The following is a 179728-nucleotide window of genomic DNA, read 5'->3' as shown; positions in this document are numbered from 1 at the left end:
CGTGAGGTCGATGGTTCGAGTCCATTTAGGCCCACCATTATTCCGAAGTAGCTCAGTTGGTAGTAGCACCTGACTGTTAATCAGGTTGTCGCAGGTTCGAGTCCTGCCTTCGGAGCCATTTTTTTATGGGGAAGTACTCAAGAGGCTGAAGAGGCGCCCCTGCTAAGGGTGTAGGTCGGGTAACCGGCGCGAGGGTTCAAATCCCTCCTTCTCCGCCATTGGCCCCTTGGTCAAGTGGTTAAGACACCGCCCTTTCACGGCGGTAACACGGGTTCGAATCCCGTAGGGGTCATACTAAAACGCAGTAAATGTGATTTCACATTTACTGCGTTTTTTTTGCTAGATTGAAAATTTGAGAGTGCATCTTTTCCCACTGTCTATTTATGAATACAATGATGATTCTCTCTAATAGCAATATTAGGTAATATAGGTATAAGCAATTATAAAGGGGGATCATACGAATGAGCGAAAACTTAAGATGGGTGTATAATCGGCAATATCTTTTGCAAGAGAACTTAAAACAATGTAAAGATTTACTACAAAAATTTACAGTAGAACAGGTTAATTGTGTGGAAAGATTCCATCATACATATGAAAATTTTGAAAAAACACCTATACATGATTTAGATGCTTTAGCAATGCATCTTGGGGTCAGTAAGATTTTTGTTAAAGATGAATCCTATCGCTTTGGCTTAAATGCGTTTAAGGTGTTAGGTGGTATTTATGCGATTGGCAAATATGTTGCGAAATTGCTAGATCAAAATATTGATGAATTGTCTTTTGAACAATTAAAACTACCTGAAGTGAAAGAAAAATTAGGCGACTGTACTTTTATTTCAACGACAGATGGCAATCATGGGCGCGGGGTTGCTTGGGCAGCAAGGGAACTTGGCTGTAAGGCGCGAATTTATATGCCTGCTGGTAGTGCGGAAGTGCGCTTGCAAAATATTAAAAATGAGGGCGCATATGCAGAAATCACTTCAATGAATTATGATGAAACGGTAAGGTATACCTCACAGCTTGCAGAGGATAATGGCTGGATAGTGATACAGGATACAATGTGGGAAGGGTACGAAGAGATTCCATTATGGATTATGCAAGGCTATACAACATTGGCAAAAGAGATTGTTGACCATCTGCAAGAAGCACCGACCCATGTATTTTTACAGGCAGGTGTAGGTTCATTTGCAGGAGCTATAGTCGCCTTTTTACAACAATATTATGGACAACAACTAACATTTGTTTTAATTGAACCAGATGCAGCTAATTGCTTTTATGAGAGTTTTAACCGAGGTACTGGACAGTTTGTTACTGTCGGTGGAGAAATGCAAACCATTATGGCTGGCTTAGCATGTGGGGAGCCTAACCCTATCGCTTGGGATATTTTAAAAACATATACAAAGGTAAGTATTAGTTGTAGTGAGAGAGCAGCTGCAACAGGTATGCGCGTCTTGGGAAATCCACTTGGAGCGGATAATCGTATTGTTGCAGGAGAATCAGGAGCAGCGCCATTTGGATGTTTTTATGAATTAATGACAAATGAGGATTACTATGATTTAAAGGTAGCTTTACAGCTCAATCCAAAGTCAAAGATAGTATTTGTTAGTACAGAGGGAGACACAGACGTAGAAAACTACAGAAATATAGTGTGGCATGGGAAGTATGCTAAATAGGAAAGGTGAGCATCTTGGAATTTTCTGAGATGTTCTTTTTTATGTTTTAGAGTTTTGATTATGGTGCTGATAATTCAGCGATTGTTTATTTTATATTGTTTTTAACCCTTGACCTTAACGCTGCGGAAAGGTTTACAGTATAAATATGGAGGTGAAAGCAATGGAGTATACCATTTTACAGCTTGCTAAATTGTCAGGAGTAAGTACGAGAACGTTGCGTTATTATGATGAAATTGATTTACTAAAGCCGGCAAGAACAAATGAAGCAGGGTATCGCTTTTATGGGCAACAAGAAGTCGATATTCTTCAGCAAATTTTGTTTTATAAAGCGATAGATATGAAGCTTGAAACCATTCACAACATTATTCATGCACCTGATTTTCAACATAAAGCGGCATTAAAAACACATCGTGATGCTTTATTACAACGAAAAAAACAGCTAGATCAATTATTAAAAACAGTGGAACAAACCATTCAATCGATTGAGGAGGAACAACCAATGACGAACGAAGAGAAATTTGAAGGCTTTAAAGAAATGCTGATTGAGGAAAATGAAAAACAATACGGTAAAGAAATTCGTGCAAACTACGGCCATGAAAAGGTCGATGCATCGAATGCGAAGTTTAAGAATTTAACAGAGGAACAATATAAGGCAATGCAGCAACTCGAACAGCAACTATTTGAACGATTAAAAGAGGCAATGGCTATAGGCGACGTGAAAAATGATGTCGCCATGGAAGTGGCAGAACTGCATAAGCGTTGGCTGAGCTTTTCGTGGCCACAATATACAAAGGAAGCACATGCTGGTTTAGCACAAATGTATATAGCAGATGAACGTTTTACTGCTTATTACGATCAACATGTGTCAGAAGGTGCTACTCAATTTCTCCATGATGTAATTAGAGAATACACACAAAACTAATGGAATCCTTCTCATACAGATGTTTTAGAAATAGATATTTAGGAAAAAATGAAAGTATGAGGAGGAGATTTTTTTGAAACAACAAATGATCGAAAAGTTTAAAAACCAATTACAGCAGGAATTACAAGAACTAGAGAAGCAGCTAGAAGAATCAGAGCGACCGCAGGCAACAGAGCTCTCAAATTATGATAACCATCCAGCCGATAATGCGAGTGATTTAACAGACCAACTTACAGAGATGGCCATTGATGAACATCGCAGTGACCATGCTGAAGAAATCGAGCATGCGCTTCAAGCAATAGAAGATGGCACATATGGTAAGTGCGCTATATGTGGCGAAGAAATTCCGTTAGGCCGTTTAGAGGCTATGCCACATGCATTGACATGTGTAGAGCATGCTGAACAAAGAGACGATTTACTGCGACCAGTAGAAGAAGATGTGTTATCCTCTTTACCAAAATCTGATGATTTCGAAGAGCTTGAGGAATTTGGTTCGTCTGATACACCATCAGATAAAATGTAAAAAATAAGAGCATTTCTTCCCTTAAACAGTATAATAACTGTATGAGGTGATTGACATGGAAATAATTGATTTACATTGTGATGTTTTATTAAAGTTAACGACATTGGAAGAACCAAAATTTAGTAATGATAGCCGATTACATGCTAATAAAGAAAGACTGCAATTAGGGCAAGTCAAAGCACAAGTATTTGCCATTTTTATCGACCCTGAAATACCCCAAAGTATGCAATTTTTAGAGGTTATGCGCCAAATTGAAGCCTTTCATACACAAGTATTACAAACAGAGGGCATGGTGCATATTACGGAATGGTCACAACTCGATACGTTAGCACCTCATGAAATTGGTGCTATTTTAAGTTTAGAAGGCTGTAGTGCAATTGGCGAGGATTTGACAAAACTTTCCGCCATTTTGGATGCAGGTGTTATGTTAGTAGGTCTTACATGGAATGATGAGAATGCTGTAGCCTATGGTGCTGAGCAAGATGCTAGCCTCGGTTTAAAGCCATTTGGTAAGGAAGTTGTTAATATGCTAAATGAGCGGGATATTATCATTGATGTTGCCCATTTAAATGAGCAAGGATTTTGGGATGTACTGCCGCTAGCAAAGCATATTATTGCTAGCCATAGCAATGCACGTGCTATTTGTGACCACCCGCGTAATTTAACAGATCAACAGGCTAAGGCACTTGTTGAGCATGGGGGGCATATTCATCTAGTTTACTACCCGCATTTTATTGGCGACAATGCCACAATGGATGATTTAATTGAGCATATAAAGCATCTGGCAAGTGTCGTTGGCATGGAGCATCTTGGGGTAGGTTCTGATTTTGACGGAATAGATGTGACAATCAAAGGTCTTGCACATGCAGGTGAGGCGCAAAATTTATTAGAGATGTTACGTGAGCATTTTTCAGATGAAGAAGTTCGCGGAATTGCGCATAATAATTTCAAACAATATTTAAAACAAGCAGCAACTAAATAAAGTTGCTGCTTTAGCGTGTCAACAGAGTAAAAATCGCTACGAAGTTATTTCTGCTATTGGCAAACGCACACCGATAGTCGCAATTTTTCTACTTGCATGTGAGGCGCCACGTTTAACGTTTTATGTTGTTCTCGTTGAAGTCGCTGCCTTCGTTGCAATTAACTAACCCTATTAATAAAAGAAATGATTTACTAATAAACCAATTGCTAATAGGAAACCGAAGAATGTATTTGTTTGCGCTGTAAATTTCATCGCGGGCATTACTTCTTTGGCTTCTTTTTTATCGCGGAAAATTTGGATTGCTCGGAGTGGCTTCGGTACACTTAGGAAAATGATAAGCGCCCAAAAAGTAATCCCATCAATGGCTACTAATGCGATAACCCAAAGGTACGAAACGATGAAAAAGCCAGATAACACAGAAATAGCACGGTCGCGGCCTACTAAAATGGCCAGTGTTTTACGTCCACCTTCTGTATCGCCAACGATGTCACGAATATTATTAGAAAGCATAATGGCGCCAACTAAAATCATACTCGGAACAGAAAGTAATACCGCATCTAATGTAACTGTAAGTGTTTGAATGTAAAAGGCAATTAAGACAATACCCATACCCATGACTGCGCCTGAAACAAGCTCTCCAAAAGGTGAATATGCGATAGGGTACGGCCCTCCTGTATATAGAAAACCTATAAGCATACATACTAGTCCAACTACAGCAAGCCACCAAGAAGTGGAGGCACAAATATAAATGCCAAGTAGCATGGCTAGTGCATAAAAGCTTAGGGCAATCAGCATAATCGTTTTCGGTTGAACACCGTGGCGCACAATCGTGCCACCAATGCCGACAGAATGTTCATTATCTAATCCTAACTTGTAATCATAATATTCGTTGAACATATTTGTTGCTGCTTGAATCAGCATACTTGCAATTAACATTGCAAAAAATAGTCCAAAATGAATGGTTTCTTTTTCAATTGCTAGCGCAATCGCTGTTCCTAAAAATACTGGAACAAATGAAGCGGTTAAAGTATGTGGACGTGTTAAATGCCACCAAACTTTAAAACCCCTATCAGCTTCAATGACTTTGGTCATAAGGTCTTTCTCTCCTTCAACTATTGTAGACTCTTCTTATTTTATACGAAGAAAGAGAAATTGGATAGGTTCACAGCTTATTACATACTGTTATGTTTAAAAAAATGATACAATAGTACATGCATTTGAGAGATGGGAATATAAATTAAGCAGTAGAAAGAACAGAGCCGTCAAACGTATAGGACGGCTATTTTAGCGGAACAAGTAATGCTAAAGACGGATGTCACAGAGGGATTTGTGTGTGACATCAAAGCGACAGACGTAGGATGTTATGTATGTGCAGGACAACGTAACACGTACCATAACGCGAAAACATCATTGATATGTACATTGCAATAACGGAGGTAATTTTCATGCAACAGAAGTGGTACCAAGCCACAGAACTAGAAGTGGACTCTTTGGGCCAAAACCTTCATTTTTATATGGAAACAATCGAAGTAAGTCGCTTATCGGCTCTTGCATTTTTTGCAGCGGGCGAGGAGCGTTATAAAGGTGAACGATTTTATTGGCAAAATAGAGAAAAAACAATGACATTGGTTGGGCTAGGACACGCTCACACAATTCAAAATAACGAAAAAAATAACCGCTTTGATGCTGTAGAAGCAGAGTGGAAGCGCTTAACGAAAAATTGCGTAAAAGGTCAGGCTGAACTACAACCAATTTTGTTTGGTGGTTTTACATTCGATCCACAAAATAATGTAGATGGGGAGTGGACTGACTTTCCAGAGGCTTATTTTGCCTTAGCAACGTATCAGCTTGTTTTACGTGATGATAAAGCCTATGTAAGCATTCACCTTATCGCAAGTGCTGCTGAGGCAGATGGACAATTAGAGGCGTTGCGTAAAGAGCGAAATCATTTAATCCATGCTGCTCAAGTAAAAGAAGTGAAAATGTATGCGAAGCCTGAAATCACAAATTATTTCGAGCCTTATAAGGATCCTTATTTAGCATCAATTGATCAGGTCACAGCATTAATTAAAGCAAAAAAAGCGGATAAGGTTGTCATTGCACGTTCCCTTGCGCTGCAATTTAAGGAGCAAGTAACTTCACCTCAAGTATTAGCTCAAATTATTCACGAACAGCCTGAAAGTTATTTGTTTGGGTTGGAGTGGCAAGATTTATTATTTTTCGGCGCATCTCCTGAGCGTCTTGTAAAGGTTGAAAATGGTCGTGCCTACTCATCATGTGTTGCAGGATCTATTCAACGAGGTAAAACGGCGGAGGAAGATGAAGCTTATGGACAAAGCTTATTAAATGATCCGAAAAATGGTGGTGAACATCAATATGTAGTCGATATGATTGCGGAAACGTTCCGAAAAAATTGTGTTGAAATGAAAATACCTGATGGACCACGCTTACTAAAAATTAGAGACATCCAACATTTATTTACACCTGTTGAAGGTCAGCTAAATAATGAAGCAACCATTTTGCAATTGACGAAGCATTTGCATCCAACACCCGCTTTGGGCGGTGTGCCAAGAAAAGAGGCAATGATCGCTATACGTAAATACGAGCCAATGAACCGTGGTCTTTACGCTGCACCTATTGGCTGGTTAGATGCGGAGGGTAACGGAGAATTCGCAGTTGCAATTCGTTCAGCAGCTCTACTAAAAGATAAAGCTTATTTATATGCAGGTGGCGGTATTGTAGCTGATTCAGAGCCACAATCTGAATATGAGGAAACATTAGTGAAATTCCGTCCAATGCTTCGAGCGTTAGGAGGACAAGTACATGAGTGAACGGAAAATATTGACTGATTATGTTTATAAAATGGTTGCATCATTAGTACAGGCAGGTGTCCAACATGTTGTTGTAAGCCCAGGGTCACGGTCGACGCCATTAGCTTATGCTTTTGCCTCAACAAAGCAATTGACGATGTACCGTCAAGTAGATGAGCGAGCTGCTGCATTTTTTGCGCTAGGCATTGCTAAGGCGACTACTAAGCCTGTCGTTTTGTTATGTACATCTGGTACTGCGGCGGCAAACTATTATCCTGCGATTGTGGAGGCAAGCTATGCAAGAGTACCACTAATTGTTATCACAGCCGATCGTCCACATGAATTACGTGAAGTAGGTGCACCACAAGCAATTAATCAGATGAATTTATACGGAGCACATGTAAAGTGGAGTGTGGATTTTCCGCTAGCGGATGGTGCTGCACCGACATTGCCATTTATTGAACGTCATATTGCACGTGCAGTAGCTATTGCAACAAGTGCACCATTTGGACCAGTACATCTTAACGTACCGTTCCGTGAACCGTTACTCATTGATTTTCGAGAGGAGCTTCCAACTGTTACGTTTAAGCAAAGCCATATTGGACAGTTAACGCCACCGAAAGATGCACAAGTAGAACTGGCTTCTATTTTACGAGACACTAAAAAAGGATTTGTTGTTGTTGGGGAGCTTCCGCTCGGGACAGATTTAACTATTATGTGGGAGTTTGTGCGCCAATTAAAATGGCCAATCATTGTGGAGAGTCTATCAAATATGCGAACTTCTGTGCCAAAGGATTGTTTGCCATATGTTATGACAACCTATGATGCCATTATGAAAAACGATGATTTTAAAGCCCTAGTAGAACCTGAAACAGTTCTGCGCTTAGGAGCACAGCCTATATCGAAATTTATTATGCAATTTATTACAAAGTCACAGCCTCAAGCTTATATTGTTGTCGATGAAGATCCGATGTTCCGTGATTCAACAGGGGTGTCCACTCATTTTCTGCATGCAAGCATTGGCGAATGGCTCGTACAATTAGACCTTGCTGAAACTGCGCTTGAGGCGGCATATTTAGCGGAATGGCAAGATGCGAATGATATTGCACTTGAGTATATTGAGCATTATACAGAAGGCGCAATTGACGAAGGTGCTATGGTAAGCCGTTTACTTGAAATCATTCCAAATGGCAGTGATATTTTTGTTAGCAGTAGCATGCCGATTCGTGATATCGATACGTTTTTAATGGCAACGTCAAAAGATATTCGAATTTTTGCGAATCGTGGAGCGAATGGCATTGATGGTGTCGTATCAACGGCAATGGGCTTAAGCCAAGGAAATAACCGTGAAACCTATTTGCTTATCGGAGACCTAGCTTTTTTACATGATGTCAATGGCCTAATTGCGTCACGCTATCAAGCATGTAATATGACCATTATTGTCATGAATAACGATGGTGGTGGTATTTTCTCTTATTTACCGCAATCTACGGTAGAGGCTCATTATGAAGATTTATTTGGTACACCAACTGCACTTGAATTCCAAGACATTGCTCATATGTACAATATGGACTACATTTGTGTTGAGGATATTGCACAGTTAGTGCCGAAATTTAACACGTTGAGAAAAAATCCGTTACGATTAATTGAGATTTTTACAAACCGTGAAGAAAATGTCTATGCACACCGCGCGCTTTGGAATCGTATTAATGCAGGGTTAAAAGCATGGCAAAGCTAATGATTCGTGGGCTTGAGACACATGTGGATATATGGAATGAAGAAGCGGGGCAAACACTAGTTGCCCTGCATGGCTTTACAGGTAGTACTGCTACATGGCGAAATTTAGCAAAGGATCTTCCTCATGTGCGAGTTGTGGCGATTGATTTAATTGGTCATGGTCAAACAGCCGTACCGGAGCAAGTAAGTCGCTTCACGATGGCTGAACAATTGCGTGATTTAGAGGAAATATTTTGTCAGTTACAATTAGAAACTTTTGCATTGCTCGGTTATTCAATGGGTGGACGTATTGCACTATCTTATACGATTGCTTACCCTCAACGTGTCAGCAAGTTGCTGTTAGAAAGTGCTTCTCCTGGTTTGCGAACTGCAAAAGAGCGTATGGAGCGATGCGAGCGTGATAATGCGTTAGCGGAGAAAATAACAACGAATGGTTTACAGTCCTTTGTTAATTCGTGGGAAAATATTGCGCTATTTGAATCGCAGAAGCGTTTAGCTAAAAATGTAAAACAAGCAGTTCGAGCAGAACGATTGGCCCAAAGTGAAAAGGGCTTGGCAGGCAGTTTACGAGGAATTGGAACAGGCATGCAACTATCAAACTGGGATAATTTAACTCAATTAGAATTACCTGTACTATTAATAACGGGTTCATTAGATGTTAAATTTTGTAATATTGCATTGGAAATGAAAGCGTTATTAAAAAATGGAAAGCATATGTCAGTAAATGACGCTGGACATGCAATTCATGTGGAAAATCCAGCTGAATTTGCTACAATAGTAAAGGAGTATTTAACGTAATGTTTTTTACGTTAGCGCCTCTTAGTAGTAATGAGGCGAATTTTATAATTAGGAGGTATTTCAATGTCACGTCAATGGACTACATTACATACTTACGAAGATATTAAGTATGAGTTTTATAACGGTATCGCTAAAGTGACGATTAACCGTCCAGAAGTGCGCAATGCATTTCGACCAAAAACAGTTATGGAAATGATTGATGCATTTTCTCGTGCCCGCGATGACAAAAATGTCGGTGTTATTATTTTAACAGGTGAAGGCGAAAAAGCCTTTTGCTCAGGTGGAGACCAAAAGGTACGCGGCCATGGTGGCTATGTAGGGGAAGATGAAATCCCACGTCTAAACGTTCTTGATTTACAACGTTTAATCCGTGTTATTCCAAAACCAGTTGTAGCGATGGTTGCTGGTTATGCTATCGGTGGAGGACACGTATTACATGTTGTATGTGACCTTACAATTGCAGCAGACAATGCTCGTTTCGGACAAACTGGTCCTAAAGTTGGTTCATTTGATGCTGGTTATGGTTCAGGCTATCTTGCACGTATTATCGGTCATAAAAAGGCGCGTGAAATTTGGTACCTTTGCCGTCAATACGATGCTCAGCAAGCGCTTGATATGGGCTTAGTCAATACAGTTGTTCCTTATGAACAATTAGAAGACGAAACAGTGCAATGGTGTGAAGAAATGCTACAAATGTCTCCAACAGCTCTACGCTTCTTAAAAGCAGCTATGAATGCTGATACAGACGGCTTAGCTGGTCTTCAACAAATGGCAGGCGATGCTACACTTCTTTACTACACTACTGATGAAGCAAAAGAAGGTCGTGACGCATTTAAAGAAAAACGTCAACCAGACTTTGGTCAATTCCCAAGATTCCCTTGATTCGGAATGGTGGAAGGCTCGTATCTCTTAGTAGATACGAGCTTTTTCTGTCTATAACAGGCTAAAAGCAGTACCATATCAGTGTAATGATTGGAGGAAGCAAACAATGTATCCAAACTGGATTTTGCAGCGTGCGTCTATCACACCATTACGTAGCGCTCTCACATATGAAGGACAAACTTGGACCTTTCAACAAGTAAATGAGCTATCCTTAAAACGAGCTCGACAATTAACAGCACTTGGGGTGCAGCGAGGGCATCGTATCGCTATTATGGGTCCGAGTACGCCTGCACTGGTCGTTATGATGTATGCTTGTATGCATTTGCAATGTGAAATGGTGATGCTTAATCGCAGGCTGACTCAAGCTGAAATCGCATATCAATTAGAAGATTCACAAGCAACGATTGTGCTAGTTGCAGATGAGGATGTAGAAAAATTACCGTCATCCGTACCCTATCATGAATTTACGGCAATAGAAAATGGTAAAGAGCAGTATGTTGATATTGCAAAAGAATGGTCACTCAATCAAACAACATCCATTATGTATACGTCTGGTACGACAGGCTTCCCAAAGGGGGTTCGTCAAACAGTTGGCAATCATCAGGCAAGTGCTACAGCCTCTGTTCTGAACATAGGTTTACAAGCCGATGATGTTTGGTTGTGTGCAGTGCCATTATTCCATATAAGTGGTTTTTCCATTTTAGTTCGTTCATTGTTATACGGCAATAAAGTACAACTATATGAGCATTTTAACGTAGAGGCGATCACGCAAAATATTATGGATGGTGATGTCACCCATATGTCAGTGGTCGCTGTAACATTAGAACGCATTTTAAATACACTTGAGTTAAATAAGGCGCAGGCGTCACCACGTTTTAAATTGATGCTAGCCGGTGGTGGTCCTGTACCAGTGGATTATCTAGAGCGAGCAAGTGCATTGCATTTAGCAGTAGCTCAAACATATGGTATGACAGAAACCTCGTCACAAACGGCTACATTGGCAAGTGAAGATGCCATGAAAAAGATTGGCTCAGCAGGTAAGCCATTGTTTTTTAACCAAATAAAAATTTCAGCACCCAATGCACAAGGTGAAGGGGAAATATGTATTCGAGGTCCCCACGTAACGCCTGGTTACATAGGTCGTTTTGCCGAGAAAAGCGCAACTGAGGAGGGCTGGCTTCACACGGGAGACATTGGCTATATGGATGAGGAAGGTTACTTGTTTGTAGTGGATCGTCGGGCAGATTTAATTATTTCTGGTGGTGAAAATATTTATCCAGCAGAGATTGAAAATGTGCTATTGGCACATCCAGCTATTCAAGAAGCGGGTGTATGTGGCATTGAAGATGAAACATGGGGACAAGTTCCTATAGCATTTGTTGTTTTAAAGGAAGCGGTCACGATGGAAAACTTAAAGCAATACTGTGAAAAGAAACTGGCTAAATATAAAGTTCCCAAACAAATTAAGATAATCGATACACTTCCACGTAATGGAGCAAATAAGCTACTAAGAAGAAAATTAGCAGCTTTACTTGCCAGTGAATAACTTTCAATAATGGATTTTAGCCTTTACAAATAGCATGCTAGAAGTCACTTCTAGCATGCTATTTTTTTGACTTTAAGTGCCAGTCACTCAAACAATTCTCAAACAATTGTATAAAGTATATGTGCCAGTCACTCAAACAATTTTTAGGCTTCTGTTATTGAAATTATATTTTTTTGATTAAATTAATTATTCTTTAACATAATAAATAATGGGGGGCATAAACTATTTAGTAAAGGAGTATGACTCATATGAGAAAAACTATATATAATGTTGTCATTATATTATTTGTTTTACAAATGAGTCATGTGCAAGTATTCGCAAATTACGAATCACAGGATATAGCAACAGCTAATTCAATCGAAACATTACAACGGCAAATTCAGAAAGAAGTGATGCAATTGTCTACTGAATTTGATATTCGTTACACTGGTAAAACTTCTGAAATAAAAAACGAACTTACAGAGCTTATTAAACATGCCATTTTAGATCCATATATTTTCGCCAATATTTCCAGCTTCCAATGGAAGTATGATGGCTATGCCAATAATATTGTCATCCAATTTCAATTTACTTATCATATTTCACAGGAAGAGGAGGCATTTACAGAGCAAACATTGACAACTATTGTTGCGTCTATGCATGGATTAAGCGAATTAGAAAAAATACAGGCTGCACATGATTATATCGTCTTAACAACAGAGTATTCAAAAGATAGTGTAGGAAGCCAATATTCGCCTTACACATTGCTTAGCGAAGGCAAAGGTGTCTGTCAGGCCTATGCTTTAGTGCTTTATCGAATGTTAGATATGCTAGGTTTTGAGGTGCAATATGTGCCAGGGAAAGTAGGCGAACAATTGCATGCATGGGTGTTAGTGAAATTAGATAATGAATGGTACCATATTGATGTGACATGGGATGATCCATTGCCAGATCGGAAGGGCGAGGTACGTTATAACTATTTCCTCGTATCCGATAAGCAATTAGCGCAAGATCATACATGGGATTTTGCAAGTTTTCCTTCAGCAACAAGTGAAAAATACGCAGATTGGCAAGGGAAAAGTAGGATTGAAGTTCTTACGCAACCATTAGCTAATCTTTTTACCCCTAATCGTGAGCTAGCCAATATAGAAAATAATGCGCTGCAAATGAAGCAATTAATAGAACACTCTGCTCAATTACCAAATGACTTTCAACTTAGCGACAAGCTTAATCAAATCGTTTTATATGAACAACAGGATAAAGTTGTCCTACAGAGCGCTCTTACAGTTCGTCCCGTTATTGTCAAGACAAAGATAAACGGGGATGTCAGGATAAAGAGGCTCATTCGCTTTGACAAAAATGAAAAGCGTATGCCGCAAGAAAAGTACGTCATAATAAAGGAGGTGTCCCTTATGCATTACGGGGCACCTCCTTCTTCATCTTAAACAGGTAATTCGTATCGTTGTTTTACTTGTGTTCATTTAGAGCTGTTTCTAAAGTTTGCATATTTTTTTTCATGAGAGTAAAATACGTTTCATTATTTTTTACATCATCACTTGTTAACACGCTTAAATTATGTAGGACAAGTGATTGAGCGCCAACTTCTTTTTGAATGACTTCGGCTAATTTAGATGAAACATTTTGCTCGAATAAAATATAATGAATATTTAAGTCTTTTGCTTTATCTACAATCGCTGTTAATTCCTTTTGAGACGGTTCATTTTGTGAGTTTAACCCTGCAATTGGAACTTGTGTTAAGCCATATTGACCCGCGATGTAGCCAAATGCAGCATGCGATACAAAGAATGTTTTGTTTTGCGTTGTGTCAGCCATCGCTTTATATGCAGTGTCTAAATCTTGTAGCTCTTTTACGAGCGCTTCATAATTTGCTGTAAATGTCGCTTCTTGAGCTGGCATTTTTTCAACTAATGCATTTTTAATGGATAATGCTAAATCTTGACTAATAACAGGCGACAGCCATACATGGGGATCGACACTACCGTGAAGATGATCTCCATGATCAGCCTCCTCTTCATGCGCGTGATTATCTTCCGTAGTCGCATCTTCGTGCTCGTCATGTGCGTGGTCATCTTCCGTAGCGGCAGCTTCATGCGCATGATCAGCTTCATCTTCTTCGTCATGCGAATGACCAGTGCTAACGGCTAATTTTTCATCAGGTATTTGAGATGCCGTAGCAACCATAGTGACATCTTCGTTGGCTAATGTCTTTTTCGTATTTTCTACAAAACCTTCAAGTCCTAAGCCAATATAGAAAAATAGATGCGCGTCAGCTAATTTCATCATATCCTTTTGCGTTGGCTCAAAGGTATGCTCGTTAGCACCAGGAGGATATATAGAAGATACTTCTACATAATCGCCACCAATCCGCTCCGTAAAGTAGCTTAAAGGATAGACGGTTGTGTACACAGTTAATTTATCTGTTTTCTCCGTCTGTTTCGACGATGATGATTGATCACCACAGGCAGCTGTAAATACGGCTAGTACAGCAACTAAGAAAAATAGAAATATTTTTTTCATATCATGGATACCTCTTTCAAATAGTAATGATTACGATTTGTTTTTTAACAGTATCTATAATAACGCACATCGAATAAAAGTACAAGAAAAAATGACCTTCGAAAATTATTTCTTTTTCGAAGGCCATTTTTCAGGCACAGGATCAAAGCCACCAGGATGAAGTGGTTGGCATTTTAAAATACGTGTGACGGTCAAAATTAGACCTTTAATAGCGCCATGCTTTTGAAAAGCTTCTAGACCGTAAGAAGAGCATGTTGGATAGAAGCGACACGATGGTGGCGTCATTGGTGAGATAAATTTTCTGTATAACTGAATGAGCCATATAAAGGGATATTTCATGCTTGTCCATCCTTGTGATGTGAATTATTTTGTTTTGGCTTAGCATCGATTGTTTGTGTAAAAAAATCGCCTTTTTTCTTGAGAATAACGATTACGGAAACACCAAACATTAGCATCATCATTGCAATCATAATGATGATTGGTAATGGAACACCCATTGTTTTCACTCCAAATTCTATTTGATATTGTTATTATAAGTGATATTGCTATAAAAGGGTTAAATTTGAACTACTCGTCATGCTGCTGAAAATTTTGCTTCGGTTTTTCATCGACCGTATGTTTAAAAGCATAGGCGCGATTTACACTTAGAATGGTTGCGACTGTTACTAATATCACGATAATGATTGCAACCGTGATTAGCGAGGTTAAACTCATTGTATTCACTCCGTTCTTGTTCGTTATATCTATTATAAATTAGAAGCTCTAACTTAGTTGTGAAGGAAGTTTGACATTCCAGCGAATAAAATAAGCATTTAACCACCATACTATGGAAAAAGGAGTGTTATCTATGGATCGTCAACGTGTTTATTTTTCACTTGCCCATAAAACGTATTATACAAATCCTTACGAAGGGCAATGGAATTTCGAACTTAATGTAGACCGGCAAGCATTAGATGTTTTTGAAAAAATATTTCAGCAAATGCAACTATTAGAAATTGCGAACGGTTGGCGCGCGCAATTGCCTTATTTGCAATATCATTTGGATAGAGAAAATGACGAGTTAGATTTACGTTTGAAGAAAATATATGCACTTATACATGAGTATGGGGATGATGATACAAAGCAATTTGTAGAACAACTTCCCTATTTCAATAAACGTGTCTAGCTATTGGCTAGACATTTTTTATATTTGCACAACCTGTATAACATTATGCTAGTGGAAGCGTGATAGAAAAATAATTTCTAGAAAAATAATAGCAAGTGAACTTAGTCCAACTAGCGCCATTTTTCTTTGAATAGTATTTTCAAGTGAATGTATTTTACAAACTGAACAACTTAATGCCACCCTAGATGGATTGACCATTGTCATGAACGAAGAACTAACGTTTTGAATGCAAGCAAGTATAGTAGGTGACAGACCTATGTGCGTAGCAGTTTCTGTTTGTAGTCGAATAAACATAGTATTGGACGCAGTATTACTGCCAGTTAAAAAACCACCTGTTGCGCCAATTAAAGGTGTTATGAATACAAAGTATGAACCAAATGTGTTTGCAGCAGTTACGGATAGTAGCTGAATCATCTTGGCCTCTGCCATCATGTCGGAAACCACAATATATAAAAAAGTTGTTAGCAATACAGGATAACATTTATTGATTGTTAATTTGATACTATCGAAAATTGACGCCTTATTTAAACGGAAGAGCGTACAAGTAAAGAGGCAAACAATAAAGAGAAAAAATCCAGGCGAATAAAGAAACGATAATTGGAATTGATAGGACTCAATCGTTACGGTAAGCAGGCTCGTTAAAAAATCTTTAATCGGATTAATAGTTCTTGATGCGATTAATAGAGCGATTAACAACAAATAAGGAGAAATATTTTTTAAAAAGTTATTAGAATAACATTGTTTGTTTCTATTTTGCAAAGAAATCATAATAAAAATAGCCGCCATCACCGTTAAAGAGCCCACTACTCCGGCAAGTTCTACACTGATGAAACGATTACAAAACCACACGCTTAAACCTAAAACTAATCCCATCGATAGTATCCGCCATTTTTTCTTTTGCATTGCTTCTTTTCCGACGCCTATGTATGTAACTAAGAAGGCAAAGTAGATATAAATAGGAATGCACATTAGAGCGCTTCCAACACCTAAATCCTCTAAAGGAATGTTTCCTAATGATGCACCAATAATTGTCCCCATTGCTAACGTGCCCCAAGGTATGATACATAAACTAATTAATGCTATGAAGGAAGATTGTAAGGAATTAAAACCTAGAGCCATTAAAATAGGTGCAATAACAATGACCGCTAGACCAAAGCCGCTAACGGATTCAATTAAAGGAGAGAGCCCCAAGGCCAATAATAATACTTGGTCAATCCGATTATCAGTAGAGTTGGCAATAGAAGAAGCTATTTTTTGGATGGACCCTGATTTTTCCATTAGATGATATAATAATATTCCAAAAAATAAAACATAGGTAACTGGCAATGTTATAAGAAAACTGTTAATAAAAGGTTTAGGCAGTAATGCGATGTTTAGGTGAAAAACAGGAGAAGTAGCAATCAATGTTGTAAGTAGGCAAGCAAAAATGCCAGTGAAAATAGAAGATTTCTTTAAAATAAAAATCATAAATAAAATACTAACGAGAGGGAATAGTGCTAATACGACTTTTAACATAAAACAACACTCCTATACTTCTTTAATTCACTATAGTATATTTTATTTTCACTAAAGTGTAAATATCTTATCTTGCATGAAATGATTCAAACATCTTCTAGGTTGATTGTGATTGATAATGTACAATATCATAGTAGAAGGGCTAACGAAGATAAGTTTTTAATTTAATTTAATTTCACTATAGTAAAAATAATAGTAGGCGAACAAAGTAGTGAAAGGAGCTTTATTCATGGGATTTGGAAAGCAAGTAAATGTAATGAGGAAGAAAAACAAAATGACATTACAGGAGCTTTCAGCCGCAAGTAATGTGAGTGCCTCGATGCTATCTCAAATTGAAAGAGAGGAAAAAAATCCAACGATACAAGTAGCTTGTCAAATTGCAGAAGCTTTAAATACAACACTTTCAGCTTTATTAGATCAGCAGGAAAAAAGGGAGGTTGTCGTCATAAGAAAAGATGAACGACCTATTTATGTTGATGAAAAATCTGGTTTTCAACGACATTTATTATCACCTTCCGTTCCATCACGAGGTATTGAGTTTGTGTTAAATATTATTCCACCAAACAAAGAATCAGGCATATTTCCCGCGCATAAAGCAGGCGTAAAAGAGTATATTTTTGTTAAAAGCGGAAAGTTACGAGTTGAATTGGGGCATGGTACTTTTTTTGAAGAGTTAGAAGCTGGCGATTCCTTTTTTTTTGAAGCAGATACAGCGCATAGATTTATCAATATAACGAATGACGAATGCCACTATTTTCTTGTGATTGATTCCTCACAGTACATGAAATAATAAGACGAATAACATAATGAATACATTCGTGACAATATAATACGAGGAGTTGAATGGCATGTTTTCATTTCAAGATTTGAATGGATTTCAAGTGGATTTAAGCTTTACAAGAGGTGAGTTTCAAGTTGAACCAAAGCATGTCCTTGTCTTTTTAAAACATGAACAGAAATGGCTATGTACGATTCATAAGCGTCGTGGCGTGGAAGTTCCAGGAGGGAAGGTAGAATCAGGCGAAACATTAGAGCAAGCTGCCGTTCGAGAAGTATTTGAAGAGACGGGTGTGCATGTGAAAAATCTTCAATGGTTTGCAGAATATGCTGTCCACGGCGAACTATTGTTTTGTAAAACAGTCTTCACTGCGGAATTTGTCAGTCAGGAAAAGATAGATTTTGATTTGGAAACTTCGGGTATGGTCTGGTTAACCGATGAAGAGTTTGCAAACCATCCAAATTTAAGCTTCCATATGAAAGATGAAGGCATGCAAAAAATGCTAGAGGAGCTGAAGCGCTTTGACAATCAATGGTGAAATAGTTGAAAAACGTCCATATCCTTCACCGAATCCAGCTATCCGATTAACAGAAATTACGTATCTATCCCTTGGTTTGCGTGTCAAAGGCTTGCTAGCAGAGCCTAAAGCAGAAGGTACATATGACGGTTTTTTATATTTGCGTGGAGGTATGCAAAGTATCGGCATGGTAAGACCAGCACGTGTTGCACAATTTGCAGCCCAAGGTTTTATCGTTTTTGCTCCTTATTATCGAGGGAATAGAGGGGGAGAAGGTCGTGATGAGTTTGCAGGTCAAGATCGTTTTGATGCAGTGCATGGGGTAGATGTGCTAAAACAATTTTGCAATGATCATATTCATGTGTTTGGTTTTTCACGTGGTGGTATTATGGCGCTCTGGACAGCAATTTTACGGAAGGATATTACATCCGTTGTGACTTGGGCAGGCGTTTCTGATGCAACAGCTACATACTGGGAGCGAACCGATATGCGACGTATGATGAAACGGGTCATTGGCGGGACACCTAATCGTGTACCAGAAGCCTATGATGCACGCACACCTTTATTTCAAGTCGACCAGATTACAGCCCCAGTGCTAATAATCCACGGCTATCGGGATGAAAATGTAGATATTGAGCATGCAAGGCAGTTAGCATTTTACTTAGAAGATGCCAATAAAGTGTATGAAACTTGGTACGATCAACGTTTTGCCCACCAATATCCACCTGCCCAAAATCGTGAAACGGTTCGTGCATTATGCGAATGGATGAAGAAGCAGTGAAAATTGTTTGAGTGCCTGACACTAAAAAAAGACACTAAAAAAAGGGAACGAATACATCGTTCCCTTTTTGTATGCATTATTTTAATGGACCACCAAGATTAGTGATTGCTTCAGAAACATTTGAGAATTTCTTGAAGTTGTCGTTGAATAGACCAGCAAGTTCAGCAGCTTTCACATCGTAAGCAGCTTTGTCTGACCAAGCATCACGTGGGTTCAGCACTTCTGATGGTACACCTTCAACTGCTGTAGGGATGTGTAAACCGAATACAGCATCTTGAATTGTTTCAACATTGTTTAGTTTTCCGTCGATTGCAGCACGTACCATTGAACGAGTATAAGAAAGCTTCATACGGCTACCTGTACCGTATTCGCCACCAGTCCAACCAGTGTTTACAAGGAATACTTGTGCGCCATGCTCATCGATTTTTTGACCTAACATTTCTGCATAAACAGTTGCTGGAAGTGGAAGGAATGGAGAACCGAAACATGTAGAGAATACTGGTTCTGGCTCTGTTACACCACGTTCAGTACCTGCAAGTTTAGATGTGAAACCACTTAGGAAGTGATACATTGCTTGCTCTTTTGTTAATTTACTGATTGGAGGTAAAACACCAAATGCATCAGCAGTTAAGAAGATGATTGTTTTTGGGTGACCTGCAACAGATGGATCAACGATATTTTCGATATATTGGATTGGATAAGCAACACGTGTATTTTCTGTTAATGAACCATCATCGTAGTCGCAAACACGAGTTTCAGGGTCTACAGCTACGTTCTCTAGTACAGAACCGAAGCGGATTGCGTTGTAGATTTCAGGTTCTTTTTCAGCAGAAAGGTTAATTGTTTTTGCGTAGCAACCACCTTCAATGTTAAATACGCCGTTGTCAGACCAACCATGCTCATCGTCACCGATTAATTTGCGGTCAGGATCAGCAGATAAAGTTGTTTTACCAGTACCAGATAAACCGAAGAATAATGCTACGTCACCAGCTTCCCCAACGTTTGCTGAACAGTGCATTGATAGGATGCCTTGTTGTGGTAATAGGTAGTTCATAATACCGAAAATTGATTTTTTAATTTCACCAGCATATTCAGTACCACCGATTAGGATGATTTTCTTTTCAAGTGATACAATGATGAATGTTTCAGAAGCTGTACCATCAACAGCTGGATCTGCTTTAAAGTTAGGAGCTGAAATAATTGTGAAATCAGCAACGTGAGAAGCTAATTCTTCTTCAGTTGGACGGATAAATAATTGATGGGCGAAAAGATTGTGCCAAGCATATTCATTGATTACTTGAATACTTAATTGTGAATCTTTGTCAGCACCAGCAAAACCTTTAAATACAAATAATTCGTCACGTTCTTTTAAGTATTTAACTACTTTTACATATAAGTTATCGAACACTTCAGAAGAAATTGGTTGGTTTACTTTACCCCAGTCAATTTTATCTTTTGTGCTTTCTTCTTCTACCGTATATTTATCTTTAGGTGAACGACCAGTGTATTTGCCAGTTTCTGCACGAACTGCGCCATCTACTGTTAACATTGCCTCACCACGAGATGTAGCTTTTTCAGCTAATTGTGGTACTGAAAGTTGAACGTTAATGTTCCCGCCGTTTAATAATTCCTTCAGTTCGTTTGCAATTTCTACTGAATTCATCGATTAAATACCATCCTTTTTTATAGTATTCCCTTGAGTTTGAGGGAGTTTTTCTTAATTTCAAAAATAGTATAACACAATTGCTTTAATAATCTATACTAATTCAAAAATTATTTTCGAGTTTTAAATACTTTTCAACAAAACGACATAAAATAATTGACATTGTTCTACCTTTTACGTAAGATGAGGAATTGAACGGATACTCTTATCCCGAGCTGGTGGAGGGTCAGGCCCTGTGAAACCCGGCAACCTGCATGAACTATTTCACGACATGCGTTGGTGCCAACCTGATGCAAGGGGATACCCCTTGAACGATAAGAGTGAAAGGTTACGAAGTCATTATTCCTTTCCTCATGTTAAGTACACGTGAGAAAAGGATTTTTTTTATTTTTAAAATGAATGTAAAGGTAAGTATGTGCAATTCTTTCCTTATTATAATGACGGATCTTTCGAAATCCTCATGTTAAAAGCAACAACGGCTTGAGAGTTCAATCCTTTAGGAGCGGACTTGACATGGGTAATGAGTACCGTATTAATTTCGCAAATACTATTTGTAAGAGTAATAGGAGGAAAACCAAATGACAAACCGTCGATTGTTTACATCAGAGAGTGTAACAGAAGGACATCCCGATAAAATTTGTGATCAAATCTCGGATGCTATTTTAGATGCCATTTTAACAGAAGATCCTAATGCCCGTGTAGCATGTGAAACAACGGTCACAACAGGCTTAGTATTAGTAGCTGGAGAAATTACTACTTCTACTTATGTAGATATTAAAGGCATTGTGCGTGATACAGTAGCAGAAATCGGCTATACACGAGGCAAGTATGGCTTTGATGCTGAAAACTTAGCTGTACTAGTCGCAATCGGAGAGCAATCACCTGATATTGCCCAAGGTGTAGACCAAGCATTAGAAGCGCGTGAAGGTTCAATGACAGATGCTGATATTGAAGCGATTGGTGCAGGTGACCAAGGATTAATGTTCGGTTATGCATGTAATGAAACACCTGAATTAATGCCTCTACCAATTAGTTTAGCGCATAAATTGGCTCGTCGTTTAACAGAAGTACGTAAATCAGGTGAATTAGCTTATTTACGTCCAGATGGTAAAACGCAAGTAACAATTGAGTATGATGAAAACAATGTCCCTGTTCGTGTTGATACGATTGTTATTTCAACTCAGCATGATGAAGAAGCGACACTTGAACAAATTCAAGCAGATTTAAAAGCATTAGTAATTGCTCCAGTAGTTCCTAGTGAGTTATTAGATGCACAGACTAAATACTTCATCAACCCAACTGGTCGTTTTGTTATTGGTGGTCCAAAAGGAGATGCTGGACTTACTGGTCGTAAAATCATCGTTGATACATACGGTGGTTATGCACGTCATGGTGGTGGTGCATTCTCTGGTAAGGATGCTACGAAAGTGGATCGTTCAGCAGCCTATGCAGCACGTTATGTAGCGAAAAATATTGTTGCAGCTGGTTTAGCAGAACGTGCGGAAGTACAGCTCGCTTATGCTATCGGTGTAGCTCAGCCGGTATCGATTGCCGTTGATACGTTTGGTACAGGACGAGTAAGTGAAAGTGTAATTGTAAAATGGGTTCGCGAACTATTCGATTTACGTCCAGCAGGCATCATTAAAATGCTTGATTTACGTCGTCCAATTTATAAACAAACGGCTGCATATGGTCACTTTGGCCGTACAGATTTAAATGTACCTTGGGAAAATACGGACAAGGCAGATGCACTAAGAGAAAAAGCGAGTTTATAATCTGTTTTGTCAAGAACATTCGATTTGGTAATGAACAAACGTAAATGTTTTTTTGAAAGGGGCTAGCTAGTGGCCCCTTTTTATCTTGCCTTTCGCATTTCTTCTTACTGCTATTAACTCTGAGAGTAATGCACCTTCTATTTAAATCGTGAAGGCACTAGGGCTCTTTAATCGAGTGAAAGACTTAAGCGGACTTTACGTAAGTGATTGAAAAAATTCGCTTTCTTCCCGTACGTCTAGCATACAAGATGTACTGTAGGCGGTTAGTGGAAGGAAATTTCGAATTTTTTTATAAAGAGTTGTTACGTATGCAAACACCTACAACTATAGGGACAATTCGCCCGTTTTGTTTTGTAAGCATCCATTATTTTTGAAGAGATTTGTAATATTGTCCTTTTTCCGCGTATTCTCTAACGATACGTTCCATATCTTCCTTATCTTCAGCATTTAATTCCCGTACAACTTTCGCTGGACGTCCTAATGCTAAACAATTGGGAGGTATGACTTTACCTGGAGGGACAAGACTACCCGCACCGATAAATGCACCTTCTCCTATCTCTGCCCCATCTAACACAATTGATCCCATACCAATTAAGGCATTTTTTCGAATTGTACAGCTATGTAAGGTTACTTGGTGTCCAACTGTTACTTCATCTTCGATTATTAATGGATATTTTGGACTTTGATGTAGACAACAAAGATCTTGGATGCTTACTCGTTTACCAATAATTGTAGGAGATACATCGCCTCGAATCACTGTATTAAACCATATTGTTGTCTCTGCTCCAATCGTTACGTCTCCCGTAACGGTTGCATAGTCAGCAATAAAAACCGATGGATCGATCGTAGGTGTTTTGTCTTTAAAAGGATAAATCATGCTAATCGCCTCTTTTCTTTCTTTGATGTAGTATTATCGTATCAAATACGCAATTTTATGCAAATATAATTTTATAATGGTACGAATATTTCGTTATAATTATTGTGTAACTAATTATTTAGGAGGACTATGTGAATGTGGAAATGGGAAGCTGATGGACAAGCGAAGGCTGTGATTGCTATTGTTCACGGTGCATATGAAAACCACCGTTGGTACGCATGGCTGATTGAAAAACTTAGAATGGAAGGCTTCCACGTAGTCATGGGCGATTTACCGAATCATGGGGCAAATGCGAAACTATCACGTGTCCATGATGAGGACTTTAAAGAATACAACAAGTATACTAGGCATTTAATTGAAAATGCCTTTTCATATAATTTGCCAGTATTTTTAATAGGGCATGGACTAGGAGCAACGTTAATACTGCATACCATGCATAAGAGAAAATATGAATGTGCAGGAATTGTCTTGACCTCACCCTGGTTGCAATTGAACTTACAGCCTGGAAAATTATCGAATGCATTAACGAGCTTAAGTGCTTTGACGGCCAGTGTTAAGATGACACATGATATTACTTTCGACAAGTTATCACGTAGTGTCGAAGGTCGCGATGAAATGAAGGACGAGTTTCCTTTTATGTCTGTCATCTCAGTAAAATGGTATCGTGAGTTACAACAGATGATGCGCAATTTAGTGATTATGCCGAAAGCGGAGTTTCCAAATACCCCTATGCTTATTATGACTGGAGAAAGAGATAGCATTACAGAAACTAGACAAACACGTAATTGGTTGCATCAGCAGGAGTTTGCTGAATTCCAATTTAAAGAATGGGCAAAATGCTACCATAATCTGTACCATGAAATAGAGAGAGATGAGATTTTTTTCTATATCCGTGATTTTATTAATAATGCTTTGCGTAGAATTGGCTATATAATTCGATAGAAGGTTTCCCCTCCGAAAAATATTGTTGAATAAGATGTATAGTAACTTAAAAATAATGTTGTAATTTTCAGAAAAATGTAATACTATAATATCTTAAAGAACGAATATTCATATTATGGGAGGGGTAAGATGGAAAATATTGTTAGTTTTCTGAACAGTATTTTATGGGGACCGTGGTTTATTTATGGTATTTTATTGATCGGTTTATTCTTTTCAATTATTACACGTTTCCTACAAATAAGACATATTAAGGACATGTTTATCTTAATGTTTAAAGGGGAAAAATCAGAAAAAGGAATTTCTTCTTTCCAAGCAATGTCGATTGCATTATCTGGTCGCGTTGGTACAGGTAATATTGCTGGTACAGCTACTGCCATTGCAATGGGGGGACCTGGTGCTATTTTTTGGATGTGGGCAATTGCCTTCATCGGTGCAGCGACAGCTTATGTGGAGTCAACATTAGCGCAAATATATAAAGAAGAGAAAGAAACAGAATATCGTGGTGGTCCAGCCTTTTATATTGAAAAAGGGATGGGGCAGAAGTGGTTTGCAATCATTTTTGCGGTTGCGGCGCTAATAGCGATGTTGATACTAATGCCTGGCGTTCAATCAAATGCAATAGCAGGTGCCGTTGAAAACGCTTTTGGAATGGAATCTTGGATTACAGGTATTATTATTGTTGTATTATTAGGTGCGATTATTATCGGTGGGGTTAAATCCATTGCAAATGTTGCACAAGTAGTTGTCCCATTTATGGCTTTAGCTTATATTCTAATGGCAATCGTCATTATTTTTATGAATATTTCAGAAGTACCTGCTGTATTTTCGCTAATTTTTTCGAGTGCTTTTGGTGCACAAGAAGTATTTGGGGGAATTATTGGTTCAGCAATCGCTTGGGGGGTTAAGCGTGGTATTTATTCTAACGAAGCTGGTCAAGGAACTGGACCGCATCCAGCGGCGGCAGCTGAAGTTTCACACCCTGCTAAACAAGGTATTGTGCAAGCGGCATCTGTGTACATTGATACATTATTAGTTTGTTCGGCTACAGCATTTATGATCTTATTTACAGGTATGTATAATGTTCAGAATGAGAAAGCTGCGGAAGGTACAGATCCGTTTATTTACGTTGGTGAATTCAATGAAAATGGCCTTACAGGTGAGGAGCAAATTACCTTTGCGAAAAGTATTAAAGAAGGTGCTGCGTATACACAATGGGCAGTGGAATCTTCATTGCCAGGCATTGGTTCAAGCTTCGTAGCAATCGCTTTATTCTTCTTCGCATTTACGACAATTATGGCGTACTACTATATAGCAGAGACGAATGTGGCCTATTTATTCTCAGGGAAAACCGAAAAGATTTTCATTTGGATAGCTAAAATCGCCTTTTTAATTGCAACATTTTTTGGAACGATTCGTACATCTGACCTTGCATGGGCAATGGGTGACGTTGGCTTAGGATTAATGGTATGGATTAACGTTATTGCCATTTTAATTATTATGAAACCTGCGATTCTCGCATTAAAAGATTACGAGAAACAGAAAAAAGAAGGCAAAGACCCTGTGTTTGATCCTCGTAAACTAGGAATTAAAGGTGCAGATTTCTGGGTTGATTATAATGATAAACGCAAAAATAAATAATGTATGAAGAAGAGGCTGGGACATAAGAGAAAAAGTGTTAGATTGAACCCAATCAATCTAACACTTTTTTGCTATGCCGTTGTTGTCCGCTACGGCGGTGCTTTCCGCTCAGCACCGTAAGCCGCAACCCTCGCTACGCGCGGTCTGTTACGTCTTACATTATGTGCTGTTCCCGCCGGAGTCACCACCTCCACTACCAACAACTAGTGAACACGTCTAATTTTTTAAATTGCAAAAGCAAGAATAGCTAAGGTCTCCATATAGCAAAAAATTATGAACACCTTTCGTCTGTTTCTTAAATTTTTTTAGTTATGTCCCAGCCCCTTTTCTTACGATTAGTCAATCTTATTTAAAGAATAATTTATATTTTTTATGAGTGTGAAGTGGTGAGGGACATCCCTCACCACTTCACACTCATTTTTAGATACGCCAAAAAGACCTGACGATTTTTATTTTTTTCGAAAGGTCATTATGCTATAGTTTTATATAGGTGATTACGATTTCTGAGCTGGTAGTGCGGACTCATAATCGTAAAGAATGCCACGCGTCAGTAACTGAAATGTCACTTTCAGAAACTTATTGATGCAGGCGATAATCGCAACCTTATGAGGCTTCCTCTGAGGTTGCTTTTTTAATTTGTAGTAGTAGTCCACAAAATGATTCGGTTTTCCTTTTGCCATAAGCATGGCGCACACCATAAAATATAAAATCTTCCGTAAATGTTTGTTTCCTCGTTTATTAATCCTGTCTCGATAGTGCGTATTCCCAGACTGGTACCGCATAATATCAATGCCTGCGTAAGCGTTCAGTTGTTTCGCATTTTGAAAGCGGCGAATGTCACCAATTTCTCCAATTAATCGGCACGCTGTTGAATCGCCAATCCCAGGAATCGAACGATATACAACATATTCTTTTCGACCTTCTGATAATTTTGCCATTTGTTTCACGAGCGAATTCTTCTTCTCGAGTAAATCCCCAATACGCGCTGCGTAATCACGTACTTGATCGCATCGAATATCATTCACTTTAACGGCTGGATAGCTATTTTGTGCTACTTCCAATAAAATAGTTGCTTTCGCTTCAGCTCGTACCAATGAGAGATTTTTACGTGTGTTGGCTTTTAAGCGATTTTTAATGATTGTTTTTGAATGGGCCAATAAAAGTGCAGGGTGCGGATAGAGCTGCACAATATTTAAAAATAGAGCCGAGCTCGGTGTAATGACCTTTTCTAATTCCGGAAAACTAAGGTGTAAAATCGCATGCATCCTACTTTTTAATAAAATGATTTCTTCCTCTATCTCATCGTAATAACGCGTCATGGCGCGCATCTGTTCATAATAATCATCTTGGATGTATGTATTTTCACGTTCCATTTTGAAATGGGTTTTCGCAAGTTCATGTGCATCACTAAGATCCGTTTTATTTCGACGCATTTTCGCCATTTGTAAATTCGCTTCAAGTGGATTCATACGGCAGTATGCATAACCGTAATCTTTGAAAAACGCTTCAACAGGCTTTGAATAGACGCCTGTGGCTTCAAATACGATATCTGGTGCTTGTCCATCAAGTAATTTGATGTCTTCCATTCTTTTGTGTAATCGTTCGAAATCAACCCGTGTATGGTTTAACTCGCCTTCAAATTCACATTGGCGATAGCCATCATAAATCGCAACGATACTTTTTCCTTTACTCACATCTAACGCAACAACATGTTTCATTTTAAACTTCTCCTTTTGACCAATCATAGAAGCCTTCACAGTACCTTATCGATTCCACTTTCTTATACACGATCTCTTTGGACCCAACATACTAAACTGATTCATATAAGGGCGTGAAGTTAGCCGGTTTTATATACGGACTCACAAAGGGTCCCAGAGGCTGGTCGGCTTTTCTTCACTTCTACTATAAAAAAATAGTAGCACAAACCATGGCCTTGGTTTGTACTACTAATGTTAGTATGTTTTTATTTTAATGTGCCGTCGCAAGCGGCTGCTTGTGCGTTCAGAATTGTTTGCGCGACTGGCACCGGGAAGTCTTTCATTTTTTCTAATGCAATAACAAATGGTGGGTCGTTTTGTTGGTTTAGAAATTCGTATTTTAACACATGGACATATTTTTGTGGTAACTGACTAACAAAGTCGATAACAGCGTCACGTTCTTCTTTACCGCCTGGATGGCCATGGTAAATAACAAGGACAATTAATCCGCCGATTTTTAGCAGTTGCAATAAATCTTGAATTGCAAGAATCGTTGTATTTGGTTTTGTTACGATATCATGGTCACTGCCAGGCAAATAGCCAAGATTGAATATAGCAGCCGCAACTGGTTTTTGAACATGCTTGGCTATATTTTCGTGCCCCGTATGTAACACAAGGGCACGGTGTTCTAATGCATTATCTAGCAGACGGTGCAAAGTAGCATCGACTGCATTTTTTTGCACGTCAAAGGCATAAACTTGTCCGTTATCACCAACAAGTTGAGCTAAAAATAATGTATCATGGCCGTTTCCAGCCGTAGCATCGACAACAGTATCGCCTTCTTGTATCGAGTCTATTAATAATTGCTGTGCATATTGTAAGACGCGTTGAAGCTTCATTTTGTGACCTCGGCATTATAAAATTTACCTTGCCAACTGCCCCGACGTTCTAACTCTGCATCAATACCGTTCAATACTTCCCACTTATTAACACTCCACATTGGTCCAATCATTAAATCAATTGGTCCATCACCTGTTATACGATGGATAACCATTTGCGGTGGTAAAATTTCTAACTGATCTGCAACTAGTTTTGTATAAACGTCTTGATCTAAAAATTCTAGCATGCCTTTTTCATATTGCTTAACCATAGGCGTCCCTTTTAATAAATGCAGTAAATGGATTTTAATGCCTTGGACATCCAGTTTAGCTACTGCACGTGCCGTTTCCATCATCATGTCATAATCTTCAAGTGGAAGGCCGTTGATAATATGTGAGCACACACGAATCCCATGCTTACGCAGCTTTTCAACACCTTCTACATAGGTTGCATAATCATGTGCGCGATTAATCAGGTTTGCCGTTTTTTCATGGACGGTTTGTAGTCCCAGTTCAATCCATAAATAGGTGCGTTTATTTAGTTCTGCTAAATATTCTACAACATCATCTGGTAAGCAATCTGGGCGTGTTGCAATGGACAGTCCGACTACACCTTCTTGTGCTAACGCAGCCTCAAATTTTTCCTTTAAAACTGGCAGTGGCGCATGGGTATTTGTATATGCTTGGAAGTAAGCCATATACTTGCCATCTTTCCATTTTTGATGCATTTTGTCTCGAATTTCCGCAAATTGCACATCAATAGGATCGACTTTATTTCCGGCAAAGTCACCTGACCCTGCAGCACTACAAAATGTACAACCTCCGAATGCCACTGTACCATCTCGGTTCGGGCAATCAAAACCTGCATCGAGCGCTACTTTAAATACTTTATGACCGAAGTGATCACGTAAATAGCGATTCCATGTATAGTATCTTTTCCCCTCTGTGGGAAAAGGAAAGTTTGTTTCTGTCATGTATTTCACTCCTCTAACATTATATTTTATCATGTGTGTAAGGTTCCGTCATGGAGTAAGAATTTAAATAGACAGAGACAAATATTAGGCTGCTTTGTTTACTTAAATAAACAATTTATTTTTGTGGTAAAGGAACAGAACTGTTGGCTACTATAACGCATGCATAAAGCACGAAAAAACGGCTTATTTAAGAATTTTTTTGTGAAGAAAGGGTAAATTTATTTTCCTTGTACTTTTTTATTTTTCATCATAAACTAGCTATTTAGAGAAACGAAATAATGGGGGTCAAGGATATGCCAAAAAGTGTTTGGTTTTTAATTATCGGTATGCTTGTGAACACGACGGGCAACTCTTTTTTATGGCCTTTAAATGCCATTTATATGCACGATTATTTAGGGAAATCACTTGCAATGGCTGGCTTTGTTTTAATGTTGAATTCGGCTGCGGGTGTATTAGGCAATCTATTAGGTGGTTTTTTATTTGATAGAATTGGCGGCTATAAATCGATTATGCTGGGCATTTTATTGACCGTTGCTTCGTTAATAGGATTAACAATATGGCATGGCTGGCCACATTATGTTTGGTTTTTAACCATTCTTGGATTTAGTGGAGGAATTGTATTTCCAGGGATGTTTGCGTTAGCAGGAGCGGCTTGGCCTGAGGGTGGTCGTAAGGCATTTAATGCGATTTATTTAGCGCAAAATTTAGGTGTTGCCGTAGGGCCGGCATTAGCTGGGATTGTGGCGGATTATCAATTTGATTATGTGTTTGTTGTTAATTTAGCGATGTATATTTTATTTTTCTTTATCGCATTGATTACATTTAGAGGAATAGATGCCGAAAGTATTGCATTGAAAAATGTAGTAAGTGAAAGTAAACGTATTACAAATAAGGCACCATTTTATGCCTTATTAATTTTAAGTTCATCCTCCGTGTTATGCTGGCTTGCCTATTCGCAATGGAGTGCAACTATTTCATCCTATACGCAAGATTTGGGCTTAGGGTTAAAACAATATAGTTTACTTTGGACGATTAATGGGCTCCTTATTGTTGTTGGGCAACCACTAATCGCACCGCTTGTGCGCCGTTGGGAACATCAACTTAAACGTCAACTAGTATTTGGCATTACGCTTATAGCAGCGTCTTTTGGCATTGTAGCATTTGCCGGAGATTTTAAAATGTTTGCTGCTGCAATGGTTGTATTAACTTTTGGCGAAATGTTTTATACACCAGCTTTACCGACCATTGCAAATCAGCTTGCACCAAAGGGACGCGAAGGTTTTTACCAAGGTATTATTAATAGTGCGGCTACAGCAGGTCGGATGATCGGTCCATTGTTCGGCGGCATTATGGTGGATCAATTTGGTATGATTGCCCTTGTTTCAATTTTAGTAGTTATTGTATTACTAGGCATTTTCCCATGTCTGATCTATGACCGTCCATTATTGGGTGACAGGCACGCAAACAATTCTGAAAATTAAAGGCGATTTACTTAAAAGCGAATGCTATAGCATTCGCTTTTTTATTTTTTTGGATTGAAATAGTTGACGCAAAAGGATACAATCATACATATTCAAATATTTGAATATGTGAAAATGAATGATATGGGGGGATTAACGTGGAAGAAGGCTTACAACAGTTTAAAGCCGATTTTTTTAAAGCCTTAGCACACCCGTTACGGATAAGAATTCTTGAGTTATTAGTCGATGGCAAGAAAAGTGTGAATGAGATTCAAAGTTGCCTAGAAAAAGAAGGCTCGGCAGTTTCCCAGCAGTTAAGTGTTTTACGGGCAAAAAATATTGTTTATGGGACAAAAGAAGGCAAAAAAGTTTACTATTCTTTAAGTGATCCAATGATTGTTGAATTGTTGCGTGTTGCAAAAGATATCTTTGACAACCATTTAATTCATACAATTTCAAGATTAGAAGAAATGACCGTCAGTGAAAATGACGAAGAGTTAATGTAGGGGATGTAATATATTTACCACCCCTTATTGAGCTGGATTCGAAAAACTTAATTATTTCGAAGGGAAGATTATTGTATGAAATCACTGTTTACAGGTCGGTATGAAGGGTATTCAGTTGATCATTTTAAAAAGGACTTATTATCTGGAATAATTGTTGGGATTGTTGCAATTCCACTAGCGATGTCTTTTGCCATTGCTTCCGGTGTAAAACCAGAATATGGGATCTATACAGCGTGTATTGCGGGCATACTTATTTCACTATTTGGAGGTTCAAAATTCCAAATCGGTGGACCAACAGGTGCTTTTGTGCCAATTCTTTTAGGCATTGTCTTATCATATGGCTATGAAAATTTATTAATTGCGGGGTTAATGGCGGGAGTGCTGCTATGTTTAATGGGCCTTTTCAAGCTAGGTACTCTTATAAAATTTATTCCACGCCCTGTAACGATAGGCTTTACTGCGGGTATTGCGGTTATCATTTTTACTGGACAAATAGCTAATTTTTTAGGTTTAACAAATATTACACGTCATGAATATTTTATAGCAAATATGAAAGAGTTGTTCGTGCATTTAGGAACAATTAATTATTATAGTATTTTCATAGCGATTATTTGTCTTGTAATTATTCTTTTAACACCTAAATTTTTCCCAAAAGTACCTGGCGCATTAGTAGGCATTGTTGTTTCTACACTTGTTGCTACCTTCTTTTTTTCAGGACAAGTTGCAACAATTGCTACGGCTTACGGTCAAATTCCTAATACGTTACCGAAGTTTTCAATACCAGAAATCACCTTGGAACGATTGCAATTATTGATTGGACCTGCCTTTGTGATTGCCATTTTGGGCGGGATTGAGTCGCTCTTATCAGCAGTTGTTGCTGACGGTATGACCAATACGAAACATAATAGTAATCGTGAGCTTGTAGGACAGGGCATAGCGAATATTATTACACCATTATTTGGAGGGATTCCTGCTACAGGGGCGATTGCACGTACGGCAACCAATATTAAAACGGGTGCTGCAACACCAATGTCAGGTATTATTCATGGTGTGTTTGTATTAGTCACGTTATTGTTATTAGCGCCCTTTGCTTCGCATATTCCGTTAGCAAGTATGGCACCAGTACTAATGGTCGTTGCGTGGAATATGAGTGAACAAAAACATTTTGCTCATATTGTAAAAGCGAAATCTGGAGATTCACTTGTATTAATTATTACATTTTTGCTTACCGTTTTCGCTAGCCTAACGATTGCTGTTGAAGTAGGTCTTGGCTTAGCCGTTGTGTTGTTTGCCAAACGAATGAGTGAGAAGTTGGTTATAGATAAGGTATTACCAGACCATACAAAAAAGAATGGAAAGGTACAACCTTATGTTGTTAATCAAAAGCATGACTGCCCACAAATTAGTATTTATACGATTGAGGGTCCACTGTTTTTTGGTGCAGCACAAACGTTTGAAGAGACATTACTGCATTCTATGCAAGAACAACCGAGCGTCCTGATTTTACGTATGGGAAAAGTGCCATTTATGGACTCCACAGGTGAGTCCTATTTTAGCAATATTGTGGAGAACTTTACAAAGCGTGGTGGCAAGGTCTTCGTCACGGGTATACAAGAGGACTTAAAACTAGCGCTTATGCGTAATGGATTATATGCTCAAATTGGACAAGATCATTTTTTTGAACATACAGGAGAAGCTATAAATAGAGCATTGACACATTTAGATATGAATAAATGCCTTGGTTGTAAACATTTTGCCTTCCATGAATGTGCTGACTTTTCGAGTGACAGGCACGGAAAAGATTCTGACAATTGATGACGATTGAACAGAAAAGCTCCACACGATGGATTGTCGTGTGGAGCTTTTCTATTGGGGTGCTACATTACATGATTTGCTTTCATGTTCCTCACAATATTGGCAGTAAGATAGTGAGTGGCGTTGTGATGTTTGAAGAAAATAGCTGTTGAGAATACTTGTATCAAAGAAGGGGAAGTTTGAAGATATAGGATGCTTGTAGAGATAATACGAGCTATAAGGATAGTCCTCCATCTTGTCAACCATCGGGGGAGACGTTGAGATAGGATTGCGGTGAATATAGCGACTAACACTAAGCATGTCGAGTTGTGAGGGAACAAGGTCTGCAAAATATCGACTTTCATATAGATGACCGCAATAGTTGTACTTCTTTTTAAAGTAATTGCTGTAACGCCAATTAACATTGGCCATCACTTTGCCTAGTGGCACTTTGGATGAACGAATCAGCAGGTGATAGTGGTTAGTCATAACGCAATAGGCAACAATCGTAAACGAATATTTGTGATAAGCATATTGTAATACACGAAAGAAAGCTTCATAATCTGCTACATTGTGAAAAATAGTTTGACGATTGTTACCGCGTACTACTACATGATGATAATGATCTGGGGACCAAAGCCGTTTTTTTCTTGGCACACGCTATTGCCTCCTTTACTTTTTTCTTTAGCATAAAAAAGCATGTAAAGAACGTCAATTAGACGGGAGTTACGAAAGTAATGACTATTTTTATTTTTCATGTGCATAGAAGGTTGAAATGAAAAATTGTTGGTGAAAATAATCATAGAAAAAATTTTTTTGATAATTGTGTGGAAATTGTGTGCGTGCCAGGCACCATAAAAAGATGCTTGTGCTTTTCAGGACTTTCCATTAGAATAAATGCAATACATGTAAAGACATTGATGAGGAATAGTAAATTTGTGGTTCTTTTTAGAGAGCTAGCGGTTGGTGGAAGCTAGTAAGGATGCAAATTGAACTCGCCTGCTGAGTCTGCATACGTAATATGAAATTGTTACGTTTGCCGTTATTTCCGCGTTAAGGAAGCTTGAGCCGAGTGTAATCACTAATTTGGGTGGTACCGCGGGAGTTAAGAATACTCTCGTCCCTTTCTGACAAAGAAAGGGGCGAGTTTTTTTATTTTTTAAATATTTTGTCAATTCTTACGATAAGTGGTACTGCACATACTATAAGGAGGAAAAATAATGAGCTTTAATCATCAACAAATTGAAAAAAAGTGGCAACAGTATTGGGATGTCAACAAAACATTCAAAACAGAAAATGAAATGGATAAACCGAAATTTTATGCGCTTGATATGTTCCCTTACCCATCAGGAGCGGGACTTCACGTAGGACATCCAGAAGGTTATACAGCGACAGATATCCTTTCACGTTTCAAACGTATGCAAGGCTTTAATGTTCTGCATCCGATGGGATGGGATGCTTTTGGATTACCTGCCGAGCAATATGCACTTGATACTGGGAATGACCCAGCAGAATTTACAGCAAAAAATATTGCGACATTTAAACGTCAAATTCAAGAGTTAGGCTTTAGTTATGACTGGGATCGTGAAATTAACACTACAGATCCAGAATACTACAAATGGACACAATGGATTTTCATTCAATTATATAAAAAGGGCTTAGCTTATGTAGATGAAGTGGCGGTAAACTGGTGCCCAGCTTTAGGTACAGTGCTAGCGAATGAAGAAGTTATCGATGGGAAGTCTGAACGTGGCGGACATCCAGTAGAACGTCGTCCAATGAAACAATGGATGCTTAGAATTACAGCTTATGCGGATCGTTTAATCGACGATTTAGAAGAAGTAGATTGGCCAGAATCCATTAAAGACATGCAACGTAACTGGATTGGCCGTTCAGAGGGTGCAGAAGTAACATTTAGCATCGATGGGTCGGACAAAAACTTTACGGTATTTACAACACGCCCTGATACGCTATTCGGTGCAACATATACAGTGCTTGCGCCAGAGCATAAACTAGTGGCTGAAATTACAACAGCTGAACAACAAGCTGCTGTCAATGCATATCTTGAAAAAGTAAAAATGAAATCAGACTTAGAGCGTACAGATTTAGCCAAAGAAAAAACAGGTGTATTTACAGGCGCTTATGCAGTAAATCCGATTAACGGCAAAAAAGTACCGATTTGGATTGCTGATTATGTGCTAGCTACGTACGGAACTGGTGCGATTATGGCTGTTCCTGCGCATGACGAACGTGATTATGAATTTGCTAAAGAGTTTGGTTTAGACATCGTTGCTGTACTTGAAGGTGGAGATATCGACAAAGAAGCATTTACAGGTGACGGTCAGCACATTAACTCTGATTTCCTTGATGGTTTAAATAAAGCAGATGGTATTGCTAAGGCGATTGAATGGTTAGAGGAAAAAGGTGTAGGGGAGAAAAAGATATCTTATCGTCTTCGTGACTGGCTATTCTCTCGTCAACGTTATTGGGGTGAGCCAATCCCAATGATCCATTGGGAAGATGGTACAACAACTCCAGTGCCAGAAGCAGAGTTACCATTAATGCTTCCAAAAACAGATAATATTCGTCCATCTGGAACAGGGGAATCACCATTAGCGAATATTACGGATTGGGTAAATGTTGTAAATCATGAAACAGGCAAAAAAGGTCGTCGTGAAACCAATACAATGCCACAATGGGCAGGTTCTAGCTGGTACTTCCTACGATATATTGACCCTAACAACAAAGAAGCAATTGCTGATCCAGAGTTACTAAAACGTTGGTTACCAGTTGATATTTATATTGGTGGAGCAGAGCATGCCGTATTGCATTTACTATACGCGCGCTTCTGGCACAAAGTACTATACGATTTAGGGGTAGTGCACACGAAAGAGCCATTCCAAAAATTATTTAACCAAGGTATGATTCTTGGTGAAGGTAATGAAAAAATGTCTAAATCAAAAGGTAATGTCGTGAACCCTGATGAAATCATAGAGTCACACGGTGCAGATACACTACGACTTTATGAAATGTTTATGGGTCCATTAGAGGCTTCAGTTGCATGGTCTACTAATGGTTTAGACGGTGCTCGTCGTTTCTTAGACCGCATCTGGCGTTTGTTTGTCAACGAAGAAGAAGGTACGCTATCAGCGAAAGTGCAAACTTCAGACGATAAGTTTTTAGAAAAGTCATATCACCAAACAGTGAAAAAAGTGACAGAAGACTACGAAGGGATTCGCTTCAATACTGCTATTTCACAAATGATGGTCTTTATTAATGACTGCTACAAAGCAGAAGTACTTCCAACAGCCTATGCTGAAGGATTTGTGAAAATACTAGCACCAATCGCTCCGCATATTGCTGAAGAGCTATGGCAACTATTAGGTCATGAAAATACATTATCTTATGAAGAATGGCCAGCGTATGATGAGTCTAAGCTTGTGGACGATGAAGTGGAAGTTGCTGTTCAAGTGGCAGGTAAAGTACGTGCGAAAATTATCGTAGCAAAAGATGCTTCAAAAGAAGAAATTGAAAAAGTAGCATTAGCCGATGAAAAAGTACAAGAATATATGGCGGGCAAAGACTTGGTGAAAATTATTGTTATCCCAGGAAAGCTTGTTAATATTGTTGTTAAATAATTAAACAAAGAGCCGTGAAATACGTTGTAATAAGCGTACTTCACGGCTTTTTTTATAAATGTCGTTGGGAATAGGAACATTACATGCATTGGATGAACGATGGATGGATAGAGGGATTGGGCGGAAAGGAAGCGAACAGCAACCTGCTAACAATATAATGGGAAGAAAAGATGGCAGGGGTTCAACCTATGATAGATGCTACATCGAATGTAGCCCAATTATGAAGTACAAGCATCAGCGCCAACAGATTAATCATATAGAGCGGAAAATATGGCACAAGCATGCAACCCAAAATAGCAATGTTTATAAGTTAACGTCAGTTATGGGCGAAATAGAAAACAGCTCTAAGCAAATTAAAATATAAGAAATAGGGACGATTCTAAAGTTTTAAAACGATGCTACGAAAAAAGTGTCCAAAACAGGGGCACTTTTTTTGTTAAAGTGAAACCAACTTTAAAAATTTTACGACTATAGGATGAATGAATAAAGGAGGGGCTCTAGTGAGTGAGCATTTAACAGCCATTATGGAAGAGCACGGCGAGTATTGCCTTCGTGTGGCCTATTTATATGTACGAGACTGGTCGATTGCAGAAGAAATCGTACAGGATGTATTTCTCGCCTACTATTTGCAACAGCATCGCTTTGAACAAAGAGCTTCGCTTAAAACTTATTTAGTAAAAATTACAGTACATAAAAGTCATGATTATTTAAGAAGCTGGAAAAATAAACGCCATCAATTATTTAGCAAATTTCATTTTGGTATTAGTAAAAGAACGCCAGAAAGTGATGTTATTAAAGCAGCGGAACGAGTTACATTGCAAGCAGCATTATTTGAGTTACCTATTACTTATCGAGAAGTATTGATTCTTTATTATTATCAGGAATTAAAAGTACGTGAAATTGCAGAGGTACTAGGTAATACAGAAAATACTGTGAAAACTAGGTTACGTAGAGCGAGACAACTGTTACAAAACAAACTCGAACGAAGCGATTGGGAGGTGCTAGGCGATGACATCTTTTAAAAAAAAGCTGAATGAGGAAATAGGCGAAACACCGCGTTTTACGAAAGGATTAAAGGAGCGCATTGTGCACCAAGCCGCACAACAACAGTACAAACAAAATAGCAAATGGCAATATCCTGCAATAATTGTAGGGATAATGGTGACGCTACTTTTTTTGATTGCGAGTGGGCCATGGCAGCAAACGGAATATGTACAGCATGCCTCAATTGTTGAACTAGCGCAAGATGAAGAAATACAGCAGTTGTCAATTGCACAAAATTGGTATGAAGATTCATTTAAAGCGGGGAGAACAGGTTGGGTAATAGGGCAACAAGAGTACGCAAAAGGGACTGAGACAAAGCTGTTTGAGAACATGCTTCAAAAGGCAGTGGTAAGACAAAAATCAGAGGAGTATTACTTGATTAATAATTTATGGATAGAATTTAGTAATGGGCAAGTGGTAAAGCTCCAGATGTTTAAAAGTGATGACAAATTTGCCTTTCTCGATATAAAAACCAATAAATTTTATGAGGTCAATGATGGGGAGGCTATATCCGCATTTACAGACTTTAATTTTAAGAAATTGGACTTTAACTTTTTGGTCTTTCTCGTATGGATTGGTTTCATTTGGCTAGGGGCTTGGGTAGCGGAGAGAGCCGTTCGCTGGAAATTCCATATTCCAAAAGAGCCGAAGTATGTAAGTGACAATCATAAGAAAGTCGTATATCTTAATAAGTTTATCAATGTAATTGTGCTATGTATATTTAACTTAAAATCATGGATTATATTTATTGCTGCTGACTTTGTGCTCATTTTAGTTATATTGTTACCTAATTTAGCAATCGAATATTATTTTGGCAGACATGAAAAAAGACATTACGTAGCATTAACAACTACAACTTACACAACTATTATATTTATCGTTTTCCTTATTTGGATTTTTTAAGTGTCAGGCACCTAAACGAATTCGAAAATTCAGAATAGTTTCGGTGCCTGGCACGTTATTTCATTTGTTCTGGTAGCCAAAGTGATATTTGTGGAAGAATGATAACGAGTGCTAAGAACACAATCATTAATATAATAAATGGAATAACTCCTTTGACTACTTCTCCGAGTTTTTCCTTCGCAATACCACTTACTACAAAGAGATTTAGACCGACAGGAGGTGTAATCATACCAAGCTCCATATTGATTGTCATAATAATCGCAAAGTGAATAAGGTTGATATCAAAATGAACAAGGATTGGTAGCAAGATTGGTAGCGTTATGAGAATAATGGATACTGCTTCTAAGAACATCCCCATGATAAAGAATAAAATATTGACGATAATCATGAAAATCCATTTGTTCAAGTCACTTTCCGCAATCCAAGCACCAACTTGTTGAGGAACTTGTGCGTTCGTTAAATATAAACCGAATAAAGACGCAGCACCGATAATTAAGAAAATCATCGCTGTAATATTAATAGACTCTACTAATACTTCACGGAAGTCTTTTAACTTCATTTCACGATAGATAAATAGTGACACGACTAATCCGTAAAATACTGCAATCACAGCAGATTCAGTAGGTGTGACAACGCCAGAATAGATCGTTCCTAAAATTAAAAACGGTAAGAAGCCACCCCAAATGGCCTTTAGTGATTTCCGCCAGCGTTCTTCCCAAGATGCCGGCTCATCGCCTTTAAACCCATTGCGTTTTGCATAGAAGATAGCAGCAACGATTAAAATACCAGTTAACGCAAGACCTGGAATAACTCCAGCCATAAATAATTCACCGATAGATTGCTCGGAAGTTATACCATAAATGATTAAAGGAACACTTGGAGGAATTAAAATGCCTAGTGTACCACCAGCAGCTACAAGTCCCATAGAGTAACGCTTTTTATAGCCAGCTGAAATCATGGCAGGAATCATAATGGAACCGATAGCAGCAGCCGTAGCAGGGGAAGAACCCGAAATGGCTGCGAATATCGCACAGGCAACAATGGTTACAACTGCGAGACCGCCAGGAAGATGTCCAATCCAAGCGCGTAATGCTTCTATTAAATACTTAGAAATGCCCCCACGTGCCATAAGTACACCTGCAAGAACGAATCCCGGAATAGCCATCATCGGGAATGAATCGAGAGCTGTGAAAATACGCTGTGGAATCATATTCATATTGAAATCAATTTGGAAGAACACTAAAATCGTTGAAAGCGCTAAGCTGACTGCGACAGGTACACGTAAAAATAATAAAATAAAGAAACTAAGTAAGAGGATTAGCATATTCTTCGTCCTTTCCTCTTAAAATATTGACTAATCTTTCTACAAATCGTAGTAAAAATAATACACCTGAAATCGGCAATACTAAGTAGACTACCCACATAGGAATGCCGATGTCTAGTGATACCATACCTGATGTATAGCGGTTTTCAACTAAAATAAATCCATAGTACGTATAAATGAAACAAAAGACGATGCTTAAGCATGTTGCCACTAAATCTAAAATTCGTTTCTGGGATGGTTTTAATTTATCGTATAAAATATCTACTTGAATGTGCTGATTGTGACGAAGTGCTAAACCAAAGCCAAGAAATGTTCCCCAAATAATTGCGTAACGTGCTAATTCTTCTACCCAAGCTTGGGGTTCATTAAAAATATAACGCATCATTACACCGTAGAAGATCAGTGCAATACCAGCTACGAAAAAGAATCCAGCAAGGATTTCCTCTAGATACCCCCATAGTTTATGTAAAATATTCATGCGGATGCCTCCTTAAAATATGATAATAGTATTTTCCGATTTATAAAGTAAAACGAGAATTCATTCTTTCTATCAATTTTTCAAAATATTGTAAGCGATTTACTTTAAGAAAAAGAGTGAGTGTCGATAAGTCATCGACACTCAATTTAAAGCACTTATTTTAAATCACGAATACCATTAATTAAATCTTCAGTAATCGCTTTGCCAAACTCTTCGTAAACGGGTTCAAGTTCAGCTTTGATAGCCTCTTTTTGAGCAGCTGTTAATTCAACCACTTCAATGCCAGAGTTCTTAATGTTTTCATACGATTTTGCGTTTTCTTCAGCAGCTAAATCCCAAGCTAACGTTGTAGCCTCATCTAAAGAATCTTCAACCGCTTTTAATAAATCGCTAGGAATTTTATCCCAGAAAGGTTTGTTCACAAAGATAGCGTAGTCAAGACGACCGTGTTCAGATACAGAGAAGTACTTTTGAACTTCTTGGTATTTTTGAGTATCGAAGTTGTTGAACGTATTTTCTTGTCCATCTACAGTTCCTTGTTGCAGAGCAGCGTAGGTTTCACCGAATGAAATCGTGGCTGAGCCAGCATGTAAAGCTTTAAATTGTGCTTCAAGAACTTTCCCTGCTTGTGCACGGAATTTTAAACCTTTAAAATCTTCAACATTTACAAGTGGGTGTTTGTTATTTGAAAAATGTTTAAAGCCATTTTCCCAGAATACTAAACCTTTAATATCATTTGCCGCTAATTGATCGGATTCAAGAATGGTTTTTGCTACGTCAGAATCAAAGAATTTACGAACATGCTCTTCGTTTTCAAAAAGGTAAGGCATGTCTACGTATTGCCAACGAGGGTCAATTTTCACCATTTTTGTAACAGATGGAGCAATCATATGTACGTTTCCAGATACTAATGCATCCAGTTCATCATTATCGCCATATAATTGAGAAGAAGGATAAACTTCAACTTTCACTTTCCCGTCAGTTTTCTCCTCAACTAATTTTGCAAAAGCATCGGCAGCTTTTCCTTTAACACTGTCAATTGATGTAACGTGAGAAAATTTAATAACAAGCGGTTTATCTTTTGTATAACCACCATCACCTTCAGCTGCTGGAGCAGAGGCTGTTTCTTTTTTGTCGCCACCACACGCGGCTAATGCTAGTACAAGCACAGCCATCAGTGACATAAGAAGCCATTTTTTCATGTCAAATCCCCCTTAAAGTTTTGATTATAGTTGAAAGGATCCCCTTTAAACCCAAGTTAATGACGTGATTGGTTTTTTGGAAGTGCAAGTATATATTTCTTGCTATAGTTATTTGCGTAATACTCATACACTGGTTCAAATGCAGATTCCCATTGCTGAACATCTTCATCTGTAAAGTAATGAATATTGATACAACTACAAGCTTCCATTTCTTGCAAACGTTCTGTTGTGAGATTTTCTGCCAGTTGCCATTCCCATTCTTGTACCTCTGCAAGCGTTTCAATAAGCAATGTTTGAACATCCTTCGGTAAGGATTGCCAGAACTCATTGTTCATCAGTAGCAAATAACCTAAATAACCATGATTACTAATGCTTAAGTAGTCTTGTAAGGAATGGAGATTTTTACTTGTAATATTTGTTAAAGTATTTTCCTGTCCATCTACATTGCCTTTTTGTAGTTGATGGAAGACCGTGTTGAAATCTATGCGTTTTGGATAGGCACCAACACTTGAAAATTGCTCTGCTAAAATATCACTTGGCATGATGCGCATTCGTAAGTCTTTTAAGTCAGAGACATCTTGGATAGGGCGGATACTGTTACTCAATTGTTTGAATCCACTATCCCAAACACCCATTGAAAACAGATTATGGTCATTTAATTTTTTCATTAATGATTGACCTACTTCACTATCAATGTATGAATGTACTTCTTCGGCATTTTTAAATGCATAGGGTAAGTCCATCACTGACCATTCGGGAACGAGTGTAGTGATTTTTGAAATGGCTGGTGCAATCATTTGAATATCTCCACGTAAAAGTGCATTCATTTCTTCACCGTCTTTATAAAGAACACCATTTGGAAAGACTTGAATTTCTACATGACCATTACTTCGTTGTTTAATGAGCTCGGCAAACTTTACTGCCGCCATTCCCTTTGGTGTGTTTTCACCAACTACATGTGAAAAGCGAATAACAATTTGTTCTTCATGACTTAATTGCTCATTGTCTGTAGGGTAATCTTGTTGCTGACAGGAAACTAACAGCGCTGTCAGTAGAATGAGAACGCTCACAAATTGTTTGAGAATACGATTGCGCCACATATAAATTCACCTCTAATCTATTGAAGATGTGAACGCTTTTTATTGTATTGTATTTATTGAAATACTCAATATTATGGTATTAATGAACATTTTGGTATTTATGGTATATAACAATTTATTATTTTAATAAACTGTTACAAAACAGAGGACGTACTTATTTTTTATGTCTAGGTAAGTGAATTGAAATGCTTTAATGCTAAAAAACTTCTCCAAAGAAAAGAATCTGCACGTCTTGCATGGGAAACGATAGCATAGCAAAATCCTGAAGAGAACGTGGATATTGCTATGCTTGTTGCTTACCCACAAAAAGCGAGCAGATTCTTATTCATTGCTATTAGTAATCAGAAACGTGGAGAAATTGCGCAGGATGCCATTATTTAATGGAATAGTATTTTGTAGGCCGTCCAACAGCTCCGTATTTTAATTCGATTTGCACTGTACCTTTTGTTGCTAAAAAGTCTAGGTACTTGCGGACAGTTACTCTCGCCATGCCAACATTTTGTGCTAGCTGTTCAGAAGTAATAGGTGCTTGAAGTGTTGTTAAGTAACCTAAAATTTGTTCCATTGTAATGTTGTTCAAGCCTTTAGGCAGTTCAAGCATTTCGTGCTGGATGCCTAACCACTGATCAATATCCTCTTGGTTAATTGTCGTGGTGCTTAGTAAACTTTTTGTAGCGTTTCGATATTGTTGTAAAGCTTTTTCGAAGCGATCAAAACGAAATGGTTTTATAAGATAATCGATTGCACCAAGTCGAAGGGATTCTTGTACAGTAGGTGCATCACGAGCAGCTGTAATCATAATAATATCGGATGGAATACGCTGCGCCCGAATTTTTAAAAACAATTCCATTCCCGTCATATCTGGTAAGAACATATCAAGTAAAATGAGATTAGGTTTTTGAATAATGATTTTTTCGTAGGCATCACGTCCGTTGACAGCCTCTCCGATAAGCTGAAAACCAGTCATTTTATTTAAAAACCCTTTGTTAACCTCAAGCACCATTGGATCATCTTCTACGATAAAAACTGTGAGTTTGCTCATTGTTCGTCCATCACCCCTATATTAATTGTAATTGTTGTACCAACATGAACAGTGGATTCTACTTGAATCGTCCCCTTATTGGATTCGACAATTTGTTTGACAAGTGCAAGTCCAATACCGTGTCCATCTTTTTGTTTCGTACTAAATCCGTATTCAAAAATACGCTGTGGTACGCCTTCGATTCCTTTACCACTGTCCTGCACTTCTATAATTAAAAAGTGCTTATCCCCAATGATCGTTAAGTGAACATCTTTATGTGGACATTCGAAGCAAGCTTCCATTGCATTGTCCAGTAAGTTGCCGATAATGGTGATAATGTCACCACACGATAAACCACTCATAAAATCCACAAGGTTGGAATCTTCATCAATTGTTAGTTCCACTCCTAGTTCCTTAGCACGTGAGTATTTGCCAAGCAATAAGCCTTGAATTGAATAATCTTGAAATTTATCATGCAAACTTTGAATGATTTCCTCTTCATCTGTAATTTCATCGATAATGAGGCTTAATGCATCATCATTTCGTTCTAATTGGATAAGCCCTGCAATACTATGGAGACGGTTCATATATTCGTGTTGCTGTGCTCGCAAAGAATCAACAAGCATTTTAATACCCGTTAATTCTTCGGCAAGCATATTTGCTTCTTTGCGGTCGGTTAACATGATGAGATATCCGGCATTTTGCTCCATAATCCGAATTGGAAATGTTCGAACTAAATACATTTGGTCGAACATTAACAGTGGTCGATAGATTTCGTGCTGTTGAATAGTATCCTCTGCCAGCCAAGTGTTTTTAAATAATGCTTTTCTGGAAACTTTATGCCCAAAGAAATGCGTATATTGCCTAGCTAATCGGTTAATAAATGTTACATTCCCGCTTTCGTCAGTCGCCAAAATACCAATATCCATCGCTTGAATAATGCCTGAGCGTTCTTCTACTAGCCGAGCAATTTCATAAGGTTCCAAATTCAATGTTTGGCGCTTTAAATGGTTAGCAACCCATACAGACCCCCCTAAACCAATTACCAGCCCCCAAAAAAGGGAGACTAAAATATCAAATTGATATTGGTCTAAAAGGTTATACCATTTTGGTGCCAGTAGCCCAACAGTAATAACGCCAACTTGTTTTGTACCTTCCTCATTCATTATTGGTACGAATGCTCGTATGGAATAGCCAAGGACACCGTGCGCCTTTGATATGTACTCATGCTGTGAAAAAGCTTCTATTTCATCGCCACCTTCAAAAACGGTACCTAGCTTACTTTCAGATGGATGGGAGTATCGAATACGTTTCATATCAATGATCACAATGTAATCAACATCCGTTGTTAATCGGATGCGTTCTGCAATGGGTTGAATAACTTCAAAACCCTCTTTTGTGCCTACATTTTTTTGTACTTCTGTCAGCTGCGAAACCGTTCGTGCTATAGCTATTGCACGGGCACCGAATTCTTTTTCCAAAGCGCCAGCTAGATTATGAATCATAATTGCACCACTCGTCGTGATAGAAAAAATAACAATTATGAACGAAAAGATAAACATTTTTAGTCGCAACGATATGTTTTTCATAAGTATGTAAAAGGAATGCTAAAATGGCAGCCTTTTATCATTTCATCACCTCTGTTATTGAAGATTTCGCTAAGTAAGTGCAGTATGTAGAGTAGCACACCTATTTTTCTAACAATGAACTAGGACTATCATTTTATAATAAAGTAACATAAAAGAATAGCTTGTTGTAATACAATTCAGCTTAAAAGTATTCATTTCAATGGTGTACTATAACAATTTACATATACGTTCTCTATGAAAAAATGAAAAAAGTCGGAAGTGCTATGAAGGTTTTGTTGTTCTATTATTTGTAGCGTGTTTTCGGTAAATCAAAAAATTTATATTTGAATAATAAAAAATAATAGGCAATTTATCTTGAAAAGGTCGTTATACATATCGTTTGTGTAAATTAATTTACATTTTAAATGCTTACTGGAGGATTTTACATATGTTGTGATAGCTTGATTTCTTTTGCGCAAAGAAAATTTGCTTCAATAAGGTTTTAAAATTCTCTTTTGTTCTTAATATTTCTGTCTATCAATTATTTGTATTTTCTAACCCTTTACGTCTATAGGTTTTGTATCTAGTAGCAGTGTCGGAGAATACATGCCTTAATATGTGAAAATATGCACAAATTTAAATATTTTAAAATAATTTATTTAGCGTAAATAAGTACGGTAGAAAAATAATAATAGCTAAAATATGTTGGTGATATTGTTTGATAAACGCCTTTTTTCTTAGGGACTGTAAGGATTTCGATGTTTTTGATATGCATTGACTAGTAGAAAACTTTTTGGAGAAATAATATTTTTTAGAAAAACATCTTGCATTCGAATAATTATAAGTGGTAAATTGTTTTACATGGACGTTCATAGAATTTTCACAGGTAGCAAAAGAGGGGAGAAATGAGAATTTATGAATAAAAATAGATGGTTAATTGCATTATCTGCAATCGCTATTCACCTTTCCATTGGTGGAGCCTATGCATACAGTGTATACAAGCTGCCGATTGTCACAGAAATGGGATGGAGTGAAACAAAGGTTACGATAGCCTTTACAATTATGATGGGGCTTGCTGGTTTTTCAGCAGCGTTATTTGGTAGTTTAGTAGAAAAAATGGGTCCGCGTAAATCGGCTATGGTAGCAGCAGTGCTGTTTGGAGCAGGACAAGCTGGTGCAGGTGTTGCAATCTCTATGGATTCTGTCACTTTATACTGGTTAACTTACGGCTTACTTAGTGGTTTAGGTATGGGGATTGGTTATATCGCACCTGTCTCTACATTAGTAAAGTGGTTCCCAGACCGTCGCGGTTTAGCTACAGGTATGGCTGTACTAGGATTTGGATCGGGAGCATTAATTACTGCACCGGTAGCAGCAAACTTAATGGAAGCAGTCGGAATTTCTACAACTTACTTTATTTTAGGGGCAAGTTACTTCACGTTAATGATTTTAGGGGCTTCTTATATAGCGCCGCCAAAACCAGGTTTTATGCCTGCGAATATGAAAGCGGCAGCAGAAAAAGGCAAGGATGTAGTGAAAAAAGATTTAGCAGTAATGTCAGCTCGTGAAGCTGTGAAAACAAAGCATTTCTGGATGTTATGGTCCATGCATTTAGTCAATGTAACTGCGGGTATTATGATGATTTCTGTTGCATCTCCGATGGCGCAGGAAATTGTAGGTTTATCAGTTGCAGGTGCTGCAGCAATGGTAGGCGTTATGGGATTATTCAATGGTGGTGGTCGCTTAATTTGGGCTGCTGTGTCGGATTATATTGGTCGTTCAAACGTCTTTGTAATATTCTTTACAGCACAACTTATTACATTTATCGTATTGCCACATACGACAAACGTTATTATTTTCCAAGCACTTATTTTCTTAGTCGTTAGTTGTTACGGTGGCGGTTTCTCAAACTTACCTGCATTCGCAAGTGATCTATTTGGTACGAAGCAACTTGGTGTTATCCACGGTTATTTACTAACAACTTGGTCTTTAGGTGGCGTTTTTGGTCCACTTCTAGTGAGCGCTATTAAAAATGCTTATGATAGTTACATTCCTGTATTCTATGTATTTGCAGGTTTAATTGCCATTTCCTTAATTATTTCATTAACGCTACGTGCAGATGTGCGTAAACAAACAGCGTTAAAAACAGCAGAGCAAAAGGTTGGAGACGTCTCCGCTACACGATAATTTTTACTTTCAATTCGCACTTGAAAAGTATAGCCGTATTAGTGTCATTTCGCATATGACGCTAATGCGGTTTTTTATTTGTAGCAATTGTTATACAACACTTGATTAATCTTCGTCTAACATATAACAGCTCATGTTTGATGTCAATAAGATTATGGTAAATAAAGTGATTTTGCTACTAAAAGAGAAATTTTGCAACGTTATTCTATTTATAGGTGACAGCAATTTACTATAAAAATAATCAAAATAATAGTATATGAAGGGCTATATGTCTGTAGTGGTAGACTGTGACAAAGAATGGTGAATCTTTTCAAGGCAATTAACGTATATAAGGGTATAAAGGAGGCGTACGATATGGGAAAGTATTCATTAAATGAATTCATCAAGACAACGCAACAAGATGATTATGAGAACGAATATTTTGAGTTAGAAACAGAGCGTGTATTAGAGGTTAATTTAGATGGTGAAGTCTGGTCAAAAATGGGGGCTATGATTTCATACATAGGCGACATTAAGTTTGAGCGGGAACGTGTTTTAGAGCATGGCCTTTCAAAAATGTTTAAAAAAGCATTAACAGGCGAAGGAACGCAACTGATGAAAGCAAAAGGAAAAGGGCGTCTCTATTTAGCTGATCAAGGGAAAAAAGTGACTATTTTTGATTTAAAGGGTGAAAGTATTTGTGTCAACGGTAATGACTTGTTGGCATTTGAACCAAGTATTAATTGGGACATTCAATTAATGCGTAAAATGGCTGGTATTATGTCTGGCGGACTGTTTAATGTAACGCTACAAGGAAGCGGTAAAGTAGCCATTACAACACATTTTGAGCCGTTGACGTTATTGGTGAAGCCTGGTGAAACGGTTTATACGGATCCTCATGCTACAGTTGCGTGGTCAGGGAATTTAACACCTGAATTTAAAACAGATATTAGCTTCCGTACGTTTATTGGACGTGGCAGCGGTGAATCGATTCAAATGGCTTTCTCCGGCGAAGGGTTTGTCATTATCCAACCGTATGAAGAGGTTTATTTGTCTAACGAAAGTTAAAAGAAGTAGGGACAAAAATGCAAAAGTGTTAGATTGACTGCTATCAATCTAACACTTTTTTGTTATGCCCCGTTGATGTCCACTTCGGCGGTGCTTTCCGCTTAGCACAGTAAGCCGCAACTTTCGCTAACGCGCGGTCTGTCCGCGGCGCGGCTTACTTTGTGTGTTGTTCCTACAAAAGTCCTACCATTGCTACTATCAACTCGTCTATTCTAAGTAGTTCAAAGTGAATCGGGTCATTCGAATGCGGCGTTCATTCCTGCAATTCGTCCTGTCACGAGCGCAGACGTAATATTATAGCCGCCTGTGTAGCCATGAATATCTAATATTTCTCCGCAGAAAAATAAACCTGCCTTTTTCTTAGACGCCATCGTTTTTGGTTCGATTTCTTTCACAGAAACGCCTCCACCTGTAACGAATGCTTTGTCGAGTGATTGCGTACCGCTAACCGTCATTGTGAAATTGACTAGTAAATGTGCTAGCGCGCGAATTTTTTCTTGCGATAATTCAATGCCAGTCACTTGAACATCAATATTTGCACGGTCACATAAAAATAGTAGCCAGCGTTCTGGTGCGACGCCTTTCCAAACATTTTTCACTGCTTTTTTCGGTTCTTCTTTTATAAGCTTATTTAAATATTGCAGACATGTTTCCTCATTGAAATCTACAAGCGTTTGGATACGCATTGTGACAGGTTCATAACCCGTTTTCATTAATTCCTTAACGACAAACTGACTACAGCGTAATATGGCAGGGCCGCTTAATCCGAAATGCGTAAAGAGCATGTCCATTTGATGTGTTATTAGTGGCTTACCTTTTTTATTGAGAACGGATACCGCGACATCTCGTAATGCTAGTCCTTGTAGCTCTCTCGTTTGAATAAACTCCTCTTTTGATAAAACGGGCACTTCTGTTGGAAAGAGTGTTGTCACATTGTGCCCAGCTCTCTCGGCCCAAGGGTAGCCATCACCTGTTGAACCTGTTTGTGGCACTGCCTTTCCTCCAACTGCTACAATAGCAGCCTTACAGCGTACTTCTGTTCCATCTTCTAAGCGCACACCGAGAATCTTTTCATCATCCATCAATAACTTGTTAACGGGTGTATTTAACCGTACTTCAACATGTAGCCGCTGCAATTGACGAATCAATGCATCGACTACATCTTGCGCACGGTTGGACATAGGGAACATACGACCATGATCTTCTTCTTTTAATGCGACGCCTAGCCCCTCAAAAAAGGCAATAATATCCTCATTGTTATAAACAGTAAAGGGGCTATATAAAAAACGACCGTTGCCAGGAATATGTTTAACGATTTCTTCAACAGGTAGTCTGTTTGTGACGTTACATCGACCACCACCAGAAATCGCGAGCTTTTTCCCAAGCTTAGTCCCTTTTTCGAGAAGTAAAACTTTCTTTTTTTGTTCTCCAGCTGCGATGGCGGCCATTAATCCGGAGGGGCCACCACCGATAACGATTACATCATACATATATGTGAACTCACTTTCTTTTCATTATTAGGAACTTTTCCTATTATACATGAAGTCTATATAGAGGGCGGCTAGTTTACATTGAAAATTATAATAAAGTGCTTTATAATTTTTTATCTATAATGACAGCATGAAATGAACGGCTTTTCGTGCTATGATGATAGAGGTTATGCACTAAATTATGAGGTGAAAAATAGATGTGCGGATTTATTGGCTATATTAATGGAACAAATGTGATTGATCATCACCAAACAATTGAAAATATGATGAATACAATTATTCACCGTGGGCCAGATAGTGGTGGTATTCATAGTGACGATAAAGTAACGTTAGGTTTCCGTCGTTTAAGCATTATTGACTTATCAGACGTGGCAAATCAACCTCTTTATAGCCCAGATGGCAACATTGTGCTTGTTTTCAATGGGGAGATATATAATTTCCAAGAGTTGCGTAAGGACCTACAAGAAAAGGGTCATACATTTAAAACGAAATCGGATAGTGAAGTGTTAATCTTCGGCTATCTGCAGTATGGTGTAGAATTTGTCAAACAACTTCGCGGTATGTTCGCATTCTGTATTTGGGACAAAAAGAATGATTTACAATTTATCGCGCGTGATGGCTTTGGTATTAAGCCTTTGTACTACACTGAAAACACAACGGATGGAACATTTATTTTTGGGTCAGAAATTAAATCTTTCTTGCCTCATCCAGCATTCATTAAAGAATTAAACAAAAATGCATTACGTCCTTATTTAACGTTCCAATATTCTTCAATGGACGAAACATTCTTTAAAGGTGTATTTAAATTACCACCAGCGCACTATATGGTCATTAAAAATGGACAAAAACAAATTGTCCAATATTGGGATAAAAAATTCCATGCGAAAGAAGCGCCGATTGAAAAATATGTGGAAGATATTCGTTCAACAGTAAAAGAGTCAGTAGATGCCCACCAAATTAGTGATGTAAAGGTTGGTTCTTTCCTGTCTGGCGGTATTGATTCTAGCTATATTACATCATTGCTACGTCCTGATAAATCATTCTCTGTTGGTTTTTCTGACTATGAAGATATGTTCAATGAGACAAACTTAGCAAAGGATTTATCGGATACATTAAATATTCAAAACGAGCGTAAATATATTTCAGCGGATGAGTGTTTTGAAGCTTTACCGAAAATTCAATGGCATATGGATGAGCCACAGTCGAACCCATCTTCTGTACCGCTTTACTTCCTATCGGAGCTAGCGGCGAAGGATGTAACAGTAGTACTTTCTGGTGAAGGTGCGGATGAGATTTTTGGAGGCTATTCGTGGTACCAAAACTCTGGCAGAATGCAAAAATACGAAAAGGTGCCATTTGGTCTGCGTAAAGCATTACGTGGCATTGCAGAGGCGCTTCCGAAAAACCAATATACGCATTTCCTTGTAAAAGGTGGTCAAACCGTAGAGGAACGCTTTATTGGTGAAGCGGTTGTATGGGATGAAGATGACGCATTAAATGTCTTAAAACCAGCATACAAAAACGGTCCATCTGTACAAACAATTACGAAACGTATTTATGATGAAGTACCTGGTGATGATGATGTTACGAAAATGCAGTATTTAGATTTGAATTTATGGATGCCTGGAGATATTTTATTAAAGGCAGATAAAATGAGTATGGCGCACTCTATCGAATTACGTGTACCATTTTTAGACAAAGAAGTAATGGAGCTAGCGAAAAATATTCCATCAAGATATCGTGTCAATGATATTGATACGAAATATGTCCTTCGTCAAGCGGCACATCAGGAATTACCAGAAGAGTGGGCAAAGCGTCCGAAGCTTGGCTTCCCGGTACCAATTCGCCACTGGTTGCGTGAAGAAAAGTATTACAATATGGTGAAGGACATGTTTACAACTGACTTTGCCAACGAATTTTTCGATACGAAGCAACTAGTTGGTTATTTAGATGAACATTATGAAGGCAAAGCTAATCGTGGTCGCTATATTTGGACAGCTTATGTGTTCTTAGTATGGTATAAACAATTCTTTGTTGATATGTAACACAGAAGTAGCAGTTCAAAGAATCTAGTAGATTTTTTGAACCGCTATTTTTTTGGAAATATACAAGACAATTCATATCGATTTGTTCTAATGAGCGGAGAATTGTGGATTTCAAAAACTTTTCAGTGTTTTTTGCATCTGTTTTCTTGTAAATATGTTAAGATAACAGTTGGTTTATTTGTTTTAATGTTTGAAAAGTGATGCTGTTACATCACTTATAAAAGCTTGATTTTACTAATGAATGGATGGATACGATGTCCAATTTAATGAAAGGTACTGCGATATTAACGTTAGGAATGTTTTTATCTAAGGTGCTTGGATTAATTTATATTTTTCCCTTTTATGCGATTGTTGGGCAGGAAAATATCGCGCTATATCAATATGCATATATTCCTTACTCAATCATGCTCGCAATAGCCATTTCAGGTGCACCGATTGCTGTATCGAAATTTGTTTCTAAATACAATGCCTTAGGAGACTATCAATCAGGACGCAAGTTGATGAAGTCAGGCATCGTTATTATGATGATAACAGGTATGGTGTCCTTTGCTGCCCTCTTTATATTGGCAACACCGATTGGTGAACTTGTTATTAAAAGCGATGAACAGAAATTTACAGTCGAGCAAATTGCTTCTGTGATTCGCTGGGTAAGCTTTGCGCTTATTGTTGTCCCATTTATGAGTTTGTGGCGTGGCTTTTTTCAAGGCTATGACAAAATGGAACCGACAGCAGTTTCACAGTTGGTGGAACAAATTGTCCGAATTGTTGTGTTATTAGGTGGTTCTTTCTTAGTGGTTGTTGTTTTTAAGGGTAAACCTGAAACAGCAGTGTCCTTTGCGGTATTTGCAGCATTTATCGGGGCAATTGGCGGTTTAATGGTGCTCTATTACTACTGGAAAAAATATCAACCTGAATTTAATTTATTACGTAGTCAAAGTGTTACGTCTACCCAGCTACCAATGTCGGATATTTATAAAGAAGTGATAACGTATTCCATTCCGATGGTGTTTGTAGGGGTGGCTAATCCACTATTTCAATTAGTGGATATGTTAACATTTAATGGCGCTATGAGTTCCATTGGTTTAGCCAAAGTAACAGATGATTATTTATCGATGATTAACTTTACAACACATAAAGTAGTCATTATTCCAGTTATGTTAGCAACAAGTTTTTCAATGGCGTTAGTACCGACGATAACAAAATATTTTACACAAGGTGAGTATTTATCGTTACGTCATGCGATGGATAAAACGTATCAAATTTTAATTTTCATTACATTACCAGCAGTTGTGGGCATTTCATTATTAGCGAATGAAATTTACTTTATGCTTTACTCTGAAAGCGAAATGGGCGCAACGATTTTAGCTCATTATGCACCAGTGGCAATTTTATTTGCGTTGTTCCAAGTTACAGCCGCGCTGCTACAAGGTATTGACTTCCAAAAGTGGATTGTCTTCAGTCTACTATCAGGTATTTTAGTAAAGCTAGCCCTTAACATAACGTTTATTCGTTGGCTAGAAGCGGACGGAGCCATTTTGGCAACAGCGATTGGTTATAGTGTATCAATTATTATTAATTTGCTAGTGCTACGAAAAACACTTAATTATAAATCAGATATGGTTATACGTCGTGTTATGCTTATCTCACTTTTAACAGCTGCAATGGCTGTCAGTGTTTTAATCGTTCACAAGCTATTAGAACTAGTAATGGGTCCAGTGGATGGTAAATTCTCGGCGCTTGTCTATTCTGTTATTTGTGCAGCAGTGGGTGCTGCTGTTTATGGCTATTTGTCGTTACGCTTAGGTTTAGCACAAAAACTACTTGGTGAGCGCATAACACGAATTACAAGTAAATTAGGGTTTAAATAGGAGGAACTATGCGTTTAGATAAATTACTAGCCAATATGGGCTATGGCTCACGAAAGGAAGTTAAGCAACTCCTAAAACAAAAGGCCGTTTCTGTTGATGGCACGTATGTAAAAGATGCGGCAATGCATGTTGATCCAGAGCAGCAAAGTGTTGTAGTTTTCGGTGAGCGTGTTGTATATACAGAGTTTGTGTATTACATGATGAATAAGCCACCAGGTGTTATTTCTGCCACAGAAGATGTACGCGATGAAACGGTCATTGACTTACTAGACCCACTACATCAACATTTTCAACCATTCCCAGTTGGTCGTTTAGATAAAGATACAGAGGGCTTGTTACTGTTAACGAATGATGGTGTTTTGGCCCATAACTTACTTTCTCCAAAGAAGCATGTACCTAAGGTGTACTATGCTAAAATAGAGGGGATTGTTACGCAAGATGATGGAGAACAATTTGCGCGTGGTGTCGAACTAGATGATGGCTACGTAACAAAGCCAGGCAAGCTTGTTATTCTGAAATCTGCCCCGCAATCAGAAATTGAATTGACGATTCAAGAAGGTAAATTCCATCAGGTAAAAAGGATGTTTGAAGCAGTAGGTAAACGTGTCATCTACTTAAAACGCCTTTCTATGGGGAGCTTACAACTTGATGAAAGCTTAGCATTAGGTGAATATCGCGAGTTAACGCCAGAAGAATTAGCAGGCTTACAAAATAGAGAGTAAAGAAAATCCTCGATGCTATACTTTTAGTATCGAGGATTTTTTTTATACATGTTTGTCCCATTAACTGTATAATATGATATATCAATAAAATAACATGGGAGAGGCTTGACGTACCGGAAATATTTTTTGTTCAAAAAAAGATAGTGAAGATGAGTAGAGGACATGTTAATGAAAAAACTACGGATTAAATTATTAATATCTTTAATTGCCTTTGCATTAATACTTGTTGCTGTAATTTCTTATGTCAACAGACAAATTCTTGTGACAAATATTGGAACACAAGAAGATCGGAACCGAACATTAATTGAAAATCATATTCTTGCAGATATGCAAACTGTAGATAATGCGCACTTTTATTTTGATAAAAACATTTCGGATCAGATGGAAAAAGAGTTAAGAGCATTAGCTACTTATTATAAGCGAAATCCAAAAATAGACACTTGGAACTTACAACAAATGAAAAATCAACATGGTATGGATATATACATATTGGATCAAACAAATACGGTAATTTATACTACATTTCCAAAAGATTTAGGTCTAAATTTTTCGCTTTGCTGTAAAAATTTTTCGGCATTATTGGATGAACGAAGAGAGAGTGGGCAATTATATACAGATGGCATAGATATTTCGACCACTACTGGTGAGTACCGTAAATTTAGTTATTTAGCAACGCCTGATAAAAAGTATTTATTAGAGCTCGGTTTGGAATTAAATGAAGTCCCTGTCTTTCAAACATTTAACTTTGGAAAAACCGCTGCATATTTAGTTGAAAAGTATAATGACTTGCTGGAGGTTCGAACGATTAGTGCAGGCGGTGTTTTTTTCTTGGACACCGAATCCACTCGGGTAACTGTGAAAAATCAAACAAAAAAATTTCAGGATCATTTTAAGGCGGCACTACAGACAATGAAGCCATCTGAATATCAGCAAATATTAGAGGATGGCTATATAGAAACCTATCGTTTTTTACCGTATGAAGCAGAGACGGTGCGCGGTGCCTCAACAAAACGGGTAGTATATGTCAAATATGGCAATCGTACAGAGTTAAATGCACTTGCCAATAATACAAAACAGTTTTGGTATGTTTTAATGATTGCATTAGTAACAGCGTTAATTATGTTAGTCGTTATTAATAGGCTATTTTCTAAAACGATACATCTTGCAACCTATGATCCACTAACAAATGTATATAATCGTGCAACATACATTAGTAAAATGGATAAATTATTGAAAAAAAGAAAAGCCAATACGCCTGGTTTATTATTAATAGATTTGGATAACTTTAAGCAAGTAAATGATCAATTTGGACATGCTGAAGGAGATAGGATTCTTATTGAAACGGCTAATATTTTAAAAGACGTCGTAAGAACAGAAGGTTTCGTTGTAAGATTTGGTGGAGATGAATTTGCAATTGTTCTATATGATACGAACAATGAACATATGGTACAAGTAGCAAGTGCTATTTTGGAGAAAATCCGTAGAATAAAAAATGTAGAGAATCATAAATGGTCGGTTCTTTCTGTTAGTATGGGTGGCGTGATTTGTGAAAAGCCGAATGAATCCGAGTTAAGTATATTTGAAAGAGCAGATAAGGCTTTATATCAGTCAAAGAAAGCAGGTAAGGACCAATATTCTAGTTATCATGAAGTAGCTTCAACAGAAGAAAAATACAATCAATAAACGTAGTTTTACAACGGTTATAAGTAAAAGCACGAGACAAGTAGGATGCCTACTGGACTCGTGCTTATTTATTGTGTTTTGGGTCGATAAAATAGGGAACTACATAAAACAAGAGCAGCAATGACGATAAACATTGTATTAATATAGTGTGTTAACAGCCAGCCACCTATAATAGGACCAATAAAACCGCCTAAATTTTTAAATTGGGCTGCACCTAAATATGTAGCTTTTTGTGTCTCTGGCGCTATTTCATCAATCATAACATTCATTGTAGGGAAAGCAAATATTTCACCAACTGTAAAAAGAACCATTGCACAAATAAACAGCGGATAGTTTGTAGATACGCCAAATAATGCTAAACCAATGGCAAAGAACAAAATACCGATAAGAAGTATCGTTGTTGATGTGAAGCGCTCTGAAAAAATACTAATCGGTAATTGTAGTAAAAGCACAACCGCCGCATTTAACGAAATCAGTAGGGAATAGAGCTTGGCTCCATCTTCAATTTTGAGCTCGATAAGTTGAGGAAGTGTTGAGTCGAATTGGGAGTAGCCAATATTTATTAAGATTGCCCCGAAAATAAAGCTTAGCAGTACACGATTTGTTAAAAGAATTGTAAAGGTTTGGTAGCACTTTTGTGTGTATCATCGGCTTTTGCTGTTGCATTTTGTAACGATTCAAAACGAAAAATAAAAATATGGCATAAACAATGTACATAGCGCCTGTCAACATAAACGGCACGCTAGAACTAGATAATGTCGCAATATATACACCAATAAGTGGTCCTAAGACTGCGGCGATATTAATGGCTGTGTAACGCAATGAAAACAATCGTTTTCGTTTATCAGCAGGAGTAAAGTCAATCATTAAAGCTTGTGTAGAAGGTTCAAAGAAGGAGCGACATAACCCGTTCAACGCATTTAGAATGACGAAAAACCAAATTGTATGCGCTGTTGCAAAACCAAAGAACACAATACTCCATACGAGGATCGTAAGTAAAATAATACTTTTTCGACCAAAGCGATCTGTTAAGTAACCGCCGAAAAATCCACCTACTGTAGAAATAAGTGGCGCGATACCAATGGTCAATCCTATTTGTAAAGGGGAGGCATCAATTTCGTTATGTAAATAGATAGCTAAAAAAGGCATTGCCATAAAGCTTGCAACACGTGTGAAAATCGTTCCACCTAAAATAATCCAAACAAGTGGATGAAACATTTTGGATAGTTTCATAGAATTATCCTCCTCTCAACATGTAGAATGTTTCGAGTGTAACGGATAATAAAGTGCTTTGTAAATAGAAAAAAAGAATGACCCCGACGAAAGGTCATTCTTTTTCCATACAAAAATGCTTTACGCAAAGTGCGCAAAAACTAAGACGTCAATTTTACTTTTTTACTCGTCGTTGTCCATTTGCCTCGACTTGGACTCATCACCAAATCGTTAAAGGCTAACACGTTCAAATCTCTTTGAACGGTGCGAGGAGTGATGCTAAACTCTTCGACTAAATCCTGTGTAGACACGGTTCCTTTGTCTAAAATAAACATGTACACATCTTTAATACGATTAAGCATTCGATCAGTAGTTGGTTTCATAAATGAACCACTCCTTCATCTTAATTCACTTGGCAAAGACTAGCGGACGACAATATGTGCGGAGTGCACTGAGGCTATTAAGTAGCTGCCTTAGACATCCCCTTTTCTAATTTTATGTTCAGAACAAATAATTCTGATAACTCTATTATATAGAATAATGATGTGATTTTCTAGTGAATGCCGTGGAAATTTACAATTAATTCATAAAGTTTGCGCTGTATTTTGTGGAGATTAGTGAAAAAGATGCTATATGTGGTAGTGTAAAGGAAAGATAAGAAAATGATAGTTAGAAAGATGATTGAATTTTTTTTAGTAAAGAGTAGAATAATCTTATTATAAAATGGAGGAGGTACATAGAATGGATTGGTTACAGGTTGCAAAAGAAAGACAAGATGAATTAATTCAAGAGTTGCAAGAGCTTGTGCAAATTAATAGTGTACTGGATGAAAAAACAATAACTGCGGATGTGCCTTTTGGTGAAGGACCGTTAAAGGCGTTGGAATGGTTGTTAGCGAAAGGGAAAGCACAAGGGTTACAAACAAAAAATGTTGATAATTATGCTGGACATATCGAAATGGGCCAAGGTGAAGAATTACTCGGTATTTTATGTCACGTAGATGTTGTCCCTGTAGGTGATGAATCAAACTGGACGTATCCACCTTTTAGCGGCACTATTGCAGATGGAAAACTATTTGCGCGCGGTGCTATTGACGATAAGGGCCCAACAGTTGCTGCATGGATGGCAATGAAGCTTGTAAAAGATGCAGGCATTCAATTAAACAAACGTGTGCGTATGATTATCGGTACAGATGAAGAAACAGGTTTCCGCTGTGTCGACCACTATTTTAAAAACGAGGAAATGCCAACAATCGGTTTCGCTCCTGATGCGGATTTCCCACTGATTAATGCCGAAAAAGGCATTGCTGCGCTTGTGTTCTCCCAAAAGCAGACGGGGGATGTTACGAAAGAACAGCTACTACTATTTAATGCTGGAAAGCGTTCAAATATGGTACCTGATTTTGCGAAAGCGACAGTTCAATTCGTATCTTCACTATTTGAACAGAATTTTCAAACATTTTTAAGTAAAAATCAGCTAGAAGGCTCTTTATTAATGGAGGGTTCTCACTATATAATAACTATCAAAGGAAAAGCAGCCCATGCAATGGAACCTGAAAAAGGTATCAATGCAGCTGTTTACCTTGCAGCATTTTTACAACAAGAGTTAACGACTGAAGGAAGTAAGCAATTTGTCGATTTTATCGTTGATGTATTCCATCAGGATCATTATGGTCACGCACTAGCATTACAATATGAAGATGACATGTCTGGAAAAACAACATTAAATCCGGGTATTGTAACGTATGATGCAAAGCAAGGAGGCAACATTGTTATTAGTTTACGCTACTCTGTAACGTATCCATTTGATGACAAAATAACAGAAGCGCAACGATTAGCTGCAGATAAAGGATTTTCACTCGATATTCAAGAAAACTCAAAACCTCATTATGTTAGTGAGGACGATCCGTTAATCCAAACGTTAGCTGGTATTTACCGCCGACAAACGGGGGATAACGATACACCTTTGCTTTCAACTGGTGGTGGAACGTATGCGCGCGTCTTGAAAAAAGGTGTGGCATTCGGCATGCTTTTCCCTGGTGATCCAGATGTCATGCATCGTGCGGATGAATATGTAATTGTTGATAAATTAGTACAAGCTGCTGCTATTTATGCAGAAGCCATTGCAGAACTGGCTGGGAAGTAAGTGTAATCAGTAAGGACGTGATGTGCTTGCGAAAGTGATCAAGAAGCTTCACACGCAAAGCACTTCACTGAAAGATCTACTTTGATTTACTGCATCTGGTCTTACTTCATTGTGTAGTGGGAATCATCGTACTTGAAAACGTGAAAATAACTTAAAAATGAAAAGGATGTTTAAACATGGCATACTCATTATGGAATGATCAAATCGTTGAAGAAGGATCTATTACAGTTTCACCAGAAGACCGTGGTTATCAATTTGGTGACGGTATTTACGAAGTAATCAAAGTATATAACGGACATATGTTCACAGCTCAAGAGCACATTGATCGTTTCTATGCTAGTGCCGAAAAAATTCGTCTTGTAATCCCTTATACAAAAGATGTATTACACAAATTATTGCATGATTTAATCGAAAAAAATAATTTAGATACAGGTCATGTTTACTTCCAAATTACACGTGGCACAACTTCTCGTAACCACATTTTCCCGGATGCAAGCGTACCAGCAGTTCTAACAGGTAATGTTAAAACTGGTGAACGTTCAATTGAAAATTTCGAAAAGGGTGTAAAAGCAACATTGGTGGAAGATGTTCGATGGTTACGTTGTGATATTAAATCTTTAAATTTACTTGGAGCAGTACTTGCGAAACAAGAGGCATCTGAAAAAGGTTGCTACGAAGCCATTTTACACCGTGGAGATATTATCACAGAATGTTCTTCTGCTAATGTCTATGGTATTAAAGATGGTAAACTTTATACGCACCCAGCAAATAACTACATCTTAAATGGTATTACACGCCAAGTTATATTAAAATGTGCAGCTGAAATAAATTTACCAGTGATTGAAGAGCCGATGACGAAAGGCGATTTATTAGCAATGGATGAAATTATTGTGTCTTCTGTTTCATCTGAAGTGACACCGGTTATCGATGTGGACGGTCAGCAAATTGGTGCAGGTGTTCCTGGTGAATGGACTCGTAATTTACAAAAAGCATTTGAGGCAAAATTACCAATTTCAAATAATGCTTAATATGTATATATGATTAAAAAGAGCTACCTAAAACTTGGTTATTAGCCGAGTTATAAGGGTAGCTCTTTTTTATAGAACAAAATATGCATGTATTCTCCTGAAACGTCATGTAAAATAAAAAAGATAGCGCCTTTATTCGATATCACGGTGATACCGACTAATAACGAGGCGAATTTGATATGGGGCAGTAAGATTGGAGTGACCAAAACATGGCACAATTAGTGAAAATACAAGATTATATTTCACGTTATCAAATTGATTTAGCTAGATATCCAACGCAATTTGTACGTTTAAAGAAAAGTCAATGGGATCGAATTAAACGTCAATGGGAATTGGGCGAAGATATTACCGAGTGGCAGCATACGGCGAATGAAAAAGTCAATGATGTATTTGAAGAAAAAGAGCGCTTCTCACTCTTTAAAAAGATTTTTGCAGGGCGACACAAAGAAGACGTGCAAGAAGACATTGAGCAAATAGACGTTACAAATGAATTGACAAATGACGAAGATATTATCCCCGAAGAAGAAACAACTCTGTCATTTGAACCGAATATAGTTTACGCACCTCAGTCTATTCATGAGTTAAAGCGAATGTTTATAGATCAGTTTTTTCATTTCCAAATGAAGTGGGCGAGCTCCACTTTGCGAGAAAAATCTTATGTCGATCCTCGATTTTTGCGTGATTCTTTGTTACGTACATTGCTGCAAAAATTACCAGATAATTATTTAGTTTTTTACTATCCTATTTTGCAAGTGAGGAAGGCGCCAATTGAGCTAGATGTTGTGTTAATGTCACCTACGGAATGTATTTGTATTACTGTACTTGAGGCAGAGAATCAAGCAGTGTATGTAGGTGGAAGTGACCGTTTTTGGGAGAAAAAAGTGGGCACAAAAGATTCGAAAGTACTGAATCCAATGATTAATTTAAGTAGAATGGAATCTGTGTTAACTCAATTATTTAAGCAAGATCAAGTCGACATGCCGATTCGCAAAGTTATTTTAACACGCAATGGCTATTTCGATTATCCAGGCTCATCTTTTAACGTGCGATTAGTGGATCGTCGTAATTATAATGAATGGATGCATGCTTTAAGAAATGTATCATCTCCTATGAAGCATATGCAAATCCGCGCTGCCCAAACAATTTTAAATAACGTCCAAACGACTTCGTTTAATCGCGATATTTGGCAACAGACATCTTCAAAAGCTGAGGACTAACAGATGCATGTATTATTTATTGTCAATGAGCGTGCAGGAAATGGCAAAGGGAAAATTGTTTGGAATAGATTACAACGACATTTAACGATTGATTATCAAGTCGCTATGACACAATATGAAGGGCATGGTCAAGAAATTGCGAGCCAATGGGCACAAAATGGGCGATTAAAAAAGTTGATCATTGTTGTTGGTGGAGATGGTACCGTTCATGAGGTAGTTAGTGGCATTGTACATAATGATTTTGTTGTGATCGGTGTGATAAGTGCAGGCTCTGGTAATGACTTTGCACGTTATTTCCCAACATTTCAAAATGCAACACAAATTGAAGCTTACCTCAGAACTGAAATGCTTGAGCGTTCGATAGATATAGGAAAGCTTCAACTAGGAGCCATGCATCATGAAATATTCGTCAATAATGCAGGGCTTGGCTTTGATGCCTATGTCACAAAGCATATTAATAAGTCGCGTCTAAAATACTATTTTAATAAAATTGGATTAGGAAAACTATCATATGCTGCGGCAGTAGTTAGGGGACTGTTTCGTTTTACTTGTTTCGATGTAACGGTTTATACAAACAATCAAACACATCAATTTCAAAATGTATGGTTTGTAGCAACGAGCAATCAACCGTATTTTGGTGGAGGAATGAAAATTTCACCTATGTCTAATGCATTGGACGGCAAAATTGAATTAACCATTGTTCATAATATTGCAAGATGGAAGCTACTACTAGTTTTCGCTACTGTTTTTTTTGAGAAGCATACAAAATTTCAAGAAATAACTTTTTTACAAAGCGATCAATTTGAAATTGTTGTACATGCAAAGAGCGTTGATTGTCATACAGATGGTAACTACATTGGTGAGATTGGGCAGGACACAATTGTGCGCTGTACAATTCAACAACAAGCATGGAAATGTATAAAATTAGAAAAAACAAAAAACGTCATTTCGCAATAATTTCATGCGAATATGACGTTTTTACGTTATACTATAAAAAATCAATAATTTCACTATTAAGAAATGAGGAAGAAAATTGAGATTAAGAAATAAGCCTTGGGCAGAGGAAATGATTACAAATCATCCAGAGGTGATTATTCCAAATCCTGAAGACTTTAAAGGAAATTGGCAAGCGGTTTTTGGCAACGATCACCCATTACACATTGAAGTAGGTACTGGTAAGGGTCAATTTGTAACCGGAATGGCTCTGCAAAATCCAGATATTAATTATATCGGTATTGAGCTTTATGATAGCGTCATCGTTTGCGCATTAGAAAACATTCTTGAAGCTAAATCTCCAGCGAATTTACGTTTGTTAAAAGTAAATGGCGCAGATTTAAATAAATTCTTTGAAAAAAATGATGTAGACCGCGTGTATTTGAATTTCTCAGACCCTTGGCCAAAATTACGCCATGCAAAGCGTCGTTTAACGCATGAGGGTTTTTTGAAATTATATGAGTCGATTCTAGTGGATAACGGGGAAATCCATTTTAAAACGGACAACCGTGGACTGTTCGAGTATTCGTTAGTTAGTATGTCTGAATATGGTATGTTACTGAAGTATGTATCACTCGACCTACATGCAAATATGCCAGAAGATAATATTATGACAGAATACGAGCAGAAATTTTCTGCTAAAGGTCAGCCGATTTATCGCTTAGAATCGCAATTTATTACAAAATAATAGATAGCAGGGGGAGTAAGGATGGATCAGTTAAAGTTTCACAATATGACATTATCATGGCTAAACGGGGGTGTCACTTGCCTTGATGGCGGCGCAATGTTTGGCGTAGTACCAAAACCACTTTGGTCACGTAAATATCCAGTAAACGAAAACAATCAAATTGAATTACCAACAGAGCCTATTTTAATTCAATATGGTGAAAAAAATTACCTTATTGATACGGGTGTCGGTTTTAACAAATTAAATGAAAAGCAACTACGAAACTATGGCGTAACAGAGGAATCGACGCTAGCTGATAGTTTACAAGAGCTTGGTCTAACAACCGCTGATATCGATGCAATTTTAATGACACATTTACATTTTGATCATGCGGGTGGTCTGACGCAATGGGAAGGTGAAGTTTTAGTTCCTACATTCCCGAATGCCAAAATCTATGTAACACAAATTGAGTGGGATGAAATGCGTGAGCCAAATATTCGCTCGAAAAACACGTATTGGAAAGAAAACTGGGAGCCTGTACAGCATTTAGTTGAAACGTACGAAAGCTCTTTAGAGGTAGCTCCTGGCATTGAAATGATCCACACAGGTGGTCATAGTGATGGACATGCCATCATTAAATTGTCACAAAATGGTGAGGTCATGATACATATGGCCGATATTATGCCAACTCATGCGCATCAAAATCCATTATGGGTATTAGCATATGATGATTATCCGATGACGAGTGTATTTGCCAAAGAACGCATTATGAAAGAAGCTTTAGCAAACGGCTACAGTTTTATTTTCTACCATGATGCATATTATCGTATGGTTAAATGGAATGAAACAGGTAAGGAAATGGTTGCTAATTTAGAACGCAGCAGACAAGCGGTTATAACATTTTAATCATAGGACACACATGTGAACTAGACTATAGGCAAGCGAAAGATTTGACGCTTGTCTGTAGTCTTTTTTATTTATCTTGCTGTAATTGTTTATGTGCCTGGCACCGATATTTTTTGTGCAGTTTTCAGCTAGTTGTAAACGACTACTTTCTGACTATGGATGGAATATGCTGTTTACCGATATTGGTATACAATATTCTGAATATTTTATATTGACCGATTAGTCTAATATTAATATACTGAGATAACATCAACGAGCGTTATATTGTCAGAAGGGAAATGAAATACAATGAAAAATTTTATTAATAATGTACTAACCGGTATGAGTATGGGGATTGTCGTTTGTTTAATTCCAAACGCATTAGTTGGAGAAATATTAAAACTAATTATTCCCTACGTACCTCAGTTAGAAATTATTTTAAATACATCGGTTTTAGCTATGAGTCTATTGCCAGTTGTGATAGGTGTAATGACAGGTATTTGCTTTAAATTAACGCCTGTTCAAACATGTAGCGTTGGACTAGCTGCATTTGTCGGTAGCGGTGTCTATACAATTGATCCGGATGCAGGCATTACCATCGCCGGTATTGGTGTGGTAATTAATATCGGGATTACGACAGCTTTGGCTGTACTTTTTGTGCAATTTTTAGGAAATAAGCTGAAAGATTTTACACTTCTTTTAATGCCTGCACTTGCTATGTTCGTACCTGGTTTAATCGGAAATGCCATTTTACCGTATGTGCGTACAGGCTCAGGCTATGTTGGTCTTATGATTGAGCATTTAACGACATTACAACCTGTTGTGATGGGTTCGCTAATTGCCATGATCTTCTCTATCTTAATCATTTCACCAATCTCTACAATCGGTGTTGCGACAGTTATTATGTTATCAGGCATCGGTGCAGGTGCAGCAAATCTCGGTGTTTGTGCATCTGGCGTTGGGATGTGTATTGCAAGTTATAAAGCAAATAATATTGGGACAGCCATTGCCCATGTTGCGTCAGCAAAAATTCAAATGCGTAATTTTTTCATGAAACCCAAAATAGCTTTTCCGATGATTATTACTGCGGGAATATTAGGGGCATTAGCAGGGCTGTTTGAAATCGTAGGTACCCCATACAGTGCAGGTTTCGGTTTAGGTGGTTTTGTGGGACCGTTGAAATATTTAAGTTTAGTCGGATGGACACCTTATACAATCACTGTAGCTGTTACATTATTTATCGCCTTACCAATTATATTAAATGTCATCTTACTGCGAATCTTCTCGATGAAATTAAAATGGATTACATCCAATGATTACAAAGTACATTATGAATAATGGAAAAGTCTCCGTATGGGGGCTTTTTTTTCGTGAACATTTTGGAAAATGTGATACACTAAAAGCTATACTAAAACACAAAAGAGAGTTGAAATAACGATGGCAACGGAGCAACCATTTTTACCAGTATTATTAGGATCAGATATGAATGCATACGGCATGGCCCGAGCATTTTATGAAGCATATGGCATTAAGCCACTTGTATTAGGACGTTCACATTTAACAGCAACACAGGATAGCCATATATTGGAGTTCCAAGAAATCGATCGTTTAAATGAACAAGACGTATTTGCACCAGCCCTTGCACAAGTTGCAAAACAATACGCTGATAAAAAATTACTGCTACTTGCTTGTGGCGATGATTATGCAAAACTAATTATTAAAAACAAACCGGCTCTACAGGAGCACTTTACAGTACCTTATATTGATGAGTCATTAATGGATGAAATATTATTGAAAGAAAATTTTTATAAAATGTGTGAGAAGTACGACTTTAAGTACCCTGGGACAACAACAGTCACAGCTAAAAACTATCAAGACTTTACACCACCATTTGACTATCCAATTATTTTAAAAGCGTCCAATTCAGTGGAATATTGGGCTTGTAAATTCCCAGGAAAGAAAAAGGTCTTCGTTGCACATGATGAAGCGGAAAAAACGGCTATCTTAAAAGCGATTTATAGTTCCACTTACCAAGATACAATGATTATTCAAGAATTCATTCCTGGTGATGATTCCTATATGCGCGTGTTAAATGCATATGTAGGGAAAGACGGGAAAGTGAAGCTAATGTGCTTAGGTAACCCAATTTTGGAAGAGCATTCGCCTGAAGGAATTGGTAGTTATGCAGCAATCGTAACGACATATGATAAAGCGCTGATGGATCAAGTGCGCCACTTTTTAGAGGATATCGGCTATACAGGCTTTGCTAACTTCGATATGAAGTATGATATTCGTGATAAACAGTATAAGTTATTTGAAATTAATTTACGTAACGGTCGCTCAAGCTATTATGTAACCGCAAGTGGTCATAATTTAATGAAATATGTAGCGGATGACCATATGTTAAATATTGAGCAACAGTTAACATATGTTGAGGATAAACATTTATGGATGATTATTCCGAAGGGTGTGCTATTTAAATACGCATCAAACGAAAAGCTTAAACTAGAAGCGCAAAAATTGATTCGTGAAGGAAAGTGCACCAATTCACTTTACTTCGATAAAGATATGAATCCAAAGCGATGGGTAAAGCTTACGCTAAATAATCTAAACTATTACCGAAAATATAAAAAGTATTTTAATAATAAAGGTCTAGAAGAATAAGATTACTTAAAAGGAGGTATAACACATATACCTCCTTTTATTTGATGTGCGCCTGGAGTGAGGTGTGATTTACCCGCGAAAGTGAGAGAAATACCCGCGGAACAAGGTGATTTACCCGCGAAAGGGTGAAGAATACCCGCGGAGTAATGTGATTTACCCGCGAAAGCGAGAGAAATACCCGCGGAGTAAGGTGATTTACCCGCGAAAGGGAGAAATGCCCGCGGAGTGAGGTGATTTACCCGCGAAAGGGTGAAGAATACCCGCGGAGTGAGGTGATTTACCCGCGAAAGCGAGAGAAATACCCGCGGAGTGAGGTGATTTACCCGCGAAAGGGTGAAGAATACCCGCGGAGTAAGGTGATTTACCCGCGAAAGAAAGAAGAATACCCGCGAAACAATGAAAAATAACTTGAGCAACATCGTTCATCCTTCACTACATATATGTAGTTATAAAGAAAATAGCATATGGACGTATCACAATGTCCACATGCTATTGAAAATGATTATGTTTAGACTTCGATTAATTCTACGACAACGCCAGAGCGTGCGTCGGCAGCGAACTCGAATGTTTGCATTTCACCCTCGTGCATGCGTGAAATACCACCACGATAAACGGGAATTGTCATAAAACCATTTGTGAAATTATCTGTTTTCATAAAGATCCAAGAACCGTCTATTGGCGCATCTTTTTTAAATTCCTTTTTTATGTTTTCAAGTACTTGTCCTGCTGGCACATACGGAGAAACTTTTTCACTGGCTTCTTTAATAATGACTGCCGCGGCGAGGCCTGTTGCAACACCAATTAAAAAATCACGTAATTTCATGGGTTTTTTCCTCCTTTTCCTATAGCTCTATTTTAGCATAGCACAAAGAGTGAATGCACGTTCATTGCAAAGGACTTTTATGAAATATATCAATATTTCGACTTCTGAAATAATTATGATACAATAAGCAAGGAAGAAAATTCTACTTCGTGGGGAGAGAGTCATCATGAATGAGGAAACATTACAATTATTTAAAACTTTAACGGAATTACCGGGTGCACCAGGCAATGAACATGCAGTACGTGCATTTATGCGTTCAGAGCTACAGAAGTACTCAGATGAGGTTATCCAAGATCATTTAGGTGGTATTTTTGGTGTCAAGCATAGTGAAGTAGCAGATGCCCCTAAAATACTTGTAGCAGGTCATATGGACGAAGTAGCATTTATGGTTACATCTATTACTGATAATGGATTAATTCGTTTTCAAACACTTGGAGGCTGGTGGAACCAAGTGATGCTTGCACAACGTGTAGAAGTATATACTAAAAACGGTGCAATTCCAGGTGTAATTTCATCCATTCCACCGCATTTACTTACAGATGCAGAACGTGCAAAACCAATGGAAATCAAAAATATGCTGATTGATGTCGGCGCGGACAATAAAGAAGATGCGATTGCTCTTGGCGTTCGCCCAGGACAGTCGATCATCCCAGTATGTCCATTCACGCCGATGGCCAATCCGAAAAAAATAATGGCAAAAGCGTGGGATAATCGCTACGGCTGTGGACTGGCGATTGAATTAATGAAAGAAGTGAAAGATGAAAAATTAGCTTCTCATTTATATTCAGGTGCCAATGTTATGGAAGAAGTTGGATTGCGTGGCGCTCAAGTGTCCGCAAATATGATTCAACCTGATTTATTTTTCGCGTTAGATGCATCACCTGCGAACGACATGTCCGGAGATAAAAAACAATTTGGTCAACTTGGTAAAGGGACATTATTACGAATACTTGACCGTACGATGGTCACACACCGTGGTATGCGTGAGTTTATTTTAGATACGGCAGAATCTAATCATATTCCATATCAGTATTTTGTATCTCAAGGCGGCACCGATGCTGGTCGCGTACATACATCAAATGACGGTGTACCAAGTGCTGTGATTGGTGTGTGCTCGCGTTATATCCATACGTCAGCATCGATCATTCATATTGATGACTATGCAGCAGCTAAAGCATTAATCGTAGAATTAGTGAAAAAAGCAGATCGTTCGACATTAGAAACGATTCGCGCTAATGTATAAGTAACAGAAAAGATGCCTTTAGGGCATCTTTTTTCTATGTAGAGAAAGAGGGATATTAATGGAAATAGCGATTGGGACAACGAATAAAGCGAAAATCCAAGCAGTGCAAGCGATTGTTAATCAATATTTTGAAAAAGTAAATCTTACATATTTTAAAGCCGCTTCACAAGTATCAGACCAACCTATAACTACGGAAGAAACAAGATTAGGGGCCATCAATCGGGCAAAAAATACAGCCCTAGCGACCGATGCAGCACTATCCTTTGGACTTGAAGGTGGCGTCACTGAAATAGATGGTGTGATGTATGTCTGCAATTGGGGAGCACTAACATTAGCTGATGGGACAACGTTTACGGCAGCAGGTGCACAAATTATTTTGCCAGAAGAAATTGCCCAGGAAATAAGGGATGGCAGGGAGCTTGGTCCTGTAATGGAACAATATACGCAACGTTTAGATATTCGTCAAGGCGCAGGGGCGGTAGGTATTTTTACGCAAGGGATAGTGAGTAGACAGACAATGTTTGAGCATATTGTCGCGCTGCTTGTTGGACAATATTTGTTCACATTAGCACAAAGATAGTGTCTTAGAACTAGTGAGAACGAAGCAGTGAAGTTGCAACTTATCTAGAATTTTTTTAAAATAGAAAAAAGTTAGCAATGAAAGGGAGATTGAAATGTCTTATGCAAGGCTTCAAGCATTAGGTTTACTGCTATTACTTTTGGGGCTTTCGGGTTGTAATCAATCGGTTGATGAACAAATTGCTAGTGGACTTCAAATGACAGAAAAGGTATTTGCAGAAGAGCCTGAAGCGTATACCGACAAAATTGGTCAAATTCAACTTTTTTTACCGTCAAAGTTCAAAATTGAGGATAGTTCAGATGCCTATAATATTTTAATATCAAAAGGAACGAATTCCTATATTCTTTTTATCAATGATCGTGAACAAGACGATAGTAAGCTTTATTATAATCTGCTAAAAGAAGATCGTTCAAAGAAAGTCATTAATGAAACTACATATGACAAGGATGGTATTTTCGGCTTCTCTGCGGTGTCTAAAACAGATAATAAGGATGAATTTGAGTTAATTGTCAGCAGTGGTGGTGTAAAAATGACGACTATTTCACCAGCAAATAATATTGAAAATAATCTTCATGAGATGACGAAAATCGTTCATTCGGTTAAGATTAAATAATTGCATCGTTTGAAGAGCGGTTCACAAATCTATGTGAGCCGTTTCATTATGAAGAAAGGACGTGAGCGAATTGAAGCAAATAAAATCAGAGCAACTTGTGTCCCTATTAAAAAAACAGTTAAATGAGCAAAAGTTTGATTTTCAATTTGATAAAAAGCAAGATAAATTACGCTTAAATCATAAAAAACTAGACAAAGGGATGGAGCTCTCTTTACCAGGTATTTTAGCAAAATATAATGAAAAGCAAGAAGTGGCGATTGCAGAAGTTGTCTATACGATTGAGCAAACTTTTTTAGCAATGGAACAGGAGCAGGAGCAAGGCTTTGAACAAACTGGGCAAATATATCCGGTTATTCGTGCCACATCCTATCCGCAAGCTTCGAAAGAAGGACATGCTTTTATCACAACGGAGCATACTGCCGAAACACGTATTTTCTATGCGCTCGATTTAGGAAAAACGTATCGCTTTATTGATGAATCCATGTTAGAAACGTTAAAATTAACTGTAGAGCAAATCCGAGAAATGGCGCGTTTTTCTGTTAAGAAACTGCCAACCAATTATAAGAAAGACGAAGTAGCTGGCAATGTCTTTTATTTTGTTAATGCCAATGATGGCTATGATGCCAGTCGTATTTTAAATGAAAGCTTTTTAAAAGAAATGCGCTCAAAAATTGAAGGAGATATGACTGTATCTGTACCTCATCAAGATGTATTAATACTAGGTGATATTCGCAATGAAACAGGGTATGATGTATTAGCACAGATGACGATGCATTTCTTTACGGTAGGAACAGTACCAATTACGTCATTATCATTTATTTATGAAGATGGAGAGCTAGAACCAATCTTTATACTAGCAAAAAATAGAGTAAAGAAGGAGCAAGAAAAACAATGAATGTATTTTACAACAAAGAACATGTGGGAGATGTCCTATTAGTACAATTAGCAACAGAGGCAATTGTGAAAACAAAGGTAGAGCGTGCTGGTGATATTGCCATTTTAAAAGAAGCACAAACAGGGGAAATAAAAGCATTTAACTTATTTAATGCAAGTAAGTATGTGCAAGTTGAGGCGCAGGGGAATGTAGAGATTACACCAGAATTTGTTGCACAGCTTGAAGCTGCTATTAAGAACAATGGAGCTACAATTAGCCTGGATGTAGATTTTTCACCTAAATTTGTTGTAGGCTATGTAGAAACAAAAGAAAAGCATCCAAATGCTGATAAATTAAGTATTTGTACTGTCAATGTAGGAGAAGAAACGCTACAAATTGTATGTGGTGCACCGAACGTTGATGCTGGTCAAAAAGTAGTCGTTGCTAAAATCGGAGCTGTTATGCCATCAGGTATGCTGATTAAAGAAGGCAATTTACGTGGTGTTGACTCTTTTGGTATGCTATGTTCAGCGCGTGAATTAGCCATTCCTAATGCACCATCTAAAAAAGGTATTTTAATTTTACCTGAGGATGCTGCAGTAGGTAGTGCATTTGAAACACCAAGCCGTTAAACGAATAAGTTTTAAGCAAAAATCGTTATGCTACCAATAGCTGGTGGTATAACGATTTTTTGTCTAGATTAAGCCTATAAATACGAGTTTCTATATCATTTTTATGGTATGCTTTTTGATGTAGACATTGAACATAGTTTTAGTACCCGAATAGTCTTAGACAATGCTATAAAAGAAGTGTAAGAGAAATGAGTGAAACAACGTGAATTGGTTTAAAAGAAAATTAGATAAAATTTTAAATAGAGATGACTATGAATATGAAGAATATTATGAAGAGTATGAGGAGCAACCAGAGCACCAACAGCCGATAAAGGAGACGCAAGCACCTACACAAAAAGCTTTTCGTTTCCCTTTAATTGATGATGAACCAGAGATTCCGCAACCTTCTTCACAACCAAAAGAAATGTTTAATCAAATGGACGATGTATACGGCCAAATTGAAGATTTATCCTTACCAAAACATTTAAATCATCAAGTTGTAGATTCCCGTGTATATGACATAGAAGTTTCTGGAATTCGTGAGCTTTTAGAAAATCGTTCGAAACGAACTGGCAGAACGACGATTACACGCGTTCAACCTAAGCAAGAATATTCGACTAAAGCGAGTATGGTTTTTCGTGATGCACAAATTGAAGCGGCACCTGTTTTTAAAGAACCGCAAGCGAAACAGGAAAATGCTGCGGAAAGTAGCATGCCACAAAATCGAAAACGTTTTGTACCAACGGATGTCCCTTCGCCAGTTTATGGTTTTGCAAAACCAAGTCCAATCGAGCAATTATTAAATAAACGCAAGGAGGAACATGAAGCAGAAAAGCCCTCCATTGCTATGATTGCAAAAGAAGCGACAACAAATAAGCCTATTGAAAATATACTAGAAGAAAAAGAGCCTACCATTACGCCAAATGATTTACATGAACAGCTTGAGATATCAAGCTTAAAGGAAGTGCCAGCGAAGCATTCAAGTGAATTTGAGGATGTTGAAGTGATAGAGCAAAGTCAAGCAATCGTTGATAAGAATAGCAAAGCTACTTCGAAGCAACCAATTACTTTTGAAGAAGTTGAAGTGACAGAGTCAAGTAAAGTAGCTTTTGAAGCATCTACGGAAGCAACACCAAAGCAGCCGATTACATTTGAAGAGCTTGAAATTCCAGAGCAGAGCGAACTGACAGATAAAGCAGATATAGAGCTATCTATACCACAAACAACATCTTTTGCTGTAAATTTTGAAGCTCAAATTAAAGATGCTGTGCAACAAGAACTAGCTGTTGAACAGCTATCAGCAGATCAATCCGAAATTCATGTAAAAGAAGTCGTTGTGGAACAATTACAAATAGAAAATTCCACAATTCATATTGGAGAAGTGACGGTTGTTCAGCCGACGAGTGAAGAAAATGAACAGCAGGTAGTCGAGGAGTCATCTTTAAAGCAAGAAAAGAGTCGCATTCCATTTAATGTCTTAATGTTAAAAACAGATAAAGAAAAATGGCGAATTTCACAACAATTAAAATCGAAAGTGCCAGCGACTGAAAAAATACAAAGCGAGATAGCGGTTACTTCCGATGATGACAAAATCGAAGATGGAGCATTGTTAGAAAATGTAAATACATCTTCAATAGAGACATCATCCCAAGAACCTTTTTCCAAAATGACAGAATCTAATAGTAATCCTGTTATCACGATGTCTCCTGTTGCAACAATGACGCGGATGCCAACTGAAAAACAGACAGCAAGTGAAGCGGATACTTTTGAAGAAAATTCAGTATCACCGATTGTTACAAATGAAATACGTCAAACAGAACAGTCAGCAAGTGAAGCGGATACTTTTGAAGAAAATCCAGTATCACCGATTATCACAAATGAAATGCGCCAAGCAGAGCAGCTAGCGATTGAAGTGGATACTGTTGAAGAAAATCCAGTATCACCGATTGTCACAAATGAAATACGTCAAACAGAACAGTTAGCAAGTGAAGCGGATACTTTTGAAGAAAATCCAGTATCACCGATTGTTACAAATGAAATACGTCAAACAGAACAATTAGCAAGTGAAGCGGATGCACATGAAGAAAATCCAGTATCACCGATTGTTACAAATGAAATACGTCAAACAGAACAGACAGCAAGTGAAGCGGATACTTTTGAAGAAAATCCAGTATCACCGTTTGTTGCAAATGAAGTAAGCCAAGCAGAACAGTCAGCAAGTGAAGCGGATACTTTTGAAGAAAATCCAGTATCACCGTTTGTTGCAAATGATTTACACCAAGCAGAACAATCAGCAATTACAGTGGATGCAAGTGAAGAAGTTTCTGCAACGCTTTTTGTCGAAACGGATTTATTACATGAAAAAACTATCGCACAATCAAATGATAATCCAAACATCATTGAGGAGAAACCTAATGATACACTGGGAACTTTAAATATAGAGCCTGAAAAAGAAATAACACCTCAAAAGCCTATTCATGTGTACCAAAAGCCAACGGATGAATTTTTGGAACCACCTGAGGAGAAAACACAAGATACAGAGTGGATGGAGCAACAAGGGGATACACTAGTTGAAGCACTATCTTATTTCCAAGTGTCAGCACAAATAGAATCGATTATGCAAGGTCCCGCCGTTACTCAATTTGAAATTACAGTTAGTCATGGTACAAAGGTAAGTAAAATTCGTAATTTAGCAGATGACTTAAAACTGGCTTTAGCTGCAAAAGACATTCGAATACAGGCGCCGATTCCTGGAAAGAGTTCGATCGGAATAGAAATTCCTAACCGTGTATCTCGTGCTGTTCGTTTATCGGAAGTGACAAATAGTGCGTCATTCCTCGATTCTGATTCACCACTTGAAGCGGCACTTGGTCTCGATTTAACAGGGAAGCCAGTGACAATTGATTTACGTAAAATGCCACATGGCTTAATTGCTGGGGCGACTGGTTCAGGAAAGTCTGTTTGTATCAATTCCATTTTGGTTAGTTTATTATATAAAGCTGCACCGCATGAATTAAAACTTATGCTGATTGACCCAAAAATGGTAGAGCTTGCGCCATTCAATCATATTCCCCATTTAGTCAGTCCGGTGATTACGGATGTAAAGGCTGCAACAGCAGCGTTAAAATGGGCTGTAGAGGAGATGGAGCGTCGTTATCAGCTATTTGCACATGCAGGTGCGCGTGATATTACACGTTATAACGCTTTAGCAGATAAAAACAATGAGCATAGTTTAAAATTACCCTATATTTTAATTGTTATTGATGAGTTAGCAGACTTAATGATGATGTCGCCAGCAGATGTTGAGGAAGCGATTTGTCGTATTGCGCAGAAGGCACGTGCTTGTGGTATTCATTTAATTGTTGCCACGCAAAGACCTTCTGTCGATGTTATTACAGGTCTAATTAAATCTAATATCCCTACTCGTATTGCCTTTGCGGTATCTTCACAAATCGATTCACGTACAATATTAGATGGGCAAGGGGCAGAGCGCTTACTAGGACGAGGCGATATGTTGTATCTAGGTAATGGCATGTCGGCACCTGTACGTTTGCAAGGGACGTTTGTAACAGATGATGAAATAGAAGCGATTATCGACCATGTTCGTGAGCAAGGTGAACCAGATTATATATTCGATCAAGAGGAACTTTTAAAGAAATCAGAAGTTACTGCAGAGCAAGATGATTTGTTTGAGGATGTCTGTCGCTTTGTTTATGAAGCAGGTGGAGCTTCTACTTCTCTTATTCAACGCAAATATCATATCGGTTATAATCGTGCTGCACGTTTAATTGATATGCTGGAATCACATGGTTTTGTGTCAGAAGCAAGAGGTAGTAAACCGCGTGAAAGTTATATTACTGAGCAAGATTTAATTGCTATGTTTGAATAAGAATTGCGGTGTTTTCGTCAAGATTATCTGACTTTCGTCAAAATTAGTTTTTTTAGAAAAGTTGCACATTTATCCTTGTGCATAAATAGTGCTATAATAGACAAGATGTTTTAACATAGTACGTATTTTTCTGTACGTGTAAAGGTATTAATACCTAGTACAAAATACGATACACCTAATAGATGATAGATGGGATATTGTATTTCCCGGGGGGTTTAATTAATGACAGTTTTTCATTTCACAGGCATTAAAGGTTCTGGCATGAGTTCGCTTGCACAAATCTTATTTGATGCTGGTGAACAAGTACAGGGCTCAGATATTGATAAGTATTTCTTTACGGAACAACCGTTACGTGAACGAAATATTCCAATTTTTACTTTTAATGCGGATAATATTAAAGAAGGTATGACAATAATCGCAGGGAATGCTTTTCCTGATGACCACCCTGAATTAGTGCGAGCACGTGAAATCGGTGTAGAAATTATTCGTTATCACAAATTTCTTGGTGAGTATATTGGCAATTACACATCCATTGCCATTACAGGTGCGCATGGCAAAACCTCTACAACGGGTTTAATGGCGCATGTTGTTGGTGGATATAAACCAACATCGTATTTAATCGGTGATGGTACTGGTGCAGGACATGAAAATGCAAACTTCTTTGTGATGGAAGCTTGTGAGTATCGTCGACACTTTTTAGCCTATAATCCTGATTATGCAGTAATGACAAATATTGACTTTGACCATCCGGATTACTTCGCAAACATTGAAGATGTATATGCAGCCTTTCAATCACTTGCCTTACAAGTGAAAAAAGCAATTATTGCATGTGGTGATGATGAGCATTTGCAACGTATTCAAGCGAAAGTACCTGTTGTTTATTATGGGTTCGGAGCTGAAAATGACTTCGAAGCACGTAATGTTGAAAAAACAACAGAAGGCACAACATTTGATGTATTTGTTCGCAATGAATTTTATAGCACTTTCTTTATTCCGCTATTTGGCGACCATGCAGTGTTGAATACATTAGCTGTTATTACACTTTGCCAATACGAGGGCATTTCATCAGAAATTATTCAAGAACGTTTAAACACATATAAAGGTGTAAAAAGACGTTTTACGGAATCGAAAATCGGGGATCATGTGTTAATTGATGATTACGCACATCACCCAACAGAAATACGTGCAACGATTCAATCGGCTAGACAAAAATATCCAGAACGTGAATTAGTAGCTATATTCCAGCCACACACATTCACACGTACGCAAGCATTTTTACAGGACTTTGCTGATAGCCTGAGTTTGGCAGATGCAGCATACCTTTGCGATATTTTTGGTTCTGCAAGGGAAACGCAAGGTGCACTGTCAATTCAAGATTTAGCCTCTCTTATTGAAGGTAGTGCTGTAATTACTACAGAAGGTATTGATGTTTTAACAAAGCATAAAGGCGCAGTGTTTTTATTTATGGGCGCAGGCGATGTTCATAAATTCCAAGATGCCTTTGAAGATGTACTAAAAAACAACGAAACAGCTTAATCCGTAAGGAATAAGCTGTTTTTCTAAAATTTGAGAAGGATTTAAGTTTTATTTGTCGAAGATAAGGTAAGTAATAGTATAGAGAGAATTCTTACTAGCAGGAGGTCTATTTTATGGAAGTCATTTTGTATATCGCAGCAATTATTGCAGCAATCGGTTTTTTATTTTTGTGTGTCAGCGTCGGTATGACGTTATTTTCGCTCAAATCAATTCTTAGCAGTTTATCAGGCACATTATCAGGCATTGAGAAACAAATGGAAGGCATTACACGTGAAACGACTTCTTTGTTAATTAAAACAAATAGCTTAGCCGAAGATATTCAACAAAAATCGGAGCAGTTAAATTCTGTTGTTCATGCAGTGAAAGGTATGGGTGAGTCTGTAAATGGTTTAAATGCATCCGTACAGCAAATTACTTCATCCATTTCTAAAAGCGTTGAACAGAACGAAGAAAAAATTGCACAAGTTGTACAGTGGAGTAATGTTGCAATGGGCATTGCAGATAAATGGAAGAAGCGTAAAATTATTGAGCAGGCACCAGAAATAATGCCTGAGGACGTATATAATTTTGAACAAGTTCAATCGGACAAGCCGAAAAGAAAATGGGGTCGCAAAAAATAATTATTATTTAGCAGGTGCTTTATTGACACCTGCTGAATATAAATAAAGCCTTAGGCGATTTTCATGTATTGCTCGCAAGTAGTAATACAGACGTCTAGGCGCATTAGATTATAAAATGGGAGGAATTGTCCATGACTACACAAAAGCCAAACTTTAACGAAGTGAAAGAACAACAACTTGAAAGTACATTACCACAGCTTTATAATTCACAGGAATCGATCTATGAAGAGGAGCGTGTAAACATGAAAGATTTCGTCATTGGCGCTTTAGTTGGAGGTATAGTGGGGGCAGCAGCAGGGTTATTATTAGCTCCAAAATCAGGGAAAGATTTACGTAGTGATGTGGCAGTGCAAGCCGTTAATTTAAAAGATAAAAGTGCAGACTTCTCGTCAACAGCGAAGGATAAAACAGTGCAACTATCAAAACAAATTCAAGAGCAATCTTCACAATTGGTAGAGAAAGTTAAAACGCTTAAGTCCGCAAAAGCACCAACTGTTTTTGATGACGGTACGGTTTCTTTTGAAGGGGAAGAGCCACTTGATGAATTCATCGATGGTGTTGAAGTAAAACAAGAGGATGTAGTAGAAGCAACTGAACAAACTGTTGAAAAACAAGAGAAAGCACAAGAGGTTCGTGCGTAAACTATAGGGGAAATTAGGATTTCCTATAGAACACTACACTAGTACTAGTTGATGATAGCGGTGGTGGTGACTCCTGTGAGCATGTGGAATGTACCGTAAAGCACGCAGGTAACATGGCACAAACCGCGCAGGAAGCATCCTCCGCAGCCTGACAACAAACAACATAGCAAAAAAGTGTTAGATTGATTACAGTCAATCTAACACTTTTTCTTTTGGCACCTACTTTTTTACAATGATAAAGGTGCTTCTTCGAGTACTATTTCTAATTGATCGCCACCGAAAATTTCTGTATCAAAGGTTGCGGGCTGTCCGTTACGTAAAATCGTAAAGTTGCCTTTAAATGTTGTAGGGAGCTGCCAATTCGAGAAACGGAATACATCCTGATAAATCCAAGGACTTCGATCTTTCTCCTGAATGCTAACTGTCGCTCCATTAGGAACCGTAGAGAGCGGTGAAACAACAGCTTGATTTACAAGCACTTCATTCGTCGTTTTTTTCAACTCTAACAGTTCCTGTTGAAAATGGACAATGATTTTGTCCTCCAGCAACACATTCATATGATCAGCGATTCGCTGTACAGTTGGTAACGATGGCTGCGAAAAAGTAATAATATCGTTATGTTGAACAGCATAAGACAGTTTTCCTGGTTTTCCATTAATTAGTAAATTCGCAGAAAACGCCGGTAAATATAATGGCTTGCCATCGACGTAAATAACATATGATTCGAATTGTTTCAGTAAATTGGTATTGTTGGTCGATGTAAACACGTCTTCTACTGTTTCAGCTATTTCATATGTGATAATATCACGATCGTTTACAAGAGCATCCATTGAAACGGATGAACCGTTAACTGTAATTTTAGGTTCAATGACATATTTTGTTTCTTGGATTGTGATCGTTTTAATGACTGCTTGATCCACTATATCTCTTATTGTAGCAGTAGCTGGAAGACCATCTTGTCCTTCTATTAGCTGAATGGCATCACCCGTTTTAATAATTGTTTTTGTAGAGGATTGTTGTCCATTCACTAAAATTTGTGCTGGTTGGCCGTGGCCACCAGGTATAAAAATATCTTGTCCGTTCACACTAATAGATAAACCATGACCTGGCTTACCATATAATTGTTTAGCACGAATATTGGCAGCTAAAAAGGCATCGCCAACAGTCATTTCTTTTAATTCAAAAAGGCGTACAATTTGTTCATTTACCGTTAAGCTCATATATTGAATCGGCATTTTCTTTGCAGCAATAGCTATGCCGATAGGTGTTACTAATTCAGGGGATGCTTTAATGTGCGCTTCCTTTGTTAAATTTTGAATGGCATCGACACCACGAACGGCAATACGATTTGCTGGTAAATCAAGGACTAGACCGATTTCAGTTGTAAGGTTAGGTGTTAAACTACCTCCACCAACGAGCATTACGGCTTTGGGAGCAGTTCGATTATTAAGACGTAATATTTCTTCTCCAATCGCCTTTGCGAGTTGTTTAACAGCTGGTTCAATTGCAGCAAGCACTTCTTCTTTAGGATAATATTGATCGAATCCTAAAATATCTTGAATTAAAATCTCCTCTGAACAATGCAGTTGGCGTTTTGCCTCCTCGGCAACAGGAAAATCAAGCAAATAATGGTCACTAAGTGCTTCGGTTATTTCATCTCCTGCTGTCGGCACCATACCATAGGCAACAACTGTACTTTTATCGGTAATGGCGATATCTGATGTACCAGCACCAATATCGACAAGTGCAACATTTAAACGGCGCATCGTAGGTGGAATGAGCACATTAATGGCAGCAATGGGCTCTAATGTTAGTGCATCCATCTCTAAATTTGCCCGTTTTAATGCGGCAATCAGTGATTCCACTACAACACGAGGAAGGAAAGTGGCAATCACTTCGATTTGTGCCTCGTCACCTTGCTGATCAAGAAGGCTACCAATTTCTTCACCATCTAGACGATAGTAAAGGACCGAATAACCAACGCAATAATAATGACTCGTTTTTGTATCCTCTTTATGTTGTAGGAGCTGTTGCTGGGCTTGTTGAACGGCCTGTAATTCTAATCGACTAATATCTTCTTCAGTAAAGATAGGACGGTTACGAATATTAATGCTCACACTTGCCTGCTCCGTTTTTAATGAACGACCTGCAGCAGCGACACTTACTTTTGATAAAGGTCCGTGCTTTTCTTCGAGCTTTTGTTTTATCTCATTAATTAACTCTGCAACGTACATGACATTATGTATTTGACCATCTACCATGGCCCGTTCTTTATGCTCTTTTACTAAAATATCTTGTACATGAAAATGATCATTATCTTCCTCTAAAATAATGCCAACAACAGAACGTGTACCGATATCAAGTGCAAATAATTTTGAACTCAATGTAATCGCTTCCTTCCTCGAAATATCTCAAAATAATTTAGCGAGTTGAAGCGCTAAATTAAAAATGCGTGACATTCTGAACAACTTTGATTATAATGATGCTAATATCTAAAAATGTAACATACATTTCAGAGTTCTGAAAGTGTCTGTCATGGGGAGAGGAGCAAGAAGTATGAGCCAAAAGGATTTAGAAAGCTTACGTAGTCAGATTGATGGATTAAACTTAGAAATTCTTCGTCTAATTAACGAACGTGCAGCTGTAGTAGATGAAATCGGTAAAATTAAAGAAAAACAAGGTGTTAATCGCTATGATCCATTGCGCGAACGACATATGCTTGATCTTATTAAAGAGCACAATCACGGTCCATTAAACCAAATGACGGTAGATTATATTTTTAAACAAATCTTTAAAACAGCTTTAAAACAACTTGAAGCGGATAAAAAGAAAGAATTACTTGTATCACGCAAGAAAAAATCAGAAGATACTGTCATTAATGTTAATGGTGAACTAATCGGCCAAGGAAAACCATCTTTCGTATTTGGTCCATGTGCTGTTGAATCATATGAGCAAGTAGCAGCCGTTGCCGCATCTATTAAAGCTAAAGGTGAAAAGTTAATCCGTGGTGGAGCATACAAACCTCGTACTTCTCCATATGACTTCCAAGGTCTTGGATTAGAAGGGCTTAAAATTTTAAAGCGTGTATCTGAAGAATATGGTTTAGGTGTTATTACAGAAATTGTGACACCAGGTCATTTAGAAGAAGCACTGGATTACATTGATGTAATTCAAATTGGTGCACGTAATATGCAAAACTTCGAATTATTAAAAGCAGCGGGTGCTACAAATAAACCGGTACTATTAAAACGTGGTTTAGCAGCAACGATTGACGAGTTCATTCATGCAGCAGAATACATTATGTCTAAAGGAAATGAGAACATCATCCTTTGTGAACGTGGTATTCGTACGTACGAAAAAGCAACACGTAACACATTGGATATTTCAGCAGTACCAATTTTAAAACAAGAAACACATTTACCAGTATTCGTCGATGTAACACATTCAACTGGTCGACGTGACTTATTATTACCATGTGCGAAAGCAGCAATTGCCATTGGAGCAGATGGTGTAATGGCAGAGGTGCATCCAGATCCATCTGTAGCACTTTCTGATTCACAACAACAAATGGATATTCCAACATTCGATGCATTCTACGAAACGCTACAAAAATTCATGAAGAATCATGAAATTCATGCATAATGATTTCACACCGCTTGCGCATTAAGCAGGCGGTGTTTACTATATCGTGACAATTTAATGTCTAGAACAGTACTATTTGTACTTGGTATTTCTGTTCATGTACGTACTTCTTCTTGAAAATGATGCGAAAATTATCGTATGATAAGGCTATAAAAGGAAAAAGGGAGGCACGTACGATGACTGTTACAATTTATGATGTTGCACGAGAAGCAAATGTTTCGATGGCAACCGTTTCTCGTGTAGTTAATGGTAACCAAAATGTAAAACCAGCAACACGAAAAAAAGTATTAGAAGTAATTGAACGATTAGAATATCGTCCGAACGCAGTAGCGCGAGGGTTAGCGAGTAAGAAAACAACAACAGTTGGCGTGATTATCCCAGATATTGCAAATAACGTTTATGCGGAGCTGGCACGTGGTGTGGAGGATATTGCGACAATGTATCGCTACAACATTATTCTTGCCAACTCAGACCAACATGAAGATAAAGAGCTACAGCTGCTAGATACAATGTTAGGCAAACAGGTGGACGGTATTGTTATGATGAGTGATGAAGTAACAGAGAAAATGCAACAATCGATGGATCATTCGCCAGTTCCGATTGTGCTTGCAGGTTCTGTAGATGAATCACAAACAATTGCCACTGTGAATATTGATTATTTCCAGGCAGCGTATGAAGCGATTTCGTTATTGATTCAAAACGGTCATACACGAATCGGCTTTGTAACAGGCCCGCTTACTTATACAATTAATGGCAAATACAAGCTTGAAGCTTATAAAAAAGCATTGCAAGATGCAGGCTTAAGTATAGATGAATCACTAATTGCTGCAGAGGAATCTAGCTATGATATGGGCTTAGAGGCATGGGAAACGTTATCTGCTCTAGAAAATCCTCCAACTGCTTATTTTGCAGGAAGCGATGAACTCGCTATCGGATTGATTCATGGTGCGCAGGATGCTGGGAAAAATGTGCCAGAGGATATCGAAGTTATCAGTTTTGAAAATTCTAAGTTAGCTCGTATGGTGCGCCCACAGCTTACAAGTGTAGCACTACCGCTATATGATATCGGAGCTGTTGCGATGCGATTATTGACTAAACTTATGAATAAAGAGCCTGTTGAGGACGAAGCGGTTATTTTACCACATCGCATTGAACATCGACAATCTGTTAAAAGCAAATAACAAAAAACACGTAAATCTAATAGTAAGATTTGCGTGTTTTTTTATTGAAATGAATTGTTTGAGAATTGTTTGGGTGACTGGCACCGGCTTAACTGCGCTTTTCAGTGCGAATAATATGTAGCGCTTTTTCTAACATTTGCGCGTTTTTTTCTTCAATTTCTGCCTTTCGTGGAATGGGCTCATAAAGAGGATTTGGGTCCTCCCATGTAGGAATAAACGGAACGGGTGCCTCTGGTTGCCAGCGCTCTAACCATGCTTGTGGTAAGGGACCTGATGGTTTTTCTTGATCGGTCATTTCTAACCATAGCATCGACCATGCGCGTGGCACAACACGCCAAATATCGTAGCCTCCACCACCAACCGCAATCCATTTGCCATCACAATATTCGTGCGCTAGCTTGTGCGCTAACTTAGGAATCTCCTTATAAATATTCATTGTCCCGTATAAATGTGTTAATGGGTCAAAATAATGTGCATCTGCACCGTTTTGCGTTAATACAACATCGGGTTTGAAAAATTCAAAGACTTCGCGCATTGCCTGTTCATAGATGTCTAAGAAACTATCATCCTCGGTAAATGCATCGATTGGAAAATTAAATGAAGTTCCATAGCCTTGCCCATTGCCTCGTTCAGTTATATTACCTGTTCCAGGGAATAAGTAGCGACCTGTTTCATGAATCGATAATGTACAAACATCGGGGTCATCATAGAAACTCCATTGTACGCCATCACCATGATGGGCATCCGTATCGACATATAGCACCCGCGCTTTGTATTTGTCCTGTAAATAACGTATAGCTACAGTACTATCATTATAAATACAAAAACCTGAAGCGCGCCCACGGAAACCATGATGTAGCCCACCGCCCAGATTTAGCGCATGTTCGGCTTTTCCTTCCATCACATAATCGACAGCAGTTAATGTGCCACCTACAAGTTGGGCACTTGCTTCATGCATATTTTTAAAGATAGGTGTATCCTCCGTGCCTATACCATAGCTTGCACATTGTGCCTCGCTGAGTTTACCATGCCCAGCATTTTTTACAATTTCAATGTATTTTGGATCATGTGCAAGCAAGAGTTCTTCTTCTGTTGCAATACGTGCAGGAACGATATCGACATCATCGAGCGCCCCTATATTTTTTAGTAAATCCATCGTTAGCGTCAAGCGTTTGTGATTGAAAGGATGTGTATCTGAAAATTTATATCCGAGTTGCTCTGGCGAATAAACAAAGACAGCCTTTTTCATTATAATGAAACACCTGGTAGATTAGGCCATAACACGTCGAAACCTTCTTTGCGAAGATTCTCAATGATAGCAAGTGGGTTTAGTGTTTTTACTCGGACGCTTAAAATTTTATTTTGTGTATTTTCAGAATCAGGATATACTAAGACGCTTTGGACATTTGCATGATGTAGATTGAAAATCTTTGTAATTTCAAATAACACGCCCGGTGTATCGCACACGCGTATTTCAATTTTAGAGCCGGGTTCAGTGGCACCAGTTAACTCAATATAGGTGTAGAGCAAATCGGTTGTAGTGACGATACCGACAAGTTTTCCCCCAGAGACAATTGGTAAACAACCGATCTTCGCTTCATAAAAAGTGAGTGCAACTTCCTCTACAAAATCAAGAGGATGACCGACAAGTGGATTTTTTATCATAATATCTTCTACCTTGGCACTAAAGACAGGAGAATTCGGCTCATCCTTCAATGGCGAAGGCAGTGCTTCTTTAATATCTCGCTCTGTAATAACACCGAGAACATGGCGTTCATTGTCTATAACAGGTAAATGACGCACCTTCTTCTCACGCATCAATTTCAGCGCTTCTAACACAGTATTTGTAGGAGCCAGTGTATAAGGCTCATCATTCATAATTTCTTCTACAATCATATACTCATCCCCTTTGTGTTGGTTTTAATACATGAAGCGATTTCTAAAACGGAGCCTATCGAATCTTTCCATTGTTTCAGGAGGCACTCGTTTGCCTTCCCGAGCCATTAGGCAGTTAGCTGGATGCGATGTAATTTCAGGATCATCTGTAGCAAAATATTCGAATCCAGCCGAGCTCATCATTCGTTCCATCATTTTGCGGTAATCCCATACATTTAACCCAGTCCCTTTTAAGTCCCAATGCCAATAATATTCAGTTGTAATAACAAGGTAATCCTCCATCTCATCCCCCATAAAGGACACCGAAAGCAAGGCTTTACCAGCCCCAGTCCCACGATAGTCAGGAATTACCTCAATGGCTCCTAACTCAATCATATTATCAATGCGGTCCTCTGCCCAACGTTCAAGCGGATCGGGATATAAATAGGTGACGTAGCCTACAATAATGTTGTCTTTTCGAATGATAATAATGCGACCTTCAGGAAGCCCTGCGATTTCTATAATGGCTTGCTGTTGTTGTTTAGGAGGTCTAAAGGCAACTAATCCCTCGTGGAATGTATACGTAGCTAATTTTTCTGGAGGAACAGGCCCTTCCACATAAACAGTACCATGCTTTGTCTCCTTTGTAACAGAAAAAAAAGTCTTTTTATGTTCCATAATTACACCACCTGAGTTTAATAATTCCATTATAGCTGATTTAAAGCCGAAAAACGCTTAAATTTACGAAATATAACTACATTTTTGGAAAAATAAAAATATTGAGACATTCTTGAAAAATTCGTGTAAAATAGATGTATATTGCAACTGTTATTTAACAGATGAATGTTGTATTATAAGCATTGCTCATATTTATAGCGCATAAACTGTTCTATAACAATTGCTACATAACGTATTTGTCTTTGGAGAAAGTGGCGAATTTTAATAGCATTCAGTAGCTGTTTTATATGGCGAAATTGTTTCAATTGCCATTATTAAATTTAATTTTCCATATGGGGATGGAGGTTCTCTTTTTATCCTTTATAAGAGGCTTCAAGGGAAATTATATTGCACGCAAGCAAAGTGCGAACGATGTGACAGGCAGCTACGCGTACGTCAAGGCCTAATTGCCAGGGGTATCGTGAGTACGATTTGAAATTTGCTTACGAATGGACTAAAGCAAAAAAAGGAAGGGGTAATTTCATGGGGATGAAAACAATGGAGAAATTGAAGGCAATACCAGGGCACTATCATTTGCCAAATTATGAGGAGGCAGCAATAAATCATGATTGGGCTGAAACTGAAAAGGCATTTAGTTGGCATAAAACAGGATTAGTAAACATGGCTTATGAGGCTATTGATCGCCATACAGAAACGTCTAGAAAAAATAAAGTGGCACTGTATTACACGGATGGAAAACGCAAAGAAGCCTATTCTTTTAATGAAATGAAAAGGCTGACAAACAAGGCTGCCAATGTTTTTAAATCAGCGACAAACTTAGAAAAAGGCGATCGTTTATTTATTTTTATGCCGCGTTCACCAGAGCTTTACTTTTCTTTATTAGGCGCATTAAAAATGGGGGTTATTGTAGGACCTCTATTCGAAGCATTCATGGAAGGAGCGGTATATGACCGTCTTTCAGATAGCGATGCAAAAGTGTTAGTCACAACGCCTGAGTTACTGGGTCGAGTACCGTTAGATAAACTACCTAACTTGCAACATGTATTTTTAATAGGTTCTGATATAGAAGAAACACCGCAAATTTTAGATTTTAATAAGCGTATGAAAGAGGCTGCTGCTACATTTGATATTGAGTGGATGGACCGTGAAGACGGTATGATTTTGCATTATACTTCTGGCTCGACAGGTGCACCAAAAGGTGTGTTACACGTGCATAATGCAATGATTCAGCACTATCAATCTACACAATGGGTACTAGATTTAGGAGACAATGATATTTATTGGTGTACAGCAGATCCAGGTTGGGTAACGGGGACATCTTATGGCATTTTTGGTCCATGGTTAAATGGGGTGACAATGCTGATTGTTGGTGGTCGCTTCTCACCACAAGCATGGTATCAAGCAATCGAGGATTACAGTGTTACAGTTTGGTATAGTGCGCCAACAGCTTTCCGTATGTTAATGGGGGCTGGTAGTGGAATGTTAGAAAATTATGATTTGTCATCATTACGCCATGTATTGTCTGTTGGAGAACCCCTTAACCCTGAAGTGATACGTTGGGGATGTGACGAATTAGGGCATCGTATTCATGATACGTGGTGGATGACCGAAACCGGCGCGCATATGATTTGTAACTATCCAAGTATGGATATTAAACCGGGTTCAATGGGGAAACCATTGCCTGGCGTCTATGCGACAATTGTAGATGATGCGGGCAATGAAGTACCACCATTTACTATGGGGAATTTAGCGGTACGTCGAGGTTGGCCTGCGATGATGCGTCAAATTTGGGGTAATCCTGAGCGATACGAATCATACTTCCTAAAAGGTGAGTGGTATGTGTCGGGTGATTCAGCTTATATGGATGATGAAGGGTATTTTTGGTTCCAAGGTCGAGTAGATGATGTCATTATGACAGCTGGAGAACGTGTAGGACCATTCGAAGTAGAAAGCAAGCTACTAGAACATCCAGATGTCATTGAAGCAGGTGTAATTGGAAAACCAGACCCTGTTCGTGGAGAAATTATTAAAGCATTTGTATCTTTGCGTGAAGGTGTTGAACCATCAGATGCTTTAATTGAGAATATTCGCGAGTTTGTCAAAAGGGGGTTATCAGCTCATGCTGCCCCGCGTGAAATTGAGTTTAAGGAAAAGCTACCGAAAACAAGAAGTGGTAAAATTATGCGACGTGTGTTGAAGGCATGGGAGTTAAATTTACCAACTGGTGATCTTTCGACGATGGAAGATTAGAAGGGGCAATAGGCAATTTATTTTTATTCAATCAGAAAACATATAGAGGGTAGGAATTCATTCGACTATGAAAGAGTTCCTACCTTCTTTTTTCTGAATGTATCGTAGCCATTCTGTATTCCTGAAATTTATAACAGAAGATTAAGAAAATACTAGAATTAAATAAAAATTCAGTTGACTTAATATTTATGCAGACGTATACTATTTTTAACTTATTTTAGAGGTGAGTGGAATGAAAGTAGGAATTGTTGGTGCAACAGGTTATGGAGGATTAGAATTAATTCGTTTTTTACATAATCATCCGGCGGTTGAACAGATAGATTTATTTACATCTTCTGAAGAAGGTGTCGTTTTTTCTTCGAAGTTCGGACATTTAGTAACAATTATAGATTCGCCATTGCAAAAAATAGATTATGAAGCATTATCGAAATTGGATGTAGTATTTGCAAGTACGCCTTCGGGTGTGACAAGTGAGTTATTACCACCTTTAGTTGGAAAAGGTCCGAAGTTAATTGATTTATCAGGTGATTTTCGTTTAAAGAATCCAGCAAGCTATGAACAATGGTACGGGAAAAAGGCAGCACCACTAAAAATTATTGAGCAAAGTGTTTATGGCTTAACAGAGTGGAATGCACATAATGTAAAAAATGCTGCTCTTATTGCGAACCCAGGATGCTATCCAACAGCTGTTCTGCTGTCGTTATTACCTTTATTAAAAGCGCAATTGATCGACCCGAATTATCTCGTTATTGATGCGAAAAGTGGTATTTCTGGTGCTGGCAATAAACCATCACAAACAACGCATTTCAGTGAAGTGAACGAAAGTTTCTCCATTTATAAAACAAATACACATCAACATATTCCAGAAATTGAGCAAGCCATTTCAATGTTTGCCAATGTGGAGACGACCATTACTTTTAATACACATTTAGTTCCAATGACACGTGGTATTTTATCGACAGCGTATGCACCCGTAATGCCTGGTATCTCAGAGGAACAATTAGTGGCTTGCCTACAAACAACATATGAAAAACATCCATTTGTACGGGTAATAACAGATATGAATAGCCTTACTACAAATCGTGTGAAGGGCTCTAACTATTGTGATATTTTCGTAAAAGTTGATAGCCGTACAAATCGAGCAACCATTGTTGCAGTTATTGATAATTTAGTTAAAGGTGCTGCTGGGCAAGCGATTCAAAATATGAATGTACAATTGGATTTACCACAAACAACAGGCCTAGATGTCGTGCCATTGTTCATTTAAGTGCCAGTCACCCAAACGATTTTGAATATTTAGAATTGTTTCGGTGCCAGTCACCAGTCACTCTTGAAACTGAGGAGGAATTAGTTTATGACATTAACAGCGTCAACAAACGTTATGAAAAAATTATCAAGTAAAAACATCGTATCGCCTAAAGGGTTTAAAGCAGCGGGGTTACACTGTGGATTAAAGCATAAGAAAAAAGATTTGGCTATTTTAGTTAGTGACGTACCAGCAAGTGTAGCTGGCGTATTTACAACAAATGCGGTTCAGGCAGCACCATTAAAAGTAACGAAAGAAGTTGTCTACACAACGAAAAAAATGCAAGCAATGATTGTCAACTCAGGTAATGCTAATGCTTGTACGGGTAAGCAAGGTGTAAAGGATGCGCAAAAAATGCAAGCTTTAACCGCTGAAAAGTTAGGGATTGCAGCAAATTTAGTTGGTGTGTGCTCAACTGGTGTAATTGGTGAAATTATGAATATGGAGCCAGTAGCTAGCGGGATATCGCAACTACAACCAAAAGATTGTTTAGAGAGTGCCATTGATTTTGCACAGGCCATTATGACAACTGATACTGTTATGAAAAATACAAGCTATAGCACAATCATTGATGGCAAAGAGATTATTATTGCAGGTGTAGCGAAAGGTTCGGGAATGATTGAACCTAATATGGCAACAATGCTAGGTTTTATTACAACAGATGCGAATATTGAATCGCATGTATTACAAGCAGCTTTATCAGATATTACGAACCTAACATTTAATGCCATTACAGTGGATGGCGATACATCGACAAATGATACGGTCGTCGTGATGGCAAATGGTGTAGCTGGCAATGATGCTTTAACATCAGCACACCCTGATTGGCATAACTTCTACTATACCTTAAAAACCGTGGCACAAGACTTAGCCAAAATGATCGCAAAAGATGGTGAAGGTGCAACGAAACTAATTGAGGTGGAAGTAGAAGGTGCTATTTCAGATGATGAGGCACGTAAAATCGCGAAAACAGTAGTTGGGTCGCCACTTGTCAAAACAGCTGTATTTGGTTGCGATGCGAACTGGGGACGTATTATTGCAGCGGTTGGCTATAGTGGCGCGACAGTTGACCCTGACAAAATTACCATTCAAATTGGTGGCGCAACAATGGTTGAAAACGGAGAGCCAATTGCCTTTTCAGAAGATGAATTAATCCAAATTTTAAAAATGCATGAAGTTAAAATACACGTGTCACTTGGCATAGGTGAAGGCAAAGGGCATGCTTGGGGATGTGACTTAACGTATGACTATGTTCAAATCAATGCATCATACCGCTCGTAAACGCATGGTGATTAAGCTAGGCGGTAGTACGCTTGAAGGCTTAAATGACGATTTTTTTGACAATTTTAAAAAGCTACAAGAGAGTGGCGTTGAACTTATTATTACACATGGCGGCGGCCCTGCTATTAATCGGGAGCTAGCTACACGAGATATTGAATCTCATACATTAAATGGTATTCGCGTAACGAGTGAAGCAGCAATGGATGTTGTCCAGTCTACATTAATCGGGAATGTTAATCCTGCGCTAGTACACGAGTTAACAACAGCGGGGATTGCGGCAGTCGGTTTAAATGGCTTTGATGGGCAATTACTTGTAGCAGACTTTTTAGACAAGGACATATACGGCTTTGTAGGTGAGATACAATCCGTGAACACATCGCTGTTAGAAGCATTAATTGCTGCTGGAATTGTGCCAGTCATCGCGTGTGTTGGAGCGAATCTAAAGGGGCAAGCGCTTAATATTAACGGAGACACTGTGGCGAGTGAAGTAGCCCTCGCTGTGGGAGCGGAGAGTTTACTTCTTGTTACGGATGTCTCCGGTATTCGTATTCAAGGCGATTATCAAACAGAAGTAACGCCTTCATTAATAACACAATGGATTGAGGAAGGTCATATTTACGGTGGAATGATTCCAAAAGTGCAAGGGGCGATCGATTGTCTAAATGCAGGAATTCCATCAGTGCAGATTGTTGGAGATACATTAGTAGGTACAACGATTTTGCCGTAAGGGGAAGGTATGGACGTCATGTTGTGGAGATGACGTCCTAAAAAATAACTTGGGGAGCTGATAGAATGAGTGCTTTATTTGAAAACTATGGCAAACGTCGTGCACAAATCGTAAAAGGGCAAGGAACTGTTGTGGAAGATGCTAGTGGCAAAAAGTATTTAGATTTCACAAGCGGCATTGCTGTTGTTAGTCTTGGGCATGCACATCCTGCTATTGTCAAAGCGATTCAAGAACAAAGTGAAAAACTTTGGCATATATCGAATTTATTTGATATACCTGGGCAAGAAAAAGTTGCCCAAAAATTAGTGGCAGATACACATTTGAAGTATGCGTTTTTCTGTAATAGTGGTGCTGAAGCTAATGAAGCGGCCATCAAACTAGCACGTAAGCATACTGGGAAACATCATATCATTACTTTTGAAAAATCATTCCACGGTCGCACGTTTGGCGCAATGTCAGCAACTGGTCAAGGTAAGGTACATAATGGATTTGGACCACTTGTCGATAAATTTACAACACTTCCATTCAATGATGTAGCGGCACTTGAAGCAACCGTTGACGATTCAGTTGCAGCCATTATGCTGGAGATGATTCAAGGTGAAGGTGGTGTTAATAGTGTAACGCCTGAATTTGCAGCTGCTATCGCCAAAATTTGCGAAGACAAAGGTGTTTTATTAATTGTCGATGAGGTGCAAACTGGTATCGGAAGAACAGGGACGCGCTATGCATATGAGCAAACCGTGTTACAACCAAATATTGTGACATTAGCAAAAGGCTTAGGCGGAGGATTCCCAGTGGGAGCAATGTTAGGAACAACAGAGTTTTATGACACATTCGGTCCTGGGACGCATGGTACAACATTTGGTGGTAATCCATTAGCAATGCATGTTGCGCAAACGGTCATTGATTATGTATTTGAGCCAAGTTTTTTAGAAAATGTGCAGAACTTATCTTCATATTTTATGAAGCAATTGCAAGCCAATTTACCAACAAGTTATACGGTACAAGGGCAAGGATTATTACTTGGAATCGGTTGCGGTGATGCAGAAGTAGCGCCTTATATTACAGCAGCGGAGGAAAAGGGGTTACTACTGGTAGGCGCAGGCCCAAATGTCATTCGACTTTTACCACCGCTTACAGTGACTAAAGCAGAGATTGACGAAGCTGTACAAATTTTAAAAACAATTTTACTATAATCTATCGTTGGCTTGTAAACTACTATAGATAAAACGAAAAAAAGTGTTAGGTTGACTGCAATCAATCTAACACTTTTTTGCTTTGCTATCCGCTCTATGGCGGTTGTTTTGTGGAAGCTTTCCTAGCGATTCACTAGATATTTTATTGGAGTTGTTTCACTAATGTCGTAACAAGACTCGGAAGCCAATCGTTTAAATGGCTGAATTTAAAGCCTGCTGCTTCTGCTTTTGCATTCGACATATACCAATGTGTTGGAATGCCATAAGGTGACTGTGATGTTTCATCACCGCCAATTAGTGATACTTTGGCTCGGTTTCCTGATTCCTGCTCAATAAGTGCAAGTAATGCCTGTAATGAAATAGTACCTGTTGCTGTGGCGTTATACGGACCTTCAATCGGTGCAGTTCCAGCAAAATATAAAAATGCTGCTGCTTCATCATCAGTAATATAACTCATTTTTGCTTCAACATTTGGCATGGATATTGGTTGCCCATTTAAAATGCGCTCAACATGAAAATGTAAGCGACGAGTATAGTCATGCTCACCAAGGACAATTGGGAAACGTACAGCGACCACTGGAAATGTTGCTTCTTTAAAAAGGACAGCTTCTGCTTGCCGTTTGCCTTCACCGTATGTGAAATCATCTCTATCGCCCATACGAATCTCGTAGTCATACGGATTAAAATCAGTTTCAGATTTCATCTTTCCATCCGCTTCATACGTCGAGAGCGTAGAGGTAAAGACGAGCTTTTTAATTTTATTTTGTAATATCTGCGCAATTTTCTGGGCTTCATTTGGAGAGTAACAAATGTTATCGTAGACGATATCCCACGTTGTAGTAGCGAGTGCTTTTGTCAATGCTTCAACATCATTGCGATCAACCGAAAGCTGTTGAACTTGTGCTCCAAAAGGATTGCCACTTTGACCGCGAGTTAAAATTGTAACGTCATGGTTATTCTCGAGGCAAAGCTCCACCAATTTTTTACCGAAAAAGCGTGTGCCCCCTAAAACTAGAATTTTCATGTTATCTACCCCTTTGTTTAGTAGTCCTCTTAATAATGACAAAAAAATAGGCTTACTACAATTGAAATTTCAATGTAGTAAGCCTAAATAATTATTCTGTAGGTGGTTCTGTAGGTGGTGTCGTATCTCCGTTATTTCCTCCAGTAGAGCCGGAGCCACTGTTAGACCCGTTGCCACTAGAGCCGGAACCATTGTTACCATTAGAGCCGTTGCCGCTAGAGCCAGAGCCATTGCCACCAGACCCGTTGCCGCTAGAGCCGGAACCATTGTTACCATTAGAGCCGTTGCCGTTAGAGCCAGAGCCATTGCCACCAGACCCATTGCCGTTAGAACCAGAGCCATTATTGCCAGACCCATTGCCGTTATTCCCATTCACTGGTGGAATAGGAACGTCTGGCGTCGTTGGTTGTTCACCTTTGTCCTCTTCTTCTGGTTTTGTCTCACTACCACCTGTTGACGCAACATTTGACTGTGGTGAAGTTAAACCAGTAATATCAACTGCTACAACTACATACGCTTGTCCGCTTGCGACGGTTATACTTTGCGTTGCTTCTAGCACCGAAGTAACTAGTGTGTTACCACCATTTGTTACATTATAAATTCGATAGCCTACCACATCATTAGATGAGCCACTCCAAGATAGTGTATTGCCTGAAATGGATGCTGTTACAGCCGCTGGTGGACTACCATCTGCTGGGAAGTCGACAGCTGATACAGATGAATTTGATAGTGATGAATTTTTAGGAAGTAGGCTTGCAGGGTTCCCACCCAGTCTACCTAACATCCGTTTAATAAAGGCTTGGTTAATACCAGCGCCACTAGATTTTACAAATTCTGCTGGTGTGTTTGGATGTGCATTATACGTTTTACCTTTAATTGTTACGACGCTTGATGAAGCGAGGCTATCATCAGGTCGTGACGGTAAAAATACTTTCGCGTTAAATAAATCTGAGCGTACCAATCCTGCATTTGCACAAGCGGCAGAAGGTGCTAGACCAGAAATACCACAGAATGAAGCAGTCACAACATTTTTTGGTGCCTTAAAGTTTGAAGGAGCATCAATTAATTTAGGATCTACATCATACATAGAATTCATTAAAGTACCCCATAGCTTGTTAATACGTACACTTGGTTGTAAATACGTATTATTAAAGGCATTAAGTGAGCGTTGTTTATCGTAGCCCATCCATACACCAAGTGAAACATTTGGATTATAGCCTACTAACCAGACATCGTTATATTTTTGGGAAGTACCTGTTTTAGCTGCAAAATCAGAAGAGAATTTTAATGTATTTTTTGCAACTGTACCTGTTCCTTTTGTTAAAACATCTCGTAACATATCCGTTACGATATAAGAAGTCTCAGGGCTAAACACTTGTACAGGTTCAACTTTATGTTGGTAAATAAGATTTCCATCTTGGTCTTCGATTTTTTCAATCATATAAGCATCGATAAATTGACCACCGTTTGCAAAAGTTGCAAATGCATTTGTATTTTCTTCAACAGTTGTACCTATTTGTAAAGCACCAATCCCTGTTGAAGGATTTGTATAGTCTTCAGGTTTTAATTGTGAGAAGTCCATTTTTGCTAAAAATTCAGCGGGACGTCTATTTAAAATATCAATGTATAAGCGTAGCGCTGAAATGTTTGTTGAGTCAGCTAACGCTTCACGTGCTGGAATAAGACCACGCTCATCGTTCGTCAAATAGTTCGTTGGACTCCAATCGCCAATAGAGAACTTGACGTCAACTAATGGACTTCCTGCACCAATAACGCCATATTCAATGGCTGGGGCATAGACAAGTAATGGTTTCATAGTTGAACCGTTCGAGCGGTAAGCTTTAGTAGCGTGGTTTAATTGATTTATTTTAAAATCACGACCACCTAGGAAGCTTAAAATTCGACCTGTGCTATTTTCGATTAAAATACTACCAACTTGAACAGGCATTTGCACATCGATTTCCTCACCTGTTACAGGATCTTTGCCTTTACCCGTATATGTCTGACCGTAGTATTTAAAATTATCGGCTGCTTTTTGCATAGCATCAAACATATCCTTGTTGATAGTGGAATAAATACGATAACCTTTTGAACGAATGTCTCGGTCTGCCAAAATCGAATATTTTTCTTGTAATTTTTCTTCCGTTTTTAAACGTTCTGAATCAATACCATCTTCATTGGCTAGTTTTTCAGCAATAATTTCTTTTGCTCGTTCCTCTAGCTCAAACGTTAACCATGGATAACGATCCTCTGGACGTGCTTCTGGTGTACGGAAGTCTGCTGTAATGTCATATGCGAGCGCATCTTCATACTGTTTTTCATTAATGTAGCCAGCTTCATTCATGCGGTAGAGCACCGTTTTCATACGATCGATGCCTAATTTTAATGCTTCTTCACTTTTTAGCACACCTGTATTTGTAAATGGTGTGTAAGTATACGGTGCCTGAGGAATACCAGCTATGTAAGCGGCTTGAGGAAGCGTTAAATCCTTTGCTTTCACATTAAAAATACCTTCAGCTGCTGTTTCAATACCTGCGATATTACGCCCTGTTGCATTTCGACCATAAGGAATAATATTTAAGTATGCCTCTAATATTTCTTCCTTTGTCATAAAGTGCTCTAAGCGCATGGCAAGTAGCAGTTCCTTCGCTTTTCGCTCATAGGAAACTTCATTTGTTAACACTTGGTTTTTAATAAGTTGCTGTGTTAATGTAGAGCCACCTGTCTGTGTGGCAGAGTTTGTAACGTCTTGCAGCAATCCTCGAATAACAGCTTTTGGAACAATTCCATTATGTTCACGGAAATATTCATCTTCCGTTGCGAGTACTGCATTAATTAAGTCAGGGGCTACTGCGCTAAGAGACGTTTCACGACGTTCTAAATCTGTACGCAATTTTCCCATATAAATATCGTTGGCAAAATAAATTTCACTTGTTTCCTCATAGTTGAAGATAAGGTTTCGTAACTCTTCTTTCGAACGTAAAGGTTCTTCTTGTACAAGTGAGGCAAAATAGCCGGCGCCAACAGAACCAACAAATACAGTGCCTACCAATGCAAAGACTAAAAATAGTAAAAATAAGTTCCAGACGACGCTGCCTGAAATACGTAATGTCTTCATCCATTTTTGTTCGAGAAATGCATCGATCTTTACATTGATTTTCTCAATCCAATCCTTCAAGGTATCGACCTCCTAAAATCTTGTTTATTATAGCATATAATGAATTGTCTCGAACATAGTTATTGACATTGAAACAGAATCGTATAGAATAATGCTTATAGTTTTCTAGTGATGAAGAGTTTGCAGTAGTATCTATATTCCCTGTTTAGAGAGCCAGCGGTTGGTGAAAGCTGGTCATAATGTAGAGACGAATTACGTACTTGGAGCTTAGACGTGCGCGCCTGCGATAAAGGCGGCTGAATGAAGAGGAAGATGGATGACATCTTCAAGCTGGGTGGTACCGCGTTAGTTATTAACGTCCCTGCATGCAATTTGTTGCGTGTAGGGACTTTTTTGTTTCTACACGCTAAAAGATGACAATTTAGGAGGAAGAAACAATGACAAACGAATTATTACAAGATTTAGAATGGCGTGGATTGTTGTACCAACAAACGGATGCTGAGGGCATGGCAAAACTTCTAGCAGAACAGTCTGTTTCTCTATACTGTGGGGTAGACCCAACCGCTGACTCAATGCACATTGGTCACATCGTCCCTTTATTAACGCTTCGTCGCTTCCAAAAAGCCGGCCACCGTCCAATTTTACTTGTTGGTGGTGCAACAGGAATGATCGGGGACCCTTCTGGACGCTCTGAAGAACGTCAGCTTCAAACAGTGGAGCAAATTGACAAAAACGTGCAAGCCATTCGTGGACAATTAGAGCGTATATTTGAATTTGCACAAGATGGAAATGGCGCACAACTTGTTAATAACCGTGATTGGATTGGGGATATTAGTACAATTGAATTTTTACGTGATTACGGGAAATTAATCAATGTTAATTACATGTTAGCAAAAGATACAATTGCTTCACGTCTTGATACAGGTATCTCATTTACGGAATTTGCTTATACATTAATTCAAGGTATTGATTACAATCACTTGTACAACAATTACAACTGTCGCATTCAAGTAGGTGGCTCTGATCAGTGGGGCAATATTACAACCGGTTTAGAAGTTATTCGTAAAACACATGAAGAAGAAACAAAAGCATTTGGTATTACAATTCCGTTAGTAACAAAAGCGGATGGTACGAAATTCGGCAAAACAGCTGGCGGTGCCGTATGGTTAGATAGCAAAAAAACATCTCCGTACGAATTCTACCAATTCTGGATTAACGCTGCGGATGCGGATGTTATTAAATACTTAAAAATCTTTACGTTCTTAACACGTGAAGAGATTGAAGCTTTAGCTGTATCTGTGGAAGAGGAACCTCATTTACGTAAGGCTCAAAAAGCTTTAGCAGAGGAAATGACACGCTTAATCCATGGTCAGGAAGCGCTAGACCAAGCTATTCGCATTACGGCTGCACTATTCTCTGGCGATTTAAAAGCACTTTCAGCACAGGAAATGAAGGATGCATTTAAAGATGTTCCTTCTATTGAAATGGCTAAAGAGGCAAAAAATATCGTAGATTTACTTGTGGAAGCAGGGATTTCATCTTCAAAACGTCAAGCTCGTGAAGATGTGACAAACGGTGCCATTAGCATAAACGGTGAAAAAATCACAGATTTAGAATACAACGTCGATGCAAAAGACCGTTTAGAAGATGCCTTTAGCATTGTACGTCGCGGTAAGAAAAAATACCATATGGTCAAATTTGTTTAGGTGTCAGGCACTCAAACAATTTTCACACAAATCAACCTCCCTTCGAATGTATCACTTCGAGGGAGGTTTTTGTTTTAACATTGTAAGAAATTAGGTAGAGCGATTTGCTGATAGCTTTCAGGGTGTAGCAGTTGAGCAAGTTTAAGTGCACCTTCCACTAATCGAGGGGATGGACGGCAATACAACCATTCCTCCATTACGTACACCTGTTGCATTTGAACCGCTTGTAGCTCGTTAGCACCTGGTCGCTTTAATAAATGAGCTGGTTTAATTCGCTCATAGGCAACACCTACCCACGCCATCAGTATATAATCTGGATTACGTCGAACAATTTCTTCCCACTCTGTTTGGACATTCGCTAACTCGAAATCGTGAAATAAATTTTGTCCTCCAGCAAGTTTGCTAATTTCGGTTAACCAATTGACTTGACCAGGTGTGAAAATAGGATTTGGCCACCACTCCCAATATAAAGTAGGGTGAGTGGAAACCGTTTGTGCCACCGCTTGAAGCTGGGCAATAAATTGTAAATATTCCGTTGCAACTTTTTGGGCGTGGTCCGTTACGCCACAAGCAGCGCCGAGTGTTAGAAGATCTTGCGCAATTTCGTTTAACGAGTTGGCATTAAAAACAATGTGGGGAATGTTCCTTTCCTGTAATGCCTCTATATTTTTCTCCATGCCTGGTACACTTAATGAAGCAAGTACTAAGTCGGGCTGCAATGCTTCTAATGCATCCATATCAATTGATAAATCGGGACCAAGCTTTGGTAATGTCTGCACAGATGCAGGCCAATCTGAAAAATCATCAACACCTACAAGTTGATGGGTCAATCCTAAGTAAGCAACAAGCTCTGTGTTGCTTGGACAAATGGAAATTAAACGCATATGTTTCCCCCATATCTTTTTAAGAAAAGTATAGCTGTCACTAGGCACACATACAACAAGGGAATGTTTTTTGTTCCACAGAAAAAGACGTGCCTCAAGGAGACACGCCATTGTTATTAATATTTTAAGACAGTGCAACCGCTTCAAGTGACTCTGTAGGTTTTCCTACAGGTCCCATTGCAGCAGTAATAATTTGTTTAATGTCCTCCAATGAAGCTTTACGAGGATTCGTTGCTGCACAAACGTCTAGCATTGCATTTTTAGCTAAAATTTCAATATCTTCATCCTTCGCACCTAACGCACGGAAGCCACTTGGGATATTTAAATCTTTTGATAATTTTTCAATAGCAGTAATTGCTTTTTCAGCAGCATCACGTTTGCTAATCCCTTCAACATTTTCACCTAATAACTCAGCGATGCGCGCAAACCGCTCAGTACGTGCTGTTAAGTTGAAGCGGCACACATGTGGCAGTAAAATCGCATTACATACACCGTGTGGTAAGTTGTAGAAGCCACCTAATTGATGAGCAATCGCATGTACATAGCCAAGTGAAGCATTATTGAATGCCATACCCGCTAAAAATTGTGCATACACCATTTGCTCACGTGCTTCTAAATCAGCACCATTTGCGTAGGCACGAGGTAAAAATTCAGGAACTAGCTGAAGTACTTTTTCAGCACATGCATCAGTAATTGGTGTTGCATTAGTCGATACAAACGATTCGATTGCATGTGTTAATGCATCTACACCAGTTGCAGCTGTTAGAGCTGGAGGTAAGCCGATCATTAACTCTGGGTCATTAATCGATACAAGTGGTGTCACATGTTTGTCAACAATCGCCATTTTTACTTTTCGAGCTGTATCCGTGATGATTGTAAAACGTGTCATTTCGCTTGCTGTACCAGCAGTTGTATTAATCGCGATTAATGGCACCAGTGGGTTTTCTGATTTGTCAACGCCTTCATAATCATGAATGCGTCCACCATTCGAAGCAATAAGTCCGATACCTTTTGCTGCATCATGTGCACTACCGCCTCCAAGCGATACGATAGAATCACAGTTTTCGGCATGATAAACAGCAATTCCATCTTCAATGTTTTGATCTGTTGGATTTGGTTCTGCTTTAGGGAAAATTGCAACATCAATTCCAGCTGCTGTGATGATGTTAGCAATTTGTTCTGAGAGACCTAACTTGTGTAAGCCCTCATCTGTTACGATTAATGTCTTCTTCACTTCTAAATCATTTAAGCGCTTACCAACTTCTTGAATTGCTCCAGGTCCAAATAAGTTTGTTTTTGGCATTACAAATTGCTTTAGAACGTCTGACATATTTCCAACCCCTTTGAAATAATTGTTATTGCTTGAATGATGGCGAACCACCTTCCGAAATCCATATTATTCTATTTTTTTTGAAAGTTCAATACGTATTTTTATTAAAATTGTTAATTTTACCACTGTTATTATTTCACAAAAAAGTAAGTTTTAAATTGAGGTAGTAAAAGATAATAAGGAGTAGGAAGGTTGATTTAAATGCATTTTAAGAAATGTTATCGTATAAAAGTAAAATATATTTTTTGGTATTTTGTTCTATTTTGCACCTTACTTGAATAGTAAATAACTGATATTTGATTGTTAATATATTAATAGTGTTTACGTTGTTTGGTATGGGAATAATTGTTATTTTAATGTACGGAAAAAATCCCGGTGCCAGGCACGCAAACAATTCTGATAATTCACTTCAATTTATGAAAAAACATTGAGTGGGTTGTGGGGAAGAAAGTCGTAAGTGAGAGAAATCTGACTTGCGGCTTATTTGTATTTTTACTGCTAAACGTAGATTCGGCAATTATCAGGTACAATGGGACCTACCGTTGTATCCAGTGCTAGGTACACGAACAAGCAAAGTATTAGTTTTATAGAAACGCTGATGCAGCAACACTAATGCTATTACGCAGCTATTTCTATACACAGGTTTCGCCAGCTAGTCCCATTGTAGTCCCAACTTGCCCCAAATTAATGTTATTTTGTGTTCGGAATATAAGAATAAGAAAAGCCCCAGAAACCTTTGCATATCAAGGTTTCTAGGGCTTTTTGTGTTGCTAAACGCAACGAAGTTTTATTAACGAGAGTAGAACTCTACGATGAATGCTTCGTTGATTTCAGCAGATAGTTCAGAACGCTCTGGAAGGCGAGTGAATGTACCTTCTTTTTTATCTGCATCAAAAGTTAAGTAGTCAGGTACGAAGTTGTTTACTTCGATAGCTTCTGTAACTACAGCAAGGTTTTGAGATTTTTCACGAAGAGAAATCGTTTGACCTGGTTTAACGCTGAATGATGGGATATCAACGCGTTTGCCGTCTACTAAGATATGACCGTGGTTTACTAATTGACGAGCTCCACGACGAGTGCGAGCTAAACCTAAACGGTAAACTAAGTTGTCAAGGCGAGTTTCAAGAAGGATCATGAAGTTTTCACCGTGAACACCTTTCATTTTACCAGCGCGGTCGAATAGAGTACGGAATTGACGTTCGTTCATGCCGTACATGTGACGAAGTTTTTGTTTTTCTTGAAGTTGTAAACCGTATTCTGATAATTTTTTACGTTGGTTCGGGCCGTGTTGACCTGGTGCGTAAGGGCGTTTTTCGATTTCTTTACCAGTACCGCTTAGTGAGATACCAAGACGACGTGATAATTTCCAAGATGGACCTGTATAACGAGACATATTGTTGTCTCCTCCTTTAAATTTGGTTTTTTTGTTGTAAAACAAAAACCAGTAGTACCCATTCTTATACGCATTTTATTTTCATGTATTTTCGCCTATGCAGCCGTTAGGTTACACAATACACCATCTATTTTGCCACTGAGAGTTTTTGTGTAGTAATACTCAGTAAAATTGAGGAATAAAATACAGTAATAAGCTTATACCACTGCTGCGTTTATTTTACACAAACTTCATTGTAACTGCTTAGAGCGTAGACGTCAATTATTAGTATTGCTATTTTTAAAAAGAACTTATAGTAGGAATTTCCTTGAGAGGAATTTAACACTAATACGAAATGGTTATTGATGCGGTAGTAAATGTAAAATGTAAAAGTAAGGTAGAATTACATAGTCAAAATGACACAAATTATGTATAATACATTATAAGTTAATAGTAATTGATTTGTACGTTATATAGAAAAGGTGATTTCATGACAGACCATTTACAAACGCTGAAATATATAAAATCTGATGTTTTGAGCATTTGGGTGAGTTCGAATGGAGGACTAGTCAGTTTTAATGAGTATTTTTATTCATTTAAACAGTGTCTAAAGAAGCACTTGAAAATTGAAAATGCGGCCTTTCTTAGTTTTGAAGGGAATAGTTTAATACCTGTAGAAGAATTGGCCTCTTTGACAATTGAAACAAAACTAAATGCTGTGTCATGGCTAATGATAGAAGCTAGCTTTTACCAACAGAAAGTAGTAAAGCTTCCTTATATATTAAAAGAAAAAACAGCCTATAATATGATGACAGATATGGTGCTTTTCCAGACGGAGGGCAAAGAGCCTATGGGTGTGTTACTTGTTGAAGCCACCGATACTTGGACGGACTTTATGACTTCGGATTACGGTGAAGAGTGTGTAGAAACGCTTACAAAAGTTTTACAAATGCTGATTGAAAATCTCGAAGTAAAGTTAAATGAAGACCAATATAGAAAACTTTATAACATGACCGATTTATTTCACTCAACAATGGATATTGATTTGATTTTAGAAAACGTTTTAAAAAATATTCGCGATAATTTTCCAGAATTCAATGTAGAACTTATATTATCTAACGATCAAGATCGCCATACGACTATCGATATAAAACTTTTTGATTATCTGTCTGAAAGACCGGCTACTATCGAAGCTTTTGTATCAGGAGAATTGACTACTGAACTAGCTGGAGACTTGAATTGTCGTTTATTAAACGCCCCTATAAAAGGGAGACAAGCTATTTATGGCATTTTGCAAGTGAGTGCACCAACCACATATCTTTTTTCAGCAACGGAAAAAGACTTTGTGCGCATGTTAGCACAAGCATCTGGAAATGCGCTAGAAAATGCAAAATTATATCATCAATCGCATCGCCTCGTAAGTGACTTACAACTCATCAATGAAACTTCGCATCGATTAAATATGCGCATTGATATTAATGAAATGTTACTTTTCCTACAAAAACAATTAATGAAGTCTTTCCAACCAATGGAAGTTTGTTTCGCTTTTAAAGACCATGCTACCTATGAAGTGACAGATGCTAGCACATCGTTATTTAAATCAGAAGAAGGTAATACTTATATTAGACATGTTGAACAACATTTTGAGCATACAAATGATCCACTCTTTATAGCAGATTTTAGCCGATTAACCCCAAATCAAATAGAATATCGTTCAATTATGGCGATTCCTATCTTAATGGAGGAAAAAATAAATGGCTTTAGTATCGTACTGCACAAAGAGCCCTATTTCTTTTCATTTGATAGCTTTAAGTTAATGCAATCTTTAATCCATCATTCTTCGTTAGCGATTGCCAACTCTATTTTACGCAATCAGCTACAAGAAATGGTTGACCGCGATCATTTAACAAAATTATATGCACGCAGTTATTTAGATCAATATGTAGAAAAATCCCTAAAAAAAGATCATTCAGGTATGTTCTTACTTATTGATATTGACAATTTTAAACGCATCAATGACACTTACGGCCATCAAACAGGCGATAAAATTCTTGTGCAAATTGCCGTGAAATTAGAAGAAACAATAGGTGCTAGCGGTATTTGTGCTCGCTGGGGTGGAGAAGAAATGTCGGTGTATGTACCAAATGTCGGTGAGCAAGAGGCCATTGAGCTAGCTTCAACAATAGTTGAAGTCATTCCGAATGCTACTGACCCTAAAGTAACGATTTCAGCAGGTCTTATAACATGGGATCAATACTATCGACCAGCTTTTCAATCGGTTTTTCTACACGCCGATACAGCTTTATATGAAGCGAAAAACAATGGAAAAAATAGATTTTGTATCCATGATCGGACGTTACAAACAAATGCATAATAGATGGTTTACTATAAAATGCCCCGAAATGATATATTTATAATCCATTTCAGGGCATTTTTTAGTGGCTATAAGATAATATTGCGAAATATTAAATATGAAGAAGTAGTGTTTCTACAAAATGTTCTAAGCCGGTTTGATCTTCTTGTGAAAAGCGATTTTTAATAGGGCTATCAATATCAAGAACGCCAATCACCTTCTCTTGTTGAATAAGCGGAATGACTATTTCTGATTGAGAGGCAGCATCGCATGCAATATGCCCTGGAAATGCATGAACATCTTTTACGACAAGTGTCTCTTTTTTTGTTACAGCTGTTCCACACACACCGCGTCCAATTGGAATTCTCACACAAGCAGGTAAGCCTTGAAATGGTCCTAAAACTAGTTCATCCTCTTGTAAAAGGTAAAAGCCAACCCAGTTAATGTCTGTAAGAAATTGATTAAGCAAGGCAGATGCGTTGCCTAAATTTGCAATGCGATCGGTTTCGCCAGTGAGTAATGCATCTAATTGTTTTGCTAATGTCTTGTATTGATTGGCAATAGATCCTTCGTAATTAATTTGTGTAAACATATGAGCACCTCGTTTAAATGTTATTTGTCTGGAAATAGAGTTTTATAATGCTGATGTAAATCGACAGCAGCATGAGCATCTGAACCGAAAACGATAGGTAAACCAATCGTTTTACTATAATCGATAAAGGCAAATGGTGGATAGGGTTCCTGACAATATGTTTTACTTAAGCCAGCACTATTTAAATCTAACTCATATCCTTTTTGCTGCATAGTAGTTAATACTTCTTGGATGCGGTCAGTGTCATCAACTGGCTGATGATGGGCTAGCTGAAATTTATGAATAAGTGTTGGATGCCCGATGCGCTTAGGTTTGTATTGCCCTAAGTCAGCTTCAATAGATTGTAGGACAGTATCATAATATAAATGATAGAGACGTTCAACAGAACCTACTTTTTGGGCAAAATTTATAAAACTTTCAGCAGAAAAATCAATGCATTCATACGTATTCTGCCATTGTAAAAAATGAACAGATAAAATGGCGTCGTCTAAAACATGTCCATATGTATCAAGAAAATGACGTGTTTCTTGCTCGAAGCCGACAATATAGTCGATTTCTAAACCGATGCGAATGCGAATATCCTGTGCATATTGTTTTTGAAGTCGTTGTAAGTCTTCAAAATAAGGCATTAAAAAATCTGGGCGCATACCACTATCCTGTTCAGGTGTAGGATCTTGGAAATTAGAGGGTAATGGTGCATGTTCTGTAAATGTAATATCGGTAAAGTTTTCAGCAATTGCTTTTTCAATATATTGTGTAAATGAATCAGATGACCCATGTGGGCAATAGGGGCTATGGATGTGCCCGTCTCTTTTCATACATTTTACACTCCTTTAACTATTAAAATGATAAATACATATTTACGCTCTATGTTTAATGACATAGGGGAAGCTGTCAATATGTAGGTCGTGAATACACTTTTCTGAAAATCACTTAAATTTTAGTACAAAAGGCGAAAACATAGTATATAATAAATACAACTAGCCAATTCGTTTATTGTAGAATAGGAGGCTTACGATGGAGTATATCATCATTCCGATTATCCTACTATTAATTTTAGCCATAGTAGGATTAATGATGCGAAGAAAACATACAACAATTATTGCACAACTTGAAAATGAAAAATTACAAATACAAAACAATCCCATAAATGAAGAAATTTCTAAAGTTAAATCTTTAAACATGAATGGCGAAACAGAGGAAATGTTTGAACGGTGGCGTAATAGTTGGGATGAAGTCATCGACGTACATATGACAAAAATTGATTCGCTTTTATTCGATGCTGAAGACCAAATCAATCGTCTTCGTTTTAAAAAAGCAACGTTGATTGAGCGTGAAATAGAAGATTATATTCGTAAGTGTGAAAAAGATAAAGATAAAATCTTAGAAGAACTTAATGAATTAATTGGCAGCGAAGAAAAAAACCGTATTGAAATTGAACAGTTAAAAGAATATTATCGATCAGCACGTAAAACATTGCTTGCACATCAGCACTCATTTGGCGTAGCCCTACCAGCACTTGAACAAAAACTAGAAGTGTTTGTACAAAAATTTGAAGAATTTGATGTACTCACAAGCGAGGGTAATTATTTACAAGCGCGTGAAATAGTAATTAGCTTAAATAATGAATCTCAGCAAACGTTTGAATATATTAATGATGTGCCAACTATCTTAACAGAACTACAAGTAAAATTACCAGGTGCAATTCAAGAATTACGCAATGGTCAGCGTGAAATGGAAGAACAATCTTACTACTTGCATCATTTAGAACTTACAGAGGCATTGGACAAACTGGAAGTGGAGTTTGCTTCGTTAAAAGAAGAACTAGCAGAGCTGAAATTAACATCTGTGAAACCTCGTGTTGCTGAAATAAATGAAGAAATAGACCGTTTTTATGACTTACTTGAAAAAGAAGTGATTGCTAAAAATTATGTCGATCAAAATTGTGAGCGTTTATTAGGATCGATTACGAATGTTATTAGCTCAACTCGATTGGTAAGTGATGAAGCAACATTTGTCCAGCAAAGTTACCACTTGAATGAAAAAGATGCGGAAATTCCAAAAGCTGCGTTAAAACAATTAGAAGCATTACAACGTCGCTATGATTTATTGGCGATGCGTGTGTCGGAGGAAAAATCGGCCTATTCAAGCCTACAAGAGGAATTAATCGAAATTAGTGAAGAACTGGAGCGCATACACGAAGAGCAAGGGCATTTATCGAATACAATGAAAAAACTTCGCATTGATGAAAATAAGGCTCGGACACAAGTGGACAACTTGAAAAAAACGTTACAAGAAACAGATCGTCTGTTAAATAAGGCGAATATTCCAGGTATTCCTGAAGAGATGGATGCGCGATTAGATGAGGCAGCGGAGCATATTTACGTTGTAATGCAAAGTCTACAAGAGGTACCGCTCAATATGGGAACTGTCCATAATAACTTAAATGCAGCGACACTTTGTGTTGAGGATGTTCACGCGAAAGCACATGAATTGATTGAAAACGTCATGCTTATCGAACGTATTATTCAATATGGCAATCGCCACCGTGCAACAAATCCGAAGTTAAATGCTCGTTTAAAAGAAGCAGAAGAGGCATTTCATCAATTCCGGTATGCAAAGGCTTTAGAAGAAGCAGGGACTGCAGTGGAGGAAATGGAGCCGGGTGCTTTGAAACGCATAGAGGCCATTGTTGCCGAAGAAGCGTTTACAAAGTCATAAAAGCTTTATGACAGGTACAAATAGACAATAACAAATGAATTAGCTGCCTAAAAAGTGAAGTGACCTTTTTAGGTAGCTTTTTTTTACGACCGTACTTTTTTATTTAAACATTTTACTAGTTTTTTTGGGGATTTTATCCTAAATAAATGTTTTCCGAAATATTTTTCTATGGTGTGAAATCAGCTGAAATTCACAGCATATTCGCAATAAATAAGCGATGCTAAGCGGACCCAAAATGACGAAATTAGAATAATTAGTAGTCAATTGCGACAGATTGCGTTATGATAAATACCGTTAAATCAACGTTTTGAAAGTGTGTGAAAAATAATGAAAGTTAATACAATTTATCTTGATAATAGTGCTACTACAAAGCCTTATCAAGAAGTGATGCAAACATTTATGGCAGTAAATGAGCAATATTATGCAAATCCTGCATCAATCCATGCCATGGGTGTAGAATCAAATGCATTATTAATGCGTGCACGGGAGCAAGTAGCAGATATTTTGAAGACTGAAGCAAAAAATGTGCTATTTACTTCAGGTGGAACCGAATCGAATAATACAGCCATTTTAGGTTTCGCACGCGGTAATACGCATAAAGGAAAACATGTTTTAACAACGGAAATTGAGCATCTTTCTGTGTTAGAGCCAGTCAAGCAGCTTGAAAAAGAAGGCTTTGAAATAGAATACTTACGTGTCAATAAACAAGGTGTTATTTCATTAGATGAGCTAAGAGCCAAAATACGGAAAGATACGATATTGGTTAGCATAATGCATGTCAATAATGAAATGGGCGCAATTCAACCTATTTTTGAAGCGGCTGCTATCGTTCATGCAGAAAGTAGAGCGGCATTTCATGTGGATGCAGTCCAAAGCTTTGGAAAACTTCCATTAACGTTTAAAGGTGAAGATGGGCCAGATTGTATTACGATTTCTGGACATAAAATCCATGGATTTAAAGGTTCCGGTGTCTTAGCTTTTCGTAAGCAAATGCAATGGCAACCTTATGCTTTTGGTGGTGGACAGGAATTCGGCTTACGTAGTGGCACAGTGGCTGTACCTCAAGCAGTAGCATTGGCAAAAGCGGCTCGTATGGCAGTCGAAACAATGGATGAACGTTCTGAAAACTACCGTAATTGGCAACAGCAATTACGTGCAGCACTAGCGCATTTTGGTGATATTGTGCATATAATATCTACTCCAGAGTGTGCAGCTCATATTTTATCGTTTAGTGTACGTGATATAAAAGGCGAGGTACTGATCAATGCTTTGCAAAAACATGGCGTGATTGTATCGACTTCGAGTGCTTGTTCTTCTAGACAAACAAAGACAAGCCATGTTGTCGAAGCCTTAAATATTGATGAACATTTTAAAAAAGGTGTTGTTCGTGTTAGTTTTGGTGCACATGTAACATCGGACGATATAACCCAATTAATACAAGTTATTAATACAGTATTGAAGGAACTTAAAGGAGAACGATTATTATGATTTGGAAAGAAATTTTAATTCGATATGGCGAACTATCGACAAAAGGACGTAATAAAATGGACTTTATCCGCCGTTTACGTGAAAATATTCGCTATGCATTTGCAGATTTAGGCCATTTACACATCCGCACAGAACGCGACCGAATGTTTATTGCCATTCAAGATGAAGCACAGATGGATGTTTTATTAGCAGGCTTACCGAAAATTTTTGGAATTCAATCATTTAGCCCAGTTGCTGCCTGTGAAAAAGATATGGATGCCATGAAGCAACTTGCGCTTACAATCATGGATACATTTAAAGATCAACAGCTAACATTTAAAGTTGAAGTGAAACGTACAGATAAAACATTCCCATTAGATTCTCACAGCATTCAACGCGAAATTGGTGGGCATGTTTTACCGCAATATCAAAACTTATCAGTAAAAGTGAAACATCCAGATGTAGAATTACGAGTGGAAGTACGCCACGATTCAACCTATATGATGGCGCAAGTGATTCCAGGCGCAGGTGGTATGCCAGTTGGCTCTAACGGCAAATCATTATTAATGCTGTCAGGCGGTATTGATAGTCCTGTTGCAGGGTATTTAATGATGAAACGCGGTGTACGTTTAGAAGCAATTCATTTCTTTAGCCCACCGTATACAAGTCAAAATTCATTGGAAAAAGTAAAAGTACTTGCAAATGAACTAACAAAATTTGGTGCAAGTATTCGCCTGCATGTTATTCCATTTACAGAAATCCAAGTACTTATTAAAGACAGAGTGCCGTCCAATGTGTCAATGACAACAACACGTCGCATGATGTTAAAGGTGGCAGATAAAGTACGTGAGGAAATTAATGCACTTGCCATTGTGACAGGTGAAAGTCTTGGACAAGTAGCAAGTCAGACGCTAGAAAGTTTAACGGCGATTAATGCTGTAACGAATACACCAATTTTACGTCCGCTTATTTCAAATGATAAATTAGAAATTATTGATATTGCAGAAAAAATCGGCACATATGAAACGTCAATCCAGCCATTTGAGGATTGCTGTACAATTTTCACCCCAGCTAGTCCGAAAACAAAGCCAAAGCTTGAAAAAGTAGAGCATTATGAAAGCTTTTCTGATTTTGATGAACTAATCGAACGTGCTGTGAAAAACCGTGAAGTGTACATTTTCCCGAAAAAAGAACAGCCTAAAGATAAATTTGCAGATCTTTTATAAAAAATTTACGGATTTAAACTAAAAAGAATGTTCTTTTCTTATAAAGACCAATAACGACATTATAATAAGAAGGAAACCGTCTCAAATTTGTAATTTGGGACGGTTTTTTTATATTTTCTAGTCTTTTTCCTTTAGAGTTACATTTTACCTTTAAAATTTTCGTATTAAAAATCGAATATCGCACATTCTATATTCACAAGGAGGTGAGAGACATGACAAACAACAACAGTTCAAACAAGCTTGCAGTACCTGGTGTACAACAAGCGCTTGATCAAATGAAATACGAAATTGCACAAGAATTTGGTGTTCAATTAGGAGCTGACGCATCAGCTCGTGCTAACGGTTCCGTTGGTGGTGAAATCACTAAACGTCTTGTACAAATGGCAGAATCTCAATTAAAAGGTATGCCAAAACAATAATTGCAAAAAAGCATTTATTGAACTTAAAACCAGTGACCGTAAAAGGCACTGGTTTTAGTTTGTTTATTTTTACTTTTTTTATGACTGGCGTAACTCGAATTATTTAATCAATACGATTTAAAGGTCTCAACGGTTTGGTGAATATTATGACTTTCACAAATTGCGGAAATAACTGCTACACCGTCTGCACCAGCTTTTAATACAGTTTCTGTATTCTGACAGTTAATGCCACCAATTGCTACAATCGGCAACTCGGGATAATGACGGCGTGCTTGTTGTAAAAATTCAGTACCACTTGGCGCCTTGGCATCGTTTTTAGAAGTGGTGGCAAATATGGGACCAATCCCTACATAATCTGCGCCATTTTCTATAGCGATTTGTAATTCATCCGCTGTATGAACCGATACACCAAGTATTATTTCCTCACCAATTTTTTCTCTTACTAGCGAGATGGGACAATCATCTTGTCCAATATGAATACCGTCTGCCTTGAGCTTTAAGGCAAGCTCAATATCATCATTTACGATAAATGGAACATTGTAGTGATGACATCGTTTTTGGCATTGACGGGCAAAATGTTCATAATGTTCATCAGTTAGTGCATCTGATCCTTTTTCTCGAAATTGGAACATTGTAATACCAGCTTGCAATGCTTCCTCAAGTATTGCTAATGGTTGTTTGATTTTGGCATTCGCTGTGCCCATTATAAAATAGAGCTGCAAATCACTGCGTTTCACCTATAGTCACCTCGCAACTTTCTTTAAATTTTTGGTAAGCAAAATGATTTGTTGGTCCATTGCCATGACCAATCGATAAGTTATGAGTAATTGCTAGTTGAATGAATTTCTTAGCCTCAACAATGGCTTGTTCTATCGGCATTTGACGGCCGATAAAAGCTGTTAATGCGGCAGAAAATGTACACCCTGTCCCGTGTGTATTTTTGGTCGCAATTCGACTAGTCTGCATTGAGAATGATTTGCCATTTTTAAAAAATACATAATCTACAGCAAAATCTTTGTTGGCTAGATGGCCACCTTTGATAATCACGCATTGAACACCTAGCTGTAGTAACGATTGCGCCGCAAGTCGAATGTCAGACACGGTTTCGATTTTTCTTGCAGTTAATGTTTCAGCTTCTGGTATATTTGGCGTTACAATCGTGGCAAGTGGTAATAAATTGTTTCTTAATGCCTCCACAGCTTCTTGTTGTAATAAAGTTTCACCGCCCTTTGCAATCATGACAGGATCAACAATAAGAGGGATGGTTAAATTCGTCATAGCTAGTGCAATTGTACGAATAATATCAGAGGAAAAAAGCATGCCAGTCTTAATGGCGCTAATTGGAAAATCCTCTAAGAGAGCATGAAATTGTTTATTTATAAAGGCTTGTTCAATTGGTAGCACATCCATGACACCTTGTGTGTTTTGGGCAGTTAAAGCTGTAATTACGGACGTTCCGAATACATCTAATTCTTGAAATGTTTTTAAATCCGCTTGGATACCTGCACCGCCACCGCTATCAGAGCCCGCTATTGTTGTAACAATGTGCATCAAATATCACCGTCCTTCGATAAACGATGCAATTCGTTTAAGACTGCCACAGCAAAATCACCATTATATTGAGCAGCCGAATGAGCATGTTCAGCAATTTTTTTATAGCTCGTTAATGTATCACATAATTGGGAAAAAGGCTCATTGCCCGCAATATAAGCAGCACAACAAATTGCGCTTAATAAACAGCCAGTACCTGTCACTTCTGTCATTCGAGTATGACCACCAACAATCCATTGCGCAAGGTTCCCATCGGTTATAAAATCTTTTTCACCTGTTACAATCACGATGCAATTATATTTTTTTGCTATTTCTTTTGCTTTATCCTCTACAGATATGGAACCAGTACCACTATCAACACCTTTTTGTTGCCATTGTACATTAGCAATCGCGGCAAGTTCGCCAACATTACAGCGGATAACAGCAAAATGAATTGTGTCTAATAACTGTAGTACCGTTTGTTTGCGGTATGCTGTAGCGCCAGCAGCTACTGGGTCCAAAATTACTGGTATACCAAGGGCATTCGCTTTTTTTCCTGCAAGTAACATCGACTCTTTTGTTCGTGTAGTAAGCGTTCCGATATTTACTAATAACGCTGATGCGATGGATACCATTTCTTCGACTTCCTGCGGATCATCCGCCATTACCGGTGATGCACCTATTGCTAGTAAGCCATTTGCTTGAAAATTTGCCACTACATAATTGGTAATGCAGTGAATCAACGGTTGTTTTTTACGAATCGTTTGAAAAACCATTTTAGTCCTCCTCTTTTGGTGGACGTAAGCATGCAAAAAAAGCTCTTTTTCATTCGGGCACAAGGCACACGTAAAAAGAGCTTTTCATCAATAATAAGATGTGTGTTGCTCCCTACGTCAGTATTAACTAACAGGTTCAAAGGGTCAGGTTTTACCTTCTCAACTCACAAGAGTCCCCCTGCAATCATGAAAATTTTAGTTGACCAAAATGTAACATACCTTTTCGTAGTATTCAATAGCATTTTATCATTATTTGGAAAGCAGTGACTGATGCCATATACTAGACCATGATAATTGTCATGACTTTTTTAAAATAGGGTCCTTCCATTGAAAATCGTAAAAAATGAGTTTTATAATGAACCTAGTATTAAGGAGGAAGTTATGATGAAAAGACAGGATTTAATTGCACCAGAATGGTATAACATTGTGGAGGAAATTGAAAAGTATGCTCAAGATCCATCTAAAAATGCATTAATAGTTTATAATGACAACGAAGAAATTCAATATATTACATACGCAAATTTACTGGAGAAGGCGAATCAGGCTGCCCATGTATTTACTTCGCAGGGTTTAACGAAGGGCGATGTGCTATTAGTGATGGTTCCAAGATCTGTCGAAGCTTATATTGTTTACATAGCGGCACTGAAAGCGGGTTTAACTATTATCCCTAGCTCTGAAATGTTACGTACAAAGGATATTGAATATCGTATTACACATGCCAATGCCAAAGGTATTATCGCCTATGAGCCATATATTGAGCAATTTGACGACGTAACAAATTTAAAAGGAATTATGCAATTCGTTATTGGTCACGCGCATGCACCATGGCAACCATTGCTTGAAAAAATGAAGGAACATCCTACCAATTATACAAACCCCACACCGACAAAAAGTACAGATCATGCCTTTTTAGCTTATACAAGTGGGACAACAGGGAATCCTAAGGCAGCTGTTCATACACATAGCTGGGGTTATGCGCATTTACGTACGACAGCACCGAATTGGTTAGGTGTCCAAGAAAATGATATAGTCTGGGCTACTGCCGCACCTGGTTGGCAAAAATGGATTTGGAGTCCGTTCTTAGCAACGTTAGGTAGTGGAGCAACAGCATTTGTCTATAAAGGAAAATTTGATGCTTCGACTTACTTGTCATTGCTAGAAAAATTTAAAGTCAATGTGTTATGTTGTACCCCAACGGAATATCGCTTTATGGCCGCACTTAACAATTTACAGGACTATAATTTAAGTGCCATCCGTCAAGCTGTATCAGCGGGTGAGCCGTTAAATAGTGAAGTCGTTAAAGTGTTTTCAAAAACTTTTAATATTCAAGTGCGTGATGGCTATGGCCAAACAGAAAATACATTGCTTGTTGGGACACTGGTTGGCATGGATGCTCGCGTCGGCTCTATGGGTAAACCGACACCAGGCAATACAGTCGAAATTATTGATGATTTTGGAAATCCTGTTGCTGATGGCGTTGTTGGAGATATTGCTGTTCATCGTCAAACCCCAGCACTGTTTAAAAAGTATTTCAAGGATCCAGAACGCACTAGCATGCAATTCCGTGGAGATTGGTATATTACCGGTGACCGAGCATATAAAGATGCAGATGGCTATTTTTGGTTTGAGGGACGTGGTGATGATGTCATTATTTCGTCAGGCTATACAATTGGGCCATTTGAAGTGGAAGATGCCTTAATGAAGCATCCTACTGTCAAAGAAGCTGCTGTTGTGGCAAGCCCTGATGAAGTAAGAGGAAATATAGTGAAAGCCTTTATCGTCTTGCGTGAAGGAGTGACAGGTGATGATACGCTTATTCAAAAGCTACAAAACCATGTGAAGCTGATGACAGCACCTTATAAATATCCACGGGCAATTGAATTTGTTGAAGCATTACCAAAGACCGCATCTGGAAAAATCCGTCGTGTCGAATTACGACAACAAGAAAAAGCCCATTACACACAGCAATAATTATTTCCTAGGAAATAATGTCGAAAAATCAAAGTTCATGCTTTATGATGAACTTTTGATTTTTTTATACATTTCCCATTTAATTTATGGCAAAATAATAAACATGAGAAAAACTTTTACATAAAAATTACTTAAAAATGAAACGTTTTGGACATTTAGACGTATAACGTGAAGAGGAGGCGATTATATGAATACAAAAAGGTGGATAGCCTTAGCAGTTGCAGCTGTGTTATTAGTGTTTTCATTAGGACTTAACACGATTATGGCAATTTTTAAATCAGATTTCTTTAGTAATTTTGATAGCGTGATGGCTGGCAAAAATTTAGATGTATACGAAACGGTTATTGAAGGTGAAGATCATACAAAACGTATCGCATATTTGAAAGTGGATGGGACGATTCAAGATGTTGGATCGAATTCATTATGGCAATCCGTTTCTTACGATCACCAGTTTTTCTTAAATCAATTGGATAATATTTTAGCTGATGATACAGTACAGGGGATTGTACTAAGTGTGAATACTCCAGGTGGTGGAGTAAAGGAATCGGCAGAAATTTATAAGAAATTGTTAGAAATTAAAGAAGAGCGTGAAATTCCTATCTACGTGTCTATGGATTCAATGGCAGCGTCGGGTGGTTACTACATTTCAGCACCAGCAGATAAAATTTATGCACATCGTGATACAATAACAGGTTCTATTGGTGTCATTATGCAATCTATTAATTATCAGGAATTAGCCGAAAAAGTTGGCGTGAAATTTGAAACGTTTAAATCAGGGCAACATAAAGATATGCTAAGCCCTACGCGTGAAATTACTGCAGAAGAACGTGCTATGATGCAAGATATGATTAATGAATCGTATGAAGAGTTCGTTGATATAGTTGAAAAAGGACGAAATATGTCTGAAGCAGATGTAAAAAAGGTAGCAGATGGTCGAATTCTTGGCGGTACAAAGGCACTTGAAGCAGGCTTAATTGACGAAATTGGCGATGAGCAAGCGGCAATTGCAGCTTTACGACAAGATTTTGGATTAGAGGATGCTGTCCTTTTCGAATACTCGTATAATCAAGGAGGCTTACCGTCATTAATTGGCATGAAAGTAGGTTCACTATTTGGTCCTTCGGCTGAAGAAAAAATGTTGATGAAAATTATGACGGAATACAAGGCACCAAAAATGATGTATTTATATGGTGAATACTAAGGAGGGCATACCATGACAAACAATGATTTCGTTTTGCAAGGGACACCCTCGATAAGCCAAGAATTGCTAGATAAAACAGTGACGCCTACAGTGATGACAAACTATGAATTGAAGACCGCAGGGTTTTGGGTACGTTTTTGGGCATTTGTCCTAGATGGATTAATTATTTCTGCAATAATAGGAATTGCTGTTAATCCAATATTTTACTTAATGGACTGGTCATTATCAGAATCGGTGTGGTATGCACCTATCTCAATTATTTCAGCTGTTCTTTATTATTGTTACTTTGTTTTGATGACGAAATTTTTCGGGCAAACTTTAGGGAAAATGGCATTAGGGTTACGCGTTGTATCGCTGAAACATGATAAACTCCAATGGTCAGATGTGCTGTTCAGAGAATGGATTGGTCGCTTAATCAGTAATATCTTTACGCCGCTGTATATTTTAGTTGCGATTTTACCTGACAATCAAGGTATACATGATTATTTTGCGGAGACTACGGTTGTTCATGAAAAGGTGTATATAGCAAAAGAAACTGTGCAAGCAACAGTACAAACGCCAGCAACTATTCAGGAAACTGCTAAAGAGCCTGAAAAGTTGGAGGAGAAGCCTGAGGAATGATCAGCAGGCAAAACATAACTTTGAGTGACTTGACAAAGTGAGGTAAATTTTTGATATGTAAAATGTTAGATGATTACAGTCATCTAACATTTTTTTGTAATTATCTTCAAAAATGTTTGTGAACAGTGTAAATAGGAGTGGTAGCTGACAAGCCATCACAATAATTGCATGAAGATAAGCTGTCCTAGTTGCAATTATTTCCCTACATTTAGTAAGATTATGTACATATGATGATTAGGAGGCGTTAACATGGCACAAATTACATTTAAAAAGGGTCCAGTAACACTAATAGGTAACGAAGTAAAGGTTGGAGACCAAGCTCCGGATTTCACAGTATTAGCAAATGATTTATCACCTGTTTCTTTAAAAGATTCAGAAGGTAAAATTCGCTTGTTTAGCGTAGTCCCATCATTAGATACAGGTGTATGTGATGCACAAACGCGCCGTTTTAATGAGGAAGCTACAAATTTAGGCGATGATGTAGTAATTTATACAGTATCAGTTGACCTGCCATTTGCCCAAAAACGTTGGTGCGGAGCTGCAGGAATTGATGCTGTTCAAACAGTTTCAGATCATCGTGACCTGTCATTTGGTGAAGCATATGGCGTATATATTAAAGAATTACGCCTTCTAGCACGTGCCGTTTTTGTGGTAGATGCAACTGGCAAAGTGACTTATGTCGAGTATGTACCTGAGGCTACAGATCATCCAAACTATGAAGCAGCAATTGCAGCAGTGAAAGCACTAGCATAATTTGCTTCTTTTAGGCTAAGATAATACTAGACAAAAGGGCTGTGACAGGTTTTGTCACGGCTCTTTTCTGCGTGAAAGGAAGTTATGTATGGAAAAAATTGAAAAACTATTTGGGATGCTGAATGAGCATGCAGAAAAAATAGAAAAAGAGCAAGATGCGACATTGCTTGAAGGTGTGCTTGATGGACTAGAAGCATGGCTTGATGGAGAAGTAGATTTCTCCCAACAAGGAGCAACGAAAGAAGATGTGCGTAAATCTATTCAAATTGCGATTTTAAAAGGGATGCGCAAAGGTTCCCAGCCAAATCATCAAATGACGCCAGATACGCTTGGTTTATTAGTTGGTTATTTTGTTGAACAAATTTTTGCAGATCGATTAGAGAAAGAAAAGCTGACAATCATGGACCCAGCAGTGGGAACAGGTAATTTATTGTTAACAGTTATGAATTTACTTGATGGAAAATTAGAAGCATCAGGTGTGGAGGTAGATGAGTTACTTATCCAATTAGCTGCAGCAACAGCAGATTTAACAGAGCAACCAGTTTCTTTATATCGCCAAGATGCGTTGCAAGACTTATTGGTGGATCCTGTAGATGCGATTGTTTGTGATTTACCAGTCGGATACTATCCGAATGAGGAAGTAGCACTAGATTATGAGCTTTGTGCTTCTGAAGGCATGAGCTATGCTCATCATTTATTTATTGAGCAATCTATCAATTATACGAAAGACGGAGGTTATTTATTTTTCTTAGCGCCAACACATCTTTTTGAATCAGAACAGTCGAAGCAACTGCATAAGTACATCCAAAAGCATGCTTGGATTCAAGCGATTATTCAATTGCCAGATACAATGTTTGCCAATAAAGCACTTGAAAAAAGTATTGTGATTTTACAAAAGCAAGGGGAAGCTTTTAAAGCCCCGAAAGAAGTATTATTGGCGAAAGTACCAAATATGCAAAATAAACAAGCACTTGCACTGTTTTTTGAGAAAGTGAAGATGTGGCAAGAAGGAAAATAAAATAATAAAAAAGGTATCCGAATTAGGATACCTTTTTATGTATTGCGATTAAGCTTCTGGTGTACGGATAACAAGTACGTCGCAATTTGCAGAACGTACGATTGCTTCAGATACTGAACCGATTAGGAAGCGTTCTACTGCATTTAAACCAGTAGCGCCACAAATAATTAAATCTGCATCAACGATTTTAGAAAGCTCTTTTGTAATAATATTTTTAGGAGATCCATACTCGATTACAAGGTTTACGTTTGTTAAGCCTTCTTCTTCAGCTTGTTTTTTGTAACCATTTAATAATTCTTCAGAGAAAGCTTGTGCACGCTCTGCAATTGAACGGTCATATGCTTCAATAGCAGCGAATGAACGTGTATCAATAACATTTACTAGGTTTAAAACAGCACCTTCGTTACGTTTAGCAACATCGATTGATTTACGAAAAGCGTACTCTGCCTCTTTAGAACCGTCTACTGCAACTACAATGCTTTTATAATGATTAGCCATTTGTATTACCTCCCTATTTGTATAATGATATTATATCAAATGATTTTCTAAAGGAAATACTTTCCGAAGAAAATTTGTGAAAAAGTGAAGGCATTTACTGTACAATGCCTCTTATATCTTTAATAGTCTTACTATTTGATATTTTATAAATATTGTAAATTTAATTAGTATTTGCTTTAATTAAAGCATTTTTTTCACATGTTTGGTAAGATGGAAATGCAAGGGGTGCATCATTTACGATGAAACGTATTTTGATGAAAATTGCTTAGTTCATAGGTTATGAAAGGGGATTGGAAATATGAAGATTGGTATTCCAAAGGAAATTAAAAACAACGAAAATCGCGTAGCAATGACACCAGCAGGAGTTGTATCCTTAACGCATGCTGGGCACGAAGTGTATATTGAAACAGGAGCTGGTATCGGTTCTAGTTTTACAGATGCAGATTACGTAGCAGCAGGTGCACATATCGTTGCATCGGCAAAAGAAGCGTGGGCTCAAGAAATGATTTTAAAAGTAAAAGAACCCGTAGCATCGGAATACGATTACTTTTATGAGGGACAAATCTTATTTACCTACTTGCACTTAGCGCCAGAGCGTGAATTAACGCAGGCATTAATAGAGAAAAAAGTTGTAGGTATTGCCTATGAAACGGTTCAACTTGGCAATGGTTCATTACCTTTATTAACACCAATGAGTGAAGTAGCTGGTAAAATGGCAACGCAAATTGGTGCGCAATATTTAGAGAAAAATCACGGTGGTAAAGGGATTTTACTAGGTGGTGTATCAGGTGTACAACGCGGTAAAGTAACAGTAATTGGTGGCGGAATCGCCGGAACAAACGCTGCGAAAATTGCAGTTGGTATGGGAGCAGATGTAACAGTTATTGATTTAAGTCCAGAACGTCTACGTCAATTAGAAGATATGTTTGGCCGCGATGTTCAAACATTAATGTCTAACCCATATAATATTGCAGAATCTGTGAAACACTCAGATTTAGTTGTCGGTGCTGTTCTAATTCCTGGAGCAAAGGCACCAAAGTTAGTTTCGGAAGAAATGATTCAATCGATGCAACCAGGTTCTGTTGTTGTGGATATTGCGATTGACCAAGGTGGAATTTTTGCGACATCTGATCGTGTTACAACACATGATGATCCAACGTATGTTAAGCATGGGGTAGTACACTATGCTGTTGCCAATATGCCAGGGGCTGTGCCACGTACTTCAACGATTGCTTTAACAAATAATACAATTCCATATGCGTTGCAAATTGCCAATAAAGGCTATAAGCAAGCATGTATTGACAATCCTGCATTGAAAAAAGGTGTGAATGCATTAGAGGGGAATATTACTTATAAAGCGGTAGCAGAAGCACAAGGCTTGCCATATGTGAATGTGGATGAATTAATACAATAATAATGAATAACTAAAATTAATATATCCTGTGGTTGCTATTCGTTACGTATGAATACATCTGAACCATAAAATGCTAAAAGAAGGATAGAAATATCCATTTATGTAACAGAAGTGGATTAGCAATTCTTCCTTTTAAAATAAATAAAAAATTTGAAGCTAGCACTAGTTGTTGACGTAGGCGCTGACTCCTGCTCAGAACAGCACAACATGTAAGACGTGGGCATTCCGCAATGTGGCTTACAGTGCCCCCGCGGAAAGTCCCGCCATAGCGGACAACAACGATAGAGAAAAAGTGTTAGATTGACTTTAGGCAATCTAACACTTTTTCTCTTTTGTCACTGTGGAAAAGAATCCATAGAAACTGTATTATCCTCTACATCGTAAAATACCTTGTCTTACAGTACGATTAAGTCTTTAGGGAATTTTGTTAATACTTCCACACCATCTTTTGTAACCACGACATCATCTTCAATACGAACACCTGTCACATCAGATTTGTAAACACCAGGTTCGATTGTGAATACCATGCCTTCTTCCATCATCATGTCATTTGTTCCTGTAATAGATGGGAATTCATGAACGGAAATGCCAAGCCCATGGCCAAGTCGATGTGTGAAATATTCACCAAATCCTGCGTCTGTAATAGTATCGCGCGCAATTTTATCTAAATCCATTGCACGTACTCCAGGCTTTACAGCTGCAATGGCATTGGTATTAGCCGCTAATACAGCATGATAGATTGCCTTTTGTGGAGCAGATGGTTCACCAAAAGCCACTGTACGTGTAATATCAGAGCAATAACCATCGTAAATTACCCCTAAATCAAATAACACCATATCGCCTTTTTCGATTTTACGTGAACCAGGTTTACCATGTGGTGAAGCCGATTTTGGTCCACTTAATACCATTGTTTCAAAGGACATTTTACAGCCTTTTTCTTGAATAGCACTTTCAATAGCAGTTAAAATCTCCATTTCAGTTTTACCTTCAGCAATTTCTTTGCAACCTACTTCAATCGCATAATCGGCAAGTTGAGCCGCTTTGCGTAGCTTATTTAACTCATTTTCATCTTTAATCACACGCATTGCATTAATTTTTTCATCAAGGCGTACGAATTGAGCTTGTGGAAATGATTGTTGTAAAGCTTCTAAACGTTCTACGATAAGCTGTGCTTTTTCAATCGCAAATGTTGATGGATTTACATTGCGCTTATGAATCGCTTGTGCAAGAACATCCATAGCATTATCTGTATCTTGATGACCGATTACTTCATATGACCAGCCGGCAGCTTGTGCATCTGGAATTTCCATTTGTGGACAAATTAAAAAAGGTTGTGCTTCTTTAAAAATCATCACACCTAGTAATCGTTCGTGGGGATTACTTTTAAAACCTGATACGTAATAGACATTATCGGGAGTCGTTACGAATGCGGCATCAATTTGATTTTTTTGTAAATAGTTTTGGATTTCTTGTACTTTTGACATCATCCATTTCCTCCTCATATTGCACCTAATTTTTTACTGATGTTAGTTTAAAACATCATCTTTCAAGTGGCTTCATTTTCAGGTATAAGCAATGCAATGCTAACGTTTATTTGGAGCACCCGCAGCGCGGTTATAACAAAAAATGATTTAGCACGACGGTTCTTTTCTCGGCATATACATGTCAAAGGAAAAGCTAGCACTATAGCACTTTTATATCCTGTACAAGCATATCAAAAAAAGGGAAAAAGCGCATGGATAGCGAATTAAAAGATGGAGCAAATATTATGGTGTTGGGAGGAACGTTTTTATGCAAATTAGTTATCATGGTCATTCTGTCGTTAAAATTCAAACAAATGATCAAACAATTTTAATTGACCCTTTCATTAATGGAAATAGCCAAACCGATTTGAAAGTTACAGATGAGGCACCGGATATTATTTTACTTACACATGGGCATAATGATCATGTAGGGGATACGGTGGAACTTGCTAAGAAAAAGGACGCGCTAGTTATTGCACCAAATGAATTAGCAAACTGGATTTCATGGCAGGGTGTGAAAGCGCATCCAATGCATATTGGTGGAGCAAAACAGTTCGATTTTGGAAAAGTGAAGTTTACACAGGCTTTCCACGGCTCCTCTTATATAACAGAAAACAATGAAATCATTTACATGGGGATGCCTGCCGGCGTGCTATTATTTATCGAGGGATTAACGATTTATCATGCGGGGGATACAGCACTATTTAGCGATATGAAGTTAATTGGTGAACGTCATCCGATTGATATAGCGTTTATACCAATTGGAGATAATTTTACGATGGGCCCTGAAGATGCTGCATGTGCTGTAGAATTTTTAAAACCAAAAATTGTTGTACCGATACATTATAATACATTCCCTCCAATTGAGCAGGATCCGCAAATTTTTGCAAATTTAGTACAAAATGCGGAGGTTCAAATTTTAAAAGCTGGTGAAAAAGTAAACTGTTCCTAATCATTTAAGGTGCTGTACTATAATAATTGACACCACGTGCGTAGTTGAAATAATAGGAAACGTTAAACATTTTACACCTTTATACTCAATATTTTCGCAAAAAATATGGTACACTAAGAACAGAATTCATTGCTTGAGAAATAGGTGATATTTTGTCAACAAAACATGAGAAGATTTTACAATACATCGAGTCACTACCCGTGGGCGATAAAATTTCAGTACGACAAATTGCAAAAGAAATGCAAGTAAGTGAGGGAACGGCTTACCGCGCTATAAAAGAAGCGGAAAATCGTCGCTTAGTAAGTTCTATTGAGCGTGTCGGAACAATTCGTATTGAGAAGAAAAAGAAAGAAAACATCGAACGGTTAACATTTGCAGAAATTGTTAATATTGTAGATGGCCAAGTGTTAGGTGGTAAAACGGGTCTACATAAAACATTAACAAAATTTGTAATCGGTGCGATGCAATTAGAAGATATGATGCGTTATACAGATGCTGGTAGCTTACTTATCGTCGGAAACCGTATAAAAGCGCACGAAAATGCGCTACGTGCAGGTGCTGCTGTATTAATTACCGGTGGCTTTGACACAACAGATGACAATAAGCAACTTGCCGATGCACTGGATTTACCGATTATTTCTACTAGCTACGATACTTTTACCGTTGCCACGATGATTAACCGTGCTATTTATGACCAGTTAATTAAAAAAGATATTTTATTTATTGAGGATATCTATGTACCAATGGTTGAGACATCTGTGTTACGCAATGATGAAACGATCCATCATTTCCACAAGTTGAATGAGCGTACAACACATGGTGCATTCCCAGTAGTAACTGCCAACAATAAATTGGTCGGAATGATCACTGTTAAAGACGTTATTGGTAGGGAAGAGGACGAGCTGATTGAAAAGGTTATGACGAAAAATCCAATCGCTGGTTCAATGAAAATGAGTGTCGCGTCTGCAGGGCACCGCATGATTTGGGAAGGAATCGATTTACTACCAATTGTCAATGACGATAATGTTCTACAAGGTGTAATTAGTCGTCAAGATGTGCTGAAAGCATTGCAACTTGCACAAAGACAGCCTCAACACGGTGAAACAATTGATGATTTAGTAAAGAATGAGATGAAAGTGCTAGGCGATGAAGATTTAATCGTTGAGTTTAAAGTGACACCGCAAATGACAAACCAATATGGGGCTATTTCTTACGGAGCATTTACAACTTTACTAGCCGAAGTTGGATCATTTGCATTAAAGCGTCGAAAACGTGGCGATGCAGTGGCAGAAAACATGACGATTTATTTCATTAAGCCTGTTCAAATGGAGAGCACACTTACTGTTAAGCCCCGCATTTTAGATATGAGTCGGAAGTTTGTTAAGATGGACTTCGAAGTATTTAATGAGCAAATGCTTGTCGGTAAGGCAATGATGATGTTCCAACTATTGGAGCGTTAAGTACACAAAAAGGGATGGCCTAGGGCAAATACTAGGTCATCCCTTTAATCGTTATGTTCAATGATATGTGCCATGCAATTAGGAATTATCGATTGATACGATATTCTTCATCCACAAATTGACCATAGTGGCGAGCTTTTTTAATATTTTCTACAATAACAAAGATGCCTAATGCGACAAGAATTGCTACAATGATAAATGTAAACATTCCAGGGAATAAGTAAGCTTGGTTCAAAGAAAATGCAAGAATAAAGGAACCAAAGCCTATATTCGCCTTACTTTTGTACCAATTTTTAGCAATAGGTAATGGAGAACGGAACTGTTTTGTTTTAAAATAAAAATAAAAGACAAATGATATGATAATTGCGAACACAAAAATTAAATTGAGCATAGTAAACCTCCTAGCATAACTAGACATTATTGTAACGATTATTGAAGAAAAATGCTAACGGTTATTACTATCATTTTGGGGGAAATCATTTTGAAAAGACAAATCATCGACACAATTGCTTCATATGAGACAATCGTTATACATCGCCATGTGCGTCCTGATCCGGATGCGTACGGATCACAATTAGGGTTAAAAGAATTGATTTTAGCCAATTATCCTGATAAAAAAGTGTACGCTGTAGGCCAGCATGATACGTCTTTGTCGTTTTTAGCAGAGCCCGATCAAATTGCGGATGCTGTTTATGAAAATGCTTTAGTTATTGTGACAGATACAGCGAATACGGAGCGTATTGACGATCAACGCTATACAAAAGGTAAAATGGTTGTCAAAATTGATCATCATCCTAATGACGACCAATACGGGGATTTATTGTGGGTAGATACAACAGCAAGTTCGTGCAGTGAAATGATTTATGAGCTTTTTGAAACAGGTAAAGAAACATTGGATTGGCAACTATCGGATGCATCCGCTAGATTATTATTTGCTGGAATTGTAGGAGATACAGGGCGTTTCCAATTCCCAAGTACGACCGTAAAAACATTTAGAGTGGCAGCAGAACTCATTACATATCATTTTGATCGAAATCAAATTTTCGATGGGATGTATGAAATGGAACAAAAACTATTAACTTTACAAGGTTATATTTATCAAAACTTCATAATGGATGAACATGGAGCGGCGTATGTTAAACTGACAAAGGAATTACTTGCTGAATTTAACGTTGTGCCGTCAGAGGCATCTCTATTAGTCGGTTGTTTAGGCAGTGTAAAGGGAATTTGTGCTTGGGTTATTTTCATAGAAGAGGAAGACCAAATTCGAGTTCGTCTCCGTTCTAAAGGCCCGATTATTAACACATTAGCAAAAGAATTTAATGGTGGGGGACATCCTCTTGCTTCAGGTGCAACTGCCTATTCATGGCAAGAAGCAGAACGTGTCACTGCACGTTTACAAGAAATTTGTCAATCATATCATTCGTAATTGAAAGGCGGGGATTCTTTTGACACATGTATATACACAAATGCATACGAGCGCGGATTTATTGCAAAGCACGATTCGGCTTGAACAATTGATCCCTTTTTTACAAGAGCAAAATACGCAGGCCTGTGCAATTGTCAATTCGAAATTGTACGGGCTTTTGCCTTTTTGTCAAGCGATGCAGCAAGCAAATATCCATGCGGTAATAGGGCTTACAATAAAGGTGCAGTGGGATGAAAAAACAATTCCGCTTGTGCTGTATGCGCAAACACAGGAAGGTTATCAGCATCTACTAAAGATTAGTAGTGCTGTTTCTATTCGACAAGACGAGGTATTGCCTTGGAAATGGCTTGAAGGCTATGCGGCAGGATGTATAGCGCTACTGTCGACGATTGAAATAGCCGATAGAGCAGAGTGGCAAGCAATGACATGTGCGCTACAGCAAGTGTTTGGAAAACGTCTATATGTAGGGATCGCAAGACCAGGAGGAATAAGAACAGACAATGAAGCGATGATTGCGCAGTGGTGTGAAGCCGAAAATATTGCCATTGTAGCCACGCAACGTTGCTATTTTTTACGACCAGAAGACCATTTTGCTTATGAAGTGGCTAGAGCAATCGATACAGGGGAAAAGCTTCAAAACACGATGCTTACAGCGCATTTAGAAAACTATTTTGTACCAACTGAGGAACAGTGGAAAGGTTGGTTTGGAGATCGTTTAGAGTGGCTTGAAGCAAGTGCCAGCATGCTTGCTAGCTGTGTTGCAAAAATTCCAGAAACGCATGTTCAAATGCCTACATTCCCTGTACAAGAGGGAGAAACAGCCGAAGACTTGCTTGTCAAAGAGGCATTTTTAGGCTTAGCTGCACGTTTGCAGGTGGCTGAGCTACCTGTAGCATATCGAGAGCGACTACAATATGAGCTTGGAATCATCTGTTCAATGGGCTATGCTGATTATTTTTTAATTGTTGCAGATTTTATGCATTTTGCCAGAGAACAGCGTATTTTAACTGGGCCAGGTCGTGGGTCTTCCGCAAGTTCACTCGTTGCTTTTAGTCTCTCTATAACACAGGTCGACCCACTCGCCTATGGTTTATTATTTGAACGCTTTTTAAATCCTGAGCGTGTTACACTGCCAGATATCGATATTGACTTTGTGGACAGTAAACGACATCAAGTTATTCAATACGTCGTACAAAAATATGGCAAGGCTAATGTCGCACAAATTATTACTTTTGGTACTTTGTCTGCGAAAGCAGTAGCGAGAGATGTGGCGCGTGTTTTTGGGTTTGAGGCTGAAGTGATGGAGAAAATATCGAAAATGATCCCCAATAAACCAGGGATGACTTTGCACAGAGCGGTGGCAGAATCACCAAACTTTCAAACTTGGTTAGCGGAAAATGAATACCATCAACGTTGGTATGAAGTGGCATTAAAACTAGAAGGCTTGCCGAGAAATTCTTCTACCCATGCAGCGGGTGTTGTGTTAGCACCGACACCTTTAGTGAATACAATTCCAATAGAAGATGGTCATGATGGTGTGTATATTACGCAGTGGCCGATGGGGGATGTGGAGGCGCGTGGGCTTGTAAAGATGGACTTTTTAGGGTTGCGCAATTTAACAATTTTAGAGCAAGTACGTTGGTCTATTTATAAAACTGGAGGGCCATGGATAGAATTTGACCTTATTCCAATGCATGACGAGCTGACGTTCCAGTTGCTTCAAAAGGGTGATACAGTTGGTATTTTTCAGCTAGAATCGGAAGGGATGAAACAAGCATTACGTGATATTCATCCAAGCCATTTTTTGGATATTGTAGCTGTCAATGCACTTTACCGTCCAGGCCCAATGGAATTTATCCCTGTGTACGCTAGACGGAAAGCAGGCAAGGAACAAGTAACGATGCCCCATCCGTTGCTGGAACCAATTTTACGCGAAACATTTGGTGTTATTGTTTATCAAGAGCAAATCATGCACATTGCTGCAACGATGGCAGGTTTTACAATGGGGCAGGCGGATTTATTGCGTCGTGCGGTGAGTAAGAAAAATCGTGATATTTTAGACGAGCAACAAGCGGCCTTTGTCAATGGGGCATTGAACCAAGGTTTTGATCGACATATTGCAGAAGATGTCTATGCGCTAATTGTCCGCTTTGCAGACTATGGCTTCCCAAAAAGTCATGCTGTTGCCTATAGTGTCATCTCGTATCAAATGGCGTATTTAAAAGCACATTATCCGCAAAGTTTTTATGCTGCTTTATTAACAAATGCAACGGGAAATACGGAAAAAATTCAGCAACTTGTAGCGGAAGCGAAAGATAAAGGAATTCCATTTTATCCACCTTCGCTGTTGCACAGTACAAAATTCTTTGTAGTTGAAAAGGATGGAATTCGCTTTAGTTTATCCGGCGTTAAAGGTGTGCCGCACACGTTTATAGAGAAGGTAATGGCAGTACGCAAAACAAATCCAGCTGCTTTTCATAATTTATTTGATTTGGCAGTCGCTTTAAGTGCACAACATTTCAAACCGAAAGTAATGGAAACTTTAGTTTATGCAGGTGTGCTCGATTATCTAGGTAAGGATCGTGCGGTGCTCGTAGCTACTTTAGAGGCGGCGCTAATGCATGCAGAACTATTGCGTCCAACAGAAGATGTAGATATAGAAACGGCAACTGCGTTTACTTTTGGGAAACCAAAGTATATGCAAGCAGAAGCGATGCCCCAGAAGGAAAAACTCCAGCATGAAAAAGAAAGTCTAGGCTTTTATATATCAGCTCATCCTGTTTCAGAAGTAAGAAATTACTGGGCAGATGTGAATATTACATGTGCAGAACTGAAGCATGCACGTGAGGGAATGTATGTAAAAATGATTGGTCTGATTGAAGAGGTAAAAAAAATCAGAACGAAAAAAGGAGAGCAGATGGCTTTTGTCCAACTCCAAGATGAGTTTGGTACAGTATCTGTGACATTATTCCCGCAAGTATTTCAACTCGTACAGGAAATGTTGCTGGAAGATGGGTTACTATATATTGAAGGCACGCTGGAAAAACGTTTTGGGAAACCACAAGTGAAAGTAAAACATGCACAATCGACTGAAAAATTATGAAATTAAACAAGAATTTAGAAACTGCATAGCATCATATGCAGTTTTTTCTTTACTTTTCATCAGTTATTTTGTAAGATATAGTCAATGCTAAAAAGTGGTCAGACCACTTTTGATAACGGGAGTTAATCATATGGATAAACAAACCGAACAAAAAAAAGTGTTTTTAGAAATCGTTCAGCAATTGCGTCAACTGATTCGAATGGAAAAAATTCAAGCTGGAGAAAAGCTTCCTTCTGAACGTGTATTATCAGAAAGGTTAGGTGTTGGGCGATCCTCTGTAAGGGAGGCACTGCGCAGTTTAGAGTTACTTGGACTCATCGAGACACGCCATGGTGGGGGTACATTCCTTGCCTCAACACATAAGCATCAGCTTGTAGAAGTACTGTCGATGTTTATATTAGAAGATGAAAAATCAAAAAAAGATGTCGAATTAACGCGACAAATTCATGAAAAGGAAGCAATTCGCGTAATAAGTTGTACAGAGATTCTTCGTACACTACCTGTGTGGGACAGTTTTTTTGTGAAGCTGGAGATTGAAGGAACAGTCAATTGTCGCGATGTGTTACGAGAAATAATCATTACATCAGGCAATCGGCTTTCGCTGAAAATCTGGTTTCAACTTGCAGCTTATGACGGTGACCGTTTAAATCGAAACTCAACGGAAGATGAAAAACTTATCCTTCAAACAATGTTGAAATCGATGCAGCTTGGTTATGAAAAAGAAGCTTTACGAGCTTACGAGCAGTGGATGGGTACTGGTCAAACTTTTTAGACAACAAAGGGGGAGTCAAACATGGCAATACGCGACATATTTAGCGCAAATCGAAAAAAGAAACAGGATGGTCAAGAAAAGGCATTTCCAGAAGGACTCATGACAAAATGTCCAGAATGCCGCCATATCCAGTTAACAAAAGAATTAGAGAAGCATCACAAAGTATGCACGAAATGTGGTCACCATTTTAAAATGACGGCACAGGAGCGTGTAGCAGACTTCTTAGATGAAGGTTCTTTCGTTTCTATGGACGATCATTTACAAACAAGCAATCCACTAAATTTCCCTGCCTATGTAGAGAAAATTAATGCGGATCAACAAAAAACAGGCCTAAATGAAGCAGTATTGACAGGGTTAGGCACACTGGATGGGGAAGAGATTGTCGTTGCTATTATGGATTCTCATTTCCGTATGGGGTCAATGGGCTCTGTTGTTGGAGAAAAGATAACACGTGCTGTTGAAAAAGCAACAGCATTACGTGTACCATTTATTATTTTTACCGCAAGTGGTGGCGCACGAATGCAAGAAGGTGTTTTATCGTTAATGCAAATGGCAAAAACGAGTGTGGCGTTAAAACGTCATAGCGATCAAGGGCTATTATTTATTTCGATTTTAACGCACCCAACGACAGGCGGTGTTTCTGCAAGTTTTGCCTCAGTGGGGGATATTAATATTGCGGAACCTCAAGCACTAATCGGCTTTGCTGGTAGACGTGTAATTGAAGAAACTGTAAGAGAAAAATTACCAAATGATTTCCAAACAGCAGAATTTTTATTAGAACATGGTCAACTAGATGCCATCTTCCATCGCAAAGATTTACGTAAACAAGTGGCTGTGCTTGTAAAAATGCATACGAAGGGTGGCGTACAACATGTCTAAAAATTTAGCCTTTGAAGAACCTGTAGTACAATTACGTGAAAAAATTGATGAATTAAAAACGATTGCAGCCGATGCGGATGTAGATATGACCGGTGAGATTGAAAAGCTGGAAACACGTTTAACGCAATTGGAGCAATCAATCTATGCCAATATGAAGCCGTGGGATCGAGTGCAAGTGGCACGTCATCCAGAACGACCAACAACGTTACAATATATTGAAGCGATGTGCGAAAACTTTATTGAACTACATGGTGATCGTACGTTTGGTGATGATGCGGCGATACTTGGTGGGATTGCTCTTTTTGAAGGACAACCTGTCACTATCATCGGTCATCAACGTGGCAAGTCCACAAAAGAAAATATTCGCCGTAATTTCGGTATGCCACATCCAGAAGGTTATCGTAAGGCGTTACGCTTAATGAAACAAGCTGAAAAGTTTAATCGTCCAATCATTTGTTTTATTGATACAAAAGGTGCTTACCCAGGGAAAGCAGCAGAAGAACGTGGTCAAAGTGAAGCGATTGCTCGTAATCTAGTAGAAATGGCAGGGTTATCAGTACCAGTCATTAGCATTGTTATAGGAGAAGGCGGTAGTGGCGGTGCTTTAGCATTAGGTGTAGCAAACCGTGTATTCATGTTAGAGAACTCTACTTATTCGGTTATTTCTCCAGAAGGTGCGGCTTCAATTCTATGGCGTGATGGTAGTCTTGCAAAGCAGGCGGCTGAGGCAATGCGCATTACCGCACCTGATTTAAAAGAGCTTGGTGTTATTGATGGGATTATTCCTGAAATCACTGGCGGTGCTCATCGCAATGTAGCAAAGCAAGCGATCTATATAAAGGAGTGTATTAGTGACACACTAAAAGCGTTAAATTCTTTAAATGGTGAGCAACTAATTGAAGACCGCTATGAAAAATTCAAAAAAATTGGACAATATACAGAAGTGTAGACCAAACACATGACAAAGCGCTGACTGTCTAAACGTTAATTTATAACGAAGGATTTTTAAAAATGTTAAATTTTAGATGCTTTGTGATGGGAAGAATGTGTGAAAGCGCATTCTTTTCATTTTTTATGTAAAAGTTATGTTTTTCTAACGTCAGAACCCTTACATAGTTTGTTTTTTCGTGTTAATGTGAATAATATTAGATAACACTGCAGGAGGTTGTTCGACAATGAAAAAAATTGCCGTATTAACAAGTGGTGGAGATGCACCTGGCATGAACGCAGCCATTCGAGCAGTCGTTCGTAAGGCAGCTTATCATGGACTAGATGTTGTTGGCATTAAGCATGGCTATGAAGGTTTAATTAAAGGATCTTTTGAGCTACTTGATTTAGGCTCTGTAGGTGGCATCATTCAAAGAGGGGGCACGAATTTATTTTCAGCTCGTTGCCCTGAATTTAAAGAAGATGCTGTCCAACAACAAGGTATTGCTAAAATGCGAGAAGCAGGTATCGAAGGTCTAGTTGTTATCGGGGGTGATGGTTCCTATCGAGGTGCAATGGACCTTGTAAAAAAAGGGTTCCCAGTTGTTGGTGTGCCTGGAACGATTGATAACGATGTTCCTGGAACAGAATATACAATTGGCTTTGATACTGCGCTTAATACAGTCGTTGAATCAATCGATAAAATTCGTGATACGGCGACTTCCCATGAAAACTCTTTTATTGTTGAAGTTATGGGGCGGGATGCTGGTGATATCGCATTATGGGCAGGGCTTGCAGCAGGTGCTGAAACCGTCTTAATTCCCGAGGAAGATTATGATTTAGACGACATCATATCGCGTCTAGAGCGTGGTGAAGCACGAGGGAAAAAGCATAGTATCATTATTGTAGCAGAGGGTGTAATGTCAGGAAGCGATTTGGCAAAACTACTAAAAGAAAAGACGGGGAAAGAGACGCGTGTTTCAGTTCTTGGTCATATTCAACGCGGTGGTTCTCCAACGGCACGTGATCGTGTCCTCGCAAGTCAATTTGGTGCACATGCAGTAGAATTATTAATGGAAGGTAAATCTGGTCGAGCTGTAGGCATACGCAACCATACAGTGATTGACTATGATATGCCAGAAGCTTTTGAAAAGCATCATGAGTCAGATGTAAGCTTGTATACTTTAATGAAAGAACTATCAATATAATTTGGCGTAAAACGGAGTGGGCAGAAAATGAGAAAAACAAAAATCGTATGTACAATTGGTCCAGCAAGTGAGTCACCGGAAGTTTTAGAAAAACTAATTGAGGCAGGTATGAATGTAGCCCGCTTAAATTTTTCACATGGTTCACATGAAGAACATGAAGTGCGCATTAATTTAATTCGTGAAGTTGCAGATAAGTTAGGAAAACCAGTAGGGATTTTGCTCGACACAAAAGGACCTGAAATTCGCACGCATAATATGCAAAATGGAGAACTGCATTTAACAGCAGGACAAGTAATCGATATTTCGATGACGGAAGTAGAAGGAACAGAGGCAAGCTTCTCTGTTACGTATGACCGACTAATCGAAGACGTAGAACAAAACTCCATTATTTTATTGGATGATGGTTTAATTCAATTACGTGTGCTAGCAACAGATACGGAAAAAGGGCTTATCCACACAATCGTAGAAAATGCTGGGGTCTTAAAAAATAAAAAAGGTGTTAACGTCCCTGGCGTTTCAGTGCAATTACCAGGTATTACTGAAAAAGATGCACAAGATATATTATTTGGTATTAAGCAAGGTGTCGATTTTATTGCCGCTTCATTCGTTCGTCGAGCGAAAGATGTATTAGAAATTCGTGAATTACTTGAGCAAAATGGTGGTAGTCATATTCAAATTATCCCGAAAATCGAGAACCAAGAAGGTGTCGATAATATTGACGAAATCATTTTAGTATCAGATGGATTAATGGTAGCACGTGGTGACCTTGGTGTAGAAATTCCAGCCGAAGAGGTACCTTTAGTTCAAAAGAAATTAATTTTAAAATGTAACCAAGTTGGTAAACCAGTTATTACAGCTACTCAAATGTTAGACTCAATGCAACGTAATCCTCGTCCAACACGAGCAGAAGCAAGTGACGTTGCGAACGCCATTATTGATGGAACGGATGCGATTATGCTATCTGGTGAAACAGCAGCAGGAATTTACCCAGTGGAATCTGTACAAACGATGAATAAAATTGCACAGCGCACTGAAAATTCATTGGATTATAAAGCAATCGTTTCGACGCGTAGTCGTGAAAAAGAAGCGAATATGACAGAGGCTATTTCTCAGGCAGTAGCTTATACTTCGATAAACTTAGGCGTAAAAGCAGTATTGGCACCGACGGAAAGCGGAAATACAGCGAGAATGATTGCAAAATATCGTCCTGGTGTACCAATTGTTGCTGTTACGGGCTCTGCAAATACAGCCAATGCACTAACGCTTGTATGGGGTGTCTATCCAGTAGTATGTCAACGTGTTACAACGACAGACGAAATTTTAGAACTGGCAGTAGACGAAAGCTTAAAACATGGCTATGTCACGCATGGTGATGCAGTTGTTATTACGGCTGGAGTTCCTGTTGGTGAAGCAGGTACTACAAACTTAATGAAAGTTCACATTATTGGTGATCTGTTGGCGCGCGGTCAAGGAATCGGCAAAGCGTCAGTAATCGGTAAGACAGTTGTAGCAAAAAATGCAGCAGAAGCATTAGCATATGACACAGATGGCTGCATTTTAGTAACGTTAGGTTCGGATCGCGATATGATGCCAGCGATTGAAAATTGCATCGGCCTTATTACAGAGGAAGGCGGACTGACTAGTCATGCTGCTGTTGTAGGGCTAAGCCTTGGTATCCCTGTAATCGTCGGCGTAAAAGAAGCGACAACATTAATTCGCCACGGTCAGGAAATAACAATGGATGCTGAAACAGGTGTTATTTATAAAGGACATGCAAGTGTACTTTAATAAATAATGACAAGGCTCTAGTAGGGGGAACCGTACTAGAGCCTTTTACATAACAAGTGATAAATAGTATTTACATGTATTTGTTTTTTAGATGAAACTTATTGGGCTATAATAACGTATAGAAGGTATAGCTTTTTCAATAGAAAGGAGAAAAATATGAAAAAATTTTTTCTTAGTTTTGTTGTATATGCATTAGCCGAACTGGCGTTATTAATAGTTATTGGTCAAAATATTGGCGTTTTCAATACATTATTACTTGTTGTCGCTACGACAATTATTGGTATTTATATAGCGAAAAATAAAGGTATTAATTCCGTAAAAAACGTAAAACATATGGTAGCACGAGGGGAAGCTCCGGGACCTGCATTAGTCGATGCCATGTTGAATTTTAGTGGCGGTGTACTTTTAGCACTACCAGGTTTTATAACAGATGTTATCGGGTTGTTATTGCTGTTACCAATAACACGAAAATTATTCCAACCGCTCGTATTTTACTGGATGCGTAAAAAAATGAAAAAAGGACAATTTATCATTGTTCAAAAATAGATTTTTCTTTCAGCTTAACAGCTAAAAATAAAAATAGTGGGCTTAGTAAAATACCATAAAAGCCGAATAATAAAATGGAGGCAGCACTGATGAAAAACGTGTGAAATGTTCGCAATTGCAGTGTATTCGACCAAAGCATAGATTCAGCTAGCTGCCTTGTAAGTTGGACAAACAAATACAATAGTAAAATGGCAACACATAAAAAGGTATTACCATTAAAATAAAAGTAAATGCTCATTGGGACAAGAAAAACACCAATGCCAAAAAAAGGTAGTACATCTGCAAAAGCAACAATAAATGCTTTCGTAATAGCTTGTTCAAATTGGAACATCATAAAGCCTGCACAAAGAATGAGCAGTGTAATCGTAAATAACTGAAATTCCACGAATACAAAGTAATGAAACAGTTGCATAACTTTAGAAAAATGAGATTGCCATTCATGTCTATATTTTTTTGGGGCATATTGGAAAAACCAATAACGAGATTTCCTTGTTTCTAATAATGCAAAATAATATGCAACAAGAAAAATAAAAACTTCAATGACGTGCTTCATAAATATTTGAAATAAATTTGCTGTATAAACGACGATTGAATCAAAAATAGACAGTGATTTCTCCTGTAAAAACTGCATGAAAATGGATTCATATTCAGTGAATAATGGGAAGTTTTGGAGTGTATCTCGTATTTCTGGAAAGATGAGTATAATGCTGTTTATTGATATAATAATGAGGAGAACAATGCAAGAAAGTATCAATATTTCAACGATAATTGCGGCAATCCAATAAGCGATTTTACAGTACTTATGAAGAAAATTTATTATTGGATATGTGGTGAATGATAAAAATATAGCAAGAGACACAGGTAATACGAACCAAAGAATCACTAAATAGAAAATAAACCAGAAAATATTAATAGTTCTTTCGTATGAAAAATATTTAATATTCCTCATTTTTACAAAATCACCCCGATTCAAATGAAAAAATATTGTCAAAATATACAAAAAACCCTCTTTAGTGCGTATATATAGTCGCTCGTCCGACTTTTTCTTTATTTAAAGGTTTTTCATTCACAAAGCTGTCAAAAATGATTATAATAGCAATGTAAGCGATTTACTTAATGGTTCATGTGAGCAAAAAACGTAAATGCTATGTTTGAAAAAGCGTTTACAATAAAAATTATTAGTATGAGGGAGCGATAATTTATGTCAGCAACAAAAGGTTTAGAAGGTATCGTAGCAGCGGAATCTAAAATCAGTTCAATTATCGATGACACACTTACATATGTTGGTTACAACATTGATGATTTAGCAGACAACGCATCATTTGAAGAGGTTATTTACCTACTATGGCACACTCGTTTACCTAAAGCGGACGAGCTTGCTGAGTTAAAACAACAATTAGCAGACAACATGTCTATTCCACAAGCAATTGTAGACCAATTCAAAACGTACCCGCTTTCAACTGTACATCCAATGGCTGCACTTCGTACGGCAGTATCTTTACTTGGTGTATTCGATGAAGAAGCGGATGTAATGGATCCAGAAGCTAACTACCGTAAAGCTATCCGTCTACAAGCTAAAATTGCAACAGTTGTTACTGCATTTGCACGTGTACGTAAAGGCTTAGAGCCAATCCAACCAAAAGCTGAGCTTAGCTATGCAGCAAACTTCCTATATATGTTAAAAGGCGAAGAGCCAGCAGCAATCGAAGTAGAAGCGTTCGATAAAGCATTAGTATTACATGCTGACCACGAATTAAATGCCTCTACATTTACAGCACGTGTATGTGTAGCTACATTATCAGATGTTTATTCTGGCGTAACTGCAGCTATCGGTGCATTAAAAGGACCACTTCATGGCGGTGCAAATGAGCAAGTTATGAAGATGTTAACTGAAATTGGTTCACTTGAAAACGTTGAATCTTACATTCAAAATAAATTAGACAACAAAGAAAAAATCATGGGCTTCGGTCACCGCGTATACCGCAAAGGCGACCCACGTGCACCACACTTACGTGTAATGTCACAAAAGTTAACTGAACTAACTGGTAAACCAGAACTTTATGAAATGTCAGTTAAAATCCATGACATGATCGTTGAACAAAAGAAATTACCTGCTAACGTAGACTTCTTCTCTGCATCAGTGTACGATTCTTTAGGTATCGATCATGACTTATTCACACCAATTTTTGCAGTTTCACGTACTTCTGGTTGGGTAGCACATATTCTTGAACAATATGCTAACAACCGCCTAATCCGTCCACGTGCAGAGTATGTTGGACCAGGCATGCAAAAATATGTTCCAATCAGCGAGCGCTAATTTGGAATTTATGCTAGAATATTTGGGACTGTGTTACTTATAACACAGTCCTATGATTATGAATTTAGGAGGAAACATCAATGTCAAACAAAATTGTAGTTGAAAACGGCGTACTTAATGTACCAAACAACCCAGTAATCCCATTCATCGAAGGTGATGGAATCGGTCCAGATATTTGGGCAGCAGCATCTCGCGTAATTGACGCAGCTGTAGAAAAAGCATATAACGGCGAAAAGAAAATCGAATGGTTAGAAGTTTTAGCTGGTGAAAAAGCATTCAACCAAACTGGTGAATGGTTACCACAAGATACTTTAGACAAAATTAACGAATACCTAATTGCAATCAAAGGTCCTCTTACTACACCAATCGGTGGTGGTATCCGCTCTCTAAACGTAGCATTACGTCAACAACTTGATTTATATGTTTGCTTACGTCCAGTACGTCACTTTGACGGAGTACCTTCTCCAGTTAAACGTCCAGAAGACGTTGATATGGTTATCTTCCGCGAAAACACAGAAGACATCTACGCAGGTATCGAATTCGAATCAGGCTCTGAACAAGCTCAAAAAATCATCAACTTCCTACAAACTGAATTTGGTGTTAACCAAATCCGTTTCCCAGAAACTTCAGGTATCGGTGTAAAACCTGTATCTAAAGAAGGTACTGAGCGTTTAGTACGTTCTGCTATCGAATATGCAATTAAACATAACCGTCCTTCTGTGACTTTAGTACACAAAGGAAACATTATGAAATTCACTGAAGGTGGATTCAAAAAATGGGGTTATGAATTAGCTGAAACTGAATTTGCTGATCAAACATTCACTTGGAACCAATATGATGCAATCAAAGCTGACCAAGGTGAAGAAGCAGCAAACAAAGCACAAGCTGAAGCTTTAGCAGCTGGTAAAATCTTAGTAAAAGATTCAATCGCTGATATCTTCTTACAACAAATTTTAACTCGTCCAACTGAGTTTGATGTAGTAGCTACAATGAACTTAAATGGTGACTATATTTCTGATGCATTAGCTGCTCAAGTTGGTGGTATCGGTATCGCTCCAGGCGCGAACATTAACTACGTAACTGGTCACGCGATTTTCGAAGCTACTCACGGTACAGCTCCAAAATATGCTGGCTTAGATAAAGTTAACCCATCTTCAGTATTACTTTCAGGTGTATTAATGCTTGAACACTTAGGATGGCAAGAAGCAGCTGACATGATCACTAAATCTGTAGAACAAACAATCTCTTCAAAAGTTGTAACTTATGACTTCGCTCGTTTAATGGACGGCGCTACAGAAGTGAAATGTTCAGAATTCGCTAACGAACTAATTAAAAACCTATAATTTTTACGAAATAGCGTAAAAATGATCACTGTAACAATCCGGAATCTGTCAACAGATGTTTGTTTCATGTAAAATTGGTTTGCTACAGTAATAGTAGTACCTGGTTTAATCGAGGGAGAGAGAATTTATTCTCCTCCCTTTTTTAGCATATATCCTAAATTAAAAGGAGCGTATTCAAATGACTTTGAAACGTAAAAAAATCTCAGTAATCGGTGGCGGATTCACCGGCGCAACTGCAGCATTTTTAGCAGCGCAAAAAGAACTTGGCGATGTTGTATTAGTCGATATCCCACAAGCTGAAAATCCAACAAAGGGTAAAGCTTTAGATATGTGGGAAGCTGCGCCAATACAAGGTTTTGATTCTTTTGTAAAAGGTACTTCTAACTATGCAGATACTGCTGATTCTGATGTAGTCATCATTACTGCAGGTGTCGCACGTAAACCTGGCATGAGCCGTGACGACTTAGTTCAAATCAACCAAGGCGTTATGAAAACTGTTTCAAAAGAAATCGCTGCTCATTCACCAAACGCAACCATTCTCGTATTGACAAATCCTGTTGATGCGATGACTTACACAGTATTTAAAGAAACGGGCTTTCCAAAAAACCGTGTAATCGGACAATCAGGTGTACTTGATACCGCTCGATTCTGTGCTTTTGTAGCTGAAGAGCTAAACATCTCTGTAAAAGACATTACTGGTTTTGTATTAGGTGGTCATGGTGATACAATGGTACCACTTACTCGTTATTCTTTTGCTGGTGGTATTCCTTTAGAAACTTTAATCGCTCCAGAACGTTTAGCAGCAATTGTAGATCGCACGCGCAATGGTGGTGCAGAAATCGTCAACTTACTTGGTAACGGTTCCGCATACTATGCTCCAGCAGCAGCACTTGTTGAAATGGCTGAAGCAATCATTAAAGATCAAAAGCGTATACTTCCATCTATCGCCTACTTAGAAGGTGAATATGGTTACAATGATATTTATTTAGGAGTACCAACATTACTTGGTGCAAACGGTATTGAAAAAATCTTTGAACTGGCATTAACGGATGAAGAAAAGGCTGCATTAGATAATTCTGCTGACGCTGTCAAAGCAGTTATGAAAGTTTTAGCTTAATCATAGTTTATGAAATCGAGTAAGATTCATTCTTACTCGATTTTTTTTATGCAGAAAGATATTAAAAAAAGCCACTTTTGTACTTTATACTATGCCTATTTATAAAATGGTTATTCTGCTTTTCGTTGTACTTTTAGAATAAAATTGATACTATGGAGGTAGTATGATAGAAAAGGGGTTGGCGTATCTTTGCTTCAAAAGAACAGTAAGCTTGGTCTCACTATTGATGAAATTACAGTTGGCGAGAAAATTCATATTACTGAAAAAATAGAAGATAAGGATTTATTGCTTTATTTAGGACTTACAAATGATAGTAATCCATTATATATTCAGCATGAATATGCAGCGATGACGCCTTTTAAAAAGCCAATTGTACCAACTATTATGTTAAATGGCATAATTACGTCAGCTGTCTCAAAGTATATACCTGGACCAGGAGCGCGTATTATCGAACAACATTTAACGTATTTAGGACCACTCTATCATTATGAATTATTTGATACGTTTTTAGAGGTAACAGCAGTCAACAAAGTACAGAATACTATTACTGTTTCTGTGCTCTCCTATAATGAACAAAAGCAGCTTGTAATTGAAGGTACATTGCTGGTGACACCACCACTGGCATTATAGCGAGCGTCTTAAGATTTGAAATGGGGGTTTCAAATCACTAACGGAGGCAATATACATGACAAAGACAATTTTAGTTGTAGAAGATGAGTTTTCTATTGCGACCTTATTAAAATATAATTTAGAACAGGCTGGCTATTTAGTTGAGACGGCAGCCGATGGTCTAGAAGGGCTAAATAGAGCCATGGAAATTCAGCCCGATTTAATCCTTTTGGACTTAATGCTTCCGAAGTTAGATGGTATGGAAGTTTGTAAGCAAATTCGTCAACAACGAATGAATACACCGATTATTATGTTAACGGCAAAAGATGATGAATTCGATAAAGTACTTGGTTTGGAATTAGGCGCTGACGATTATATGACAAAGCCTTTTAGTCCACGCGAAGTATTAGCACGTGTTAAAGCGGTTTTAAGACGCTTTACACAAAATGTTGTGATTGAGGATAAGGATGCATCTCAAGAAAAAATGTACGAATTTGGACAATTACGCGTATTTCCTGAGCGTTTTGAAGTATTTTTACAAGAGGAAGCACTGGAATTTACACCGAAAGAATTTGAGTTGCTTATTTATTTACTCGAAAACAAAAACCGTGTCTTAACGCGCGATCAGCTTTTAAGTGCTGTCTGGAAGTATGATTTTGCAGGCGATACTCGTATTGTAGATGTGCACATTAGTCACCTCCGCGATAAAATTGAAGAAAATAGTCGTAAACCGATGTTTATTAAAACAATTCGTGGTCTTGGCTATAAATTTGAGGAGCCGAAAACTTCATGAAATCAATGAGTAACCGCTTATTCTTGACATTCATGCTCTCACTCGGAACGATTCTAGCTGTCCTAATGATTGTTATAGGTCAGCTTTTTCCTGTTTATGTAGAACAATACAAAGAGCAGGCGAGCTCATCCAGTCAAGAAGCAATCGAAAAAGTACTAGAGGAACGTCATATTACTTTATCTGAGGAAGATAAAAAAGCATTAGTCGCATCTCAAGCAATCGAAATAAAGGACTCGCTCTTGTCATACGTGCGTGCCCGTCTGTATGGTGTTTTGGCGATATTATTTACGATTACGCTGTTATTAATAGCTGTTGTAAGTCGTTACATGATTGTCAATTTCACCGCACCGATTGATAATGTAACCGAAACGGCGCTTGAACTAGCAAAAGGAAATTACCGTGCTCGTGCACACGAGAATGAGCAGGAACGCATGATGCCCCTTAGTCATTCCATCAATATTTTAGCGCGTAATTTACAGGATATTACGACGATTCGTGAAGTAGAGGAAGAAAGGTTAAAAACGTTAATTGAAAACATGGGAAGCTCACTTATGATGATTGGACGTGAAGGGAATATTTCAATCGTCAACCGCGTATTTTTAGAGCGCTTTGGCATGCAACTTGAGGATGTACAAGGAAAAGTTTTTCGTACGATTGGCTTACCAAAAACGCTTGAGCAATTTATAGACCACGTGTTTTTAACAGAAATGCCCTATCGCCAACAAATAAAAATGGAAGTACAGCAGGAGTTATATAATAAAGAAGTGTACGGTGCTCCTGTTATTGGCGACCACGGACGTTGGCTAGGCGTTGTCATTGTTATGCATGATATAACAGAACTTGTTCGCTTAGAGCAAATACGGAAAGACTTTGTAGCCAATGTATCACACGAACTGCGTACGCCGATTACATCCATTAAAGGCTTTTCTGAAACACTGCTTGATGGTGCATACAAGGATGAAAAGATGCTGCTGTCTTTTTTAGAAATTATGCATAAAGAGAGCAATCGTCTTCAAATGCTCATCCATGATTTATTAGAGTTATCTAAAATCGAGCAACATGGTTTCACGGTAAATATTATGCCTATGGGCTTGCAGGATGTACTGATACGTGGTGCAGAATTAACAGGGCCACGACTCGATGAAAAAAATATGAGCTTTCATGTGGATATTGCTCGTGATGTGGAAGTAATGGGGGATGCGAATCGCGTTATTCAAATTGTAACGAATTTAATAACAAACGCCATCACCTATTCACCAGAAGATACAACCGTCACGATTCGCTTGAAGGAAAATGATATGTATGGAATTATTGAAATTGAAGATGAAGGTATAGGGATTGAAAAGCATGAAATTGCACGTGTCTTTGAACGTTTTTATCGTGTCGATCGTGCACGTAGTAGAAATTCGGGTGGAACCGGTTTAGGGCTAGCCATTGTTAAGCATTTAGTGGAGGCACATCATGGGCGAATTCAGGTAGAAAGTAAAGTAGGGGTTGGCACAAAAATGATTGTAATGATTCCTAAAAAATTAACAAATTCTTTACAATAATTATATGTAAGATTCAAAATAGAGGGCTATACTGTTTTATAGAAACCCCCTATTTTGTGAAGACGAAAATAATTAAGAAAAAATCTTGATAACTTGTATGAAGATTTTTATGGTTGCTACTTTAGCTTTCGCCACAGAAGAATCTATTTCCAAATTTATTTTGGGGATAGATTTTTTCTGTTTTACACGTAGTAGATTTAGGTGTAAAGTATAGTAGCATAAAAAATTGAGAGAAGGTTGACCATGAAAATCGTCAAAAGTTTCGTGCAAATTGGCTATCTTTATATAATATTATTTATTGGGAATAGCATTGCTCGTTTACTTCACTTGCCGATTCCCGGTAGTATAATTGGACTTATTTTATTATTTTTAATGTTACAGTTTCATCTTATTAAGTTAGAATGGATTGAGTTAGGCGCAGGGTTATTACTTGGTGAATTGTTATTGTTTTTCATACCTTCCGCGATAGGTATCATTGATTATGATGCATTATTCGGTATACAAGGCGTGAAAGTAATACTCGTTATTTCAGTAAGTGCATTTGTAGTAATGTTAGTGACGGGTTATACTGCGCAGTGGTTAGAGAGAAAGAAGGGTGATGCTGCATGAACATAGTGATTGCTGTCATCAGTTTATTAGGGACCATTGCGATTTTTTATGCTTGCAAAGCGCTCTATCAAAAGTTTAGTAAAGAATGGCTTACGCCAATTTTGATTAGCCCGTTAGTTATTATTTTATTGTTGCTAGTAACTGGTACATCCTATGAATCTTATAATGCAGGGGCTGATATTTTATCGAATTTATTAGGGCCTGCAACCGTTGCATTTGCTGTACCGATTTATAAAAATTTTGATCTATTAAAAAAACATGCATTTGAAATCGTCCTAAGCATTGCTATCGGATCAGCCGTTGCAATCGCTTCTTCCTTTATTATAGCGTTAGTAGTTGGGCTAAATGATGAGCTAGTTCATAGCTTAGTGCCACGGTCTGTCACAACGCCTATTGCGATGGATATTTCCAATATGATAGGTGGTTCACCTACGCTTACTGCGGTTTTTGTTATGACAACGGGTATTTTAGCTAGCCTGCTTGCACCAATCGTGATGCGGATCTGTCGTTTCCAAAAGCCATCTGCAAGAGGGTTAATGCTTGGCATGGGCGCGCATGGAACGGGTACGTCAAAAGCATTTGAATTAGGAGAACTAGAAGGTACTTTTGCTAGTTTAGCGATGATTGTAGCTGCCCTAATAAGCATTGTGTTGTCAGCTACATTTTTCCCAGTGTTAGAACATTTCGTTATGAATATCCTGTTACCTTCATGGTGACGGGATATTTTTTTGTAATTGTATGTGTGCCAGTCACTCAAACAATTTAATGAAGCGGGATTATCTAATTTTACTTTATGAAATTATTTTGAATCTTTTTATGAAATATCCCGTATACAATAGTACTAAGCATAAGGGAGGAACAGACATGAGTGTGAAAAGGACACTAATGATGGTAGGGCTTGGGATTTTCGGCATTGTAGCACTAATCGCTGTATTTACTTCATGGTACACAGTCGATGAATCGGAGCAAGCAGTTGTCATCACGTTTGGCCGTGCTGATGAAACGGTAACAAATCCAGGTTTACATTTTAAATTGCCTTGGCCTGTACAATCCGTTGAGATTTTGTCAAGAGAAACATTTAGTTTACAGTTTGGCTATAAGCAAAATAAAGAAGGTGAATTGGAAGCTTATGATGTTGAAACGAAAATGATTACAGGTGATGAATATATTGTTTTAACAGATCTTGTAGTGCAATGGAAAATTACAGATCCTAGCAAGTACTTATTTAATGCACAAAATCCAGAAGAAATATTACATAGCGCTACTTCAAGCGCCATTCGCTCAATTATTGGTAGTTCAACAATTGATGCTGCCTTAACAGACGGAAAAGCAGATATTGAAGCAAAAACGAGAGAATTGCTCGTTTCACTTATAGAAAAATATGATATTGGTATCGGTGTTCTAGGTGTCAAATTGCAGGATGTTGAACTACCAAATGCAGAGGTACGTGCAGCTTTTACAGCGGTAACAGATGCACGTGAGACAAAAAATACAAAAACCAATGAAGCGCAAAAATATAAAAACCAACGCATTAGTGAAGCGAAGGGTGAAAAAGATGCCATCATTTCAAAAGCAACTGGTGCAAAAACAGCACGTATTGAACAAGCCTATGGTGATGTAGCAGTGTTCAATAAAATGTATGAACAATATAAGGGCAATCAACAAATAACACGAGAACGTTTAATTTTAGAAACGCTCGAAAATGTTCTTCCGAAGGCACAAATTTATATTATGAATGATGATGGTAGTACGATGAAGTATTTGCCATTACAAGCATTACAACCAACAGCACAACAGGAGCCAAAAGAACAGCAGGCACCAACTGACAAAAAAGAAGGGAGCGGTAATTAATGGACCAGAAAAATAAAGATCTTGAAAAATTTCTAAATTTTTTATCAGGGAAATCAAAAAATACTGCTCCAAGTGATGGAGACAATGTTATCAAGATGTCAAAAAAGGGCCCGTTGAATCCTAAAAAATACATTTCTCTTGTTGTCACATTAACTGTTGTATTTGCTATTGCCATTATTCTTTTTGCTAATGTATATATCGTAAAAGAATCTGAATATGCTGTTGTTCGACAATTTGGGGAAGTAGTAAAATTTGAACGTGATCCAGGGCTTAAAATGAAAGTACCATTTATTCAAAGTGTAACAACGCTACCCAAAAATCAAATGACCTATAATATTTCGGAGGAAGAGATTAATACAAAGGACAAAAAACGTATCATTATTGATAATTATGCAGTATGGCGCATTACAGATCCAAAAGCACTAATCTCCAATGCGGGTACGCTGGCGAAGGCGGAATCTAGAATGGAGGAGTTTATTTATTCTGTCATTCGAACAGAGCTTGGTCAACTTAAATACGATGAAATCATTAATGATGAAAATTCCTCAAGAGGTAGTTTAAATGATCGTGTAACAGCACGTGTAAATGAATTATTGCTTAACGATAAATACGGTATTGAAGTAGTAGATGTACGTATTCGTCGAACGGATTTGCCAGCGGAAAATGAGCAGTCCGTATTTACGCGTATGGTTTCAGAACGACAATCAACTGCACAACTATATTTATCACAAGGTGATGCGGATAAACGCCGTATCGAAGCACAAACAGATAAAGAAGTGCAAGAAATGCTAGCAAAAGCTAATAAAGAAGCAGCATTGATACAAGCGGAAGGAGAAGCGGAGGCAGCTAAAATTTACAATAGCTCCTTCTCTAAAGACCCAGAATTTTATTCGCTCTACCGTACGTTAGAATCGTACAAGAAAACAGTTGGTGAGGATACGGTGATTATCTTGCCGTCTACTTCACCGTATGCAAAAGTGTTATCAGGCTATATAGAGTAATACTGGAATCCTTGCAGGGGTTAATAAAGAATAGCTAAATATAATAGATAGTACTAGTTGTTAGGAGCTAAGCGGTGACTTCTGCTTTGGACGCACACAGCGTAAGACGCGGGCATTCCGTGCATTAGCGAGGATTGCGGCTTACTGTGCTGAACAGAAAGCACCGCCGAAGCGGACAATAACAGCGTAGCAAAAAAGTGTTAGATTGACTGCCATCAATCTAACACTTTTTCTCTTTTGACCTTGTAGTAATGCTAGTATCCAAACTATGAAATTAATTCTAACAAATAATTGGTTGTGTTATAGACTGCTATTTTCTGATAAAATGATGTTGTTTAGAAATGATAGATGGGGGTAATAGCTGTGAAACTAACCATTAGCACGTGGCTCCAAAACTTAGGGATTGCTTGTAGCATCGCATCGTTTTTTACACTTTTCTTTCGTATATCTGATTTTGCTTGGATGACGAACAGTGTTTATCATATACCGGTATTTTTTGTTATTTTATTTTTATTAGGATTAGTTATTGCAGAGGATGTACGCAAAGCTTTTAAAAAAATATTTTGGTACGAGAAACGGCAAGAGAAACGTCCAATTTGGCAGGTGGGCATTGGTTTTATTTTCTTTCTCGCGCAAATCGGCGTAGTCATGGTGTTTAGTGCAGGACTAACACAGTTAAAACTAGGCGGTATGCCGCTATTTTTTGTTATTGCTTTTATGAATGCTTTCATGATGACAGTTATTTATGAGGAAATTTTCTTTCGTCAAGAAAGAGCTAAAAATGTTAGTCAATAAGAGTAGAGTCGATTGCATGTGCAATTGACTTTTTTTATGGATTTAACTGAAAATACCATGGAATGTTGCGTGATTTTAATTTTTCAACTGATCTGCGTCCCTATGATTGGTAAAAAGTCTGTTTTCCCGATAAAGTAGAGGAAAGAGGCATTTTCAAACATACGTTTTCGTTTTACAATGAAAAGAACGACAACTTCAGGAGGAAATAAGATGACTAAGGAAAAATTGCTATTACTAGACGGTAATAGTTTAGCTTACCGCGCTTTTTTTGCATTGCCACTGCTGACAAATGATAGCGGTATTCATACCAATGCAGTGTACGGCTTTACAACAATGTTGCAACGAATTTTGGAGGAAGAACAACCGACGAAGATGCTCGTTGCTTTCGATGCAGGTAAAACGACATTCCGTCACGATACATTTACGGAATATAAAGGTGGCCGTCAAAAAACGCCACCAGAACTTTCAGAGCAGTTTCCTTATATTCGCAAACTGATTGATGCTTATGGAATTAAACGCTATGAGCTTGACATGTACGAAGCGGACGATATTATTGGCACATTGGCAAAAGAAGCAGCAGGACAGGATATGGAAGTTATTATTGTGTCAGGAGACCGTGACCTTACCCAGCTCGCAACGGATAAGGTAACAGTGTATATTACGAAAAAAGGCATTACGGAAATCGAAAAAAACACACCTGCATTTATCGAAGAAAAGTATGGCTTAACACCTCTTCAAATTATAGATATGAAAGGTCTAATGGGGGATGCCTCTGATAATATTCCTGGAGTACCTGGTGTTGGCGAAAAAACGGCTGTTAAATTGTTAAAAGAGCATGGCTCAGTTGAGGCACTGTATGAAGCGATGGATACGTTAAAGGCTTCCAAGATGAAAGAAAAGCTTGTTGCCAATGAAGAGCAGGCATTCATGAGTAAAAAGCTTGCTACAATTTTTACTGAAGCACCGATTGATTTAACGTTAAATGACCTTGCTTATGGTGGACCAAATGAAGAAGAACTAATTAGTGTGTGGCAGGAGCTCGGTTTCAAATCACTACTAGATAAAAGTAATTTTACTGTGGAAGAACACCAACAGGCACCATTTGCTTTTGACATTGTACAAGAAGTGAAGCCAGAGCACTTAAAGGACGTTATGGCGATACATGTAGAGTTAGAAGATGAGCATTATCATACTTGTCAGCAACTAGGTATTGCTTTAACAGATGGCACAGCTACGATTTATGTGCCATTTGAAGTGGCTTCGTCATCAGATTTGCTACGTCGATGGTTAGAAGATGCTACGAAGATTAAATATATAACAGATACGAAAGCAGCACAGGCGGCTTTAAAGCGTGCGGGTATTCGTTTAGCAGGGGTGGAGTTTGACCTATTGCTCGCTTCCTATATTAATAACCCTGCACTTAGCGGTGATGATGTGGCAACACTTGCAAAAGATTTAGGCTATCGAGAAGTACAAGCAAATGAGGCGGTCTATGGTAAAGGAGCAAAACGTGCTATACCAGCAAGTGATGTACTAGCTGAACATGTTAGTCGTAAAGCGTTTGCTGTGTGGACATTACAACCTAAACTAGAGGCATTGTTAAAGGAAAATGAACAGTTTGAACTGTATAAAAACTTGGAACTACCACTTGCGTCGATTTTAAGTGAAATGGAAAGTGAAGGGATTACAGTAAATCGTGCCACACTTGAAACGATGGGGCAGGAGCTAAGTAATAAATTAGTAGTGATTGAGCAGGAAATTTATGCGGAAGCGGGCGAAGCATTCAATATCAATTCACCGAAGCAATTAGGCGTTATTCTTTTTGACAAGCTAGGTTTACCAGTGATTAAAAAAACGAAAACAGGTTATTCCACAGCAGCAGATGTGTTGGAAAAATTAAAGCCAGAGCATGCCATTATCGAGCATATTTTACTGTACCGTCAGCTCGGTAAGTTACAATCAACGTATATTGAAGGCTTGCTAAAAGAAATTCATAAAGAAGACGGAAAAGTACACACACGCTTCCAACAGGCATTGACGTCAACAGGTCGCCTAAGCTCAACGGACCCTAACCTACAAAACATTCCAATTCGTTTAGAGGAAGGGCGAAAAATTCGTCAGGCATTTGTGCCATCACAAGAAGATTGGATTCTTTTCTCTGCGGATTACTCTCAAATTGAGTTGCGTGTACTTGCTCATATGTCAGAGGATAAAAACTTAGTGGAAGCTTTTCGTGAAGGCATGGATGTTCATACACGTACCGCGATGGATGTTTTCCATGTAACCGCAGACGAAGTTGATAGCAACATGCGTAGAGCTGCCAAGGCAGTTAACTTCGGTATCGTGTATGGCATTAGTGATTATGGATTATCACAAAATTTAGATATCACACGTAAGGAAGCAGCAATTTTTATTGAGAAATATTTTGCCAGCTTCCCTGGTGTAAAAAACTATATGGATGAGATTGTCCAGGATGCAAAATTTAATGGTTTTGTCACAACGTTATTGAATCGTCGTCGTTATTTACCAGATATCACGAGTTCGAATTTCAATCTACGAAGCTTTGCAGAGCGCACAGCGATGAATACGCCGATTCAAGGAAGCGCTGCAGATATTATTAAAAAAGCTATGATTGATATGGATGCTCGCTTGAAAAAGGAAAACATGCAAGCAAAACTTCTTTTACAGGTGCACGATGAATTAATTTTTGAAGCTCCTAGAGAAGAAATTGGCTTGCTAGAAAAAATTGTACCAGAGGTTATGGAAAATGCCATTGAGTTGATTGTTCCATTGAAAGTGGATTTCAACTATGGGGCAACTTGGTACGAAGCAAAGTAAGGAGGGGTAAAATGCCTGAATTACCAGAGGTAGAAGGTGTCGTGCAGGCATTAAAGCCGGAAGTTGAAGGTCGCACAATTAAGCAGGTTCAACTGTCAGAAATTGTCCGCTTTTCTTATGATGAAGGAAAGCAATGTATCGTTAAGCAAGCTGAGCCCGATGCATTTGAGATGGCATTATCTCAAATGACGATTACGAAGATTGAGCGTCGTGCAAAATATATATTTTTTCATTTGGTGAAAGAAGACGTATCCTATGTATTAGTCAGTCATTTAGGCATGACGGGTGCATGGTTTATCGTCAACACGCCTGAAGAAATCAATGAAGAAAAATTTAAAAAGCATATTCATGCGACTTTTCAAATGGCAGATGGTGGCTATTTAATTTATTCAGATATTCGCCGTTTTGGTGAGTTGCGATTTTTAACGAAAATTGAAGATCATGCGCCACTGACAAAAATGGCACCTGAACCGTTTGATGAGACAGCATGTGATTATTTTATAGCCAAATCCATGTTACCGAAATACGAGAAAAAAGCTGTTAAAGAAGTGATTATGGACGGACAAGTGATTTCGGGCTGTGGCAATATATATGCGACAGAAGCATTATTTGCTCAAAAAATTCATCCTGCCCGCAAAATGAACCGCATAAGTGAAAAACGAAAACGTGCACTTTTTGAGGCAATTGTTGACGTCCTGCGCCAGAGCATTAATGCGGGAGGTTCAACGATTTCGGATTATCGTAATATTAATGGCGAGGCAGGAAGCATGCAAAACCGATTACAAATGTATGGTAAGAAGATATGCCCAGTGTGTGGAACAGGGACGAGTCAGATGACAATTGGTGGACGTACATCGGTGTATTGTCCAAATTGTCAACATTAAAGGGGAATTTACTATGATTATCGGACTAACAGGAAGTATTGCAAGTGGTAAAAGTACAGTCGCCAAAATGATGACAGCGCTTGGATTACCGATTGTCGATGCAGATGTTGTAGCGCGTGATGTTGTGGCACCAGGAACGGAGACGTTGGCACTTATTGTCCAAAATTTTGGTGCAGACATTTTACTTGAAGATGGCAACTTAAATCGTCCAAAGCTTGGTGATATTATTTTTCATGAGCCGGCGAAACGCAAAATTTTAAATGATATTATGCATCCTGCTATTCGTCAGGAAATGTTACGCCAACGCGATGCATATATAGAGGCTGGACAAAAGCATGTCGTGATGGATATTCCATTACTGTTTGAAAGTAAATTGGAGCATTTTGTAGAGCGAATACTTGTTGTTTCTGTTAGTGAAGAAGTGCAACTTCGACGATTAATGGAGCGCAATCAATTATCAAAGGAAGATGCGCTAGCTCGTATGCATTCACAGTTACCCATGTCTGTGAAAGAAAAAAGTGCACATGCGGTGATTTACAACAATGAAAATTTACAACAAACAGAAGAGCAGTTAAAGAAAATTCTGACGCATTGGGGCGTACTTTAGTCAAAAAGCGCAACGTTAATTACTACACAGAGAAGCTCCAAAAAGCCATCGAGAGATTATTCTTGATGCCTTTGTTATTTTTAACCTTTTTGTACCACATCTTAGATTAGTTGGGGTGCTCGCCCATAGAAGAAATCAACCAGTTTGTAGCCAAAGGCATTCTAGGCACAGCAATTATTGCTGTGCATTTTTTTGTTTATAAGCGTAATAATAAGCATGAAGTACTGAATTTTTTTATTTCAAAAAAGGTGCTATTTTTCAGAAAATAAGAACTTTTTTATTATGGATATATAATGTTCATCTTTTTTAAAATTGTGTTATACTAATTAGCATAAAGTATATAATGAATATGAGTATGCACTCACAGGAGGATTTTATAATGACAGTATCAGTTGCTATTAACGGTTTCGGACGTATCGGACGTATGGTTTTCCGCCAAGCGATCGTACAGGAAGGTTTAAATATTGTTGCAATTAACGCAAGCTACCCAGCGGAAACGTTAGCACATTTGATTAAGTATGACACAAATCACGGAACATTCGAAGGTACGGTTGAACCAGCAGATGATGCTTTAATTGTAAATGGTAAACGTGTCCAAATTATTAGCGAACGTGATCCATTAAAATTACCATGGGCTACAATGGGCGTGGATATTGTAATTGAAGCAACTGGTAAATTCAATGATCGTGAGAAAGCAGCAATGCACCTTGAAGCAGGCGCAAAGAAAGTAATTTTAACAGCTCCAGGTAAAAACGAAGATGTTACAATTGTTTTAGGTGTAAATGATGAAAAGCTTGATGTTGAAAAACATGATGTTATTTCAAATGCTTCTTGTACAACAAACTGCTTAGCACCAGTTGCAAAAGTGTTAAATGATACATTTGGTATCGAAAGCGGTTTAATGACAACAGTTCACGCATATACAAATGACCAAAAAAACTTAGATAACCCACATAAAGATTTACGTCGTGCGCGCGGTTGTGCACAATCGATTATTCCAACATCTACAGGTGCTGCAAAAGCATTAAAATTAGTGTTACCAGAATTAGAAGGCAAAATTCACGGTATGGCACTTCGTGTTCCAACACCAAACGTATCACTAGTTGACCTTGTTGTAGATTTAAATACAGACGTGACAGTTGATTCAGTTAATGCTGCATTTGTCAAAGCAGCAACAGAAGGGCCGATGAAAGGTATTTTAAACTTCTCAATTGAGCCACTTGTATCTGCTGATTACAATACAACAACATACTCATCTACAGTTGATGGACTTTCAACAATGGTGATGGGTAACCGTAAAGTAAAAGTACTTGCTTGGTACGATAATGAGTGGGGCTATTCTGCACGTGTTGTAGACCTAGTGCAAAAAGTTGCAAAAGCGCTAGAAACAGTTAACGCATAATGAACGCTATTGGCACATTGAAATCTTATGGTTTCAATGTGCTTTTTTTGTAAGTTAGGATGTAAAGCAAATTGTTTGAGTGCCTGGCACCAAATGAACTTTTCTTATTTGTAGGAAATTTGTTATAATACAAATATCAAATTGTTGTGGAATCAGGAGAGTAAAAATATGAGATGTCCTTCTTGCCAATTTAACGGAACACGCGTAGTGGATTCGAGGCCAGTAGATGATAATAAAGAAATTCGTAGACGTCGTGAATGTGAGTCGTGTGGCTTTCGTTTTACAACGTTTGAAAAAATTGAAGAAACACCGTTAGTCGTTGTGAAAAAAGAAGGCTCACGGGAAGAGTTTAGCCGCGAGAAGGTGCTGCGCGGTCTTATTCGTGCTTGTGAAAAACGTCCTGTTGCTTTAGATGTTTTAGAGGGACTTGTACTATCTATTGAAAAAGACCTTCGCCGTATTGGGAACGCTGAGGTACGATCAGAGGATGTAGGAGAAATGGTGATGGATCGTTTGGCAAAAATTGATGAGGTGGCCTATGTTCGATTTGCCTCGGTTTATCGTCAGTTTAAGGATATCAATGTATTTATTGAGGAAATAAAAGAAATTATTCAACGTCAAACAGAGCAAAAATCTTAGGAAAAACAGAGAGGGTGAATGACGTTGATTCATTTGTATAAAGAATTGCAGCCCGCAGATACTTTTGACATTCGTCTACCTCATGCGCTTTCCACGATGGAACGTCAATTAGTCACGTTATTTTATCAACCTCTAACGGGTGCTGAACCAATCAGTCTTTATTTAACACTATGGGCTGAAGCAGAGCAAATGCCAAAACAGCAAATGAATCATTATTATTTAATGAATGTGCTAGGACTACCAATCGGTAAAGTGTTCGAAGCACGTATTGCACTTGAAGCAATCGGTTTGTTACGTACTTGGAAAAAAGAAGAGGCAGAACAGCGAAGCTTTTTATACGAGCTTATGCGCCCGCTTGATGCAGATAGCTTTATGAAAGATCCTTTATTATCAATGTTTTTGTTTAGTAAAATCGGAGAGCAGGCGTATCGGAAGTTGCGCCAACGTTTTATTCAGCCTATAAGGGGTACAGAATATAAAGATGTATCACGCGCCTTTATGGATGTTTTTAAACCGGTTAATACCAATATTCCTACCGATTTGCAGGGTGGCATTGATAGCAAAGAAAATGCACAAAAGGTCTATCCGTTTTATTTTGAGCAATTTGATTTTGAGTTGCTACAGGCAGGTTTATCTGACCAGTTAGTACCCGCAAATTTACTGACGCTTGAAGTGCGTGAAACAATTGCCAAATTAGCATTCCTCTATCATTTAACGGCATTGGATATGCAAAAGGTTGTTATTTTAGCGCTTGATGATGAGTTAGGTATTTCACAAGAACGATTACGAAAAGCGGCAGCCGATTTTTATAAGCTTACTGTTTCAAAAGAGCCACCAAAGCTTGCCAAAGTATATACTCCACCGGTTGAGGAAGATGCTGTTCAAAAAACAAAAGATCAGGAGTTGCAACATTATTTAGAGTCAACACCTCCTGTCCAAGTGTTGCGAGATATTAATAACGGTAAAGAGCCATTGCAAACATCTGTACAATTAGCTGAGAGCTTAATCGTGCAACATGGGATGCCGGTAGGCGTGGTTAATGCACTACTTGAATATGTCATGCTATCTACGGATATGAAGCTACCTAAAAAGTATGTGGAAACCATTGCCGATCACTGGGTGCGAAAAAACATTAAGACGGCGAAGGAAGCAATGGAACTTGCACGTCAAGAACATGATAAATATACAACGTGGAAAAATAAACCACAGGCACCAGCTAAAAATAATAATCAGTATGTCAAAGGGCGAGCGGATAATAAGCGTAAGGAAAAAGTACCTGAATGGTTTTATAAACGCAATGAGCAACCAGACGAGAGCGCTTCTTCAAGTACGATGGATTTTGAAAAAGAGCGCCAAAAAATATTAGCAATGCTTGGAAAAAGCGATAAGTAAAGTAGGTGAACGGTAATCGAACCAATTAATAAAGCATTAAAAAGAGCCATTAATGTACCATCATTTCAAGAGCGATATGAGGCGATGAGGCGAGAGATTTTAGAACACCCTCGTGTGCAGGCCTTTTTAGCAGAACACGCAGAAGAATTAAGCTACGATGCTGTTGAGCGCAATTTACCAAAGCTACATGAATTTATTAGTCAATCGACAGTGTGCTGTGGTTGTGATCATACAGCGCATTGCACCAATTATTTAAAAGGTTTTATTCCGACATTACGTGTTGTACGCAATACGGTTGAAATTGATTACGTGCGCTGTGAACAAAAGGTGCGTGAGGACGAACGTCGGGATGTTGCCAATATGATTGCTAGTATGCATATGCCAAAAGATGTGCTGCAAGCGACAATCCAAGATTTAATGATTGATGATGAATCCCGTGTGCTTATCGCGCAACGGGCGGCACAATTTGTTAAGAAAACTGAGGAAACAGGGCAATTGCCAACGAAAGGCTTTTATTTATATGGGAAGTTTGGTGTAGGGAAATCCTTTGTGCTTGGTGCACTTGCGAATGAACTGGCTTCCAAAAAAATCCGTTCCGTGGTCGTTTTCGTACCCGAATTTTTACGTGAAATGAAAAATGCAATCGGTGATAATACGCTAAATGAAAAAATAGATTATGTGAAAAAAGCGCCGGTATTGATGCTTGATGATTTAGGGGCAGAAACAATGTCAGCTTGGACACGCGATGAAATTTTAGGGACAATCTTCCATTATCGAATGGCAGAACAATTGCCAACATTCATTACCTCTAATTTTAACTATGATGAATTAGAGCATCACTTAGCGCAGTCTCAAAAAGGGGATATTGAGGTCGTAAAAGCTGGCCGTATTATGGAACGTGTGAAAGCTTTGACGGAGCCAATAGAAATGCGTGGAAAAAATCGACGTTTGTAACATTGACAGTTGCAATTTATGACAATCGAGCGTATACTGTCTCATATACTATATAGCACAATGCAATGATGAGGACATGAATTTTGTGTAACGGCTTTTAGAGAGGGAAGTCATCGGCTGTAAGCTTCCTAGTTTGGACACATTATTTACTACCTACTGAGCAGCGAAAGGGCATATCTTTCGCCGGTCCCTAGCCCGTTAGCTAGCCTTGAGCTTCGTCTGATGATTTTATCGGAAGGAAGAAGGGTGGAACCACGAGCATACGCTTCGTCCCTTTTGTGAGGGACGGGGCTTTTTTGTTTTTTAGGGTTTTTTGTGCAAGCTTACGTTAACCATAAGATTCGCTGTTTCATCATGCATCACTAAATTTAACCAAACAAGGAGTGCAACAAAATGTCAGACATGATTAAATTAACGTTCCCAGATGGCGCTGTAAAGGAATTTGCAAAAGGTACATCTACTGATGATGTGGCATTATCTATTAGCCCAGGACTTCGTAAAAAAGCCTATGCAGGGAAAGTAAATGGGGAATTAGTAGACTTAAAAACACCAATTGAAGAAGATGCAACAATTGCCATTATTACACAAGATGATGAGGCAGCATTAGAAATTCTTCGTCACTCAACAGCCCATTTAACAGCACAAGCGATTAAGCGCTTATTCCCTGAAGTAAAACTTGGTATTGGTCCGGTTATTGAAGGCGGCTTCTACTACGATATTGATGCACCAACACCAATTACTGCTGAAGATTTACCAGCAATCGAAAAAGAAATGAAAAAAATCATTGCTGAAAATCTAGAAGTAGAACGTAAAAACGTTAGCCGTGCAGAAGCACAAGCAATTTATGAAGAAATCGGCGACGAATATAAATTAGAATTACTTGAAGCGATTCCAGCTGATGAGCAAGTGTCTATTTACTACCAAGGGGAATTTTTCGACCTATGTCGCGGTATTCACGTACCATCAACAGGTAAACTACGTGAGTTCAAATTATTATCATTAGCAGGTGCCTATTGGAGAGGGAACTCTGATAACAAAATGCTACAACGTATTTACGGTACAGCTTTCTTCAAAAAAGAAGAATTAAAACATCATCTTCAAATGTTGGAAGAAGCAAAAGAACGTGACCACCGTAAAATCGGGAAAGAATTAGAATTATTCACTACTTCTCAAAAAGTAGGTCAAGGTTTACCACTTTGGTTACCAAATGGTGCAACAATCCGTCGTGTGATTGAACGTTATATCGTAGACAAAGAATTAGCGCTTGGTTATAAACATGTCTATACACCAGTACTTGGTTCTAAAGAGCTTTACCAAACTTCTGGTCACTGGGATCATTACCAAGATTCCATTTTCCCACCAATGGAAATGGATAATGAGACATTAATTATGCGTCCGATGAACTGTCCGCACCATATGATGGTTTACAAAAACAGCATGCACTCTTATCGAAATTTACCATTACGTATTGCTGAACTTGGAACAATGCACCGTTATGAAATGTCGGGCGCTGTTTCAGGGTTACAACGTGTACGTGGGATGACGTTAAATGATGCACATATCTTTGTTCGTCCAGACCAAATTAAAGCAGAGTTCCAAAAAGTTGTGCAGTTAATTTTAGAAGTGTACAAAGACTTTGATTTAAAAGATTACTCATTCCGTCTGTCTTACCGTGATCCAGCAGATACAGAGAAGTACTTTGATGACGATGCAATGTGGGAAAAAGCACAAAGTATGTTAAAAGAAGCAATGGATGAGCTTGGCTTAGATTACTTTGAAGCAGAGGGTGAAGCGGCGTTCTATGGCCCTAAACTTGACGTACAAGTAAAAACGGCCATTGGTAAAGAAGAAACGTTATCAACTGTACAATTAGACTTCTTATTACCAGAACGCTTTGACTTAACATATGTAGGTGAAGATGGTAAACCACATCGTCCAGTCGTTATTCACCGTGGTGTTGTGTCAACAATGGAACGTTTTGTTGCCTTCTTAATTGAGGAATATAAAGGGGCATTCCCAACTTGGTTAGCACCAGTACAAGTAGAAGTAATCCCAGTATCAAACGAAGCGCACTTCGACTATGCGAAACAAATCGAAGAGCAGTTGACAGCAGCTGGATTACGTGTTGAAATGGATGACCGTGAAGAAAAACTAGGGTACAAAATCCGTGAAGCACAAATGAAAAAGATTCCTTACATGCTTGTTATTGGCGATAAAGAAGTTGAAGCTAACGGTGTAAACGTGCGTCGTTACGGCTCAAAAGATTCAGAAACAATTGCATTCGAAGCCTTCTTAGCGAATATTAAAGCGGAAGTTGCACGTTTTTAATTGAATAAAGTACTTGATTATCTTTAATTATTTGTACTATAATGACGTATAAACTGTAAGTGTATTACACATACTAATTATGAGATTGTAAAAATATTTGACAATCTAAATTGTACATGCTAATATAATTAAGGTTAATGAATACAAAGTTTGTGGTTGAAGTAGAGGCTGCCCGCTTCTCACCTGATACAACGCTTAGGCTGTGAACAGGTATGACACGTTGAATTGTTTTGCGTACACTTACGCATGCACATATAGCGGGCGGACATCTTCAAAATGTCCGTCCTTTTTTTATGGACATGACAAGAGGATGTACCGTTCAACCGGGCAAGGCTTTGCCCAAACCATGTATTCGCGACAACTACTTGGAGGTGGATTACTATTAGCAAAGACATGTATGTAAACGAAGGCATTCGCGCACGTGAACTTCGATTAATCGATCACAATGGTGACCAGCTTGGTGTAAAGACACGTAACGAAGCGCTAGAAATCGCCACTCGTGTAAACTTGGATCTTGTCCTTGTGGCCCCTCAAGCCAAGCCGCCAGTCGCTCGTATCATGGACTATGGTAAATTTAAGTTTGAACAGCAAAAGAAAGACCGTGAAATTCGTAAAAATCAAAAAGTCATCGTAATGAAAGAGGTTCGCTTGAGCCCAACAATTGATGAACATGATTTCCAAACGAAGCTACGTAATGCGATTAAATTCCTTGAAAAAGGCGATAAAGTAAAATGTAGCCTCCGTTTCAAAGGTCGTGCGATTACACACAAAGATATTGGTCAACGTGTGTTAGATCGTTTTGCTGAAGCTTGTGCTGAAGTATCTACGGTTGAACAAAAACCGAAGATGGAAGGCCGAAGCATGTTCTTAGTTCTTCAACCAAAGAACGAGAAATAATATTAGACGAACAGTTTAGGAGGAATTCGACATGCCAAAAATGAAAACTCACCGTGGAGCTGCGAAACGTTTCAAAAAAACGGGTTCAGGTAAATTAAAATATGACCGTGCTTACGGAAGCCACTTATTCGCAAACAAATCTACGAAACAAAAACGTCACCTACGTAAAGCGAACGTTGTATCATCTGGTGACTTCAAACGCATCAAATCATTACTTGTTTACATGAAATGATTGATAACACAAAATAAACTAATATTCATTTTTTAATGAAAAGCAGGAGGTAATTCATATGCCACGCGTAAAAGGCGGAACAGTGACGCGCAAACGTCGTAAAAAAGTATTGAAATTAGCTAAAGGTTACTATGGTTCTAAACATACATTATATAAAGTTGCTAACCAAGCAGTAATGAAATCAGGTCAATATGCATACCGTGACCGTCGTCAGAAAAAACGTGATTTCCGTAAATTATGGATCACTCGTATCAACGCAGCTGCTCGCATGAACGGTCTTTCTTACAGCCGTTTAATGCACGGTTTAAAAGTTGCTGGTATCGAAGTTAACCGTAAAATGTTAGCTGACTTAGCTGTAACAGATGCTGCAGCATTCACACAATTAGCAGAAGCTGCTAAAAAAGCAGTAGCGAAATAAAAAAGAGCGACTAAGTCGCTCTTTTTTATTTCTGCCCCGAAAGCGGAAGCGACAGGGGCAAAATATAAATAAATTTCTGCCCCGAAAGCGGAAGCGACAGGGGCAAAATATAAATAAATTTCAGCCCCGAAAGCAAAGCGACAGGGGCAAAATATAAATAAATTTCTGCCCCGAAAGCAAAGCGACAGGGGCAAAATATAAATAAATTTCTGCCCCGAAAGCGGAAGCGACAGGGGCAAAATATAAATAAATTTCAGCCCCGAAAGCAAAGCGACAGGGGGCAAAATAAGGTTTCAGCCCCGAAAGCAAAGCGACAGGGGCAAAATAAGTTTTCAGCCCCGAAAGCGGAAGCGACAGGGGCAAAATATAAATAAATTTCTGCCCCGAAAGCAAAGCGACAGGGGCAAAATAAGTTTTCAGCCTCGAAAGCGGAAGCGGCAGGGGCAAAATAAGGTTTCAGCCCCGAAAGCGGAAGCGACAGAGGCAAAAGATATTTGGCATTGAAGCGAAGCGACAAGTGCAAATAAATTAGTGTATAGTGAAGACTGGTGGGGTTATTTCATCAGTCTTTTTTACATAGGAGGTTGTGTTTTAATGGCTCAAGCTTTACTTGCCTATATGGCAATTGTTTCAGTTGTATTGCTTGTTATGATGGGTATGGATAAATCGCGCGCAAAAAAGCATGAGTGGCGCATTGCGGAACGTACGTTGTTTACCTTGGCAATTGCAGGAGGGGCTGTTGGTGGCGTATTAGGTATGTATTTATTCCGTCATAAAACACGCCATAACAGTTTTGCGTTTGGCTTTCCATTGATTGCAGCAATTCAAATTTTTATAATCGTGCAATTATGGAGTAGCTCATTATAAAAAACTTAAATTGTGTAGAATTGTGTGAGTGCCTGGCACATCCTCATGTGGCACATCCTCATGAAGAGGATGTGTCACGCATAAGTTGTTCAATGGGTTGCTTCCAGTTGATTTTAGCGTTAGGATAGTTAAATAAAATTTCTTGTTGGAGATATTCGAAGTCACTCCTTGTAAATCCTTGTAAAGTTGCAGTGTCGCGGGCACCAACGAAAATTGTAACGACCTCAAACGCATCTTCGGTCGTACCCAAGTATTTTTCACCTTCAAATAGCGCACCCTTAAAAGAAATAAAGAAATTCTTTCGAACATTTTTTACGTCATCATAAAAGTAATATTGGCCTTTTTCATAGGCTTCATCGAGTTTTCGTTTAGGATCGGTTATATATCGAATCGCTTTATAGAATACATAGATAATAAGCGCAATCACTGCAAGTCGAATAAGTAATGGTAACATTTAAAAAATTCCCCCTTGAAGAAAGGTTATTCCTACCTATACGATTGGGGGAGACATTTAGTTTCACTTTATACAAAAAAATTTTAGAAATTTAGGAGAAAAAAATGAACTTACAACAATTATTTACGATGCAAAAAGAACTTGATGATTTTATTGCAAAAACACAAAATATTGAACACGATGTCTTTAAAGAGAAAGGCTTGGCGTTAATGGTTGAGCTTGCGGAGCTTGCCAATGAAACACGTTGCTTTAAGTTTTGGAGTACGAAAGGGCCATCAGCGCGCGAAGTGATTTTAGAGGAGTATGTGGATTCGATTCACTTTATTTTATCGCTAGGGTTATTAAAAGGCTATACGGCTATAGAAAAATGGCCAGTTGTGGAAGAGAAGCGTGATTTAACAGAGACATTTTTAATGACGCAAAACTATATATTAACATTTATAAGCCACCCAACAGAGCATAGTTATGCAGCGATTTGGCAATGCTATGGGTTACTTGCATATAACCTCGGTTTTACATTTGAGGATGTCGTGTCAGCGTATATTGAAAAAAACGAAGAAAATTATAATCGCCAACGAAGTGGCTATTAATTTACTAGACTAAAAAGTAAAAAAAACATCAATTTTCAGACGACTCACTAGGAATATTTCGGTAAACGAAGTATAATAGAGGGGATACAAGATGTAGGAGGCAAAAGGATGACACAACTAGATTCAACTTTGCAAATGTTTAAAGATTTAACAGATGCGAATGGCATTGCAGGCAACGAGCGTGCACCACGTGAAGTTATGAAAAAATACATCGCACCATATGCAGATACTGTTGAAACAGATCATTTAGGGAGCGTCATCGCTAAAAAAGTAGGCGATGAAAACGGCCCTAAAATTATGGTAGCTGGCCATTTAGATGAAGTAGGCTTTATGGTCACTCAAATCGATGATAAAGGATTCATCAAATTCCAAACAGTGGGTGGTTGGTGGAGCCAAGTAATGCTTGCGCAACGCGTGACAATTACAACACGCAAAGGTGAAGAAATTATTGGGGTAATCGGTTCTAAACCACCTCATATTTTACCAGCCGATGTACGTAACAAAGTGGTAGACATTAAAGATATGTTTATCGACGTGGGTGCTGCTTCTAAAGAAGAAGTACTTGAATGGGGAGTATGTCCTGGTGACATGGTAACACCTTATTTCGAATTTAATGTAATGAAAAATGATAAGTATTTATTAGCAAAAGCATGGGATAACCGTATTGGCTGTGCGATTGCCATTGATGTCATGAAAGCATTGAAAGATGAAAAACATCCAAATATCCTATATTCTGTAGGGAACGTACAAGAAGAAGTAGGTCTTCGTGGTGCGAAAACAGCAACTCATAAAATTCAACCAGATATCGGTTTTGCTGTTGATGTAGGTGTTGCAGGAGATACGCCAGGGGTAACACCGAAAGAGTCAACTAGTAAAATGGGTGCAGGTCCACAAATCGTTGTCTACGATGCATCAATGGTTTCACACCGTGGTTTACGTGAATTTGTTTTAGATGTGGCGGATGAAAACAACATTCCATATCAATTTGAAGCAATGGCTGGGGGCGGCACAGACGCTGGCTCAATCCATGTCACAGCAAATGGTGTGCCTGCTTTATCAATCGGTATTGCGACACGTTATATCCACTCACACGCAGGGATTTTACACCGTGATGACTACGATAACGCTGTTAAGCTAATGGTTGAAGTCATTAAAAAATTAGATCGCGATGCAGTAAACAAAATAACATTTGATTAATCGTTATTATAAGTATAAATAATGCAGTATGGCCTTCTAACAATTTGTTAGAAGGTTTTTTTATGTTTTAGTGTGCCCTAGCGATAAGAGTGGATATTCTTGCGGTGGATAGGAAGGGGTTGTAAAATGGAAATCAATGTTTATTTATTGTAATACGATAAATTTTGTATTAAAATCAAATTGAATATAAACCAATGAGGTGTTTTCATGAAAATAGCAACAACTTTGTTTTTAAAAATAGCGGTCATACTTATGGCTATCCCAGTTTTAGCACTATGTATTTTTCTTGTACCGGAGCTAGGGAAGCTTTCAGAAAAGTTATTACCTGCGTTTTCTTCTATACAATATATCGTCTCGATTATTTTGTATGCATCTTCAATTCCGTTTTACTTTGCTTTGTATCAGGCTTTTCAACTATTACGCTACATCGATCAAAGCAAAGCCTTCTCGGAACTTTCTGTAAAATCTTTAAAGAAGATTAAATATTGTGCTATTATCATTAGTAGTTTACATGTCCTGATTTTTCCACTTTTTTACCTTTTTGCTGAGAAAGACGATGCACCAGGTGTGATTTTTGTTGGATTGCTTGTACCCTTTGCCTCTATGGTGATAGCAGTATTTGCTGCTGTTCTTCAACGACTTTTACAAGAAGCGGTCGAAATTAAATCCGAAAACGACTTAGTTGTTTGAGGTGAGAATCTTAGCATACCAACGCTTTTTCAGTAGCGACTAATGTATTTTCTTTACCATGTTTTATTGCGTACTATCAATGCATATAAGCTGTTGCTTAACATGAATAGGAACAGATATGTTCAGAAGTATCGGTCAAGGCTTTAAAAGTGATCAAGTTCTGTGCTATTGTTATCAGTGCTTTTGTTGTAAAGGGAATTCTCGTTGTTGCGATTTTTAGTAAAGGTGATAGAGTGAAACTGCTGGCATTCGGTTGACATTTTACATTTGCTTCGAGTGTCATCGCAATCTGAGGTTTTCCCAAACACTTGTATAAAGAAATCGTAGACATAAAATAGGAAAATGATTGAATAGTGTGAGGTTGAGGATATGGCGATTATTATTAACATCGATGTGATGTTAGCTAAACGAAAAATGAGCGTAACAGAGCTTTCGGAAAAGGTTGGCATAACAATGGCGAATCTTTCTATTTTAAAAAATGGAAAGGCAAAAGCAATTCGATTAACTACTTTAGAGTCGATTTGCAAGGCGTTAGACTGTCAGCCTGGCGATATTTTAGAATATCGAAGTGATGCCGAAGAGTAGTAGAATATCTAGAATAGCTTTAAACAACTGCATAAGTGTGACCAGAGCAGGCCTTCGGGTAGGCTCTTTTTTTATGGCAACAAACAGGTTATATGAAATGGTTATCAATGTAACTAAGGCAGTAGTATGCTGACAATACGTTGTATATGCATAAATATTCAAACAGACGTATTTTTGTCACAAATAACTGATGAATTCTAATTTTTGAAAATAAACATAAAAATTCAGTTGATTTTATATTTATGCATGTGTATACTAAGTTCAACAGTAACAAAAGCAAGGAGCGAAGGCTATGAAATTATTAGAAGAGGTACAGTTAAAGTTAGTGTCAAGCTTAAAAGGAAAAGACTTACTAACTTTGCTAGACTATACAAGTGAAGAAGTTCAGCAGTTAGTTGCACTATCGTCTCAACTGAAAATAATTACAAAAGAAGGTAAATGTCCGAAATTACTTGAAGGTAAAACACTTGGCATGATTTTTGAAAAACATTCAACGCGTACTCGTATTTCATTTGAAGTAGGCATGGAACAATTGGGCGGTAAAGGTATGTTTATGCATGCACGTGATTTGCAGATTGGACGCGGTGAATCAATTTATGATACTGCACATGTGTTATCAGGTTATTTAGATGGCATTATGATTCGTGCAAACTCTCATGCAATGGTTAAAGAACTAGCCGAGCATGCAACAATTCCTGTTATTAATGGTTTAACGGATATTTATCATCCTTGTCAGGCATTAGCAGATTTAGAAACAATCTTTGAAAATAAAGGTGAATTACAAGGTCTTAAAATTGCCTATGTTGGAGATGGCAACAATGTAGCGCACTCATTAGTAGTTGCGTCTGCACATGTAGGGATGCATGTAGCTGTTGCAACGCCTGTTGGCTATGAATGCGATGCGGAAGTTATCGCAAAAGCACAAAAGATTGCAGAGAAAAACGGTAGTACCATTACGATTACAAATGATCCTGTAACAGCAGTCCAAGATGCAGATGTGGTATACGCAGATGTTTGGACATCAATGGGGCAAGAAGAGGAAGCTGCAAAACGTTTACAAGATTTTGCTGGTTATCAAATCAACGATGAACTTGTTGCACATGCAAAGCCAAACTATATGTTCTTACATTGCTTACCAGCTCATCGCGAAGAAGAAGTGGCAACATCTGTGATAGATGGCCCTAATTCTTACATCTTTGAGCAAGCAGAAAATAGACTTCACGCTCAAAAAGCAGTTTTAGCTTCGATTATGGCCTAACGTAAAGGATAGGCTATATAACTTTCTTATGGAGAGTTGCTATATAGAGAGTTCACATTGACAACAGTGGGTGTCATCTGTGAATAACATAAAGCGGCATACAGACAGAGGGATGTAGCTGCGCGCGATGTACGTTGTCAAGATGGATGACCTCATCGCTACATAGTGAAAGTAACCTGGGAGACGCTGGGTTGCTTTTTTTAATTCAAATGGTTATTGATAATAACATAGTTTTCCAATCCGTTATAGAGAAAAATGAAGGATATCTATATAATAGGGACAATACGAAATTTTAGGAGGGCTTTATTTGAACATTGATCATATCGAGGCATTTTTATATGTTGTCCATTATAAAAGCATTCATAAGGCTGCCAATGCATTGTTTTTATCACAGCCAACAGTTACAGCTCGTATCAAATCATTGGAACGTGAGTTAAACGTTGAATTATTTTATCGAGATGCACGGAGTGTCATTTTATCAGAGAAAGGAAAAGATTTTTTACCATTTGCCACACAAATTGTGCAAACGTTCCAGCAAGGAAAAAAGCAATTGCAGGAAACGCAAACAACAAATGAAGTTTGTATTGGTACGAATGGTGTGACAGCCCAATATTTTTTGGCATATGCCTTACCTAAATGGAAGGAAAGCTTTCCTCACATGCGCTTTCAAATCATAACAGGTCCTACAACAATCCTATTAGAAAAATTACAAAGTCACCAAATTGATATAGGGTTTATGCAATATGTGCATCGACAAGGAGTATGCAATGAGTTGTTATTAAGCAATGCAGTAAAGCTCGTTATGCATCGGGACCATCCATTAACACAAGGAGTCGTTTTAAAGGCAAAAGAATTAGCGCAGCAAAAAATGGTGTTTTTTGAATGTGGCGCATTTGATTGGAACTATGTCCATAAAATGTTCGAGGTAGAAGGCGTATCGGCAAATATTGAAGTGCGAACAGACCATTTAGAAGTAGCGAAGGCATTTATTCGAACGAAAGGTTATATGAGCTTTTTGCCACATCTATGTGTGAAAAACGAGCTTGAAAGCGGCGAGTTTGTTGAGATTGATGTGAAGCATTTACTCGATATGAACCAGCATATTTTTTTAACTTATTTGAAGAAAGATACACTGGAACCTGCTTTTTGGGACAATATTTTAAATACAGCTATTCAGTTTGAAAATACCCAAACATTTTCATGATAAAAAAATTTATAGCTCAAAAAATTTTTTCTATTATAAGACCTATTGCATAATCGTTTAATGAACGGTAATATCTTCCTCAATCCTATTTTATTTATGCATGTCTGTTTGACAGCATAAGTGAAATATTATTTTTTAACTCAAAACATACTTAACCACTAAGTTTAGTAAAAATAAAAATTTTAAGGAGGAGAACAAGTATGGTGAGACAGGATAAAATTCGATTTGGGGCGATTATTCATGGTGTAGGTGGCAATATTTCGAGCTGGCGTCACCCAAAAGTAGCAAGCAATCAAAGTGTTAGCTTGCCGTTTTATATACAACAAGCACAGAAGGCGGAACAAGGGAAGTTTGATGTAGCTTTTATTGCAGATGGTTTATTTATTAATGAAAAGTCAATCCCTCATTTTTTAAATCGTTTTGAGCCGTTAACGTTATTATCGGCACTAGCAGTTTCAACAAATCACATTGGACTTGTAGGGACGGTATCTACTTCATATAGTGAACCATTTACGGTAGCACGACAATTTGCATCACTCGATCATATTAGCAATGGGCGAGCAGGTTGGAATGTGGTAACGACGCCATTAGAGAGCACGGCGTTAAATTATAATAAAACGATTGACCAGCATCCTAGCCATGCGGAACGTTACCAAATTGCTGAGGAATACTTAGAGGTGACAAAGGGGCTTTGGGACTCATGGGATGATGATGCTTTTATAGCAGATGTGGAAAATGACGTATTTTTCGATCCAGCAAAGCTACACACCTTACAACATAAGGGGAAATATTTTTCGGTACAAGGCCCGCTCAATATTGCGCGCTCAAAACAAGGCCAACCTGTTATTTTCCAAGCAGGGTCATCGGATGCGGGTATCCGTTTAGCTGCAAAGGATGCGGATGCCATATTTACGCATGGTGCATCGCTCGAAGAAGCACAGAAGTTTTATAAAAAAGTAAAAACGGCGGTTGCAGATGTTGGACGAAATCCTGATGAAGTGAAGATTTTCCCAGGAATATCACCTATTATCGGGGACACAATCGAAGAAGCAGAGGCAAAGTATCAGGAAATAGTAGAGCTTGTTTCCATTGAACGTGCACTTGCCTATCTTGGTCGTTATTTTGATCATCATGATTTTACTCAGTATGATGTGGATGCATTATTCCCAGAGCTAGGTGACATTGGAGCAAATAGCTTCCGTAGCACGACAGATTATATTAAAACTTATGCTAAAGAAGAAGGGCTCACACTTCGTCAAGTAGCATTACGTGAAGCTACACCGAAAACGACATTTTTTGGTACTGCTGAACACATTGCTGATTTACTACAGGAATGGTTTGAAAAAGAAGCAGCGGATGGCTTTATTGTAGCTGTAACAGTGCCTGATGCACTTAATGATTTTGTCGATAAAGTTGTACCCATCTTGCAGTCACGAGGTCTATACAGAGAGCAATATGAGGCAGATACATTGCGAGGTAATTTAGGATTACCATTTAAAGAAAGTCGTTATGTCACACAGTCTGTTTAAAAACCAAGTAAACTTATTTGAATAAATATATTTCGAGGAGGTATTGTATGAGTTATTCTTTAGGCATTTTAGACCAAAGCCCAATTATCGACAATGCGACAAACGAGCAAGCATTGCAAAATACAGTAGCTTTAGCACAAAGGGCTGAGCAGTTAGGATATACGCGTTTTTGGGTGTCAGAACATCATAATACCGATACATTAGCAGGCACTTCACCAGAAGTTTTAGTATCGTATTTACTTGCAAAAACGACCTCAATTCGTATTGGCTCAGGTGGGGTTATGTTACAACATTATAGCCCATACAAAGTGGCAGAAAATTTCCATGTGCTCGCCACGTTAGAACCAGGGAGAGTAGATTTGGGCATTGGAAAAGCACCAGGAGGTCTACCGTTGTCTACAAAGGCATTGCAATTTGGCACGCTGAACAATGGTGAGGACTTTGAGGAAAGACTAACGTTTTTACAGCAATTAATGGACAACGCGCTACCATCAGAGCATGAGCTAAGTGGTGTTCAGGCAACACCTATTCCTAAAGTAAAACCATCGTTATTTTTACTTGGCGCAAGCGCTCAAAGTGCAGCTCTTGCAGGTAAGCTTGGCATTGCCTTTGTCTTTGCACGCTTTATCAATAGTGATCCGGCAATTTTACAGGAAGCGGCTAAGACCTATCGCACGCATTTCCCAAATGGTCATTTTGCAGTATCAATTGCAGCCTTTGCCGCACCAACAAAAGAGGAGGCACAGGCATTAGTAGGAGAACAAAAAATTACGAAAGTACATTTGGCAAGTGGTCGTAGTTTGACGCTACAATCGGTGGAATTAGCAGAAAAATTTGGGCAAGAATCAGGAGAAGCGTTCACTGTACAGCAGTATGATGCTGATATTTTATACGGCACGCCTGAAGACATAAAAGCCACATTGGATGCCTTTCACAAGCAATATCAAATTGATGAGTTTATTTTGCATACACCGATTTTAAAGGCATTTGAACGACAGCGGTCATTTGAACTATTAAGTCCAGTAAATTTACATTTACAACAACAAGAAGCAGTAAGTTAAGGAGGATTATCCAACATGGCGAAAAAAATAGATGTAATTGTATGGTCAAAGCAAGGTTGTAGCTATTGTGATGAAGTTAAAGCCTATTTACAAGGGCAAGGAATTGCCTATAGAACAGTTGATGTAACACATAACGATGCTTTTCGTGACATTCTTGATACAAAGTATGGCGTACGCTATGTGCCAGTTGTAGAAATTGGTTCAAGTGAGGATGATGTGTACAAAGCCGTTACAGAACTTGGACTTGAACATATTAAGACAGCACTTGCTATTCATCTACCATCGCAAGTTTAGGAAAGGGAGGGATACGATGAGGAAATTAACGTTCTATTTAACATGTGTACTTTTGTTATTGTTAACGGCTTGCTCAAGTACAGAAAAATCACAAATAGCATCTAGTTGTGTGCAATAAGAACGCTGTTCAACGTATGAGTGCTTATCCAGTTTTCTAATAGAAAAAGAAGTGAAAGGAGTGTTGTTTATGACAGTAGCACAAATTGTTATTGAACATTTACGACAAGAAGATTATCCAGCTTATTTGGAAGTGCTTGTGGACAGTTATGCACAGTATGAGAAAGATTACAAAGATCCAGCGCATTGGGCTCAATATTTACAAGATATTCGGTCGTCTGTTGGCAATCCGAATGCAGAGACGATATTAGTTGCAAAGCGTGAGCAGGAAATTGTAGGAGGCTTGCAACTATTTACAAATGCTGAAAAAGCATACGGTCTTCCTGAACTCGGTATTGAGTCAACGATTGTACGCTTATTAGCAGTTCATCCGAAAGGGAGGGGGCAAGGTGTGGCTAAAAAATTATTACAAGAAAGTTTTGCCTTTGCTCGCAAGCGTCAGGATCAATCTCTCTATTTACATTCTGGTGATATTATGCAAGTTGCCATCAACCTCTATTTATCACTAGGTTTTGTCCGAGACGAGTCAAAAGAGTTTTATAAAGGCGATATCTTGGTGAAAAGCTTCCGCTATGATTTGTAACGAATAGAGGCTGGGACAAAAAAGTGTTAGATTGACTGCCATCAATCTAACACTTTTTTGCTATGCCGTTGTTGTCCGCTACGGCGGTGCTTTCCGCTCAGCACCGTAAGCCGCAACCCTCTGCTTGCGCGCGGAATGCCCGCGTCTAACATTATGTGCTGTTCTGAGCTGGAGTCACCGCCTTCGCTACCAACAACTAGTGAACACTTCTAATTTTTTTAATTGCAAAAGCAAGAATAGCTAAGGTCTCCATATAGCAAAAAATTATGAACAGCTTTCGTCTGTTTCTTAAATTTTTTTAGTTATGTCCCAGCCCCGTTGTTAGATGTTTCTAGAAAATCATTTATGAAGAAGAAGATTATCTCGTCGAAACAATGGTTCCACGTGCACTTGGAACAGAGCGTGACATAAGTGCCTGTCACCTTTAATCATGTTCAAAACACGACCTTCTGCTTAGTTGGAGGGGTCGTGTTTTTTCTCAATAAATGAAAGTGAAAATTTATCGCTACTACAAGTTGAAAATTTTTCCTGGATTCATAATATTATGTGGGTCAAGTGCTGCCTTAATGCTTTTCATAACAAGTAATGAGGCACCGTGCTCCATCGATTGATATTTCATCTTCCCAATCCCTACACCATGTTCTCCTGTACAAGTTCCACCGCGAAGCAACGCATACTGTACAATATGTTCGTTAAAACGGTCAGCTTGAGCCTGTTCCTGCGCATTCGTTGGGTCTAACATTAATAGGGCATGGAAATTGCCGTCACCGACATGTCCGACAATACCTCCTACTAGACCGACAGTGTTTAATTGCTCGCGTGCATAAAGTATCGTTTCTGCCAATTTTGAAATCGGTACACAGACGTCGGTTGACATCAGTTTTTTACCGGGGTACGCATGAATATATGCATAGGCTAATGAATGACGTGCCTCCCACAGCTTATTGCGTGCTGCATTGTCTTGTTCAAATTGGACACTCTTACAGCCGAAATCCTCAAAGATTTCTGTAGCAAATTCAACATCTGCACGCATACCTGCATCATTGCCGTGGAATTCTAAAAATAGCGTAGGTTTTTCATCATACGTTGTTTCATTATAAATATTCACTTGTGTAATAGAAGCTTCATCGACTAGTTCAACGCGTCCAACGGAGACGCCAGCCTGCAATAATGCGGCTACTGCACTGACAGCATCGCCCACTGTTTCAAAGACAGCGCGGCCAGCAGTCACGAATTCTGGAATACCGTAAACTTGCAATGTCAGCTCTGTAAAGCATCCTAACGTACCTTCTGAACCAACAAATAAACCGTTCAAATGATAGCCAGAAGATGATTTCGCTGCTAAGTTGCCCGTATGAATTACAGTTCCGTCTGCAAGTACTACTTCTAAATCCCGTACTTGGTCGCGCATTACGCCGTAACGAACTGCTGTCGTACCGCTGGCGTTTGTTGCTGCCATACCACCAAGTGTCGCATCTGCTCCTGGATCTACCGTAAATTGTAGCCCATGTTTTTTAAGTTCTTTATTTAATTGTGCACGTGTCACACCTGGTTGCACTTTCACTAATAAATCTTCTGGACGAATCTCTAAAATTGCATTCATTTCAGAAAAATCGATAGATATCCCGTTTTCAATCGGAATAGCATTGCCTTCTAAACTTGAGCCAACACCGAATGGGACAACCGGTATAAGATTAGCATGTGCGATTTTCATAATGGCACTAACGTCTCCTGTAGAACGTGGGAAGACGACGATATCAGGTAAATTCATCGCATGATGAGATTCATCTTTGCCATGTAGTTCTCGTACTGTGTCGTTTGTAGACACTTGCTCATCCGATAATACCTCTCTAAGTTGATTTACTAGTAGCTCTATTGCAACAGTCATTCCAATCCCTCCAAACTTTCTGATAAATCTAATTTATCATGCGATTTGTGGAATTGGAATGAAGTGTTCATAAAAAATCAGTGTGCAAATACTTTTTCAAGCTTTTGTACGAATGCATCTTGTTCTTCAGTAGTTGATTGTTGCCACCATTTTTCAAAAAATACACCAAGCCCAGGTAGTAGATGCTCCTCACCACGTGAAATAGCATCTTGCACTATATCCTTAAATTCTGCTGCTGATTGCCCATGTACGTTTGCTGAAATGGCATCTCTTATTTGAAAATTCATCTATTTCGCCTCCTTAGTCATAATGTGTCCAGTGAAAAAAGAAATATGTATCAAATGAAGGTAAAACATAGGATTTGTATAAATACTTCTTATTATTTCTGCTAAATTAAGGCGATTTTTCAAAAGTTTCGTTGATGATTTTTTATAAAAGCGTTTTTCGACGATTTGGTAGACGCACGTTAAGCTAGTATTACCTAGGAATAATGGACTGTGCACAAGTCGTTAGGAAAGTAATAGTGTCACAAGACAAGCACAAACAAATTCTTTCGCCACAACAGCCATTTGAGGAAATATTAGAATTAGTCCAACCAATGATTACTTCTATCTTATTAAAGTGCCATATTTACAAAGACTTTGCGTATTATCGCCATATTGCAGCAATTGCTGTGTGGAAAGCTTATCAAAAGGCCAATCCATCGAACGGGCAGTTTTCTGGATATATTTATACAACTGTCAAAGGAGAAATTTTGAAAGAACTGACAAAGGATAAACAATTCCAAGACAACGTGACATTTCTAGCTGATGACAAATTAAACCGTATAAGGTGTCAGCAGGAACAAATTAATCGACTAGAGGCATGCTTATTAGTAGAGACGATCATAGGTAATTTAAATGAGTTAGACCGAAAGATACTGCAACTTTATTACCTAGAAGGCTACACGTATGATGAAATAGCTAAAGAACTATGTCTGTCTGTCTCTGCAGTCAAAAAGAGACGCACAAGACTGATAGATAAGCTCCGTAGTCTCTACCGTCGATAAAGAAATTACTACAAAAAGATAGTAAAAGTATGCTAATATCAAAATAAATTGAATATTAGCATACTTTCGCTTGGTGCATACAAAGTCTAATAAAAGTGCTATGATTTGTAAGAAGTCTAAGATATATACAATTTCAATATCGTTGCTATGAATTAATGGGTATATATACCCATCTATTTGAAATGAGTATAACTTGGTATGGAGGGTTAGTATTGGAAAACGCGCGTAATAATATAGTTATAGACAAAAAGGAGCTTGGATTTAGTGCGATACCGTTGCTACTATTACTACCACTAATCGTTTTTAACCATCAGCTTTTTGCTATTTTTGAAGGTAGCTTTGTTTATTTAAGTTTAATCATGAAAATTTTTATCGTTGTATTTACAATGACCATTGCTATTCATTCATGGTTAATCTTTTCTCAGCTATTATCAAATCAAACATTATACATAGGTAGTATATTTTTCGTTGTTGCTTTGTTAGAAATTGCGAACATTGTCTTAGCAGTTTCTCAAAGCCTAGACATAAAGTTAATAAGCGTTTGGATACAGATTTTCATGCGCTTTGCTTTAGTAATTGGTGTATTACTTATGATTGTAAAGCCTAGAAAAAAGTTAACGTTGGCACATCGTAGGATTGCTTATGGCATTGCGGTTTTATCTGTTGCCTTAGTACTCATGATGTTGTATAAGGTACAACCATTGATTGGAGGCAATCAATTTGTGACAACGATACAAAGTAGCGCACAATTATTGACTGCGGTTCTACAAGGTGTTTCAATCTATTTTTTAAGCAAGCATTATAAGGAGGCACCTAAACAAACTGGATGGCTAATGAGTGGGTCAGCTTACTTGATTGTAAGTGATTTGTTATTTGTTTGTAGCAATAACTTCAGTGGTATTTGGATGTTCGCTGCACTCTTTTATCAATTTTTTGCGTATTATATTTTTCTAAAGGCAATCTACTATACGTCAGTTGAAAAGCCCTATCAACAGCTATTAAAAATTAAGCTAGACTTGGAACAATCGCAACAGGAGCTAACTTTTCAAGCTTATCATGATGATATTACCCAACTTCCGAATGAGCGTCTTCTTTTAAAAACATTAAAGGAGAAGCTGCGTAAGGATGGTAGGCAACAACAGGCCATTATCTCCATTGAAATTGATCGTCTAGCAACTATTAGTGACTCCTTAGGCATTAGTTATTCCAATAAGATGATGAAACTTGTAGCTGAAAGAATTCAAGCGATGCTGCCACCCCATTATTTTGCAACAAAGTTACGAGAGAGCCAGTTTGTCATTTATATTCATCATGTACAAACAAAAGAAGAATTGATCCAGTTTTGCTTGAATTTAAAAAGCGTTATGAATCAGCCGCTGCAAGTACAACTTTTTTCTTTAAAAGGCAATGTCAATATTGGTATTGCATTCAATGACGCCAATTGTACAGCTGAACAATTATTGACGCATGCACAGCTAGCGATGCGTGAAGCGAGCCAATTACCACAACGACTTCTTTTTTACCAACAGCATATGTCAACCGGTGTGGCAAATCGTATTTTACTAGAGCAGGAGTTACATAAGGCGCTCGAGCGACAGGAATTTTATTTGGTTTATCAGCCGCAAATTAACTTGAAAACAGGAAAAATAGAATCAGTCGAGGCGCTAGTGCGCTGGCGTCACCCAGAGCGTGGACTTGTCCCACCTGATACGTTTATCGAGATAGCAGAAGAGTCAGGGCTTATTATTCCTCTGGGTAAATGGATTCTTGAAACAGCATGCTTGCAAGTAAAAGCATGGGAAACGCAAGGTTTGCCGCCAATGAAAGTTGCGGTTAATTTATCTCTTGGCCAATTATTTCAGCAAGATTTAGTACAAATGGTGAGAGAGATTTTACAACGAAGTAAGTTGGAACCAAGCTATCTTCAATTGGAGATTACAGAAAGTATGACAATGAATATTGATCAAATGACGCAACTTTTACATGAATTAAAAGCACTGGGGATTCAAATAGCTGTCGATGATTTTGGGACAGGTTACTCGTCTTTATCATATTTAAAAGATTTTCCAATCGACTGTTTAAAAATTGATCGTGCTTTCGTACATAATATTCAACATGACCCAAATGATGAAGCGCTTGTGTCCATGATCCTTTCAATGGCAAAGCATTTACGTTTAAAAGTTGTAGCTGAGGGGATAGAGGAAATTGCGCAACTTGCTTTCCTTGTTGCAGGGGATTGCGATTATATACAAGGTTATTTATTTAGTAAGCCTATTTCAGCTGAACAGCTTGCAACAACGTTTAATGACTTACATATGCATGCAAATGACATTTTAGAGCGTTTTAAATACGGGGAAGAATACAGCATTTAAAAAGATAGTAAATGAAAATGGTAAATCCGCTTTGACTTAATTAGGCTGCAAAAAGATTGCATCTAATTAAGTACAATGCGGATTTTTGGGGAGTCCTTATTATTTTAATGAACGAGGTATTCTTCTTTCAGTTCTGAAATATTGACTTCAGAGCGTTCTTCTAGCGAGCGTCGTAAATGCACAGTGGCTGTTTTGCGATCATCATGTAGCTTGTCAATCCATATAGAAACGCCATTGTAGCTCACTTCATATTCCGATGGAGAGGCAACAATTTCTTGTGCGCGTTGATACTCCAATTGAATACCCCCTTATTTTTTTTGCTTGTTTTTCGTCACAGCATTAATAAGTTCTGTGAATTCTTGGGAAAACTCTTCTTTTACTTTATCAGGTGCGATTTTTTGGTTTTTTGGTGTCTGTGGTAATGAGCCTTTATTTTGGCTTTTCCCTTGTTTATTATCTCTTCCCATGTGTGCTATCTCCTTTCAGTTTTGATATTTCTTAATATGGCTTTCAAGTGCTATTTTTATCATGGGAAATACTAGGGAAACATAAGAAATTCATGAAGGGATGTCAAAAGGTTTGGCTTAGATTCATAAAAGCTTATGAAAGATAGCGTTTCGGGAAATTCTAGTAGTAGTCCTTATTTTTTTATAGAGAAATCATTTTCTAATAGCGCCCAATTTTGAGGGAACGGAAAACCTAAAGCCCAATAGCTCACACCTCGAAGATGGTACTGCTTGAGTAGGTCGAATTTAGCTTGTGCGCTTCTGGCGTCTTCAAACCAAACCTCATGATTTCTTCCTTGCTGATCAACGTAGCGGAAAAATGGTGATTGTGTAGTGCGGTCATATTGAATAGTAGCGCCAAATTGTTTGGCTCTTCTAATGGCTTCTTGCGGGCTAAAGGTTTCCGCTTCTTGCCCTTTGACATGAGGAACTAGCCAATCCCGCGCATAAATTTGAAAGCCTAAAAAAATTTTATTAGCGGGTATTACTGTTAGAGCGTATTCTACAACTTTCTTCATTTCATTAATGGGCGAGATGGCCTGCGGAGGTCCAAGGCGATAGCCCCATTCATAGGTCATTAACACAACAAAATCCACAATTTTGCCATGAGCCTCATAATCAAATGCTTCATATGTTGACCCTGCTGGAGAAGGCCTTGTTTTTGGAGCAAGTGCAGTTGATACTAAATAACCTTGCGGGTGCAGACGATCAACGGCTAATTGAAGGAATTGGTTGTATTGTTCTCGGTCTGTCGGTAGAACGTTTTCAAAGTCTATGTTTAACACTTTATAGCCTTTATCCTGCATCACATTTAAGATATTATCCATCACTTTTACACGTAACTGATCGTTAGATAAAATAATATGGGCTAAGTTGGAGCCGCTTTCTGTAGACGTAAAATTTGTAATGGTTAGCATTGGCAGGATGTTATGCGACTGTGCTGCGTCAATCATTGCTTGATCATTAATCGGTTGTAATGTACCGTCTTCCTCTATCATATAAGCAAACGGGCTAAAAAAAGTGAGAAGACGACCGATTGCATGCAATGACTGAACAGCTTCTTCAGGCGGTTGATACGTATAAGCATTTACTTCAACGGAAGGCTTGGCTCTAGGAATAACTAACTGTGAACCGACATAAATCATATTTGGGTTTGTTATGCTATTTTCTTCTACAATCGCTTGAACGGTTGTACCATAGTTGCTAGCAATTTGTGATAATGTTTCGCCAGCTTGTACAGTATGTGTAATGGGAGGAATAATTAGTTTTGTTCCAGGTGTTAAAACATCCGGATTCGTAAGGTGATTCCTATGAATAATTGTTTGCATTGGTACGTTATATTGTTTGGCAATCGTCGATAATGTATCACCTTTTTTGACGATATGTGTTGTGTAAGCAGAAGGAATAACGAGTGATTGTCCGATTATTAATTGATTTGGGTTAGGTAACGCATTTAAATGAGTAATCGCTTGCAGTGGCGCAGCATAACGGTTTGCAATGTGCCATAATGTTTCACCCGCACTAACTACATGTATTAACATTGTTCTCCCCCTAATAGGTTTTGTTAATGCATCATATGAAACAAAATGGATAGCTGATGATGAAATGCCATGTTATTTTTCATTCTTTCCCATTTTAAAATGCATATTTTTTCCTCATTAAATATACATAGTATAGTACATGCACATTGCATTATTGGAGAAAGGGGCTGTATGTTGAAGAAAGTAAAGCTCACAGGAAGAATTGTTAGTCCAGGTGATCCAGATTACGATGAAGCGAGGACAAATAATAACTTAAATTTGCCAAAATTCCCGAGTAAAATTGTTTTTTGCCAAAGGACAAAAGATGTCGTGAACGCTTTAAGATGGGTTAGAGAAAATAATGAGGACTTCCGCATAAGGAGTGGGCGTCATAGTTATGAAAATTATTCCTTAATCAATCACGGTCTAGTCATTGATGTGAGTGAAATGAACGACATAACCATTAATTTAGATTATGGAACTGCTCGCATTGAGGCGGGTGCGAACTTAGGGCAAGTATACCGTACATTATGGGAACATGGTATGACAATTCCAGGAGGAACTGAAAGTAGTGTAGGAATTGTGGGTTTAGCGCTTGGTGGAGGTATCGGTATGCTTTCTCGTCCTTTTGGGCTTACTTGCGATCAATTAATTGAAATTGAAATGGTTGGAGCGAGTGGTCATCAAGGAGCGGAGCTGATTCGAGCAAATCGCCAGATGAATAGTGATTTATTTTGGGCTAGCTGTGGTGGCGGTGGGGGGAATTTCGGAGTTGTCACGGCACTTACATTTAAGCTACATCCTATAGCGGAAGTGTCTCTTTTCAATATTTCATGGGACTGGGATGATTTTGAGGTTGCTTTTGATGCATGGCAAAAATGGGCGCCTTTTACAGATGAACGTTTAACCTCACAAATAGAGTTAAAAGCAAAGGAAGTGGGGGACATTGTTGTGCAAGGTATATTTGTTGGCGCGCCATCGGCATTAAAAAAGCTGTTACGACCATTAAGAAAAAGCGGGTCACCAACGGATCTATGGATAAAAGAAGTGCCTTATATGAAAGCGGTTCGATTTTTTGATGTTCCGAGTGGTAACCAGCCGGCACTCCGTAAAAGATCAGGTTCCTTTATTGAAAAACCATTTCCGCATGCTGCCATCTTGACTATGAAGCAATTTTTAGCAAATGCACCTAACAGAAATGCGAGCATCTGGCACCAATCGCTTAGAGGTGCTGTTAGTCACATTGCACCAAACCGTACTGCCTATTACTATCGCGATGCTCTTATTGCCCAAGAGTACATCACTTCATGGGAACAAACTCAAGATGAAAAGGAAAATATTCAGTGGGTGGAAGAGTTAAGAAGGACATTATCCCCGTTTACAATGGGAGATTATGTGAACTTTCCAGATCAATCGATTGAAAACTGGCCAACTGCATACTATGGACGTAATTTCAGACGATTAAGAGAAGTGAAAACCAGATACGATCCATTCAATGTATTTCGATTCCAGCAAAGTATTCCTCCGATTCGAAAGTGGCTGTAGTTACTTACAAAGTAAAGTTTGAACATAAGAGAAAAAGTGTTAGATTGAGCGCTCACAATCTAACACTTTTTTGCGTGCGCCCGGCATGCGTATGAACTATAGGGTGCAAGTCCCGAACCCCGAAGACAGAAGTAGAGGTTAGCCAAGAGCAAGGGTGTCCGTGGCGATGCGGAATCTGAAGGAAGCTGGAGGCAAAACACCGGTCCGAGGAACACG

Annotated in this window: 162 protein-coding genes, 3 tRNA genes, 2 riboswitches and 2 other annotated features; of the genes, 117 read left to right on the top strand and 48 right to left on the bottom strand. The window is 38.3% G+C overall.

The genetic code is table 11. The features are described from left to right. The first annotated feature begins 41 nt into the window (after nucleotides 1-41). The 7 genes from C9J37_RS09425 (at nucleotide 42) to C9J37_RS09395 (ending at nucleotide 4100) form a co-directional block, all read left to right on the top strand. Nucleotides 42-118 (top strand) — tRNA-Asn (locus C9J37_RS09425). A gap of 9 nt (nucleotides 119-127) precedes the next feature. Next, nucleotides 128-218, top strand: a tRNA-Ser gene (locus C9J37_RS09420). A 2-nt stretch (nucleotides 219-220) separates the two neighbouring features. Then, nucleotides 221-292, top strand: a tRNA-Glu gene (locus C9J37_RS09415). A gap of 169 nt (nucleotides 293-461) precedes the next feature. Further along, complete coding sequence (gene dpaL, locus C9J37_RS09410) at nucleotides 462-1673, top strand: diaminopropionate ammonia-lyase (protein WP_107895118.1); 1212 nt, start codon at nucleotides 462-464, stop codon at nucleotides 1671-1673. A 160-nt stretch (nucleotides 1674-1833) separates the two neighbouring features. Then, the gene (locus C9J37_RS09405; protein ID WP_107895117.1) at nucleotides 1834-2595 is read left to right on the top strand and encodes a MerR family transcriptional regulator; all 762 of its coding nucleotides are present in this window, start codon (nucleotides 1834-1836) and stop codon (nucleotides 2593-2595) included. Nucleotides 2596-2680: 85 nt separating this feature from the next. Beyond that, entirely contained in the window at nucleotides 2681-3118 is a 438-nt protein-coding gene (locus C9J37_RS09400; RefSeq protein ID WP_036205401.1) for a TraR/DksA C4-type zinc finger protein, read from the top strand. Between the two features lie 55 nt (nucleotides 3119-3173). Next, nucleotides 3174-4100, top strand: a complete 927-nt coding sequence (locus C9J37_RS09395; RefSeq protein WP_107895116.1) for a dipeptidase — start codon at nucleotides 3174-3176, stop codon at nucleotides 4098-4100. Nucleotides 4101-4271: 171 nt separating this feature from the next. On the opposite strand, the gene C9J37_RS09390 is transcribed toward C9J37_RS09395, so the two are convergent. After that, complete coding sequence (locus C9J37_RS09390; protein ID WP_025220364.1) at nucleotides 4272-5192, bottom strand: 1,4-dihydroxy-2-naphthoate polyprenyltransferase; 921 nt, start codon at nucleotides 5190-5192, stop codon at nucleotides 4272-4274. A 353-nt stretch (nucleotides 5193-5545) separates the two neighbouring features. On the opposite strand from C9J37_RS09390, the gene C9J37_RS09385 reads away from it, so the two are divergent. The 7 genes from C9J37_RS09385 (at nucleotide 5546) to C9J37_RS09360 (ending at nucleotide 13297) form a co-directional block, all read left to right on the top strand. After that, nucleotides 5546-6931, top strand: a complete 1386-nt coding sequence (locus C9J37_RS09385) for an isochorismate synthase (protein ID WP_107895115.1) — start codon at nucleotides 5546-5548, stop codon at nucleotides 6929-6931. Further along, nucleotides 6924-8648 (top strand): 2-succinyl-5-enolpyruvyl-6-hydroxy-3-cyclohexene-1-carboxylic-acid synthase, encoded by a 1725-nt coding sequence (menD, locus tag C9J37_RS09380; protein WP_107895114.1) that lies wholly within the window; start codon nucleotides 6924-6926, stop codon nucleotides 8646-8648. The genes C9J37_RS09385 and menD overlap by 8 nt, the downstream gene beginning before the upstream one ends. Next, nucleotides 8636-9445 carry a 2-succinyl-6-hydroxy-2,4-cyclohexadiene-1-carboxylate synthase gene (gene menH / locus C9J37_RS09375; protein WP_107895113.1) on the top strand — a complete coding sequence of 270 codons (810 nt, stop codon included), beginning with the start codon at nucleotides 8636-8638 and terminating at the stop codon, nucleotides 9443-9445. Before menD ends, menH begins: the two co-directional genes overlap by 13 nt. 63 nt (nucleotides 9446-9508) lie before the next feature. Next, nucleotides 9509-10327, top strand: a complete 819-nt coding sequence (gene menB / locus C9J37_RS09370; protein ID WP_024363692.1) for a 1,4-dihydroxy-2-naphthoyl-CoA synthase — start codon at nucleotides 9509-9511, stop codon at nucleotides 10325-10327. Nucleotides 10328-10433: 106 nt separating this feature from the next. Next, complete coding sequence (locus tag C9J37_RS09365) at nucleotides 10434-11873, top strand: o-succinylbenzoate--CoA ligase (RefSeq protein WP_107895112.1); 1440 nt, start codon at nucleotides 10434-10436, stop codon at nucleotides 11871-11873. A 76-nt stretch (nucleotides 11874-11949) separates the two neighbouring features. Continuing rightward, nucleotides 11950-12054 (top strand): hypothetical protein, encoded by a 105-nt coding sequence (locus tag C9J37_RS29635; protein ID WP_108030000.1) that lies wholly within the window; start codon nucleotides 11950-11952, stop codon nucleotides 12052-12054. 67 nt (nucleotides 12055-12121) lie between these two features. Continuing rightward, a complete protein-coding gene (locus C9J37_RS09360) occupies nucleotides 12122-13297 on the top strand; it encodes a transglutaminase domain-containing protein (RefSeq protein WP_107895111.1) in 1176 nt (391 codons plus the stop codon). A gap of 22 nt (nucleotides 13298-13319) precedes the next feature. On the opposite strand, the gene C9J37_RS09355 is transcribed toward C9J37_RS09360, so the two are convergent. The 4 genes from C9J37_RS09355 to ytzI all read right to left on the bottom strand — a co-directional run bounded on the left by C9J37_RS09355 (nucleotide 13320) and on the right by ytzI (nucleotide 15104). Further along, the gene (locus C9J37_RS09355; RefSeq protein ID WP_107895110.1) at nucleotides 13320-14390 is read right to left on the bottom strand and encodes a metal ABC transporter solute-binding protein, Zn/Mn family; all 1071 of its coding nucleotides are present in this window, start codon (nucleotides 14388-14390) and stop codon (nucleotides 13320-13322) included. A gap of 105 nt (nucleotides 14391-14495) precedes the next feature. Next, nucleotides 14496-14729, bottom strand: coding sequence for a membrane protein insertion efficiency factor YidD (gene yidD, locus C9J37_RS09350; protein ID WP_024363696.1), 234 nt, complete (start codon nucleotides 14727-14729; stop codon nucleotides 14496-14498). Continuing rightward, nucleotides 14726-14887: a hypothetical protein gene (locus C9J37_RS28225; RefSeq protein ID WP_162832724.1), complete on the bottom strand. Its 162-nt coding sequence runs from the start codon at nucleotides 14885-14887 to the stop codon at nucleotides 14726-14728. The genes yidD and C9J37_RS28225 overlap by 4 nt, the downstream gene beginning before the upstream one ends. A gap of 70 nt (nucleotides 14888-14957) precedes the next feature. Continuing rightward, entirely contained in the window at nucleotides 14958-15104 is a 147-nt protein-coding gene (gene ytzI / locus C9J37_RS09345) for a YtzI protein (RefSeq protein WP_103976058.1), read from the bottom strand. A gap of 133 nt (nucleotides 15105-15237) precedes the next feature. On the opposite strand from ytzI, the gene C9J37_RS09340 reads away from it, so the two are divergent. Further along, nucleotides 15238-15555: a hypothetical protein gene (locus tag C9J37_RS09340; RefSeq protein ID WP_024363697.1), complete on the top strand. Its 318-nt coding sequence runs from the start codon at nucleotides 15238-15240 to the stop codon at nucleotides 15553-15555. A 48-nt stretch (nucleotides 15556-15603) separates the two neighbouring features. On the opposite strand, the gene C9J37_RS09335 is transcribed toward C9J37_RS09340, so the two are convergent. Beyond that, nucleotides 15604-17070 (bottom strand): L-lactate permease, encoded by a 1467-nt coding sequence (locus C9J37_RS09335; protein WP_107895109.1) that lies wholly within the window; start codon nucleotides 17068-17070, stop codon nucleotides 15604-15606. Between the two features lie 229 nt (nucleotides 17071-17299). On the opposite strand from C9J37_RS09335, the gene C9J37_RS09330 reads away from it, so the two are divergent. The 3 genes from C9J37_RS09330 to C9J37_RS09320 are packed head-to-tail and all read left to right on the top strand — an operon-like array spanning nucleotide 17300 to nucleotide 19146. Next, a complete protein-coding gene (locus C9J37_RS09330; protein ID WP_107895108.1) occupies nucleotides 17300-17860 on the top strand; it encodes a helix-turn-helix domain-containing protein in 561 nt (186 codons plus the stop codon). 58 nt (nucleotides 17861-17918) lie between these two features. After that, complete coding sequence (locus C9J37_RS09325) at nucleotides 17919-18386, top strand: NUDIX domain-containing protein (RefSeq protein ID WP_107895107.1); 468 nt, start codon at nucleotides 17919-17921, stop codon at nucleotides 18384-18386. Continuing rightward, nucleotides 18370-19146, top strand: a complete 777-nt coding sequence (locus C9J37_RS09320; RefSeq protein ID WP_107895106.1) for an alpha/beta hydrolase family protein — start codon at nucleotides 18370-18372, stop codon at nucleotides 19144-19146. Before C9J37_RS09325 ends, C9J37_RS09320 begins: the two co-directional genes overlap by 17 nt. A 76-nt stretch (nucleotides 19147-19222) precedes the next feature. On the opposite strand, the gene pckA is transcribed toward C9J37_RS09320, so the two are convergent. After that, nucleotides 19223-20809 carry a phosphoenolpyruvate carboxykinase (ATP) gene (gene pckA, locus C9J37_RS09315; protein WP_107895105.1) on the bottom strand — a complete coding sequence of 529 codons (1587 nt, stop codon included), beginning with the start codon at nucleotides 20807-20809 and terminating at the stop codon, nucleotides 19223-19225. A gap of 202 nt (nucleotides 20810-21011) precedes the next feature. Further along, a riboswitch (SAM riboswitch) is annotated at nucleotides 21012-21130 on the top strand. Between the two features lie 257 nt (nucleotides 21131-21387). Here pckA and metK point away from each other — a divergent pair. Next, nucleotides 21388-22584: a methionine adenosyltransferase gene (metK, locus tag C9J37_RS09310; RefSeq protein WP_107895104.1), complete on the top strand. Its 1197-nt coding sequence runs from the start codon at nucleotides 21388-21390 to the stop codon at nucleotides 22582-22584. A gap of 364 nt (nucleotides 22585-22948) precedes the next feature. Here the strand turns inward: metK and C9J37_RS09305 are convergent, their stop codons facing one another. Next, nucleotides 22949-23461: a gamma carbonic anhydrase gene (locus C9J37_RS09305; RefSeq protein WP_024363704.1), complete on the bottom strand. Its 513-nt coding sequence runs from the start codon at nucleotides 23459-23461 to the stop codon at nucleotides 22949-22951. Between the two features lie 135 nt (nucleotides 23462-23596). On the opposite strand from C9J37_RS09305, the gene C9J37_RS09300 reads away from it, so the two are divergent. Both C9J37_RS09300 and C9J37_RS09295 read left to right on the top strand, forming a co-directional pair. Further along, on the top strand, nucleotides 23597-24403 hold the full coding sequence (locus C9J37_RS09300; RefSeq protein WP_024363705.1) for an alpha/beta hydrolase: 807 nt from the start codon (nucleotides 23597-23599) through the stop codon (nucleotides 24401-24403). Between the two features lie 129 nt (nucleotides 24404-24532). Then, nucleotides 24533-26041 carry an alanine/glycine:cation symporter family protein gene (locus tag C9J37_RS09295; RefSeq protein WP_107895103.1) on the top strand — a complete coding sequence of 503 codons (1509 nt, stop codon included), beginning with the start codon at nucleotides 24533-24535 and terminating at the stop codon, nucleotides 26039-26041. A 494-nt stretch (nucleotides 26042-26535) separates the two neighbouring features. Here the strand turns inward: C9J37_RS09295 and C9J37_RS09290 are convergent, their stop codons facing one another. The 3 genes from C9J37_RS09290 to C9J37_RS09280 form a co-directional block, all read right to left on the bottom strand. Beyond that, entirely contained in the window at nucleotides 26536-27759 is a 1224-nt protein-coding gene (locus C9J37_RS09290) for an IS110 family RNA-guided transposase (RefSeq protein WP_167397282.1), read from the bottom strand. 245 nt (nucleotides 27760-28004) lie between these two features. Continuing rightward, nucleotides 28005-28637, bottom strand: a complete 633-nt coding sequence (locus C9J37_RS09285) for a tRNA 5-(aminomethyl)-2-thiouridylate-methyltransferase MnmM (RefSeq protein WP_107895101.1) — start codon at nucleotides 28635-28637, stop codon at nucleotides 28005-28007. Further along, complete coding sequence (locus C9J37_RS09280; RefSeq protein ID WP_024363708.1) at nucleotides 28634-29590, bottom strand: tRNA modification radical SAM protein MnmL/YtqA; 957 nt, start codon at nucleotides 29588-29590, stop codon at nucleotides 28634-28636. Before C9J37_RS09280 ends, C9J37_RS09285 begins: the two co-directional genes overlap by 4 nt. A gap of 293 nt (nucleotides 29591-29883) precedes the next feature. On the opposite strand from C9J37_RS09280, the gene C9J37_RS09275 reads away from it, so the two are divergent. From C9J37_RS09275 to C9J37_RS09265, 3 genes are all read left to right on the top strand, one after another. Then, entirely contained in the window at nucleotides 29884-31071 is a 1188-nt protein-coding gene (locus C9J37_RS09275; protein ID WP_107895100.1) for an MDR family MFS transporter, read from the top strand. Nucleotides 31072-31208: 137 nt separating this feature from the next. Next, complete coding sequence (locus C9J37_RS09270) at nucleotides 31209-31556, top strand: ArsR/SmtB family transcription factor (protein WP_107895099.1); 348 nt, start codon at nucleotides 31209-31211, stop codon at nucleotides 31554-31556. 75 nt (nucleotides 31557-31631) lie between these two features. Next, a complete protein-coding gene (locus tag C9J37_RS09265; RefSeq protein WP_107895098.1) occupies nucleotides 31632-33371 on the top strand; it encodes a SulP family inorganic anion transporter in 1740 nt (579 codons plus the stop codon). Nucleotides 33372-33422: 51 nt separating this feature from the next. Here C9J37_RS09265 and C9J37_RS09260 read toward each other — a convergent pair whose 3' ends face one another. Continuing rightward, nucleotides 33423-34007, bottom strand: a complete 585-nt coding sequence (locus tag C9J37_RS09260) for a transposase (protein ID WP_235617068.1) — start codon at nucleotides 34005-34007, stop codon at nucleotides 33423-33425. A gap of 251 nt (nucleotides 34008-34258) precedes the next feature. Then, nucleotides 34259-34478, top strand: a binding site (T-box leader). Between the two features lie 92 nt (nucleotides 34479-34570). On the opposite strand from C9J37_RS09260, the gene leuS reads away from it, so the two are divergent. The 4 genes from leuS (at nucleotide 34571) to C9J37_RS09240 (ending at nucleotide 38935) form a co-directional block, all read left to right on the top strand. Next, complete coding sequence (gene leuS / locus C9J37_RS09255) at nucleotides 34571-36988, top strand: leucine--tRNA ligase (protein ID WP_107895097.1); 2418 nt, start codon at nucleotides 34571-34573, stop codon at nucleotides 36986-36988. 103 nt (nucleotides 36989-37091) lie between these two features. Continuing rightward, nucleotides 37092-37352 carry a hypothetical protein gene (locus C9J37_RS09250; RefSeq protein WP_107895096.1) on the top strand — a complete coding sequence of 87 codons (261 nt, stop codon included), beginning with the start codon at nucleotides 37092-37094 and terminating at the stop codon, nucleotides 37350-37352. A 136-nt stretch (nucleotides 37353-37488) separates the two neighbouring features. Further along, nucleotides 37489-38010: a sigma-70 family RNA polymerase sigma factor gene (locus C9J37_RS09245; RefSeq protein WP_107895095.1), complete on the top strand. Its 522-nt coding sequence runs from the start codon at nucleotides 37489-37491 to the stop codon at nucleotides 38008-38010. Then, entirely contained in the window at nucleotides 37997-38935 is a 939-nt protein-coding gene (locus tag C9J37_RS09240) for a hypothetical protein (protein WP_107895094.1), read from the top strand. Before C9J37_RS09245 ends, C9J37_RS09240 begins: the two co-directional genes overlap by 14 nt. A 55-nt stretch (nucleotides 38936-38990) precedes the next feature. On the opposite strand, the gene C9J37_RS09235 is transcribed toward C9J37_RS09240, so the two are convergent. The 6 genes from C9J37_RS09235 to C9J37_RS09210 all read right to left on the bottom strand — a co-directional run bounded on the left by C9J37_RS09235 (nucleotide 38991) and on the right by C9J37_RS09210 (nucleotide 45565). After that, the gene (locus C9J37_RS09235; RefSeq protein WP_069513873.1) at nucleotides 38991-40259 is read right to left on the bottom strand and encodes a TRAP transporter large permease; all 1269 of its coding nucleotides are present in this window, start codon (nucleotides 40257-40259) and stop codon (nucleotides 38991-38993) included. After that, nucleotides 40240-40737, bottom strand: coding sequence for a TRAP transporter small permease (locus C9J37_RS09230; RefSeq protein WP_024363727.1), 498 nt, complete (start codon nucleotides 40735-40737; stop codon nucleotides 40240-40242). Before C9J37_RS09230 ends, C9J37_RS09235 begins: the two co-directional genes overlap by 20 nt. Nucleotides 40738-40892: 155 nt before the next feature. After that, the gene (locus C9J37_RS09225) at nucleotides 40893-41939 is read right to left on the bottom strand and encodes a DctP family TRAP transporter solute-binding subunit (RefSeq protein ID WP_107895093.1); all 1047 of its coding nucleotides are present in this window, start codon (nucleotides 41937-41939) and stop codon (nucleotides 40893-40895) included. A 56-nt stretch (nucleotides 41940-41995) separates the two neighbouring features. After that, entirely contained in the window at nucleotides 41996-43039 is a 1044-nt protein-coding gene (locus C9J37_RS09220; RefSeq protein ID WP_107895092.1) for a DctP family TRAP transporter solute-binding subunit, read from the bottom strand. 373 nt (nucleotides 43040-43412) lie between these two features. Next, the gene (locus C9J37_RS09215; protein WP_107895091.1) at nucleotides 43413-44081 is read right to left on the bottom strand and encodes a response regulator; all 669 of its coding nucleotides are present in this window, start codon (nucleotides 44079-44081) and stop codon (nucleotides 43413-43415) included. After that, nucleotides 44078-45565, bottom strand: a complete 1488-nt coding sequence (locus C9J37_RS09210) for an ATP-binding protein (RefSeq protein WP_107895090.1) — start codon at nucleotides 45563-45565, stop codon at nucleotides 44078-44080. The genes C9J37_RS09215 and C9J37_RS09210 overlap by 4 nt, the downstream gene beginning before the upstream one ends. A 978-nt stretch (nucleotides 45566-46543) precedes the next feature. On the opposite strand from C9J37_RS09210, the gene C9J37_RS09205 reads away from it, so the two are divergent. Both C9J37_RS09205 and C9J37_RS09200 read left to right on the top strand, forming a co-directional pair. After that, nucleotides 46544-47815: an L-lactate MFS transporter gene (locus C9J37_RS09205; RefSeq protein WP_024363732.1), complete on the top strand. Its 1272-nt coding sequence runs from the start codon at nucleotides 46544-46546 to the stop codon at nucleotides 47813-47815. A gap of 354 nt (nucleotides 47816-48169) precedes the next feature. Next, nucleotides 48170-48862, top strand: a complete 693-nt coding sequence (locus C9J37_RS09200; RefSeq protein WP_107895089.1) for an AIM24 family protein — start codon at nucleotides 48170-48172, stop codon at nucleotides 48860-48862. 236 nt (nucleotides 48863-49098) lie between these two features. On the opposite strand, the gene C9J37_RS09195 is transcribed toward C9J37_RS09200, so the two are convergent. After that, nucleotides 49099-50352, bottom strand: a complete 1254-nt coding sequence (locus C9J37_RS09195; protein ID WP_107895088.1) for a BaiN/RdsA family NAD(P)/FAD-dependent oxidoreductase — start codon at nucleotides 50350-50352, stop codon at nucleotides 49099-49101. A 197-nt stretch (nucleotides 50353-50549) separates the two neighbouring features. On the opposite strand from C9J37_RS09195, the gene asnB reads away from it, so the two are divergent. The 4 genes from asnB (at nucleotide 50550) to C9J37_RS09175 (ending at nucleotide 56670) form a co-directional block, all read left to right on the top strand. Continuing rightward, entirely contained in the window at nucleotides 50550-52397 is a 1848-nt protein-coding gene (asnB, locus tag C9J37_RS09190; RefSeq protein ID WP_107895087.1) for an asparagine synthase (glutamine-hydrolyzing), read from the top strand. 254 nt (nucleotides 52398-52651) lie between these two features. Continuing rightward, entirely contained in the window at nucleotides 52652-54265 is a 1614-nt protein-coding gene (locus tag C9J37_RS09185) for a putative polysaccharide biosynthesis protein (protein WP_107895086.1), read from the top strand. Nucleotides 54266-54273: 8 nt separating this feature from the next. Further along, nucleotides 54274-54987 carry a pseudouridine synthase gene (locus C9J37_RS09180; RefSeq protein WP_107895085.1) on the top strand — a complete coding sequence of 238 codons (714 nt, stop codon included), beginning with the start codon at nucleotides 54274-54276 and terminating at the stop codon, nucleotides 54985-54987. A 168-nt stretch (nucleotides 54988-55155) separates the two neighbouring features. Further along, nucleotides 55156-56670: a GGDEF domain-containing protein gene (locus C9J37_RS09175; protein WP_107895084.1), complete on the top strand. Its 1515-nt coding sequence runs from the start codon at nucleotides 55156-55158 to the stop codon at nucleotides 56668-56670. Nucleotides 56671-56738: 68 nt separating this feature from the next. Here C9J37_RS09175 and C9J37_RS28895 read toward each other — a convergent pair whose 3' ends face one another. The 3 genes from C9J37_RS28895 to C9J37_RS09165 form a co-directional block, all read right to left on the bottom strand. Continuing rightward, nucleotides 56739-57233: an MFS transporter gene (locus tag C9J37_RS28895; protein ID WP_268807993.1), complete on the bottom strand. Its 495-nt coding sequence runs from the start codon at nucleotides 57231-57233 to the stop codon at nucleotides 56739-56741. Then, nucleotides 57172-57903 carry an MFS transporter gene (locus C9J37_RS28890; RefSeq protein ID WP_268807992.1) on the bottom strand — a complete coding sequence of 244 codons (732 nt, stop codon included), beginning with the start codon at nucleotides 57901-57903 and terminating at the stop codon, nucleotides 57172-57174. The genes C9J37_RS28895 and C9J37_RS28890 overlap by 62 nt, the downstream gene beginning before the upstream one ends. A gap of 140 nt (nucleotides 57904-58043) precedes the next feature. Further along, nucleotides 58044-58265: a DeoR family transcriptional regulator gene (locus C9J37_RS09165; protein ID WP_025220342.1), complete on the bottom strand. Its 222-nt coding sequence runs from the start codon at nucleotides 58263-58265 to the stop codon at nucleotides 58044-58046. A 358-nt stretch (nucleotides 58266-58623) separates the two neighbouring features. On the opposite strand from C9J37_RS09165, the gene pepV reads away from it, so the two are divergent. From pepV to C9J37_RS28220, 9 genes are all read left to right on the top strand, one after another. Further along, a complete protein-coding gene (pepV, locus tag C9J37_RS09160; RefSeq protein WP_107895083.1) occupies nucleotides 58624-60027 on the top strand; it encodes a dipeptidase PepV in 1404 nt (467 codons plus the stop codon). Between the two features lie 176 nt (nucleotides 60028-60203). Next, complete coding sequence (gene dat, locus C9J37_RS09155; RefSeq protein WP_107895082.1) at nucleotides 60204-61055, top strand: D-amino-acid transaminase; 852 nt, start codon at nucleotides 60204-60206, stop codon at nucleotides 61053-61055. A gap of 209 nt (nucleotides 61056-61264) precedes the next feature. After that, on the top strand, nucleotides 61265-62272 hold the full coding sequence (locus C9J37_RS09150; RefSeq protein WP_107895081.1) for a nuclease-related domain-containing protein: 1008 nt from the start codon (nucleotides 61265-61267) through the stop codon (nucleotides 62270-62272). Between the two features lie 3 nt (nucleotides 62273-62275). Then, complete coding sequence (locus C9J37_RS09145; RefSeq protein ID WP_107895080.1) at nucleotides 62276-63229, top strand: diacylglycerol/lipid kinase family protein; 954 nt, start codon at nucleotides 62276-62278, stop codon at nucleotides 63227-63229. 76 nt (nucleotides 63230-63305) lie between these two features. Further along, nucleotides 63306-63953: a tRNA (guanosine(46)-N7)-methyltransferase TrmB gene (gene trmB / locus C9J37_RS09140; RefSeq protein WP_107895079.1), complete on the top strand. Its 648-nt coding sequence runs from the start codon at nucleotides 63306-63308 to the stop codon at nucleotides 63951-63953. 21 nt (nucleotides 63954-63974) lie between these two features. After that, nucleotides 63975-64838: a YtnP family quorum-quenching lactonase gene (locus C9J37_RS09135; protein ID WP_107895078.1), complete on the top strand. Its 864-nt coding sequence runs from the start codon at nucleotides 63975-63977 to the stop codon at nucleotides 64836-64838. Between the two features lie 288 nt (nucleotides 64839-65126). After that, on the top strand, nucleotides 65127-66155 hold the full coding sequence (locus C9J37_RS09130; RefSeq protein ID WP_107895077.1) for a PTS sugar transporter subunit IIC: 1029 nt from the start codon (nucleotides 65127-65129) through the stop codon (nucleotides 66153-66155). 99 nt (nucleotides 66156-66254) lie between these two features. After that, entirely contained in the window at nucleotides 66255-67481 is a 1227-nt protein-coding gene (locus C9J37_RS09125; protein WP_107895076.1) for a carboxylate--amine ligase, read from the top strand. Between the two features lie 230 nt (nucleotides 67482-67711). After that, nucleotides 67712-67888 carry a hypothetical protein gene (locus tag C9J37_RS28220; RefSeq protein ID WP_167397280.1) on the top strand — a complete coding sequence of 59 codons (177 nt, stop codon included), beginning with the start codon at nucleotides 67712-67714 and terminating at the stop codon, nucleotides 67886-67888. A gap of 101 nt (nucleotides 67889-67989) precedes the next feature. On the opposite strand, the gene C9J37_RS09120 is transcribed toward C9J37_RS28220, so the two are convergent. Then, nucleotides 67990-68304 (bottom strand): peptidase M4, encoded by a 315-nt coding sequence (locus C9J37_RS09120; RefSeq protein ID WP_024363748.1) that lies wholly within the window; start codon nucleotides 68302-68304, stop codon nucleotides 67990-67992. A gap of 166 nt (nucleotides 68305-68470) precedes the next feature. Here C9J37_RS09120 and C9J37_RS09115 point away from each other — a divergent pair, with 166 nt between their 5' ends. The 9 genes from C9J37_RS09115 (at nucleotide 68471) to C9J37_RS09075 (ending at nucleotide 78911) form a co-directional block, all read left to right on the top strand. After that, nucleotides 68471-69547, top strand: coding sequence for a M42 family metallopeptidase (locus C9J37_RS09115; RefSeq protein WP_107895075.1), 1077 nt, complete (start codon nucleotides 68471-68473; stop codon nucleotides 69545-69547). A gap of 58 nt (nucleotides 69548-69605) precedes the next feature. Next, on the top strand, nucleotides 69606-70127 hold the full coding sequence (locus C9J37_RS09110) for a DUF84 family protein (RefSeq protein ID WP_107895074.1): 522 nt from the start codon (nucleotides 69606-69608) through the stop codon (nucleotides 70125-70127). A 94-nt stretch (nucleotides 70128-70221) separates the two neighbouring features. Further along, nucleotides 70222-70740, top strand: coding sequence for a hypothetical protein (locus C9J37_RS09105; RefSeq protein ID WP_025220334.1), 519 nt, complete (start codon nucleotides 70222-70224; stop codon nucleotides 70738-70740). Nucleotides 70741-70810: 70 nt separating this feature from the next. Further along, nucleotides 70811-71635: a DUF1444 domain-containing protein gene (locus C9J37_RS09100; RefSeq protein WP_107895073.1), complete on the top strand. Its 825-nt coding sequence runs from the start codon at nucleotides 70811-70813 to the stop codon at nucleotides 71633-71635. Next, nucleotides 71632-72246, top strand: coding sequence for a YtpR family tRNA-binding protein (gene ytpR / locus C9J37_RS09095; RefSeq protein WP_107895072.1), 615 nt, complete (start codon nucleotides 71632-71634; stop codon nucleotides 72244-72246). Before C9J37_RS09100 ends, ytpR begins: the two co-directional genes overlap by 4 nt. Before the next feature lie 202 nt (nucleotides 72247-72448). After that, complete coding sequence (locus C9J37_RS09090) at nucleotides 72449-76114, top strand: DNA translocase FtsK (protein WP_235617067.1); 3666 nt, start codon at nucleotides 72449-72451, stop codon at nucleotides 76112-76114. A 222-nt stretch (nucleotides 76115-76336) separates the two neighbouring features. Further along, complete coding sequence (gene murC / locus C9J37_RS09085; RefSeq protein ID WP_024363755.1) at nucleotides 76337-77650, top strand: UDP-N-acetylmuramate--L-alanine ligase; 1314 nt, start codon at nucleotides 76337-76339, stop codon at nucleotides 77648-77650. Nucleotides 77651-77763: 113 nt separating this feature from the next. Beyond that, complete coding sequence (locus tag C9J37_RS09080) at nucleotides 77764-78270, top strand: DUF948 domain-containing protein (protein WP_025220330.1); 507 nt, start codon at nucleotides 77764-77766, stop codon at nucleotides 78268-78270. 131 nt (nucleotides 78271-78401) lie between these two features. Next, nucleotides 78402-78911 carry a YtxH domain-containing protein gene (locus C9J37_RS09075; RefSeq protein WP_107895071.1) on the top strand — a complete coding sequence of 170 codons (510 nt, stop codon included), beginning with the start codon at nucleotides 78402-78404 and terminating at the stop codon, nucleotides 78909-78911. A gap of 227 nt (nucleotides 78912-79138) precedes the next feature. On the opposite strand, the gene C9J37_RS09070 is transcribed toward C9J37_RS09075, so the two are convergent. Continuing rightward, nucleotides 79139-81295 carry a cell division protein FtsA gene (locus tag C9J37_RS09070; RefSeq protein ID WP_107895070.1) on the bottom strand — a complete coding sequence of 719 codons (2157 nt, stop codon included), beginning with the start codon at nucleotides 81293-81295 and terminating at the stop codon, nucleotides 79139-79141. 172 nt (nucleotides 81296-81467) lie between these two features. Between C9J37_RS09070 and C9J37_RS09065 the strand changes: the two genes are divergently transcribed. After that, nucleotides 81468-82553: a bifunctional 3-deoxy-7-phosphoheptulonate synthase/chorismate mutase gene (locus tag C9J37_RS09065; RefSeq protein ID WP_024363759.1), complete on the top strand. Its 1086-nt coding sequence runs from the start codon at nucleotides 81468-81470 to the stop codon at nucleotides 82551-82553. A gap of 176 nt (nucleotides 82554-82729) precedes the next feature. Continuing rightward, a complete protein-coding gene (gene ccpA, locus C9J37_RS09060) occupies nucleotides 82730-83734 on the top strand; it encodes a catabolite control protein A (protein WP_107895069.1) in 1005 nt (334 codons plus the stop codon). Nucleotides 83735-83822: 88 nt separating this feature from the next. Here ccpA and C9J37_RS09055 read toward each other — a convergent pair whose 3' ends face one another. From C9J37_RS09055 to C9J37_RS09045, 3 genes are read right to left on the bottom strand one after another with little or no spacing between them, the layout of a single operon-like run. Next, complete coding sequence (locus C9J37_RS09055) at nucleotides 83823-84983, bottom strand: acetoin utilization protein AcuC (protein ID WP_024363761.1); 1161 nt, start codon at nucleotides 84981-84983, stop codon at nucleotides 83823-83825. Continuing rightward, the gene (locus tag C9J37_RS09050) at nucleotides 84983-85630 is read right to left on the bottom strand and encodes an acetoin utilization AcuB family protein (protein ID WP_107895068.1); all 648 of its coding nucleotides are present in this window, start codon (nucleotides 85628-85630) and stop codon (nucleotides 84983-84985) included. The genes C9J37_RS09055 and C9J37_RS09050 overlap by 1 nt, the downstream gene beginning before the upstream one ends. 24 nt (nucleotides 85631-85654) lie before the next feature. Then, nucleotides 85655-86287, bottom strand: a complete 633-nt coding sequence (locus C9J37_RS09045; RefSeq protein ID WP_025220327.1) for a GNAT family N-acetyltransferase — start codon at nucleotides 86285-86287, stop codon at nucleotides 85655-85657. Nucleotides 86288-86809: 522 nt separating this feature from the next. Here C9J37_RS09045 and acsA point away from each other — a divergent pair. The 5 genes from acsA (at nucleotide 86810) to C9J37_RS09020 (ending at nucleotide 93047) form a co-directional block, all read left to right on the top strand. Next, nucleotides 86810-88537 carry an acetate--CoA ligase gene (acsA, locus tag C9J37_RS09040; RefSeq protein ID WP_407656237.1) on the top strand — a complete coding sequence of 576 codons (1728 nt, stop codon included), beginning with the start codon at nucleotides 86810-86812 and terminating at the stop codon, nucleotides 88535-88537. A 232-nt stretch (nucleotides 88538-88769) separates the two neighbouring features. Beyond that, nucleotides 88770-89804 (top strand): N-acetyl-gamma-glutamyl-phosphate reductase, encoded by a 1035-nt coding sequence (gene argC / locus C9J37_RS09035; RefSeq protein WP_167397279.1) that lies wholly within the window; start codon nucleotides 88770-88772, stop codon nucleotides 89802-89804. A gap of 87 nt (nucleotides 89805-89891) precedes the next feature. After that, nucleotides 89892-91124 (top strand): bifunctional glutamate N-acetyltransferase/amino-acid acetyltransferase ArgJ, encoded by a 1233-nt coding sequence (argJ, locus tag C9J37_RS09030; protein ID WP_107895066.1) that lies wholly within the window; start codon nucleotides 89892-89894, stop codon nucleotides 91122-91124. Further along, nucleotides 91087-91851, top strand: coding sequence for an acetylglutamate kinase (gene argB, locus C9J37_RS09025; RefSeq protein WP_107895065.1), 765 nt, complete (start codon nucleotides 91087-91089; stop codon nucleotides 91849-91851). The genes argJ and argB overlap by 38 nt, the downstream gene beginning before the upstream one ends. Nucleotides 91852-91916: 65 nt before the next feature. Further along, nucleotides 91917-93047, top strand: coding sequence for an acetylornithine transaminase (locus C9J37_RS09020; protein ID WP_107895064.1), 1131 nt, complete (start codon nucleotides 91917-91919; stop codon nucleotides 93045-93047). A 142-nt stretch (nucleotides 93048-93189) separates the two neighbouring features. Here C9J37_RS09020 and C9J37_RS09015 read toward each other — a convergent pair whose 3' ends face one another. Then, nucleotides 93190-94071, bottom strand: a complete 882-nt coding sequence (locus tag C9J37_RS09015; protein ID WP_107895063.1) for an NAD-dependent epimerase/dehydratase family protein — start codon at nucleotides 94069-94071, stop codon at nucleotides 93190-93192. A gap of 91 nt (nucleotides 94072-94162) precedes the next feature. Then, complete coding sequence (locus C9J37_RS09010) at nucleotides 94163-97249, bottom strand: transglycosylase domain-containing protein (protein WP_107895062.1); 3087 nt, start codon at nucleotides 97247-97249, stop codon at nucleotides 94163-94165. Nucleotides 97250-97351: 102 nt separating this feature from the next. Continuing rightward, nucleotides 97352-97555 (top strand) — a binding site (T-box leader). 71 nt (nucleotides 97556-97626) lie between these two features. On the opposite strand from C9J37_RS09010, the gene tyrS reads away from it, so the two are divergent. After that, nucleotides 97627-98895 carry a tyrosine--tRNA ligase gene (gene tyrS / locus C9J37_RS09005; protein ID WP_025220319.1) on the top strand — a complete coding sequence of 423 codons (1269 nt, stop codon included), beginning with the start codon at nucleotides 97627-97629 and terminating at the stop codon, nucleotides 98893-98895. Between the two features lie 74 nt (nucleotides 98896-98969). Here tyrS and C9J37_RS09000 read toward each other — a convergent pair whose 3' ends face one another. From C9J37_RS09000 to rpsD, 3 genes are all read right to left on the bottom strand, one after another. After that, entirely contained in the window at nucleotides 98970-99779 is an 810-nt protein-coding gene (locus tag C9J37_RS09000) for a cobalamin-binding protein (RefSeq protein WP_107895061.1), read from the bottom strand. Between the two features lie 124 nt (nucleotides 99780-99903). Further along, complete coding sequence (locus C9J37_RS08995) at nucleotides 99904-101109, bottom strand: iron-containing alcohol dehydrogenase (protein WP_107895060.1); 1206 nt, start codon at nucleotides 101107-101109, stop codon at nucleotides 99904-99906. Between the two features lie 790 nt (nucleotides 101110-101899). Beyond that, nucleotides 101900-102502: a 30S ribosomal protein S4 gene (gene rpsD / locus C9J37_RS08990; RefSeq protein ID WP_024363774.1), complete on the bottom strand. Its 603-nt coding sequence runs from the start codon at nucleotides 102500-102502 to the stop codon at nucleotides 101900-101902. Nucleotides 102503-102971: 469 nt separating this feature from the next. Between rpsD and C9J37_RS08985 the strand changes: the two genes are divergently transcribed. Continuing rightward, nucleotides 102972-104855: a sensor domain-containing diguanylate cyclase gene (locus C9J37_RS08985; protein WP_107895059.1), complete on the top strand. Its 1884-nt coding sequence runs from the start codon at nucleotides 102972-102974 to the stop codon at nucleotides 104853-104855. A gap of 91 nt (nucleotides 104856-104946) precedes the next feature. On the opposite strand, the gene C9J37_RS08980 is transcribed toward C9J37_RS08985, so the two are convergent. Both C9J37_RS08980 and hisJ read right to left on the bottom strand, forming a co-directional pair. Next, complete coding sequence (locus C9J37_RS08980) at nucleotides 104947-105426, bottom strand: free L-methionine (R)-S-oxide reductase MsrC (RefSeq protein WP_107895058.1); 480 nt, start codon at nucleotides 105424-105426, stop codon at nucleotides 104947-104949. Nucleotides 105427-105446: 20 nt separating this feature from the next. Beyond that, nucleotides 105447-106244 (bottom strand): histidinol-phosphatase HisJ, encoded by a 798-nt coding sequence (gene hisJ / locus C9J37_RS08975; RefSeq protein ID WP_107895057.1) that lies wholly within the window; start codon nucleotides 106242-106244, stop codon nucleotides 105447-105449. Nucleotides 106245-106443: 199 nt separating this feature from the next. On the opposite strand from hisJ, the gene ezrA reads away from it, so the two are divergent. The 4 genes from ezrA (at nucleotide 106444) to C9J37_RS08955 (ending at nucleotide 111259) form a co-directional block, all read left to right on the top strand. Next, on the top strand, nucleotides 106444-108147 hold the full coding sequence (gene ezrA / locus C9J37_RS08970) for a septation ring formation regulator EzrA (protein WP_107895056.1): 1704 nt from the start codon (nucleotides 106444-106446) through the stop codon (nucleotides 108145-108147). 327 nt (nucleotides 108148-108474) lie between these two features. Then, a complete protein-coding gene (locus C9J37_RS08965; protein ID WP_107895055.1) occupies nucleotides 108475-109635 on the top strand; it encodes a cysteine desulfurase family protein in 1161 nt (386 codons plus the stop codon). Further along, complete coding sequence (gene thiI / locus C9J37_RS08960; protein WP_107895054.1) at nucleotides 109632-110840, top strand: tRNA uracil 4-sulfurtransferase ThiI; 1209 nt, start codon at nucleotides 109632-109634, stop codon at nucleotides 110838-110840. Before C9J37_RS08965 ends, thiI begins: the two co-directional genes overlap by 4 nt. Nucleotides 110841-111052: 212 nt before the next feature. Next, entirely contained in the window at nucleotides 111053-111259 is a 207-nt protein-coding gene (locus tag C9J37_RS08955; protein WP_024363781.1) for an alpha/beta-type small acid-soluble spore protein, read from the top strand. 107 nt (nucleotides 111260-111366) lie between these two features. Here C9J37_RS08955 and thiE read toward each other — a convergent pair whose 3' ends face one another. Genes thiE through thiM form a run of 3 tightly spaced genes read right to left on the bottom strand, consistent with a single transcriptional unit; the run spans nucleotide 111367 to nucleotide 113565 of the window. Further along, nucleotides 111367-111996, bottom strand: coding sequence for a thiamine phosphate synthase (gene thiE / locus C9J37_RS08950; protein ID WP_107895053.1), 630 nt, complete (start codon nucleotides 111994-111996; stop codon nucleotides 111367-111369). Further along, on the bottom strand, nucleotides 111983-112810 hold the full coding sequence (thiD, locus tag C9J37_RS08945; RefSeq protein ID WP_107895052.1) for a bifunctional hydroxymethylpyrimidine kinase/phosphomethylpyrimidine kinase: 828 nt from the start codon (nucleotides 112808-112810) through the stop codon (nucleotides 111983-111985). The genes thiE and thiD overlap by 14 nt, the downstream gene beginning before the upstream one ends. Continuing rightward, nucleotides 112810-113565 (bottom strand): hydroxyethylthiazole kinase, encoded by a 756-nt coding sequence (gene thiM, locus C9J37_RS08940; RefSeq protein ID WP_107895051.1) that lies wholly within the window; start codon nucleotides 113563-113565, stop codon nucleotides 112810-112812. Before thiM ends, thiD begins: the two co-directional genes overlap by 1 nt. Before the next feature lie 92 nt (nucleotides 113566-113657). After that, nucleotides 113658-113755: riboswitch (TPP riboswitch) on the bottom strand. Between the two features lie 194 nt (nucleotides 113756-113949). On the opposite strand from thiM, the gene mbcS reads away from it, so the two are divergent. The 5 genes from mbcS to C9J37_RS08915 all read left to right on the top strand — a co-directional run bounded on the left by mbcS (nucleotide 113950) and on the right by C9J37_RS08915 (nucleotide 119129). Further along, nucleotides 113950-115536, top strand: a complete 1587-nt coding sequence (gene mbcS / locus C9J37_RS08935) for an acyl-CoA synthetase MbcS (RefSeq protein WP_107895050.1) — start codon at nucleotides 113950-113952, stop codon at nucleotides 115534-115536. Between the two features lie 187 nt (nucleotides 115537-115723). Next, entirely contained in the window at nucleotides 115724-116737 is a 1014-nt protein-coding gene (gene sppA / locus C9J37_RS08930; RefSeq protein WP_107895049.1) for a signal peptide peptidase SppA, read from the top strand. A gap of 12 nt (nucleotides 116738-116749) precedes the next feature. Continuing rightward, nucleotides 116750-117358: an RDD family protein gene (locus C9J37_RS08925; protein ID WP_024363788.1), complete on the top strand. Its 609-nt coding sequence runs from the start codon at nucleotides 116750-116752 to the stop codon at nucleotides 117356-117358. A gap of 249 nt (nucleotides 117359-117607) precedes the next feature. Beyond that, a complete protein-coding gene (gene tpx, locus C9J37_RS08920) occupies nucleotides 117608-118111 on the top strand; it encodes a thiol peroxidase (RefSeq protein WP_107895048.1) in 504 nt (167 codons plus the stop codon). Nucleotides 118112-118199: 88 nt separating this feature from the next. Further along, the gene (locus C9J37_RS08915; RefSeq protein WP_025220308.1) at nucleotides 118200-119129 is read left to right on the top strand and encodes a class I SAM-dependent methyltransferase; all 930 of its coding nucleotides are present in this window, start codon (nucleotides 118200-118202) and stop codon (nucleotides 119127-119129) included. A gap of 48 nt (nucleotides 119130-119177) precedes the next feature. Here C9J37_RS08915 and C9J37_RS08910 read toward each other — a convergent pair whose 3' ends face one another. Continuing rightward, nucleotides 119178-119627 (bottom strand): universal stress protein, encoded by a 450-nt coding sequence (locus C9J37_RS08910; RefSeq protein WP_024363791.1) that lies wholly within the window; start codon nucleotides 119625-119627, stop codon nucleotides 119178-119180. A gap of 298 nt (nucleotides 119628-119925) precedes the next feature. Between C9J37_RS08910 and ald the strand changes: the two genes are divergently transcribed. After that, nucleotides 119926-121041 (top strand): alanine dehydrogenase, encoded by a 1116-nt coding sequence (gene ald / locus C9J37_RS08905; protein WP_107895047.1) that lies wholly within the window; start codon nucleotides 119926-119928, stop codon nucleotides 121039-121041. Nucleotides 121042-121436: 395 nt separating this feature from the next. Here ald and C9J37_RS08900 read toward each other — a convergent pair whose 3' ends face one another. After that, on the bottom strand, nucleotides 121437-122525 hold the full coding sequence (locus C9J37_RS08900; RefSeq protein ID WP_107895122.1) for a M24 family metallopeptidase: 1089 nt from the start codon (nucleotides 122523-122525) through the stop codon (nucleotides 121437-121439). A gap of 307 nt (nucleotides 122526-122832) precedes the next feature. Here C9J37_RS08900 and C9J37_RS08895 point away from each other — a divergent pair, with 307 nt between their 5' ends. Further along, nucleotides 122833-123516, top strand: a complete 684-nt coding sequence (locus tag C9J37_RS08895; protein WP_107895046.1) for a metal-dependent hydrolase — start codon at nucleotides 122833-122835, stop codon at nucleotides 123514-123516. Between the two features lie 152 nt (nucleotides 123517-123668). Next, nucleotides 123669-124976, top strand: a complete 1308-nt coding sequence (locus C9J37_RS08890) for a DRTGG domain-containing protein (RefSeq protein WP_024363795.1) — start codon at nucleotides 123669-123671, stop codon at nucleotides 124974-124976. A gap of 85 nt (nucleotides 124977-125061) precedes the next feature. Here C9J37_RS08890 and C9J37_RS08885 read toward each other — a convergent pair whose 3' ends face one another. Continuing rightward, nucleotides 125062-125367 (bottom strand): YtpI family protein, encoded by a 306-nt coding sequence (locus C9J37_RS08885; RefSeq protein ID WP_107895045.1) that lies wholly within the window; start codon nucleotides 125365-125367, stop codon nucleotides 125062-125064. Between the two features lie 90 nt (nucleotides 125368-125457). Between C9J37_RS08885 and C9J37_RS08880 the strand changes: the two genes are divergently transcribed. From C9J37_RS08880 to C9J37_RS08845, 8 genes are all read left to right on the top strand, one after another. Then, the gene (locus C9J37_RS08880; RefSeq protein WP_107895044.1) at nucleotides 125458-126405 is read left to right on the top strand and encodes a DHH family phosphoesterase; all 948 of its coding nucleotides are present in this window, start codon (nucleotides 125458-125460) and stop codon (nucleotides 126403-126405) included. 19 nt (nucleotides 126406-126424) lie between these two features. Then, on the top strand, nucleotides 126425-129508 hold the full coding sequence (gene dnaE / locus C9J37_RS08875) for a DNA polymerase III subunit alpha (protein WP_107895043.1): 3084 nt from the start codon (nucleotides 126425-126427) through the stop codon (nucleotides 129506-129508). Between the two features lie 130 nt (nucleotides 129509-129638). Beyond that, complete coding sequence (locus C9J37_RS08870; RefSeq protein WP_025220305.1) at nucleotides 129639-130280, top strand: FadR/GntR family transcriptional regulator; 642 nt, start codon at nucleotides 129639-129641, stop codon at nucleotides 130278-130280. 21 nt (nucleotides 130281-130301) lie between these two features. Further along, nucleotides 130302-131159: an acetyl-CoA carboxylase, carboxyltransferase subunit beta gene (gene accD / locus C9J37_RS08865; protein ID WP_024363800.1), complete on the top strand. Its 858-nt coding sequence runs from the start codon at nucleotides 130302-130304 to the stop codon at nucleotides 131157-131159. Next, a complete protein-coding gene (locus C9J37_RS08860) occupies nucleotides 131152-132108 on the top strand; it encodes an acetyl-CoA carboxylase carboxyltransferase subunit alpha (protein WP_107895042.1) in 957 nt (318 codons plus the stop codon). Before accD ends, C9J37_RS08860 begins: the two co-directional genes overlap by 8 nt. A 226-nt stretch (nucleotides 132109-132334) precedes the next feature. Beyond that, complete coding sequence (gene pfkA, locus C9J37_RS08855) at nucleotides 132335-133294, top strand: 6-phosphofructokinase (protein ID WP_024363802.1); 960 nt, start codon at nucleotides 132335-132337, stop codon at nucleotides 133292-133294. A 27-nt stretch (nucleotides 133295-133321) separates the two neighbouring features. Further along, nucleotides 133322-135082: a pyruvate kinase gene (gene pyk / locus C9J37_RS08850; protein WP_107895041.1), complete on the top strand. Its 1761-nt coding sequence runs from the start codon at nucleotides 133322-133324 to the stop codon at nucleotides 135080-135082. 156 nt (nucleotides 135083-135238) lie between these two features. Beyond that, nucleotides 135239-135628: an FxsA family protein gene (locus tag C9J37_RS08845; RefSeq protein ID WP_024363804.1), complete on the top strand. Its 390-nt coding sequence runs from the start codon at nucleotides 135239-135241 to the stop codon at nucleotides 135626-135628. Here C9J37_RS08845 and C9J37_RS08840 read toward each other — a convergent pair. After that, the gene (locus tag C9J37_RS08840) at nucleotides 135612-136577 is read right to left on the bottom strand and encodes an AI-2E family transporter (RefSeq protein ID WP_235617066.1); all 966 of its coding nucleotides are present in this window, start codon (nucleotides 136575-136577) and stop codon (nucleotides 135612-135614) included. The genes C9J37_RS08845 and C9J37_RS08840 overlap by 17 nt on opposite strands. A 252-nt stretch (nucleotides 136578-136829) precedes the next feature. On the opposite strand from C9J37_RS08840, the gene citZ reads away from it, so the two are divergent. The 22 genes from citZ (at nucleotide 136830) to rplT (ending at nucleotide 160204) form a co-directional block, all read left to right on the top strand. After that, on the top strand, nucleotides 136830-137945 hold the full coding sequence (gene citZ, locus C9J37_RS08835) for a citrate synthase (protein ID WP_107895039.1): 1116 nt from the start codon (nucleotides 136830-136832) through the stop codon (nucleotides 137943-137945). 80 nt (nucleotides 137946-138025) lie between these two features. Then, nucleotides 138026-139288 carry an NADP-dependent isocitrate dehydrogenase gene (gene icd, locus C9J37_RS08830; protein ID WP_069513745.1) on the top strand — a complete coding sequence of 421 codons (1263 nt, stop codon included), beginning with the start codon at nucleotides 138026-138028 and terminating at the stop codon, nucleotides 139286-139288. Between the two features lie 178 nt (nucleotides 139289-139466). Then, on the top strand, nucleotides 139467-140405 hold the full coding sequence (mdh, locus tag C9J37_RS08825) for a malate dehydrogenase (RefSeq protein ID WP_024363808.1): 939 nt from the start codon (nucleotides 139467-139469) through the stop codon (nucleotides 140403-140405). A 189-nt stretch (nucleotides 140406-140594) separates the two neighbouring features. Continuing rightward, nucleotides 140595-141035, top strand: a complete 441-nt coding sequence (locus C9J37_RS08820; RefSeq protein WP_024363809.1) for a MaoC/PaaZ C-terminal domain-containing protein — start codon at nucleotides 140595-140597, stop codon at nucleotides 141033-141035. A gap of 55 nt (nucleotides 141036-141090) precedes the next feature. Then, nucleotides 141091-141807, top strand: a complete 717-nt coding sequence (locus tag C9J37_RS08815) for a response regulator transcription factor (protein ID WP_024363810.1) — start codon at nucleotides 141091-141093, stop codon at nucleotides 141805-141807. After that, complete coding sequence (gene pnpS, locus C9J37_RS08810) at nucleotides 141804-143357, top strand: two-component system histidine kinase PnpS (protein ID WP_107895038.1); 1554 nt, start codon at nucleotides 141804-141806, stop codon at nucleotides 143355-143357. Before C9J37_RS08815 ends, pnpS begins: the two co-directional genes overlap by 4 nt. 243 nt (nucleotides 143358-143600) lie before the next feature. Beyond that, complete coding sequence (locus tag C9J37_RS08805; RefSeq protein ID WP_107895037.1) at nucleotides 143601-143966, top strand: CidA/LrgA family holin-like protein; 366 nt, start codon at nucleotides 143601-143603, stop codon at nucleotides 143964-143966. After that, a complete protein-coding gene (locus tag C9J37_RS08800; protein ID WP_107895036.1) occupies nucleotides 143963-144682 on the top strand; it encodes an LrgB family protein in 720 nt (239 codons plus the stop codon). The genes C9J37_RS08805 and C9J37_RS08800 overlap by 4 nt, the downstream gene beginning before the upstream one ends. Nucleotides 144683-144830: 148 nt before the next feature. Further along, the gene (gene hflK / locus C9J37_RS08795; RefSeq protein WP_107895035.1) at nucleotides 144831-145817 is read left to right on the top strand and encodes an FtsH protease activity modulator HflK; all 987 of its coding nucleotides are present in this window, start codon (nucleotides 144831-144833) and stop codon (nucleotides 145815-145817) included. Beyond that, nucleotides 145817-146818 carry a protease modulator HflC gene (gene hflC / locus C9J37_RS08790; RefSeq protein WP_107895034.1) on the top strand — a complete coding sequence of 334 codons (1002 nt, stop codon included), beginning with the start codon at nucleotides 145817-145819 and terminating at the stop codon, nucleotides 146816-146818. Before hflK ends, hflC begins: the two co-directional genes overlap by 1 nt. A gap of 363 nt (nucleotides 146819-147181) precedes the next feature. Then, nucleotides 147182-147613, top strand: coding sequence for a DNA polymerase I (locus C9J37_RS08785; RefSeq protein WP_107895033.1), 432 nt, complete (start codon nucleotides 147182-147184; stop codon nucleotides 147611-147613). Nucleotides 147614-147823: 210 nt separating this feature from the next. Beyond that, nucleotides 147824-150451, top strand: a complete 2628-nt coding sequence (polA, locus tag C9J37_RS08780) for a DNA polymerase I (protein ID WP_107895032.1) — start codon at nucleotides 147824-147826, stop codon at nucleotides 150449-150451. An 11-nt stretch (nucleotides 150452-150462) separates the two neighbouring features. Further along, the gene (gene mutM / locus C9J37_RS08775; RefSeq protein WP_107895031.1) at nucleotides 150463-151335 is read left to right on the top strand and encodes a bifunctional DNA-formamidopyrimidine glycosylase/DNA-(apurinic or apyrimidinic site) lyase; all 873 of its coding nucleotides are present in this window, start codon (nucleotides 150463-150465) and stop codon (nucleotides 151333-151335) included. A 13-nt stretch (nucleotides 151336-151348) separates the two neighbouring features. After that, complete coding sequence (gene coaE, locus C9J37_RS08770; protein WP_107895030.1) at nucleotides 151349-151942, top strand: dephospho-CoA kinase; 594 nt, start codon at nucleotides 151349-151351, stop codon at nucleotides 151940-151942. A 379-nt stretch (nucleotides 151943-152321) separates the two neighbouring features. Continuing rightward, nucleotides 152322-153344 (top strand): glyceraldehyde-3-phosphate dehydrogenase, encoded by a 1023-nt coding sequence (locus C9J37_RS08765; protein WP_025220297.1) that lies wholly within the window; start codon nucleotides 152322-152324, stop codon nucleotides 153342-153344. A 168-nt stretch (nucleotides 153345-153512) separates the two neighbouring features. Then, nucleotides 153513-153983: a transcriptional regulator NrdR gene (nrdR, locus tag C9J37_RS08760; RefSeq protein ID WP_024363821.1), complete on the top strand. Its 471-nt coding sequence runs from the start codon at nucleotides 153513-153515 to the stop codon at nucleotides 153981-153983. An 18-nt stretch (nucleotides 153984-154001) separates the two neighbouring features. After that, on the top strand, nucleotides 154002-155375 hold the full coding sequence (locus C9J37_RS08755) for a replication initiation and membrane attachment family protein (protein WP_235617065.1): 1374 nt from the start codon (nucleotides 154002-154004) through the stop codon (nucleotides 155373-155375). A 24-nt stretch (nucleotides 155376-155399) separates the two neighbouring features. Further along, complete coding sequence (gene dnaI / locus C9J37_RS08750) at nucleotides 155400-156329, top strand: primosomal protein DnaI (RefSeq protein WP_256093266.1); 930 nt, start codon at nucleotides 155400-155402, stop codon at nucleotides 156327-156329. A gap of 393 nt (nucleotides 156330-156722) precedes the next feature. Then, entirely contained in the window at nucleotides 156723-158657 is a 1935-nt protein-coding gene (gene thrS / locus C9J37_RS08745) for a threonine--tRNA ligase (RefSeq protein WP_107895029.1), read from the top strand. Between the two features lie 393 nt (nucleotides 158658-159050). Then, nucleotides 159051-159554: a translation initiation factor IF-3 gene (gene infC / locus C9J37_RS08740; protein ID WP_024363824.1), complete on the top strand. Its 504-nt coding sequence runs from the start codon at nucleotides 159051-159053 to the stop codon at nucleotides 159552-159554. Between the two features lie 31 nt (nucleotides 159555-159585). Beyond that, nucleotides 159586-159786 carry a 50S ribosomal protein L35 gene (rpmI, locus tag C9J37_RS08735; RefSeq protein WP_069513721.1) on the top strand — a complete coding sequence of 67 codons (201 nt, stop codon included), beginning with the start codon at nucleotides 159586-159588 and terminating at the stop codon, nucleotides 159784-159786. Between the two features lie 58 nt (nucleotides 159787-159844). Next, nucleotides 159845-160204 (top strand): 50S ribosomal protein L20, encoded by a 360-nt coding sequence (rplT, locus tag C9J37_RS08730; RefSeq protein WP_024363826.1) that lies wholly within the window; start codon nucleotides 159845-159847, stop codon nucleotides 160202-160204. 120 nt (nucleotides 160205-160324) lie between these two features. On the opposite strand, the gene C9J37_RS27995 is transcribed toward rplT, so the two are convergent. Then, nucleotides 160325-160651: a hypothetical protein gene (locus C9J37_RS27995; RefSeq protein ID WP_153063486.1), complete on the bottom strand. Its 327-nt coding sequence runs from the start codon at nucleotides 160649-160651 to the stop codon at nucleotides 160325-160327. A gap of 147 nt (nucleotides 160652-160798) precedes the next feature. On the opposite strand from C9J37_RS27995, the gene C9J37_RS08725 reads away from it, so the two are divergent. Next, nucleotides 160799-161071: a DUF1294 domain-containing protein gene (locus C9J37_RS08725; RefSeq protein ID WP_024363827.1), complete on the top strand. Its 273-nt coding sequence runs from the start codon at nucleotides 160799-160801 to the stop codon at nucleotides 161069-161071. Between the two features lie 58 nt (nucleotides 161072-161129). Here C9J37_RS08725 and C9J37_RS08720 read toward each other — a convergent pair whose 3' ends face one another. Next, nucleotides 161130-161525, bottom strand: coding sequence for a hypothetical protein (locus tag C9J37_RS08720; RefSeq protein WP_024363828.1), 396 nt, complete (start codon nucleotides 161523-161525; stop codon nucleotides 161130-161132). 104 nt (nucleotides 161526-161629) lie between these two features. Here C9J37_RS08720 and C9J37_RS08715 point away from each other — a divergent pair, with 104 nt between their 5' ends. The 10 genes from C9J37_RS08715 (at nucleotide 161630) to C9J37_RS08670 (ending at nucleotide 170633) form a co-directional block, all read left to right on the top strand. Next, entirely contained in the window at nucleotides 161630-162115 is a 486-nt protein-coding gene (locus tag C9J37_RS08715) for a dUTP diphosphatase (protein WP_024363829.1), read from the top strand. A 108-nt stretch (nucleotides 162116-162223) separates the two neighbouring features. Then, on the top strand, nucleotides 162224-163312 hold the full coding sequence (locus C9J37_RS08710; protein ID WP_069513711.1) for a M42 family metallopeptidase: 1089 nt from the start codon (nucleotides 162224-162226) through the stop codon (nucleotides 163310-163312). Nucleotides 163313-163519: 207 nt separating this feature from the next. After that, entirely contained in the window at nucleotides 163520-164002 is a 483-nt protein-coding gene (locus C9J37_RS08705; RefSeq protein ID WP_107895028.1) for a DUF2975 domain-containing protein, read from the top strand. 369 nt (nucleotides 164003-164371) lie between these two features. After that, entirely contained in the window at nucleotides 164372-164587 is a 216-nt protein-coding gene (locus C9J37_RS08700) for a helix-turn-helix domain-containing protein (protein WP_024363833.1), read from the top strand. A 292-nt stretch (nucleotides 164588-164879) separates the two neighbouring features. Further along, nucleotides 164880-165845, top strand: coding sequence for an ornithine carbamoyltransferase (gene argF, locus C9J37_RS08695; protein WP_107895027.1), 966 nt, complete (start codon nucleotides 164880-164882; stop codon nucleotides 165843-165845). A gap of 307 nt (nucleotides 165846-166152) precedes the next feature. Beyond that, nucleotides 166153-167049: a LysR family transcriptional regulator gene (locus tag C9J37_RS08690; RefSeq protein WP_107895026.1), complete on the top strand. Its 897-nt coding sequence runs from the start codon at nucleotides 166153-166155 to the stop codon at nucleotides 167047-167049. A gap of 200 nt (nucleotides 167050-167249) precedes the next feature. Continuing rightward, the gene (locus C9J37_RS08685) at nucleotides 167250-168578 is read left to right on the top strand and encodes an LLM class flavin-dependent oxidoreductase (protein ID WP_107895025.1); all 1329 of its coding nucleotides are present in this window, start codon (nucleotides 167250-167252) and stop codon (nucleotides 168576-168578) included. Between the two features lie 47 nt (nucleotides 168579-168625). Next, nucleotides 168626-169639 (top strand): LLM class flavin-dependent oxidoreductase, encoded by a 1014-nt coding sequence (locus C9J37_RS08680; RefSeq protein WP_107895024.1) that lies wholly within the window; start codon nucleotides 168626-168628, stop codon nucleotides 169637-169639. 15 nt (nucleotides 169640-169654) lie between these two features. Further along, a complete protein-coding gene (locus tag C9J37_RS08675) occupies nucleotides 169655-169933 on the top strand; it encodes a glutaredoxin family protein (RefSeq protein WP_107895023.1) in 279 nt (92 codons plus the stop codon). 187 nt (nucleotides 169934-170120) lie between these two features. Then, the gene (locus C9J37_RS08670) at nucleotides 170121-170633 is read left to right on the top strand and encodes a GNAT family N-acetyltransferase (RefSeq protein WP_024363842.1); all 513 of its coding nucleotides are present in this window, start codon (nucleotides 170121-170123) and stop codon (nucleotides 170631-170633) included. A gap of 508 nt (nucleotides 170634-171141) precedes the next feature. Here C9J37_RS08670 and C9J37_RS08665 read toward each other — a convergent pair. Both C9J37_RS08665 and sspI read right to left on the bottom strand, forming a co-directional pair. Continuing rightward, complete coding sequence (locus C9J37_RS08665; protein WP_107895022.1) at nucleotides 171142-172521, bottom strand: FAD-binding oxidoreductase; 1380 nt, start codon at nucleotides 172519-172521, stop codon at nucleotides 171142-171144. A 77-nt stretch (nucleotides 172522-172598) separates the two neighbouring features. After that, a complete protein-coding gene (gene sspI / locus C9J37_RS08660) occupies nucleotides 172599-172808 on the bottom strand; it encodes a small acid-soluble spore protein SspI (protein WP_107895021.1) in 210 nt (69 codons plus the stop codon). A gap of 236 nt (nucleotides 172809-173044) precedes the next feature. On the opposite strand from sspI, the gene C9J37_RS08655 reads away from it, so the two are divergent. Both C9J37_RS08655 and C9J37_RS08650 read left to right on the top strand, forming a co-directional pair. Next, nucleotides 173045-173569, top strand: a complete 525-nt coding sequence (locus C9J37_RS08655; protein WP_235617064.1) for a sigma-70 family RNA polymerase sigma factor — start codon at nucleotides 173045-173047, stop codon at nucleotides 173567-173569. 212 nt (nucleotides 173570-173781) lie between these two features. Beyond that, the gene (locus C9J37_RS08650) at nucleotides 173782-175941 is read left to right on the top strand and encodes a bifunctional diguanylate cyclase/phosphodiesterase (RefSeq protein WP_235617063.1); all 2160 of its coding nucleotides are present in this window, start codon (nucleotides 173782-173784) and stop codon (nucleotides 175939-175941) included. Between the two features lie 104 nt (nucleotides 175942-176045). Here the strand turns inward: C9J37_RS08650 and C9J37_RS08645 are convergent, their stop codons facing one another. The 3 genes from C9J37_RS08645 to C9J37_RS08635 form a co-directional block, all read right to left on the bottom strand. Further along, the gene (locus C9J37_RS08645; protein ID WP_024363847.1) at nucleotides 176046-176237 is read right to left on the bottom strand and encodes an H-type small acid-soluble spore protein; all 192 of its coding nucleotides are present in this window, start codon (nucleotides 176235-176237) and stop codon (nucleotides 176046-176048) included. A 12-nt stretch (nucleotides 176238-176249) separates the two neighbouring features. Beyond that, nucleotides 176250-176408 carry a YfhD family protein gene (locus tag C9J37_RS08640; RefSeq protein ID WP_105928897.1) on the bottom strand — a complete coding sequence of 53 codons (159 nt, stop codon included), beginning with the start codon at nucleotides 176406-176408 and terminating at the stop codon, nucleotides 176250-176252. Between the two features lie 173 nt (nucleotides 176409-176581). Next, on the bottom strand, nucleotides 176582-177988 hold the full coding sequence (locus C9J37_RS08635) for a glycoside hydrolase family 18 protein (RefSeq protein WP_107895019.1): 1407 nt from the start codon (nucleotides 177986-177988) through the stop codon (nucleotides 176582-176584). A gap of 174 nt (nucleotides 177989-178162) precedes the next feature. On the opposite strand from C9J37_RS08635, the gene C9J37_RS08630 reads away from it, so the two are divergent. After that, on the top strand, nucleotides 178163-179512 hold the full coding sequence (locus C9J37_RS08630; RefSeq protein WP_107895119.1) for an FAD-binding oxidoreductase: 1350 nt from the start codon (nucleotides 178163-178165) through the stop codon (nucleotides 179510-179512). The last annotated feature ends 216 nt before the right edge of the window (nucleotides 179513-179728 follow it).

The organism is Lysinibacillus mangiferihumi (genome assembly GCF_003049665.1).
Taxonomy (GTDB): domain Bacteria; phylum Bacillota; class Bacilli; order Bacillales_A; family Planococcaceae; genus Lysinibacillus; species Lysinibacillus mangiferihumi.
The sequence above is the reverse complement of the archived record's forward strand: the minus strand, read 5'-3'. Positions and strand labels throughout refer to the sequence as shown.

Coding starts and splice junctions, on each gene's coding strand:
- C9J37_RS09235 (WP_069513873.1), bottom strand. CDS start 40,259: ATGCTAATCCTCTTACTTAGTTTCTTTATTTTATTATTTTTACGTGTA.
- C9J37_RS08870 (WP_025220305.1), top strand. CDS start 129,639: ATGGATAAACAAACCGAACAAAAAAAAGTGTTTTTAGAAATCGTTCAG.
- accD (WP_024363800.1), top strand. CDS start 130,302: ATGGCAATACGCGACATATTTAGCGCAAATCGAAAAAAGAAACAGGAT.
- C9J37_RS09335 (WP_107895109.1), bottom strand. CDS start 17,070: ATGTTAAAAGTCGTATTAGCACTATTCCCTCTCGTTAGTATTTTATTT.
- C9J37_RS09355 (WP_107895110.1), bottom strand. CDS start 14,390: ATGAAAAAAATATTTCTATTTTTCTTAGTTGCTGTACTAGCCGTATTT.
- murC (WP_024363755.1), top strand. CDS start 76,337: ATGACAGTTTTTCATTTCACAGGCATTAAAGGTTCTGGCATGAGTTCG.
- C9J37_RS09230 (WP_024363727.1), bottom strand. CDS start 40,737: ATGAATATTTTACATAAACTATGGGGGTATCTAGAGGAAATCCTTGCT.
- metK (WP_107895104.1), top strand. CDS start 21,388: ATGACAAACCGTCGATTGTTTACATCAGAGAGTGTAACAGAAGGACAT.
- argC (WP_167397279.1), top strand. CDS start 88,770: ATGAAAGTAGGAATTGTTGGTGCAACAGGTTATGGAGGATTAGAATTA.
- C9J37_RS09330 (WP_107895108.1), top strand. CDS start 17,300: ATGGGATTTGGAAAGCAAGTAAATGTAATGAGGAAGAAAAACAAAATG.
- pepV (WP_107895083.1), top strand. CDS start 58,624: ATGGATTGGTTACAGGTTGCAAAAGAAAGACAAGATGAATTAATTCAA.
- C9J37_RS09295 (WP_107895103.1), top strand. CDS start 24,533: ATGGAAAATATTGTTAGTTTTCTGAACAGTATTTTATGGGGACCGTGG.
- C9J37_RS09175 (WP_107895084.1), top strand. CDS start 55,156: ATGAAAAAACTACGGATTAAATTATTAATATCTTTAATTGCCTTTGCA.
- ytpR (WP_107895072.1), top strand. CDS start 71,632: ATGAATGTATTTTACAACAAAGAACATGTGGGAGATGTCCTATTAGTA.
- argB (WP_107895065.1), top strand. CDS start 91,087: ATGACTATGTTCAAATCAATGCATCATACCGCTCGTAAACGCATGGTG.
- polA (WP_107895032.1), top strand. CDS start 147,824: ATGACTAAGGAAAAATTGCTATTACTAGACGGTAATAGTTTAGCTTAC.
- C9J37_RS09050 (WP_107895068.1), bottom strand. CDS start 85,630: ATGATTGTAGAAGAAATTATGAATGATGAGCCTTATACACTGGCTCCT.
- rplT (WP_024363826.1), top strand. CDS start 159,845: ATGCCACGCGTAAAAGGCGGAACAGTGACGCGCAAACGTCGTAAAAAA.
- C9J37_RS08705 (WP_107895028.1), top strand. CDS start 163,520: ATGAAAATAGCAACAACTTTGTTTTTAAAAATAGCGGTCATACTTATG.
- C9J37_RS09180 (WP_107895085.1), top strand. CDS start 54,274: ATGCGTTTAGATAAATTACTAGCCAATATGGGCTATGGCTCACGAAAG.
- C9J37_RS09265 (WP_107895098.1), top strand. CDS start 31,632: ATGAAATCACTGTTTACAGGTCGGTATGAAGGGTATTCAGTTGATCAT.
- C9J37_RS09275 (WP_107895100.1), top strand. CDS start 29,884: ATGCCAAAAAGTGTTTGGTTTTTAATTATCGGTATGCTTGTGAACACG.
- C9J37_RS08640 (WP_105928897.1), bottom strand. CDS start 176,408: ATGGGAAGAGATAATAAACAAGGGAAAAGCCAAAATAAAGGCTCATTA.
- argJ (WP_107895066.1), top strand. CDS start 89,892: ATGACATTAACAGCGTCAACAAACGTTATGAAAAAATTATCAAGTAAA.
- C9J37_RS28890 (WP_268807992.1), bottom strand. CDS start 57,903: ATGAAACTATCCAAAATGTTTCATCCACTTGTTTGGATTATTTTAGGT.
- C9J37_RS08670 (WP_024363842.1), top strand. CDS start 170,121: ATGACAGTAGCACAAATTGTTATTGAACATTTACGACAAGAAGATTAT.
- C9J37_RS08765 (WP_025220297.1), top strand. CDS start 152,322: ATGACAGTATCAGTTGCTATTAACGGTTTCGGACGTATCGGACGTATG.
- C9J37_RS09390 (WP_025220364.1), bottom strand. CDS start 5,192: ATGACCAAAGTCATTGAAGCTGATAGGGGTTTTAAAGTTTGGTGGCAT.
- C9J37_RS09200 (WP_107895089.1), top strand. CDS start 48,170: ATGGGAAAGTATTCATTAAATGAATTCATCAAGACAACGCAACAAGAT.
- C9J37_RS09125 (WP_107895076.1), top strand. CDS start 66,255: ATGGCAACGGAGCAACCATTTTTACCAGTATTATTAGGATCAGATATG.
- citZ (WP_107895039.1), top strand. CDS start 136,830: ATGTCAGCAACAAAAGGTTTAGAAGGTATCGTAGCAGCGGAATCTAAA.
- C9J37_RS09360 (WP_107895111.1), top strand. CDS start 12,122: ATGAGAAAAACTATATATAATGTTGTCATTATATTATTTGTTTTACAA.
- pnpS (WP_107895038.1), top strand. CDS start 141,804: ATGAAATCAATGAGTAACCGCTTATTCTTGACATTCATGCTCTCACTC.
- pfkA (WP_024363802.1), top strand. CDS start 132,335: ATGAAAAAAATTGCCGTATTAACAAGTGGTGGAGATGCACCTGGCATG.
- infC (WP_024363824.1), top strand. CDS start 159,051: ATGTATGTAAACGAAGGCATTCGCGCACGTGAACTTCGATTAATCGAT.
- C9J37_RS09015 (WP_107895063.1), bottom strand. CDS start 94,071: ATGAAAATTCTAGTTTTAGGGGGCACACGCTTTTTCGGTAAAAAATTG.
- C9J37_RS09110 (WP_107895074.1), top strand. CDS start 69,606: ATGGAAATAGCGATTGGGACAACGAATAAAGCGAAAATCCAAGCAGTG.
- C9J37_RS09185 (WP_107895086.1), top strand. CDS start 52,652: ATGTCCAATTTAATGAAAGGTACTGCGATATTAACGTTAGGAATGTTT.
- C9J37_RS09365 (WP_107895112.1), top strand. CDS start 10,434: ATGTATCCAAACTGGATTTTGCAGCGTGCGTCTATCACACCATTACGT.
- C9J37_RS08985 (WP_107895059.1), top strand. CDS start 102,972: ATGACAGACCATTTACAAACGCTGAAATATATAAAATCTGATGTTTTG.
- C9J37_RS09045 (WP_025220327.1), bottom strand. CDS start 86,287: ATGGAACATAAAAAGACTTTTTTTTCTGTTACAAAGGAGACAAAGCAT.
- C9J37_RS09285 (WP_107895101.1), bottom strand. CDS start 28,637: ATGAAGCTTCAACGCGTCTTACAATATGCACAGCAATTATTAATAGAC.
- C9J37_RS09000 (WP_107895061.1), bottom strand. CDS start 99,779: ATGCGTTTAATTTCCATTTGTCCAAGCAACACAGAGCTTGTTGCTTAC.
- coaE (WP_107895030.1), top strand. CDS start 151,349: ATGATTATCGGACTAACAGGAAGTATTGCAAGTGGTAAAAGTACAGTC.
- icd (WP_069513745.1), top strand. CDS start 138,026: ATGTCAAACAAAATTGTAGTTGAAAACGGCGTACTTAATGTACCAAAC.
- C9J37_RS09105 (WP_025220334.1), top strand. CDS start 70,222: ATGTCTTATGCAAGGCTTCAAGCATTAGGTTTACTGCTATTACTTTTG.
- ald (WP_107895047.1), top strand. CDS start 119,926: ATGAAGATTGGTATTCCAAAGGAAATTAAAAACAACGAAAATCGCGTA.
- hisJ (WP_107895057.1), bottom strand. CDS start 106,244: ATGAAAAGAGACGGGCACATCCATAGCCCCTATTGCCCACATGGGTCA.
- hflK (WP_107895035.1), top strand. CDS start 144,831: ATGAGTGTGAAAAGGACACTAATGATGGTAGGGCTTGGGATTTTCGGC.
- C9J37_RS09165 (WP_025220342.1), bottom strand. CDS start 58,265: ATGAAACCAACTACTGATCGAATGCTTAATCGTATTAAAGATGTGTAC.
- C9J37_RS09065 (WP_024363759.1), top strand. CDS start 81,468: ATGAGCCAAAAGGATTTAGAAAGCTTACGTAGTCAGATTGATGGATTA.
- C9J37_RS09195 (WP_107895088.1), bottom strand. CDS start 50,352: ATGTATGATGTAATCGTTATCGGTGGTGGCCCCTCCGGATTAATGGCC.
- thiM (WP_107895051.1), bottom strand. CDS start 113,565: ATGGTTTTTCAAACGATTCGTAAAAAACAACCGTTGATTCACTGCATT.
- C9J37_RS09305 (WP_024363704.1), bottom strand. CDS start 23,461: ATGATTTATCCTTTTAAAGACAAAACACCTACGATCGATCCATCGGTT.
- yidD (WP_024363696.1), bottom strand. CDS start 14,729: ATGAAATATCCCTTTATATGGCTCATTCAGTTATACAGAAAATTTATC.
- ezrA (WP_107895056.1), top strand. CDS start 106,444: ATGGAGTATATCATCATTCCGATTATCCTACTATTAATTTTAGCCATA.
- C9J37_RS09395 (WP_107895116.1), top strand. CDS start 3,174: ATGGAAATAATTGATTTACATTGTGATGTTTTATTAAAGTTAACGACA.
- C9J37_RS09075 (WP_107895071.1), top strand. CDS start 78,402: ATGACTACACAAAAGCCAAACTTTAACGAAGTGAAAGAACAACAACTT.
- C9J37_RS08715 (WP_024363829.1), top strand. CDS start 161,630: ATGAACTTACAACAATTATTTACGATGCAAAAAGAACTTGATGATTTT.
- C9J37_RS08800 (WP_107895036.1), top strand. CDS start 143,963: ATGAACATAGTGATTGCTGTCATCAGTTTATTAGGGACCATTGCGATT.
- menH (WP_107895113.1), top strand. CDS start 8,636: ATGGCAAAGCTAATGATTCGTGGGCTTGAGACACATGTGGATATATGG.
- C9J37_RS09340 (WP_024363697.1), top strand. CDS start 15,238: ATGGATCGTCAACGTGTTTATTTTTCACTTGCCCATAAAACGTATTAT.
- C9J37_RS08885 (WP_107895045.1), bottom strand. CDS start 125,367: ATGCTCAATTTAATTTTTGTGTTCGCAATTATCATATCATTTGTCTTT.
- rpmI (WP_069513721.1), top strand. CDS start 159,586: ATGCCAAAAATGAAAACTCACCGTGGAGCTGCGAAACGTTTCAAAAAA.
- C9J37_RS08900 (WP_107895122.1), bottom strand. CDS start 122,525: ATGTCAAAAGTACAAGAAATCCAAAACTATTTACAAAAAAATCAAATT.
- C9J37_RS08665 (WP_107895022.1), bottom strand. CDS start 172,521: ATGACTGTTGCAATAGAGCTACTAGTAAATCAACTTAGAGAGGTATTA.
- C9J37_RS09405 (WP_107895117.1), top strand. CDS start 1,834: ATGGAGTATACCATTTTACAGCTTGCTAAATTGTCAGGAGTAAGTACG.
- C9J37_RS09120 (WP_024363748.1), bottom strand. CDS start 68,304: ATGAAATTACGTGATTTTTTAATTGGTGTTGCAACAGGCCTCGCCGCG.
- tyrS (WP_025220319.1), top strand. CDS start 97,627: ATGACAAACGAATTATTACAAGATTTAGAATGGCGTGGATTGTTGTAC.
- C9J37_RS09290 (WP_167397282.1), bottom strand. CDS start 27,759: ATGAAACATGTTGTTGCGTTAGATGTGAGTAAAGGAAAAAGTATCGTT.
- dpaL (WP_107895118.1), top strand. CDS start 462: ATGAGCGAAAACTTAAGATGGGTGTATAATCGGCAATATCTTTTGCAA.
- C9J37_RS08700 (WP_024363833.1), top strand. CDS start 164,372: ATGGCGATTATTATTAACATCGATGTGATGTTAGCTAAACGAAAAATG.
- hflC (WP_107895034.1), top strand. CDS start 145,817: ATGGACCAGAAAAATAAAGATCTTGAAAAATTTCTAAATTTTTTATCA.
- thiD (WP_107895052.1), bottom strand. CDS start 112,810: ATGCACATTGTTACAACAATAGCGGGCTCTGATAGCGGTGGCGGTGCA.
- rpsD (WP_024363774.1), bottom strand. CDS start 102,502: ATGTCTCGTTATACAGGTCCATCTTGGAAATTATCACGTCGTCTTGGT.
- C9J37_RS09210 (WP_107895090.1), bottom strand. CDS start 45,565: ATGATTCATAATCTAGCTGGCGCTTTGGAAAAAGAATTCGGTGCCCGT.
- C9J37_RS08845 (WP_024363804.1), top strand. CDS start 135,239: ATGAAAAAATTTTTTCTTAGTTTTGTTGTATATGCATTAGCCGAACTG.
- C9J37_RS09145 (WP_107895080.1), top strand. CDS start 62,276: ATGCATGTATTATTTATTGTCAATGAGCGTGCAGGAAATGGCAAAGGG.
- C9J37_RS08725 (WP_024363827.1), top strand. CDS start 160,799: ATGGCTCAAGCTTTACTTGCCTATATGGCAATTGTTTCAGTTGTATTG.
- C9J37_RS09300 (WP_024363705.1), top strand. CDS start 23,597: ATGTGGAAATGGGAAGCTGATGGACAAGCGAAGGCTGTGATTGCTATT.
- mdh (WP_024363808.1), top strand. CDS start 139,467: ATGACTTTGAAACGTAAAAAAATCTCAGTAATCGGTGGCGGATTCACC.
- C9J37_RS08910 (WP_024363791.1), bottom strand. CDS start 119,627: ATGGCTAATCATTATAAAAGCATTGTAGTTGCAGTAGACGGTTCTAAA.
- C9J37_RS08805 (WP_107895037.1), top strand. CDS start 143,601: ATGAAAATCGTCAAAAGTTTCGTGCAAATTGGCTATCTTTATATAATA.
- C9J37_RS08675 (WP_107895023.1), top strand. CDS start 169,655: ATGGCGAAAAAAATAGATGTAATTGTATGGTCAAAGCAAGGTTGTAGC.
- tpx (WP_107895048.1), top strand. CDS start 117,608: ATGGCACAAATTACATTTAAAAAGGGTCCAGTAACACTAATAGGTAAC.
- C9J37_RS08710 (WP_069513711.1), top strand. CDS start 162,224: ATGACACAACTAGATTCAACTTTGCAAATGTTTAAAGATTTAACAGAT.
- sppA (WP_107895049.1), top strand. CDS start 115,724: ATGAATACAAAAAGGTGGATAGCCTTAGCAGTTGCAGCTGTGTTATTA.
- C9J37_RS08840 (WP_235617066.1), bottom strand. CDS start 136,577: ATGAGGAATATTAAATATTTTTCATACGAAAGAACTATTAATATTTTC.
- C9J37_RS09385 (WP_107895115.1), top strand. CDS start 5,546: ATGCAACAGAAGTGGTACCAAGCCACAGAACTAGAAGTGGACTCTTTG.
- C9J37_RS09325 (WP_107895107.1), top strand. CDS start 17,919: ATGTTTTCATTTCAAGATTTGAATGGATTTCAAGTGGATTTAAGCTTT.
- C9J37_RS08925 (WP_024363788.1), top strand. CDS start 116,750: ATGACAAACAATGATTTCGTTTTGCAAGGGACACCCTCGATAAGCCAA.
- mbcS (WP_107895050.1), top strand. CDS start 113,950: ATGAAAAGACAGGATTTAATTGCACCAGAATGGTATAACATTGTGGAG.
- pyk (WP_107895041.1), top strand. CDS start 133,322: ATGAGAAAAACAAAAATCGTATGTACAATTGGTCCAGCAAGTGAGTCA.
- C9J37_RS08685 (WP_107895025.1), top strand. CDS start 167,250: ATGGTGAGACAGGATAAAATTCGATTTGGGGCGATTATTCATGGTGTA.
- C9J37_RS28225 (WP_162832724.1), bottom strand. CDS start 14,887: ATGGGTGTTCCATTACCAATCATCATTATGATTGCAATGATGATGCTA.
- C9J37_RS09135 (WP_107895078.1), top strand. CDS start 63,975: ATGGATCAGTTAAAGTTTCACAATATGACATTATCATGGCTAAACGGG.
- C9J37_RS08815 (WP_024363810.1), top strand. CDS start 141,091: ATGACAAAGACAATTTTAGTTGTAGAAGATGAGTTTTCTATTGCGACC.
- leuS (WP_107895097.1), top strand. CDS start 34,571: ATGAGCTTTAATCATCAACAAATTGAAAAAAAGTGGCAACAGTATTGG.
- C9J37_RS09055 (WP_024363761.1), bottom strand. CDS start 84,983: ATGAAAAAGGCTGTCTTTGTTTATTCGCCAGAGCAACTCGGATATAAA.
- argF (WP_107895027.1), top strand. CDS start 164,880: ATGAAATTATTAGAAGAGGTACAGTTAAAGTTAGTGTCAAGCTTAAAA.
- menD (WP_107895114.1), top strand. CDS start 6,924: ATGAGTGAACGGAAAATATTGACTGATTATGTTTATAAAATGGTTGCA.
- C9J37_RS08720 (WP_024363828.1), bottom strand. CDS start 161,525: ATGTTACCATTACTTATTCGACTTGCAGTGATTGCGCTTATTATCTAT.
- C9J37_RS08915 (WP_025220308.1), top strand. CDS start 118,200: ATGGAAAAAATTGAAAAACTATTTGGGATGCTGAATGAGCATGCAGAA.
- C9J37_RS09220 (WP_107895092.1), bottom strand. CDS start 43,039: ATGTGGCGCAATCGTATTCTCAAACAATTTGTGAGCGTTCTCATTCTA.
- thrS (WP_107895029.1), top strand. CDS start 156,723: ATGTCAGACATGATTAAATTAACGTTCCCAGATGGCGCTGTAAAGGAA.
- acsA (WP_407656237.1), top strand. CDS start 86,810: ATGGGGATGAAAACAATGGAGAAATTGAAGGCAATACCAGGGCACTAT.
- C9J37_RS09130 (WP_107895077.1), top strand. CDS start 65,127: ATGAAAAATTTTATTAATAATGTACTAACCGGTATGAGTATGGGGATT.
- C9J37_RS09150 (WP_107895081.1), top strand. CDS start 61,265: ATGGCACAATTAGTGAAAATACAAGATTATATTTCACGTTATCAAATT.
- C9J37_RS08955 (WP_024363781.1), top strand. CDS start 111,053: ATGACAAACAACAACAGTTCAAACAAGCTTGCAGTACCTGGTGTACAA.
- C9J37_RS09280 (WP_024363708.1), bottom strand. CDS start 29,590: ATGACAGAAACAAACTTTCCTTTTCCCACAGAGGGGAAAAGATACTAT.
- C9J37_RS09080 (WP_025220330.1), top strand. CDS start 77,764: ATGGAAGTCATTTTGTATATCGCAGCAATTATTGCAGCAATCGGTTTT.
- C9J37_RS09115 (WP_107895075.1), top strand. CDS start 68,471: ATGAATGAGGAAACATTACAATTATTTAAAACTTTAACGGAATTACCG.
- C9J37_RS09240 (WP_107895094.1), top strand. CDS start 37,997: ATGACATCTTTTAAAAAAAAGCTGAATGAGGAAATAGGCGAAACACCG.
- mutM (WP_107895031.1), top strand. CDS start 150,463: ATGCCTGAATTACCAGAGGTAGAAGGTGTCGTGCAGGCATTAAAGCCG.
- thiI (WP_107895054.1), top strand. CDS start 109,632: ATGATTTGGAAAGAAATTTTAATTCGATATGGCGAACTATCGACAAAA.
- C9J37_RS09020 (WP_107895064.1), top strand. CDS start 91,917: ATGAGTGCTTTATTTGAAAACTATGGCAAACGTCGTGCACAAATCGTA.
- C9J37_RS09250 (WP_107895096.1), top strand. CDS start 37,092: ATGGATAGAGGGATTGGGCGGAAAGGAAGCGAACAGCAACCTGCTAAC.
- C9J37_RS09205 (WP_024363732.1), top strand. CDS start 46,544: ATGAATAAAAATAGATGGTTAATTGCATTATCTGCAATCGCTATTCAC.
- asnB (WP_107895087.1), top strand. CDS start 50,550: ATGTGCGGATTTATTGGCTATATTAATGGAACAAATGTGATTGATCAT.
- sspI (WP_107895021.1), bottom strand. CDS start 172,808: ATGAATTTTCAAATAAGAGATGCCATTTCAGCAAACGTACATGGGCAA.
- ytzI (WP_103976058.1), bottom strand. CDS start 15,104: ATGAGTTTAACCTCGCTAATCACGGTTGCAATCATTATCGTGATATTA.
- C9J37_RS08860 (WP_107895042.1), top strand. CDS start 131,152: ATGTCTAAAAATTTAGCCTTTGAAGAACCTGTAGTACAATTACGTGAA.
- dat (WP_107895082.1), top strand. CDS start 60,204: ATGGCATACTCATTATGGAATGATCAAATCGTTGAAGAAGGATCTATT.
- C9J37_RS09400 (WP_036205401.1), top strand. CDS start 2,681: ATGATCGAAAAGTTTAAAAACCAATTACAGCAGGAATTACAAGAACTA.
- C9J37_RS09225 (WP_107895093.1), bottom strand. CDS start 41,939: ATGAAAAAATGGCTTCTTATGTCACTGATGGCTGTGCTTGTACTAGCA.
- ccpA (WP_107895069.1), top strand. CDS start 82,730: ATGACTGTTACAATTTATGATGTTGCACGAGAAGCAAATGTTTCGATG.
- C9J37_RS09215 (WP_107895091.1), bottom strand. CDS start 44,081: ATGAGCAAACTCACAGTTTTTATCGTAGAAGATGATCCAATGGTGCTT.
- C9J37_RS08995 (WP_107895060.1), bottom strand. CDS start 101,109: ATGTCAGACGTTCTAAAGCAATTTGTAATGCCAAAAACAAACTTATTT.
- pckA (WP_107895105.1), bottom strand. CDS start 20,809: ATGAATTCAGTAGAAATTGCAAACGAACTGAAGGAATTATTAAACGGC.
- C9J37_RS08980 (WP_107895058.1), bottom strand. CDS start 105,426: ATGTTTACACAAATTAATTACGAAGGATCTATTGCCAATCAATACAAG.
- C9J37_RS08755 (WP_235617065.1), top strand. CDS start 154,002: ATGACGTTGATTCATTTGTATAAAGAATTGCAGCCCGCAGATACTTTT.
- C9J37_RS08895 (WP_107895046.1), top strand. CDS start 122,833: ATGCAAATTAGTTATCATGGTCATTCTGTCGTTAAAATTCAAACAAAT.
- nrdR (WP_024363821.1), top strand. CDS start 153,513: ATGAGATGTCCTTCTTGCCAATTTAACGGAACACGCGTAGTGGATTCG.
- C9J37_RS08680 (WP_107895024.1), top strand. CDS start 168,626: ATGAGTTATTCTTTAGGCATTTTAGACCAAAGCCCAATTATCGACAAT.
- menB (WP_024363692.1), top strand. CDS start 9,509: ATGTCACGTCAATGGACTACATTACATACTTACGAAGATATTAAGTAT.
- C9J37_RS08965 (WP_107895055.1), top strand. CDS start 108,475: ATGAAAGTTAATACAATTTATCTTGATAATAGTGCTACTACAAAGCCT.
- C9J37_RS08635 (WP_107895019.1), bottom strand. CDS start 177,988: ATGTTAATACATGTAGTTAGTGCGGGTGAAACATTATGGCACATTGCA.